At 70.2% G+C, this 229,150-nt stretch carries 204 protein-coding genes, 1 tRNA gene, 1 pseudogene and 2 riboswitches (2 of these 208 running past the window's edge); of the genes and pseudogenes, 121 read left to right on the top strand and 85 right to left on the bottom strand.

Annotation, left to right across the window (positions count from 1 at the left end; all coding sequences use genetic code 11):
• A protein-coding gene (locus tag OHO83_RS17690) for a nitroreductase (protein WP_266674043.1) crosses the window boundary here: on the top strand, positions 1-575 show its 3' portion. Its footprint begins 94 nt before the window's first position; 575 of the gene's 669 nt are visible here — the last part of the coding sequence; its start codon lies off the left edge, out of view; its stop codon occupies positions 573-575.
• 101 nt (positions 576-676) lie between these two features.
• Positions 677-1,405, top strand: a complete 729-nt coding sequence (locus OHO83_RS17685) for an SDR family oxidoreductase (RefSeq protein WP_266674045.1) — start codon at positions 677-679, stop codon at positions 1,403-1,405.
• A gap of 386 nt (positions 1,406-1,791) precedes the next feature.
• Here OHO83_RS17685 and sodN read toward each other — a convergent pair whose 3' ends face one another.
• Positions 1,792-2,187: a superoxide dismutase, Ni gene (gene sodN, locus OHO83_RS17680; RefSeq protein WP_100595918.1), complete on the bottom strand. Its 396-nt coding sequence runs from the start codon at positions 2,185-2,187 to the stop codon at positions 1,792-1,794.
• 165 nt (positions 2,188-2,352) lie between these two features.
• Here sodN and sodX point away from each other — a divergent pair, with 165 nt between their 5' ends.
• Complete coding sequence (sodX, locus tag OHO83_RS17675; RefSeq protein ID WP_266674047.1) at positions 2,353-2,796, top strand: nickel-type superoxide dismutase maturation protease; 444 nt, start codon at positions 2,353-2,355, stop codon at positions 2,794-2,796.
• On the opposite strand, the gene OHO83_RS17670 is transcribed toward sodX, so the two are convergent.
• Complete coding sequence (locus OHO83_RS17670) at positions 2,700-3,329, bottom strand: CGNR zinc finger domain-containing protein (protein ID WP_266674049.1); 630 nt, start codon at positions 3,327-3,329, stop codon at positions 2,700-2,702. The genes sodX and OHO83_RS17670 overlap by 97 nt on opposite strands.
• A gap of 91 nt (positions 3,330-3,420) precedes the next feature.
• Between OHO83_RS17670 and OHO83_RS17665 the strand changes: the two genes are divergently transcribed.
• The gene (locus OHO83_RS17665) at positions 3,421-4,194 is read left to right on the top strand and encodes a class I SAM-dependent methyltransferase (protein WP_116510054.1); all 774 of its coding nucleotides are present in this window, start codon (positions 3,421-3,423) and stop codon (positions 4,192-4,194) included.
• 70 nt (positions 4,195-4,264) lie between these two features.
• On the opposite strand, the gene OHO83_RS17660 is transcribed toward OHO83_RS17665, so the two are convergent.
• From OHO83_RS17660 to OHO83_RS17650, 3 genes are read right to left on the bottom strand one after another with little or no spacing between them, the layout of a single operon-like run.
• Positions 4,265-5,017 carry an amino acid ABC transporter ATP-binding protein gene (locus OHO83_RS17660; RefSeq protein ID WP_266676623.1) on the bottom strand — a complete coding sequence of 251 codons (753 nt, stop codon included), beginning with the start codon at positions 5,015-5,017 and terminating at the stop codon, positions 4,265-4,267.
• 14 nt (positions 5,018-5,031) lie between these two features.
• Positions 5,032-5,973 carry an amino acid ABC transporter permease gene (locus OHO83_RS17655; RefSeq protein ID WP_266674051.1) on the bottom strand — a complete coding sequence of 314 codons (942 nt, stop codon included), beginning with the start codon at positions 5,971-5,973 and terminating at the stop codon, positions 5,032-5,034.
• 42 nt (positions 5,974-6,015) lie between these two features.
• Positions 6,016-6,978, bottom strand: a complete 963-nt coding sequence (locus OHO83_RS17650; protein ID WP_266674053.1) for an ABC transporter substrate-binding protein — start codon at positions 6,976-6,978, stop codon at positions 6,016-6,018.
• A 581-nt stretch (positions 6,979-7,559) separates the two neighbouring features.
• Between OHO83_RS17650 and OHO83_RS17645 the strand changes: the two genes are divergently transcribed.
• Together OHO83_RS17645 and OHO83_RS17640 are read left to right on the top strand one after the other, a co-directional pair.
• Complete coding sequence (locus OHO83_RS17645; RefSeq protein ID WP_266674055.1) at positions 7,560-8,804, top strand: NAD(P)-dependent malic enzyme; 1,245 nt, start codon at positions 7,560-7,562, stop codon at positions 8,802-8,804.
• 123 nt (positions 8,805-8,927) lie between these two features.
• Positions 8,928-9,890, top strand: coding sequence for a zinc-binding dehydrogenase (locus OHO83_RS17640; protein ID WP_266674057.1), 963 nt, complete (start codon positions 8,928-8,930; stop codon positions 9,888-9,890).
• Positions 9,891-9,977: 87 nt separating this feature from the next.
• Here the strand turns inward: OHO83_RS17640 and OHO83_RS17635 are convergent, their stop codons facing one another.
• Entirely contained in the window at positions 9,978-11,018 is a 1,041-nt protein-coding gene (locus OHO83_RS17635) for a PadR family transcriptional regulator (protein WP_266674059.1), read from the bottom strand.
• A gap of 1 nt (position 11,019) precedes the next feature.
• Positions 11,020-11,943 (bottom strand): DUF4097 family beta strand repeat-containing protein, encoded by a 924-nt coding sequence (locus tag OHO83_RS17630; RefSeq protein WP_266674061.1) that lies wholly within the window; start codon positions 11,941-11,943, stop codon positions 11,020-11,022.
• Between the two features lie 179 nt (positions 11,944-12,122).
• On the opposite strand from OHO83_RS17630, the gene OHO83_RS17625 reads away from it, so the two are divergent.
• On the top strand, positions 12,123-12,971 hold the full coding sequence (locus OHO83_RS17625; RefSeq protein ID WP_266674063.1) for a hypothetical protein: 849 nt from the start codon (positions 12,123-12,125) through the stop codon (positions 12,969-12,971).
• A 16-nt stretch (positions 12,972-12,987) separates the two neighbouring features.
• On the opposite strand, the gene OHO83_RS17620 is transcribed toward OHO83_RS17625, so the two are convergent.
• The 5 genes from OHO83_RS17620 to OHO83_RS17600 form a co-directional block, all read right to left on the bottom strand.
• Positions 12,988-13,170 carry a DUF6104 family protein gene (locus OHO83_RS17620; protein WP_019075209.1) on the bottom strand — a complete coding sequence of 61 codons (183 nt, stop codon included), beginning with the start codon at positions 13,168-13,170 and terminating at the stop codon, positions 12,988-12,990.
• Between the two features lie 85 nt (positions 13,171-13,255).
• Entirely contained in the window at positions 13,256-17,074 is a 3,819-nt protein-coding gene (locus OHO83_RS17615) for a multifunctional oxoglutarate decarboxylase/oxoglutarate dehydrogenase thiamine pyrophosphate-binding subunit/dihydrolipoyllysine-residue succinyltransferase subunit (protein WP_266674065.1), read from the bottom strand.
• Between the two features lie 261 nt (positions 17,075-17,335).
• Positions 17,336-18,526, bottom strand: a complete 1,191-nt coding sequence (locus OHO83_RS17610) for a HAMP domain-containing sensor histidine kinase (protein WP_266674067.1) — start codon at positions 18,524-18,526, stop codon at positions 17,336-17,338.
• The gene (locus OHO83_RS17605) at positions 18,523-19,260 is read right to left on the bottom strand and encodes a response regulator transcription factor (protein WP_116510033.1); all 738 of its coding nucleotides are present in this window, start codon (positions 19,258-19,260) and stop codon (positions 18,523-18,525) included. The genes OHO83_RS17610 and OHO83_RS17605 overlap by 4 nt, the downstream gene beginning before the upstream one ends.
• Positions 19,261-19,353: 93 nt before the next feature.
• Positions 19,354-20,055, bottom strand: a complete 702-nt coding sequence (locus OHO83_RS17600) for a spermidine synthase (protein ID WP_266674069.1) — start codon at positions 20,053-20,055, stop codon at positions 19,354-19,356.
• Between the two features lie 366 nt (positions 20,056-20,421).
• Between OHO83_RS17600 and OHO83_RS17595 the strand changes: the two genes are divergently transcribed.
• Together OHO83_RS17595 and lon are read left to right on the top strand one after the other, a co-directional pair.
• Positions 20,422-21,096 carry a rhomboid-like protein gene (locus OHO83_RS17595; RefSeq protein ID WP_405635330.1) on the top strand — a complete coding sequence of 225 codons (675 nt, stop codon included), beginning with the start codon at positions 20,422-20,424 and terminating at the stop codon, positions 21,094-21,096.
• Between the two features lie 174 nt (positions 21,097-21,270).
• A complete protein-coding gene (gene lon / locus OHO83_RS17590; protein ID WP_266674071.1) occupies positions 21,271-23,685 on the top strand; it encodes an endopeptidase La in 2,415 nt (804 codons plus the stop codon).
• Positions 23,686-23,762: 77 nt separating this feature from the next.
• On the opposite strand, the gene OHO83_RS17585 is transcribed toward lon, so the two are convergent.
• Entirely contained in the window at positions 23,763-24,800 is a 1,038-nt protein-coding gene (locus OHO83_RS17585) for a LuxR family transcriptional regulator (RefSeq protein WP_266674073.1), read from the bottom strand.
• Between the two features lie 128 nt (positions 24,801-24,928).
• Here OHO83_RS17585 and OHO83_RS17580 point away from each other — a divergent pair, with 128 nt between their 5' ends.
• Entirely contained in the window at positions 24,929-25,321 is a 393-nt protein-coding gene (locus OHO83_RS17580; RefSeq protein ID WP_266674075.1) for a hypothetical protein, read from the top strand.
• Positions 25,322-25,330: 9 nt separating this feature from the next.
• Entirely contained in the window at positions 25,331-26,467 is a 1,137-nt protein-coding gene (locus OHO83_RS17575; protein ID WP_266674076.1) for a hypothetical protein, read from the top strand.
• Between the two features lie 62 nt (positions 26,468-26,529).
• Here the strand turns inward: OHO83_RS17575 and OHO83_RS17570 are convergent, their stop codons facing one another.
• A complete protein-coding gene (locus OHO83_RS17570; protein WP_266674077.1) occupies positions 26,530-27,363 on the bottom strand; it encodes a lysozyme in 834 nt (277 codons plus the stop codon).
• Positions 27,364-27,581: 218 nt separating this feature from the next.
• On the opposite strand from OHO83_RS17570, the gene OHO83_RS17565 reads away from it, so the two are divergent.
• Positions 27,582-28,085, top strand: coding sequence for a MarR family winged helix-turn-helix transcriptional regulator (locus OHO83_RS17565; protein ID WP_266674078.1), 504 nt, complete (start codon positions 27,582-27,584; stop codon positions 28,083-28,085).
• Positions 28,086-28,088: 3 nt separating this feature from the next.
• Here the strand turns inward: OHO83_RS17565 and OHO83_RS17560 are convergent, their stop codons facing one another.
• Positions 28,089-28,877, bottom strand: a complete 789-nt coding sequence (locus OHO83_RS17560) for a protein phosphatase 2C domain-containing protein (RefSeq protein ID WP_266674080.1) — start codon at positions 28,875-28,877, stop codon at positions 28,089-28,091.
• Between the two features lie 356 nt (positions 28,878-29,233).
• Between OHO83_RS17560 and OHO83_RS17555 the strand changes: the two genes are divergently transcribed.
• The 5 genes from OHO83_RS17555 (at position 29,234) to OHO83_RS17535 (ending at position 34,980) form a co-directional block, all read left to right on the top strand.
• The gene (locus OHO83_RS17555) at positions 29,234-32,107 is read left to right on the top strand and encodes a sensor histidine kinase (protein ID WP_443066098.1); all 2,874 of its coding nucleotides are present in this window, start codon (positions 29,234-29,236) and stop codon (positions 32,105-32,107) included.
• On the top strand, positions 32,104-32,607 hold the full coding sequence (locus OHO83_RS17550) for a roadblock/LC7 domain-containing protein (protein WP_266674084.1): 504 nt from the start codon (positions 32,104-32,106) through the stop codon (positions 32,605-32,607). The genes OHO83_RS17555 and OHO83_RS17550 overlap by 4 nt, the downstream gene beginning before the upstream one ends.
• Positions 32,604-33,029, top strand: coding sequence for a DUF742 domain-containing protein (locus tag OHO83_RS17545; RefSeq protein ID WP_382476605.1), 426 nt, complete (start codon positions 32,604-32,606; stop codon positions 33,027-33,029). Before OHO83_RS17550 ends, OHO83_RS17545 begins: the two co-directional genes overlap by 4 nt.
• A 64-nt stretch (positions 33,030-33,093) precedes the next feature.
• Complete coding sequence (locus OHO83_RS17540) at positions 33,094-33,693, top strand: GTP-binding protein (RefSeq protein ID WP_382476643.1); 600 nt, start codon at positions 33,094-33,096, stop codon at positions 33,691-33,693.
• 33 nt (positions 33,694-33,726) lie between these two features.
• A complete protein-coding gene (locus tag OHO83_RS17535; RefSeq protein ID WP_266674088.1) occupies positions 33,727-34,980 on the top strand; it encodes a styrene monooxygenase/indole monooxygenase family protein in 1,254 nt (417 codons plus the stop codon).
• A gap of 243 nt (positions 34,981-35,223) precedes the next feature.
• Here OHO83_RS17535 and OHO83_RS17530 read toward each other — a convergent pair whose 3' ends face one another.
• Complete coding sequence (locus tag OHO83_RS17530; protein ID WP_266674090.1) at positions 35,224-36,210, bottom strand: PIN domain-containing protein; 987 nt, start codon at positions 36,208-36,210, stop codon at positions 35,224-35,226.
• A gap of 914 nt (positions 36,211-37,124) precedes the next feature.
• On the opposite strand from OHO83_RS17530, the gene OHO83_RS17525 reads away from it, so the two are divergent.
• Positions 37,125-38,570 carry a hypothetical protein gene (locus tag OHO83_RS17525; protein WP_266674092.1) on the top strand — a complete coding sequence of 482 codons (1,446 nt, stop codon included), beginning with the start codon at positions 37,125-37,127 and terminating at the stop codon, positions 38,568-38,570.
• Between the two features lie 362 nt (positions 38,571-38,932).
• Positions 38,933-39,871, top strand: a complete 939-nt coding sequence (locus OHO83_RS17520) for a hypothetical protein (protein WP_266674094.1) — start codon at positions 38,933-38,935, stop codon at positions 39,869-39,871.
• A 210-nt stretch (positions 39,872-40,081) separates the two neighbouring features.
• On the opposite strand, the gene OHO83_RS17515 is transcribed toward OHO83_RS17520, so the two are convergent.
• The gene (locus OHO83_RS17515; protein ID WP_266674096.1) at positions 40,082-40,294 is read right to left on the bottom strand and encodes a hypothetical protein; all 213 of its coding nucleotides are present in this window, start codon (positions 40,292-40,294) and stop codon (positions 40,082-40,084) included.
• 186 nt (positions 40,295-40,480) lie between these two features.
• Between OHO83_RS17515 and OHO83_RS17510 the strand changes: the two genes are divergently transcribed.
• Positions 40,481-41,923, top strand: a complete 1,443-nt coding sequence (locus tag OHO83_RS17510; protein WP_266674098.1) for a HEPN domain-containing protein — start codon at positions 40,481-40,483, stop codon at positions 41,921-41,923.
• Positions 41,924-42,016: 93 nt separating this feature from the next.
• On the opposite strand, the gene OHO83_RS17505 is transcribed toward OHO83_RS17510, so the two are convergent.
• Positions 42,017-42,490, bottom strand: a complete 474-nt coding sequence (locus OHO83_RS17505; protein WP_266674100.1) for a hypothetical protein — start codon at positions 42,488-42,490, stop codon at positions 42,017-42,019.
• Positions 42,459-42,887, bottom strand: a complete 429-nt coding sequence (locus OHO83_RS17500; RefSeq protein WP_266674102.1) for an NUDIX hydrolase — start codon at positions 42,885-42,887, stop codon at positions 42,459-42,461. Before OHO83_RS17500 ends, OHO83_RS17505 begins: the two co-directional genes overlap by 32 nt.
• A gap of 58 nt (positions 42,888-42,945) precedes the next feature.
• Here OHO83_RS17500 and OHO83_RS17495 point away from each other — a divergent pair, with 58 nt between their 5' ends.
• The 15 genes from OHO83_RS17495 (at position 42,946) to OHO83_RS17425 (ending at position 56,315) form a co-directional block, all read left to right on the top strand.
• Complete coding sequence (locus OHO83_RS17495; protein ID WP_266674104.1) at positions 42,946-43,722, top strand: GntR family transcriptional regulator; 777 nt, start codon at positions 42,946-42,948, stop codon at positions 43,720-43,722.
• A 710-nt stretch (positions 43,723-44,432) separates the two neighbouring features.
• Positions 44,433-44,699 (top strand): DUF6284 family protein, encoded by a 267-nt coding sequence (locus OHO83_RS17490; protein ID WP_266674106.1) that lies wholly within the window; start codon positions 44,433-44,435, stop codon positions 44,697-44,699.
• Complete coding sequence (locus tag OHO83_RS17485) at positions 44,696-45,295, top strand: hypothetical protein (protein ID WP_266674108.1); 600 nt, start codon at positions 44,696-44,698, stop codon at positions 45,293-45,295. Before OHO83_RS17490 ends, OHO83_RS17485 begins: the two co-directional genes overlap by 4 nt.
• A complete protein-coding gene (locus tag OHO83_RS17480; protein WP_266674110.1) occupies positions 45,292-46,398 on the top strand; it encodes a conjugal transfer protein in 1,107 nt (368 codons plus the stop codon). The genes OHO83_RS17485 and OHO83_RS17480 overlap by 4 nt, the downstream gene beginning before the upstream one ends.
• Positions 46,398-46,790, top strand: coding sequence for an RRQRL motif-containing zinc-binding protein (locus OHO83_RS17475; protein WP_266674112.1), 393 nt, complete (start codon positions 46,398-46,400; stop codon positions 46,788-46,790). Before OHO83_RS17480 ends, OHO83_RS17475 begins: the two co-directional genes overlap by 1 nt.
• A gap of 2 nt (positions 46,791-46,792) precedes the next feature.
• Positions 46,793-46,960 carry a pRL2-8 gene (locus OHO83_RS17470; protein WP_330279633.1) on the top strand — a complete coding sequence of 56 codons (168 nt, stop codon included), beginning with the start codon at positions 46,793-46,795 and terminating at the stop codon, positions 46,958-46,960.
• A gap of 49 nt (positions 46,961-47,009) precedes the next feature.
• Positions 47,010-47,567: a hypothetical protein gene (locus OHO83_RS17465; protein ID WP_330279632.1), complete on the top strand. Its 558-nt coding sequence runs from the start codon at positions 47,010-47,012 to the stop codon at positions 47,565-47,567.
• Positions 47,568-47,619: 52 nt separating this feature from the next.
• Entirely contained in the window at positions 47,620-49,731 is a 2,112-nt protein-coding gene (locus OHO83_RS17460) for an FtsK/SpoIIIE domain-containing protein (protein WP_266674116.1), read from the top strand.
• A gap of 206 nt (positions 49,732-49,937) precedes the next feature.
• A complete protein-coding gene (locus OHO83_RS17455; RefSeq protein ID WP_266674117.1) occupies positions 49,938-50,390 on the top strand; it encodes a hypothetical protein in 453 nt (150 codons plus the stop codon).
• A 602-nt stretch (positions 50,391-50,992) separates the two neighbouring features.
• Positions 50,993-51,724, top strand: coding sequence for a DNA methylase (locus OHO83_RS17450; protein WP_266674118.1), 732 nt, complete (start codon positions 50,993-50,995; stop codon positions 51,722-51,724).
• Entirely contained in the window at positions 51,721-52,590 is an 870-nt protein-coding gene (locus tag OHO83_RS17445; protein ID WP_266674119.1) for a bifunctional DNA primase/polymerase, read from the top strand. Before OHO83_RS17450 ends, OHO83_RS17445 begins: the two co-directional genes overlap by 4 nt.
• Positions 52,587-52,916, top strand: coding sequence for a hypothetical protein (locus tag OHO83_RS17440; RefSeq protein WP_266674120.1), 330 nt, complete (start codon positions 52,587-52,589; stop codon positions 52,914-52,916). The genes OHO83_RS17445 and OHO83_RS17440 overlap by 4 nt, the downstream gene beginning before the upstream one ends.
• Entirely contained in the window at positions 52,913-54,460 is a 1,548-nt protein-coding gene (locus OHO83_RS17435; protein ID WP_266674122.1) for a YfjI family protein, read from the top strand. The genes OHO83_RS17440 and OHO83_RS17435 overlap by 4 nt, the downstream gene beginning before the upstream one ends.
• Before the next feature lie 303 nt (positions 54,461-54,763).
• The gene (locus OHO83_RS17430; RefSeq protein WP_266674124.1) at positions 54,764-54,994 is read left to right on the top strand and encodes a helix-turn-helix transcriptional regulator; all 231 of its coding nucleotides are present in this window, start codon (positions 54,764-54,766) and stop codon (positions 54,992-54,994) included.
• An 82-nt stretch (positions 54,995-55,076) separates the two neighbouring features.
• Positions 55,077-56,315, top strand: a complete 1,239-nt coding sequence (locus OHO83_RS17425) for a tyrosine-type recombinase/integrase (RefSeq protein WP_266674126.1) — start codon at positions 55,077-55,079, stop codon at positions 56,313-56,315.
• A gap of 159 nt (positions 56,316-56,474) precedes the next feature.
• Here OHO83_RS17425 and OHO83_RS17420 read toward each other — a convergent pair whose 3' ends face one another.
• From OHO83_RS17420 to OHO83_RS17405, 4 genes are all read right to left on the bottom strand, one after another.
• Positions 56,475-57,626 (bottom strand): C40 family peptidase, encoded by a 1,152-nt coding sequence (locus OHO83_RS17420; RefSeq protein WP_266674128.1) that lies wholly within the window; start codon positions 57,624-57,626, stop codon positions 56,475-56,477.
• A gap of 146 nt (positions 57,627-57,772) precedes the next feature.
• Complete coding sequence (locus tag OHO83_RS17415; protein WP_266674130.1) at positions 57,773-58,054, bottom strand: hypothetical protein; 282 nt, start codon at positions 58,052-58,054, stop codon at positions 57,773-57,775.
• Positions 58,055-58,102: 48 nt separating this feature from the next.
• Entirely contained in the window at positions 58,103-58,828 is a 726-nt protein-coding gene (locus OHO83_RS17410) for a TetR/AcrR family transcriptional regulator (RefSeq protein WP_266674132.1), read from the bottom strand.
• Between the two features lie 175 nt (positions 58,829-59,003).
• On the bottom strand, positions 59,004-59,942 hold the full coding sequence (locus OHO83_RS17405) for an AurF N-oxygenase family protein (RefSeq protein WP_266674134.1): 939 nt from the start codon (positions 59,940-59,942) through the stop codon (positions 59,004-59,006).
• A gap of 149 nt (positions 59,943-60,091) precedes the next feature.
• Between OHO83_RS17405 and OHO83_RS17400 the strand changes: the two genes are divergently transcribed.
• The 3 genes from OHO83_RS17400 (at position 60,092) to OHO83_RS17390 (ending at position 62,114) form a co-directional block, all read left to right on the top strand.
• Positions 60,092-61,201: a ferritin-like domain-containing protein gene (locus OHO83_RS17400; RefSeq protein ID WP_266674136.1), complete on the top strand. Its 1,110-nt coding sequence runs from the start codon at positions 60,092-60,094 to the stop codon at positions 61,199-61,201.
• A 70-nt stretch (positions 61,202-61,271) separates the two neighbouring features.
• A complete protein-coding gene (locus OHO83_RS17395) occupies positions 61,272-61,445 on the top strand; it encodes a hypothetical protein (protein WP_330279631.1) in 174 nt (57 codons plus the stop codon).
• A gap of 21 nt (positions 61,446-61,466) precedes the next feature.
• Positions 61,467-62,114, top strand: coding sequence for a hypothetical protein (locus tag OHO83_RS17390; protein ID WP_330279630.1), 648 nt, complete (start codon positions 61,467-61,469; stop codon positions 62,112-62,114).
• On the opposite strand, the gene OHO83_RS17385 is transcribed toward OHO83_RS17390, so the two are convergent.
• The 7 genes from OHO83_RS17385 to OHO83_RS17355 form a co-directional block, all read right to left on the bottom strand.
• Entirely contained in the window at positions 62,095-62,625 is a 531-nt protein-coding gene (locus tag OHO83_RS17385; RefSeq protein ID WP_266674140.1) for a DUF3291 domain-containing protein, read from the bottom strand. The genes OHO83_RS17390 and OHO83_RS17385 overlap by 20 nt on opposite strands.
• An 84-nt stretch (positions 62,626-62,709) precedes the next feature.
• Positions 62,710-64,176, bottom strand: coding sequence for a peptidoglycan D,D-transpeptidase FtsI family protein (locus OHO83_RS17380; protein ID WP_266674142.1), 1,467 nt, complete (start codon positions 64,174-64,176; stop codon positions 62,710-62,712).
• A complete protein-coding gene (locus OHO83_RS17375; RefSeq protein ID WP_266676629.1) occupies positions 64,173-65,546 on the bottom strand; it encodes an FtsW/RodA/SpoVE family cell cycle protein in 1,374 nt (457 codons plus the stop codon). The genes OHO83_RS17380 and OHO83_RS17375 overlap by 4 nt, the downstream gene beginning before the upstream one ends.
• 205 nt (positions 65,547-65,751) lie before the next feature.
• The gene (locus OHO83_RS17370) at positions 65,752-67,047 is read right to left on the bottom strand and encodes a sensor histidine kinase (protein WP_266674144.1); all 1,296 of its coding nucleotides are present in this window, start codon (positions 67,045-67,047) and stop codon (positions 65,752-65,754) included.
• Positions 67,044-67,439 (bottom strand): hypothetical protein, encoded by a 396-nt coding sequence (locus tag OHO83_RS17365; RefSeq protein ID WP_330279629.1) that lies wholly within the window; start codon positions 67,437-67,439, stop codon positions 67,044-67,046. The genes OHO83_RS17370 and OHO83_RS17365 overlap by 4 nt, the downstream gene beginning before the upstream one ends.
• Before the next feature lie 125 nt (positions 67,440-67,564).
• A complete protein-coding gene (locus tag OHO83_RS17360) occupies positions 67,565-68,308 on the bottom strand; it encodes a hypothetical protein (protein ID WP_266674148.1) in 744 nt (247 codons plus the stop codon).
• A gap of 103 nt (positions 68,309-68,411) precedes the next feature.
• Positions 68,412-68,678: a hypothetical protein gene (locus OHO83_RS17355; RefSeq protein ID WP_266674150.1), complete on the bottom strand. Its 267-nt coding sequence runs from the start codon at positions 68,676-68,678 to the stop codon at positions 68,412-68,414.
• A gap of 211 nt (positions 68,679-68,889) precedes the next feature.
• Here OHO83_RS17355 and OHO83_RS17350 point away from each other — a divergent pair, with 211 nt between their 5' ends.
• Positions 68,890-69,693, top strand: a complete 804-nt coding sequence (locus OHO83_RS17350; RefSeq protein ID WP_266674152.1) for a nuclease-related domain-containing protein — start codon at positions 68,890-68,892, stop codon at positions 69,691-69,693.
• 13 nt (positions 69,694-69,706) lie between these two features.
• On the opposite strand, the gene OHO83_RS17345 is transcribed toward OHO83_RS17350, so the two are convergent.
• The 3 genes from OHO83_RS17345 to ligD all read right to left on the bottom strand — a co-directional run bounded on the left by OHO83_RS17345 (position 69,707) and on the right by ligD (position 72,328).
• Positions 69,707-70,393: a DNA alkylation repair protein gene (locus OHO83_RS17345; protein WP_266674154.1), complete on the bottom strand. Its 687-nt coding sequence runs from the start codon at positions 70,391-70,393 to the stop codon at positions 69,707-69,709.
• 57 nt (positions 70,394-70,450) lie between these two features.
• Positions 70,451-71,353: an ATP-dependent DNA ligase gene (locus OHO83_RS17340; RefSeq protein ID WP_266674156.1), complete on the bottom strand. Its 903-nt coding sequence runs from the start codon at positions 71,351-71,353 to the stop codon at positions 70,451-70,453.
• 90 nt (positions 71,354-71,443) lie between these two features.
• Positions 71,444-72,328, bottom strand: coding sequence for a non-homologous end-joining DNA ligase (gene ligD / locus OHO83_RS17335; protein ID WP_266674158.1), 885 nt, complete (start codon positions 72,326-72,328; stop codon positions 71,444-71,446).
• A gap of 225 nt (positions 72,329-72,553) precedes the next feature.
• Here ligD and ku point away from each other — a divergent pair, with 225 nt between their 5' ends.
• Positions 72,554-73,693: a non-homologous end joining protein Ku gene (gene ku, locus OHO83_RS17330; protein ID WP_266674160.1), complete on the top strand. Its 1,140-nt coding sequence runs from the start codon at positions 72,554-72,556 to the stop codon at positions 73,691-73,693.
• A gap of 8 nt (positions 73,694-73,701) precedes the next feature.
• Here ku and OHO83_RS17325 read toward each other — a convergent pair.
• From OHO83_RS17325 to OHO83_RS17315, 3 genes are all read right to left on the bottom strand, one after another.
• Positions 73,702-74,498 (bottom strand): IS5 family transposase gene (locus OHO83_RS17325; protein WP_266676631.1). Its coding sequence is split into 2 segments (ribosomal slippage): positions 73,702-74,163 and positions 74,166-74,498, totalling 795 coding nucleotides; the frame shifts between segments, so codons are not numbered across the junction.
• Between the two features lie 136 nt (positions 74,499-74,634).
• A complete protein-coding gene (locus OHO83_RS17320; protein ID WP_116509971.1) occupies positions 74,635-75,000 on the bottom strand; it encodes a PH domain-containing protein in 366 nt (121 codons plus the stop codon).
• 42 nt (positions 75,001-75,042) lie between these two features.
• On the bottom strand, positions 75,043-75,972 hold the full coding sequence (locus tag OHO83_RS17315) for a class I SAM-dependent methyltransferase (protein WP_266674162.1): 930 nt from the start codon (positions 75,970-75,972) through the stop codon (positions 75,043-75,045).
• Positions 75,973-76,229: 257 nt separating this feature from the next.
• Between OHO83_RS17315 and OHO83_RS17310 the strand changes: the two genes are divergently transcribed.
• The 3 genes from OHO83_RS17310 (at position 76,230) to OHO83_RS17300 (ending at position 78,932) form a co-directional block, all read left to right on the top strand.
• Entirely contained in the window at positions 76,230-76,850 is a 621-nt protein-coding gene (locus OHO83_RS17310) for a TetR/AcrR family transcriptional regulator (RefSeq protein ID WP_266674164.1), read from the top strand.
• Complete coding sequence (locus tag OHO83_RS17305) at positions 76,837-78,060, top strand: damage-control phosphatase ARMT1 family protein (protein WP_266674166.1); 1,224 nt, start codon at positions 76,837-76,839, stop codon at positions 78,058-78,060. Before OHO83_RS17310 ends, OHO83_RS17305 begins: the two co-directional genes overlap by 14 nt.
• A gap of 629 nt (positions 78,061-78,689) precedes the next feature.
• Positions 78,690-78,932 (top strand): YncE family protein, encoded by a 243-nt coding sequence (locus OHO83_RS17300; protein WP_266674168.1) that lies wholly within the window; start codon positions 78,690-78,692, stop codon positions 78,930-78,932.
• A 124-nt stretch (positions 78,933-79,056) separates the two neighbouring features.
• Here OHO83_RS17300 and OHO83_RS17295 read toward each other — a convergent pair.
• Positions 79,057-79,128: transfer RNA gene (locus OHO83_RS17295), tRNA-Arg, on the bottom strand.
• 146 nt (positions 79,129-79,274) lie between these two features.
• Between OHO83_RS17295 and OHO83_RS17290 the strand changes: the two genes are divergently transcribed.
• The 26 genes from OHO83_RS17290 (at position 79,275) to OHO83_RS17165 (ending at position 107,501) form a co-directional block, all read left to right on the top strand.
• A complete protein-coding gene (locus OHO83_RS17290; RefSeq protein ID WP_323186922.1) occupies positions 79,275-79,754 on the top strand; it encodes a response regulator in 480 nt (159 codons plus the stop codon).
• 90 nt (positions 79,755-79,844) lie between these two features.
• On the top strand, positions 79,845-81,011 hold the full coding sequence (nrtL, locus tag OHO83_RS17285; protein WP_266674170.1) for an ArgS-related anticodon-binding protein NrtL: 1,167 nt from the start codon (positions 79,845-79,847) through the stop codon (positions 81,009-81,011).
• A gap of 19 nt (positions 81,012-81,030) precedes the next feature.
• Positions 81,031-82,422 carry a diaminopimelate decarboxylase gene (lysA, locus tag OHO83_RS17280; protein ID WP_266674172.1) on the top strand — a complete coding sequence of 464 codons (1,392 nt, stop codon included), beginning with the start codon at positions 81,031-81,033 and terminating at the stop codon, positions 82,420-82,422.
• 129 nt (positions 82,423-82,551) lie between these two features.
• A complete protein-coding gene (locus OHO83_RS17275; protein ID WP_266676633.1) occupies positions 82,552-83,841 on the top strand; it encodes a homoserine dehydrogenase in 1,290 nt (429 codons plus the stop codon).
• A 6-nt stretch (positions 83,842-83,847) separates the two neighbouring features.
• Positions 83,848-84,906 carry a threonine synthase gene (gene thrC / locus OHO83_RS17270; RefSeq protein ID WP_100595869.1) on the top strand — a complete coding sequence of 353 codons (1,059 nt, stop codon included), beginning with the start codon at positions 83,848-83,850 and terminating at the stop codon, positions 84,904-84,906.
• 272 nt (positions 84,907-85,178) lie between these two features.
• Positions 85,179-86,096 carry a homoserine kinase gene (gene thrB / locus OHO83_RS17265; RefSeq protein WP_266560063.1) on the top strand — a complete coding sequence of 306 codons (918 nt, stop codon included), beginning with the start codon at positions 85,179-85,181 and terminating at the stop codon, positions 86,094-86,096.
• 378 nt (positions 86,097-86,474) lie between these two features.
• The gene (gene rho, locus OHO83_RS17260; protein WP_266674175.1) at positions 86,475-88,484 is read left to right on the top strand and encodes a transcription termination factor Rho; all 2,010 of its coding nucleotides are present in this window, start codon (positions 86,475-86,477) and stop codon (positions 88,482-88,484) included.
• A gap of 142 nt (positions 88,485-88,626) precedes the next feature.
• The gene (locus OHO83_RS17255) at positions 88,627-90,360 is read left to right on the top strand and encodes a trypsin-like serine protease (RefSeq protein ID WP_266674177.1); all 1,734 of its coding nucleotides are present in this window, start codon (positions 88,627-88,629) and stop codon (positions 90,358-90,360) included.
• 204 nt (positions 90,361-90,564) lie between these two features.
• The gene (locus OHO83_RS17250) at positions 90,565-91,695 is read left to right on the top strand and encodes an LCP family protein (RefSeq protein ID WP_266674179.1); all 1,131 of its coding nucleotides are present in this window, start codon (positions 90,565-90,567) and stop codon (positions 91,693-91,695) included.
• 172 nt (positions 91,696-91,867) lie between these two features.
• Positions 91,868-92,089 carry a 50S ribosomal protein L31 gene (gene rpmE, locus OHO83_RS17245; protein ID WP_100595864.1) on the top strand — a complete coding sequence of 74 codons (222 nt, stop codon included), beginning with the start codon at positions 91,868-91,870 and terminating at the stop codon, positions 92,087-92,089.
• A gap of 145 nt (positions 92,090-92,234) precedes the next feature.
• Positions 92,235-93,311 (top strand): peptide chain release factor 1, encoded by a 1,077-nt coding sequence (gene prfA / locus OHO83_RS17240; RefSeq protein WP_266674181.1) that lies wholly within the window; start codon positions 92,235-92,237, stop codon positions 93,309-93,311.
• Between the two features lie 82 nt (positions 93,312-93,393).
• Positions 93,394-94,233 (top strand): peptide chain release factor N(5)-glutamine methyltransferase, encoded by an 840-nt coding sequence (gene prmC, locus OHO83_RS17235; RefSeq protein ID WP_100595862.1) that lies wholly within the window; start codon positions 93,394-93,396, stop codon positions 94,231-94,233.
• Between the two features lie 107 nt (positions 94,234-94,340).
• Positions 94,341-94,988: an L-threonylcarbamoyladenylate synthase gene (locus OHO83_RS17230; RefSeq protein WP_100595861.1), complete on the top strand. Its 648-nt coding sequence runs from the start codon at positions 94,341-94,343 to the stop codon at positions 94,986-94,988.
• Positions 94,985-95,626: an arsenate reductase/protein-tyrosine-phosphatase family protein gene (locus OHO83_RS17225; RefSeq protein ID WP_266674184.1), complete on the top strand. Its 642-nt coding sequence runs from the start codon at positions 94,985-94,987 to the stop codon at positions 95,624-95,626. Before OHO83_RS17230 ends, OHO83_RS17225 begins: the two co-directional genes overlap by 4 nt.
• Positions 95,627-96,001: 375 nt before the next feature.
• A complete protein-coding gene (gene glyA, locus OHO83_RS17220; protein ID WP_329434026.1) occupies positions 96,002-97,270 on the top strand; it encodes a serine hydroxymethyltransferase in 1,269 nt (422 codons plus the stop codon).
• Between the two features lie 129 nt (positions 97,271-97,399).
• Positions 97,400-98,776 carry an MraY family glycosyltransferase gene (locus tag OHO83_RS17215; RefSeq protein WP_330279628.1) on the top strand — a complete coding sequence of 459 codons (1,377 nt, stop codon included), beginning with the start codon at positions 97,400-97,402 and terminating at the stop codon, positions 98,774-98,776.
• Between the two features lie 262 nt (positions 98,777-99,038).
• A complete protein-coding gene (locus OHO83_RS17210; protein WP_266674190.1) occupies positions 99,039-99,488 on the top strand; it encodes a hypothetical protein in 450 nt (149 codons plus the stop codon).
• Between the two features lie 273 nt (positions 99,489-99,761).
• Positions 99,762-100,532, top strand: a complete 771-nt coding sequence (gene atpB / locus OHO83_RS17205; protein ID WP_266676634.1) for a F0F1 ATP synthase subunit A — start codon at positions 99,762-99,764, stop codon at positions 100,530-100,532.
• A 77-nt stretch (positions 100,533-100,609) separates the two neighbouring features.
• Entirely contained in the window at positions 100,610-100,849 is a 240-nt protein-coding gene (gene atpE, locus OHO83_RS17200; protein WP_055564408.1) for an ATP synthase F0 subunit C, read from the top strand.
• 37 nt (positions 100,850-100,886) lie between these two features.
• A complete protein-coding gene (locus OHO83_RS17195; RefSeq protein WP_266674194.1) occupies positions 100,887-101,435 on the top strand; it encodes a F0F1 ATP synthase subunit B in 549 nt (182 codons plus the stop codon).
• The gene (locus OHO83_RS17190) at positions 101,432-102,253 is read left to right on the top strand and encodes a F0F1 ATP synthase subunit delta (protein ID WP_266674196.1); all 822 of its coding nucleotides are present in this window, start codon (positions 101,432-101,434) and stop codon (positions 102,251-102,253) included. Before OHO83_RS17195 ends, OHO83_RS17190 begins: the two co-directional genes overlap by 4 nt.
• Before the next feature lie 120 nt (positions 102,254-102,373).
• Positions 102,374-103,966, top strand: a complete 1,593-nt coding sequence (gene atpA / locus OHO83_RS17185) for a F0F1 ATP synthase subunit alpha (RefSeq protein WP_266674198.1) — start codon at positions 102,374-102,376, stop codon at positions 103,964-103,966.
• A 20-nt stretch (positions 103,967-103,986) separates the two neighbouring features.
• On the top strand, positions 103,987-104,904 hold the full coding sequence (locus tag OHO83_RS17180; protein ID WP_266674200.1) for a F0F1 ATP synthase subunit gamma: 918 nt from the start codon (positions 103,987-103,989) through the stop codon (positions 104,902-104,904).
• Complete coding sequence (atpD, locus tag OHO83_RS17175) at positions 104,904-106,346, top strand: F0F1 ATP synthase subunit beta (RefSeq protein WP_266674202.1); 1,443 nt, start codon at positions 104,904-104,906, stop codon at positions 106,344-106,346. Before OHO83_RS17180 ends, atpD begins: the two co-directional genes overlap by 1 nt.
• Before the next feature lie 142 nt (positions 106,347-106,488).
• On the top strand, positions 106,489-106,863 hold the full coding sequence (locus OHO83_RS17170) for a F0F1 ATP synthase subunit epsilon (protein ID WP_116509861.1): 375 nt from the start codon (positions 106,489-106,491) through the stop codon (positions 106,861-106,863).
• Between the two features lie 188 nt (positions 106,864-107,051).
• Positions 107,052-107,501, top strand: coding sequence for a DUF2550 domain-containing protein (locus OHO83_RS17165; RefSeq protein WP_329434025.1), 450 nt, complete (start codon positions 107,052-107,054; stop codon positions 107,499-107,501).
• Between the two features lie 110 nt (positions 107,502-107,611).
• Here the strand turns inward: OHO83_RS17165 and OHO83_RS17160 are convergent, their stop codons facing one another.
• The 3 genes from OHO83_RS17160 to OHO83_RS17150 all read right to left on the bottom strand — a co-directional run bounded on the left by OHO83_RS17160 (position 107,612) and on the right by OHO83_RS17150 (position 111,451).
• Complete coding sequence (locus OHO83_RS17160; RefSeq protein ID WP_329434024.1) at positions 107,612-109,441, bottom strand: glycoside hydrolase family 18 chitinase; 1,830 nt, start codon at positions 109,439-109,441, stop codon at positions 107,612-107,614.
• 175 nt (positions 109,442-109,616) lie between these two features.
• The gene (locus OHO83_RS17155) at positions 109,617-110,261 is read right to left on the bottom strand and encodes a response regulator (RefSeq protein WP_266674208.1); all 645 of its coding nucleotides are present in this window, start codon (positions 110,259-110,261) and stop codon (positions 109,617-109,619) included.
• A complete protein-coding gene (locus OHO83_RS17150) occupies positions 110,258-111,451 on the bottom strand; it encodes a sensor histidine kinase (protein ID WP_266674210.1) in 1,194 nt (397 codons plus the stop codon). The genes OHO83_RS17155 and OHO83_RS17150 overlap by 4 nt, the downstream gene beginning before the upstream one ends.
• A gap of 170 nt (positions 111,452-111,621) precedes the next feature.
• On the opposite strand from OHO83_RS17150, the gene OHO83_RS17145 reads away from it, so the two are divergent.
• Positions 111,622-112,167, top strand: coding sequence for a hypothetical protein (locus tag OHO83_RS17145; protein ID WP_266674212.1), 546 nt, complete (start codon positions 111,622-111,624; stop codon positions 112,165-112,167).
• Here the strand turns inward: OHO83_RS17145 and OHO83_RS17140 are convergent.
• Positions 112,164-112,736, bottom strand: coding sequence for a cob(I)yrinic acid a,c-diamide adenosyltransferase (locus OHO83_RS17140; RefSeq protein WP_266674214.1), 573 nt, complete (start codon positions 112,734-112,736; stop codon positions 112,164-112,166). The genes OHO83_RS17145 and OHO83_RS17140 overlap by 4 nt on opposite strands.
• Positions 112,737-112,749: 13 nt before the next feature.
• A pseudogene (locus tag OHO83_RS17135) lies at positions 112,750-113,063 on the bottom strand (ABC transporter permease); the annotation flags it as partial.
• Positions 113,064-113,574: 511 nt separating this feature from the next.
• Here OHO83_RS17135 and OHO83_RS17130 point away from each other — a divergent pair.
• From OHO83_RS17130 to OHO83_RS17120, 3 genes are all read left to right on the top strand, one after another.
• On the top strand, positions 113,575-114,423 hold the full coding sequence (locus OHO83_RS17130; protein ID WP_266674216.1) for a 3-hydroxyacyl-CoA dehydrogenase family protein: 849 nt from the start codon (positions 113,575-113,577) through the stop codon (positions 114,421-114,423).
• A 168-nt stretch (positions 114,424-114,591) separates the two neighbouring features.
• Positions 114,592-114,915 carry an STAS domain-containing protein gene (locus OHO83_RS17125; RefSeq protein ID WP_116509841.1) on the top strand — a complete coding sequence of 108 codons (324 nt, stop codon included), beginning with the start codon at positions 114,592-114,594 and terminating at the stop codon, positions 114,913-114,915.
• Positions 114,916-115,132: 217 nt separating this feature from the next.
• A complete protein-coding gene (locus tag OHO83_RS17120) occupies positions 115,133-117,703 on the top strand; it encodes an ATP-binding protein (RefSeq protein WP_266674218.1) in 2,571 nt (856 codons plus the stop codon).
• 72 nt (positions 117,704-117,775) lie between these two features.
• Here OHO83_RS17120 and nucS read toward each other — a convergent pair whose 3' ends face one another.
• Positions 117,776-118,447 (bottom strand): endonuclease NucS, encoded by a 672-nt coding sequence (gene nucS, locus OHO83_RS17115; RefSeq protein ID WP_189492137.1) that lies wholly within the window; start codon positions 118,445-118,447, stop codon positions 117,776-117,778.
• Between the two features lie 243 nt (positions 118,448-118,690).
• Here nucS and OHO83_RS17110 point away from each other — a divergent pair, with 243 nt between their 5' ends.
• Positions 118,691-119,083, top strand: a complete 393-nt coding sequence (locus OHO83_RS17110; protein WP_116509837.1) for an SCO5389 family protein — start codon at positions 118,691-118,693, stop codon at positions 119,081-119,083.
• Positions 119,084-119,182: 99 nt separating this feature from the next.
• Here OHO83_RS17110 and OHO83_RS17105 read toward each other — a convergent pair whose 3' ends face one another.
• Positions 119,183-120,211, bottom strand: a complete 1,029-nt coding sequence (locus OHO83_RS17105; RefSeq protein WP_266674222.1) for an LLM class flavin-dependent oxidoreductase — start codon at positions 120,209-120,211, stop codon at positions 119,183-119,185.
• A gap of 214 nt (positions 120,212-120,425) precedes the next feature.
• Here OHO83_RS17105 and OHO83_RS17100 point away from each other — a divergent pair, with 214 nt between their 5' ends.
• Positions 120,426-120,767 (top strand): ATP/GTP-binding protein, encoded by a 342-nt coding sequence (locus tag OHO83_RS17100; RefSeq protein WP_266674224.1) that lies wholly within the window; start codon positions 120,426-120,428, stop codon positions 120,765-120,767.
• 214 nt (positions 120,768-120,981) lie between these two features.
• On the opposite strand, the gene OHO83_RS17095 is transcribed toward OHO83_RS17100, so the two are convergent.
• The 7 genes from OHO83_RS17095 to mce form a co-directional block, all read right to left on the bottom strand.
• Complete coding sequence (locus OHO83_RS17095; RefSeq protein ID WP_266674226.1) at positions 120,982-121,839, bottom strand: ABC transporter permease; 858 nt, start codon at positions 121,837-121,839, stop codon at positions 120,982-120,984.
• On the bottom strand, positions 121,836-123,008 hold the full coding sequence (locus OHO83_RS17090) for an ABC transporter ATP-binding protein (RefSeq protein ID WP_266674228.1): 1,173 nt from the start codon (positions 123,006-123,008) through the stop codon (positions 121,836-121,838). The genes OHO83_RS17095 and OHO83_RS17090 overlap by 4 nt, the downstream gene beginning before the upstream one ends.
• A gap of 124 nt (positions 123,009-123,132) precedes the next feature.
• Positions 123,133-123,903, bottom strand: a complete 771-nt coding sequence (locus OHO83_RS17085; RefSeq protein WP_266674229.1) for an ABC transporter permease — start codon at positions 123,901-123,903, stop codon at positions 123,133-123,135.
• A 3-nt stretch (positions 123,904-123,906) separates the two neighbouring features.
• Positions 123,907-124,908 carry an ABC transporter ATP-binding protein gene (locus OHO83_RS17080; protein ID WP_266674230.1) on the bottom strand — a complete coding sequence of 334 codons (1,002 nt, stop codon included), beginning with the start codon at positions 124,906-124,908 and terminating at the stop codon, positions 123,907-123,909.
• 74 nt (positions 124,909-124,982) lie between these two features.
• The gene (locus OHO83_RS17075; protein WP_100595833.1) at positions 124,983-125,918 is read right to left on the bottom strand and encodes a cellulose-binding protein; all 936 of its coding nucleotides are present in this window, start codon (positions 125,916-125,918) and stop codon (positions 124,983-124,985) included.
• Positions 125,919-126,101: 183 nt separating this feature from the next.
• Positions 126,102-130,190 carry a polarized growth protein Scy gene (scy, locus tag OHO83_RS17070; RefSeq protein WP_266674231.1) on the bottom strand — a complete coding sequence of 1,363 codons (4,089 nt, stop codon included), beginning with the start codon at positions 130,188-130,190 and terminating at the stop codon, positions 126,102-126,104.
• Between the two features lie 208 nt (positions 130,191-130,398).
• Positions 130,399-130,839, bottom strand: a complete 441-nt coding sequence (mce, locus tag OHO83_RS17065; RefSeq protein ID WP_100595983.1) for a methylmalonyl-CoA epimerase — start codon at positions 130,837-130,839, stop codon at positions 130,399-130,401.
• Between the two features lie 138 nt (positions 130,840-130,977).
• On the opposite strand from mce, the gene OHO83_RS17060 reads away from it, so the two are divergent.
• The 3 genes from OHO83_RS17060 to OHO83_RS17050 all read left to right on the top strand — a co-directional run bounded on the left by OHO83_RS17060 (position 130,978) and on the right by OHO83_RS17050 (position 134,654).
• On the top strand, positions 130,978-132,180 hold the full coding sequence (locus OHO83_RS17060; protein ID WP_266674232.1) for an acetyl-CoA C-acetyltransferase: 1,203 nt from the start codon (positions 130,978-130,980) through the stop codon (positions 132,178-132,180).
• 85 nt (positions 132,181-132,265) lie between these two features.
• Complete coding sequence (meaB, locus tag OHO83_RS17055; protein ID WP_266674234.1) at positions 132,266-133,222, top strand: methylmalonyl Co-A mutase-associated GTPase MeaB; 957 nt, start codon at positions 132,266-132,268, stop codon at positions 133,220-133,222.
• Positions 133,223-133,403: 181 nt separating this feature from the next.
• Positions 133,404-134,654 (top strand): MFS transporter, encoded by a 1,251-nt coding sequence (locus OHO83_RS17050; protein ID WP_266674236.1) that lies wholly within the window; start codon positions 133,404-133,406, stop codon positions 134,652-134,654.
• A gap of 37 nt (positions 134,655-134,691) precedes the next feature.
• On the opposite strand, the gene OHO83_RS17045 is transcribed toward OHO83_RS17050, so the two are convergent.
• Entirely contained in the window at positions 134,692-135,555 is an 864-nt protein-coding gene (locus OHO83_RS17045) for a PepSY domain-containing protein (protein WP_330279627.1), read from the bottom strand.
• A 140-nt stretch (positions 135,556-135,695) separates the two neighbouring features.
• Between OHO83_RS17045 and OHO83_RS17040 the strand changes: the two genes are divergently transcribed.
• The gene (locus OHO83_RS17040) at positions 135,696-136,361 is read left to right on the top strand and encodes a response regulator transcription factor (protein ID WP_266674238.1); all 666 of its coding nucleotides are present in this window, start codon (positions 135,696-135,698) and stop codon (positions 136,359-136,361) included.
• Positions 136,358-137,830, top strand: coding sequence for a sensor histidine kinase (locus OHO83_RS17035; RefSeq protein ID WP_266674240.1), 1,473 nt, complete (start codon positions 136,358-136,360; stop codon positions 137,828-137,830). Before OHO83_RS17040 ends, OHO83_RS17035 begins: the two co-directional genes overlap by 4 nt.
• A 42-nt stretch (positions 137,831-137,872) precedes the next feature.
• On the opposite strand, the gene OHO83_RS17030 is transcribed toward OHO83_RS17035, so the two are convergent.
• From OHO83_RS17030 to OHO83_RS17015, 4 genes are all read right to left on the bottom strand, one after another.
• Positions 137,873-138,349 carry a MarR family winged helix-turn-helix transcriptional regulator gene (locus OHO83_RS17030; RefSeq protein WP_266674242.1) on the bottom strand — a complete coding sequence of 159 codons (477 nt, stop codon included), beginning with the start codon at positions 138,347-138,349 and terminating at the stop codon, positions 137,873-137,875.
• Positions 138,350-138,464: 115 nt separating this feature from the next.
• The gene (locus OHO83_RS17025) at positions 138,465-139,238 is read right to left on the bottom strand and encodes an AIM24 family protein (RefSeq protein ID WP_266674244.1); all 774 of its coding nucleotides are present in this window, start codon (positions 139,236-139,238) and stop codon (positions 138,465-138,467) included.
• Positions 139,235-139,885 carry an AIM24 family protein gene (locus OHO83_RS17020; RefSeq protein WP_266674246.1) on the bottom strand — a complete coding sequence of 217 codons (651 nt, stop codon included), beginning with the start codon at positions 139,883-139,885 and terminating at the stop codon, positions 139,235-139,237. The genes OHO83_RS17025 and OHO83_RS17020 overlap by 4 nt, the downstream gene beginning before the upstream one ends.
• A gap of 1 nt (position 139,886) precedes the next feature.
• Positions 139,887-140,525, bottom strand: coding sequence for an AIM24 family protein (locus OHO83_RS17015; RefSeq protein ID WP_266674248.1), 639 nt, complete (start codon positions 140,523-140,525; stop codon positions 139,887-139,889).
• Between the two features lie 162 nt (positions 140,526-140,687).
• On the opposite strand from OHO83_RS17015, the gene OHO83_RS17010 reads away from it, so the two are divergent.
• The 6 genes from OHO83_RS17010 (at position 140,688) to OHO83_RS16985 (ending at position 145,320) form a co-directional block, all read left to right on the top strand.
• On the top strand, positions 140,688-141,032 hold the full coding sequence (locus tag OHO83_RS17010) for a DUF3817 domain-containing protein (protein WP_266674250.1): 345 nt from the start codon (positions 140,688-140,690) through the stop codon (positions 141,030-141,032).
• Positions 141,029-141,325, top strand: a complete 297-nt coding sequence (locus OHO83_RS17005) for an MTH1187 family thiamine-binding protein (RefSeq protein ID WP_266674252.1) — start codon at positions 141,029-141,031, stop codon at positions 141,323-141,325. The genes OHO83_RS17010 and OHO83_RS17005 overlap by 4 nt, the downstream gene beginning before the upstream one ends.
• 124 nt (positions 141,326-141,449) lie before the next feature.
• On the top strand, positions 141,450-141,959 hold the full coding sequence (locus OHO83_RS17000; RefSeq protein WP_116509794.1) for a MarR family winged helix-turn-helix transcriptional regulator: 510 nt from the start codon (positions 141,450-141,452) through the stop codon (positions 141,957-141,959).
• Between the two features lie 43 nt (positions 141,960-142,002).
• Positions 142,003-142,341: a DUF3817 domain-containing protein gene (locus OHO83_RS16995; protein ID WP_116509791.1), complete on the top strand. Its 339-nt coding sequence runs from the start codon at positions 142,003-142,005 to the stop codon at positions 142,339-142,341.
• A 93-nt stretch (positions 142,342-142,434) separates the two neighbouring features.
• The gene (locus OHO83_RS16990; RefSeq protein ID WP_266674255.1) at positions 142,435-144,135 is read left to right on the top strand and encodes an acyl-CoA mutase large subunit family protein; all 1,701 of its coding nucleotides are present in this window, start codon (positions 142,435-142,437) and stop codon (positions 144,133-144,135) included.
• A gap of 96 nt (positions 144,136-144,231) precedes the next feature.
• Positions 144,232-145,320, top strand: a complete 1,089-nt coding sequence (locus tag OHO83_RS16985; protein ID WP_266674257.1) for an alpha/beta fold hydrolase — start codon at positions 144,232-144,234, stop codon at positions 145,318-145,320.
• A 270-nt stretch (positions 145,321-145,590) separates the two neighbouring features.
• Here the strand turns inward: OHO83_RS16985 and OHO83_RS16980 are convergent, their stop codons facing one another.
• Complete coding sequence (locus OHO83_RS16980) at positions 145,591-146,217, bottom strand: TetR/AcrR family transcriptional regulator (protein WP_266674259.1); 627 nt, start codon at positions 146,215-146,217, stop codon at positions 145,591-145,593.
• Between the two features lie 316 nt (positions 146,218-146,533).
• Here OHO83_RS16980 and OHO83_RS16975 point away from each other — a divergent pair, with 316 nt between their 5' ends.
• The 4 genes from OHO83_RS16975 to OHO83_RS16960 all read left to right on the top strand — a co-directional run bounded on the left by OHO83_RS16975 (position 146,534) and on the right by OHO83_RS16960 (position 150,709).
• A complete protein-coding gene (locus OHO83_RS16975) occupies positions 146,534-147,502 on the top strand; it encodes a tetratricopeptide repeat protein (protein WP_266674261.1) in 969 nt (322 codons plus the stop codon).
• A gap of 628 nt (positions 147,503-148,130) precedes the next feature.
• Entirely contained in the window at positions 148,131-148,748 is a 618-nt protein-coding gene (locus tag OHO83_RS16970) for a DUF6230 family protein (RefSeq protein WP_100595816.1), read from the top strand.
• Positions 148,749-148,908: 160 nt separating this feature from the next.
• The gene (locus OHO83_RS16965) at positions 148,909-149,466 is read left to right on the top strand and encodes a DUF6114 domain-containing protein (protein ID WP_266674264.1); all 558 of its coding nucleotides are present in this window, start codon (positions 148,909-148,911) and stop codon (positions 149,464-149,466) included.
• Positions 149,456-150,709 (top strand): hypothetical protein, encoded by a 1,254-nt coding sequence (locus OHO83_RS16960; protein ID WP_406338014.1) that lies wholly within the window; start codon positions 149,456-149,458, stop codon positions 150,707-150,709. The genes OHO83_RS16965 and OHO83_RS16960 overlap by 11 nt, the downstream gene beginning before the upstream one ends.
• Positions 150,710-150,811: 102 nt before the next feature.
• Here OHO83_RS16960 and pyk read toward each other — a convergent pair whose 3' ends face one another.
• From pyk to pta, 3 genes are all read right to left on the bottom strand, one after another.
• Positions 150,812-152,242 (bottom strand): pyruvate kinase, encoded by a 1,431-nt coding sequence (gene pyk / locus OHO83_RS16955; protein WP_266674268.1) that lies wholly within the window; start codon positions 152,240-152,242, stop codon positions 150,812-150,814.
• A gap of 73 nt (positions 152,243-152,315) precedes the next feature.
• Positions 152,316-153,548: an acetate kinase gene (locus OHO83_RS16950; RefSeq protein WP_266674270.1), complete on the bottom strand. Its 1,233-nt coding sequence runs from the start codon at positions 153,546-153,548 to the stop codon at positions 152,316-152,318.
• Positions 153,549-153,571: 23 nt separating this feature from the next.
• Positions 153,572-155,647 (bottom strand): phosphate acetyltransferase, encoded by a 2,076-nt coding sequence (gene pta, locus OHO83_RS16945; protein ID WP_266674272.1) that lies wholly within the window; start codon positions 155,645-155,647, stop codon positions 153,572-153,574.
• A gap of 285 nt (positions 155,648-155,932) precedes the next feature.
• Here pta and OHO83_RS16940 point away from each other — a divergent pair, with 285 nt between their 5' ends.
• Complete coding sequence (locus tag OHO83_RS16940; RefSeq protein ID WP_266674274.1) at positions 155,933-156,958, top strand: ATP-dependent 6-phosphofructokinase; 1,026 nt, start codon at positions 155,933-155,935, stop codon at positions 156,956-156,958.
• 22 nt (positions 156,959-156,980) lie between these two features.
• Here OHO83_RS16940 and OHO83_RS16935 read toward each other — a convergent pair whose 3' ends face one another.
• Positions 156,981-157,694 (bottom strand): helix-turn-helix domain-containing protein, encoded by a 714-nt coding sequence (locus OHO83_RS16935; RefSeq protein ID WP_266674276.1) that lies wholly within the window; start codon positions 157,692-157,694, stop codon positions 156,981-156,983.
• A gap of 111 nt (positions 157,695-157,805) precedes the next feature.
• Here OHO83_RS16935 and OHO83_RS16930 point away from each other — a divergent pair, with 111 nt between their 5' ends.
• Positions 157,806-158,432, top strand: a complete 627-nt coding sequence (locus OHO83_RS16930) for a GntR family transcriptional regulator (RefSeq protein WP_266674278.1) — start codon at positions 157,806-157,808, stop codon at positions 158,430-158,432.
• Positions 158,433-158,513: 81 nt separating this feature from the next.
• Here OHO83_RS16930 and OHO83_RS16925 read toward each other — a convergent pair whose 3' ends face one another.
• Both OHO83_RS16925 and OHO83_RS16920 read right to left on the bottom strand, forming a co-directional pair.
• A complete protein-coding gene (locus OHO83_RS16925) occupies positions 158,514-159,308 on the bottom strand; it encodes a carbon-nitrogen hydrolase family protein (RefSeq protein WP_266674280.1) in 795 nt (264 codons plus the stop codon).
• A 46-nt stretch (positions 159,309-159,354) separates the two neighbouring features.
• Positions 159,355-160,710, bottom strand: coding sequence for an MFS transporter (locus OHO83_RS16920; RefSeq protein WP_266674282.1), 1,356 nt, complete (start codon positions 160,708-160,710; stop codon positions 159,355-159,357).
• A 136-nt stretch (positions 160,711-160,846) separates the two neighbouring features.
• Between OHO83_RS16920 and OHO83_RS16915 the strand changes: the two genes are divergently transcribed.
• Positions 160,847-161,533: a DUF2848 domain-containing protein gene (locus OHO83_RS16915; protein WP_266674284.1), complete on the top strand. Its 687-nt coding sequence runs from the start codon at positions 160,847-160,849 to the stop codon at positions 161,531-161,533.
• A 65-nt stretch (positions 161,534-161,598) separates the two neighbouring features.
• On the opposite strand, the gene OHO83_RS16910 is transcribed toward OHO83_RS16915, so the two are convergent.
• The 5 genes from OHO83_RS16910 to OHO83_RS16890 form a co-directional block, all read right to left on the bottom strand.
• Positions 161,599-162,429 (bottom strand): carbohydrate ABC transporter permease, encoded by an 831-nt coding sequence (locus tag OHO83_RS16910; RefSeq protein WP_116509760.1) that lies wholly within the window; start codon positions 162,427-162,429, stop codon positions 161,599-161,601.
• Positions 162,430-163,308 (bottom strand): carbohydrate ABC transporter permease, encoded by an 879-nt coding sequence (locus OHO83_RS16905; protein ID WP_227297277.1) that lies wholly within the window; start codon positions 163,306-163,308, stop codon positions 162,430-162,432. It lies immediately after the preceding gene.
• Complete coding sequence (locus tag OHO83_RS16900) at positions 163,305-164,672, bottom strand: extracellular solute-binding protein (RefSeq protein ID WP_266674287.1); 1,368 nt, start codon at positions 164,670-164,672, stop codon at positions 163,305-163,307. Before OHO83_RS16900 ends, OHO83_RS16905 begins: the two co-directional genes overlap by 4 nt.
• Positions 164,673-164,792: 120 nt before the next feature.
• The gene (locus OHO83_RS16895; protein WP_266674289.1) at positions 164,793-165,491 is read right to left on the bottom strand and encodes a response regulator; all 699 of its coding nucleotides are present in this window, start codon (positions 165,489-165,491) and stop codon (positions 164,793-164,795) included.
• Positions 165,488-167,119 (bottom strand): sensor histidine kinase, encoded by a 1,632-nt coding sequence (locus tag OHO83_RS16890; RefSeq protein WP_266674293.1) that lies wholly within the window; start codon positions 167,117-167,119, stop codon positions 165,488-165,490. The genes OHO83_RS16895 and OHO83_RS16890 overlap by 4 nt, the downstream gene beginning before the upstream one ends.
• A gap of 121 nt (positions 167,120-167,240) precedes the next feature.
• Between OHO83_RS16890 and OHO83_RS16885 the strand changes: the two genes are divergently transcribed.
• Positions 167,241-168,671: a cation:dicarboxylate symporter family transporter gene (locus OHO83_RS16885; RefSeq protein ID WP_266674297.1), complete on the top strand. Its 1,431-nt coding sequence runs from the start codon at positions 167,241-167,243 to the stop codon at positions 168,669-168,671.
• Positions 168,672-168,830: 159 nt separating this feature from the next.
• Here OHO83_RS16885 and OHO83_RS16880 read toward each other — a convergent pair whose 3' ends face one another.
• On the bottom strand, positions 168,831-169,427 hold the full coding sequence (locus OHO83_RS16880; protein ID WP_266674300.1) for a TetR/AcrR family transcriptional regulator: 597 nt from the start codon (positions 169,425-169,427) through the stop codon (positions 168,831-168,833).
• Between the two features lie 181 nt (positions 169,428-169,608).
• Here OHO83_RS16880 and OHO83_RS16875 point away from each other — a divergent pair, with 181 nt between their 5' ends.
• From OHO83_RS16875 to OHO83_RS16860, 4 genes are all read left to right on the top strand, one after another.
• On the top strand, positions 169,609-171,342 hold the full coding sequence (locus OHO83_RS16875; protein WP_266674302.1) for an MFS transporter: 1,734 nt from the start codon (positions 169,609-169,611) through the stop codon (positions 171,340-171,342).
• A 42-nt stretch (positions 171,343-171,384) separates the two neighbouring features.
• The gene (locus OHO83_RS16870; protein WP_266674304.1) at positions 171,385-171,789 is read left to right on the top strand and encodes a MerR family transcriptional regulator; all 405 of its coding nucleotides are present in this window, start codon (positions 171,385-171,387) and stop codon (positions 171,787-171,789) included.
• Position 171,790: 1 nt separating this feature from the next.
• Positions 171,791-172,117, top strand: a complete 327-nt coding sequence (gene trxA, locus OHO83_RS16865; RefSeq protein ID WP_323186927.1) for a thioredoxin — start codon at positions 171,791-171,793, stop codon at positions 172,115-172,117.
• 199 nt (positions 172,118-172,316) lie between these two features.
• Positions 172,317-174,560, top strand: coding sequence for a HelD family protein (locus tag OHO83_RS16860; RefSeq protein WP_266674306.1), 2,244 nt, complete (start codon positions 172,317-172,319; stop codon positions 174,558-174,560).
• Here OHO83_RS16860 and glgB read toward each other — a convergent pair.
• The 4 genes from glgB to OHO83_RS16840 all read right to left on the bottom strand — a co-directional run bounded on the left by glgB (position 174,547) and on the right by OHO83_RS16840 (position 182,196).
• Positions 174,547-176,784 (bottom strand): 1,4-alpha-glucan branching enzyme, encoded by a 2,238-nt coding sequence (gene glgB, locus OHO83_RS16855; RefSeq protein WP_266674308.1) that lies wholly within the window; start codon positions 176,782-176,784, stop codon positions 174,547-174,549. The genes OHO83_RS16860 and glgB overlap by 14 nt on opposite strands.
• On the bottom strand, positions 176,781-178,202 hold the full coding sequence (locus tag OHO83_RS16850) for a maltokinase N-terminal cap-like domain-containing protein (protein ID WP_266674310.1): 1,422 nt from the start codon (positions 178,200-178,202) through the stop codon (positions 176,781-176,783). The genes glgB and OHO83_RS16850 overlap by 4 nt, the downstream gene beginning before the upstream one ends.
• 152 nt (positions 178,203-178,354) lie before the next feature.
• Positions 178,355-180,070 carry a maltose alpha-D-glucosyltransferase gene (gene treS, locus OHO83_RS16845; protein ID WP_266674312.1) on the bottom strand — a complete coding sequence of 572 codons (1,716 nt, stop codon included), beginning with the start codon at positions 180,068-180,070 and terminating at the stop codon, positions 178,355-178,357.
• On the bottom strand, positions 180,067-182,196 hold the full coding sequence (locus tag OHO83_RS16840; protein WP_266674314.1) for an alpha-1,4-glucan--maltose-1-phosphate maltosyltransferase: 2,130 nt from the start codon (positions 182,194-182,196) through the stop codon (positions 180,067-180,069). The genes treS and OHO83_RS16840 overlap by 4 nt, the downstream gene beginning before the upstream one ends.
• 561 nt (positions 182,197-182,757) lie before the next feature.
• Between OHO83_RS16840 and OHO83_RS16835 the strand changes: the two genes are divergently transcribed.
• The 4 genes from OHO83_RS16835 to OHO83_RS16820 all read left to right on the top strand — a co-directional run bounded on the left by OHO83_RS16835 (position 182,758) and on the right by OHO83_RS16820 (position 191,047).
• Complete coding sequence (locus OHO83_RS16835) at positions 182,758-185,304, top strand: serine/threonine-protein kinase (RefSeq protein ID WP_266674316.1); 2,547 nt, start codon at positions 182,758-182,760, stop codon at positions 185,302-185,304.
• Positions 185,305-185,330: 26 nt separating this feature from the next.
• Positions 185,331-187,643 (top strand): protein kinase domain-containing protein, encoded by a 2,313-nt coding sequence (locus OHO83_RS16830; RefSeq protein ID WP_266674318.1) that lies wholly within the window; start codon positions 185,331-185,333, stop codon positions 187,641-187,643.
• A gap of 197 nt (positions 187,644-187,840) precedes the next feature.
• Positions 187,841-190,453, top strand: a complete 2,613-nt coding sequence (glgP, locus tag OHO83_RS16825) for an alpha-glucan family phosphorylase (protein WP_266674320.1) — start codon at positions 187,841-187,843, stop codon at positions 190,451-190,453.
• 72 nt (positions 190,454-190,525) lie between these two features.
• Positions 190,526-191,047, top strand: a complete 522-nt coding sequence (locus OHO83_RS16820; protein WP_266559899.1) for a GNAT family N-acetyltransferase — start codon at positions 190,526-190,528, stop codon at positions 191,045-191,047.
• Positions 191,048-191,104: 57 nt separating this feature from the next.
• Here the strand turns inward: OHO83_RS16820 and OHO83_RS16815 are convergent, their stop codons facing one another.
• From OHO83_RS16815 to OHO83_RS16800, 4 genes are all read right to left on the bottom strand, one after another.
• Positions 191,105-192,688: a M4 family metallopeptidase gene (locus OHO83_RS16815; protein ID WP_266674323.1), complete on the bottom strand. Its 1,584-nt coding sequence runs from the start codon at positions 192,686-192,688 to the stop codon at positions 191,105-191,107.
• A 291-nt stretch (positions 192,689-192,979) separates the two neighbouring features.
• A complete protein-coding gene (locus tag OHO83_RS16810; RefSeq protein WP_266674325.1) occupies positions 192,980-195,040 on the bottom strand; it encodes a M4 family metallopeptidase in 2,061 nt (686 codons plus the stop codon).
• 355 nt (positions 195,041-195,395) lie between these two features.
• The gene (locus tag OHO83_RS16805; protein WP_266674327.1) at positions 195,396-197,270 is read right to left on the bottom strand and encodes an ABC transporter ATP-binding protein; all 1,875 of its coding nucleotides are present in this window, start codon (positions 197,268-197,270) and stop codon (positions 195,396-195,398) included.
• Entirely contained in the window at positions 197,267-199,114 is a 1,848-nt protein-coding gene (locus OHO83_RS16800) for an ABC transporter ATP-binding protein (protein ID WP_266674329.1), read from the bottom strand. Before OHO83_RS16800 ends, OHO83_RS16805 begins: the two co-directional genes overlap by 4 nt.
• A 174-nt stretch (positions 199,115-199,288) precedes the next feature.
• Between OHO83_RS16800 and OHO83_RS16795 the strand changes: the two genes are divergently transcribed.
• From OHO83_RS16795 to OHO83_RS16780, 4 genes are read left to right on the top strand one after another with little or no spacing between them, the layout of a single operon-like run.
• Positions 199,289-200,227: an ABC transporter ATP-binding protein gene (locus OHO83_RS16795; protein ID WP_266674331.1), complete on the top strand. Its 939-nt coding sequence runs from the start codon at positions 199,289-199,291 to the stop codon at positions 200,225-200,227.
• Positions 200,224-200,997, top strand: a complete 774-nt coding sequence (locus OHO83_RS16790) for an ABC transporter permease (protein WP_266674333.1) — start codon at positions 200,224-200,226, stop codon at positions 200,995-200,997. Before OHO83_RS16795 ends, OHO83_RS16790 begins: the two co-directional genes overlap by 4 nt.
• Positions 200,998-201,032: 35 nt before the next feature.
• Positions 201,033-202,310 carry a sensor histidine kinase gene (locus tag OHO83_RS16785; protein ID WP_266676636.1) on the top strand — a complete coding sequence of 426 codons (1,278 nt, stop codon included), beginning with the start codon at positions 201,033-201,035 and terminating at the stop codon, positions 202,308-202,310.
• Positions 202,300-202,944 (top strand): response regulator, encoded by a 645-nt coding sequence (locus OHO83_RS16780; protein ID WP_266674335.1) that lies wholly within the window; start codon positions 202,300-202,302, stop codon positions 202,942-202,944. Before OHO83_RS16785 ends, OHO83_RS16780 begins: the two co-directional genes overlap by 11 nt.
• A 4-nt stretch (positions 202,945-202,948) precedes the next feature.
• On the opposite strand, the gene glgX is transcribed toward OHO83_RS16780, so the two are convergent.
• Complete coding sequence (glgX, locus tag OHO83_RS16775; RefSeq protein WP_266674337.1) at positions 202,949-205,243, bottom strand: glycogen debranching protein GlgX; 2,295 nt, start codon at positions 205,241-205,243, stop codon at positions 202,949-202,951.
• A 174-nt stretch (positions 205,244-205,417) separates the two neighbouring features.
• Here glgX and OHO83_RS16770 point away from each other — a divergent pair, with 174 nt between their 5' ends.
• The 6 genes from OHO83_RS16770 (at position 205,418) to OHO83_RS16745 (ending at position 211,976) form a co-directional block, all read left to right on the top strand.
• On the top strand, positions 205,418-206,611 hold the full coding sequence (locus OHO83_RS16770) for a L,D-transpeptidase (RefSeq protein ID WP_266674339.1): 1,194 nt from the start codon (positions 205,418-205,420) through the stop codon (positions 206,609-206,611).
• Between the two features lie 184 nt (positions 206,612-206,795).
• Complete coding sequence (locus tag OHO83_RS16765) at positions 206,796-207,998, top strand: L,D-transpeptidase (RefSeq protein WP_266674341.1); 1,203 nt, start codon at positions 206,796-206,798, stop codon at positions 207,996-207,998.
• Positions 207,999-208,086: 88 nt separating this feature from the next.
• On the top strand, positions 208,087-208,854 hold the full coding sequence (locus OHO83_RS16760) for an enoyl-CoA hydratase/isomerase family protein (protein WP_116509701.1): 768 nt from the start codon (positions 208,087-208,089) through the stop codon (positions 208,852-208,854).
• A 331-nt stretch (positions 208,855-209,185) separates the two neighbouring features.
• The gene (locus OHO83_RS16755; protein ID WP_165914622.1) at positions 209,186-209,689 is read left to right on the top strand and encodes an ATP-binding protein; all 504 of its coding nucleotides are present in this window, start codon (positions 209,186-209,188) and stop codon (positions 209,687-209,689) included.
• Positions 209,690-210,009: 320 nt separating this feature from the next.
• On the top strand, positions 210,010-210,795 hold the full coding sequence (locus OHO83_RS16750) for a polysaccharide deacetylase family protein (protein ID WP_266674344.1): 786 nt from the start codon (positions 210,010-210,012) through the stop codon (positions 210,793-210,795).
• On the top strand, positions 210,792-211,976 hold the full coding sequence (locus OHO83_RS16745) for a YVTN family beta-propeller repeat protein (RefSeq protein ID WP_266674346.1): 1,185 nt from the start codon (positions 210,792-210,794) through the stop codon (positions 211,974-211,976). The genes OHO83_RS16750 and OHO83_RS16745 overlap by 4 nt, the downstream gene beginning before the upstream one ends.
• Positions 211,977-212,049: 73 nt before the next feature.
• Here the strand turns inward: OHO83_RS16745 and OHO83_RS16740 are convergent, their stop codons facing one another.
• Entirely contained in the window at positions 212,050-212,694 is a 645-nt protein-coding gene (locus OHO83_RS16740) for a GNAT family N-acetyltransferase (protein ID WP_266674348.1), read from the bottom strand.
• Positions 212,695-212,751: 57 nt separating this feature from the next.
• Between OHO83_RS16740 and OHO83_RS16735 the strand changes: the two genes are divergently transcribed.
• Positions 212,752-213,669 carry a helix-turn-helix domain-containing protein gene (locus tag OHO83_RS16735; protein WP_266674350.1) on the top strand — a complete coding sequence of 306 codons (918 nt, stop codon included), beginning with the start codon at positions 212,752-212,754 and terminating at the stop codon, positions 213,667-213,669.
• 41 nt (positions 213,670-213,710) lie between these two features.
• Entirely contained in the window at positions 213,711-213,926 is a 216-nt protein-coding gene (locus OHO83_RS16730) for an EF-hand domain-containing protein (protein ID WP_127831077.1), read from the top strand.
• A gap of 84 nt (positions 213,927-214,010) precedes the next feature.
• On the opposite strand, the gene leuA is transcribed toward OHO83_RS16730, so the two are convergent.
• A complete protein-coding gene (gene leuA / locus OHO83_RS16725; RefSeq protein ID WP_266674353.1) occupies positions 214,011-215,735 on the bottom strand; it encodes a 2-isopropylmalate synthase in 1,725 nt (574 codons plus the stop codon).
• Positions 215,736-216,009: 274 nt separating this feature from the next.
• Here leuA and OHO83_RS16720 point away from each other — a divergent pair, with 274 nt between their 5' ends.
• The gene (locus tag OHO83_RS16720) at positions 216,010-216,702 is read left to right on the top strand and encodes a FadR/GntR family transcriptional regulator (protein ID WP_266674355.1); all 693 of its coding nucleotides are present in this window, start codon (positions 216,010-216,012) and stop codon (positions 216,700-216,702) included.
• A 109-nt stretch (positions 216,703-216,811) separates the two neighbouring features.
• A complete protein-coding gene (locus OHO83_RS16715; RefSeq protein ID WP_266674357.1) occupies positions 216,812-217,471 on the top strand; it encodes an NADPH-dependent F420 reductase in 660 nt (219 codons plus the stop codon).
• Between the two features lie 21 nt (positions 217,472-217,492).
• Here the strand turns inward: OHO83_RS16715 and OHO83_RS16710 are convergent, their stop codons facing one another.
• Positions 217,493-218,044: a glycoside hydrolase family 25 protein gene (locus tag OHO83_RS16710; RefSeq protein ID WP_266676638.1), complete on the bottom strand. Its 552-nt coding sequence runs from the start codon at positions 218,042-218,044 to the stop codon at positions 217,493-217,495.
• Between the two features lie 280 nt (positions 218,045-218,324).
• On the opposite strand from OHO83_RS16710, the gene OHO83_RS16705 reads away from it, so the two are divergent.
• A complete protein-coding gene (locus tag OHO83_RS16705; RefSeq protein WP_329437736.1) occupies positions 218,325-219,278 on the top strand; it encodes a L,D-transpeptidase in 954 nt (317 codons plus the stop codon).
• Between the two features lie 29 nt (positions 219,279-219,307).
• On the opposite strand, the gene OHO83_RS16700 is transcribed toward OHO83_RS16705, so the two are convergent.
• The 4 genes from OHO83_RS16700 to gcvT all read right to left on the bottom strand — a co-directional run bounded on the left by OHO83_RS16700 (position 219,308) and on the right by gcvT (position 223,747).
• Positions 219,308-220,693: an L-serine ammonia-lyase gene (locus OHO83_RS16700; RefSeq protein WP_266674361.1), complete on the bottom strand. Its 1,386-nt coding sequence runs from the start codon at positions 220,691-220,693 to the stop codon at positions 219,308-219,310.
• A 151-nt stretch (positions 220,694-220,844) separates the two neighbouring features.
• Positions 220,845-222,119 (bottom strand): serine hydroxymethyltransferase, encoded by a 1,275-nt coding sequence (gene glyA / locus OHO83_RS16695; protein WP_323186929.1) that lies wholly within the window; start codon positions 222,117-222,119, stop codon positions 220,845-220,847.
• A 13-nt stretch (positions 222,120-222,132) separates the two neighbouring features.
• On the bottom strand, positions 222,133-222,516 hold the full coding sequence (gene gcvH, locus OHO83_RS16690; RefSeq protein ID WP_116509676.1) for a glycine cleavage system protein GcvH: 384 nt from the start codon (positions 222,514-222,516) through the stop codon (positions 222,133-222,135).
• 91 nt (positions 222,517-222,607) lie between these two features.
• Positions 222,608-223,747 carry a glycine cleavage system aminomethyltransferase GcvT gene (gene gcvT / locus OHO83_RS16685; RefSeq protein ID WP_266674366.1) on the bottom strand — a complete coding sequence of 380 codons (1,140 nt, stop codon included), beginning with the start codon at positions 223,745-223,747 and terminating at the stop codon, positions 222,608-222,610.
• 47 nt (positions 223,748-223,794) lie between these two features.
• A riboswitch (glycine riboswitch) is annotated at positions 223,795-223,906 on the bottom strand.
• A riboswitch (glycine riboswitch) is annotated at positions 223,907-224,010 on the bottom strand.
• Between the two features lie 197 nt (positions 224,011-224,207).
• Here gcvT and OHO83_RS16680 point away from each other — a divergent pair.
• The 4 genes from OHO83_RS16680 to OHO83_RS16665 all read left to right on the top strand — a co-directional run.
• Complete coding sequence (locus OHO83_RS16680; protein WP_116513399.1) at positions 224,208-224,825, top strand: AAA family ATPase; 618 nt, start codon at positions 224,208-224,210, stop codon at positions 224,823-224,825.
• A gap of 106 nt (positions 224,826-224,931) precedes the next feature.
• Positions 224,932-225,699 carry an enhanced serine sensitivity protein SseB gene (locus OHO83_RS16675; RefSeq protein ID WP_266674368.1) on the top strand — a complete coding sequence of 256 codons (768 nt, stop codon included), beginning with the start codon at positions 224,932-224,934 and terminating at the stop codon, positions 225,697-225,699.
• Between the two features lie 169 nt (positions 225,700-225,868).
• A complete protein-coding gene (locus tag OHO83_RS16670; RefSeq protein ID WP_266674370.1) occupies positions 225,869-226,669 on the top strand; it encodes an enhanced serine sensitivity protein SseB C-terminal domain-containing protein in 801 nt (266 codons plus the stop codon).
• 235 nt (positions 226,670-226,904) lie between these two features.
• Positions 226,905-229,150 carry the 5' portion of an AfsR/SARP family transcriptional regulator gene (locus OHO83_RS16665; RefSeq protein ID WP_266674372.1) on the top strand. It continues 760 nt past the right edge of the window, so the window shows 2,246 of its 3,006 coding nt (coding positions 1-2,246); its start codon is at positions 226,905-226,907; its stop codon lies off the right edge, out of view.

The raw sequence follows: 229,150 nt of genomic DNA, 5'->3' as shown, positions 1-229,150 counted from the left end.
CCGCGGCCCGGGCGCCGTCCGGTTCGAACCTCCAGCCGTGGCACGCCTTCGTGGTGACCGGCGCGCCGTTGGCCGAGTTGAAGAAGTGCGTCCACGAGCGCCTGGCCGCAGGCGACCCCTGGGACGAGCCGGAGTACGAGATGTACCCGCCCGCACTGACGTCCCCCTACCGCGAGCGCCGTTCGGCGTTCGGCGAGCAGCGTTACGGGGCACTCGGCATCCCGCGCGAGGACGTGGAGGCGCGCCAGCGGGCCTCTGCCGCGAACTGGGAATGTTTCGGTGCGCCCGCCGCCCTGTTCTGCTACATCGACCGCGACCTGGGGCGGCCTCAATGGTCCGACGTCGGGATGTATCTGCAGACCGTCATGCTGCTGCTTCGCGCCGAAGGGCTGCACAGCTGCCCGCAGATGGCATGGGCCAAGTTTCACAGGACCGTCGCGGAGGTCCTGTCACCCCCGGACGAGCTGATGCTCTTCTGCGGCATGTCGATCGGATTCGAGGACATCACGGTGAGTGACGCCCGCACGGGCCGGGCGCCGCTCGACGAGACGGTCACGTTCGTCGGCGGTCCGTGACTCCGCCTGCCCCCTCAACCGGCCGAGGGACCGTTTCTTGCTGTACCCACATATCCGTGCATGTGCCACATTGCGCACGTAATCCCCACGAAAGGCATTTCATGAAGATCGCAGTCATCGGCGGTACCGGCCTGATCGGATCGCAGGTCGTCAGGAACCTGAACGCCGCCGGGCACGAGGCGGTACCGCACTCGAAGTCCAGCGGAGTCGACGTCATCAGCGGCCAGGGACTGGAAGAGGCGGTGGCGGGGGCCGACGTCGTCGTCAACCTGACGAACTCCCCGACCTTCGACGAAGCCTCGGCCGCCTTCTTCCAGACCTCGATGGACAACCTTCTCGCCGCGGCCGGGAAGGGCGGCGTCGGCCACTTCGTCATCCTCTCGATCGTCGGCGTGGACCAGGTGCCGGAGCTGGACTACTACCGGGCCAAGGCGCTCCAGGAGAAGCTCCTCGTGGACTCGTCGGTTCCCTACTCGATCGTCCGGGCGACGCAGTTCATGGAGTTCATGGATGCCGCTCTGTCGTGGACCGCCGACGGCGACTCCGTACGGTTGCCGGCCACACCGATCCAGCCGATCGCCTCCAAGGACGTGGCCGGCGAGGTGGCAGAGGTCGCCGCCGGCGCCCCGCTCAACGGCATTCGCAACATCGGCGGCCCCGAGATCTTCACCCTGGACGAGCTGGGCCGCGTCACCCTGTCCCACAAGGGCGACAAACGCACCGTCGTCACCGACCCCACCGCCGGTATGTTCGCCGCGGTCAAGGGCGATGTCCTCACCGACAAGAACGCCCACCTCGCCTCCACCCGCTACGCCGACTGGCTCTCCTGATCCGCTCGCGGCTCCCGCGGACGCGGCGGGCGTCACGCTCGCCGGATCGGGCTTGTGAAGAGGCGAGTTGCTCCGCCCGAGGGCGTCGGACGTCGACCGCCGGGTCGCGCGCCGGCGCCTCCAGCCCGGGAAGACCGGCCCGCAGAAGAGCGCCAAGTCCCGGCGCACTGTCCCGGTCGGCGAGGTGAGCGAGCGTCAAGCCGGTCCAGCGGTCCGCGGCCACGCCTCCGGCGTCATCAAGTGGTGCAGATACGCCCACCTGTGGCCGGGCGAAAAAGACCGCACCCGGTCCGTCATGGACGCCGTGCTCGGCGGCCTGCGGACCGGGTGCGGACCAGAAGACCAAGCAACCAAGGAAGTTGCAGGTCAGGCGGCTTGATCGAGGATCAGGCCTTCTTCGTCTCCCAGAAGATCTTGTCGATCTGGGCGATGTAGTCCAGAGCCTTCTGGCCCGTCGCCGGGTCGCTCGACGCCTTGGCGGCCGAGAGGGCCTTCAGGGTGTCGTTGACCAGCTGGCTGAGCTCCGGGTACTTCTCGAAGTGCGGGGGCTTGAAGTAGTCGCTCCACAGCACCGAAACGTGGTGCTTCGCGAGCTCGGCGCGCTGCTCCTTGATGACGATGGCGCGCGTCTGGAACTGCGGGTCGTCGTTGCCGGCCATCTTTTCCTGGACGGCCTTGACCGACTCCGCCTCGATGCGGGCCTGGGCCGGGTCGTACACGCCGCACGGCAGGTCGCAGTGCGCGCTGGCCTTCACCTTGGGGGCAAACAGGCGGGAAAGCATGTAGCAGTCCTTCCTCGTGATCGTCTTCTCAGGTGGGACATTACTCCGTGACAGACGGGTTTTCTCGGGTGCCCCCATGGGCTTAGGACAAAAGTCCAGGGCGAGACTGGGACTGGTGGAGGATGGGACCGCAGGACCGGCGGGCGGAACCGGGGAGGATGTCTGATGCCTGAGACGGCAGAGGAGACGCGGGAGGCCAGGGTGCCGTTTCAAATCATCGAGGTGGACGGGCCGTCCATGGTGCCCACGCTGTATCCCGGCGACTGGATGCTCGTGCAGCACGGCGCCCGGGTACGGCCGGGCGACGTGGTCGTCCTGCGGCACCCCTTCCAGCAGGATCTGCTCGTGGTCAAGCGGATCTCCGGGCGCCGGGACGGGGGTTGGTGGGTGCTCGGAGACAACCCCGACGCCGGCGGCGACAGCGAGGTGTACGGGGCGGTGCCCGACGACCTCGTGCTCGCCAAGGTGCGCGGGCGTCTGCGCCGCCGCAAGCCGTGGGTGGAGGGCGAGCGTCAGCGGTCCGTGGCGGCCGTGGCCTCGTGGGCCTTCTCGGCGCTGCGCCCCGTGCTGTCCGACCGGTCCGCCTCGGCGCGCTTGCGGGCGCGGTAGGCGGCGACGTTGGCGCGGGTCGCGCAGCGGTCCGAGCAGTAGCGCCGGGAGCGGTTCGTCGACGTGTCCAGGTAGGCGTTGCGGCACGGCGACGCCTCGCACAGGCCGAGGCGGTCCACGCCGTACTCCGTGAGGTGGAAGGCGAGGCCCATGGCGGCGATCGCCGCGTATCCCGCTGTCGCGTTCGACGGGTGGTCCGCGAGGTGCATGTGCCACAACGGGCGGTCGTCGTCGTCCCGGTGGTCGTGCCCGGAGATCTGCGGGCTCACCGGGAACTCGAGGAGGAGAGAGTTCAGCAGGTCGACCGCGAGCGTCTCGTCGCCGCCGTCCGCCGCCTCGAACACCGAGCGCAGGCGCGCCCGTACGCCGCGGAAGCGGGTCAGGTCGGCGTCCGTGGCGCGCCGGGCCGCCGACCGGTTCGCGCCGAACAGGTCGCGCACCGCCTCGACCGTGGTCAGGGAGTCCTTGCCACGCCCCGGCTCCTCGCTGTTGACCAGACGCACGGCGTAGTCCGAGTAATAGGCCAATTCCACTTGTAGTCCTTACCGGGGCGGTCTATCTTCGTCAGTGACGGGAGTAATAGCTGCTCTTGCTTCGAGGGTATTACGTACGGGAGGGTTCTCGATGACGGGATCTACGGAAACCGCCGGAGTCACCGCCGACTGGCGCGCCTGGCAGGACAGCTGGGACCGGCAGCAGGAGTGGTACATGCCCGACCGCGAGGAGCGGCTGCGGGTCATGCTCGACATGGTGGAGGCCTTCGCCGGGCCCACGCCGCGCGTGCTCGACCTCGCGTGCGGTACGGGAAGTATTACGGACCGGCTCCTGAAGAGGTTCCCCGGAGCCACCAGTGTCGGCGTCGACCTCGACCCCGCGCTGCTCGCCATCGCCGAGGGCACCTTCGCCGGCGACGACCGCGTCACCTTCGTGACCGCCGACCTCAAGGACCCGCACTGGGCCGCGCGGCTGCCGCACACCTCGTACGACGCCGTCCTCACCGCCACCGCCCTGCACTGGCTGCACAACGAACCGCTCGCCACCCTCTACGGACAGATCGCCGGCCTCGTCCGCGACGGTGGTGTCTTCATGAACGCCGACCACATGATCGACGACACCACGCCCCGGATCAACGCCGCCGAACGCGCCCACCGCCACGCGCAGATGGACCGCGCCAAGGCCTCCGGCGCACTCGACTGGGCCGAGTGGTGGGCCCTCGCCGCCAAGGACCCGGTACTCGCCGGACCCACCGCGAAGCGCTTCGAGATCTATGGGGAGCACGCCGACGGCGAGACCCCGTCGGCCGACTGGCACGCCCGCACCCTGCGCGCCGCCGGATTCGCCGAGGCCCGCCCCGTCTGGCGCTCGCCCTCGGACGCACTGGTGCTCGCGGTCAAGTAGCCCCGCGCATACGGGAGGGGGCGGTACGGACACCAGGTCCGTACCGCCCCCTCCTTCCGCGTACGCGGAGCTACAGCACCTTCGACAGGAAGGACTGCGTGCGCTCGTGCTGCGGGTTCGTCAGGACGTCGCGCGGGTGGCCCGACTCGACGACCACGCCGCCGTCCATGAAGACGAGGCTGTCGCCGACCTCGCGCGCGAAGCCCATCTCGTGCGTCACGACGATCATCGTCATGCCGGACTCGGCGAGGTCACGCATCACGTCGAGGACATCGCCGACGAGCTCGGGGTCGAGGGCCGACGTCGGCTCGTCGAAGAGCATCAGCTTCGGGTCCATGGCGAGGGCCCGGGCGATGGCGACGCGCTGCTGCTGGCCGCCGGACAGCTGCGAGGGGTAGTTCCCCGCCTTGTCGGCGAGGCCCACGCGCTCCAGGAGCTCGCCCGCCCGCTGCCGCGCCTGTGCCCTGGACTGACGCTTGACCTGGACCGGCGCCTCCATGACGTTCTCGAGAGCCGTCAGGTGCGGGAAGAGGTTGAAGCGCTGGAACACCATGCCGATGTCCCGGCGCTTGAGCGCGACCTCGCTGTCCTTCAGCTCGTAGAGCTTGTCGCCCTTCTGCCGGTAGCCGACCAGCTCGCCGTCGACGTAGAGCCGACCGGCGTTGATCTTCTCCAGGTGGTTGATGCACCGCAGGAACGTCGACTTGCCGGAGCCGGAGGGGCCGATGAGGCAGAAGACCTCGCCCTCCTTGACCTCCAGGTCGATGCCCTTGAGGACCTCGACGTGGCCGAAGGACTTGTGAACGCCCTCGGACTTCACCATGGCGTTGGTGGTCATCACGCGGCTCCCTTCGGCCTGCCGAGCGACAGCAGGTTGGCCCTGATCTTCTGGAACGGCGTCGGAGGCAGCGAGCGGCTGGAGCCGCGGGCGTAGTAACGCTCCAGGTAGTACTGCCCGACGCTAAGGATCGAGGTCATCACGAGGTACCAGGCCGCGGCGAGGAAGTACATCTCCACCGGTGCGCCGGAGTTCTGCCCGATGTCCTGGGCGTAGCGGAAGAGTTCGTAGAACTGCACCGCCGACACCAGCGAGGTCGTCTTCAGCATGTTGATGACCTCGTTGCCCGTGGGCGGCACGATCACGCGCATCGCCTGCGGGATCACGATCCGGCGCAGGGTCTTCGCGTGGCTCATGCCGAGGGCGTGCGAGGCCTCCGTCTGGCCCTCGTCGACCGAGAGCAGGCCGGCGCGGCAGATCTCCGCCATGTACGCGGCCTCGTTCAGGCCGAGTCCGAGCAGCGCCGTCAGGAACGGCGTCATGAACGAGGACCAGTAGTCCTTGTAGATCGGGCCGAGGTTGATGTACTCGAAGACCAGGCCCAGGTTGAACCAGACGAACAGCTGGACCAGGACCGGGGTGCCGCGGAAGAACCAGATGTAGAACCAGGCGATCGACGACGTCACCGGGTTGCGCGAGAGGCGCATCACGGCGAGCAGGATGCCGCCCGCCACGCCGATGACCATGGAGATCACGGTCAGGAGCAGGGTCTGGCCGACGCCCTTGAGGATGCGGTCGTCGAAGAAGTACTCGGGGATCGCGCCCCAGTTGATCTTGCCCTGGGCGAACGCGTAGACGATCGCTGCCAGGACGGCTATCGCGACGACCGCGGCGACATAGCGGCCGTAGTGCCGGACCGGGATCGCCTTGATGGCCTCGGGTCCCGCCTTGGGCGGCGGGACGTCCTCGGGCCCGTCCGTCTTGTCGATGTCAACAGACACGGGTGTTGCCTTTCAAGCGGCTGGCTGACGAAAGGGACGCGGTCACTTGCCGCCGTTGACGGAGGCTTCCTTGACCGAGCCCGCCTCGACGCCCCACTTCGCGATGATCTTCTCGTACTCGCCGTTCTTGATGACGGCGTCGAGCGCCGCCTTCAGGGCGTCCCGCAGCTCGGTGTTGCCCTTGGCGACCGCGATGCCGTACGGGGCGGCCTCGACCTGCTCGCCGACGAGCTCGAAGTCCTTGCCGCCGCCCGCGGTCTTCACCGCGTACGCGGCGACCGGGAAGTCGGAGGAGCCGGCGTCCGCGCCGCCCGAACGCAGCCGGGTCTGGGCCTGCTGGTCGTCGTCGAAGGACTCGATGGCGAGCTTCTTGCCGGCCGGGCACTTCTTCGCCTGCGCCTTGGCCAGGTCGTGCGAGACCGTGCCGCGCTGGACGACGATCTTCTTGCCGCACAGGTCGTCCCAGGTCTTGATGCCCTGGGTCTTGCCCTTCGGCGTGTAGATCGAGACGCCCGCGTCGAAGTAGTCCACGAAGTCGACGCCCTCGCCGACCTTCTTGCCGGTGTCGGAGTCGACACCGTTCTGCCGGTCCTTGGTGTCCGTCATCGCCGACATCGCGATGTCGTAGCGCTTGGAGCGCAGGCCGGTGATGAGGGTGTCGAACGTGCCGTTCTGGAACTCGAACTTCACGCCGAGCTGCTTGCCCATGGCGGCCGCGAGGTCGGGGTCGATGCCCGCCGTGTTGCCGGACTTGTCCTTGAACTCGACCGGCGCGTACGCGATGTCCGAACCGACCTTGATGACGCCCTTGTCGCGGATCTCCTTGGGGAGCTTGTCCGCGAGGGGAGCGTTCTTGGTGGAGTCGGCGGGCGCGCCCTTGTCCTTGGTCTGGTCACCGCAGCCGGACAGCAGCAGAGTGCCGGCGACCGCGATCGCGCCGACCATGGCAATCCGGGACTTCGCGGACTTCGCAGCGGTCGAACGACGGGTGGTGCTTGCGGTCATTTCTGGTTCCTCCGGCAGGGTGAGGGAGTAGCCGATGCAGAGATCCGGCACACATCTTCGAGTGTCGCGACCTCGTGTGATTACGGCATCTTGCCATTCGGACCGGGCCATTCAGGGCTCTCGCTATGTCAAAATCGGATAACGGGTTACCCCCGTACCGCTCACGGACCCCGACAGGTCGGTACATCGCGCCGACGGGCGAGCGAATATCTGCGGCGACAGCGCCGTCAGGCCGGAAGATCTGCGGCCCCACGGCTCACGTCTCACCATGTGAGCGATGCTCCGTCGGCTTTGAGCTCGACTTGAGGTCGGGCCCCTAATATCCGGATCCTCGGCTATGAGTCATGTCACCGCGCTGTGATCGATCACAAATGGACTCGTCCGGGGTGGCGTCCGTCAGGTAAGAAGGTTCTTTACACCCCTCATCCGGGGCTCAGGGCGCGCGTGCGGCGCGCCCATCGCGTACTGACCCGTACGAGTGCAAGACACCCGACACGTGGGTCATACGCGGTGCCCGCCCGTTCCTCAACCAGGAGCGGACCCACCCTCAACTGATGATTAAGACTTAAGGGGTCATACAAGTGGCAGCGGAGATCGTCAATCCTCGCAGCGACGCCGGTTCCGGCCAGGCCAGTGCGGGCCCGGCGCATACCGGCAACGAAAGCGCCGAAGAGCCCTTCGATCCGGCCTTCGCACTGCACCGCGGCGGCAAGATGGCCGTGCAGGCCACCGTGCCGGTGCGCGACAAGGACGACCTGTCCCTGGCGTACACGCCGGGCGTCGCGAAGGTCTGCTCCGCGATCGCGGAGAATCCCGAGCTCGTCCACGACTACACGTGGAAGTCGTCCGTCGTGGCCGTCGTCACCGACGGCACCGCGGTGCTCGGCCTCGGGGACATCGGTCCCGAGGCGTCCCTCCCGGTGATGGAGGGCAAAGCGATCCTGTTCAAGCAGTTCGGCGGCGTCGACGCGGTGCCGATCGCGCTCGGCACGACCGACACGGACGAGATCATCGAGACCGTCGTCCGCCTCGCTCCCTCGTTCGGCGGTGTGAACCTCGAGGACATCTCGGCGCCGCGCTGCTTCGAGATCGAGCGCAGGCTGCAGGAGCGGCTCGACATCCCGGTCTTCCACGACGACCAGCACGGCACCGCCGTGGTCACGCTGGCGGCGCTGAAGAACGCGGCCAAGCTCAGCGGGCGCTCGCTCGGCGAGCTGCGCGCCGTGATCTCGGGCGCCGGCGCGGCCGGTGTCGCCATCGCCAAGTTCCTCCTCGAGGCGGGGCTCGGCGACGTGGCGGTCGCGGACCGCAAGGGCATCGTCAGCCGGGACCGCGAGGACCTGACGGACGTCAAGCGCGAGCTGGCCGAGCTCACCAACAAGGCCAACATCACGGGTTCGCTCGAGACCGCGCTCGCCGGCGCGGACGTCTTCATCGGCGTCTCCGGCGGTACGGTCCCGGAGCCCGCGGTCGCGTCGATGGCGCCCGGCGCCTTCGTCTTCGCGATGGCCAACCCGAACCCCGAGGTTCACCCGGACGTGGCCCACAAGTACGCGGCGGTCGTCGCGACCGGGCGCTCCGACTACCCGAACCAGATCAACAACGTCCTCGCCTTCCCCGGCATCTTCGCCGGTGCGCTCCAGGTGCGGGCGTCGCGGATCACCGAGGGCATGAAGATCGCGGCCGCGGACGCGCTCGCCGACGTGGTCGGTGACGACCTGGACGCCGGGTACGTCATCCCCTCGCCGTTCGACGAGCGGGTCGCTCCCGCGGTGACCGCGGCCGTCGCCGCCGCCGCGCGCGCCGAGGGCGTCGCCCGACGCTGACCAGGCCGCAGGCCCCGACCGCGCCCCGTGCCCCACGGATCGACTCCGTGGGGCACGGGGCGCGGCGCGTGTCACAGCCCTACGGTGTTCCGCACGGCACCCGCCGGACCTAGGGTCAAGGTCATGTTCGCTGCCTACGCCGCCCGAATCGACCGTGACCAGCCGCTGAACGGCCTTGAGTTGGGGGATCGCCCGGCCCCCGAGGCCCGCCCCGGCTGGACGACCGTGAACGTCAAGGCCGCCTCCCTCAACCACCACGACCTGTGGTCCCTGCGCGGGGTCGGACTCGCTGAGGACAAGCTCCCGATGATCCTCGGCTGCGACGCCGCCGGGATCGACCAGGACGGCAACGAGGTCGTCCTGCACTCCGTCATCGGCCAGTCCGGTTACGGGGTCGGGCCCCGGGAGGGCCGGTCCATCCTCACCGAGAAGTACCAGGGCACTTTCGCCGAGCAGGTGACCGTGCCCGAGTGGAACGTGCTGCCGAAGCCGAAGGAGCTCAGCTTCGAGGAGGCGGCCTGTCTGCCGACCGCGTGGCTGACGGCGTACCGGATGCTGTTCACCAACGCCGGGGTGCGGCCCGGTGACTCCGTGCTCGTGCAGGGCGCGGGCGGCGGGGTCGCCACGGCCGCGATCGTCCTCGGCAAGGCGGCCGGTCTCAAGGTCTTCGCGACCAGCCGCGACGAGGCCAAGCGCAAGCGCGCCCTGGAGCTCGGCGCCGTCGAGGCCGTCGAGTCGGGTGCGCGGCTGCCGCAGCGCGTGGACGCCGTCATCGAGACGGTCGGCGCGGCCACCTGGTCGCACTCCATCAAGTCGCTCAGGCCCGGCGGCACGGTCGTCATCTCGGGTGCCACCAGCGGTGACCGTCCCTCGCACGCCGAGCTGACCCGCGTCTTCTTCCTGGAGCTGAAGATCGTCGGGTCGACGATGGGCTCGAAGGACGAGCTCGAGGACCTGCTGTCGTTCTGCGCGGCCACCGGCGTGCGCCCCGTGATCGACGAGACCCTCCCGCTGGACCGCGCCCGGGAGGGCTTCGAGCGGATGGAGGCCGGCGGCCAGTTCGGCAAGATCGTGCTGACGGTCTGACCTTGCTGGACCCTGCCTGACCCGGCGGATCCGTGAGGGTCGAGGGGGTGTGCCCCTCGACCCTCCCCGCGCCGGCCGTCGCGCGGGTCAGTCCTTGGGTGTCCGCAGGGACGCCCCGATGTGTGCCGCCGCCTCCGACAGCCGGCGCCGGGCCTCGCGGAGTTGGTCCTCCGTCACCCCGTGGTCCCTGGCCGTGTCGCGGATGTCGTCGCGGAAGCGGTCGAGGAGACGGTCCAGATCACGGGCCGGGTCGCCGGTCGAGTCCTCGTGGCTCCACGACGGCAGATACTCCGCGGGGATGTCGCCATGGGTGACCCGCGCCTCGGGCCCGGCGCCGTCCGAAGGGGCCGCGCCGCCCGCCTCCTTGCCGAAGTACTTGCCGAAGTCGCCGAACTCCTTGGCCAGTTCGGTCAGGCCCTCCCGGACCCCCGTGGGCCAGTCGCCCTGCGCGAAGTGGTCCTGGACCTGGTCCTGCACCCGCTTCGCCAGACGCTGGACCTGCTCCTGCGCCTGCTCGCGCGCCTGCTCCTGCGCCTCCTTGGCCTGCCGGCGCGCCCGCTGGGCCTCCTCGCGGGCCCGGCGGCTCTCGTCCTTCGCGCGCCGTGCCTGCTCCTTCCATTCCTGCCGGGCGCGGCGCAGCTCCTCCTTGGCCGCGCGCCACGCCTCCTTGTCCCCGAAGTCCTGGAAGTCGCCGAACGGGCCCGGCCGCTCGCTCTTGCGCGTGGTCGTCCCCGACCCGTTCCTCGCCTCCGAGGCGGCCGCCCGCATCTCCCGGCGCAGATCGCCCGCCGCGCCCCGCACGTCGTCCCGGATCTCGGCGGCGAGCTCCGCCACGGACTCGCGGATCTCCAGCTCCAGGTCGGCCAGCTCACCGCTGCGGTCGGCCAGCTCGGCGCGGCCCGCGTCGGTGATCGAGTAGACCTTTCTGCCGCCCTCCGTGGTGTGGGTGACCAGCCCTTCGGCCTCCAGCTTCGCCAGGCGCGGGTACACCGTGCCCGCCGAGGGCGCGTACAGGCCCTGGAAGCGCTCCTCCAGGAGCCGGATCACCTCGTACCCGTGGCGCGGGGCCTCGTCGAGCAGCTTCAGGAGGTACAGGCGCAGGCGGCCGTGGGCGAAGACGGGGGGCATGTCAGAGCACCTTCTTGTCGGCCGGGCCGCCGGCGGCGGCGTCAGGGGCGGTGGGGGAGTCGGCAGCGGGGGAGCGCTCGACGGGGGCGTCCGCGGCGGGGGCATGGGTGTCGTCCTCCGCCGGAGGCCGCCGCAGGAGCGCGATCGATCCGGAGACCGTCGTCGCCTTCAGCTTTCCGCGGCCCGTGCCGAGCCTGCCCGTGATGCTCTTGGCGCCCCAGTGACCGGCGACCCGCAGATCCTCGAAGGCGTTCGACACGGATCCGCTCGCCGTGTTCGCCTCGACCTCGGCGTCCGCGGGGTGCGGGAGTCGGATCGCGATCTCGCCCGAGACGCTCGTCAGGTTCACATCCGTCGCCCGGTCGGCCGGGTCGAGGTCCACGATCATCGAGCCGCTCACCGAGTCGGCCCGCACGGAGGGGCCGGCGCCCTCGACGACGGTCAGGTCCCCGGAGACGGAGTTGAAGCGCAGATCCCCGGTCACCGCCTGGGCCTCGACATTCCCGGAGACGGTGTCCGTGCGCACATCGCCCGCGACGCCGACCAGTGTCGTGTCGCCGCTGACGCCCTTGACCTCCGTACGCCCCTGCATCCCGGACACGACCGCGCCGGCGCCGACGACGCCGACCTCGACTCCCGTGGCTGCCGGGACCGCCAGGGACACGACCGCGCTGCGGCGCCAGCCCTTGGGGTCGAGCCACTTGAGGAAGCCCTTCCAGGGCAGATCGTCGTACGCGACGGTCAGCACGCCGTCCGTCAGGGTCACCTGGAGCGGGGGCCCCTCGATCGCGGACACCTCGAGGCGGGCGGAACCTTCGTCGGTGCCCACGACGTTCACCGTTCCGTTGACGATGCGTACGTGGAGCGTCGACACGGGCTCGTCGAAGGCGAGCTTGTGGGGCTCTGCCACGGACCACTCGGGCATGGTGCGACCTCCTCGGAGGGACGGCTCGGGAGCGGACGCGTTGTATCGCATCCTCGTGAGACACGATATATCGCGGATACGGAAAGTCAAGACAGTCGCGACTGGATTCTGTCGCATCAGCCACTGCGTGCAGGGACATTCATGGGCCGAACCACGCAAACTGGCCTAGCGTTGAGTCCATGCCGTCCGACCCCACCGCCGACTCCGCCGGCACCCCCGCCCCGCAGGCCCGGGCCGCGGGAGCGCTGCTGCTGTGCCGCGCCGACCCCACCACCGTCGGTCCCGCCGCCCAGCTCCTGCGCGAACGCATGCTCATCGCCCCGGCGGGACCCGACTGGAGCGTCCTGGTCCCCGAGGGCAAGCCCTGGCTGCACGGCGGCGAATCCGTCGACAGCGTCCTCGCGGGCTGGGCCGCGGCCCTCGCCGTCAGCGTCCCCTGGCCGGTGCTCGCCCTGTGGTGGGACTCCGACCACGGCGGCTACACCCTCGCCTCGGGGTTCCGCCGCCCCGTCGGCTACGTATGGCTGGCGAACGGCACACCCGTCGGCGAGGACGAAGCGATGCGCTCGTTCGCCGCGCGGCTCGGCCTCGACCCGGTCCTGGACCTGCAGTCGCTGGAGGAACTCACACGGTCCGACAGCGGGGCGGACTCCCGCGCCCGTCTGCTCGGCCTGCTCGCGGTCCTCACGCGCGCGGGGCTCACGCTCCCGGCCGGCCTGACCCCCGGCGAGCCCGCCGACCGGCTGCGCGAGGTCGCGCGCGTGCAGCCCGGCGCCGAACACATCGAGTGGTCCGGCTGGCGCGACGCCGTCCGCGCGGAACTCGACGTCGTCGAACGCGGCGCCCTCGGACCCTGGCTGCGCGGCCCCACGGCGGGCACCGCGGCGGCGGTCCAGCTCGCCGTGGGCGTCCCGCTCACCGTGTGGGGCCTGCGCCGGCACGGCATCGGTTGGGCGGTCGCGGGCGCGCTCCTCGTCGTGCACGGCGCGCTCGGCCTCGCCTACGACCGGCTGCGCGCCTGGGACTGAGGCCTGCTCGGGAGCGCTACTCGTCGTCGTCCTCGTCGTCGAGCCGCGCCAGCCATGTCGCAAGCCGCTCGACCGGTACCTCGAAATCCGGGTTCAGGTCGACGAACGTGCGCAGCTGCTCGGCGAGCCACTCGAAGGTGACCTCCTCCTCGCCGCGCCGCTTCTCCAGTTCCTCGATGCCGCGGTCGGTGAAGTACATGGGCCAGTCGCTCCTGGGGTGATACGGATGTGGGGCCCGGAACGACGTTCCGGGCCCCACAATCGTACGTACGAGGTCAGGCTGCTCAGGCCTCGAAGACCTCACGCACCAGCTGCTCCTGCTCCGCCTGGTGACGCTTCGCCGAGCCGACCGCCGGGGACGAGCCGTGCGGCCGCGAGATGCGGCGCAGGCGCTCACCGTGCGGGACGTCGGCGCCGACCGCCAGGTCCAGGTGGTCGATCAGGTTGAGGGCGATGAAGGGCCATGCGCCCTGGTTCGCCGGCTCCTCCTGCGCCCACAGGTACTTCTCCGCGTTCGGGTACTTGGAGATCTCCGCCTGGAGCTCAGCACCCGGCAGCGGGTACAGGCGCTCGATGCGGATGATCGCCGTGTCCGTCACGCCGCGCTTCTGACGCTCGGCCTCGAGGTCGTAGTAGACCTTGCCCGCGCAGAAGACGACCTTGCGGACCGCGGCCGGGTCCACCGAGCTGTCGCCGATGACGGGACGGAAGCCGCCCGTCGTGAACTCCTCCGCCTTCGACGCGGCGGCCTTGAGGCGCAGCATCGACTTCGGCGTGAAGACCACCAGCGGCTTGTGGTGGGGGTTGTGCACCTGCCACCGCAGGAGGTGGAAGTAGTTCGACGGGAGCGTCGGCATGGCGACCGTCATGTTGTTCTGCGCGCACAGCTGGAGGAAGCGCTCCGGGCGGGCGGACGAGTGGTCCGGGCCCTGGCCCTCGTAGCCGTGCGGCAGGAGCAGCGTGACGCCGGAGGTCTGGCCCCACTTCTGCTCGGCGGCCGAGATGTACTCGTCCACCACCGTCTGCGCGCCGTTGACGAAGTCGCCGAACTGCGCCTCCCACATCACGAGCGACTCGGGACGGGCCAGCGAGTAGCCGTACTCGAAGCCCATGACCGCGTACTCGGAGAGCAGGGAGTCGTAGACGTTGTAACGCGCCTGGTCGTCCGAGAGGTACAGCAGCGGGGTGAAGTCCTCGCCCGTCTCACGGTCGATCAGGACCGCGTGGCGCTGGCCGAACGTGCCGCGGCGCGAGTCCTGGCCCGAGAGGCGCACCGGGGTGCCCTCCAGGAGCAGGGAGCCGATGGCGAGCGTCTCGCCCATGCCCCAGTCGATCGTGCCGTCCTCGATCATCGCCGCGCGGCGCTGCAGCTGCGGCAGCAGACGCGGGTGGACGGTGACGCGGTCGGGAATGTTGACCTGCGACTCGGCGATCCGCTTCACGGTCTCCTGGGAGATCGCGGTGCTGACGGCGACCGGGAACTCGGCCTGCGGGTCGATGGCCGGGACCGGGGCCGGGAGCGACGTGGCCTCGCGGACCTCGGCGAACACCTTCTCCAGCTGGCCCTGGAAGTCCTGCAGCGCCTGCTCGGCCTCTTCGAGCGTGATGTCGCCACGGCCGATGAGGGACTCGGTGTAGAGCTTGCGCACCGAGCGCTTCTTGTCGATCAGGTCGTACATCAGCGGCTGCGTGAACGCCGGGTTGTCCGACTCGTTGTGACCGCGGCGGCGGTAGCAGATCAGGTCGATGACGACGTCCTTGTTGAACGCCTGGCGGAACTCGAAGGCCAGACGGGCAACGCGGACGACGGCCTCGGGGTCGTCGCCGTTCACGTGGAAGATCGGCGCCTCGATCATGCGGGCCACGTCCGTGGCGTACATGGAGGAGCGCGACGACTCCGGGGCGGCGGTGAAGCCGACCTGGTTGTTGATGACGATGTGGACCGTGCCGCCCGTGCGGTAGCCGCGCAGCTGCGACATGTTGAGCGTCTCGGCGACCACACCCTGGCCCGCGAAGGCCGCGTCACCGTGCAGGGCGACCGGCAGGACCGTGAAGTCCGTGCCGCCCTTGTTGATGATGTCCTGCTTGGCGCGGACGATGCCCTCGATGACCGGGTCGACCGTCTCCAGGTGGGACGGGTTCGCGGCCAGCGAGACCTTGATCTGCTCGCCGTCCAGGCCGGTGAAGGTGCCCTGGGCGCCCAGGTGGTACTTCACGTCGCCGGAGCCGTGCATCGACTTCGGGTCGAGGTTGCCCTCGAACTCGCGGAAGATCTGCGCGTACGACTTGCCGACGATGTTCGCCAGGACGTTCAGGCGGCCGCGGTGGGCCATGCCGATGACGACCTCGTCCAGGCGCGACTCGGCGGCGGAGTCGATGACCGCGTCGAGCAGCGGGATGACGGACTCGCCGCCCTCCAGGGAGAAGCGCTTCTGGCCGACGTACTTCGTCTGCAGGAACGTCTCGAACGCCTCGGCCGCGTTCAGCCGGCGCAGGATGCGCAGCTGCTCCTCGCGCTCCGGCTTGGTGTGCGGGCGCTCGACGCGGTCCTGGAGCCACTTGCGCTGCTTCGGGTCCTGGATGTGCATGTACTCGATGCCGGTGGTGCGGCAGTACGAGTCGCGCAGGACGCCGAGGATGTCGCGCAGCTTCATCATCGACTTGCCGGCGAAGCCGCCGACCGCGAACTCGCGCTCCAGGTCCCACAGGGTGAGGCCGTGCTCGGCGATGTCCAGGTCGGGGTGCTTGCGCTGGCGGTACTCCAGCGGGTCGGTGTCGGCCATGACGTGGCCGCGGACCCGGAAGGAGTGGATCAGCTCGAAGACGCGGGCGGCCTTCGTGACGTCGTCGTCGTGCGAGGCGTCGATGTCCTTGAACCAGCGGACCGGCTCGTAGGGGATCCGCAGCGCCTTGAAGATCTCGTCGTAGAACTCGCCCTCACCGAGGAGGAAGTTCGCCACGACGCGCAGGAACTCGCCGGAGGCGGCGCCCTGGATGACCCGGTGGTCGTAGGTCGACGTGAGCGTCATGACCTTCGAGATGCCGAGCTTGTTCAGGGTGTCCTGGGACGTGCCCTGGAACTCCGCGGGGTAGTCCATCGAGCCGACGCCCATGATGACCGACTGTCCGGGCATCAGGCGCGGCACGGAGTGGACGGTGCCGAGGCCGCCGGGGTTGGTCAGCGAGACCGTGACACCGGTGAAGTCGTCCATGCCGAGCTTGCCGTCGCGGGCGCGGCGGACGATGTCCTCGTAGGCCTGCCAGAACTCGAAGAAGTTCAGCGTCTCGGCCTTCTTGATGCCCGCGACGACCAGCTGGCGCTCGCCGTTGGGCTTCACCAGGTCGATGGCGAGGCCGAAGTTCACGTGCTCCGGCTTGACCAGGGTCGGCTTGCCGTCCTTCTCCGCGAAGGAGTAGTTCATCGACGGCATGGCCTTGATGGCCTGCACCATCGCGTAGCCGATGAGGTGGGTGAAGGAGATCTTCCCGCCCCGGGCGCGCTTCAGGTGGTTGTTGATGACGATGCGGTTGTCGAACAGCAGCTTCACCGGGACCGCGCGCACGGACGTCGCCGTGGGGACCTCGATGGAGGCGTTCATGTTCTTCGCGACGGCGGCGCTCGGGCCGCGCAGCGTCACGAACTCGGGGCCGCCGGCGGCCTCGGTCGCGGGCTGCGCCTTGGCGGGAGCGGGGGCCTTCACGGCAGCGGCGGCCGGCTTCGCGGGCGCCGCGGCGGCGGGCTTGGCCACCGGGGCGGCCGGAGCGGCCTTGGCCGGAGCCGGAGCCGGAGCTGCGGCCGGAGCCGGGGCTGCCGGAGCGGCGGGCGCCGCGGCAGTGCCCGCAGCCCCCGCGGCTGCGGTACCGGCGGTGCCGGGACCGGAACCCTGTGCGGGGGCTCCGGTCGTCGGCTGGGCCGGGGCACCCGGCTTGTAGTCGGCGAAGAAGTCCCACCAGGCTCGGTCAACCGAATTCGGGTCCTGGAGGTACTGCTGATAGATCTCGTCGACGAGCCACTCATTGGGACCGAAAGCGGCTGCAGGGCTCTTGCCCTGCCCCTCTTGGTCGGTCGAGGTGCTCGAGTTACTGGGGGACTGTGGCGACACGGCGGTAACCGCCCTCTTCCGCTTCTCACAAGGTGATGGACAGCGGGAATAAAGGCTACGCCTCCAACACCGGGACTTGCAGACCGGGCCGGGCATCCGTCGCGTAAGTCACACCGGAAGCCGTGTTTCGGCGCTGGAAATGGCGGGAAACAAGCGGGGTTCCGGTTCACCTTGGGTACGTCCTTGTACGAGTGCGGCCCATGGGCCCGCACCCCGTGACGAACAGCACGGCGATCTTGTGCTTCCGGTTCGAACCCTACGTCAACCTTGAGTGCGGGGCAGGCCCGGAAGAGTGACCTGGATCCGGCAGCCACGAGCCGATTCGGCCACGCCGATCCGGCCGCCGTGCAGGTCCACGGCCCACCGGGCGATGGCGAGGCCGAGACCGGTGCCGCCGTCGCTGCCGGGACCGTGTGCGGCGCCCTTCACATGGCCGCCCCGGTTGAAGCGCTCGAAGACGCGGTGCCACTCGGAGCGGGGGATGCCGGGGCCCTCGTCGAGGACCTCCAGATCGAGCGACTCCGGATAGAGGCCGCGCCGCGCGAGCACGGTCACCCGGCCGTGCGGCGGGCTGTGTTTCACGGCGTTGTCGATGAGGTTGGCCACCACCTGGTGGATCCGCTCGGGGTCCGCGTGCGCGGTCAGCTCGGGCGGGGACACGTCCAGGTGCAGATGCACGTCCGTACGCGTGTGGGTGCCGGAGCCCGAAGCGATGCCGGCGCGCTGCGAGGCGACCATGTTGGCCTCCTTCAGGACGCCCGACAGATACGGCCACACCTCGAAGCGGCGCGCCTTGAGCGGGACCACGCCGTTGTCGAGCCGCGAGAGGTCGAGCAGCGTCTCGACCAGCCGGCCCAGGCGCTCGGTCTGTTTCAGGGCGGTGCGCATGGTCTCGGGGTCGGCGGCCGAGACCCCGTCCACGACGTTCTCCAGGACGGCGCGCAGGCCCGCGATCGGGGTGCGCAGCTCGTGCGAGACGTTCGCCACGAGTTCCTTGCGCTGCTGGTCCTGGGCCTCCAGGTCGTCGGCCATGCGGTTGATGGTCGCGGCCAGGTCGCCCAGCTCGTCGCGCCGGTCGGCGCCACGGACCCGGCGCGTGTAGTCGCCGTGCGAGATGGAGCGGGCGACCGTGTTCATCTCGTCCAGCGGCGCGGTCAGCGAGTGCGCCACGAACTGGGTGATGAGGAGCGTCGCGATGACTGAGAAGACCGTGATGAAACGGAGCTCGGTCTGGGTGCGGACGGCGACCATCAGCAGTCCGGTCGTGATGAACACCGAGACGACGACCAGCGTGCCGAGCTTGGTCTTGATGGAGAACGGCCGCAGACCGCCCTGCACCCAGTGGCCCGCGAGGGGCCGGGCGGCCGGGGGAGCACCGGGCGGGAGGCCCGGCGGCCCGGGCTCGTACCCGTCCGCGTCCCGTACGTCGGATGCGCCGCCGCTGCCGGTCATGGCGTCGGCGTCTCCAGCGCGTAGCCCACACCGTGGACGGTGCGGATCCGCTCGGCGCCGATCTTCCGGCGCAGCGCCTTGATATGGCTGTCGACGGTCCGGGTGCCCGACGCGTCCGCCCAGTCCCACACCTCGGCGAGCAGCTGCTCACGCGAGAGGACGGCGCGGGGCGTGTTGGCCAGGCAGACCAGGAGGTCGAACTCCGTGGGCGTCAGATGGACGTCCTCGGAGCGCACCCGCACCCGGCGCTGTGCGTGGTCGATCTCCAGCTCGCCGAGCCGCAGGATGCCGCTCCTGGGCGTGGCCGCCGCGAGCGCAGCGCGCTCGACCCTCCGCAGCAGGACGTGCACGCGCGCAGCGAGCTCCCGCATCGAGAAGGGCTTCGTCATGTAGTCGTCGGCACCCACGCCGAGCCCGACGAGCATGTCCGTCTCGTCGTCGCGCGCCGTGAGCATCATCACCGGCACCGGCCGCTGCGCCTGCACACGGCGGCAGACCTCGAGCCCGTCGAAGCCGGGCAGCATGATGTCGAGGATCAGCAGGTCCGGCTGCCATGCCTCGGCCGTGTCGACCGCCGCCGGACCGTCCTGTGCCGTTTGCACGAGGAATCCCTCGGCACGCAGCCGCGCGGCGATGGCGTCGACGATCGTGGGGTCGTCCTCGACCACCAGGACCCGTCGCTGGGCACCCGGCGTCGCCGTGCTGCCGTTGTGGGAGGTGTGTGTCTGCTCCATCGCCCCGCCCCTGAATGCGCACATCCGTGTGCGCTTGACGCTTGAATGATCTGGGTTTCGGCAGTCAGCGTACGGGGAGTTACCGCGAGTCGGCTACGCAGCCCTGACCCCGAGATGTACGACGTCCGGAACGCCCCGGACAACCGGGATCTCTTCGGTGCGGACCGACCGGAATCCGGCATTCCGCAAGGTTCCTTCAAAATTTGCGGAGGGCTGTGCGGACCACACGGCGAGGACCCCGCCAGGGTTGAGCCGTGCCCGGCAGGCCGCGAGACCTACCGGTGAGTAGAGACTGTCATTACCCTCCGTCACCGTCCAGTCGGGTCCGTTGTCGACATCGAGGCACAGTGCGTCGTACGTCTCGGTCGATTCCTGGACGTACGAGACAAGGTCCGCCTCCACAATCTCCGTGCGCGGATCGGCGAGCGCGGACCGTGACAGCTCGGACAGCGGGCCCTCGCGATGCCAGTCGACGATCGCCGGCTCGCGCTCGACGACGGCGATGCGGCCCCAGCGGGAATGCGCAGCCGCGTGTGTGAGGGAGAATCCGACACCGAGCCCGCCGATGAGAATTCCGGGCGCCGGGCGGTCGTCGAGGGCGTCCAGCGCCGCGTCGACCAGGAGGCGCTCGGAGCGGCCGTCGGACGTGTCCATCAGGAAGCATCCGTTGGCGATGATCTGGAGCAGCGCGCCGTGGCGCCGCAGTACGACCTCTCCGAACGGCCCTTCGCGCCGGTCGAGAACGACGGGGGCGGTGTGGTCGGTGTCGTACGGGACGGGGTACGAGGTGGACATGGCGTCCATCCTGCCGCAACCGGCGCGACGCCTGGCCGTCCCTGGAAACGGAGTTGGGGGCACTCCTGTGCAGGTCCTGTGGATCATGCCGCACGTGGCGTCGGTCATGGACAGCGCGGGTACGAGTGGCGAAAGCTGGGGCGGGCCGGAAGGGAAAGGATGCCGCAGGTGGAGCGTGGCGTGACGGTCGAGGCCGGCGGGGCGGACATTTCTTCGAAGGCTGTTTCTTCGGGGGCTGTCTCTCCGGCGACGCCTTCTCCGGGGACGCATTCTCCGGCAACGCCGCCCGAGGCTTCGAGGCGCCTGCTCGATGCCGTCCCGGCTCAGTCGGCGGCCTGTGGCAGCGCGCCCGCCGCTCCCGGATCCGTGACCGGCGAGCGCACACCGCCCGAGACCGTCGGCCCCCGGCGCCGGATTCGCCCCTGGCGGCTGCTGCCGACGCCCACGGGAACGCCGTTCACCTTCGCCTACGCCGCCGTGCTCGTCGGCACGTCTCTCTTCGTGCTGTTCGCCGAACCCGGCGTCGTCGCGTCCGCGCTGCGGGGTTCCAGCACCGACGTGGCGCACCTCGCGCACACGCCCGTGTTCGTGCTGGTCGCCAGTGCGCTGTGGATCGACGGCGGGATCACGTCGCCGTTCGCGATCGCCTTCCTGGTCGTCCTCACGGCGCTGGAGCGCCGGATCGGCGGCCGGCGCACCGCCGGTGTCTTCGTCCTCGGCCACACCGTGGCGACGCTCGCCACGGAGGTGCCCGTCGGGCTCTCCGTGATGGCCGGACATCTGCCCGAGAGCTCGCTGCACCGCCTCGACTACGGGATCAGCTTCGGCGTGGCCGCGAGCGTCGGGGCGCTCGCGGGTCTCCTCACGCCCTGGCCGCGCTGGGCCGTGCTCGCCGTCGTCGGCGGGATGCTGGTCGAGGACCTCGTCGAGTTCACGGACCCGATGACGAGCTGGGGTCACCTCATGGCGCTGGCCATCGGCGTCGGGACCTGGCCGCTGGTGCGCCGGTGGCGCCGTGCGCCGGGACCGTCCGTGGCCTGACGCGTCACCCGTCCCCCGGCCGGCCCATCGTCGGGTACGTCACACACCCCCTCTGAGCTGTGGCTTTCCCCTGCCCGTCCACTGATCGCCGAGAGCGAACAGCGCCGGGGGAACATTCGGAGGCTCACGTGCATTGAGTCGGCATAGCTCAACTTGACTGCTTAAGGGGAGATCATGGCATCGACGTCCACACCGCTCACCCTGCCCGTGCTGCCGCTCGACGACGAGGTCGTGCTGCCCGGAATGGTGGTGCCCCTGGACCTCAACGACAACGACGTACGCGCCGCGGTGGAGGCCGCCCAGGCGGCGGCCCGTTCCAGCGGATCCGTGGGCGGCAGCAAGCCGAAGGTGCTTCTTGTTCCCCGGATCGACGGCACGTACGCGAACACCGGCGTCCTCGGCACCGTCGAGCAGGTGGGACGGCTCGCCGACGGCGACCCCGGTGCCCTGATCCGCGGCCGCAGCCGCGTACGGATCGGCGCGGGCACGACCGGCCCCGGCGCCGCCCTGTGGGTGGAGGGCCTCGCGGTCGAGGAGACCGTGCCGGAGCCGCTGCCCGGCTCCGTGGCCGAGCTCGTCACCGAATACAAGGCACTCGCCACGAACTGGCTGAAGAAGCGCGGCGCCTGGCAGGTCGTGGACCGCGTCCAGCAGATCGACGACGTCTCCGCGCTCGCCGACAACTCCGGTTACTCGCCCTTCCTGAGCACCCCGCAGAAGGTGGAGCTTCTGGAGACGGCCGACCCGGTCGCCCGGCTCAAGCTGGCCACCGAGCAGCTGCGCGAGCACCTCGCCGAGCAGGACGTGGCCGAGTCCATCGCCAAGGACGTGCAGGAAGGCGTCGACAAGCAGCAGCGCGAGTTCCTGCTGCGGCGCCAGCTGGACGCCGTACGCAAGGAGCTGCGTGAGCTGAACGGCGAGTCGGAGGGTGAGGAGTCCGACGACTACCGCGCGCGCGTCGAGGCCGCCGACCTTCCCGAGAAGGTCCGTGAGGCCGCGCTCAAGGAGGTCGAGAAGCTGGAGCGGTCCAGCGACCAGTCCCCCGAGGGCTCGTGGATCCGCACCTGGCTCGACACCGTCCTCGAACTGCCGTGGAGCGAGCGCACCGAGGACGAGTACGACATCCAGGGCGCCCAGCGCGTTCTCGACGCCGAGCACTCCGGCCTCGAGGACGTGAAGGAGCGCATCACCGAGTACCTGGCCGTGCGCAAGCGGCGTTCCGAGCGCGGGCTCGGCGTCGTCGGCGGACGCAGGGGCGGCGCGGTGCTCGCGCTCGTCGGCCCGCCCGGCGTCGGCAAGACCTCGCTCGGCGAGTCCGTGGCGCACGCCATGGGCCGCAAGTTCGTCCGCGTCGCCCTCGGCGGCGTACGGGACGAGGCGGAGATCCGCGGACACCGGCGTACATACGTGGGTGCCCTGCCGGGCCGGATCGTGCGCGCGATCAAGGAGGCCGGGTCGATGAACCCGGTCGTGCTGCTCGACGAGATCGACAAGGTGGGGTCCGACTTCCGGGGCGACCCGGCGGCCGCCCTGCTCGAAGTCCTCGACCCGGCGCAGAACCACACGTTCCGCGACCACTACCTGGAGGTCGAACTCGACCTCAGCGACGTCGTGTTCCTCGCGACGGCCAACGTCCTGGAGGCCATCCCGGAGGCGCTGCTCGACCGCATGGAGCTGGTCCGCCTCGACGGCTACACCGAGGACGAGAAGGTCGTCATCGCCCGCGACCATCTGCTCCCGCGCCAGCTGGAGCGGGCCGGTCTGGACAAGGACGAGGTCACCCTCGGCGAGAGCGCGCTGCGCAAGCTCGCGGGGGAGTACACGCGGGAAGCCGGCGTGCGCAACCTGGAGCGGTCCGTCGCACGGCTGCTGAGGAAGGTCGCGGCCCAGCACGAACTGGGTGAGCGCGAGCTGCCGTTCACCGTCGAGGACACCGACCTGCGGAGCCTCATCGGGCGCCCGCACCACGTGCCCGAGGCGGCGCAGGACCCGGCCGAGCGCCGTACGGCGGTGCCGGGCGTGGCCACCGGACTGGCGGTCACCGGAGCGGGCGGCGATGTCCTCTACGTAGAGGCGTCCCTCGCCGACCCGGAGACGGGCGCGGCCGGCCTGACCCTGACCGGTCAGCTCGGTGACGTGATGAAGGAGTCGGCGCAGATCGCGCTCTCCTTCCTGCGTTCGCACGGCGCCGAACTGGAGCTGCCCGTCGCCGACCTGAAGGACCGGGGCGTGCACATCCACTTCCCGGCGGGCGCGGTGCCCAAGGACGGCCCGAGCGCGGGTGTCACCATGACGACCGCCCTCGCGTCGCTGCTCAGCGGGCGCCAGGTCCGTACGGATGTGGCGATGACCGGTGAGGTGTCGCTGACCGGGCGTGTGCTGCCGATCGGCGGCGTCAAGCAGAAGCTGCTCGCCGCGCACCGGGCCGGCATCACCACGGTCGTCATCCCGAAGCGGAACGAGGCGGACCTGGACGACGTCCCCGCCGAGGTCCTGGAGAAGCTGGACGTGCACCCGGTGACGGATGTGCGCCAGGTTCTCGAACTGGCGCTGGCGCCGGCCGCGGTGGAGGTTCCGGTGGCGGCGTGACGGACGCTGCCGGATGAAGAAGGCCCGAGTCCCCTTGGGGGCTCGGGCCTTCCGCGTGTGCCCGGTGCGGACAGGCCCTAGTCGATTGTCAGCCAGCCGCGCAGTGCCGCCTGCACCCCCGCCTGGAACCTGGTCTCCGCGTTCAGCACCGCCATCAGCCGGGTGATGCGCCGGCGCACCGTATGCACATGGACGTCCGGGCGGCGGGCTATCGCCTCGTCCTTGAGGCCGGACGTGAGCAGCGTCAGCAACTCCCGGTCCTCCTCGGTGATCTCCTCGTCCGTGACCGACCCGATGGGCACGGCGCGCTCCCACACCGTGTCGAAGAGCGGCACCAGGGCGTGGCTGAGCAGGGAGTCGCTCACCACCAGGGCGGTCGCGGTCGGGTCCGCCGCGTCGGTCGGCGGGAGCAGCGTGATGCGCCGGTCGACGGTGATCAGCTTGGTCGGCAGATCGGTGCCCACCCGGATCTGGACCCCCTGCTCCGACAGCTCGTTGAGCCCTCGGGCCCGCCCGGGGAAGCTCAGCCCTTCGCGGTCCACGACCACCCGCACCCGCGCCCCGCGCCGCACCGGCGCGCCCACGTCCAGCGGTGCCGGCATGCCGTCCGGCTGGCTGGAGGCGTAGGGCGGGCGGTCGATCAGGGCCACCTCCTCGCGCGCCGACATCAGCAGTGAGGCGACGCGCTCGGCGATGGCCGGACCGCCGCGCACGGTCTCGATGCCGATGGCGCGGGGACCCTGCGCGGTGCTCAGGAGCAGGGCGGAGATCCGGTCGACCGACCCCGTCAGCTCCTCCAACTCGGCTGACCTGTGCAGCAGTTGCGCTCGATGCTGATGCAGCAGGCCGCGCGGCGCGGTGGCCGGGGCGACGGCCTGAGGGAGTCCCGGGCCGTCGGCGGTCCGGACGAAGCCGTGCTCGGTGAGCTGGCCGAGAGCGGCCGTGACCCGGCGCACGGTCAGGCCGAGGGAGCGGGCGAGCGCGCTCCGGGACCCGTGCGCGGGCAGGTTCAACAGGGCCTCGTACACCTGGAGTCCGTCGGCCCCGAGTCCGAGGGCCTCCCACTGCGCACCCACCTCGGACTCGTTCACGGAGCCGATTCTCGTCTTGATCACGCAGGCCACACAAGTGTGCACGTACACAAGTAGGCACCGGAAACGCATTGTTCGCAGGGCCTGTACCGGCATTTGCATGTCCGCATCCGATTTCCGTTCACCCGCCCATGGCAGCGAAGGGATCAGTCGTGCGGACTTCAGCGCGCAGAAACAGAGCAGACAGGTCGGGCGGCATAGCCGTCGGCCAGGGAGTGGCGGCCGTGCTCGCCGCCGCCGGACTGCTCGTCACCGGCATGACGGCCGCCCACGCCGACACCGCTCCGACGGCGGCCACGGCCACCACCGCCGGCAGTGAGACGGACACACCGTCCCTGGTGACCGGGCTCAGCGAGGAGGCCGCCGGTACCGGCAGCGCCGCCGACGCCGCCCGCGGGCACCTCAAGGCGAAGAAGAGCCGCTACCACATCGCCGACACCTCGGCGAAGGACCTCTCGGCGGTCTCCACCGACAGCGAGGGCGGCAAGGAGACGGTCCGTCTCCAGCAGAAGTACAAGGGCGTCGACGTCCTCGGCGGCCAGTAAGTGGTCCGTATGACGAAGAAGGACGGCAAGCGCACCGTCACCGGCACCTCCGGCAACTACTTCACCGAGTTGAAGCTCGACTCGGTCAGCCCGAAGGTCTCGGAGAAGACCGCGATCGAGCGCGCCATCGGTGCCGTCACCTCCCAGCTGGGCGGGGCCCCGCTGCACGCCCCGGCCAAGGGCGAGAAGCTCGACAGCACCCCGCTGACCGGCAAGGCCGTGGACGTGACGATCCTGCCGCAGGGCACCGGTGTGCTCACCCGGCACATCACCGTCACGGGCACCAACCCTGCGGACGGCACGGCCGTCAAGCAGGAGGTGTACGTCGACGGCCACTCCGGCTTCCCGGTCATGCAGTACAGCGGCATCCAGACGTTCGGCGCGACGGGCGCCGCCGCCTCGGGCTCCGCGAACGGGGCCGCGACGACGCCGGGCGACGCCTCCACGACGGCCGTCCCGCCCTTCCTCGTCAAGGGATCCGGTACCCGCTACAACGGCCGGAAGGTCGACCTCAACCTGTACAAGGGTTCCGACGGCACCTACCAGATGTACGACTACGGGTTCCGGGACGCCGCCGACCCGTACAACGGCCCGCTGCTGCAGACCTGGGACGCCCACGGCGCCGACGTCTCCACGGCGTCCGGTGCCTGGCCCTCCGCCGCCACGATCTTCAAGTCGGCGACCCCCGACGTCGGCGCGGACTTCACCGACTCCGGCGTGGTCGACGCCCACTGGGCGGCCAACAAGGTGTACGCGTACTACGAGAACCACTTCGGCCGTAAGGGGCTCGACGGCAAGGACGGGTACATGTACTCGCTCGTCGGCGTCACCGCCAACGGCCAGCCGTACGACAACGCCTTCTGGGACGGCTCCAAGATGGTGTACGGCAAGGGCGGCGGCGACTACCGCACCTTCTCCGCGGTCACCGTCCTGACGCTGCCGCCGGCCACGTCGTGGGCCAACGCGACGCCGCCGAAGCTGTACCAGGTCGCGCCCGACGGCAAGGGCGGCGCCCAGCGTGTCTCCTGCAACCGCGGCGACCAGGTCTACCCGGCCGCCGACGAGGGGCAGCGCGTGCTGTGGCTCGACGGCACCACCGGCTACACCGACCTCGTGAAGCGGGACCGCCCGGCGGGCAGCTGCTGACCCGCCCTCGCACGAGCGGCCGGACCCCTGGGGGAGTCCGGCCGCCCCTCGCCTTCGCAGGCTCAGCCGTTGGCCAGTGCCTGCAGCCGGTCGTAGGCGCCGTTGAACTTGCTGTGGTCGCCGACCGTCGGGCCGGACGACGTGTACTGCCACATCGTGTAGTAGCCCCAGCCGGCCGGGAGCGCGCCCGGGTCGGTGTTGTAGCGGGCGATCCAGAGCGGGTTGGTCGCCCCGAACGCGCTGGAGTTACCGGTGCACTCGGTCCACCAGCTCGTCGCCGTGTAGATGACGGCGTCGCGGCCGGTGCGGGCCTTGTACTGGTTCAGGAAGTCACGGATCCAGCTGACCATTCCGGCCGCGGTCTTGCCGTAGCAGGACGCGCCGTACGGGTTCCACTCGATGTCGAGCGCGCCCGGCAGGGTCCGGCCGTCCTGGGACCAGCCGCCCCCGTGGTCCACGAAGTAGTTGGCCTGGGCGGCACCGGTCGTCGTGTCCGGGGTCGCGAAGTGGTACGCGCCGCGGATCATGCCGACGTTGTAGGAGCCGTTGTACTGCTGGGCGAAGTACGGGTTCGTGTAGTACGTGCCTTCCGTGGCCTTGACGTAGGCCCACTTCACGCCGCTGTTCCAGAGCGTCGACCAGGCCACGTTGCCGTTGTGGCTGCTGGTGTCCACACCCTCGGTCTGGACGGCCTTGTCGCCGGTGGGCAGTCCGCCTCGGCCGTCGTGCTCGGCGACGCCCATGCCCATCGTGGCGGAGCCACGGGCGGGGACGTCGGCGGCCTGGGCCGCGGTGGGCAGGGTGAACAGCAGCGAGAGCGCTGCGAGGATGACTCCGGCCGCCGGGAAGCGCCTGAGACGCGGGCGGCGGACGGTTCCGGATCTGTGCACGGGCATTGCGTGCCTCCGAAGGCCTCGTTGAGCTTCTGTGAGCTCGGTGGGGGGACCTTTCGACATGTCACTGGTGTGGACATGTCACCAATGAAGCTACGCACGTAGACCGCCGGGAGGGAAGGGGGCCCGGATGATGCCGTTGGTCTACTCCTGCGAAATACTGGCGGAGCTGCGGCAATGGCCGCGAATGGCGGAAACTTTCAGAAACGGGAAACCCTGGCATGGGTGCTGACGTGCACGAGGACGGGAACGGCGGGCGGCCGGGCGCCGAATTCGACGCGACGGAGAGTGGTGTGGACCACGAATTCTTGTCCCTGGAAAGGGAGTTGACGGTCTTCCTCAGGCGAGCACGCGCGTCCTCCGGCGAGATGGCGCGCGCTGTCCACCCGGACCTCGAACCCGCCGCCTACGGACTCCTCGCGCGCCTGGAGGAGTGCGGCCGGCAGCGGGCCACCGAACTCGCCGCGTACGTCGGCGTCGGCAAGGCCACCATGAGCCGGCAGCTGCGCGCCCTGGAGGACCTCGGTCTCGTCGCGCGCGAACCCGACCCCGCCGACGGCCGCGCCTGGCTCGTCCACCTCACCGACGAGGGCCGCGCCAACTTCCGTCAGGTACGCGACGCCCGCCGTGCCACGTACGTACGCCAGCTCGCGGGCTGGGACCGCAGCGAGGTGGCGGAACTGGCTCGGCTGCTCCACCAGTTGAACGCGGGCGCCGAGAGCTAGCCACTACAGCTCCAGGTACACCGCCGTCGCGTCGTCGTGGGTCTTGCTGCGCCGCAGGAAGACCCGGTCCCGCTCGTCCGCGTCCTCCAGGGCACGTACGCGCGCGACCACCGCCTCGGCGCCCTCCTTGCGTACGAGCGCGAACAGGTCCGCCCAGTCGCCCTCGCGGAACTTCTCGACCCAGCGCGTGACTCCGTCGGTCAGCGCCACGAGCGTGCGCGCCCGCGCGCGGGGGAGTTCACCCGTGACCGCCCGCTCGGCGACCGAGGGGTCGGCGGCGGCCGTGAAGAAGCCGCCCTCCTTGTTGCGCACGGTCGCGTCGGCCACCTCGTCCGAGACGAGGGAGGAGCGCGGCACGCGGTCGAGCCGGTCGTCCACCATCGCCGTGACCGATCCGGACGCGTCCTCGACCAGCAACACCGAGTCGGACAGCACCAGATACTCGACCCGCTCCGCGTCCCACCGCGCCAGGACCACGGTCGCCTGAGGCGTACGCGGGTGAGAAAGGTCACATGCCTGCCGATGGGCGTCGGCGGTGCGGCGGATCGCCTCGGCGAGGACGGCGGTCAACGTCATATCCCGCCGCGAAACGGACAGTTCACCCAATGCGCCGCCCAGTCGCGCCGTGAACCAGGGGACGGAATGCAGGCAGCCGCTCTCACCCCGGGGCGGGGTGACCCCGTCCAGGACCACCAGCGTTCCCCCCTGTCCGGAGGCGGGTACGGCCGCCGAGGCGAAGTCCTCGTTGGGTCGGTCGGGGTTTCCGGGCTCCGTCGCGAGTTCGATGCGCATCCAGCCAGTCTGCACGAGGCCTTCACAAGCGGCCCGTTGAGCCGGGAGTTGAGCCACATCGGCAGGTCAGACGCCTGGTTTCGACCGGAATGATCAACTCCGACGGGGAGTGGCGGGGCATCTTGCCAAAGCCTGTGAGAGACGTCCAACCGGCGCCCCGTTCGGGCCCCGTGCCCATGCCACCGGGACTTGCTCCCCAACTCCCGCTCGATGTTCACTCCTTCGGGTGGCTGGCTAGGTGATGCGCGACCACTGCTCACCGGCACTGGAATGGTCTGGAGCCATACCAGGGGGCGCGCGTGTTGACAGATCGTCACCCGGGCCCATGGGTAGACGAGTCAGGAATGCGAGCACCGGTGCGGAAGATGCGGCCTCGACGCAAGGGCAAGCAAGCGGCCTCCGAAGCGGACGAGGGGCGCACGACGGTTCCCGCAGGAACCGCCGCGCACGCCCCGGCGGGCACCCCCGCCGACCCCGGAGGACGACGCACCGCGCGGGTGCGCAACCGGCTCATCATCGCCGTAGCGGTCGTCGCCGCGGCGATCGCCGGCTCTGCCGCACCCGCCCTCATGACCGCGTCCGGGCAGGTCAGTGACTCGCAGGAGCTCGTCGACCTCGCGGCACGGACCCAGCAGACCGTCACGCTCTCCCACTCCCTGGCCGACGAGCGCGACGAGGTCACCGCCTTCATCGCCGCCGGGCGGCCCAAGGGACAGGGGCTCTCCGAGAGCCGCAGCGCCCGCGTCGACCGGCAGCTCGAAGAGCTCCGCACCGACGCCCCGGCCCCCCTGCGACGCGATCTCGCGGGCATCGCGGCCGTCCGCCGGGCCGCGCTCACCGGCAAGGGCAGCGCCCTCGAGGCACACAAGGCGTACTCCGGCGCGATCAACGAGCTGCACGGCACCGCCGAGCAGCTCGCCGAGAGCACCCCGCCCCGCGCGGGCTCCGGAGCGCACGCCTTCGCCGACCTCGACCGGGCCGTCGAGCAGGCCTCCGCCGCGCGCGGGCTCCTGCTCGCCGCGCTCTCCGTGCCCCGCACCAACCAGACGTCCACGGTCATCGACCCGGTCACCGGACTGCCGAAGACGGTCGTCTCCCAGGACTCCGCCGACAGCAAGCAGCGCGACGCCCTGAGCACCGCCGCCCAGCAGGCCCACGTACGCGAACAGGCCGCCCTCGCCGACTTCGAGGACGCCGCCCCGGCCGCGTCCGTCGCCTCCTACGGCGCCACGGTCACCGGGCCCGACGTCACCAAGGCCGACAAGTACCTGGCCGCCCTCACGGACGAGCCCACGCTGTCCGCCGACGACCTCGCCGCCGGCCCGAAGAGCATCGACGCCGCGCTCTCCGCCCGCATCGACCTGATGCGCGGCGCCGAGTCGTCCCTCTACGACCGGCGCACCAAGGACCTCGCCCTGCTGCGCGACGACGACGTCACCGCACTCGAGGTCCGCATCGCGCTGGCCGGTCTGTGCCTGCTCGTCGCCGTCGGCGTCTCGATGGCCATGGCCCGCACGCTGACCAGGCCGCTCGCGGTGCTCCGCCTCGGCTCGGCCCGGCTCGCCGCGGACCCGGCGAGCGAGGAGCCGGTCAAGTTCACCGGCCGCAACGACGAGTTCGCCCAGGTCGTACGGTCCGTCAACGCACTGCACGCGCACGCACTCGGCCTCCACGAGCGCCTCACCACGCTCGAGGCCGACCGCAAGCATCTGATCGGCCAGCGCGCGACCATGGCCGACGAGCGCGAGAAGCTGCGCACCGAACTCGCCTCGGCCTCGGCCCACCTGGACCGGGTCCGGCACAGCATCCACGGCACGTTCGTGAACCTCGCCCTGCGCACCCTCGGCCTCGTGGAGCGCCAGCTCGGCGTCATCGAGAACCTGGAGGAGCGCGAGCAGGACCCCGAGCGCCTCGCGACCCTCTTCAAGCTCGACCACTTCGCCACCGTCATGCGGCGGCACAGCGAGAACCTCCTCGTCCTCGCCGGCGCCGAGCACGGCCACGGAAACCCCGGCGCCGTCCCGCTGGTCGACGTCGTGCGCGCCGCGGTCAGCGAGATCGAGCGCTACGAGCGGGTCCGGATCTCCGCGCTCCCGCCGCACGCGCACCTCGCCGGGTTCGCCGCCGACGACCTCAGCCACCTCGTCGCCGAAGTCCTCGAGAACGCCACCTCGTTCTCGCCGCCCGACGCCTCCGTCGAGGTGTCCGGCTGGCTCCTGGAGAGCGGCGAGGTCATGCTCTCCGTCCAGGACGAGGGCATCGGCATGACCGACGCGAGGATGAAGGAGCTCAACGCCCGCCTCGCCGCCTTCGCGGACGACGAGATGTTCGACCCCGAGGACGGTGACGGACTCGGCCTCGGCCTGTACGTCGTGGCCCGCCTCGCCGCGCGCCACGGCGTGCGGGTGCAGCTGCGCGAGCAGAAGCAGGGCGGGATCGCCGTCGTCATCGTGCTGCCCAGGGCGCTCCTCGCGGCGGCCCCCGCGGCAGCCGCGCCCCCGCGGGTCCCGGTGGCCGGCGCCGCGCCCGCCGTGCACCTGCCCGGATCCGAGGCCGAGGCCAACTCGAATGTCCTGAGCAGCCGTTCCAAGGACGGCCACGACCCGCTGATCGCCGCGGCGGAGCACGCCGTACGGGAAGCGGGGACGGACGCCGAAGCGCCGCGGGAGCCCGACGCGGCCGTAGCGGAGCCCACGCGGCCCACGGTGCCGGTCGAGTCGCCCGCCGAGACGACCATGACCCTGACCGCGCCGATCCCGGCCGTCGACCCGGAGCCGGTACGAGCCGTCGACCCGGAACCCGTACCGGCGGCGGCCCCCGAGCCCGCGCCGCGGCCCCTGCACCTCGACGACGAGCCCGCGCACGAGCGGGTCGCCGACGAGACGGGCGCCGCGGAGATCAGCGGCACCCCGGGCCTGCCCACCCGGCCCAAGTCCGACACGCCTCCCGCCCCCGAGGCGGCGGGCGAGCCCGTGATCCCCGCGGCCCGCACCCCCCAGTGGGAGCGGGTCACGGACAAGGGCCTGCCCAAGAGGACCCCCAAGATCTCGGCCCCCGCGCCCGCCGCGGCGCCGCGTACCGGATCCGTCGACGCCGACGCCCTGCGCCGCCGCCTCGGCGGATTCCACCAGGGGGCCAACAAAGGCCGGCGGGACGTCGAGGCCGAGATCGGCGGAACGGATCCGACCGCAGAACCCAAGGGGGACACAGTCGAGGAGGCAAGCAGTTGACTGCGCCCAGTCGCACGCCGAGTGCGTCCACCCCTGGATTCGGACTCAGCACCGAAGCCCGCAACCTGCACTGGCTGCTGACCAATCTGGTGGAGGAGGTGCCAGGGCTCCTCTCGGTCGCGGTCGTCTCCTCCGACGGGCTGCTCCTGCTCTCCTCCGACCCCGGCAGGAACAATGAGCGCCCCGCCGACCACAGCGGCGGACCCAAGGGTTCCAGCGCCGACCTGGCCACGATCGTGTCCGGCGTCGGCAGCCTCACCATCGGCGCCGCCAAGCTGATGGACGGCGGCAGCGTCAAGCAGACCATGGTCGCGATGGAGGAAGGCAGCCTCTTCGTCATGTCCATCAGCGACGGCTCACTGCTCGGCGTGCACGCCACCCCGGACTGCGACATGAGCGTCGTCGCCTATCACATGGCGCTCTTCGTCGGCCGTGCCGGGCACGTCCTCACGCCCGAACTCCGCAGTGAACTGCGCCAGTCGATGGAGAACGCCAAGTGAGCAGCAGCATCACCAATCTCAGTACCGGCGGCCCGAAACTTCCCACCCGGGGCGGCGACCGCAGGCCGGCCCGGGTGCGCCCCTACTCGCTCACCGGCGGCCGTACCCGCTTCGGCCATGTCCTGCTCGTCGAGACGTTCGTCGCCGCGCTCGAAGCGCCCGAGGAACGCCTCGAGATAGGCCAGGGCACGCTCTCGACCCGGATCATGCCGGAGATGCGGGCGATCGTGGAGCTGTGCCGCCGCATGCGCACGGTCGCCGAGATCGCCGCGCTCCTGAAGATGCCCCTCGGCGTGGTCCGTGTACTCCTCAGCGACCTCGCCGACCAGGGAAAGATCCGCGTTTACGGAACCGGCCACGGCCCGGGCCAGCCGGACCGCGCACTGCTTGAAAGGGTGCTGAGTGGACTCCGTCGTCTCTGAAGGCGTCACCGAGGGCGTCACGCCCGCCTTCGTACCTGCCCAGCCGTCGTCCGGCCGTGATGCCATCGCCTTCGAGCCCCAGGAGGAGCTCCAGGCCTGGCAGACGGACCGCACCCGCGCCCCGATCGCCACGAAGATAGTGGTGGCCGGCGGCTTCGGCGTCGGCAAGACCACCCTCGTCACCGCCGTCTCGGAGATCCAGCCCCTCCAGACGGAGGCGCTGATGACCCAGGCGAGCGAGGACACCGACGACCTCACCGCCACCCCCGACAAGACCACGACCACGGTCGCCATGGACTTCGGGCGGATCACCCTCGACGACGACCTGGTGCTCTACCTCTTCGGCACGCCGGGGCAGCAGCGCTTCTGGTTCATGTGGGACGACCTGGTGCGCGGCGCGATCGGAGCGGTCGTGCTCGCCGACACCCGGCGGCTGCCCGACTGCTTCCCGGCCCTCGACTACTTCGAGAGCTGCGGGCTCCCGTACGTCGTCGCCGTCAACCACTTCGACGGCTCAGACGAGTTCGCCGCCGCCGACGTGCGCGAGGCCCTGACGGTGCCGCCGCACATCCCTGTCCTCATCATGGACGCGCGGCAGCGCATCTCGGTCGTCGAGACCCTCCTGGCCCTCGTCGGCCACGCGCTCGACGCCACCCCCGAATAGCCACCACCCCTCAGCAGTAGAAGAGGCACCCGCATGCGGAAGATACTCGTCGTCGGAGCCGGCCAGTCCGGTCTCCAGCTCGCCCTCGGCCTCCAGTCGAACGGGTACGAGGTCACCCTGATGTCCAACCGCACCGCGGACGAGATCCGGTCCGGCCGGGTCATGTCCACGCAGTGCATGTTCGACACGGCGCTCCAGCACGAGCGCGACCTCCAGGTGAACTTCTGGGAGTCCCAGGCCCCCAGGATCGAGGGCCTCGGCGTCTCCGTCGCCGCCCCCGGCTCCTTCGACCCGGGCCCCTCGCAGCGCGCCATCGACTGGGTGGGCAAGCTCGACGGCTACGCGCAGTCCGTCGACCAGCGCGTGAAGATGGCCGGCTGGATGGAGACGTTCGCGCAGCGCGGCGGGCAGCTCGTCATCCACGGCGCCGCGGTCTCCGACCTCGACTACTTCGCCCGCACCTACGACCTGGTGCTCGTCTCCGCCGGCAAGGGCGAGCTGGTCTCGATGTTCGGCCGCGACGCCTCGCGCTCCCCGTACACCGAGCCGCAGCGCGCGCTGGCCGTCGCGTACGTGCACGGCATGGGCCCCCGCCCCGAGCACCCGGACTTCGACGCGGTGCGCTGCAACCTGGTGCCCGGCGTCGGCGAGCTGTTCGTGATGCCGACCCTCACCACCTCGGGCCGCGCGGACATCCTGTTCTGGGAGGGCATCCCCGGTGGTCCGCTGGACGCCTTCAAGGGCGTCAAGGACCCCTCGGAGCACCTGGCCCTCACCCTGGAGCTGATGGAGAAGTTCACGCCCTGGGAGTACGCGCGCTCCACGAAGGTCGAGCTGACCGACGCCAACGCGACCCTCGCGGGCCGTTACGCGCCGACCGTCCGCAACCCGATCGGGCGGCTGCCCGGCGGCGGCGCGGTCCTCGGTGTCGCCGACGTCGTGGTCGCCAACGACCCGATCACGGGCCAGGGTTCGAACTCGGCGTCCAAGTGCGCCGCCTCGTACCTCGACTCCATCGTCGAGCACGGCGACAAGCCGTTCGACGAGGAGTGGATGCAGTCCACCTTCGACCGCTACTGGGACACCGCGCAGCACGTCGTGAAGTGGACCAACGCGATGCTGGGCGTCCCGCCGGAGCACGTCCTCAACCTGATCGGCGCCGCCGGCCAGCTCCAGCCGGTCGCCGACCGCTTCGCGAACGGCTTCAACAACCCGGCCGACTTCGAGAACTTCTTCTATGAGCCGGAGAAGACGAACGCCTACCTGGCCTCCGTCTCCGGGGCCTGATAGGGCTTTGACCAGTAACGATGTCATCGTTATTGGTCGTTGCCGGCCGTCGTGGGCCGTTGCTTCACGGCCCACGGACGGCCCAGCTCCCGCCTGGGAGTAGGGGACTTTCCTCGCGTTAACAGGTTCTGGGGGACACCTCGGGGAACCGGATCCCTCAGCGCGCCTTTAGGGCCTGCCCACGGCCGAGGGGCGATTCAGGCGGGTCTCATTGGGGAGGCGTTAGGGAGGCTGGTGTAGGCCTCAGGTGTCAAGAAAGTCCCAGTCATCCCCGAGGACCCACCTGAGCGCAGAGAGCTTGCCATGGACGAAGCCCCATCCCCAGTCATCCCACGGGCCGACGTTCTCTTCGCCATAGCGCCGCTCGATGTCACGCATGGCAGCTTTCATGTGCTGTTCAAGCTCAGGATCGAGTGGCTCACGGCGGCCGTCTTCGATCTTTTCTAGCAGAATTAGTTTCCGTACGTACCAGATCTTTTCGAAGTATTCGTTCTCTGCCTTCAAGATTTCGGCAAGAGATCGGGTTTCACTTCGGACTAGCTCCACTTCTTCGATTAGCTCTGTAAATTCGTCTCCGAAGTGGCTCAGCATGATGGAGTTCAGTCCGCCGACACCGTGCACGTATCGGGATCGCACCTGGTCGAAGATGTCGTCTAGATCAGGATGGGGCTTTCGGTGGTCGCCTTTGGGTATCGAGAAGTCTTCATGGTTCGATGTCGCAAAGCATGTGACGGTTCCGGTTTCCTGATTTGCATTGACTGCGGACCAGTACACCTCGATGAGCAGGGCGTCCGCCACGCTGTTCTTGTTGAGGTGGAGGGGCGCCTTCTTCTCCAGACCACGTTTCACTGCGGCCTCATGCTCGGCGGCTCCGGGTTCGAGCCTCTTCCCAAGCTGTAGGAGCTCGGATATTTCCGAGAAATTCTGGAGAGATCCCTCCGCGACGTAAGGGATCTGGTGCGCCAATGCAGATATCCAGCCCTGCGCGTCGTCGCCTCCGTACTCCTGTAAATCTTGCTTCAAGAGTCGGAATCGTTCGCGAACGCTTTGGGTCGCAGCATTCTCTGCCCTCGGGCGGTTTCTCTCGAACTCATCGATGATGAGTGAAGGCACCAGCAGTTCAAGCTTCCCTTGATGTACGAGAACTCGTATGGCGACAATCGTTTGTTGTCCATCCCGCCGCCGGGCCATGTCGAGCCATACCGATGTATCGATGAGAATTCTCAGCACGCGCAGTAGGGTACGGCATTCCACGACCGTAAGGGTGGCTAATAAGGTCGATGGAACGGCTTTGGGGCCATGATCTTCGAGGCTCGCGCCAAAGTGGCTGCTTAAAGCCGTGGAGCCGACCGCCCCAGCCACGACTGCGCTGACCTCATGCCCTGTGTGCCTGCCTCTTGGGCGGGAGCGGGCGGTCGGTGGTGCCGAGCGGGGCGGAGACCTGAGCGTGGGCGCCGCTGGCGCCCGCTCCCGCCCGGAGGAGCGGAGCGACGACGGGTGCTTGATGAAGTAGGGAGAGTTCTATCGCGCCCGTACCGGACAGCCTTGGCTGCGCGCCGGCATGGGGGGGGAAGATCTTCTCCTAGGTTTCTGCCAGCGCCCTCGGAGGGGTCATGGGCCGGGCGTCGGCAGATTTACAGTCCCCACAGGCGAGTGGGTCTGAACTGGCCCTCTTCTGAGGGACTAGCGCATTGCCCCACGCTGGCCCCACTAGGGGATCTCGTGACCGTGGAAGCGCACTTTGACCTGCATGTCAGCAGGATCGAGGCGTAATGCCCAGTCCATCTTGGCCAGAGGATGGCCGCCTGGTCCAAGCTGCTGTCACAGTCGACTACTCATCCCGCACCGTCCATACGAGAAGGCCCATGATCGCTACGAGGGCCAGTACGACATGCGGGTCAGTACTCGCTTGGGCGCCGGAAGCAAGCGCCGAAAGCATGTACGTCATCCACTCGGGATTACCCCCCGGTTTGGACGGGAGGGCGGAAGCTGACATGGCAACTCCTGAACATGGAAGGTGGTTCCGGGATCCCCCGGTACGCACCAACTTCAGGGTTGATTGATCCGTTGCGGCAGTTGTCACACGTTGCCATGGCTCGCAACACTGGCCTCCAACCAACCTGTCCTGGTGCAGAGGAGACGGTGTGTCAGAGGCTCAACTTCTACGCCCGATCAAGCCAGACCTTCCTCCCGAGTGTGCAGCCTTCGTCAGCACCCTCCGTGAGCTATTCGGGGGGCTGGACATCTCGGTTCGCAGGTACGCAGCAAGGAGGCACCGGGATCCAGGGTCAATCTCGCGCTTCCTCAACGGCTCCCGGGTACCGCCATGGGAGTTCGTAGAGGATCTGCTGCGCGACCTAGCAGAGGCGCAACAGAATCCTGTCAAACCGGAGGTTTTCGGTCACGTCCGAGACCAACACCGCCAGGCGTTGCGCGTCAGCAACGCGGGACTCTATGAGCTTCAAGTCTTGAGTGACCAGCTAGAACAAGCGGATCGAGAACAACGACAGGCAGCGGTCAAGGAGCAGGCACTCCTGGAAGCGTTGCAAGCCCGGCAACGGCGCATTGCAGAGCTGGAGGTTGATCGTCGCCAGCTAGAGAGCGATTGGGCGGCAGAACGGCTGGAAAAGGAAAATCTTGCCGAAATCCACGCAAATAAGACTCAGGACTACGCGCGCGAGATAGATCAGCTGCGCCAAGAGATTGAGGACCTTCGCGTCAAACTCCGCGAGGCGGATGCACTGAATGAAGCAGCTGAAATGCGATGCAAGCTTCTGGAAGAGCAGCTGGAGGAACTGGAATCAAAATACGACAGCAATCCCCCTGAAGCGCCATTCGAAGATGCTCAGCAGGAAACAGTGGAGCAGGAAATTACACTCCTGCAGGAGCCCATTGATGAGCTCAGGGAAATCGTCAACGGAAAGTCAGTCCAAGAAATTATCTCAGAAATCATTGAGAGGGAAGCTTACGACTCAAACCGCCCCTCTCGATTGTATGACGCCATCGCGGCTTACGGCGACATTCGGATGATTAAAGAAGTCTCCTCGGGCCTTTTTGAAGCTGCTCAGCAGACGGCGGTTTACGGCCTGCTGCGTTCAACTCTTCATGAGGGTCCGGTGGAAGTCGTGTATGCGTTCCTAGATTCCGTCGCCAATGGCAGCCTAATCGTTGGAGATTACAGAATTCAGGACATGCTTCTGTGGTTCACGTACGATTCCGGACCTGATCGCATAGTCAGACTTCTTCGGCAACTGCGTGAAGAAAGAAGAGAGGAATGGGCTACTTTTCTGCTTCACAGCGTCGGGCAAGCCCACTACGGTGATGCCGTCAAGGTGCGTGACGTCGTCGCGCGTGTCGACGCGAATGATACCCAATCCTTGCTTTCGGTCACAGCTCGAAATGTGGAAGTCGATAAATTCCCACGCGTTCTCCGTGTGCTGCGAGATGGTGCGATGGAAGGGCAAGCGAAATGGCTGATCGCGGAATTCGTTAAAGAGCGGGCGGCTGAAGTGCCGGCGCTCAAGAATTCCCTGCGACTGCTAGGAGCGGCGGACGATCTTAGAGATCTTGAGTGGGTAGTAGCAGAGTGAGCGATGCCCCTAACAGCCAACCGATCTCGAACATCTCGCCCGGGCCCTGTGCGTATGGCCGTACGCGGTCGGCCAGGGGCGTTCGCGCGACAGGTCAGGGGGGGCGCGCGACGGTGAACAGTGGCGGCCGTCGGTGAACTGGACAAAGTCAAGGACAACGCACAGACGCAAGTCGGGATCCCGCTTCGTACGCGATGCAGGGAGCGAGCCGTCGCGGGCATGCCGTTCCACGCCCGACTGGCGGTGGCTGCTCGTAGGCTTGCCCCACCGTAGACGCCCTTGGGGGACACGTGAGTTCTGCCGGCCAACCATCCTGGCGTCACCCGACTTTGAGGCTGCACCATCGACACGTCGAACGGCGCGTGACCGAAGCGCAAGCGGGAGCAACCGAGTTGGGGCTCCATCTCGATGCGGACACCATCCGCTCCGCGCTGGCCTATGAGCGAGGCATGCTCCCTCTCCTGGCATTCAAAATCGCCGCCGCCGTGAACGTCTTCCTACTGGTGTTGATCGCCGGGAATCGCGGGGCATGTAGACCCGGGGGGTATATGGAGCCGACTCCCACAGTCGATTGCACAGGGGTGTCGGCGAGTTGGTCCGCCCCGCTGGTGCCGCTCAACATCCTGCTGGCGATCGTCATCACCATGGTGTGGTTCAACAGTGCATCCGGGGGTTGGAGCATTCCGCGCTGTTCAAGGCCGATCTACCCGCTGCTCAGCCTGCTGGCAGCAAGCGCGACCGTCGCCCGTCCTGCTACCCGATATACCGAAGCCATCAAGCTCAGCCAGAGGGTCTCCCTCTTGGGTCTGCCGCTACGGACGTTCGCCGGCAACGCCGCTTCAGATTTCGGGAAGCGGCGTGCGCTGCGACGCGAGCTGAGGACGCATCTCAACCGCGTTGACGCCGCATTCATTCAAGCGGCAGACCAGCTTGCCGGAGATCGCACGGCGGCCGCACTCCGGTTGGCGGAACTCGCGGCTCTCACCACCAACAACATCGCCGCTGGTCGATTCACCGCGGTACTGCCTGCGGAGGCACTCCCCGAGGAGGACTCGGTCGAGCCGGACCGGCTTGACGGTCGCCGCTTGGCAACCGCCTGCCTGTGCGCGGCAGTAATCGTGATCCTCGCCTTCTTTGCGCTGTCGCCGTTGGGGGCGCCCGTGGAACTCCTCGTGCCTTTGGCCGTGGTGGCGTTCCTCGTCCTCGTGTACACACTGCTCGCCTTCCGTTTCGGGCTGTCGGAGGCCACGCGACTGACCCGGAGCATCGGCGGATTCTTCTCGGCGAGCCCACCCCTGTAGGCCGGTTGTGCCAAAACGGGCGCGCCTCGAAGTGGGGTCGCGCCCGTTGTTTGTGCCGCTCAGGAAGGGAGGAATCCCGGCTTCTCCCTTCCTAGGTCTTGCAGGTGGTTCAGGTAGTCCTGTGCAGCCGGTTCGGTGCTGTAGCGCTGCCTCATGACGGCCGCGAGTTCTCGCCGATCTTTCCCCAGCTGACCTGAGGGAATCACGACCTCAGGCCGCCTCGTAGTGATGAGCCCGTCCGCCGCGCCATGTCACCCACATCGGGTCATCGAGAAGGCTCTCGGCGTCTTCCAGCCCAGCACGTCGGAGGAACTCGACGACGTCACGGTCGGAGTGGGCGAGGCCAAGGATCTGGCCGCGCGCGGCGACCCGCCGGCCGCCCGTACCGAGCAGCGCATGCACAACTATCGGAGCACTCGCCATACCTCAAGGGTGCGCCGGGCCCTCCACTCAAGCATTCTGAGCGGTCAGTCCAACGCACGCCGATGCCTCCCGGCGTGCTACTGACCAGCCGTCGCGTCCGAGCAGCTTCGTCGCTCTACCAGCAGACCAGCACGCGATCCGTTAATCACCTCAACATCCTACGTACAGACCACTACGCTGACATTCATGAACGAGCGAATTTGGCGAGGCCACTGGTGGGAGACCACAAATCCCGAGGTGAAAGTACCCGGCACCCTTCGCTGCACAGAAGCAGGCGATGTAACGCTGGAACTTATCGGTGGTTTCGACATCAAGATTCGCCAACCCCTCCCAAATGGAGCCGGATACAGCGTCAGCGGTAAATCTCGCACGCTTACACTAATCCACGGCACTTCGGGCAAGGATGATTTCACATTGCTCGACGTCAGTCACACTGGCAGCCGGGGTTCACTTTTTGGGGATGAGCTAACCGAACAAAATTGGAGCGCCATTCGCGCCCTGCGCGGCATACATCTCGGATCTCTATCGACTCCGGTATTCACGCGGGCCAGACTTGGATTTGAGCGACTCCTTCAATGGTCAGAGAGAACCGCCTTCGAAATATCAGCCGAGAAGCTGGAGGGTGAGGCTCGCAGTTCGCGACGAGTCGAAAAAGTACCAGTCGAATCTTTGGTAGCGAAACACGGAGATCTGGAAATCTCACTGCGCCACCTTTCGCGTGATTTTGACTCTACAGATGACGTGGTGGCGAACGAGCGATCTTTTTCTGCACAGGAGGCGGCGGATCTCACCCTAACTCCCCCTGGCCCAGTCCATTGCAAGTACTTTGACGAAGTCGAGAAAGACCTACAGGATCTATTTACCCTGAGCACGTACGAACCGTGCGGCGCAGTGGGGCGATGGTTGATGTACACGTCAGCGCAGGGCAGAACTAAAGAGGTCGAGGTGATCGGACGCCAGATCTACCGCACAGTAACCCCGCGAAAGCGCTCCGCAGGAAACAATGCACTCTTCACGCTAGGCGACGTTGATTTCACAGAGCTTATCCCTAAGTGGCTAGAAACCAAGGGAAAGGCTCGCGCTGGTTGTAACATCCTATTCGGACTTAGATATATCGAAAGGGGCTACATTGGCACGCGGCTCCTCGGGGTCGCATCAGCGGCGGAGAGCATTCACAGATCGTTGCGCTCGGCCAGCACCCCCATACCTAAGAGGGAATACAGGCGCCTGAAAGAAAAGATTCTCGCCGCCCTTTCAGATGAGGATGCGAAAATGGTCGCCTTCGTCAAGAACGGACTGCACAACAACCCCACCTACAACGAGCGAATGCTAGAGCTTGCTTCAATCCCGGATGAAGCAGCCGTAAACACTCTCTTGGGCGATCACACTCGATGGGCCACAGACCTAAAGAAAGCCAGGAATGATCTAGCGCACGCAAATGAGAGATCGTCCAGTGGAGGAGAAAACACCGAGGCTTTCTGGCTACTAGAGGTAACCTACGCCCTGCTCTGTCTGGTTCTAATGTCTGAGATCGGCATTAGCCCAGAGCGTCAACGCAGAGCCGTCGAAGAAAACTCACTGATCAACCGTGCCAGCGGTGCATTCAAGAAGGACAACGAAGAAGACTGATTCACGGCATCTCTCACGGAGCCTCGAACTTCTGCCCTGACAGAGCCCGCTCGCGGAGGGCGGCCGCCCCTTCCGGTCCCCTCCTGTCGCCTGCTACGACCTTGCGCTCCGGCTCGGAACAGCCATGTGCAACTGTTGGAGGCCGTACATAGCGGCATGAAATGCCGCCCCGATCTCGCGCGCTCTGTCCTCGGTCTTGATTGGCCACATGGAGATGTAATCAGCTCCGATGTTCGCCTGCTCCACAGTGCCATCCAGGACCAGAGCTTCAGCTGCGGAGTTCAGGATCGTCATCGCCTGGTCCGGGACGTAGGGCTTACTGCTGGCCATGACATCAAGCTCCACTGACCAATGCCGCCCACGGCGAGCAATGCACACGAAGATCGCATCGTTGGCTTTGGCTCTCTTGTAGGCCGCACGGTGGGCTTCCATCTCGGTGCAGTCAGGGATAGCTTCAGCATGGAGAGGCATTCCGGGCATCGACATGCCTGCATCGTTGCAGGCACTCACGCCTGCGTTCAGGCGAACAGTCAGTTCAGGCGGATTCGAGCAGGCGATGGCCGTCATGGGAGCGGACGTGCGGAGCAACTGCGGCATCTAGCGCATCACGCACACGTACCGAGTAGACCTCTCCCATCGCACCCTCAACTTCCTGCGGGGTCAGCCATCGCACAGCGGTGGACTCACTGGACGTGCGCTCCACGCCGGCGACGGGGCGGCATAGGAACACTAGAGCCACCACACCCTTGCTCATGTTCTTGTAGACCCCGGTCAGTCTCTCAACAGAGACCTTGATGCCTGTCTCCTCACGCACTTCCCTCACCGCCCCGTCCTCGGGCCGTTCGTCCAACTCAAGCACGCCACCGGGCGGCTCCCAGGTGCCGTTGTCCGCGCGTCGGATGACCAGAACGCGGCCGTCATCACGCACGACCACGCCAGCGACCGAGACCGAGTGAAGCGGCATTGACGCGCCCTCCGGGTAGCGTTGCTTATGTACAGGAGCTTAGGAGGAACAGTAGGACATGCCCACGTCTTCCACAGACTCGGGAAAGCCGAAGTATCTACAGATCGCGGACGACCTCGTTCGGCAGATCAAGGAACAGATCCTTGCTCCCGGGGACCAGGTACCCAGCGAGTCTGACCTCATCAAGAAGTACGCCGCGTCCCAGGGCACGGTGCGCAAGGCGTTCGCGGAGTTGCGCGCTACCGGCTTGATCGAGACGCGCCACGGCAAGGGTTCGTACGTGAAGCGGCGCCCTCCTGTGCGGCGAAAGTCCTCGGATCGCTTCCGCAGGTCGCACCGCACAGCAGGCAACGCGGCGTACCTCGCAGAGGCCCAGCAAGCGGGCAGCAAACCGAGCGTGAGTGTCCTCTATGTCGGGCCGACTGAAGCGCCGGAAGAGATCGCAGAGCGGCTGTCGGTGCCGACGGGCGCGAAGGTGCTGGCGCGGCGTCGCCTCTACTTCAGCGATGGCATCCCTACTGAGGAAGCCACCTCCTACCTCCCGTGGGACGTAGCGAAGGACATCCCCGAACTGTTCGAGGAGAACCCCGGCGGTGGCGGGATCTACGCCCGACTGGAGGAGCACGGTCACACGCTGAAGGAGCTGTCAGAAACGGTCCGCGTCCGCCTCGCGACCAAACAGGAGATCGTGGCGCTGAGCCTGAGCCCTGGCTCGCCCATCATCCATCTGACCCGGAATGCAGAATCTCAGGCGGGCCGCGTCGTCGAGGTCTGCGACACGTTCATGGCCGCTGACCAGTTCGTTTTGGAGTATCGCATCCCAGCAGACGACTAAGGCGCCCGCCTCCGAGGCCCCAACCCGCCGCAGCGATATCGCGCGGCGGGTTGACTCATGTACAGGAGTTGGGCACTCTCTTACCTGTCACTCCTGCACATGAGTACATAAGTGCAGGTGCTGGCTCGCGCATCACTGCGTGACCTGCACGAAGCGCTCGGTGAGTCCCGTGAGGACGGGAGCCCCTTGACCGGGGGTTACCGCACTGACCGAGGAGCAATTGCGGCGCCCTCCAGGGGGTGACCTTGAGAACTGAATAGGTGGGCCCCGCCTCCCCGAGTCGAAAAGGCGGATCACGCGGCGACTGGCCGCGCCTTGACCTTCGCGGCTTTGCCGCGCCGGTTTCGCTGCTCGTCTCGTACGAGCAGCGCTGAGGGGAGCCGGAACACAGGAAGGAGCCCGTGATGGGGCTGTTCGGAACGTCGCCAAAGGCCATGTCGGTGCCCAAGCGTGAGTGCCCGCAGTGCTGGGAGCACGCCCACAACCGTGCAGTTCACCGGAGGCTCGGCCCCTGAGAGGACTGCCCGCAGTGCGTGGACCACATGGTCAACGGCTGCCCCGGCTTCAACAGGCGCTGATCTCCGGCCTGCTGGCTGACGGCGCCCACTGCACGACTTTCGTCGTCAACCCACTTCAACGGCGCGCGGCCCCGGAGGTGCAACTCCGGGGCCGCTTTTGAGCCGCCTTACCTGCTAGGGAGAACACGACTCATGAGCAACATCGCTGCACTTCAGGCGGCCGTTACGGCCGACGAGTTCGACCGTGAGCCGACCGCCGCGGAGCTGGACGCCATCGAGCACGAGATGCCCGTCATCCTGGCTCGCGTCGAGCTTCTGGACGCGCAGATCGTCACCCTGGACCGACCGGCCACCGAGCTGGACCAGCGCCGTATCCGCCGGGCCCGTCGCAAGGTCCTGGGCACCCGCCGCGCGCTGACCAACCAGGCCGCCGCCGCGGTGACGGGCGGTGCCGCATGAAGGCCACGTGCCCCCAGCCGGAGCGCCTGCTGGACCACACCGGCAAGCCCAAGCCGTTCTTCAACTTGCCGCTCGACTACGAGCAGGGCCGCTTGGGCCTGGCCTTCCACGAGGCCGGACACGCGGTGCTCGCCCTGGCCTACGGCATTCACGTGAAGACCAGCGAGGTCATCGCCTGGGAGCCCGACGGAGGCGGCTGGGCGATGACGGGGAACACCGCCCACCAGTCGCACAACACCCCGCCGTGGCACTTCGCGGCGATGTGCGCAGCCGGGGAACTCGCCCAGGTCACCTACCTCATGACCTACGGCCTGTGGACGCCGGAACGGGCCTACGCCTGCACCGCCGACCACGACCGTGAGCAGGCCATCGACGTACTCGCCCAGTTCGACTACGAGCTGGGCCGCGACCACGTCCCCGCCAACGGAAAGTCCTGGGGGATGGTGCGCGGCATGGCCCGTCGCAAGGTCGGCCACCTGTGGCGCGAGATCCGCACCGTGGCCCACGCCATGAACGAGAACACCGTGCTGACCGGCGACGAGATCGCCGACCTGACCGGGCTGACCAACGCCCCGTTGCTGGAGGTGGCGGCATGACCACGCAGGCCCGCAAGCCGCTGACCAAGGTTCAGACCATCGTGCTGAGCGCGGCGTTCGCGCCGATGCTCGCCACCGGCGTGTTCGGTGGGATCGGCACCTACAGCAACATCAGCGGGGCCTACGGCAAGGGCACCGCGCTCGGGGCCGTGTCCGCGGGTGAGGGCGCCACCGCCGTACTCGCACTCGTCCTGCTCGGGTTGACCATGCTGGGCCAGTCCTCCCCGCGCATCATCCGACTCGGGCTGTGGGCCCTGCCGGCCGCCGCATCCGCGATGGCCGCGATGGCCGCCGACGACCCTGGTACGACAGTCATCTACGCCATCACCCCGATGGGCATGTGCGTCTCGGCCGAGGGCATGGCGTTCCTGGCCCGCCGCATCGCCGTCCACACCGACGGGCGCGACGCGGAAGGCGAGCGCCGGGCCGTCGAGGTCGTCCAGCGGCTGGCCTATCACCGGGCCCGCGCCGCCAATCACCCCAGCGAACGAATCCGCAAGTGGTCGGATCGGGCGTCGTGGCGACTGGCCCGCAAGGTCGGATCGGGCGATGCGGAACTGGGATCGAGGCTGCTCGATGTGCAGCGCCAGCGCGTCACGATCGGCGCGGACGCCGCCCTCGGATCGATGTTCCGCCTCGCCCCGGACGCTCTGCCGCCTGCGGGCGCGAGTGCGGAGGAATCTGCCGAGACCGTGAGAATTCGGTCTACGGCTGACCTGCCCGAATCGACCCCGGCGCCGATCACGGCGAAGCCGATCGTTTTGCCGTCTCCGGTCGCGGTCGGCTTCCTGAAGTCGACCCTTCCGAGCAAGCCCGTTCGGGCGATCGAGTCGGCCCCGGTCCGGCCGATCGAGAAGCGCGCTGTGCCCGCCGAGTCGACCCGACCGCGCGGTGCTACGGGCCGTGTGCCGGACGCTGCTCGATCGATTCGGCCCAAGCGGACCCCCGATCAACTGCTCGATGAGGCCCGTACCGTGACGGCCGATTGGCCGGACGCGAAGCTGACCGCCGAGGGCATCCGGCTCGCGGTGCACACGTCGCCGAAGAACGCCCGCACGCTGCGCGAGACACTGCGCGCCGAACGTGGCCTCAAGGCCGCGTGATGTCGGCGGCGTTCGGCAAGTGCTACGACCCTCCCGGGGCCCGCTACGGCGTCCCTACCTATCCGTGGCGCCTTGCCCCGGAGGGGATGGCTACGCGCCGACAGCTCCGGGCCCGAGGCCTGCGGCCGGGCGGTCAGCCGATAGGCGCCCAGCTCATGCGCCGCTCCCGCCGCCGCAAAGCGGGCGTGAGCGTGGCGTTCCTGTACCGCCTCGACCTCGCCAAGCCGGTGCGGCCGATGACCTCACGCAAGTGGGGCGCGCTCGCCCTGGCGATGCTCGCCCGTCGCACCTGCCCGCAGTGCCGCATGGACGCCGGATACGTCATCCCGTCATCGCTCGGGACCTGTGTGACCTGCGCCTACCCCGACGATCCGCCCCCTGGGAGGGATTGAGCATGGCCCACCAGAACACGCCGCCCGGTGAGTGCCCGCAGTGCTGGCAGCACGCTCGCGACTGCAGCATCCATCGCCGCCTCGGCTCGCGTGAGGACTGCCCGCAGTGCGTGGACCACATGGTCAACGGCCACCCCCACATCGTGCCGAAGAAGTCCCGCTGGTCGTGACCCGTATCCCGCCGCCTGAACACCCCGACACCTGCGAGGAGTTCCCGCAGTGAAGATCACAGTCAGTACGCACAAGCTGTCCGGCTACCGCGCCACCCTCCGCACCGCGAAGCAGCTTGCGGAATCGGCGGCGCGGCTGGTCAACCGCTCGGTGCCCGGCAGCATGCCGGACGTTCAGATCACCCTGACCAACGCTCGCGGTCTGGCGGAGCTGGCCACCACGGCGGAAGCCGAACTGGCCGGTGGCGTCGACAAGCGGGTCAGGGACCGCGAGGAACGGCATGCCGCCCGCGGGGCCTGCAACGTCGACGGCCGCGCGGTCCCGCTCGCGGAGGGGTCGGTGCTGGTCCTGATCAACGTCGACCGCAACGCCAGCCCTGGTGAGTTCGCCATCACCCTCGTTCACGAGCTGGTCCACGCCATGCAGTTCAGCCGCAAGGGCGTCCGGGAGCGGATCATCCGCGACCGCCGCGACACCTTCAAGGTCGAGCGCCAGTCACGCCGGCAGGCCCGCGAGAACGAGCGCTGCCACGACGACGAAGAGCGCGAGGCCTACAGCCGCGAGTACCTCGCCGACCAGATCGTTCCCGGCGCCCGCGCCGCCTGATCTTCCCTCGCCCCATGCCGCCCCGCTGAGGGCAGTACAGGAGACCTCCAGCATGTCTGAGAACGTCGTTCACCTGCACAAGAACACCGACCCGGCGCCCGTGACCACGTTGACCGTGGTCCCCGAACCGGCCCCGGCCAAGCCCGTGCCGCTGTGGGTGCGCTCCGGCCGCGCTATCCGTACGGCCATAACTCACGAGACCACCAAGGCGACCGCCCGCGCGGTGGCCCGCCACGGCCTGTACACCGTCAACGGGGGCCGGATCGTGACCCGCCGCGCGTGGGACGGGAAGACCGGTGCCCGCTACGAGCGGATGTTGCGGGCCGCCGAGGCGGCCGGCAACTTCGAGGTCGCGGAGGAGTGGGAAGACCGCCTCCAGCGCTTCCGCGAGGCCCGGCACCGCCGCCGCATGGACCTGCTGCACTCCCCGGTCGACGCGGCCAAGGGCGTCGGGGTCGGCGCCGGCATGAGCATCGGCGTGCTGATTGCGCTCGGGATCGTGATGGCCATCAACAACCACGACATCGGTGACGTCATCACCCCGCTCGCGGCCGTCATCGACTTCATCGGCCTGCTGATCCGGATCGTGCAGGTCGTCTGGGGCCCCGCCCTCACGATCGGCCCGTTCCTCGCGCTGCTCGCGCTGTGGACGGTCGGCAGCAAGCAGCAGGCCGCGCCGGCATGGGCCCTGCCGGACAACGTCCGCTCGGACGAGGGTGAGCCGATCACGCCGTCGATTGTGGTCAAGGCCCTGCGTGACCTGGGCGTTCCGGCGCTGCGCAACGCCATCAAGGAGATGGGCGACGCCGGCGCGGGCATGCTCGGCCCGATCCGGATCGCCGGATGCGGCGTGGAAGTCGACGTCACCCTCCCGTCCGGGGTCTCCACGATCGAGGTGCAGAATCGGCGCCGGAAGCTGGCGGAGAACCTGACCCGGCACGAGCACGAGGTGTTCGTCACCATCCCCCAGGCCGCCCGCACGGTGCGGCTGTGGGTGGCCGACTCCGGCGCGCTGGACGAGCCGATCGGCCCGTCCCCGCTGGTCACGGACGAGACGATGAGCGCCGATTACGCCAAGGGCCGCGCTCCGTGGGGCCAGGACCTGCGCGGCGACGCCGCCACCTTGAGCCTGTATCAGCGCCACCTGCTCATCACTGGCCTGTCCAACCAGGGCAAGACCGCCGCCATGCGCGCGCTCGCCCTGTGGCTGGCCCTCGACCGCACGGTGCAGTTCTGGCTTGCCGACCTCAAGGGCATCGGCGACTGGAAGCCCATGGAGGGCATCGCCGACGTCATGATCGAGGGGCCGACCGATGACCACGTCATCCAGGCGACCGAGATGGTCGAAGCGGGCCTGGAGGAGATGAACCGCCGTATCGCGGCCCGCAACGCCGACCCCAACGCGACGTTCCGGCCGCTGATCCTGCTGGTCGACGAGGCGCAGGTGGCGTTCATGTGCCCGGTCAAGGACGAGGACAAGCGGCCCTACGGCGGCTCGTCCTCCAACTCCCGGTACTTCATGGCCGTCCGCAAGATTCACAACCAGGGCCGTGCGGTCGACGTCCTGATGTGGCAGGGCACGCAGGACCCCACCGACCAGAACCTGCCCAAGCTGGTCCGCGAGGGCGCCCACACCCGGGCCTCACTGGTGCTGGGCAGCGAGTCGCAAGCTGAGATGGCGCTGGGAGCCAAGGCCGTCAAGGGCGGCGCCGCCCCGCACCTGCTGCGCCAGGGCATGGACAAGGGCACGCTCGTCGTCGCCTCGGACGGCATCGCCATCCCCAAGGGCCAGACGTCCATCACGGTGCGCACGCACTTCATCGACGACGACGCCGCCGCCGCCATCGGGGAGCGCGCCCGCGCCCTGCGCGACGGCGTCACCACCCTGCGCGCCGTCGAGCGGGACGAGGAGCGTGACCCGCTCGCGGACATCGCCGCAGCCATCGGCGACGTGGAGCGCCCGTTGACCGCCGACATCCTCAAGCGGCTGTCGCTGCTGAACGAGGACGCCTACGACGGGTGGACGTTCGCCGACCTCAAGCGCGTCCTGGAGGCATCCGGAGTGGAGCCGTACAAGTCGCACGGCCGCATGGTCGTGCGCCGCGACGACGTCCACGCCGCGCTCACCAACCGCGACGACAAAGATTCCGCTTCCACCTCCTGAAGGCGGGGAGGACGCACCCTCTCGCCGGGGAGGCGGGGAGAACTCCCCAATCGCCTCCCCGGGCCGCCTCCCCCGCTGTGATCAGCGGAAACGCCACTTTGGGGAGGCGGGGAGGGGTGCAGGTCAGCACCCCTGAAACCCCCTCTGCAGCCCCTCCCGCAGGGGGTGCCTCTGCCTCCCCGCCAACTGTCATGAAGGGATTCCGCATGCTGCCCGAGCCTGCCCGCCACGGCCACGCCGAAGCACCCGTGGTCATTCACCAACCCACCCCGCTACAGCACATCCAGGCCGCTCCGCTCGTGCCGGTGCAAAGCGGCCACGTCCCGGCCGTGCAGTCCATCGTGCTGCCCGACGGACGGGTCGTCACCGGCTACGCCATCGAGCCCGCCAAGCCCGAACCCGTCGCGGCCAAGCCGCTCGTCTCCCGCACGGCCGTAAACATCGCCCTCGGAGGGGTCGGGTTCGGCGCCGTCTGCGGCGGACTGGTCCTGCTCACCACGTTCATCGCCGCCCTCGCCGCCCTGATCCAGCAACTCATCATCCTGGCCGCCGTCGTCTTCGGCGGATTCATCGCCGTGCAGGTCCTCGGCAGCTCGCGCGGCGGGACGACGGTCAACATCCGCAAAGCAGTGTTCAAGCGCAACCACTTCCACAACTGAGCAGGCGCCTTGTCGACCTACGGCCCAGCGCCAAGGTCCGTTCTCATCGCGCTCCGGAGCGATAGGTGAGCTTCGTCGTAGCTCCGCCGATGGTTCGCATACTCGTGACTCCCGGCCGGCAGACCACCCGCGACTGCATCACGCAGGCTCCGCAGTCGGCGAAACGTGGTCTCCGCCGGCGTCACGACGGACGTCGGTGACGAGATGGCCAGCTCGTAGCGAAGGGCGATGCACGGTTCGAAGGCTTCCCATACCGCCTTCCTGCGCTGCGCCAGAGCAGTCTCTGGCTCCCGTGCCTGAATGCTGCATGCGTGCCGTGCCTTGGCCAGCCCGGCGAGATACGCGCCGTAGAGCGCTCGCCTGATTTCAGTGTTCCGGTCGCGCCGGTCTCGCTTCCACCGTCGGTACTCCAACAGCCCCGCTGAGCAGGTGGCAATGCCACCGCCAACCGCGGTGCTGACCAACGTCATCCATTCCACCAGCGCCCCCCGCTGTTCACACAGCGTCCCTCTGCCAATCCCAAGGGCGGCCCTGCCTCACGCCAATGAACCGGGGCCGCCCTCGTCCACCTGCCCGTAACAGACCTGTGGAGGTCTCCCAGCATGACCCAACCAACCGACATCAGGCGAGAGGACCAGCGGCCCTTACTCCTGGACCTGTTCTCCTGCGCCGGCGGCGCCGCCATGGGCTACGCCCGCGCCGGGTTCCGCGTCCACGGCTGCGACATCGCCGACCGGCCCAACTACCCCTTCACCTACCACCGGGGCGATGCCCTGGAGTACCTCGCGCACCTCATCGCCACCGGCGAGATCCGCCGGTTCAGGTTCGCCCACGCATCTCCGCCTTGCCAGGCCAAGTGCACCCTGAGCATCGGCACCAACCAGTCCAAGGGCTGGGGCGGCACCCACGTCGACCTGGTTGCCCCCACCCGTGAACTACTGGACCGGTCGGGCCTTCCGTACGTCATCGAGCAGCCCAACGGCCGTGCCGAGATCCGCAAGGACCTCTGGCTCTGCGGCGAGATGTGGGGCCTGGGCGTCATCCGGCACCCCAACTTTGAGTTGGGCGGCGGATGGACCGCCCCTCAACCGACTCACCCGTGCCATCGAGGTCGGGTGCGCGGCTATAGGCACGGCGAGTACCACGAAGGCCCCTACGTAGCCCCGTACGGCAACGGCGGCGGCAAGCCGAGCGTCCCGGAGCTTCAAGAGGCGATGGGCATCACGTGGACGAGCGTGCGCGAGGAACTGACCGAGGCCATCCCGCCCGCCTACACCGAGTACATCGGCCGTGCCTTCCGCGTCTCTCGCGCCGGCCTGGGGGTGGCGGCATGAACGAGCACCGGATCACCGCTCTCCGTCTCGCAGCCGATGGTCTGCCCGTCCTACCGCTACGCAAGGGGAAGGTGCCGTTCTGGAACTGCCCCGGCTGCGCCCAGAACGCCTGTGGTGGCAGGCCGAACATGAAGACGGCCGGACCGTGCCGTTGCCTGCGCCCCTGCCACGCGTGGGCCGCGGCCACCACGAACCCTGATGTCCTCACCTCACAGGCATGGACGTTCGCGTGGAGGCAAGCCTCGGCTGTCGCTTACCACCCCGGCGGGGCCGGGCTAACGGTCGTCGATCTGGACCACGCGGACGCGGTCGCGTGGGCCCGGGAGAGCCTCCCGCCGACCCGGACCGTGCCCACCACCCGGGGTGAGCACTGGATCTACCGGGGGCCGATGCGGTCGGCCAACGCCGTACGCCCCGGTGTCGACATCAAGTCGCACATGCAGTACGCCCGCTGGCTCGGGTTCGGCACCGGCGCCATGACGCCCCTGCCGGACGCCGTCCGCGCCCTGGTCGAGGAGGAAGAGACCACCCCCGCCCGCGGGGAGGTGGTCTCTTCATCTACCGGCCGCGCCACGTGGGACGCGAGCGTGGCCACCGGCTGCCGCCACACCGAGAAGTACGTCCGCACCGGCCTCGCCCGCGGTTTGGCCCTGGTCCTGGCTCGTACCGAATCGGGTGCCGCGTCGCAGGCGTTCGGGGTGGCCCAGTTCCTCGCCAAGCAGCACACACAGTGCCCCGGCCCCTGCGGCCTGGACGAGCTCGGGCAAGAGGTCATCGCAGCGGCTGTCTCCGTTGGGGTCCCCGAGCCGTACGCGGCCCGCGCGGTCGACAACGGCCTCAACCCCGATGCGGGGAGGGCAGCATGAGCAGCCACCCCCACCGCCCGCACGGCGCCGGACGGCGGCACCTGCGCCTCGTCGTGGGCGACCGAGAGGGCGTCGCCGAAGGCGTCCCCATTGCTGTTCGCCCTGACCCGCAAATGAACGACGGATACCGCCCCCGGGCCGTTCTGCACATCGTGGCGCCCCCGGACTGGCGCGTGACCCCCTCGGCCCACTCGTGGTGCTCCTGCGGCCGTGAACGGACCGCCATAGGCCGCGCCGCCGTACTGAGCCTCGTGGCCGCACACAACGAACACCGCGCCACCTGCCCGCAGCTCGCCCGCGCCAAGGAAGGAGGCAAGGCCGTATGAGCGTCCCCAACGACATGAGCCCCGACCTGTGGGAGGGGTTCGACATCGACCCCGAGCAGATCACCGGCCCGGCCTGGGACGAACCCGTCCCGCTCAAGTCCCGCCCGCCCCTGCCCACCTTCCCCGTGGACACCCTGCCGGCCTGGCTCGGTGACATGGTCCGGGGCGTCGCCGAGGAAACCCAGACCCCCATCGACCTCGCCGGATGCCTCGCCCTCGCGGTCATCGCCACCGCCGCCGGCGGCCGGGTGAAGGTGTGCGTGCGCGGCCACTGGCGCGAGCCCGTGAACATCTACACCGCCGTGGCCCTGGACCCCGGCAACCGTAAGAGCGCCGTATTCGACCTCATGGTGCGCCCCCTCCTCGACGCCGAAAAGGCACTCATCGAGCTGTCTGGCCCCGTGCGGGCCGAGGCCGAGACCCTGGCCCGCCTTGCCAAAGCTGCCGCGGAGAAGGCCGCGGCTAAGGCGGCCGGGGCCGAGCCGGGGCAGCGGGACGCGCTGACGGCCGAGGCGGTTGAACTCGCGCAGGCCGCCGAGGAACTGACGATCCCGTCCGTGCCTCAGCTCGTGGCGGACGATGCGACCCCGGAGACCATCGGAACGCTGCTCGCCCAGCAGAACGGGCGGATCTCCTGCATGAGCGCCGAGGGCGAGCTGTTCGACATCATCGCCGGGCGCTACACCGGCAAGCCCAACATGGGCATGTTCCTCAAGGGCCACGCAGGCGACATGATCCGCGTCAACCGGCAAAGCCGCGAGGCCGAACACATCGACTCCCCGGCCGTCACCGTCGGCCTGGCCATCCAGCCGGAAGTACTCGACTCCCTCGCCCGCATCGACGGAGCCGACGGACGCGGCCTGCTCGCCCGCTTCCTGTACTCCAAGCCCCTGTCTCTGGTCGGCAGCCGCAACCTCTCCCCGGACCTCCTGGCCGAGCAGGTAGCCGCCACCTACACCCGCCAACTCGCAGGCCTCACCCTCGCGCTGGCCGACTGGACCGACCCCGCGCTCTTGACCCTCACCCCCGAGGCGGACGCGGTCATGCTCGCCTTCCAGAAGGTCACCGAAGCGAGGCTAGGGCGGGACGGAAGCTTCGCGCCGATCGTCAAATGGGCGTCCAAGCGAGACGGGGCCGTGGCGCGGATCGCGGGCCTGCTCCACCTGGCCAGCCACCCCGAAGACGGATGGCACAAGCCCATCGAAGCGGCCACTATGGCCGCCGCGACCGAGCTGGGCGTCTACTTCACCGCGCACGCCCTGGACGTGTTCGACACCATGAGCGCCGACCCGGCCCACGATGCCGCTCTGAACGTCCTGGCCCACCTGCTCAGCAGCCGCCCGGCTCAGATCACCAAGCGGGAGCTGTTCCGGGCCCTGCGACGGGCTGACTTCCCTGCCATCGGCGACCTCGACCCCGCCCTGGCCCTGCTCGAAGAGCACGGCTGGATCCGCCAGCAGCCGCCGCCCCCGCGCACCGGACGCGGTGGCCGGCCGCCCTCGCCCCGCTACGAGACCCACCCCCGCATCGGCCGGGGCGCCTGACACAACCCCCAACCCGCTGACAGAACTGACAGAACTCCCCGACAAGACCCCTGACCTGCACAAACGGCCGTGATCGCGGTTGTGACAGAACTGAATTTAATGCTGACAGAACCCCCGGCCCTGCGCCGGGGGCGCTGTGACAGAACCCCCTCCCAAGAGGTTCTGTCAGGTTTTAATTCAGTTCTGTCAAAGATCCCGACCAGTCCATACGTGCAGGTCAGAGGCCATACGCCGAGGTTCTGTCAGTTCTGTCAGCGGATCCCAGGTTCTCGCACGCCCAAGGCGCCCAAGGAGACCCCACACATGGCACCCAAGACAGCCATAGAAACCCTTCGGGGCGGCCTCCCGGACTGCTACCTCGTCCCCGAGGACATCGCCACTTTGTTCAAGGTCCCGTTGGAGACCGTCTACCAGTGGCGCAAGAAGCGCACTGGCCCGCCTGGCTTCCGCATCGGCAAGCACGTCCGCTATGACCCCGCCGACGTCTACGCCTACATCGCCGCACGCAAACGCCAGGACGCCTCCGCAGCCTGACACCAAGCCTCACAGCACGACTCCCCAGGGAGGGCCACCAGGTGGCCCTCCCTTCTCCTTTCCAAGAAAGGTTCGCTGCCACATGGCCGGCCACATCCAAGACCGCTGGTACAAGACAGAGCCCTCGCCCGAAGGCAAGGCCGTTCGCGTCAAGACCGAGCGTTATGGCACCGGGCTCCGCTACCGCGCACGGTTCGTCGGACCCGACGGCACCGAGAAGTCCAAGAGCTTCCGCGATGGACAAAAGCGCCTTGCCGAGAAGTGGCTGAACAAAATTGAGACCGACATGGGTAGCGGTCAGTACGTCGACCCGAGCACGGCCAAGCAGACCTTTGAGCAGTACACAGAGAAGTGGCTCAGCACGCTCGGGGCGGACCCGAACACCATCGAGTCCATGAAGTCTCAACTCGGCCTGCACGCTTTCCCGTACATCGGGACTCGACCGCTCGGGTCGTTCAAGCCGGAGCACATCCGTGAGTGGGTAGCGGTGCTCGAAGCGAAGGTGCCGGGCTCGTACGGCCGCATCATCTACGCGAACGTACGCGCCGCTTTGAGCGCGGCCGTCGATGACGGCTACCTCAGCCGTAACCCCGTCTCGGCTCGCTCGGTGAAGCCGCCGAAGCTTGACCCGAAGCGCGTCGTGCCGTGGTCGGCGGAGCGCGTGTTCGCGGTGCAGGACGCGTTGCCGGAGCGGTACCGGGCGATGGTCGACCTAGGGGCCGGGTGCGGCATGCGGCAGGGGGAGATCCTCGGCATTGCGGTGGATGCTGTCGACTTCGAGTCAGACACGCTTCACGTGGTCCAACAGCTGAAGCTCAGCCGGAGCAAGCCCGTGTTCGCCCTTCCTAAGGGCGGCAAGACGCGGGATGTCCCTCTCCCCGGACCCGTTGCGGAAGCGCTCAGGGCCCACATGAAGCGTTTCCCGCCAGTCGAGATCACCCTGCCGTGGAAGACGGTTGACGGGCCGAAGGTGACTCACAGGATCATCTTCACAGCGGCCGGCGGCAATCATGTGTGGCGCACCTCCCTGAACGACTACGCGTGGAAACCCGCTCTCGTCGCGGCCGGAGTCCTTCCCGCGCCGGCGACGAAGGACGATGCGCATTCGGCGGCACGCGAGCACGGCATGCACGCGCTGAGGCACTTCTACGCGTCGGCGCTCCTCGACAGCGGCGAGAACATCAAGGCCGTGAGTGAGTACCTTGGGCACAGCAATGCGGCCCTGACGCTGAGGATCTACGCCCACCTCATGCCAAGCAGCCAGGCGCGGACGCGGACTGCCATCGCGACCGTCTACGAGAGGGGCCAACGATCGCTGTGACGGCCCAGAGGCGGCCCACGGCCCGTCATGGGTCCGCCCGTTGGGGCGAAACTGCTGGTAGAACGCCCATCGGGCCGTCGTGTGGTTTCTCTGAGCCGGAGAAGACGAACGCCTACCTGGCCTCCGTCACCGGCTGATCCGCGGCGGGGCGCGCACCGGTCAGCCGGTGGGCGCCCCCGCGGCGCCGTATCCGGTGTCGTCGCCGCCCGTCGCGCCCTCGGGCAGCCGCGGCGGGGTGTAGTCCTTCATCGACGTGGCGCCCTGATCGGGGCGGACGGCGCCGAGCAGCGGGTTGGCCGCGATCGGCGACACCTTGACCTTCGCGCCCGGCCGTGGCGCCTGCACCACCATGCCGTCGCCCAGGTACATCGCCACGTGCGTGGCCTCGGGGAAGTACACGACGAGGTCCCCGGGCCGTAGCTCGTTCAGCGGGACGCGGGGCAGCCGCGCCCACTGCTCCTGCGACGTGCGGGGGATGTCCTGGCCCGCGTGCTCCCACGCCTGCGACGTGAGCCCCGAGCAGTCGAACGCCGCGGGCCCTTCCGCGCCCCACACGTACGGCTTCCCGATCTGTTTCACCGCGTACGCGAGTGCCGTGTCCCCGGCCCGCGACGGTGTCCGCTTCGAGCTGAGCGCGCCCGACGCCATGAACGTCTTCTGAGCCTTCGCCATCCCGGTGTCCTCCAGGCGGGTCAGCTCGGCGAGCTGGTCCGAGCTGAGCGAGGCGAGCAGCTTCTCGACGTCCTTGAGGCGGGTCCGGACCGCGTCCCGGTCCTTCCTCTGCCGCTCCGAGAGCCGGGTCTGCTCGTCGAGCGCCTTGCGGGCCTGGGCCGCCAGTCCGTCGGCACGCTTCTCGCCGCCGACGAGCCGGTCCACGGTCGCCATGCGCTCCTGGGCCACGCGCCGGATCACATGGCCCTGGTCGAGGGCGTGCTGCGGGTCGTGGGCGAGGAGCAGGCGCAGGTAGGGGGAGATGTTGCTGCTGCCCTGGTACTGCTCGCGGGCCAGACGGCCCGCCGCGCCGCGGCTGTCGTGGAGCGAGCTGCGGGCCACGGCCAGCTTGCGGGCCAGGTCACCGGCCGTCTTCCGGCGCTTCTTGAGCTTCTCCGCAGTCGCGTTGTATGTCTCCGTGGCCTTCTCGGCCTCCCGGTACAGACGCTGAAGATCCGTCAGAAGTGTGGGGACGGACTTGCTGCCGGCCGCCGGAAGGGGTCCCGGGGCCGGTGCGGTCGCAGCGGTCGCGGGTCCCGGCGCCGCGAGCATTGAGGCCACCGTCGCGGCACAGGCCCACCGCAGAAGGCTTCCTGACACGTCATCACCTCCGGTGCGGGGCAGCCCGTCCGTCCCGCACCGTGAGCATCGACACGTCCGCCTGCCCGCGAGCCACCTGCTGGGCGGTTCGGCCCAAGGACCTCACCCGGGCGGGGGACTCCACGAAGGCGATCCATGAAGATGATCTACGAAGTCGACTGCTGCGGGCGCGGCTTGGACCAGGGCCACCGGAGCCCGCTGTCGTCGCGTCCCGAGGGGTCGTACTCGTACTTCCAGCGGCGGGTGAACCGGATCTTGCCGGGGACCATCGGGACCCGGCGGTAGATCAGCACCGTGCCCGCGGAGCCGTCGGGGCCCGGCACGGGGATGCGGTACACCTTCGGCGGATGCCCCGTGGGCCCGAGCAGCACAGGCAGCACCCGCCCGTCCATCGGCCCGCCGACGAACGGCGTCTCTTCGCTCTTCACGGCACCAGTCTCACCTGTTTCCCGCCCTCGTTCATGAGGGGGGAGGATTCAGAACAGATGTGCCGCGTCGCTCACCACGGGAAGCGCCAGGCGTGCCAGCCGGCCCACGGGCCCGTCCGGCGTCTCCAGGGCCAGCGCGTGCCGCACCGCCCCGGCGGTCTGCGGGTCGCGGCCCGCCGTCGCCGTGAGGACCGCCATGAACTGGTCGACGAGCCCGTCGCGCAGCTCGTCCAGCGGCGGCTTCTTGTCCTCGTCGAGCCAGATCAGCGAGGCCGCCTCCACCGCCGTGATCCACATGCGTACGGTCATCCGCAACCGGGGACCCGGGTCCGCCACGGCGAGATGGCTCAGGATGTGCTCGGCCGCCGCCCTGCGCACGCCGTCCACGATCGACGTCGTGCGCGACGTCTCCACGACGCTGCCGCCCTGGAGCAGGGCGGCGAACCCCATGTCGTGCTGGTCCACGAACCCGAGGTAGCGGTCGAGCGCCCGCGTGAGGCGGCCGCTCAGCGGTCCTTCCTGCGGTTCCGCGAAGCACTTCTCCAGCTCGTCGGCCGCGGAGCGCAGCGCGGCCTCGTACAACTGCTGCTTGCCGCCGGGGAAGTACCGGTAGACGAGCGGCCGTGAGACACCGGCCACCTCCGCCACGTCGTCGAGGGACACCTCCTCGGGTGCCCGGTGCGCGAAGAGGGACAGCGCGGCGACGAGGAGCTGACTGCGACGCTCCTCGACGCTGAGCCGTCGGTACGCGCGGGTGCCGGGTGCCGAGGTCATGTCCCGCAGCGTAACCGGCTTTTCGTGCGGAGGTCCTGTACGGAGGCGCGCCGCACGGCCCCGGGCGCAGTCCCGGACGAGCAGCCCGGACGACTTCCACAGCCTGCGTCCGATGCCCCGCACGACCTCGATGTCGTCCAGGCTGTTATCGATGTGCGGCCGCGCCGCGTGGCGGTCAGGCGAGCAGACCGGACGACTTCCACAGCCTGCGTCCGATGCCCCGCATGACCCCGATGTCGTCCAGGAAGTCGGTGAGGCGCTTGGCGCCGGTCTGCATGATCTCGCGGCGGTGGCCGCTGGCCTTGACCTGCGCCAGCGCCTCCTTCGGGTCGAGCCCCGCCCGTTCGTAGGCCGCCGGGTTGTGGAACGCCGTGTAGATCACGCGGGCCGCCTCGCCGCACACGATCCGGGTGTACGCCGCCTCGGCCGGGCCGCACGTCACCATCTGGCGGCGCAGCTCCTCACGGGCGTAGCGCACGTGCCGAGCCTCCTCGATCACGTGGATGCGGGTGATGCCGCGCACCAGCGGCTGGACGCGCTCGTCCGGGAACGTCATCCGCTGCATCCAGTCGATGATCTCCTCGCCGAGCAGCGTGGCCGCGAAGGATCCCGGCGTCGTGGAGATCGTCTTGAGTACGCGCCCCAGGTTGTGGTGGATGCGCGGCATGGGGAAGCCCTCGCCGACGCTCCGCTTGATCATGCGGGCGAACATCATGGAGTGCCGGCACTCGTCGGCGATCTCCGTGAGGGCGTAGCGCACATGGCTGCTGGTCAGCGACTTGTCGTAGATGTGCCGTACGAGGAGCTGCATCAGGATGATCTCGAACCAGACGCCCATGGAGGCCATCGAGGCGGCCTCGTACTTGGAGAGCTCGATGCGCTGCTCCTGCGGCATCCGCTTCCACATGGGAGTGTCGTAGAGCGAGCAGAGCTCCGGGGGCCAGTACCACATGCCCTCGACGTCGGGGGCGTCCCAGTCCAGTTCCTTGTCCGGGTCGAAGGAGTGCTTGGCGGAGGAGTCGAGCAGACGTTCGGCCACCTGCTCGCGGTCCTTGAGCAGCCCGAGCGCGTCGCGCAGACCCTCGAACGCGTCGGCTTCCGTCACGGTCGTCATGACTGTCCCACCTCGTCGTACGGTAAACGGGCGCCGCGGCACAGGAGTTACCGGCGGTCACGACTTATGAGACTGCCTGTCAGCAAGGCCGTCAATCCCCTGTGCGCGACTTGTTGACCCGGTGTCCACGAGCGTGTGAGCCTGCCTGTATGTCGACGCATGAGCTGTACACCAGGGCGCCCCGGGAGCTCGGCTGGCAGATACCGGCGGCCGGCGCGGCGAGATTCAGCTGGGAGTACGACGAGGGCAGGGACCGCCTCCTCGCGCTCTACCAGAAGGGCAAGGACAAGCAGTGGGACGGCGCCAAGCGCATCGACTGGGATCTCGAGGTCGACCCCCACAACCCGCTCGGCACCCCCGACGAGGCGCTCACCCTCTACGGCACCCGGCACTGGGCGAAGATGACGGACCAGGACAAGGGCGAGCTGCGCAAGCACTACGCGTCCTGGCAGTTCAGCCAGTTCCTGCACGGTGAGCAGGGCGCGATGGTGTGCGCCGCCCGCATCGTCGAGTCCGTCCCCGACATGGACGCCAAGTTCTACTCGGCCACCCAGACCATGGACGAGGCCCGGCACGCGGAGATCTTCGGCCGCTTCCTGCACGAGAAGGTCGGGATGCTCTACCCGATCAACGACAACCTCCAGTCGCTGCTCGGTGACACCCTGCGCGACTCCCGCTGGGACATGCCCTACCTCGGCATGCAGGTCCTCATCGAGGGCCTGGCGCTCGCCGCGTTCGGCATGATCCGCGACACCACGGACAAGCCGCTGCCCCAGCAGATCCTCGCGTACGTGATGCAGGACGAGGCCCGCCACGTGGCCTTCGGGCGGATGGCCCTGCGCGACTACTACAAGCAGCTCACCGACGCCGAACTGCGCGAGCGCGAGGAGTTCGTCATCGAGGGCTGCTACCTGATGCGCGACCGGCTGCGCGGCGTCGAGGTACTGGAGAACTTCGGCATCTCCAAGGCGGAGGCCGAGGAGTACAGCGAGCAGTCCGAGTTCCTGGCCCTCTTCCGCCAGCTGCTCTTCTCCCGGATCGTGCCCTGCGTCAAGGACATCGGCCTGTGGGGCAAGCGCCTTCAGCAGGCGTACGTCGACATGGGCGTCTTCGAGATGGGCAACTCGAACCTCGACCAGCTGATGGCCCAGGACGAGGAGATCGCCGAGAAGCTCGACGCGGAACGCTTCGCGGCGGAGGAGCTGGAGCGCGTCGCGGAGGTGGAGTCGACGATCGGCGAGGGCGCGCAGCTCCCCTAGGTCATGCCCGGGGGTGCCCGTGGTGCCCGGGGCGTGTGGACATGTCACCCGCATGCAGTAGTTTGCTGACGTGTCCACGCCTCAGCCGCCCCAGCCCAACCCGTACGGCCAGCAGCCCCCGGCCGCGCCCTACGGCCAGCCCGGCCCCTACGGCCCGCCGCAGCAGCCCGGCCAGCCCGGTCCGTACGGTCAGCCGCAGCCCGGCCCGTACGCCCAGCAGCCCTACCCGGGCGGCGCCCCCTAACCCGGATGGGGCGGTGCCCCCATGGGCCCGCCGCCCAAGAAGCGCCGGGTCGGGTTGATCCTCGGCATCGTCGGCGGCGCGCTCGCTGTCGTCGTCGTCGGGATCGTCGCGGTCGCCATGCTCGGCTCGGAGGTCGACAAGAGCTTCCCGAAGGCCGAGTACAAGCTGACCATCCCGAAGACCGTCCTCGACGGGAGGTACACCCTCACCCAGGACCTGTCCGGCACCCAGGGCAAGCAGATCGAGGACGAGGCGGACGGCGCCTGGGACGCGCGTGACACCAAGGCGGCCGTCGGCCAGTACGCCGCGACCGACCCCGCCAAGAAGAACGCGGGTGTGGTGATCTCCGGCATGTACGGCCGGTTCAAGAACACCGACCTCGCCCGCAAGAACATGATGCAGGGCGCCGCCAAGAGCGACGGCGCCGAAGTCGCCGTGCCCGCCAAGGACTTCAAGCCGGCCGGCTCCGATGTCACCATCACCTGCCAGGTGCTCACCAAGCAGCAGGCGACCATCCCGATGTGTGCCTGGGCCGACGGGAACACCGGCGCCACCGTCGCCGAGATCACCCCCGAGACCGCCCTTCAGGACCCCTCCGACGTGGACCTCGACGCGGCGGCCGCGACCGCGGCGAAGATCCGCTCGGAGATCAGGAAGCCGATCGGCTGACGGACTCCGGCTCCGGCTCGGGGCCGGCGACGCCCGCCGGGAACGCCGTACGCAGATTGAACGCGTACGGCGTCGGGCCGTGCGCCCGCAGATGGACCAGGCGCTCCTCCGCCTCCTCGACGGTGGGCCGGTGCCCGGCCGGCACCCACCACAGAGCGGTCACCGCCTCGTCGAGGCGCTCGAAGAACTCCCTTCGGCGGGCGAGCAGTTCACGGTGCAGGCCCTGGTACATGAACGCCGTCAGCGCGTTCGTGTCCCGCCACACCGACATGTTCACGAGCAGCCACGCGTCGCCGAAGACCCGGAAGCTCGTCGCGTCCCCGCTGTCGTCCTTCAGGCGCCACACGAACCCGTCCGACGCGTCGGCGACGGCGTTCACCGGATCGAGTCCCTCCGCGAAGTCCCTCAGCTGCTCCGAGTCGAGCGGGGCGGTCAGGCGGCCGATGTTCACCTGGGCGAGTTCGTGGCGAGTCCCGTTTTCCGTCGTCCTCGCAGTCCCGTTGTCAGTCATGCACCGCACGATAGGCAGGGAGCGCCGCGCCGTAGAGGGCCATTTCACCTGTTGGTATCAGGGACCACTTGCGGGCCGATTCCCTTACCGGTCCGCCGAGTTCAGTGCCGCTTCCATCACGTCCCGCGCGATCGGCGCCGCGCTCCCACCGCCGCTGATGTCCGCACGGTCCGCCGACGCGTCCTCGACCACCACCGCGACCGCGACCTGCGCATTGCCCGCCCCCGGGGCCCGCGCCCAGGAGATGAACCACGCGTACGGGGCGCCCTTGTTGCCCACACCGTGCTGCGCCGTGCCGGTCTTGCCGCCGACGGCCACATCGGGGATCTGCGCGTTCGTGCCCGTGCCGTACTCCACGGCGTCCTGCATCATCTGCTGGAGCTGCACCGCCGTGGCCGGGGTCATCGCCTGGCGGTACGCCTTCGAACCGGTCTGCGCCACGGTGTTGCCGTGCGCGTCCGTCGTCCTCTCCACCAGATGCGGCGCCATCAGGACCCCGCCGTTGGCGACGGCGGCCGAGACCATCGCCATCTGCAGCGGCGTCGCCGCCGTGTTGAACTGGCCGATGGACGAGAGCGCCAGCTGCGAACGGTCCATGTCCGTGTCGAAATTGCTCCGCGCGACACCCGACGGGATCCTCACCCCCGCATCGTCGAAGCCGAACCTCGTGGCCGCCGACACCATCCCCTTCAGCCCCACCTGGACACCGAGTTTCGCCATCACCGTGTTGCAGGAGACCCGGATCGCGTCCGCGAGCGAGGCGTCCTCACAGCCGTGCGCCTCGTTGCGCAGCAACGTCGACGTGTCGGGCAGACGCCAGGGGCTCGGGGTTTCCGTCGGCTCGTCCACATCCCTCACGACGCCCGAGTCGAGGGCCGCCGCCGCGGTGACGATCTTGAAGGTCGAGCCGGGCGGATACGTCTGACGGATCGCCCGGTTGAGCATCGGCTGACTCGGCGCGCGGATCAGCTTCTTCCACGCCGACACCGTCGCCGCATCCGTCCCCGCGATCGCCCCCGGATCGTACGAGGGGCTGCTCACCAGGGCGAGGATCTCCCCGGTCGCCGGATCGAGCGCCGCGACCGCGCCCCGACGCCCTGCCAGCCCGGAATACGCCGCCTTCTGCGCCGCCGCGTTGATCGTGGTCGCCACCTCGCCGCTCGGCTGCTGCGAGCGCGTCAGGTCGTCGAACAGGGGGAGCGGGGCGAGCATCGGGTCCGTGCCGGAGAGGATGTCGTCCTCCGCGTTCTCCAGCAGCGAGGTGCCGTACACCTGGGACGCGTACCCGGTCACCGGCGCGTACAACGGACCCTTCTTGTAGGTCCGTTCGTAACGGAGCTGCTCGCCCGTGTCCCTCGAACCGGTGACGGTCTTGCCGTCGACGAGGATGTTGCCGCGCGGCTGGTCGTAGCGCGCGATGGTGTTGCGGCGGTTGGCCGGGTTGTCGTCGAGAGAGTCCGCCTCGAAGATCATCACGCGGGCCGAGTTGACCAGCAGCGCGACGAGCAGCACCAGGCAGAAGACCGAGGCGCGGCGGATGTAGCGGGTCACCGATGCGCCTCCAGCGCGTCGTCCGGCAGGAGTTGGCCACGCGCGGAGTCACTGATCCGGACGAGCAGCGCCACGATGATCCAGTTCGTGACGACGGACGAGCCGCCCTGCGCGAGGAACGGCATCGCCATGCCGGTCAGGGGGATCAGGCCCATCACCCCGCCCGCGATCACGAACACCTGGAGCGCGACGATCGACGCGATGCCGATCGCGAGGAGCCGGCCGAACGGGTCGCGCAGCGCCAGCCCGGCACGGTAGCCGCGCTCCACGAGGAGCGCGTACAGCAGGAAGATCGCCGTCAGGCCGACGAGCCCCAGCTCCTCGCCCGCGGTCGCCAGGATGAAGTCGGACTTGGCGGCGAACCCGATGAGGATCGAGTGCCCCGCCCCGAGCCCCTCGCCGAGCATGCCGCCCGCCGCGAACGCGAACAGCGACTGCGCGAGCTGGCCGGGACCCTCGCCCGCGGCGATCGAGGCGAACGGGTGCAGCCAGTCATGGACGCGGCTGTTCACATGCGGTTCGAGCGCACCCACGAAGACCGCGCCCCCCGCCGCGAGGAGAAGCCCGATCGCGATCCAGCTGCCGCGGCCCGTCGCCACGTACAGCATCACGATGAAGAGGCCGAAGAACAGCAGCGAGGTCCCCAGGTCGCGCTCCAGGACCAGGACGCCCACGCTGATCAGCCAGAAGACCAGGATCGGCGCGAAGACCCGCATGGTGGGGAGCTGGAAGCGCCAGATCTTCTTTCCCGTGTACGAGAGAGCGTTGCGGTTCGCCGCGAGATAGCTGGCGAAGAAGATCGCGAGCAGCACTTTGGCGAACTCGCCCGGCTGGATGGAGAATCCGCCGATCCTGAGCCAGATGCGGGCGCCGTTCACCGCCGGGAAGAAGATCGGCAGGATCATCAGGAGCAGCGCGGCGACGGCCGACAGATACGCGTACCGCTGGAGCACCCGGTGGTCGCGCACCAACATCACGACCGCGATGAACAGGGCCACGCCGAGCGTGGACCAGACGAGCTGGATCGGCGCCGCCTGGTCGTCGGGCGTCTCCAGGTCGAGCCGGTAGATCAGGACCAGGCCCAGGCCGTTGAGCAGCACACCGATGGGCAGCAGGAGCGGGTCCGCGTACGGGGCGCGCAGGTGGATGGCGCCGTGCGCCACGAGTGCGAGCACGCCGAGCCCGGCGCCGTAACCGGCGGCGCCGGGCGGTACGGAGCCGTTCTTGGCGAGTCCTACGGCGCAGTATCCGTAGACGCTGAGCAGGACGGCCAGAACGATCAGGACGAGTTCGGTGCCACGGCGCCGCGGGAGGCGGACGCCGGGGACAGCGGGAGGGCTGACGCCGGCTCCCGTGCCTGCAGGGCCCATGGGCCCTGTCGATCCCGTCGATCCGGTCGATCCGGTCATGGCGGGAACGTAACAAGCGACAGCCGGGAAATGCCGCTATGTCGCCTTAATCTGACTGGGTGTGTGTCCGGCGAGGGGTTTCGGGCGGGGGCTTCGGACGGGGGTTTCGGGAGGCGTTCCGCACGGAGTTCTGCGCGGAGTTCAGTGCGGGGGTCCGCGTGGTGCGTCAGGGCTGGTGGTCGTCGTGCGGCAACGTCAGCGTCGCCAGCGCTCCGCCGTCCTGCGCGTTCGTGAACCTGAGCGAGGCGCCGAGCACCTCCGCCTGGCCCAGCGCGATCGTCAGACCGAGGCCGTGGCCCTTCGCGCCGCCCTCCGTCCTGAACCGCTGCGGACCGCCCTCCACCAGGTAGTCCGGGTAGCCCTCCCCGTGGTCCCGCACCGTGATCACCGGGCCGTCCACCGTGAGGACCACCGGCGGGCTGCCGTGCCGGTGCGCGTTCGCCACGAGGTTGCCCAGCACCCGCTCCAGGCGCCGGCGGTCCGTCACCACGCAGACGTCGCGCACCACGACCACCTCCGTGTGCGTGCCGGACCCCCGCACCACCCGCTCGGTGAGCGGGCCGAGCCGGTTGTCGTCCAGGTCCACCCGCTCGCTGCGCGCGTCCAGGCGCGAGATCTCCAGCAGGTCCTCGGTGAGCGTCCGCAGCGTGGCGACCCGGTCCCGTACGAGCTCAGTGGGGCGGCCCGGCGGGAGGAGCTCCGCCGCCGCGTGCAGGCCCGTCAGCGGTGTCCGCAGTTCGTGCGCCACGTCCGCCGTGAACCTCTGCTCACTGAGCAGCTTGCGCTGCAACGACGTCGCCATGCTGTCCAGCGCGCCCGCGACCGCGGCCACCTCGTCCTGGTGCCTGGCCGGACTCCTCGTCATCGGATCGCCCACGCGCGCGTCCAGGTCCCCGCCGCTGATCCGCCGGGCCACCCTCGCCGTCGCGTGCAGGCGCCGCGTCACGCGGGTCACCGCGAACGCTCCCACCAGCAGCGTCGCGCCGATCGCCAGCACCGACGAGCCGACGATCGCCTGGTCCAGGCCGTCGATCGTGCGGGCGCCCTGCGAGTAGTCGACCTCCACGGCCAGTACGCGGTTCCCGTCGACCGGTCCCGCCGCCCACATCGTGGGTGCCTTCGCGTGGCTGCTCACCATGGTGCCGCGATCTCCGCCCGCGGCGAGCCTGCGCAGCGAGTCGGGCAGGCCAGGAGGGTCGACCCCCGCGAGCGGGCCCAGCCTCGCTCCCGCCTCGTACGCCGTGGTGGCCTCGTCGAGCCGGCCCAGTGCGCGGTCGCGGGCCTGGCCGACGGTCTGGTTGGCGACCGATACGTGGACCAGGGCGCCCAGGAGTGCGGCGAGTGCGCAGCACATCACCGTGATGAAGACCGCGGCCTTCCAGGTGAGGGTGGCGGTCCAGGCGGGGAGCCGGGGTCTGGGCAGGGCGTCGCTCTGGTCGGCCGGGGAGGTGGTGGGGGTCATGGGCGGCTCTTGGCGTGGCGCCGCGTACGCGGGCGTTCCGGGCCGGTGTGCTCGCGCCGGGCTGTGGGGGTGGGGCCGCGGCCGGGGCCGGTAGGGGTGGCGGTCTCGGGGCTTGTGCTGGTGCCGGTGGGGGTGGCGGTCTCGGGGCTTGTGCTGGTGCCGGTGGGGGTGGCGGTCTCGGGGCTTGTGCCGGAGGCGGTAGCGATACCGAGGCTGGTGCTGGTGCTGGTGCTGGTGCTGGTGCTGGTGCTGGTGCTGGTGCCGGTGCCGGTAGCGGGGATCTGCGCCCTGCGTGTGGGGGCGGGGCCGGGCCGGTATGTCCGTCCTCGCTTGGATGGTTCGGCGTCGGACATCGTGCGCGTCAGTCGTGCGTGCCGGCTCCGGGCGGACATACCGGCCCGGCCCCTTCCGTTCGGACGCGGGTGCGGCTGCCTCGGGGGCGGTGTCCGTCGGCGCGTGTACGTGAGCGGGTGCGGGCCGGCTGTGTGGGGCCGTGGTCCCGGGCTCGTGGGTGTGTTCATCGCGTCGGGGATGGTGTCGGGGAATTCTGAGGGGAGGCGGTGGGGGAGGTGGGGCTGGGCTCGGGGGGCTGTGTCGGGGGTGCGGGTGGGCCTGTGCGGAGGATTTCGTCCCGGGTGGGGAGCATCGCGCGCTGGTGCGGGTCCCAGGACCACGCCGTGCGGTACTCGTAGCCCGGCAGGTCCGCCACCGCCCGCAGGATCACGTCCCGGCCCGCGATCTCCACGCTCACGACCGCGTCCGACGTACCCATGATCTGCGTCAGTTTGTGGTCCTCGAACGTGTAGCAGCGCACGGCGAGCTGGCGCTTCGGCAGGCGGATCCCCACGACCAGTTCGTCCTTGCCGTCACCGGTCAGGTCCCGGTAGTACGCCTTCAGGACCGGGCACTCGGTACTGGCCTCCGTGCCGCAGTCGTCCAGCCCTACGACGTTGACCGGGCTCGGGGACGGGCTCGGCGACGCGGAGGCGGCCGCCTCCTGGGCGCGGACCACTTCGACCGGGTTCACGCGGTGAATGTCGTCATCCTTGGCGGTGATGCCCTTCACGACCTCGGTGTGGCCCGCGCCGTAGTCGTCGGCCGCGGCGGACGCGGGCGGCAGCGTGGGCCACAGCCGGGCCGGCCCCACCGCCGTGGACGTCGGACCCGCGCTGCGCAGCTCGCCCGAGTCGCCGCACCCCGCGAGCAGCAGTACCGACGCCGTCACGGCGGCGGCCGCGGTACAGGTGCGCCTGGAATTCACTGCACTCCTGCCTGTCCGCGTGCCGGGCCGGTCACTCCGCTGACACCTTATGGGTGAGGAAGTCCTTTTTATTGACCCACGGGACTGTGCGCACCTCGAACCCTCAGTCGTCGGTGCGCCCGCGCCGGTACATCGAGAAGGCGAGTCCCCCCGCGCCCGCCGCCGCCATTCCGCCGCCCGCCGCCAGGAACAGCGGGTTCGAGTCGGGTGTGGCGTGGAACTGCTCCGGTGAGCTTTCCTGCGCGGCGGTCGCGTGCCGGTCGGGCTGGGCGTGCGCGAACGCGGCCGTCGGGACCAGGAGCGCGCCGCCGAGAACGGCGGCGACGAAGGTGCCGCGGGCCAGCAGGCCTGCTCGACGGGTGGTGCTCACGGAACGTCTCCTTTGCTCTGCTCCCGGTGCGGTGCGCTCCACCAGGTGGCGTAAACGCGGACGTCTTCACCGTAAGGAACCCTCATCACGGCAATTCGGCAGCTGTGTAACAGCGGGCCGAAACTCTTCGGGCGGTGGTGTCACCGAGGGGCCGGACGGCATATTGCCCTGCGGCTCCGTGACTGTTCCCATGGTCGTGGGGTGATGGTGCATGAGCGGTCTGCGCGTCGTACCGACCTGGCGGCACGGTCGGGAGCGGCTCTATGTCTGCGACGACGACGGCAGGAACGTCGCCTGGTACGACCGTGAGGCCGGCCGCGTCAATCTGATCAGCGAGGCCCGCAGGGACGCCGTCCTCGACGTCCTCGGGCCCTTCCTGACCGGCCAGGTCACCTTCGGCCCGCCCCCGGTGCCCACACCGGCCGAACTCGCCAGGCTCGCCCTCCACCCGGACGACGACCTCGCGCCGAACCGGCCCGGCGAGGCCCTTCAGATCGCCGTCGACCGCGACCCGGGCCCGCCGCGGCGGCTGCGCGGGGACCCGCGGCGGCGGGCCCTGGAGGCCGAGCAGTCCGTCGGCGGAGCGCTCGACGCGTTCGAGCGGGCGGGCTGGCGAGCGCTGCACTCCGTGCCGCTGCCCGGCGGCGCCCGCATCCACCACCTCCTCATCGGACCCGGCGGTCTCTACGCCCTGCACACGCTCCCGGCCCGCAAGCAGCGTGTCCGCGTCATCGATCCGATGGTGATGACCGGCCGCTCGGAGCCGCACCCGCTCCTGCGCCGCGTCCGCGCGGACGCGTCCCGCGCGTCCTTCGCCCTGACCGCGGAGGTCCGCCCGGTCCTGGCCGTGGCGGGCGCCTCGACCGTCGAGGTGGCGGCACCCCCACGGGACGTACGCATCGTCGTGGACACGGAACTCCAGTCGCTCGCGCGCACGGGCGGCGTCCTGAAACCGGCCGACGTCGAGGCCCTGCACGCGATGGCCCGCGACCGCCACACGTGGCTGCGGGTCTGACCTGCGGGCCGCTCTACCGGGCTTGCCTGCGGCGCACGATCTCGGTGATCCAGACGGGCGCGAACGGAGACGTACAGCCGGGGGACGTCGGGTAGTCCTTGAGGACCTGGAGGCGCTCGCCGATGTCCATCGCTCGGCTGCGGTGGTCGGCGTGGTCGATCCCGATCTGGGCCAGGCAGTGGTTCATCGCCCACTGGAGGCGGTCCGGGGCGTCCTTCATCTCCGCCTCGACGATGTCGAGGATCGCCGAAAGGTCGAGACCCTCCGGCTTCTTCGCCACGCGTTCCGTGGTCAGCGCCCAGCCGGCACTCGCGACCACCGGATCCTCATCGGCCGACCAGGCCGGTCGCAGCTCCTCGGCGTGCGGGTTCTTCTTCACCACGTAGTTCACGAGCCAGTCGTGGACCTTGGGCGTGCGGGCCTCGCGCACCATGGCGTCCAGCTCGTCCCGCCCGAACGCCTTCGGGCGGCAGATGAGGAGGGCGAGGAGCCGGGCCGCGGTGTCATCCGTCTCCCAGAGCCCGCGCGCGAGGTCCTGCTGCGTCTTCAGCCGCTTCGCGAGCGCGCGGAGCCTGCTGAGGTTCACACCGTGATCGTCGCCGTGCTTCTCGTTCACGGCGCGTGCCTTCGGGTCCTCGAGCTCGGCCAGCTCGGCCATCACCTCGGCGACCGTCGTCCCGGTCGGCGTCGTCCCGGCCATCTCGGCCCTCCCGTCCGTCCCGCGCGAGATTTCACCCTACGACGACGGAACGACATCTCATCCGTCGGACCGCAGACGTACGAAACGGACGGTCCCGTGGCGTCCGGCAGCCTGGCGCAGTTCGATGAGGAGCGGGTCGGTGAGCATGCGCACCGGCCCGTGCTCCGGGTGGCGCGTCAGCTGTCCCAGACGGCCGCCTACCCGATCGCCGACCTGCCGTGACTGCGTCGGGGTCAAGCGGGGTGACGTCTTCACGATTCGATCATCCGGGAGATGGACGAGAAGTGCCTGCGGTCTGTCCAACGGGCCGAAGACGCCGAGGAGTTCCCCGTCCGTGGTGTCCGTGTGCCTGATCTTTCTCCATGTCCGGGTTCCCCCTGCCCGATAGGTCGAGCGCAGTTCCTTCGCCACGATTCCTTCGACGCCGGCCGCCCTCATGTCGCGGAACCAGATGTGGGCGGTTTCCTCGTCGACCGTCGCCAGTACGCGCTGAAGGGGCGGGCCGGCGTTCCGCAGCGCGGCGCCGAGCAGCTCCCAGCGTTTCTTCAGCGGCAGGGCTCTGACGTCGCGGCCCGGGACGGCGAGGATGTCGAACGCCACGTAGGACACCGGGATGCCCGATCGCTCGCGATCCGCGTGGGACCGCAGGAGATCGGTGAAGCTCAGACGCCCGTCGCGGTAGGCGCACAGTTCACCGTCCAGCACGGTCCCGGCGGGCAGGTGCTCTCCTAGATATGCGGCAATTTCGGGAAACTCCCGGGCCAGGTCCCTTTGCGAGCGCGACTGCAGGAAGACCCGGCCACCTTCGAGGACGAAGGCGAGGGCGCGGAAGCCGTCGAGTTTGAGGGAGTACTGGAGACTCTCCGGCGTGCCCGTCTGTTCGGGGATTTCTTCCACAGCCTGGGGACGCATGACGTCGACGGGCGGTCGCAGGGCTACTGCCGGCGCGTTTTCGTCCATTGCGTCAGGTTCTGCCCGGCCGGCCCGCAGGGTGGGCAGAGGCTCGCCCGTCGCGTCGGCCTGTCACCGGGACAGCCCCGGCGCCGCCGCTCACGGCACCCGCCCCGCGTGGTTCAGGTCGATGAGGGGGCCGAGCAGGTCGCCGTGGCGTTCGAGGCGGGGGGCGATGTCGTCGGCCAGGAACATCAGCTCCCGCGCGTCCGTGCAGGCCTCGACCTCCTCCCACGTCACCGGCGCCGACACGGTCGGCTCCGGGCGGGCACGCAGCGTGTACGGGGTTGCCGTCGTCTTCGCGGCAGCGTTCTGGCTGAAGTCGACGAAGACCTTGCCGGGGCGCAGGCTGCGGGTCATGCGGTGGACGACCAGTTCCGGATGCTCCGCCTCCGCCTCCACCGCGAGGGTCTTCGCATACGCGCTCACCCGATCGGACGGTGTCGGTTCCAACGGCACGAGCATGTGCAGCCCCTTGGAGCCGGAGGTCTTCACGTACGAGTGAAGCCCGTCCGCGCTCAGCCGCTCCTGAAGCCAGAGTGCGACGGCGCAGCACTCCACCACGTCCGCCGGTTCCCCGGGATCCAGGTCCAGGATCAGCCGGTCGGCCTGCCCGGGCGCATCCGCCTGCCACTGCGGCGTATGGAACTCCGTCACCAGATTGGCCGCCCACATGAGTGACGCCAGATCCTGCACGAGGACCTGGCGGGACGGGGCGCTCCTCGTATGCGGCACGTCCGCCGTCCGTACCCACGCCGGCGTGCCCGGCGGCACGTTCTTGGTGAAGAACCGCTGGCCCTCGGGCCCGTCCGGGTAGCGCAGGAAGGACACGGGCCGGTCGTACAGGTGCGCGAGCAGGGGCCCGGCGACGGTCGCGTAATAGTGCAGCAGCTCGCCCTTGGTGAACCCGGTCGCCGGGTACAGCACCTTCTCGAGGTTGCTGAGCGCGAGCCGCCGCCCCTCCACCTCTGTGATGGGCGTCATACGATGAGAATCCCACGGAAATCGTGACGAGATATCGCAGACGAGGCATCTCGGATGCGCTGTCCCCGACGAGTTCATCCGAAGGGCTACGGCGGCAACGGCCACGGCTACGGCGGCGGTGGGGTGGGGCGGCCTGGCGGCTCGGCTACGGCAGGGCGCGACGGGCGGCACAGGGCAGAGCACCACGCAGGGCACACGGCAGAGCACTACGCAGAGAGGGACACCGTGCGATCCATTTGGAACGGCGCCATCTCGTTCGGCCTGGTCAGCATCCCGATCAAGCTGGTCAACGCCACTGAGAGCCACTCGATCTCCTTCCGGCAGATCCATCTGGAGGACGGCGGCCGCATCCGCTACCGCAAGTTCTGCGAGCTGGAGGAGAAGGAGGTCGCGTCTGCGGAGATCGGCAAGGGGTACGAGGCGGCGGACGGCGCGATCATCCCCATCACGGAGGAGGATCTGGCCTCCCTGCCGATCCCGTCCGCACGGACCATCGAGATCGTGGCCTTCGTCCCCGCCGACCGGATCGACCCCCTCCAGATGGACGCCGCCTACTACCTCTCCGCGAACGGCGTCCCCGCGGCGAAGCCGTACACCCTGCTGCGCGAGGCGCTCAAGCGGAACAAGAAGGTCGCCATCGCCAAGTTCGCCCTCCGGGGGCGGGAGCGGCTCGGCATGCTGCGCGTCGTCGACGACGTGATCGCGATGCACGGTCTGCTGTGGCCCGACGAGGTGCGCGCCCCGGAGGAGGCGGTGCCCGAGACCCAGGTGACCGTGCGCGAGGCCGAACTCGACCTGGCGGACGCGCTGATGGACACCCTCGGCGAGGTCGACATGGAGTCGCTGCACGACGACTACCGTTCCGCGGTCGAGGAGATGATCGAGGCGAAGGCCTCCGGCGAGGGCGTGGTGGAGGCGCCTGCCGCCCCCGAGGGCGGCGGCAAGGTCATCGACCTGATGGCGGCCCTGAAGAGCAGCGTCAAGGCGGCCAAGGAGGCCCGCGGCGAAGCGGCCGCACCGGAGCGGGAGGCGAAGACCAGCTCGGTGACCCCGCTGAAGTCCCGTACGGCCCCGAAGGAGGTCGGCGGGAAGAAGTCGACGTCGACGAAGGCGAAGCCGGCGGCGTCCGGGAGCGGCACGGCGAGGAAGACCACGGCCAGGAAGTCGGCTGCCTCGTCGCGGACGGCGGCCGCGGACAAGGCGAGCACGTCGAAGGCGAGTACGTCCAGGGCCGGTACGTCGTCCAAGGCCGGTACGTCGAAGGCGAGCGGCTCGAAGGCGGGCGCCTCGAAGGCCGCGGCCAAGAAGACGACCGCCAAGAAGTCACCGGCGAAGAAGACGGCGTCGCGCAGGCGGGCGTCTTAGAGATCATCTCATTTGGTGAGTCTGCGGTAGCAGATGAGGGTGCAGGCGATGCTGGTGAAGGCCAGGAAGTGGATGGCCTGCCGCTCGTAGCGGCGGTGGAGGCGGCGGCAGCCGGCGAGCCAGGCCATGGTTCGTTCGATGGTCCAGCGGTGGCGGCCCAGCTTCTGTGACGTCTCAACTCTCTTGCGGGCGATGCGCGGTGTTATGTGGCGTGCGCGGAGCCATTGCCGCAGGTGGCGGTTGTCGTAAGCCTTATCCGCGTGAAGCTTGGCCGGGCGCCGACGGCGGGGGCCACGCCGGGATCTTATCGGCGGGATGCCACGTACCAGCGGTTCGAGGGCCTGGCTGTCATGAAGGTTGGCGCCGGATATACCGATGGAAAGCGGAAGCCCTGTCCGCTCGGTGATCAAGTGGATCTTCGAGCCGTACTTGCCCCGATCTACAGGATTCGGGCCCGTCAGGTCCCCTTTTTCAGGGCCCGCATGTTAACCGAGTCGATCGCGCACCGCGACCAGTCCAACTCTCCGCGGGATCCAAGCTCGTCCAGGACCAGACGATGCAGCTTCGCCCAGACCCTTTGCCGGCTCCACTCCATGAACCGGCGGTGAGCCGTGGCCCCCGATGGCCCGAACACCGGCGGGACCTGCGACCACGTGCAGCCTGTCGTGGCCACAAAGACAATCGCCGCCAGCACCTCACGGTCCCCGTGACGGCGCCGGCCACCACCCTGCGGCCGCGTCGGCGCCTCCGGCACCACCCGCTGGAACAACTCCCACAACCCATCAGGGACCAGACGCTCAGTCAGCAACACACCGTCAGACTACCGGCATCACCAATTGAGATGATCTCTTAGGGGGAGGGCGGTGGGCCGGCGGCGGTCGTACGCAGCTACGCATGCGTGCGAAGGTGCCGCCGCCGGACCACTGTTGTGTCCGCTGTGCCTAGCGGGCCACGAACTGCGTCAGGATCGCCTGCACCTCGTAGATGTCGACGCCCTTGCTGAACGTCTTCTGGACGGGCGCCGCCGTGCCGGAGATCCAGATCTTGAGCTCACCGTCGAGGTCGAAGTGCCCGGCGGTCTCGACGGAGAAGTGCGTGATGCTGCGGTAGGGGATGGAGTGGTACTCCACCTTCTTGCCGGTGATCCCCTGCTTGTCGACGAGGATCAGGCGCCGGTCGGTGAACAGGATGGTGTCGCGGATGAGCAGGTACGCGGCCTGCACTTGCTCGCCCTGACCGAACAGCTTCGCGTACTCCTGCTGCGCGCCGACGGGGTCGACGGTGTGAGCGTTTCCGAACAGTGCCATGAGGCCCCCCAGATGATGAACTCCTGCGTAGGCACAGGATCTTCACACTGTAGGTGAGGTCTTGGCCGACGGGCAGGGGGCTTCTTCCGGATTGTGCGCGGTGACGAGGAATCCGACGCTCTTCATCCGCACCTCGCCCTTCCCGTCCGCATCCCTGTCGCCCGCGCGCCCGTACGCGCGCAGGCTGTTCGTGAGGGTGCGGTGCGCCAACTCCCTCATCTCGTCGTCGACTTGTTCGGTCAGGTGCCGCCCTGGCCCCGAACCGAGCAGGAACGCGGCGGCGTCACCGGCGTCGCGCCCCCACAGCCCGTACCCCTCCACACGCCGTACCTCGACGCCCGCGAACCCGGCGCCGGACAGCACCTCGCGCGTGGCGTCGGGGTCCGCCAGGGAGAACATCCCCGGACCGCGCGAAGTGTCCCGCTCGCCCGGAGCCCCGAAGTCGCCGAGAGGCAGGATGCCGCGCAGCCCGGCGACGGCCCGGAGCCAGTCGTTGCGCTCGGGCTCGGCGGCGCAGATGAACGCCAGCCTCCCGCCCGGCCGGAGGGCGCGCCGGATGTTGGCGAAGGCGGCGACGGGGTCGGCGAAGAACATCACCCCGAAGCGGCTGATGGCGACGTCGAAGGCCCCGGCGGGGAAGGGGTGGATCTGGGCGTCGCCCCGCTCGAAGCTGACGTCGGCCGCCCCTTCCTGCCGGGCGGTCTCCTCGGCCCGGGCCAGCATGGGCCCGGACAGGTCGACCCCCAGCGCTCGCCCGGCCGGGCCCGCGCGCCGGGCGGCGAGGCGGGTGGTGGCCCCGGCGCCGCAGCCGACGTCGAGGACCCGCTCGCCGGGGCGGACTGCGGCGGCGTCGAGGAGGGGCTGGTTGAACCCTGCGTTCACGGCGTCCCAGCGGTCCTGGTTGCGGGCCCAGTGCTGACCTTCGTACCCGTTCCAGGCCTGGGACTGATCGGCGTTCACGATGTGCGGCACAGCGGTACCCCCTCGTTGCGATGAACGGGACGAGACTAGAATGGGCACGCGCCCATACCGAGTATGGGCGCGTGCCCATACTCATGGCAAGGGCATTGCAGACGCATGGCCGGGACGGTCGACATACGGTCGTACCGAACCGGAGAACCGAACCGGAGAACCGAACCGGAGAACCGAACCGGAGAACCGAACCTGATGGCCGGGCCTGCTGACGGCCGGACCCGGACCCGATGGCGAACCTGATGGGAAGAGGCAGCATGTCCCCGCGCGGAGTGGCGATCCTCGACGTAAGAGAGCGGCTCTTCGACGCGGCGGAGCGGATCCTGACGCGGGATGGCCCGTCGGGCCTGACGAGCAGGGCGATCACGACCGAGGCCGGCTGCGCGAAAGGCATGCTGCACAAGCACTTCGCGGGCCTGGACGAACTCGTCGCGGAACTGGTCCTGGCCCGCTTCGCCGGCACGGCGCGCCTGGCGGAGGATCTCCCGGGCCGCGCGGGCGAGTCCACGGTGGCGGCCAACCTGAAGACGATCGGCTATGCGCTCCTGACCTCCCTGAACCCCACGACGGCGGGCCTGGCGGTCTCGACCCCGGCGGCGTCTGTCCGTATTCGTGAGGCTCTGGAAGCGGGCGCCCCGGGCTTCGACGCGATCCAGCAGTCGATCGCGGACTACCTGGACGCGGAAGTGGAACGGGGCCGTCTCGACCCCGCCACGGACACGACGGCGACGGCGCTGGCGCTGGTCGGGACGGTCCACCACCTGTTGATGACGACCTGGGGAGACACGGCACGCGATCCGGGCGAACAGACGGAAAGACTGGTGACGATGCTGCTGGGCCCGACGACCGGAGGATCAATCGGCCATGGAGAACGTTGAAGATGTCGACGACGCCGGCGACGTGATCCGGAGCAACGCTCCCGGATCATTCCCGTACAGCGTGCTGCGCGAACGCCACCCGGCGCTGATCCGGCGGGTGCGGGACGCGTTCCCGTACGACCCGGAGCGGCAGGGGGCACTGGACGCGCTCCTGAGGGAGAGCACGGATCCGGCCGGCGTGATGGAACCGCTGCCTGCGGACGCCCGGGACCGCGAACAGTGGGAGGCGTGGGGGAGCGGCGAGCACGTGGGCGGGTCGTGGTTCGACGCGCCGTTCCTGTGGGCGGAGAGCTACTTCTACCGCAGGCTCCTGGGCGCGGTCGGCTACTACGACGCCGCCGGACCGTGGCGGGGCATCGACCCGTTCCGCCCCTTCAAGCAGGCGGAGCTGCGAAGCCCGGAGGCGCAGGCGGAACTGACGGCCCTGGACGATCTCGCGCAGGAACCACCGGAATCCCAGGCCCGGGCCCTGCTCCACGGCTCGCTGTGGGGCAACCGCGCGGACCTCGGCTTCCGACTGACCGCGAACGCCACCGACACCTCCACCACGCCCCTCCTGGCGGACGACTCGGAACGCCTGTGGTCGCTGCTGCCGCCGGGGGCCGGGAGCACGGTCCACGTGGTGGCGGACAACGCGGGCCGCGAACTGGTCCCCGACCTCCTCCTCATCGACCACTTCCTGCGCCACGCACACGCGGAACAAGTGGTCCTCCAGCTGAAGCCACACCCGTACTACGTCTCCGACGCGACCCCCACGGACGTGATCGACGCCCTGCACCACCTGAAGCAGGCCCCGGGCGAGGCAGGCAATGCGGGCGAACGCCTGTGGCACGCGACCTCAACAGGCCACCTGCAACTCCGCACGCACCCTTTCTCCTGCGCCCCACTGCCGTACGCCGCCATGCCGGACGACCTGAAGAGGTCATTCGGGACAGCCACGCTCACCATCTTGAAGGGCGACCTCAACTACCGCCGCCTGGTGGGCGACCAACTCCGTCCCCCCACAACCCCGTTCACCACCCTCACCTCCTACTTCCCGTCCCCGGTAGCGGCCCTGCGCACTCTCAAGTCGGACGTCATCGCGGGCTTGGACGAGAAGACGCAGCGCATCGTGGAGGCATCGGAGGGCCCCGACTGGCGAACGAAGGGCACGCATGCGGTGATCCAGGTACGGGCCGACGGATGCACGGCGCGAGAGACACACGCCTGACGCCGGACAGGCCATGAGGCCGGACAGGTCATGACGCCGGACAGGTCATGAGGCCGGACAGGTCATGGCGCCGGACAGGTCATGACGCCGGACAGGTCATGAGGCCGGACAGGTCATGGCGCCGGACAGGTCATGGCGCCGGACAGGTCATGAGGGCAGCCCCGGGGAGCGGTCACGTTCAGCGCAGTCCGGCCGGCAGAGCGCAGTGGCGGACCGAAGGATGTGCTTTGACGGACGGTGGGCGCCCATTCCTGCTCAGCCGCTGCACCGCATCATGACGGCTCCAAGAGCCGACCGGCTTGGAGCAATGCTGTCCCCAGCTCCCCCTGAGCTCCTCACATCAGGCGACGTCTTCGCTCACCCACGCGGTGGCCCACGGCACCGCTGGCTCACCCGGTGGACCGTCGCCCTGGCGGCACTCTCCGTCGCACTCCTGCCCGCGGCTGCTCCTCATGCCTCCGCAGCGACGCACAAGAAGCTGCTCAACAATCACCTCTATGTCGTCAACGCCTACGCGGACACGGTTTCGGTGATCGAGACACCAGGACCAACAGGGTTGTCGGCTCCTCGATTTCCGTCGGCAGCACCCCGGCGCGGCGGCCACCGACGCCCTCCGCGGTCGTGCCTTCGTGACCAACTCCCACTCGGGCACGGTTTCGGTGATCAACACCTACACCAACACGGTTTTCGGCTGCCCGATCCCCGTCGGCGACGACCCCGGCGCGGTGACCACCGACGCCCTCCGCGGTGGCGCCTACGTGCCCAACGGCGGCTCGGACACGGTCTCGGCGATCGATACGAACACCAACACGGCTCTTGGCGCCCCGATCCCCGTCGGCGACGGCCCCGGTGGGTTGGCGCTGGGGAGGTAACGGAAGACCGCGAATCTCTGCCCCTGCGCCCGGCGGCATACGGCTGCACACGTCCGTAGATACACGAAGACCCCGTCCTCAGCGAAAGCGCTGATGGCGGGGTCTTTGGGCACCTCATACAAGGTGCCCCCGGCAGGATTCGAACCTGCGCACACGGCTCCGGAGGCCGTTGCTCTATCCCCTGAGCTACGGGGGCGTGTTCGCCGCGGCTGGCGTGGCGACGGGTAGAACCCTACCAGCTCCGTCGGGGTCCCCATGAACAGTTAATTCGCTGCTGAGGTGGCGTCCTGGGAGGCGTGTGCGGGGGCACGCGAGGGTGGTAGTCCCCTGTACGGGGCGGAAGTGGGGAAAACCCGGACGCGGTGGCGCCGGCGGACCTACTCTCGAGTTGTGTCAGGCGCGTCCGGCCGAGTGCTTGTTGTGGACGACAACAAGGTGATTCGGCAGCTGATCAGGGTCAATCTCGAGCTGGAGGGCTTCGAGGTCGTGACCGCGGCCGATGGTGCCGAGTGTCTGGATGTGGTGCATCAGGTTCGGCCTGATGTGATCACTCTGGATGTCGTGATGCCCCGACTCGACGGGCTGCGGACCGCCGCGCGGCTCCGTTCGGACGCCCATACGCGCGGTGTCCCGATCGTGATCGTCAGCGCCTGCACCATTCAGGAGGTTGACACCGGACTCGATGTCGGGGTCGACTCCTTCCTCGCCAAGCCCTTCGAGCCCAGTGAACTGGTACGGGTAGTAAGGCAGTTGAGCGAGCGCGGAACCGACAGTGGTCGCGGGGCCGAAGAGGCCGAGCGTGCCGGGCGTACCAGGGGCTAGGCGTTACGGGGGAGCCGAGCGTGTCCGTATGCCGGACCATCCCGTAAACCAGGTCGCTCACCCACCCCCCTCCTCCCATACGCTTGTCCCGTGACCCCCGTCGAGCTCTCCCGTACCGTCCTGCGCGCAGTGCGCCGCGCGGTCGACGACGGTGAGCTGAGCGTGGTCGTGCCGGCACGCGTCGTGGTCGAGCGGCCGCGGCCCGGTGGGTGCGGGGACTACTCCACGAACGTCGCGCTGCAACTCGCCGGTCCCGCCGGACGCCCGCCCCGGCACGTCGCCGAGGTCCTCTCGCGGCGCCTCTGCGGCAGCCCCGGCATCGCCGACGTCGAGGTCACCGGCCCCGGATTCCTCAATCTCACCCTCGCCGACGACGACCCCGGCTCCCTCGCCCGCGAGATTCTCGCCCGGGGCGGCGAGTACGGGTGCAGTGATGTTCTTGCAGGTCAGCGCTATGAGATCCGCATTCCGTACGAGGTCAGGGCCGAGATCGTCGCCGATTCGCTCCGCCGCGTCCTCGCCACGCAGGGCGCCCGGGCCCACGTCGTCCAGGGCGCGACGGCCGAGGGGAAGACGGCCGGGCCGAGCGCCGCGCACGTCGTGAACCTGCGGCCCGTGCCCGCGCCCCGTGACCCCTCCGTCCTCGGCCGCGACGCGTCCCGCTGGGCCCTGCTCCTGCCCGCCGCGCACGACCGTCCCCGTATCGACGACGAGCATCTCGCCCAGCGCGAGAGCAACCCCCTCTTCCGCGTCCGGTACGCCCACGCCCGTACCCGCGCCCTCACCCGTAACGCCGCCGCCCTCGGCTTCACCGCCGAACCCGGCGACGTACGCGACCAGGCGTCCGCCGCAAGTGGCGCCCCCATCGCCGCCGGTGCCTCCAGTGCCCTCGGCGATGCACCGTCCGCCCTCGGCTTCACCGCCGAACCCGGCGACGTACGCGACCACGACACGGCGACGGGCGCGGGGGACGCCACCCGCGCCGGGGCGAACGCCGCGGCCCCCCTCCACACCGCCCTGTCCACCCATCCCCAAACCCTCACCCTCGCCGCCACCCACCACGCCCCCGACCGGCTCGCCCGGCACCTTGTCGTGGTGGCCGACGCGTTGCTCGGGTTCCAGCACACCGTGCTGCCGCAGGGTGAGGAGAAACCCTCGGCCGCCCACCGTGCCCGGCTCGCGCTTGCCGAAGCCGCCGGGGCGGTGCTCGCCGGCGGCCTGTCCCTGCTCGGTATCGACGCACCCGAACATCTCTGAGAGAGCGCAGAAGACAGTCATGAGCCGTTCCGCACACCCCGCCGGGCCCCGCCACGCCGATGTCCTGACCGAGGGGCACTACACCGCCCCGCCCGCCGATCTCAACGCCCTCGACCCGAAGGTGTGGTCGCGGACCGTCACCCGTGCGGGCGACGGCGCGGTCCGTGTCGGCGGCATCGAAGTGGCCCGGCTCGCCGAGGAGTTCGGCACCCCCGCCTACTTCCTCGACGAGGACGACTTCCGGGCCCGTTGCCGCGCCTGGCGTGACGCCTTCGGGGCCGACGCCGACGTCTTCTACGCCGGCAAGGCGTTCCTCTCCCGCGCCGTGGTGCGCTGGCTGCACGAGGAAGGGCTCAACCTGGACGTCTGCTCCGGCGGCGAGCTCGCCACCGCCCTGTCCGCCGGAATGCCGGCGGACCGTATCGCCTTCCACGGCAACAACAAGTCCGAGGAAGAGATCGAGCGGGCCGTCGAGGTCGGGGTCGGGCGGATCGTGCTCGACTCGTTCCAGGAGATCGTGCGGGTGTCGCACATCGCCGAGCGGCTCGGCAAGCGCCAGCCCGTGCAGATCCGTGTGACGGTCGGCGTCGAGGCCCACACGCACGAGTTCATCGCCACCGCGCACGAGGACCAGAAGTTCGGGATCGCGCTCGCCGGGGGACAGGCCGCCGAGGCCGTACGGCGTGCGCTCAAGCTCGACGGTCTCGAGCTCATCGGCATCCACAGCCACATCGGCTCGCAGATCTTCGACATGGCGGGCTTCGAGGTCGCCGCGCGGCGCGTCGTGTCGCTGCTGGCCGAGGTGCGCGACGAGCACGGTGTCGAGCTGCCCGAGATCGACCTCGGCGGCGGGCTCGGCATCGCGTACACCTCCGATGACGACCCCCGTGAGCCGCACGAGATCGCCAAGGCGCTCGGTGAGATCGTGACGCGCGAGTGCGAGGCGGCCGGTCTGCGTACGCCGCGCATCTCCGTCGAGCCGGGCCGCGCCATCGTCGGCCCGACCGCCTTCACGCTCTACACGGTCGGCACCGTCAAGCCGCTCGAAACCCTCCGTACGTACGTGTCCGTGGACGGCGGCATGTCGGACAACATCCGCACCGCCCTCTACGACGCCGAGTACACGGTCGCCCTCGTCTCGCGGACGTCCGACGCCGAGCCGATGCTCGTCCGTGTGGTGGGCAAGCACTGTGAGAGTGGCGACATCGTGGTCAAGGACGCCTTCCTGCCCGCCGACCTCGCGCCCGGTGACCTCATCGCCGTGCCGGCGACCGGCGCGTACTGCCGGTCCATGGCCAGCAATTACAACCACGCACTTCGCCCGCCCGTCGTCGCCGTGCGCGACGGTGAGGCGCGGGTGATCGTCCGGCGTGAGACGGAGGAAGATCTCCTGCGTCTCGACGTCGGATAATGAAATACGTGTCTCAGGATTCGGACCGGGGGCAGAAACCCCGGTCCGGTGGGTGAGACTGGTCCACTGAAGCAGTATCAAGCAGGCTGAGCTCTCCGAGCTGGGTTCAATGAAAGGCGTAGGTCGATGATGCGTACGCGTCCGCTGAAGGTGGCGCTCCTTGGCTGTGGGGTAGTCGGCTCAGAGGTGGCGCGCATCATGACGACGCACGCCGAGGACCTCGCGGCCCGGATCGGCGCCCCCGTGGAACTGGCCGGGGTCGCCGTCCGACGTCCGTCGAAGGTGCGCGAGGGCATCGACCCCTCGCTGGTGACGACGGACGCGACCGCGCTGGTCAAACGGGGCGACATCGACGTGGTCGTCGAGGTCATCGGAGGCATCGAGCCGGCCCGCGGCCTCATCATGACGGCGTTCGAGCACGGCGCCTCCGTCGTCTCCGCCAACAAGGCGCTCATCGCCCAGGACGGCGCCGCGCTGCACGCCGCCGCCGAGGAGCACGGCAAGGACCTCTACTACGAGGCCGCCGTCGCCGGCGCGATCCCGCTGATCAGGCCGCTGCGCGAGTCCCTCGCCGGCGACAAGATCAACCGTGTGATGGGCATCGTCAACGGCACCACGAACTTCATCCTCGACAAGATGGACTCGACGGGCGCCGGCTACCAGGAGGCCCTCGACGAGGCCACCGCGCTCGGTTACGCCGAGGCCGACCCCACCGCCGACGTCGAGGGCTTCGACGCCGCCGCCAAGGCGGCCATTCTCGCCGGGATCTCCTTCCACACCCGCGTACGTCTCGACGACGTCTACCGCGAGGGCATGACCGAGGTGACCGCCGCCGACTTCGCTTCCGCGAAGGAGATGGGCTGCACCATCAAGCTGCTCGCCATCTGTGAGCGGGCGGCGCACGGCGGGTCCGTCACCGCGCGCGTGCACCCCGCGATGATCCCGCTCGACCACCCGCTGGCCTCCGTGCGCGGCGCGTACAACGCCGTGTTCGTCGAGGCCGAGGCCGCCGGCCAGCTCATGTTCTACGGGCCCGGAGCCGGCGGCGCGCCCACCGCGTCGGCCGTGCTCGGCGACCTCGTGGCCGTGTGCCGCAACAAGCTCGGCGAGGCCACCGGACCCGGTGACTCCGCCTACACCCAGCTGCCCGTCTCGCCCATGGGCGAGGTCGTGACGCGCTACCACATCAGCCTCGACGTGGCCGACAAGCCGGGCGTCCTCGCCCAGGTCGCGACGGTCTTCGCCGAGCACGGCGTATCCATTGACACGGTGCGCCAATCGGGCAAGGACGGCGAGGCCTCCCTCGTCGTGGTCACCCACCGTGCGGCGGACGCGGCCCTCACCGGGACCGTCGACGCGCTGCGCAAGCTCGACACCGTGCGTGGTGTCGCCAGCATCATGCGTGTTGAAGGGGAGTAACGAGCAATGACCCACCAGTGGCGCGGAATCATCGAGGAGTACCGCGACCGGCTTCCGGTGTCCGACACCACGCCGGTCGTCACGCTGCGCGAGGGCGGCACGCCGCTCGTGCCCGCCCAGGTGCTCTCCGAGCGCACGGGCTGCGAGGTCCACCTCAAGGTCGAGGGTGCCAACCCGACCGGGTCCTTCAAGGACCGCGGCATGACGATGGCGATCACGAAGGCCAAGGAGGAGGGCGCGCAGGCCGTCATCTGCGCCTCCACCGGCAACACCTCCGCCTCTGCCGCGGCCTACGCCGTGCGCGCCGGGATGGTCTGCGCCGTACTCGTCCCGCAGGGCAAGATCGCGCTCGGCAAGATGGGCCAGGCGCTGGTCTACGGTTCGAAGATCCTCCAGGTCGACGGCAACTTCGACGACTGCCTGAACCTGGCCCGCGCCCTCTCCGAGAACTACCCGGTGGCGCTGGTCAATTCGGTCAACCCGTTCCGTATCGAGGGCCAGAAGACCGCCTCGTTCGAGATCGTCGACGCGCTCGGCGACGCGCCTGACATCCATGTCCTTCCCGTCGGCAACGCCGGCAACATCACGGCCTACTGGAAGGGCTACAAGGAGTACGCGGCGGACGGCATCGCGACGCACACGCCGCGTATGTGGGGCTTCCAGGCTTCCGGTTCCGCGCCCATCGTGCGCGGCGAGATCGTCAAGGACCCGTCGACGATCGCCACCGCGATTCGCATCGGCAACCCCGCGTCCTGGGACTTCGCGCTGGCCGCCCGTGACGAGTCCGGCGGCTTCATCGACGAAGTGACGGACCGTGAAATCCTGCGCGCCTACAAGCTGTTGGCGTCCCAGGAGGGTGTCTTCGTGGAGCCCGCGTCGGCCGCCTCCGTCGCCGGTCTGCTCAAGGCCGCCGAGCAGGGCAAGGTCGACAAGGGGCAGAAGATCGTCTGCACCGTCACGGGCAACGGCCTCAAGGACCCCGACTGGGCCGTCGCGGGTGCCCCGCAGCCCGTCACCGTCCCGGTCGACGCCGCCACCGCGGCAGAGCGCCTCGGCCTGGCGTAAGCGGACCGGACCGGTCAACTCCGCACAGGGGGTGCACAGGGGGCTTTCGACACGCATCGTGCGCCTCCTGTGCGCCCTATGTCGCCACAGAACCTTCCTTCGATAGGCTGTACCGAACCCACCCCGCCGCATATGCATATGCCGCGGTGCCGCAGGCGTTGTCGCAACCCTCGCGGCCTTCGGGTTCTCACACGGGCAGCAATCATCGGATCTCTACCGCAGTCACCTCGTTCATCACGCAAGAACCGCAGCTCAAGGAGTGTCATCGAGCGATGGCCGGTCCCGCCTTCCGCGCCGCCGCCGTCAGGGTGCGCGTCCCCGCCTCCAGCGCCAACCTCGGCCCCGGCTTCGATGCCTTCGGCCTGTCGCTGGGCCTCTACGACGACGTGGTCGTCCGGGTCGCCGACTCCGGCCTGAACATCGACATCGCAGGTGAGGGCTCCGAAACCCTTCCGCGCGACGAGTCCCATCTGCTCGTACGTTCCCTGCGCACGGCCTTCGACCTGCTCGGCGGACAGCCGCGCGGCCTCGAGGTGGTCTGCGCCAACCGGATCCCGCACGGCCGCGGCCTCGGCTCCTCGTCGGCCGCGATCTGCGCCGGCATCGTCGCCGCGCGCGCCGTGACGATAGGCGGCGACGCCCGCCTCGACGACGCGGCCCTGCTGGAGCTCGCGACCGAGATCGAGGGGCACCCGGACAACGTCGCGGCCTGCCTGCTCGGCGGCTTCACGCTCTCCTGGATGGACGGCGGCGCGGCCCGGGCGATCAGGATGGACCCCGCGGGTTCCATCGTTCCGGTGGTTTTCGTACCGGGAAAGCCGGTACTCACCGAGACCGCGCGCGGTCTCCTGCCGCGCAGCGTCCCCCATGTGGACGCCGCGGTGAACGCGGGCCGAGCGGCCCTGCTCGTCGAGGCCCTCACGAGGCGCCCCGAGCTGCTGCTGCCCGCCACCGAGGACCGGCTCCACCAGGAATACCGGGCTCCCGCGATGCCGGAGAGCCTCGCACTCGTGGAGCGTCTGCGGGCAGACGGCGTTCCCGCGGTGATCTCAGGGGCGGGCCCCACGGTCCTCGCCCTTGTGGAGGAGTCAGCGGCCGACAAGGTCGCCCGGCTGGCCGGTGAGGGATGGGCGGCGAACCGCCTCGACCTCGATGTCGACGGAGCGAGCGTGCTGCCGCTTGCTCACTGACACACGGTTGCCGGAATTCGAGAGGGGGAATATTTGTTGGATCCGGTAGTGTTAACCTCAAGTCTGCACCCGACCCCACCATGGCGAGGTGCTGTGTGTCCCCCTCCGGGACAACCATTCTTCCGGGAGCCCCGCAAATTGCTCTGTGCCAAGCGCTGAGCCGTTTCGAGCATGCTCCGGAACCGGTGTGATCGAGCCGGGTGACACAGACATTCCAGTGAAACCCGCGGCTTCGGGACTCGCCGTCACCAATGAATTCTTCCGCCGCGTTGGCGGACCACCGCCCCGGCACGGTCCATACCGACAGGACCACCGCCGGACAGCACAACCGGTCGCCGAGCCAGACAGGCCGACGTCCGCTCCAGGGAAGGACCCTTCGTGAGCGACACCACCGATCTGATGGGCGTGAGCGCCGACAGCTCCGCTGCCGCGCCCTCCGCCGCTGCGGATGCCCCTGCTGCCGGTGCTTCGGGCTCCCGGCGGCGCCGCGGTACCGGCCTCGAGGGCATGGTGCTGGCCGAGCTCCAGCAGGTCGCATCGGGCCTCGGCATCAGGGGCACCGCGCGTATGCGCAAGAGCCAGCTGATCGAGGTCATCAAGGAGGCGCAGGCCGGGGGAGGCGCTCCCGCGAAGAGCGCCGACACCACCGAGACCAAGCCGAAGCGCCGTGCCACCTCCAAGGCGCGCACCGGTGACGAGGCCGCGGCGAACGGCACCGAGGCCCCCGCCGCCAAGGCCACCAAGGCCGAGGACGCGAAGGCCGCGAAGGCCGCCGCTCAGCAGCAGATCGACATCCCCGGTCAGCCGGCGAGCGACGAGAAGGCCGGCGAGCGCCGCCGCCGCCGTGCCACCTCCGAGGCCGGCAGCCCCGAGACCGTCACGGCCGAGGCGAAGACCGAGACCAAGACGGACGCCCAGGGCGACGCCGGTGACAACGGCGCCGAGGGCCGTCGCGAGCGCCGTGACCGTCGTGACCGCGGTGACCGTGGCGGCGACCGCGGTGAGCGCGGTGGCCGTGACCGCGGCGACCGCCGTGGCAAGGGCGATGAGCAGGGCAAGGATCAGGGCGGCAACCGCCAGCCGCAGGGCGGCGGACGCCAGGACCGTCAGCGGGACAACGGTCCGCAGGACGACGACGACTTCGAGGGTGGCCGCCGCGGACGCCGTGGCCGCTACCGCGACCGCCGTGGCCGTCGTGGCCGCGACGAGGCCGGCTTCGGCAACGAGGTGCAGGTCTCCGAGGACGACGTCCTGATCCCCGTCGCGGGCATCCTGGACATCCTCGACAACTACGCGTTCATCCGGACCTCCGGCTACCTGCCCGGTCCGAACGACGTGTACGTCTCGCTCGCCCAGGTCCGCAAGAACGGCCTGCGCAAGGGTGACCACGTCACCGGCGCGGTCCGCCAGCCCAAGGACGGCGAGCGCCGCGAGAAGTTCAACGCGCTGGTCCGCCTCGACTCCGTCAACGGCATGGCGCCCGAATCCGGGCGCGGGCGGCCGGAGTTCAACAAGCTGACGCCGCTCTACCCGCAGGACCGGCTCCGTCTGGAGACCGACCCGGGCATCCTGACCACCCGCATCATCGACCTCGTGTCGCCGATCGGTAAGGGCCAGCGAGGCCTGATCGTGGCCCCGCCGAAGACCGGCAAGACCATGATCATGCAGGCGGTCGCCAACGCGATCACCACCAACAGCCCCGAGTGCCACCTGATGGTCGTCCTGGTCGACGAGCGTCCGGAAGAGGTCACCGACATGCAGCGGTCGGTGAAGGGCGAGGTCATCTCCTCGACCTTCGACCGTCCGGCCGAGGACCACACCACGGTCGCCGAGCTCGCCATCGAGCGCGCCAAGCGTCTCGTGGAGCTCGGTCACGACGTGGTCGTCCTGCTCGACTCGATCACGCGTCTGGGCCGTGCCTACAACCTGGCGGCGCCGGCCTCCGGCCGCATCCTGTCCGGTGGTGTCGACTCGACCGCGCTCTACCCGCCGAAGCGCTTCTTCGGTGCGGCGCGCAACATCGAGGACGGCGGCTCGCTGACCATTCTCGCCACCGCGCTGGTCGACACCGGCTCGCGCATGGACGAGGTGATCTTCGAGGAGTTCAAGGGCACCGGCAACATGGAGCTCAAGCTCGACCGCAAGCTCTCCGACAAGCGCATCTTCCCGGCGGTGGACGTCGACGCGTCCTCCACCCGTAAGGAAGAGATCCTGCTCAACGCGGAAGAGCTGGCGATCGTCTGGAAGCTGCGCCGGGTGCTGCACGCGCTCGACTCGCAGCAGGCCATCGAGCTGCTTCTCGACAAGATGAAGCAGACGAAGTCGAACGCCGAGTTCCTGATGCAGATCGCGAAGACGACGCCGTCGCCGGGCAACGGCAACGACTAAGAGCTTCGCTCGGCGGTAGCACCGCTCAAGGGCCGCCCCCGTCACGGATGTGACGGGGGCGGCCCTTTGTGCGCTCCGGGGCGGGTTGTACGATCGCGCTCTTCATCAAACGTTCAACTCATTGCTCCCTGGGGGGACTTGCGTGGACATATCTGTATCCGGCTCCGGCCGGCACCGCCGAAGACTCGGCAAGGTGCTGCCGGCCGCGGCGGCCGGGCTCGCCCTGATCGGCGCGGGCGCGTTCGCCGTCACCTCTTACGCGGGGGAGTCCGACGCCGGCCGGGTCGTGCAGCCGCCGCCCGGCGCGAAGACCGCGCAGCCCGCGGCGTCATCGCCGTCACCGAGCGGTGACCGGACGGTCACGCCCCGCATCATCGGCGGCACCGCGAGCGCCGCCTCCTGGATGGTGCAGCTCGTCTACAACGACCCCGCGGGCGGCTCGTACTTCGTCTGCGGCGGCACGCTGGTCGCGCCGAACAAGGTGCTCACCGCCGCGCACTGCCTGCACGACGAGAACGGCAACCGGCAGGACTGGGGCAAGTACGGCGAAGTCGCCGTAGGCACCAGCAAGAGCGTCACCGTCGCCGGCAACGGCGCCACGTACATCGACGTCACCCGCAGCTGGGTGCGCGACGGCTACGACCCCGACGCCATCACGAACGACGTCGCCCTGCTCACCCTCGCCAAGCCGGTCGCCCAGACCACGCTGGAGCTGGCCGGACCGGGTGACAGCGCGCTGTACGCCGCCGGCACGAACGCCACCGTGTACGGCTGGGGCCTCACCAGCTCGAACGAGGACACCGCCGACATCGCGTCCCAGCTGCAGAAGGTCACCCTGCCGCTGAACTCCGACGACGCCTGCACCCAGAACCTGGACCCGTACTTCCAGGCCGGGAAGATGGTCTGCGCCGGACAGCTCGGCACCGGCGACGACAGCACCGGCAAGACCACGTGCCCGGGTGACTCGGGCGGCCCGCTCGTCGTGGGCGACAAGGTCGTCGGCATCGTCTCCTGGGGCATCAGCCAGGGCAAGCAGCTCTGCAACGTCTCCGGCACGTACGAGGCCTTCACCAAGGTCTCCACGTACCAGCCCAAGGTCCGTCCGCGCATCGACGACACCGACATCAGCCGCAACGGCAAGGCCGACCTCTTCGTCCGGGCCGCCTCCGGTGGCAAGGGTTACGTCAAGGAGTCCACGGGCAGCGGCTTCGCCACGCGCAAGACGCTGAGCGGGTCGTGGAGCGCGTACAACCTCGTCCTCCAGGCCGACATGAACCGCGACGGCTACCAGGACTTCATCATCCGCCGACGGTCGGACGGGAACGTCTACTGGCGGCACCGGTCCGCGTCCAGCTCGACGTACACGGACACGAAGATCGCGAGCGACTGGGCGACGCGGAAGTTCGTCGTGGTGCCCGGCGACGTGACCGGCGACCGGTACCCCGACCTGCTGTCGGTGACCTCCGGCGGCACGCTCTACCTGTACCCCGGCAAGGGCGACGGGACGTACGGCACCCGCACCACCGTCGGCAGCGGCTACCAGGTCTTCAACTCCCTGCGCGGCAAGGGCGACTTCACCGGCGACGGCAGGAGCGACCTGATCGCCCGCGGCAGCGGCGGCAAGCTGTACCTCCTCAAGGGCACCGGCAAGGCGTCCGCGCCCTTCGAGACCGGCGTGCAGGTGCGCACCTGGGACGGGTACAACGCGTTCGCGGCGCCGGGCGACGTGACCGGCGACGGCAAGGCCGACTACGTGGCCCGCACACCCGGCGGCACGCTCTACCTGTACCCGGGCACGGGGACCGCCTCCTCGGAGATCTTTGCCACACGCATCAAGATCGGGACCGGCTACACGCAGTACAACATCTTCGGATAAACCCGCAGGTGAGAGCCGGACGATCGGCTCATGTCAGCACTCTCCGTGCCCGTCGCGAGCCCCGCGGCGGGCACGGCGCGTTGTGCAACCCTTCTTCCCGGTTTCCACGTCTCGCGAAGAGACGGACGAAGAAGCGTCCATTCGCGCCTGACCCTGCAAACAGGGGGTAACCGGACGACAGAGCAGCTGAGGACTGAGGAGCACATGCCCGACGAGAGCAGCCCCGCGACCACCGATCCGAGCCGCCCCACCCGCGGCGGCGGAGGCGGCGGCCGACGGCGCAAGCCGCGCGCCGGGCGCCGCAAGGCCCTCGTCATCACGGCCTGCACCGCGGCGGGACTCGTCGTCCTGGCGGGCGCGGGCGCCGGCTTCCTGTACTTCAAGCTCAACGGGAACATCAAGGGCGTCGACATCAACGCCGCGCTCGGCCCCGACCGCCCCGCGAACGTCGACGACGGCTCGATGGACATCCTCGTCCTCGGCTCGGACTCGCGCTCGGGCGCGAACGCCAAGTACGGGAAGGACGGCGGCGGTGCCCGCTCCGACACCGCGATGGTCGTCCACGTGTACAAGGGCCACCAGAAGGCCAGCGTGGTCTCCATACCTCGCGACACCCTCGTCACCCGCCCGGCCTGCACCGACAGCGCAGGCAACTCGGTCGCGGGCGGCAATCAGCAGATGTTCAACACGGCGTACGAGGTCGGCGGCCCGGCCTGCGCCGTCAAGACGGTCGAGAAGATGTCCGGGATCCGCATGGACCACTACGTCGAGGTCGACTTCTCGGGCTTCAAGAAGCTCATCAACACCCTCGGTGGCGTCGACATCACCACCCAGCAGGCCATAGACGACGACAAGAGCCATCTGCACCTGGCGGCCGGGAAGCACACCCTCGACGGCGAGCAGTCGCTCGGCCTCGTCCGCACCCGGCACGCCGTCGGCGACGGCAGCGACCTGGGCCGAATACAGCTCCAGCAGGCCTTCATGAAGGCGCTGATCAACCAGATCAAGGACGTCGGCGTCTTCACCAGCCCCAAGAAGCTCTACGACCTCGCGGACACCGCCACCAGCGCCGTCACCACCGACTCCGAGCTCAACTCGGTCAACGAACTGGCGGGCTTCGCGGGCGGCCTCAAGGGCATCGGCGCCGGAGACATGAAGATGGTGACGCTCCCCGTCCAGTACGACCCCGCCGACCCGAACCGCGTACTCCCGCTGGAGAAGGCGGGCGCGAAGGTCTGGGCGGCGCTCAAGACGGACCAGCCCGTCCCGGCCTCCGCGCTCAAGGGCTCCGCCGGTGACAAGGGCGCCGCGGGCTCCGTGGTGACCAGCCACTAGCCGGCCGGCGGACGCCGGTCACCACGTGGCGGTGACCCTTCGGGAATAGTTCCGCCCCGACCCCGGTTTTGGGGGATACGGCCAGTCCTGGCAGACTGGTACGTCGGCCCCGGTTCACGCCCCCGCAATCCGCGGAAGCGACCCGGAGCCCTCCGAGATCATAGGAGACACCTTGAAGCGCGACATCCACCCCGAGTACGTCGAGACGCAGGTCAGCTGCACCTGTGGCGCGTCGTTCACCACCCGCAGCACGATCTCCAGCGGCACCGTCCGTGCCGAGGTCTGCTCCGAGTGCCACCCGTTCTACACGGGCAAGCAGAAGATCCTCGACACCGGTGGCCGTGTGGCCCGCTTCGAGGCCCGCTTCGGCAAGGCTGCTGCCGCCAACAAGTAGCGAGCCACTTGCGCCGGTCCACGGCCGCCCTCCGGGGCGGGCCGGGACCGGCGTGCTTGTTTTTGGTTGGCCGGGGACCCGGGGGGTCTTCCCCGGCCGGCCGGTGGCCGTTCCCTTTCGCTGTACCTCACTTCAGGAGCCGGAGATGTTCGAGGCCGTCGAGGACCTCATCGGTGAGCACGCCGATCTCGAGACGAAGCTCGCGGACCCCTCGGTCCACGCCGACCAGGCGAACGCGCGCAAGCTCAACAAGCGCTACGCCGAGCTGACCCCGATCGTCGCCACCTACCGCTCCTGGAAGCAGACCGGTGACGACATCGAGACCGCGCGCGAATTCGCCGCGGACGACCCGGACTTCGCCGCCGAGGTCAAGGACCTCGAGAAGCAGCGCGAGGAGATCACCGAGAAGCTGCGGCTCCTGCTGGTCCCCCGGGACCCCAACGACGACAAGGACGTCATCCTCGAGGTCAAGGCGGGCGCGGGCGGCGACGAGTCGGCCCTCTTCGCCGGCGACCTGCTGCGCATGTATCTGCGGTACGCGGAGCGCGTCGGCTGGAAGACCGAGATCATCGACGCCACCGAGTCCGAGCTGGGCGGCTACAAGGACGTCCAGGTCGCCGTGAAGACCAAGGGCGGCAACGGCGCGACCGAGCCCGGCCAGGGCGTCTGGGCCCGTCTGAAGTACGAGGGCGGTGTGCACCGCGTGCAGCGTGTGCCGTCGACCGAGTCGCAGGGCCGTATCCACACCTCCGCGGCCGGCGTCCTCGTGACGCCCGAGGCCGAGGAGGTCGATGTCGAGATCCACGCGAACGACCTCCGCATCGACGTCTACCGCTCGTCGGGCCCCGGCGGCCAGTCCGTCAACACGACGGACTCCGCGGTGCGCATCACGCACCTGCCCACCGGAGTGGTCGCTTCCTGCCAGAACGAGAAGAGCCAGCTCCAGAACAAGGAGCAGGCGATGCGTATCCTGCGTTCCAGGCTGCTCGCCGCTGCCCAGGAGAAGGCCGAGGCCGAGGCCGCGGACGCCCGTCGCAGCCAGGTCCGCACCGTCGACCGCTCCGAGAAGATCCGTACGTACAACTTCCCCGAGAACCGCATCTCGGACCACCGCGTCGGTTTCAAGGCGTACAACTTGGACCAGGTGCTCGACGGTGAGCTCGACCCGGTGATCCAGGCCTGCCTCGACGCCGACTCGGCCGCCAAGCTCGCCGCCGCCTAAGCCACACCAAAAAAGACCAGCTCAGCCCCGGAGGACCAGCGTGCAGCAACATCTTGGGGGGCGACCCCCAAACCCCCGCAGCGTGCTGCTCGCGGAAGTCGCCCAGGCCACCCAGCGCCTCGCCGACGCGGGCGTGCCCTCGCCCCGCAACGACGCGGAGGAGCTCGCCGCCTTCGTGCACGGCGTGAAGCGGGGCGAGCTGCATCTGGTCAAGGACGCGGACTTCGACGCCCGTTACTGGGAGGTCACCGCGCGCCGCGAGGCCCGTGAGCCGCTCCAGCACATCACCGGGCGCGCCTACTTCCGCTACCTCGAACTCCAGGTGGGGCCGGGCGTGTTCGTGCCGCGGCCCGAGACGGAGTCCGTGGTCGGCTGGGCCATAGACGCCGTACGGGCCATGGACGTCGTCGAGCCGCTCATCGTCGACCTGTGCACGGGCTCGGGCGCCATAGCGCTCGCCCTCGCGCAGGAGGTCCCGCGCTCCCGGGTGCACGCCGTGGAGCTGTCCGAGGACGCCCTGCGCTGGACGCGCAAGAACGTCGAGGGGTCCAGGGTCGATCTGCGCCAGGGAGACGCCCTGGAGGCCTTCCCCGAGCTCGACGGCCAGGTCGACCTGGTGGTCTCCAACCCGCCGTACATCCCGCTCACCGAGTGGGAGTACGTCGCCCCCGAGGCCCGCGACCACGACCCCGAACTCGCGCTGTTCTCCGGCGAGGACGGGCTCCACCTGATCCGCGGCATCGAGCGCACCGCGCACCGCCTGCTGCGCCCCGGTGGCGTCGTCGTCGTGGAGCACGCCGACACCCAGGGCGGCCAGGTCCCGTGGATCTTCACCGAGGAACGGGGCTGGGCCGACGCCGCCGACCACCCCGACCTGAACAACCGCCCGCGCTTCGCGACCGCCCGCAAGGCGATGCCGTGACGCGACAGAATCAGCGCGGCAACAGCAGCGACAGCACCAGCAGTTGCCGCACCCCCCGCATCTCTCGCATGGACTACGTGTACTTCGTGTACGAGGAGGCCCGCTAAATGGCTCGGCGATACGACACCAACGACGCGTCGGACCGTACGACCGGTCTGCGGGAAGCCGCGTCCGCCGTCCGCCGCGGTGAGCTGGTCGTGCTGCCCACCGACACCGTGTACGGCATCGGCGCCGACGCCTTCACCTCCGAGGCCGTCGCCGACCTGCTGGACGCCAAGGGGCGCGGCCGCAACATGCCGACCCCTGTCCTCATCGGCTCCCCGAACACGCTGCACGGCCTCGTCACGGACTTCTCCGAGATGGCCTGGGAACTCGTCGACGCGTTCTGGCCGGGCGCTCTCACGCTCGTCGCCAAGCACCAGCCGTCCCTGGCGTGGGACCTCGGGGACACCCGTGGCACCGTCGCCGTCCGCATGCCCCTGCACCCGGTCGCGATCGAGCTGCTCACCGAGGTCGGCCCCATGGCCGTGTCCTCCGCGAACCTCACGGGGCACCCCGCCCCCGAGGACTGCGACGCCGCGCAGGACATGCTCGGCGACTCCGTCTCCGTCTACCTCGACGGCGGCCCCACGCCCGGCATCGTCCCGTCCTCGATCGTCGACGTGACCGGGAAGGTTCCGGTGCTCCTGCGCGCGGGTGCCCTGACCGCGGACGAGCTGCGCAAGGTCGTACCCGACCTCGAGGTGGCGAATTGACAGCCCCTGAGACGGGGCGTGGCATAGGCACCGGGGACTCCTTCCGCATCCTCCATGTCAGCACCGGCAACGTGTGCCGCTCGCCGATCACCGAGCGGCTGACCCGGCATGCCCTGGTGGGCAGGCTCGGGGACCCCCTCGTACGCGGTCTGATCGTCGAGAGCGCGGGCACCTGGGGCCACGAGGGCGCGCCCATGGAGGCCAATGCCGAGGCCGTCCTCGCGGACTTCGGTGCGGACGCCTCCGGCTTCGTGGGGCGCGAGCTCCTCGACGACCACGTGATCCGCGCGGACCTGGTCCTCACGGCCACCCGCGACCACCGCGCCCAGGTCATCTCGATGGGCCACAGCGCGGGCCTGCGCACCTTCACGCTGAAGGAGTTCACGCGCCTCGTCCAGGCCATCGACCCGGCCACGCTGCCCGACCCGCTGGACGGCGGCGTGGTGGAGCGCGCACGCGCACTGGTGCGCGCCGCGGCGGCTCTACGCGGGTGGCTTCTCGCCCCGAACGCCGAGGCCGACGAGGTCTACGACCCGTACGGCGCACCTCTGCCGTTCTTCCGCTCGGTCGGCGAGGAGATCAGCGAGGCACTGGATCCCGTGGTGACGGCCTTGACGGGTGTTCCGGCCTGCCGTTGATCCGGCGGGCGCAGACCGGCGCCGAGAAGCCGGGGAGGCGCTGTGGGGCCGAGCGGTGCGAGTGGCGCGCTGAGGGGGCTCCGGATCCCGTGGCGACGGCTTTGACGGGTGTTGCGGCCTGCGGTTGAGGCGGCGGGCGCAGTCCGGCGCAGCGCTGTGAAGCCGGGGAGGCTCCGAGCGGTGCGAGTGGCGCGTCGGAGTGGCTCGGCGAGGCGCTGGATCCCGTGGTGACGGCGCCGACCGATGTCCCGGACTGCCGCCGAACGAAGTGACAGCGTCTGCCGGATTACCCGCTCGTACCCGAGTTTCGGGCGCCGCGGGCGGTGCGGGCCTACATTGGTTTTGAGGTCACCCCCGCGAGGCCCGGAGCCCAAGATGCCGGTCACCACTGAACAAGCCCCCGCCGGTGCGACGTATGCGCACGCCGGCTTCGACGTGCTGCGCCGGCAGGACCCCGAGATCGCCGAGATCATGCTCGGCGAGGCGGTCCGGCAGGCCACGTCGCTGCAACTGATCGCCGCCGAGAACTTCACGTCGCCGGCCGTCCTCGCGGCCCTAGGCTCCCCGCTCGCCAACAAGTACGCCGAGGGCTATCCCGGCGCCCGTCACCACGGCGGCTGCGAGCTCGTCGACGTGGCGGAGCGGATCGCCGTCGACCGGGCCAGGGCGCTCTTCGGCGCCGAGCACGCCAATGTGCAGCCCCACTCCGGCTCCTCCGCGGTTCTCGCCGCGTACGCGGCCCTGCTGCGCCCCGGTGACACCGTCCTCGCGATGGGGCTCCCGTACGGCGGCCACCTCACCCATGGCTCGCCCGCGAACTTCTCGGGCCGCTGGTTCGACTTCGTGCCCTACGGCGTCGACCCGGAGACCGGCCTCATCGACCACGACCAGGTCCGCGCCCTGGCCCGCGCCCACCGCCCCAAGGCGATCGTCTGCGGTTCGATCGCCTATCCCCGGCACATCGACTACGCGGCCTTCCGTGACATCGCCGACGACGTGGGCGCCTACCTCATCGCCGACGCCGCGCACCCCATCGGCCTGGTCGCCGGGGGAGCGGCGCCGAACCCCGTGCCGTACGCCGATGTCGTCTGCGCCACCACGCACAAGGTGCTGCGCGGCCCCCGCGGCGGCATGGTCCTGTGCGGGGCCGAGCTCGCCGGACGCATCGACCGGGCCGTCTTCCCGTTCACGCAGGGCGGCGCCCAGATGCACACGATCGCCGCCAAGGCCGTCGCGTTCGGCGAGGCGGAGACCCCGGCCTTCGCCGCGTACACCCAGCAGGTGGTCGCCAACGCGAGGGTCCTCGCGGCCGCGCTCGACGCCGAGGGCCTCGCGATCACCACGGGCGGCACGGACACCCATCTGCTGACCGCCGACCCCACGTCGCTGGGCGTCGACGGCCCGACCGCCCGGGGGCGGCTCGCCTCGGCCGGGATGGTCCTCGACACGTGCGCGCTGCCCTTCGGGGACGGGCGCGGCCTGCGCCTCGGCACCGCCGCCGTCACCACCCAGGGCATGGGCGAGCCGGAGATGGCGCGCATCGCGGTGCTCTTCTCGGGGGTGCTGCGGGACGAGATCGATCCGCGTACCGCGCGTGCGGAAGTGCGCGATCTCACCGGAAGATTTCCGCCGTATCCGGCCTAGACAGGGGTAGGCGGGCAGGGGTGGCCCGTCACTCGTGCAACCATCATCGCTACCCGGCAGTCCTTCACCACATGCGCGCGAAGCTAGGGTGTGGGGCTGAGATGGCCAGCGATATCTGTGGGGAAGCCCGTGCGTGAATACCTGCTGACGCTCTGCATCACGGCCGCGGTGACATACCTGCTGACCGGTCCGGTGCGGAAGTTCGCGATCGTGGCCGGCGCCATGCCGGAGATCCGCGCCCGCGACGTGCACCGGGAGCCCACGCCCCGGCTCGGCGGGATCGCCATGTTCTTCGGCCTGTGCGCGGGTCTCCTCGTCGCGGACCACCTGACGAACCTCAGCCCCGTCTTCAAGATGTCGAACGAGCCGCGGGCGTTGCTCTCCGGAGCCGCCCTGATCTGGCTGATCGGCGTCCTGGACGACAAGTTCGAGATCGACGCCCTGATCAAGCTGGGCGGCCAGATGATCGCCGCCGGCGTCATGGTCATGCAGGGTCTGACGATCCTGTGGCTGCCGATCCCGGGTGTGGGCACGGTCTCGCTCACGCAGTGGCAGGGCACGCTCCTCACCGTCGCCCTGGTCGTGATCAGCATCAACGCGGTCAACTTCGTGGACGGCCTCGACGGCCTCGCGTCCGGCATGGTGTGCATCGCCGCGTCGGCGTTCTTCCTGTACTCGTACCGCCTCTGGTACGGCTACGGCATCGAGGCGGCCGCCCCCGCGACGCTGTTCGCGGCGATCCTGATCGGCATGTGTCTGGGCTTCCTGCCGCACAACATGCACCCCGCCAGGATCTTCATGGGCGACTCCGGGTCGATGCTCATCGGGCTCGTCCTGTCCGCCGGCGCCATCTCCATCACCGGCCAGGTCGACCCGAGCCTGATGAAGCTGAACTTCGGCGGCACCCGTGACGCCACTCACGCGATGGTGCCGGTCTTCATCCCGCTGCTGATGCCGCTGACGATCATCGCGGTGCCGTTCGCGGACCTGGTCCTCGCGATCGTGCGCCGTACGTGGAAGGGCCAGTCGCCGTTCGCCGCCGACCGCGGGCACCTGCACCACCGACTCCTGGAGATCGGCCACTCCCACAGTCGCGCGGTCCTGATCATGTACTTCTGGTCGGCGCTGCTGTCCTTCGGCGCGGTCGCCTACTCCGTCCACTCGACGTCCATGTGGATCGTCCTGGCGATCGTCGCGCTGAGCTTCGTCGGTCTCGTACTGCTTCTGCTGCCGCGCTTCACGCCGCGCGCCCCGCGCTGGGCGGAGGTCTTCCTGCCGCCGCGCTACCGGCGCAGGCGGGCCGCGCAGGCGGCCGCCGAGGTGGCGGGCAGCTCACCGTCGTACGCGGCGCAGGACGAAGCCGAGGCGGCCGGGACAGACGCGGCTGCGGAGACGTCCGAGGACGAGGGTGCGCGCACGCCGATGCCCGCAGGAGTCAACGGGGCAACAGCCATTGGCCCCCGTTCGCGCTTCCTGGATCGGCGCAAGGCGCACTCGTCGCGCTGATGCGCGGGACGAAAACGCCTCATTACCAGACAAGTTGGCTCGGTTTTTGCACAGACGGGCGGATTACCTCTCACGTGTGACAGTGAGCACACCGTAGAGGTAAAGACCTCATCAAATAGTTTGTGATACCGTTCACGAGACCCGGGGATAGAGCCGAAGGACCGTAGTGCGACGGCCCATTGGCCCGAAGTTCCCTCTCGGCCCCGGTCTACGCTCGTCCATGACGACACCCTGCCCCCGTCCAGTTAGCGGAGCTGCCGCCATGCCCTCGAATGACGCACGGATCCTCCTCCAGGCCGTTGTGCCCACAGCCATTGCCGGCGCGATCGCCGCCGTGATCAGTGGTGTGCTCGCCGGCGGCAAGGGGGCGCTCGGCGCTGTCATCGGCACGGTGGTCGTCATCGTCTTCATGGGCCTCGGGCAGGTCGTCCTCCAGCGGACGGCAAAATCGCTTCCGCAGCTCTTCCAGGCGATGGGGCTGATGCTCTATGTCGCCCAGTTGCTGCTGCTTCTGATCTTCGTCGCCGTCTTCAAGGACACGACACTGTTCAACCCCAAGGCCTTCGCCGCATCGCTCGTCGCCGCCACCGTCGTATGGATGGCCGCGCAGGCGCGTGCGCACATGAAGGCCAAGATTTTCTATATCGATCCCGACTCGGCGAAAGACTCCGAGAAGAGTGACAAGCCCGAGAATTCAGGGTCGTCGTCATGAGGGGTAGGGGCGGGATAAGTGCGGGTTCGCGTTACTGCTATCGTCCGGTGCCAACTGCGGCACTGCGGGCGCGGGCATCTGAGCTGACGCCTGCTCGACTGCGAGGCTCACTGCCTGCCTGCCGCCCCCACATCCGAAACACCAGACCGGTGCCGATCCGCGGCTGCGCGCCGCAACGACACAACGAGGTTGCCGTACCTATGCGTCACGCCGAAGGAGCCCGTGGTGAGTGCTGACCAGACTGAGCTCGCCTTTGACTGGAGCTGTCGGATCCTGTCCGACAACGGCTGCGGCTTTCCGGCTCCCGGTCTGCACTCGTTCCTGTTCCAGCCGATCTTCACCGTCGGCGGGTTCGAGTTCAACAAGGTGATGCTGCTTGCCCTGTTGACGACGCTGGTCATCATGAGCCTCTTCTACGCCGCCTTCGGCCGAGCCAAGGTGGTCCCGGGGAAGCTCCAGATGATCGGTGAGGCGGGGTACGACTTCGTACGCCGCAACATCGTCTACGAGACCCTCGGCAAGAAGGAGGGCGAGAAGTACGTCCCCGTCATGGTCTCGATGTTCTTCTTCATCTGGATCATGAACGTGTGGTCCGTGATTCCGCTGGCCCAGTTCCCGGTGTCGTCGGTCATCGCGTACCCGATCGTGCTCGCCGTCATCGTCTACCTGATCTGGGTGCCGCTGACCTTCAAGCGCCACGGTTTCGTGGGCGGCTGGAAGAACATCACGGGCTACGACAACTCGCTCGGCCCGATCAAGTGGCTCGTCTCGTTCATCGAGTTCTTCTCGAACCTGCTCGTCCGGCCGTTCACGCACGCGGTGCGACTGTTCGCGAACATGTTCGCCGGTCACCTGATGCTGGTCATGTTCACCGTTGCCTCCTGGTACCTGCTGAACAGCTACATGATCCCGGCCGCGGGCGTCTCGTTCGTCATGACCGTCGTCATGATCCTCTTCGAGCTTTTCGTGCAGGCCGTCCAGGCGTACGTCTTCGTGCTCCTCGCCTGCACGTACATCCAGGGCGCGCTCGCCGAGCACCACTGAGCCAGTCCCGTCCCGTCATATTTCAGTCGTCCGGTGGCCAACCCCCACCGGTTCGTTAAAGAGAAGGAAGTAACGGCATGTCCGCGACCCTCGAACTCGCCGCTGGCGTCTCCGGCTCCCTCGGTTCCATCGGCTACGGTCTCGCTGCCATCGGCCCCGGCATCGGCGTCGGCATCGTCTTCGGTAACGGCACCCAGGCCCTGGCCCGTCAGCCCGAGGCCGCCGGCCTGATCCGCGCCAACCAGATCCTCGGCTTCGCGTTCTGTGAGGCGCTCGCCCTCATCGGCATCGTTATGCCGTTCGTGTTCGGTAAGTAATCACTTCTTACCGACACTTTCGACGAAAGGCACTGATGTGATCGCCAACCTGGTTGCACTCGCGGCCGAGGAGGAGCAGAACCCGCTCATCCCGCCGGGTCCCGAGCTGCTCATTGGCACGCTTGCCTTCGCCATCGTCTTCTTCTTCTTCGCCAAGAAGCTCCTCCCGCGTATCAACAAGACGCTGGAAGAGCGCCGCGAGCTGATCGAAGGCGGTATCGAGAAGGCCGAGTCGGCCCAGACCGAGGCCCAGAGCGTGCTCGAGCAGTACAAGGCTCAGCTGGCCGAGGCTCGTCACGAGGCCGCGCGTCTGCGCCAGGAGGCGCAGGAGCAGGGCGCCACGCTCATCGCCGAGATGCGCGCGGAAGGCCAGCGGCAGCGTGAGGAAATCATCGCCGCCGGCCACTCGCAGATCGAGGCCGACCGCAAGGCCGCCGCTCAGGCGCTGCGCCAGGACGTCGGCCAGCTGGCCACCACCCTGGCCGGCAAGCTGGTCGGCGAGTCCCTCGAGGACCACGCCCGGCAGTCGCGCACGATCGACCGCTTCCTCGACGACCTCGAGGAGAAGGCCGAGGCTGTTCGATGACTGCCCACGGAGCGAGCCGCGAGGCCCTCGCCTCCGCACGTGAGCGTCTCGACGCGCTGACCGACAGCACCTCGGTCGACGCCCGACAGCTTGCCGGAGAGCTGGCCGCGGTCACCGCGCTGCTCGACCGCGAGGTGTCGCTGCGTCGGGTCCTGACCGACCCGGCGCAGTCCGGCGAGGCCAAGGCCGAGCTCGCGGGGCGCCTGCTGGGCGGCCAGGTCAGCGGTGCGACCGCCGACCTGGTGGCCGGCCTGGTCCGCTCCCGCTGGTCCGCCCCGCGCGACCTGGTCGACTCCGTCGAGGAGCTCGCCAGTATCGCCGAGCTGACCGCGGCGCAGAAGGCGGGCGAGCTGGACGACGTCGAGGACGAGCTGTTCCGGTTCGGCCGGATCGTCTCCTCGAGCACCGAGCTGCGCGCCGCGCTCACGGACCGTATCGCCACGGGCACGGCCAAGGGTGAGCTGCTGCGCAGCCTGCTCGGCGGTCGCGCCACGGCCACCACCGAGCGACTGGTCGAGCGCCTTGTGACTCAGCCGCGTGGACGTAGCCTGGAGGGGGGACTCGAGTCCCTGTCCAAGCTCGCCGCGGACCGCCGGGACCGCACGGTGGCTGTCGTCACCACGGCGGTTCCGCTGAGCGATGCGCAGAAGCAGCGCCTGGGCGCCGCCCTGGCAAAGCTCTACGGGCGTCAGATGCACCTGAACCTCGACGTGGACCCCGAGGTCCTCGGCGGGATCAACGTGCAGGTGGGCGACGAGCTCATCAACGGAAGCATCGCGGACCGCATTGAGGACGCCAGCCGCCGTATGGCCGGCTAGCCGACTCGCACAACGTAGTAGTACCTACGGCCCTAGTTGGGCCGTGCAGAGGATTCCTGGGGGCTGACCCCAGACCCCCCAAGAAAACTTCGGGCCCAACAAGGAGAGCAGGGAACCCAGATGGCGGAGCTCACGATCCGGCCGGAGGAGATCCGGGACGCGCTGGAGAACTTTGTCCAGGCGTACAAGCCGGACGCGGCCTCGCGCGAGGAGGTCGGTACGGTCACCCTTGCCGGCGACGGCATCGCGAAGGTCGAGGGCCTGCCCTCGGCCATGGCCAACGAACTGCTGAAGTTCGAGGACGGCACCCTCGGCCTCGCCCTCAACCTCGAGGAGCGCGAGATCGGTGCCATCGTGCTCGGTGAGTTCACCGGTATCGAGGAGGGCCAGCCGGTGCAGCGCACCGGTGAGGTGCTCTCCGTCGCCGTCGGCGAGGGCTACCTGGGTCGCGTCGTCGACCCGCTCGGCGCCCCGATCGACGGCCTCGGCGAGATCGAGACCAGCGCGCGTCGTGCCCTTGAGCTGCAGGCCCCCACGGTCATGCAGCGCAAGTCGGTGCACGAGCCGATGGAGACCGGCTACAAGGCCGTCGACGCGATGACCCCGATCGGCCGCGGTCAGCGTCAGCTGATCATCGGCGACCGCCAGACGGGCAAGACCGCCCTGGCTGTCGACACGATCATCAACCAGCGCGACAACTGGCGCACCGGCGACCCGAAGAAGCAGGTCCGCTGCATCTACGTCGCCATCGGCCAGAAGGGCTCGACCATCGCCTCCGTGCGTGGCGCCCTGGAAGAGGCCGGCGCGCTGGAGTACACGACCATCGTCGCCGCCCCGGCGTCCGACCCGGCCGGCTTCAAGTACCTTGCGCCGTACACCGGTTCGGCCATCGGTCAGCAGTGGATGTACGAGGGCAAGCACGTCCTCATCATCTTCGACGACCTCTCGAAGCAGGCCGACGCCTACCGCGCCGTGTCCCTGCTGCTCCGCCGCCCGCCGGGGCGCGAGGCCTACCCGGGTGACGTCTTCTACCTGCACTCCCGCCTCCTCGAGCGCTGCGCGAAGCTCTCGGACGAGATGGGTTCCGGCTCGATGACCGGTCTGCCGATCGTCGAGACCAAGGCGAACGACGTGTCGGCGTTCATCCCGACCAACGTCATCTCCATCACCGACGGCCAGTGCTTCCTGGAGTCGGACCTGTTCAACGCCGGTCAGCGCCCCGCGCTGAACGTCGGTATCTCCGTCTCCCGAGTCGGTGGTTCCGCGCAGCACAAGGCGATGAAGCAGGTCTCCGGCCGCCTCCGCGTGGACCTCGCCCAGTTCCGTGAGCTCGAGGCGTTCGCCGCCTTCGGTTCCGACCTGGACGCCGCGTCGAAGGCCCAGCTGGAGCGCGGTCAGCGCATGGTCGAGCTGCTCAAGCAGCCCCAGTACCAGCCGATGGCGACCGAGGACCAGGTTGTCTCCGTCTGGGCCGGTACCACCGGCAAGATGGACGACGTCCCGGTCGTGGACATCCGGCGCTTCGAGCGCGAGCTGCTCGACTACCTGCACCGCAAGGAGCAGGGCCTGATGACCTCCATCAAGGAGGGCGGCAAGATGTCGGACGACACCTTGACCGCCGCCGCCGACGCCATCGCGGACTTCAAGAAGCAGTTCGAGACCTCGGACGGGAAGCTTCTCGGCGAGGACGCTCCGGCCGCCGCCGGTAAGTGACGACGGAAGGGACCTGACTCATGGGAGCCCAGCTCCGGGTCTACAAGCGTCGCATCAAATCCGTCACCGCGACCAAGAAGATCACCAAGGCGATGGAGATGATCGCCGCCTCGCGTGTCGTCAAGGCGCAGCGCAAGGTGGCGGCCTCCACGCCGTACGCGACCGAGCTCACCCGCGCGGTCACGGCTGTCGGCACCGGTTCGAACACGAACCACCCGCTGACGACGGAGCCGGAGACGGCGACGCGCACCGCGGTGCTGCTCCTCACGAGCGACCGTGGTCTCGCCGGCGCCTTCAACTCGAACGCCATCAAGGCCGCGGAGAAGCTGACCGCGCGTCTCGAGGCCGAGGGCAAGGAGGTCGAGATCTACATCGTCGGCCGCCGTGGTGTCGCCCACTACAACTTCCGTGAGCGCAAGATCGCGGAGCAGTGGACGGGCTTCACCGACGAGCCCACGTACGCGGACGCCAAGAAGGTCGCGGGCCCGCTGATCGAGGCGATCGAGAAGGACTCGGCGGAGGGCGGCGTGGATGAACTCCACATCGTCTACACGGAGTTCATCTCGATGATGACGCAGTCGGCCATTGACGGCCGTCTGCTTCCGCTCAGCCTCGAAGAGGTGGCGGAGGAGTCGAAGTCCAAGGGCGAGATCCTTCCGCTGTACGACTTCGAACCGTCGGCGGAGGACGTCCTCGACGCCCTGTTGCCGCGCTACGTCGAGAGCCGTATCTACAACGCGCTGCTCCAGTCGGCTGCTTCCAAGCACGCCGCCACGCGCCGCGCGATGAAGTCGGCGACCGACAACGCGGGAGACTTGATCAACTCGCTCTCCCGACTTGCCAACGCGGCCCGCCAGGCCGAAATCACCCAGGAAATCAGCGAGATCGTCGGCGGCACTGCAGCCCTGTCCGACGCGACCGCGGGGAGTGACAAGTAATGACGACCACTGTTGAGACGGCCGTTGCCACGGGCCGCGTCGCCCGGGTCATCGGCCCGGTCGTCGACGTGGAGTTCCCCGTCGACGCGATGCCGGAGATCTACAACGCCCTCCACGTCCAGGTCGACGACCCGGCCACCGAGGGCGCGAAGAAGACGCTGACCCTCGAGGTCGCCCAGCACCTGGGTGACGGCGTGGTCCGTACGGTCTCGATGCAGCCCACCGACGGCCTGGTCCGCCAGGCCGCCGTGACGGACACCGGCGCCGGCATCTCGGTGCCCGTCGGTGACCTGACCAAGGGCCGGGTGTTCAACACCCTGGGCGACGTGCTGAACGACGACGCGTCCAGCGTCGCGGAGGCCCCGCGCTGGGAGATCCACCGCAAGGCCCCGGCCTTCGACCAGCTCGAGTCCAAGACCGAGATGTTCGAGACCGGCCTGAAGGTCGTCGACCTTCTCACCCCGTACGTCAAGGGTGGAAAGATCGGTCTGTTCGGTGGTGCCGGTGTCGGCAAGACCGTTCTGATCCAGGAAATGATCGTCCGTGTGGCCAAGCTGCACGACGGTGTCTCCGTCTTCGCCGGTGTCGGCGAGCGCACCCGTGAGGGCAACGACCTCATGGTCGAGATGGAGGAAGCCGGCGTTCTGGACAAGACCGCGCTGGTCTTCGGCCAGATGGACGAGCCGCCGGGCACGCGTCTTCGCGTCGCCCTGGCCGGTCTGACCATGGCGGAGTACTTCCGCGATGTGCAGAAGCAGGACGTGCTGTTCTTCATCGACAACATCTTCCGCTTCACGCAGGCCGGTTCCGAGGTCTCGACCCTGCTCGGCCGCATGCCCTCCGCGGTGGGTTACCAGCCGACCCTCGCCGACGAGATGGGTCTCCTCCAGGAGCGCATCACGTCGACCCGTGGTCACTCGATCACCTCGATGCAGGCGATCTACGTCCCCGCGGACGACCTGACCGACCCGGCCCCGGCCACCACGTTCGCCCACCTCGACGCGACGACGGTTCTCTCCCGTCCGATCTCCGAGAAGGGCATCTACCCGGCCGTGGACCCGCTGGACTCCACGTCCCGCATCCTGGACCCGCGCTACATCGCGCAGGACCACTACGACGCGGCGATGCGCGTCAAGACGATCCTGCAGAAGTACAAGGATCTCCAGGACATCATCGCGATCCTCGGTATCGACGAGCTGGGCGAGGAGGACAAGCTCGTTGTCCACCGTGCCCGTCGCGTCGAGCGCTTCCTGTCGCAGAACACCCACGCCGCCAAGCAGTTCACCGGCGTGGACGGTTCGGACGTGTCGCTCGAGGAGTCGATCACCGCGTTCAACGCGATCTGCGACGGCGAGTACGACCACTTCCCCGAGCAGGCGTTCTTCATGTGCGGTGGCATCGAGGACCTCAAGGCCAACGCCAAGGAGCTCGGCGTCTCCTGATTCTGGCTTCTCCGGAAGCACAGACTCGTGGGAGAGGGGCGGGGGATACCCGCAGGGTGTGTCCCGCCCCTCTCCGTACGCCGACTAGACTTTGACCCAACACCCGGCAGCAACGGCCGGGTGGTGACCCGAGGAGCCCACCTTGGCTGCTGAGCTGCATGTCGAGCTCGTCGCCGCGGACCGCAGTGTCTGGTCCGGCGAGGCCACCCTGGTCGTCGCGCGCACCGCGTCCGGCGACATCGGCGTCATGCCCGGTCACCAGCCGCTTCTCGGTGTGCTGGAGTCGGGCCCGGTGATGATCCGTACGAGCGACGGCGGGACGGTTGTCGCCGCTGTGCACGGCGGTTTCGTCTCGTTCGCCGACAACAAGCTGTCCCTGCTCGCCGAGATCGCCGAGCTGTCGGACGAGATCGATGTCCAGCGTGCGGAGCGGGCGCTCGAGCGCGCGAAGTCGGATGCCGACGCATCCGCCGAGCGTCGCGCGGACGTCCGACTGCGTGCGGTGGCGACGCGCTGAGTTTGGGGGTACCTCCCAGGCCCTTTAGGCTCTGGGGGAGCGCGGAGTGACATGACTCAGCCGCGGCCAGGACCGGAGAACCTCTCCGGACCAGGTCGCGGCTGAGGCGATCCTTGGTCAATTTTGCAGTTCCGTTATCGGATCCGCTGTCGGGCCCATTATCAGATGAGGCGAGGAGGTCGGTACGAATGGTCCTCGTTCTCGTGCTGTGCGTGGTCGCGGTCGTCGTACTCGTATTGCTGGGGTTGTTCGTCTTCGGCCTCAGGCGCCGGCTGATCCAGCGCTCCGGGGGCACCTTCGACTGCTCCCTGCGGTGGGACGTGCCCGAGGGCGGCGACGCCTCCGGCAAGGGCTGGGGCTACGGAGTGGCCCGCTACAACGGCGACCGGATCGAGTGGTTCCGGGTCTTCTCCTATGCGGTCAGGCCCCGTCGCACCCTGGAGCGTTCGGCGATCGAGGTGACAGGCCGTCGCGCGCCTGAGGGCGAGGAGGAGTTGGCCCTGCTCTCGGACGCGATCGTGCTCGCGTGCTCGCACCGCGGCTCGCGTCTCGAGCTGGCGATGAGCGAGGACGCGCTGACCGGTTTCCTGGCGTGGCTGGAGGCCGCTCCCCCCGGCCAGAGGGTGAACGTGGCGTAGCGGAGCTCTTCGGGGGAGGGCGAACGCGGCCTGAGGTTGCGCATGGAGAAGCCGGGTGAACAGGGGGCGGCCCCGTTCACCCGGCTTCCGTCATGTGCGGCCCGGTGCTGTTACCTCAGGCCGCCGTCGATGGCGGTCACCAGCTCGCCGTTGGTGGTGTCACCGCTGAACTCCCAGAAGAAGGCGCCGCCGAGGTTCTGGCTCTTGGCCCAGGCCATCTTGGAGTTGATCGTCGCGGGGGTGTCGTAGGACCACCAGTCGCTGCCGCAGTACGCGTAGGCCGTGCCGGCGACGGTGCCGTTGGCGGGGCACTTGGTCTTGAGGACCTTGTAGTCCTCGATGCCCTGCTCGTAGGTGCCGGCTGCGGGTCCGGTCGCGGTGCCGCCCGGCTCCTTCTGAGTGACGCCGGTCCAGCCGCGGCCGTAGAAGCCGATGCCGAGCAGGAGCTTGCCCGACGGGACGCCCTGGGCCTTCAACTTGGCGATGGCGTCGGCGGAGTCGAAGCCCTGTTGCGGGATGCCGGGGTACGAGGTGAGCGGGGAGTGCGGGGCCGTCGGACCCTGGGCGTTGAACGCGCCGAAGAAGTCGTAGGTCATGACGTTGTACCAGTCGAAGGACTGGGACGCGCCCGCGTAGTCGTTCTTCTCGATCTTGCCGCCGGTGGACGCGTCGGCCGTGATGGCCGCCGTCACCAGGTTGTTGGAGCCGAACTTGGCGCGCAGCGCGGACGCCAGCTTCTTCAGGGCGTCCTGGCCCGAGGTGTCGCAGGACAGGCCGCAGGCGTTGGGGTACTCCCAGTCGATGTCGATGCCGTCGAAGACGTCGGCCCAGCGCGGGTCCTCGACCAGGTCGTAGCAGGACTGCGCGAACGCGGCGGGGTTCTTCGCGGCCTCCGGGAAGCCGCCGGACCAGGTCCAGCCGCCGAACGACCAGATGATCTTGAGGTTCGGGTGCTTGGCCTTCAGCTGGCGCAGCTGGTTGAAGGCGCCGCGCAGCGGCTGGTCCCAGGTGTCGGCCTGGCCGGAGACGGAGTTGGCTGCGGTGTACGCCATGTCGGTGTCGGCGTAGGAGTCGCCCATGGTGCACTTGCCGCCCTGGACGTTGCCGAAGGCGTAGTTGATGTGGGTGACCTTCGCGGCGGAGCCGGAGGTCTCCAGGTTCTTCGGGAAGTACTGGCGGCCGTAGACGCCCCAGTCGGTGAAGTACCCCATCTTGACCTTGCCGCCGGGGCCCGGGTCGGTGCCGCCGCCGGTCGTGTGCACCCTGACGGAGCCGGAGGCCGGCCCGCTCTGGTCGGCGGTGTCACGGGCCTGGACGGTGTACGAGTAGTCCGTGCCGGCGGTGAGCCCGGTGTCGGAGTACGAAGTCCCCGTCACCGTCGCGACCTTGGTGCCGTCGCGCAGGACGTCGTAGTTCTTGATGCCCTTGTCGTCGGTGGCCGCGGTCCAGGCGAGCTTGACCGAGGTGTCCGTGACGGAGGAGGCGGTGGGGGTGCCGGGCGCGGAGGGGGCCGCGTCGCCGGGGACGTCACCGCCGTCGCAGGAGGCGCCGTTGAGCTTGCAGCCGGAAGGGGCGCCGGGGCCCGAGCCGTTGAACCCGAAGGAGACCGAGGCGCCGGGGGCGAGCGACCCGTTCCAGGAGACGTTCTTGGCGGTCCAGTGGTCGGCGGAGTTGGTGACGGTGGCGTCCCAGGCGGAGGTCACCTTGGTGCCGGCGGGGAAGTCCCACTCGACGGTCCATGAACTGAGGGCCGTGGTACCGGTGTTCTTGACGGTCCACTTGCCTTCGAAGCCGGTGCCCCAGTCCTGGGTCTTGGCGTAGGTCGCGGTGGCGGTGCTCGCGGCGGCGGCCGCGTGGGAGGGGGTGGCGAGGCCGACGAGGGCGGCGGCCGGGAGCAGCAGGGTGGTGAGGCCTGCCACGGCTCTCTGTCTGAGTCTCAAGCGCAAGGGGTGCTCCTCGGGTGGTATCCGGGGGACAGGACGGGGGTAAAACCCTGCGCCGCCCGTGAGCATCGCCGTGCTGGTCATGTGCATGGCTGCGCTCACCGCAGTGCCGTGAGAATAGAAAGGTCTGGACCAGCGGTCAAGGTCTAAACCAATTACAGGAATCGACCCCTCACAGCCCCAACTCCTGTGCCAGGACGGCCGCTTGCACCCTGCTGCGCAGCTCCAGCTTCCCGAGCAACCTGCTGACGTGCGTCTTCACCGTCGCCTCCGCCATCCCCAGACGCACCGCGACCTCCGCGTTCGACAACCCGTCACCGAGGCAGGAAAGCACCTCGCGCTCCCGGCGCGTGAGGGTGTCGAGCCCCTCGGGCGCGGGCCCCGGCTCCGGGCGTACGGGCTTCGCCGCGAACTCGGCGATGAGCTTGCGGGTCACCGCCGGAGCGATCAGCCCTTCACCGCGAGCGACCGTGCGGACCCCCTCGATCAGGTCCTTCGCCTCGGTGTTCTTCAGCAGGAACCCGCCGGCGCCCGCGCGCAGCGCCCCGAAGACATACTCGTCGAGGTCGAACGTCGTCAGGACGAGCACGTCCGCGAGCCCCTCGGAGACCACCTGACGGGTCGCCGAGACGCCGTCGAGGCGCGGCATCTGGATGTCCATGAGGACGAGATCCGGCCGAAGTGCGCGCGCCATCGCCACCGCCTGTTCGCCGTCCGAAGCCTCCCCGACGACCTCGATGTCGGGGGCGCTGCCCAGGATCAGGACCAGCCCCGCCCGTACGGCGGACTGGTCCTCGGCGACGAGCACGCGGATCACTCGGACACTCCTTCGTCAGCCGGGCCGACCGGCAGCTCGGCCCTGACCTGCCAGATCTTGCCGTCGGGCCCGCTCTCGGGACCCGCCTCGAACGTGCCGCGCAGCAGCGCGGTGCGCTCGCGCATCCCGATGAGACCGGCGCCCGAGCCGGGTGCGCGCGGGCCGTCCAGGTCTCCGTACGGGCTGGTCACCCGCACGGTCAGGGCCCCGTCGGTGCGGTGGACGGCCACGCGGACGGTGCCGTGCGACGCGTGCTTGAGCGCGTTCGTGAGGGATTCCTGCACGATGCGGTACGCGGCGAGCCCGATCGGTGCGGGCAGGCCGCCGACGCCGTCGCCGGCGGTGAGCGCGACGTCGAGGCCGTTCGTGCGGGACTGCTCGACGAGGGCTGCGAGGCCGTCCAGTGTGGGCGCGGCGGCGGGCTCGCCCGGGGAGTCGCCGCTGTCGTCCCGCAGGATGCCGATGAGTCGCCGCATCTCGGCGAGGCCCTCCACGCTGTTCTCGCGGATGACGGTGAGCGCCTGCCGCGTGGTCCTCGGATCGTCGAGCGAGATCGCGGCCGTGGAGTGGATGGCGATCGCGGACAAATGGTTGGCGACCATGTCGTGCAGCTCGCGGGCCATCCGCGCCCGCTCGGCGACGACCGCCTGCGTGCGGTCCATCTCCGCGAGCAGCGCGGTCTGTTCGGCGCGCAGCCGCGCGGACTCCGCGGCCTCCCGGTGGTTGCGTACGAGGACGCCGGTGGCCGCGGGCGCGAACGACACGAGCCCGGTCACGACCCCGATCAGGAGCGCCTCCGGCCTGCGGAACCAGGCCAGGAACCCCAGGGTCACCGCGATGGTGATCAGCGCCGTGGTCACCGGGACGCGACGGGCGGCCGCCGGGGTGCCGTACAGGACGGCCGCGTAGACGAGGTCGGTGAACATCAGCGTCGTCGCGAGGCTGCCCGGCGTGAACTGGTCCGTGACCAGGACGAGGGTGCCGAGGACCAGGGCGGTCCGGGGCGCGGTCCTGCGCAGCAGTTCCAGGGCCGCCATCGCGCAGAGCGGCACCAGCAGCCACGCGCCGCCGAGGGCCCGCCAGCCCTGGCTGTTGGTCAGGCCGAGCGCCCACAGCAGGAGACCGCCCAGCAGGCCGACCGCCGCGATACGGACGTCGTCGCGGTGCGGACGGGACAGGGGCAGGGGCATGCCCCCATTGAATACGGCCGGACGGGGCGGCGCCTGCACCTGGCGGGCGGTCCCGCGCGGCCGACGTACATCGAAGGATGCAGTCCCGATTCGTCACCGCCGACGACGACCGGCGGCCGGACCGACGGGACGCTGGAAGGAGACCACCAGCCCGTCCCGAGGAGCCCGCCGTGATCGTCACGCTGATCGTCGCCTGCGAGATCGGCTTCTGGGTGCTGCTCGCCGCGGGACTCGCCCTGCGCTACGTGGCGAAGATGCCGCGCACGAGCGTCGGCGTCCTGCTGTGCGAGCCGCTCCTGGAGGTCGTCCTGTTCGTCGTCACCGCGATGGACCTCAAGAACGGGGCCGAACCGGACTGGAAACACGGCCTCGCCGCCGTCTACATCGGCTTCTCCGTCGGGCTCGGCCACTCCACCGTCACATGGGTGGACGCCCGCGTCGCCCACCGGTTCGCCGGGGGACCGCCCCCGGTGAAGCCGCCGAGGTACGGGGCCGCGCGCGCCGCCCACGAGTGGCGGACGGCCGCGCGCTGGATCCTCGCCTGCGCCGTCGCGCTCGCCCTGCTCCAGGGTGCCGTCTGGTACGTGGGCGCCGACGGGAACACCGGCTCGCTGCGGATGTGGCAGCAGAAGATGCTCTTCGTGATCGGTCTCAACCTCGTGATCGCGCTGAGCTACACGCTGTTCCCGAAGAAGGCGCCCGCCCTGGACCGCTAGCGCTCGCCGCCCGGGACCCAGAGCACGTCCCCGACCTCCTTGTTCGCCGTCCGCGCCAGGATGAACAGGAGGTCGGACAGGCGGTTCAGATACGTCGCGGTCAGCGGGTTCATCGACTCGCCGTGGACCTCCAGCGCCGCCCAGGTGGAGCGCTCGGCCCTGCGGACCACGGTGCACGCCTGGTGCAGCAGCGCCGCACCCGGCGTGCCCCCGGGCAGGATGAAGGACCGGAGCTTCTCCAGCTGCTCGTTGAAGCGGTCGCAGTCCGCCTCCAGCTTGTCGACGTAGAACTGCTCGACGCGCAGCGGAGGGTACTTCGGATCCTCGACCACGGGCGTGGACAGGTCGGCGCCCACGTCGAAGAGGTCGTTCTGGACCCGTACGAGGACCTTCACGACCTCCTCGTCGAGCCCGCCGAGCGCGACCGCCGTGCCGATGACGGCATTGGCCTCGTTGGCGTCGGCGTAGGCGGAGATCCGCAGATCGGTCTTGGCGGTCCGGCTCATGTCGCCGAGGGCGGTCGTGCCCTGGTCGCCGGTCCTGGTGTAGATACGTGTCAGATTGACCATGGGGTCAGCGTAGTTACGCGGCCGCCCTGCGGAAGCCACGTGTGCCGACCGTCACGGCGAGCGCCGCCGGGGGGCGACCAGGACCCCGTACAGCATGTGCGCCGTCGCGCAGTGCCCGACGTACGCGTCGCGCATCGCCTCGACCGCAGAGCGGATCGGCATGAAGTGCGACAGGACGTCGAGCCGGCCGGGCGTGAGGGCCATCGGCAGCATCAGCCCGGACAGGAGCATCGACGGCATCGACACGGCGTTGACGATCGGGCCGAACTCCTGCGGCCTGTCGACCTTCATGGCCACCGTGTACGACATCGAGCCGAGGGCGACGGTCGTCGCCGTGTCGCCCGAGGTCGGCCTGATCGAGGGCTACGACCGCTTCATGAAGGTCATCGAGAGCGCGGCCGGACTGCGCGCCCGGCTCCGGTGCATGCAGCAGGAGTCGCTCACGCTGCGCGAGGCGACACTGCGCGAGGACCGCAGCGAACGACGACGACCCGCTGCCCGCCCTGACGGCCGGACGGATCAACTGGATCCGCACGACGCTGCTCTCCCGTGTCGCCGACGGGATGATCAAGGCCGGGCCGGCCGGGGAGGTGTCCCGCGAAGCACTGGGCCCGCTCGACGAGATGGAGGGTCTTCTGGGCGAGCCGGTGCTCAACTACGCCGTACGCGACGCCTGATGGCCCGTCCGGTGTGATGTCCGTCATTCGAGACGTGACGCGCATTACTTCGCGGCCCCACGACCCCTCACGGACGCTAATGTCCGCCGGAGAGATACGTGAACAGCGGTTAGCGGTCAGTTGCAAGTGGTACGCGGTCAGAGGGTAAGGGGAGTCGCACAGTGGCAGGGAAGCTCGCCGTCATCGGAGCCGGACTCATGGGGTCCGGAATCGCCCAGGTCTCGGCGCAGGCGGGCTGGGACGTCGTCCTGCGCGACGTCACCGACGCCGCCCTGGCCCGTGGCACCGACGGCATCAAGGCCTCGTACGACAGGTTCGTGAGCAAGGGCAAGCTGTCCGCCGAGGACGCGGAGGCCGCGCTCGGGCGCATCACCACGACCACCGACCTGGACGCGGTCGCCGACGCCGACATCGTCGTCGAGGCCGTCTTCGAGAAGCTCGAGGTCAAGCATGAGATCTTCCGGGCACTCGACAAGATCGTCCGCGAGGACGCCGTGCTCGCCTCGAACACCTCCGCCATCCCGATCACGAAGATCGCGGCCGTCACGGAGCGCCCGGAGCGCGTCGTCGGCGCCCACTTCTTCTCGCCGGTCCCGATGATGCAGCTGTGCGAGCTGGTCCGCGGCTACAAGACGAGCGACGAAACGCTCGCCACCACGCGGGAGTTCGCCGAGTCGGTCGGCAAGACCTGCATCGTCGTCAACCGCGACGTCGCCGGCTTCGTGACCACGCGGCTGATCTCGGCCCTCGTCGTCGAGGCCGCCAAGCTGTACGAGTCGGGCGTCGCCACCGCCGAGGACATCGACATCGCCTGCAAGCTGGGCTTCGGCCACGCCATGGGGCCGCTCGCCACCGCCGACCTCACGGGCGTCGACATCCTGCTGCACGCCACCGGCAACATCTACACCGAGTCCCAGGACGAGAAGTTCGCCCCGCCCGAGCTGATGCGCCGGATGGTTGACGCCGGTGACATCGGGCGCAAGAGCGGGCAGGGGTTCTACAAGCACTGATCCCTCGTCACCCCGTGGGTAACCCCACGGGGTGAATTCGGTATCGGTTCGCTTACAGACGGCAACTTCTGCGCCCCCGCGCCAGTCAGTTGCAGTGACATACCCAGATCGCCGTACGACACAGAGACCACTGGAATCACGGCACACAAGCACTCTCGGGGAGCGCATATGTACATCAGGGGCGACCACGCCGAGCTGGTCGTCGGGGGCCGCCTCGACGTCCGCAGCGCGGCGGACGCCCGTACGGTCCTGCACACGGCCCTCGACGACGGCGTCGGCGACCTGGTGCTCGACCTGTCAGAGCTGGACTCGTGGGACGCGACGGGTCTCGGCGTCATCATGGGTGCCCATCGGCGGGCCGGGCGCTGCGGCCGCAGGCTCGTGCTGCGGGGTGTGCCGCCCCAGATGCAGCGCCTCCTGGTGGCGACGCGACTGCACCGGATCCTCGCCATCGAGGGCGGCATCGGGGTCGAGTCACTGCCCAGGGTATGAATCGGGCGTTCCGGTATGCGGCGCCCACAATCCTCACGAGACTGTGACGTCTCGGGCGGCGCGGCACCCCGGCTGGTCAGAGATACTGAGCCAGGTCTAGGGTTCGGTCGCCCGCGGATTGACGGACCCACTCGCCGGCACCGGACCAGAAGCGACAGCGCAGTGTGCACAGGCCGGGAGGGGCATCGGCACACCACGCTTTTGGGGGGCTTTGACCATGGACCCGATGAACCGGGGACCGGAAGACTTCGGGCACGACCCGTACGGCGGGGATCCCTACGACCGCGCGGACCGTGGCCACCACGACGACGAGAGCGACGCCCAGGCGAGCCGCCCGCGCCCGCCCAGGGATCCCCTCACTCCTGACTTCGGCCAGCCCTCACAGGGGCTCGCCCGCACCGTGCAGCTCGTGTCCGGCGACTTCCTGCTCACCGTCAACCCCGTCGACGGCAGCGAGATAGAGCCCTGCCCGCCGGGGGAGCGGCCGGGGCGGCCCGTCAAGTACGCACCGGCGGAACGCGCCGAGATGGCCCGCGCCGCCCGTCCGCCGCTGCCGGCCGGACCCCCGCTGCCCCGACCGCCGCTCCTGGAGCGCCAGGAGGAGCACGAGCGGCTCGTCCGGCTCCTCGCGCGCGGGCGCTCCGTGCGGCTCACCGGACCCTCGGGCTCCGGGCGCACCGCGCTGCTCGACACCGTCGCCGAGGACTGCGCGGACATCGCGCCCGACGGCGTCGTCCGGCTCTCCGGACACCGCCGCTCGTCGAACGACCTGCTGTACGACCTCTTCGCGGCCGTGTACGACGCGCCGCTGCATCGCCCCGACCGCGCCCTGCTCCTCGAACTCGTCCACGACGTCGGTGCCGTCGTCGTCCTCGACGACCTCGAATTCGGAGGCGCCGCGCTCGACGAGCTCCTCGAAGCGACGCCCGAGTGCGCCTTCCTGGTCGCGGCCACACCTGATGTCGCCGCGCCGTCCGCCGACTCGCACCTCGAAGAGGTCTTCCTCGGCGGCCTCGGCCGCGGCGGCGGCCTCGAACTCCTGGAGCGGTCCGTCGGCCGCGTCCTCACGGACGAGGAGGCGAACTGGGCCGGTGACCTCTGGTTCGAGTCGGAGGGGCTCCCGCTGCGCTTCGTGCAGGCCGGCGCGCTCCTGCGCCAGCGCGACCGGCTGCGCGCCGACCCGAACGCCTTCGACGAGTTCGGCTACTTCGGAGGACCCGGCGCCCCGCCCGTGGACGCGCCCTTCGACGCCGAGGACGGCCACGACGTGCCGCTGCCCTCGCTCGCCGACGGCGCCGCGCCCGCGGCCCTGCTCGCGTCCCGGCTCAGCGAATCGGCCCGCGCCACCCTGCGGTTCGCCGTCGCCCTCGGCGGCGAGATACCGCACCAGGCCCACCTGCCCGCGCTCGTGGGCGACACCCACGCCGACGCGGCCCTCGGCGAACTCGTCGGCTGCGCCCTCGTCACCCCGGTAGGCGGCCGGTACCGCCTGGCCAGCGGCGTACAGGAGCAGCTGGCGACCGCGGGATACGCCGACGACACCGGCGGCCAGGCGCACACCGCCGCCCAGCACTACGCGTGGTGGGCCGGACACCCCTCGGTCGGGCCCGAGCGGGTCGCGGCCGAGGCCGACGCCCTGCTCGCCGCGCTGACCGTACTCGTGCCCGTCACGACGCCGGCCGGTCCGGACGCGGAGGGCAGCGTCGCGGTGCTGCTCGCCCGTACGGCCGCGCCCGCGTTCGCCGCCGGGCTCAGCTGGACCATGTGGGAGCGATGCCTGCGGGCCGGCCAGGAGGCCGCGCGGCTCTCCGGTGAAGTGTCCGAAGAGGCCTATTTCCACCACGAGTTGGGCATCCTCGCGCTGCTCGGCGGGCAGCTCGACCGGGCCCGCGCCGAGCTGGAGGCCTCCATCGCCCTGCGCGGCGCGCTGGCCGACAAGCGGGGCACCATCGCGGGCCGCCGAGCCCTCGCCCTGGTCGCGGACCGCTCCGGCGGCGCGCTCCCCGGCGGGCGTACGGCGGCGGGCGAAGAGGTCCCCGCCGCGCGCTACGAGGAATCGGCGTCGCCCCCCGGCGGGGTGCCGGCCGCGTTCGCGCCGCCCGTGCCGCCGCTCCCGGACCCCGTCACGCTGGTTTCCCGGCAGGCCGGGCCGGGCCCCGGAGCCAAGCCCGGCGGCGCCCGTCGTGCCGTCCTCACCGGCACGCGGCGCAACCTCGCGGCCGCGGGCGCCGGAGCCCTCCTCGTGGCGGTCCTCGGCACCGTCGTGACGCTCGGCGCCACGTCGAACAACGACACCCCGTCCGACAGCGTCAACGTGAACCCGTCGGCCTCGCAGGGCGAGGACGGCGGCGGGATCGGCGCCGACGACGCGGACCAGGGCGGCGACGCGGGCTCCACCCGGCAGCCCGCCGACCCGGGCAAGGACGGCATCCCGAACACGTCGGACGATCCGACGCCTACCACCGGGCCGTCGTCCCAGAGCGGCAAGCCGTCGGACAAGCCGAGCGACAAGCCCTCCGGCAAGCCGTCGGACAAGCCGACCACGTCGAAGTCGCCGTCCACCAAGCCGCCCACGTCCAAGCCCCCGACGTCGAAGCCGCCGACGTCCAAGCCCCCGACGAGCTCCCCGCCGCCGTCGTCGCCCGAGCCGCCGTCCACCACGCCGTCGTCCCCGGACACGTCCGATTCGGCCAGTGGTCCGGCGCCGAGCGGCAGCTCCGCGATGAGCAGCCCGGCGTACGGCGCGCCGGGCTCGCCCAGCGGGCCGGGCGCCTCGCCGACGATCTGAGCGCCGTACGCACGCGGCACATGGCTGAGGGCCGGGTTCCTGTGAACCCGGCCCTCAGTCATGCCTGACGGATCAGAACAGGCGGAGCTTGTCGTCCTCGATGCCGCGCAGGGCGTCGTAGTCCAGGACCGTGCAGCCGATGCCGCGGTCCGTGGCCAGGACGCGGGCCTGCGGCTTGATCTCCTGGGCGGCGAAGATGCCGCGCACCGGGGCGAGGTGCGGGTCGCGGTTCAACAGCTCGAGATAGCGCGTGAGTTGCTCGACGCCGTCGATCTCGCCGCGGCGCTTGATCTCGATGGCCACGGTCGCGCCGTCGCCGTCCCGGCACAGGATGTCGACGGGCCCGATCGCCGTCGGGTACTCGCGGCGGATGAGCGTGTAGCCCTCGCCGAGCGTGTCGATCCTGTCGGCGAGGAGCTCCTGGAGGTGTGCTTCCACGCCGTCCTTGATGAGGCCCGGGTCCACGCCCAGTTCGTGCGAGGAGTCGTGGAGGACTTCCTCCATCGTGATGATGAGTTTCTCGCCCGCCTTGTTGATGACGGTCCAGGTGCCGCTGTCGTCGCCCGTGCCCTCCTTCAGGGTGCAGGGCGGGGACATCCAGTTGAGAGGTTTGTAGGCCCTGTCGTCCGCGTGGATCGAGACGCTGCCGTCCGCCTTCACGAGGATCAGGCGGGGAGCCGACGGGAGATGGGCTGTGAGCCTGCCCGCGTAGTCCACGGAGCAGCGGGCGATGACGAGACGCATGGTCGGCAACGCTACTCGACGACCAGTGGTCCACGCGATTCGCCCTGGAACTGCCGGGTTCGTTATTGGCCGGTTGTGGACCGACTGTGCCTGCGATCCCCTGTTGCGGGCCCCTGACGTTGCTTACCGTATAAGCGGGAGGTCGCGACGCCTGTACGCAGCGTGTTCGTGGTCGTACGTCGTCGCGCGCTCCTTACCTGCCCGTCAGCCCCCGCTCCCCGCGGGGGTGCGAGAGGAGAACCCATGTCGCTCGACGTCTCACCGGCACTGTTGGAACAGGCCGAGCGAGGCGAGGTCGACGAAGCTGACTTCGTCGACTGCGTCCGGACCTCCCTGCCTTACGCATGGGAGATGATCAGCTCCCTGGTGGCCCAGCTGAAGGTCGACGGCGGAGACTTCGCCGACAACCAGACGCCTCCGCCGGACGAGCAGGCACGTGGGCAGCTGCTGCGTGCGCTCGCGAGTGACGCGATTCGTGGCGCGCTGCAGCGGCACTTCGGTGTACGGCTGGCCTTCCAGAACTGCCACCGTCTGGCGGTGTTCCCACAGGACCCGTCGGTGGACGGCACGCTGGCCCGCTTCACCTCGGCCCGCAACCAGCTGTTGAACCAGTCCCCTGAACTCAGGGACTGCTGACAGCCGGTTGAAGGCGGAATCGGATGGTCTGCCGCTCCGTACGCGGGAGGTGCACAAGTACGGGGCGGTGGACTACGGGCCGCACGGCGGTGACGCGTCTCAGCGCAGCTGGGGGAGTACCTCGGCGCCCAGCCTGCGCACGTTCTCCTCGGTGGCCGCGAGATCGCCGGAGCCCTCGACGAGCAGCGCGAAGCGCGTGATGCCCGTGCGCTCCGAGGTCGCCGCGAGCCGGTCCGCGCACTGCTCGGGAGTCCCCACCGGGTGCAGCCCGCACAGCAGTTCCGTGTACGCGACCGGGTCCCGCATGGACCGCGTGCGGCCGTCCACCGTCACATGGGCGTCGAGCCCCTGTTTCAGCCAACCGGGCATCGCCTTGAGGAGCGTCTCGCGCGCCTGCGCCCCGCGGTCGCCGATCTGGGCCACTCCGGCCGAGACGTGCGGCGCGGCGTGGATCTCCTCCGGGCCGCGGCCGGCGGCCCGCGCGTGCGTGCGCCACAGGGAGACCATCTCGGCCTTCTCCTCGTCCCCGGCGTGCATGCCGAGCAGCATCGGAAGGCCGCGCTCCGCCGCGAGGCGCACGCTCTTCGGTGAGGTGCAGGCGACCACCACCTCGGGGCCGTCGGGGGAGTTCAGCGCCTCGTCGGGGCGCGGGACCACGGCGACCTCGCGGAAACCGAACCGTTCCCCCTCGGCCTCGACGCGGGGCTCGCGCAGCCAGCGCAGCAGCAGGTCCAGGGACTCCGGGAACCCCTCCTCGTACGCCGCGATGCCCGAGCCGAAGACTTCCAGGTCCACCCAGGGGCCGCCGCGGCCGACGCCGAGCGAGAAGCGGCCGCCGGACGTCACATGCAGCAGCGCCGCCTGCTCGCCGAGGGCGACCGGGTGGGCGGTCGGCAGCACGCTCACCGCCGTGCCGACGCGGATGTGCCGGGTGCGGCCGAGGAGCAACGCGGCGAGCGTCACCGCGGACGGACAGGTGCCGTACGGCACGAAGTGGTGCTCCGCCAGCCAGACCGAGTCGAGCCCGGCCTCCTCGGCCACCTCGGCGGACCGCACCGCCCGGTGCAGGGCCTCCCCCTGTCCCTGGCCGGGGAACTGGGCCGCCAGTACAAAAGTTCCTAAGCGCATCGCACTCCTGCCTTTCTTGGCGCCGACGCGGCACTCCCCCTACCGGCATTAACGGCTGACAAGTGCCAAGGGCACGGCTTGCCATGGAGATTGGCAGATTTTCCGGAGAACTCATGGGTATGACGTCGTGCGGGTACCCGAGAGGCGTCCGCGTACGCTGGACGTGAACCCCAGTCCCTGTGCAGGCACCTGTACAAGTCCTAGAGGAGATCCGGTGTCCCCGCGCCGAAACCAGACGTCGCCCCGTCGCGGCGGCCGACCGTCCAGCAAGGTACCGGACGAGGAGCAGGGCAGCCGTTACGGCGGATTCCAGCGTACGGAGAGCTGGCAGGGCGAGGAGTGGAGCGTGCGCCAGGTCGCGGGCGCGAGCGCGGCCGGCAAGACGTACCGGTGCCCCGGCTGCGACCAGGAGATCCCCTCCGGGGTCGCGCACGTGGTGGCCTGGCCCGAGCACTCGGGCGTCGACGAGCGCCGGCACTGGCACAAGGCCTGCTGGAACGCGAAGGACCGCCGCACCACACGGGTGCAGCGGTCCAGGAACGCGCCTCGCTACTAGGGCCTGTCCGGCGGATCTTGTCGCGGGCGCGGGGTCTGGCACGCCGATCTGCGGCGTTGTCGTCGGTTGCCAACGCTCCGCGTTGTCGCCCTCCTCCGCCTTGCATCTCGACGCACCAGACCCCGCTCACCAGCACAGATCAGCGCAGGCCCCTGAGTGCGACCTGATCCGCCGGACAGACCCTAGGGGCCGACAGCTCCCGGTGCCGACAGCTCTACACGTCGCGCCGCTCGAGCAGCGCGAACGCGCCGACCACGGCCGCGGCCGTGACGCCGACGAGCAGCCACACCTGGGACCCGCCCGTGCTCCCGCCGTCCGCGCCGAAGATCTTGGCGAGGGCGTTGATGGCGTTGTACTCCTGCATCTTCTCGCCGAGCGTCCGCGTGCTGCGCGAGATCATCAGGAAGACCGGCAGGATCGACGGCAGCAGCACGATGCCGAGCATCGCGGTGATCGCGCCCGCCGAATGCCGCAGCATGGAGCCCACGGCGAGACCGAGGACGCCGAGCAGGGACACGTAGAGCCCGCCCTTGAGGACCGTGCCGCCCCAGCTCAGGTCGCCCGCCTCGGGGCCGCTGTGCATCGACGACGTGAGCAGGCCCACCAGCAGGATGGAGCCCGCGGAGACGACGAACGCGACCGCGAAGAACACCAGGATCTTGGCGGCGAACACCCGGTAGCGCTGCGGCGACGCGGTGAACGTCGTACGGATCATGCCGGTGCCGTACTCCGACGACGTCACGAGGACGCCCAGCGTGATCAGGCAGATCTGGCCGAGCAGCAGGCCGATGAAGGCCGGGAACGTGAAGGGCAGGTCCTGGTAGTTGAGGTCCTCGGTCTGCGCGGAGACGAACAGGCCGCCGCCGAGGACCAGGAACAGGAAGATGCCGAGCGTCCAGAGCGTGGAGCGTACGGACTTGATCTTCGTCCACTCCGAGGCGAGCGCGTGCCCCAGGTGCGTGCGCGTGACCGGGATGGGCGAGGTGTACGAAGTGCCGGGCGCGCCCTGCCAGTTGGGCGCACTCTGCTGGGCGTAGGCCTGCGGAGCCGGCTGCGGGGGCGGCGTCGTCATCGGGGGTCCTCGGGCTTGTTCAGGTCGGCGGGGGCAGGGGCTGCGGGTGCCGCGGGCGCGGCCGGCGGCTGCTGCGGCGCGGCGTACGGGTTCGGCCCGCCGGGTGCGGCCTGCGGCGGGGCGAACGGCTGACCGCCCTGCTGGGGCGGCGGCGGCGCGTACCAGTCCGGCTGGCCCTGGCCGGGCGCGGGGAACTGCTGCTGCGGCATCGCGCCCGGCGGCAGCTGCTGCTGAAGACCGGCACGCTGGTCGACGGTCGAGCGGTAGTCGACGGCGCCCTGCGTCATCCGCATGTACGCCTCCTCCAGCGAGGCCTGGTGCGGCGAGAGCTCCCACAGCCGTACGTCGGCGCCGTGCGCCAGGTCGCTGATGCGGGGGAGCGGCAGGCCCATGACGCGCAGCGCGCCGTCCTGCTCGGGCAGCACCTGGCCGCCCGCCTCGGTCAGCGCGGCCGTCAGCTTCTCGCGCTGCTGCGGCTCCGCCTCCGGCGTGCGCACCCGCGCGAAGTCGGCCGAGTTGTGCGAGATGAAGTCCCGCACGCTCATGTCGGCGAGGAGCTGCCCGCGGCCGATGACGATCAGGTGCTCGGCGGTCAGCGCCATCTCGCTCATCAGGTGCGAGGAGACGAAGACGGTGCGGCCCTCGGCGGCGAGCGACTTCATCAGGTTCCTGACCCAGAGGATGCCCTCCGGGTCGAGGCCGTTGACCGGCTCGTCGAAGAGGAGCACCTGCGGGTCGCCCAGCAGTGCGGCCGCGATGCCGAGGCGCTGGCCCATGCCGAGCGAGAAGCCCTTGGAGCGCTTCTTCGCCACGTCCTGGAGGCCGACGACGCCGAGCACCTCGTCCACGCGGCGGGCCGGGATGCCGGACAGCTGCGCGAGGCAGAGCAGGTGGTTACGGGCGTGCCGGCCGCCGTGCACCGCCTTGGCGTCGAGCAGGGCGCCGACCTGCCGCGGGGCGTTGGGGAGCTTGCGGTACGGGTAGCCGCCGATGGTCACCTGGCCGGTCGTCGGCTGGTCGAGACCCAGGATCATGCGCATGGTCGTCGACTTGCCGGACCCGTTCGGACCCAGGAAGCCGGTCACCGTACCCGGCCGGACCTGGAAGGAAAGGTTGTACACGGCTGTCTTGGCGCCGTAGCGCTTCGTCAGGCCGACTGCCTCGATCATTCTCCGCACCCATCGAAAGGTTCAGGACATCGGGGCACACGCCCCCGTAAGGGTTAGGAGGATATCGGGGCGCTGACGGTTCCGGCCAAGACGAGGCAAAGCCCCTGGAGCTGCCCGGAGCCCCCTATGCGTCCCGCTTCTTGAGGATCAGATATCCGAAGAAAAGGGCCAGGATCACCCAGATCACCATGATGCCCAGGCCGCCCCACGGACCGTACGGAGTGTCGTCGCCGATCGGCGTCACCACCTGCATGATCTTGCTGCCGGCCTGGTCGGGCAGGAATCGGCCGATCTTCTTCGTCGCCGAGACGTTGCCCAGGATGTTCGAGATCAGGAAGAAGAACGGCATCAGGATGCCGAGCGACAGCATCGGGCTGCGCAGCATCGACGCGACGCCCATCGAGAACATGGCGATGAGCGTCATGTAGAGGCCGCCGCCGATCACCGCGCGCAGGACGCCCGGGTCACCGATCTGCGCCCGGTGCACGCCGAGGATGGCCTGCCCGAGGAAGAACGCGATGAAGCTCGTGGCGAGGCCCACGACGAACGCCAGGACGGTCGCCACGGCGACCTTGCTGAACAGGAACGTGCCGCGCTGGGGGACCGCGGCGAGCGAGGTGCGGATCATCCCGGTGCTGTACTCGTTCGAGACGACGAGGACACCGAAGACGATCATCGCGAGCTGACCGAGACTCATCCCGGCGAAGCTGATGAACGTGGGGTCGAAGGACAGCCGGTCCCTCGCGTTCATCTTGTTGAACTCGTTCCTGGACAGGATCGAGATCAGCACGCCGAGAGCGATCGTCAGGACCGCCGCGAGGCCGAGCGTCCACACCGTCGAAGCGACGGACCTGATCTTGGTCCACTCGGACCGGAGAACCTGGGTCGTGGCCATCGGTCAGGCTCCCTTGTTCTTCGTACGGTCCCAGCTCTCGCCCCAGCCCTGCTGCTGCGGCGGTGGCGGCAGCCCGACCGGCGGCGGCACCCCGGGCTCGTCGGTGTGCGCGTGGTACTCCACCGACTCCGCGGTGAGCCGCATGAAGGCCTCCTCCAGCGAGGCCTGCTGAGGGCTCAGCTCGTGCAGGGCGAGATGGTGGGCGGCCGCCAGGTCACCGAGCTGTTCGGGGCTGCCACCGTCCACCTCGAGCGTGCCGTTGCCCGCCTCGACGACTGTGACACCGGCCTCGTGCAGCACATCGAGGAGCCGCTCCTGCTGCGGCGAGCGCAGACGCACGTACGAGCGGGAGTTCTGCTGGATGAAGTCGGTCATCGAGGTGTCGGCGAGGAGACGGCCCTGGCCGATGACGACGAGGTGGTCCGCGGTCAGCGCCATCTCGCTCATCAGGTGCGAGGAGACGAAGACGGTACGGCCCTGCCCCGCGAGGGACTTCATCAGATTGCGGATCCAGTGGATGCCCTCGGGGTCGAGCCCGTTGACCGGCTCGTCGAACATCAGGATCCGCGGGTCGCCGAGGAGCGCGCCCGCGATGCCGAGGCGCTGGCCCATGCCCAGCGAGAAACCCTTCGCCTTCTTCCTGGCGACGGATGTCAGACCCACCGTGTCGAGGACCTCGACGACGCGGGTGCGCGGGATGCCGTTGCTCTGCGCCAGGCACAGCAGGTGGTTGTAGGCGCTGCGGCCGCCGTGCATGGCCTTCGCGTCGAGGAGCGCGCCGATGTACCGCAGCGGGTCCCTCAGCTGCGCGTAGTGCTTCCCGTCGATGCGCACATCGCCGGCTGACGGGTTGTCGAGCCCGAGCATCATCCGCATCGTCGTGGACTTGCCGGCGCCGTTGGGGCCGAGGAACCCCGTGACGATGCCCGGCCTGACGGTGAAGGTGAGGTCGTGGACGGCCAGCTTCTCGCCGTAGTGCTTGGTCAGCCCCTCGAGCTCGATCATGCGGCAACGCTAGAACGGGACAAAGCCCCCTGCCACTGGAGCGGCAAGGGGCTTCGGCTTCCGACTGCGGTTGTTCAGCGGGTCTGCTGGGCGGGAACCCCACGCGAGATCGGCTCGTCCTCCGCGGGCGCACCCGCGGCGGCGACGGCCGCACCGGTGAGCGTCGCCAGCATCTCGCGCACGTTGGTGAGCTGCGCGTTGATGGAGTCGCGGCGGTTCGTCAGGGCGGCGAGCTCGCGCTCCGATTCCGAGCGGATCCGGTCGGCCTTGGCGTTCGCGTCGGCGACGATGTCCTCGGCCTGACGCTGCGCGGTCTCCACCGTCTGGCGGGCGCGGCGCTCGGCGTCGGTACGCAGCTTCTCGGCCTCCAGGCGGAGCTGCTCCGCGCGGTGCTCGATCTCCGCGAGACGCTTCTCGGCCTTCGCCTGACGCGAGGCCAGGTCGCGCTCGGACTGCTCGCGGCGCTTCGCCAGGTTCGTCTCGAAGTCCGCGGCGGCCTGGGCGGCCTTGGCGCGGGTCTCCTCGAAGAGGGCGTCCGCCTCCTCACGCTTCGACTGAGCGTCCTTCTGGGCCTCGGCGCGCAGCGTGCCCGCTTCGCTCTTGGCCTTCTCGACGATCCGGACGCCCTCGTCCTCGGCCTTGGACTTGCGCTCCGCAGCGAACGATTCTGCGTCGTTGCGCACCTGCTGGGCCGCCGACTCGGCGAGCTCGCGGTGCTGCTCGGCGGCGCGCCGGGCCTCCTCGCGCAGGTCCTTCGCCTCCTCCTCGGCGAGGCGGAGGATCTTCTCGACGCGCGCGCCGAGACCGGCGTACGACGGCTCGGCGTCGTTCACCTGCGCCTGGGCGTTCTGCGTCTCGAGGTGGAGCTCCTCGATGCGCTTTTCCAGAGCAGTGATACGAGCGAGAGCGCTGTCACGGTCGGAGACGAGCTTGGAAATGCGTTCGTCCACCTGAGCGCGGTCGTACCCACGCCGCACAAGCTCGAAGCCGTAGGGGGAAGTGTCGCTCATGGGGTTCCTGTCGAATGAGACCGGTGAGGTGATAGGGGGAATCCTAGGGGTCAAAGCGGCGTGTCATCGAGCAGATGCCCGTTTGATCTGGAGAATGACACCCCTTTTGAGTGGCTAACCGCAGGATGGCTTGCCAGCGGCAGCGCCGAAGGTCCTTTCCAAGCACGCCCGTTGCTGTCCTGGCTACCCTTCCGACCCCTTGCCACCCGATCGGGTAGCCCCCGCTGCGGCTCCCGCCTTGACGGCGCCCTCCTTGGACCCGCCGCCCGCGGACGGGGCCTCGAAGGACTCCAATGCCTCCAGGACGTCCTGGACACGGGAGATCTCGGCGTTGATGTCCTCGCGGCGCCGGACCAGGACCTCCAGCTCGCGCGTGCCCTCGGCGACCATGCGCTCCGCCTCCGCCTGCGCCTCGGACAGGACGCGCTCGGCCTCGCGGCTCAGCTCGGTCTTCTTGGCCCCGGCCTCCTTGAGCAGGCCCTCGGCCTTCTTCACGGCGGCGATCCGGACCTTGCTCGCCTCCGAACCCGCCTCCGAGACCATCTCCTTGGCCTTCGCCTGCGCCTCGGTGAGCTGCTCCTCGGCGGCCTTCACCAGCGCGTCGCACCGCTCGCCGGCCGTCTTCATGGTCTCGGCGGACTCGCGCCGCGCCCGCTCGTGCAGTTCGTCGATCTCGCCGGTGATGCGCTCGCGCAGCTCCTCGGCCCGCTCCCTGATCGCCGTCGCGTCGCGTCGCGCGCCGACGAGCAACTCGTCCGCGTCCGTACGGGACTTCTCCACCAGGGAGTTGCCCTCGACGGTCGCCTCGGAGACCAGCCGGTCGGCCTCCTTGCGGGCCGCGCCGACCATGGTGTCGGCCTGCGACTCGGCGTCCGCGGTCGCCTTCAGCGCGGCCTGCTGCGCCTCGGACGTCAGCTTCTCGGCCTCCGCGCTCGCCTCGGTGATGAGCTTGTCGACCTGCTCGGCGGCCTCCGAGCGGCGCTTGTTGGCGTCCTTGCGGGTCTCGTCGAGGGTCCGCTCGGCCTCGGCGCGCGCCGCGGACGTGAGCCGCTCGGCCTCCGCCGCCGCCTCCGCCTTGACGCGCTCCGACTCGCTGCGGATCCGCTCGGCGTGCTGCTGCGCGGATCCGACGGTCTCGGCCGCCTCGGCGCGCAGCCGCTCGGCGTCCCCGGTCGCGTCCGCGATGAGCTTCTCGGCCCTGGCGACCGACTCGGCGCGCACCCGCTCAGCCTCGGTGAGGGTCTCGTTCGTGAGCTGATCGGCCGCGGCGGTGGACTCCGCGTGCAGCCTGGCGGCCTCGGTCGTGGCGTCGCCGACGAGCTGCTCGGCGCGGGCGACCGACTCCGAACGGACGCGCTCCGCCTCGGCATTGGTCTCGTTCGTGAGGCGCTCGGCGGCCTCCGTGGCGTCGCCGACGAGCTTCTCGGCCGCGGCCGTCGACTCGGCGCGGACGCGCTCCGCCTCGGTGTTCGTCTCGTTCGTGAGGCGCTCTGCCTCGCTCGTGGCCTCCGTGATGAGGGTGTCCGCCTGCGTGGCGGCGTCCGAACGGATCCGGTTGGCGTCCTCGCGGGCGTCGGCCCGGGCACGGGACGCGTCCTGTTCGGCCGAAGCGAGCCGCTCGGAGACCTCCGTACGGACCCGCTGGGCGTGCTCCGACGCCTCGGACCGCATCCGCTCCGACTCGGCGATCGCCTCGGAAACCGTGCGCTCCGCAAGGGACTTGGCGGCCTCCGACTCCGCGGCCGCCTCGCCGCGCACGCGGTTGGCGTCGTCGGTGGCGCGCTCGCGCTCCGCGTACGCGTCGGCGCGGACCCGGTCGGCCTCCTCCTGCGCCTCGTGCTTGGTGCGCTCGGCCGCGTGCTCCGCGGCGCTGCGCAGGCCCGCGATCTCCTCCTGCGCCTGCTCCTGGAGCCCGGACACGGAGTCGCGCACCTGCTGCGCGGTCTGCTCGGCGGCGCCGACCATCTCGGTGGAGCGCCGGTCGGCCTCCTCCACGAGACGTACGGCCTCTGCCTGCGCCTCCTCGACGCGGGCGCGGGCGACCGCGAGGAGTTCCTCGCTCTGCTCGCGGGCCCGCTCGCGCTCCTGGTCGGCCTCCTGGCGGGCGGAACCGAGGGTCTCCTCGGCCTCGCGGCGGCGCCTGGCGGCCTCCTCCTGAGCGGCGGACAGCGCCTCCGCGGCCTCCGTGGCGACCCGCTCGGCCGCGGCCGCGGCCTCCGCGCGCACCCGGTCCGCGCTCTCCTGAGCCTCCGTCTTGAGCCGCTCGGCCTCGGCCGCGGCCTCGGACCGCAGCCGTACCGCGACGTTCTCCGCCTCGGCGCGGGTCCCGGACGCGTCCGACGCGGCCTCGGTGCGCAGCCGGTCGGCCTCCGTCTCGGCCTGCGCCTGGAGCGTACGGATCCGCTCGGCGGCCTCGGCGCGCAGCCGCTCCGTCTCGTCCGCGGTCTCGCGGCGGATGCGCTCCGACTCGGCCCGCGCATCGGTGAGCGTGGTCTCGGACGCCGTCAGGCGCTGCTCGGCCTCGGTGTGCAGCCGGGTCAGCTCGTCGGCGGCCTCCGCCTGCCGGGCCGCGACCGCGCGCTCGGTGTCCTCGCGCAGTTCCTGCGCCGCCCGCTCGGCCTCCGCCTTGGTGGCCTCGGCCTGCTCGCCGGCCTCCTCGCGGTGCCGCTCGGCCTCGGCGCGGGTGCGCTCCAGGGTCTCCTCGGCCTGCTTGCGCAGGTTCGTGGCGCGCTCGATGGCCTCGGTGCGGACCCGCTCGCTCTCGGTCTGCGCGCCGGCCCGCAGCTCGTCTGCGTCCGCCTTCGCCTTGGCGAGCAGCTCCTCGGCGGTCCTGGCCGCCTCCTCGATCTGCTGGACGGCCTCGCGGCGCGCCTCGCTGCGGATCCGCTCGCCCTCGTCGACGGCCTCGGCCCGCAGCTGCTCGGCCTCGCCGCGCAGCCGGCGGGCCTCCTCCTGGAGCTCGACGGTCTTGGCGCGGTACTCCTTGGTGTCGTCCTTCGCCGCGCCCTTGAGCTGTTCGGCGATGTCGTGCGCCTCGCCGCGCAGCCGGTCCGCCTCGGCCTCGGCCTCGCTGCGCAGCCGCTCGGCCTCCTCGGAGGCGGCCTTCGTGGTGGCCTTGGCGTCCTCGGACGCCTTGTTGAGCACCTCTTCGGCCGTGCGGGCGGCCTTGGCGAGCTGGGAGGCGGTCTCCTCGGCCGTGACGTTGCGTGCCTTCTCGCCCGCCTCGGCGAGGATCTTCTCCGCCTGCTCCTTGGCGTCGGTGACGACCTGCTCGGCCTCCGACTTGGTGGCCTCGGCCTCCTTGGTGGCCTCCGAGACGAGCCGGGCGACCTGTTCCTTGGCGGTGCGCGTGCGCTGCTCGTTCGCCGACTCGGCGTTCGCGAGCTGCTTGGCCGCGGCGTCCTTCGCCTCGGTGAGGACCTTCTCCGCCGACGTGCGTGCCTCGCGCAGCGCCGTGTCGGCCTCGGACAGGCGCTGCTCGGCGGCGCGGCTCAGCTCGGCGGACTGGCGGCGGGCCGTGTCCGACTCGGTGGCCGTGGACGAGCGCAGCTGCTCGGCGTGGTCGGTGGCCTCCTGCGCCTGCGTCGACGCGGCGTTCAGGAGGCGCTCGGCGTCGGTGCGGGCGCGGCGCAGCAGGGCCTCGGCCTCGGCGCGGGCGGTCTCGGCCTCCGACGTCAGGCGCTGGCGGGCCTCGGTGGCGACCCGCTCGGCCTCGGCGCGGGCGGCGGCGAGCGCCTGGTCGGCCTCGGCGCGGGACTCGTCGACGAGCCGGCGGGCCTGCTGCTCGCTGCGGGAGCGCAGCTGCTCGGCCCACGCCACGTTCTCGTTGACGTGCGCCTCGACGGTCTGGCGGCGCTCGGCCAGCTCCTGGTCGAGCTGCTGGCGGCGCGAGACGGCCTCGGCGTGCAGCTCGGACTGGAGCCGGGACTGCTGCTCGGCGTGCTCCTGGAGGATGCGCTGCGTCTGGGCGCGGGCGTCGCGCAGCTCGCGCTCGGCGTCGGAGCGCAGCTGGTCGGCCTGGATCTGCGCGTTACGCAGCAGCTGCTCGGCCTGGTACCCGATGTCCCCGCCGTCGTAGGCAGGACGGGACGCGAGGTTGCGGCGCGCCTCGTGCAGCTTGGCGCGCAACACCTCGACCTGGTAGCCCAGGTCCTCGGCGTGCTGGACCGCCTTCTCCCGCTCGGTCTTCAGCCGGTCCATCTCGGCCTCGAACCGTGAGAGATGGTCGGTCTCAGCCGGCCGCCGGCTGTCCTGGCTCTCGTAGCCCCGCACTGCGCGGTCCCATCCGTCCCCTGGTCGCAAGTCTCTCCAAACGAGCACCGTCCATCCGCCGAACGGGGCCCCCGGGGAATGGTGTCAGATCAACGGCGGAGCATGGGCTGCTGCCCCGTCGCTCGCCCCCCGAAACCCGGACCCCGGCCCGCGGCCGTCCGTGTGACGGACGGCCGCCCCCAACCCTACCGGCCCAGATATACGGAGGTCAGTGCTCAGGTGACTCAACCGGTGCGGAAGTGACGAGTTCGGTCAGTACGCCGTGGCAGTCCTTGGGGTGCAGGAAGGTGATGCGCGACCCCATCGAACCGATGCGCGGCTCGTCGTACAGGACGCGTACGCCCTTGCCCCTGATGTCCGCGGAGTCGGCGTCGACGTCCGCCGTGCCGAAGGCGATGTGGTGGACGCCCTCACCGTTCTTGGCCAGCCACTTCCCGACCGCGGAGTCCTCCCGGGTGGGCTCCAGGAGCTGGAGGTAGGAGGCCCCGCCGTCACTCGTCTCATTGATCTTGAGCATGGCCTCGCGCACGCCCTGCTCCTCGTTCACCTCGGAGTGGAACACTTCGAAGCCGTAGGTAGCGCGGTAGAACTCAACGGTCTTGTCGAGGTCGAAACAGGCGATTCCGATGTGGTCGATTCGCGTCAGCATGCTGTAAGTGCAGCGCGGTCGGAGGTGGTTACGCAACGTGCGCGCGATCACACCGTTCGGCCGGTGACGTGGGGGGGTACTGCTCAGTACATTCGAGTAAACCCTCGTTCACTCCTCATCTCCAAGGGGCCGTGCCTCATGTCTGGAACGACCGGTACCACCTCAGTGATCGTCGCGGGCGCCCGTACGCCCATGGGTCGGCTGCTCGGCTCGCTGAAGTCCTTCTCCGGAGCCGATCTCGGAGGCGTCGCCATCAAGGCGGCGCTCGACCGGGCGGGGATCGGCGGAGACCAGGTGCAGTACGTGATCATGGGCCAGGTGCTTCAGGCGGGGGCTGGGCAGATCCCCGCGCGCCAGGCGGCCGTCAAGGCCGGCATCCCCATGAACGTGCCGGCGCTGACCATCAACAAGGTGTGTCTCTCGGGCCTCGACGCCATCGCGCTCGCCGACCAGCTGATCCGCGCCGGCGAGTTCGACGTCGTCGTCGCGGGCGGCCAGGAGTCCATGACGAACGCGCCCCACCTGCTTCCCAAGTCCCGCGAGGGCTACAAGTACGGCGCCGTCGAGATGCTCGACGCGATGGCGTACGACGGCCTGACCGACTCCTTCGAGAACATCCCGATGGGTGAGTCGACGGAGAAGCACAACACCCGCCTCGGCATCAGGCGCCCCGAGCAGGACGAGATCGCCGCCCAGTCGCACCAGCGCGCCGCAGCCGCCCAGAAGAACGGCCTCTTCGAGGCGGAGATCACCCCCGTCGAGATCCCGCAGCGCAAGGGCGACCCGATCCTGTTCAGCAAGGACGAGGGCATCCGCGCCGAGACGACCGCCGAGTCGCTCGGCAAGCTGCGGCCCGCGTTCGCCAAGGACGGCACGATCACGGCCGGCACCTCCTCGCAGATCTCCGACGGCGCCGCCGCGGTCGTCGTCATGAGCAAGGCGAAGGCGCAGGAGCTCGGCCTGGAGTGGATCGCCGAGATCGGCGCCCACGGAAACGTGGCGGGCCCCGACAACTCGCTCCAGTCGCAGCCCTCGAACGCCATCCGGCACGCCCTCAAGAAGGAGGGCCTGGGCGTCGAGGACCTCGACCTCGTCGAGATCAACGAGGCCTTCGCGGCCGTCGCCGTGCAGTCAATGAAGGACCTCGGCGTGTCATCGGAAAAGGTGAACGTCAACGGCGGCGCGATCGCCCTCGGTCACCCGATCGGGATGTCCGGCGCCCGTGTCGTCCTGCACCTCGCGCTCGAGCTCAAGCGGCGCGGCGGCGGCGTCGGCGCGGCCGCGCTGTGCGGCGGCGGTGGCCAGGGTGACGCGCTGATCGTGCGGGTACCCAAGGCGTAACCCTTCCGCCGGCACGTGTGCCGGCAGGTACGCCGATACGGATGTCGGTACGGATGTCGGACGAAACCGAGTGAACGGAGCTGTGATGCAGGACGTCTCCACCCTGGTGGCCCAGGCCAGGGAAGGCCGGCCCAGGGCCGTGGCCCGGCTGATCTCCCTGGTGGAGGGGGCGTCCCCGCAGCTGCGCGAGGTGATGGCGGCGCTGGCCCCGCTCGCGGGGCACGCGTACGTCGTCGGGCTGACCGGGTCGCCGGGCGTGGGCAAGTCCACGTCCACGTCCGCCCTGGTCAGCGCCTACCGGCGGGCCGGGAAGCGGGTCGGCGTGCTCGCCGTCGACCCGTCGTCGCCGTTCAGCGGCGGCGCCCTGCTCGGTGACCGTGTCCGCATGTCGGAGCACGCGTCCGACCCCGGCGTGTACATCCGTTCCATGGCCACGCGCGGGCATCTGGGCGGGCTCGCGTGGGCCGCGCCGCAGGCGATCCGCGTGCTCGACGCGGCCGGCTGCGACGTCGTCCTCGTGGAGACGGTCGGCGTCGGCCAGTCCGAGGTCGAGATCGCCTCGCAGGCCGACACGTCCGTCGTCCTGCTCGCCCCCGGCATGGGCGACGGGATCCAGGCGGCCAAGGCCGGAATCCTGGAGATCGGCGACGTGTACGTCGTCAACAAGGCCGACCGCGACGGCGCGGACGCGACCGCCCGCGAGCTCAACCACATGCTGGGCCTCGGCGAGTCCCGGGGCGCCGGTGACTGGCGCCCGCCCATCGTCAAGACCGTCGCCGCCCGCGGCGAGGGCATCGACGAGGTCGTCGAGGCGCTCGAGAAGCACCGGGCGTGGATGGAGGAGCACGATGTCCTCCAGGAGCGCCGCCTCGCCCGCGCCTCCCGTGAGGTCGAGACGATCGCCGTCACGGCCCTGCGCGAGCGCATCGCGGACCTCCACGGCGACCGTCGCCTCAGCTCGCTGGCCGAGCGCATCGTGGCGGGCGAGCTCGACCCGTACCGGGCGGCGGACTCCCTGGTGGAGGGCCTGACGGAGGCCTGAGCGGACGGGGGGCGGGACCGTGCCGCGGTCTCGCCCATCGCCAACGCCCGTCCCCCGCTGGTACGTTGGACGTATGTTCCTTCTCTGTGCGTAGGGCACGACCCCGACCGCGACCACCGTCGAACGGTGACGTCGCGGTCCTCGGCGTCCGTGTGCCCTTCGTTCTGAGGAACTCCCACTCATGTCCTACGCAGCGCTCCTGCGCGTTCCCCATGCCCGCAGGACCTTCGGCGCCGCCCTGCTCGGGCGGCTCTCCTACGGGACCGTGTCCCTGTCCCTGATGCTCGCGGTGAAGTCCGCCACCGGCTCGTACGCCGTCGCGGGCACGGCCATGGCGCTCTTCGGCGCCGCGAGCGTCTTCCTCTCCCCTGTGAGAGCGCTCCTCATCGACCGGTACGGGCCGCGCCGCGCGCTCCCGCCGATGACGGGGGCGTACGCCGTCCTGCTCGGTGTGCTCGCGGCGCTGACCTGGCGGCCGGGGGCCTCCGGGCTCCTGCTCGGTGTCGCCGCCCTCGCCGCCGGCGCGTGCACCCCGCCCCTCGGCCCGACCATGCGGGCCGTGTGGAGCGAACTCGTCGGCACGCGCCAGGGGTTGCTCCAGCGCGCGTACAGCCTCGACGGGGTGGCCGAGGAGCTGCTGCTCGTGTCCGGCCCGCTCGTCGTGGGCGTGATCGTGCAGTTCGCCCCCGCGGCGTTCGGCGTCGCGGTCAGCGCGGTCCTGGTGGCCGTGGGAACCGCCGCGTTCGTGGCGTCCCCGGCCGTGCGGGGCCTCGCGGGCCGGGACGCGGGGCGGCGCGGGTCCTCGGGCGGGATCTCGCCGGTGCGCGGCCTCGCGCAGCCGGTGGTCGTCGCCGTGGGGGTCGGGCTGGCCCTCGGCGCCCTCGACCTGCTCGTCCTCGCCTTCGCCGACGCCCGTCAGCATGCCGACGCCGTGGCCTGGGTGATGGCCGCCCTCTCGGCGGGCAGCGCGGTCGGCGGCCTCGCGAACGGCGCCATCGCCTGGACCACCCCCGCCCGCGTCCGGCTGCCGTTCCTCGCCGCGGGGCTCGCCGCCGCGCTGGGGGCGGCGGCGCTCGCACCGGGCCTGGTGACGCTCGGTGCGGCGGCCGTGACGGCGGGCCTCTTCGTCGCGCCCGCCCTGACGACCGCGTATCTCGTGGCGGACGAGACGGCCGGGCCGGCGTTCCGCACCCAGGCCGGGGCCTGGGTCAACACGGCGGTGAACGCCGGGATCTCGGCCGGCACGGCGGGAGCGGGCCTCCTGGTGGCCCGCCTCCCGCTCGCGGCCTGCTTCGCCGTGGCCGCGGCGGCGCCGGTCGCGGCGGCGGTGTGGGGGGTACGGGGTGTGCGCGGCGCCCGTACGACGGCGGAAGCCGCGCCCGGGGACGGTGTCCCGGACGCGGCTCAGGAGACGGGCGCGACGGCGCGATGAGCCGATCCGCGCCGAACCGGGCTCGTCGGCGCGGACGTCAGTCGTCGTCGCCGTGGTGGCCGTGGTCGTCGTCGCCGTCGTGACCGCGGCCACCGTGGTCGTCGCCGGCGTCGTGGGTGGTGGTGTCGTCGCGGCCGTGGTCGTCTCCGGCGTCGTGCGTGGCGCGTGTGGTGGTGTCGTCGCGGCCGTGGTCGTCTCCGGCGTCGTGCGTGGTGCCCGTGGCGGTGTCGTCGCGGCCGTGGTCGTCGCCCGCGTCGTGCGTGGTGCGTGTGGTGGTGTCGTCGCGGCGGTGGTCGTCTCCGGCGTCGTGGGACGAGCGGTTGGGAGTCACCGCGCCGGTCCGGAGGTCGACGCGCCAGTCGGCGTCGGTGCCGTTCGCCGCCGTGGTCTCGGCCTCCCAGGCGTGGGCCGTGCCGTCGTCGTCGAGGTCGATCTCGGTGACCGTCCCCTTCGCGGCGGCGGCCCGTGCCGCGTCCTGTGCCGTCGTCCGCGCGCCCTTCAGGACGGCGGTGACGCGGGCCGTGTCGTCGTGGCGCGAGGTGTGCGAGCCGGTGACCTCGCCCGTGGCGGGGTCGACGAGGACGTCGTGCCACGTCGTGCCGTTCAGCACCTCGACCTCCCAGACCACATGGTCGTTCTCGTCGTCGAGCTCGGCGGAGACCGCCGTGCCGGGCACCGACTTGAGGGCGGAGGCGATGGCATCGGAGGCCGTCACCTTCGCGGTCCTCAGCTCGGTGACGTGCTCCGCGCGGTCGTCGTCGTGCCCCGTGCCCCGCGACGCGGTCGACGTGCCCGCCGACGTGGTGTCGTCGTCGCCGCCCGCGACCGCGACGGCGGTCGCGGTGCCGCCGCCGATCAGGGCCACGGCGGCGATGGTGGCGATCACGATGTTGCGCTTCATGAGGGATCCTCCCCGAGACGATTCCCGGCCCACCGGACATCCGGTGTGCTTCGACGAGGACCACAGTGGCCGACCGATGCTGAAGCCCCGCTGAAGGACCCTGAAGACTTCTTCAGGTTCCGTTTGCGACCCTGGCCCCCATGCGCCTGCTCATCGTGGAAGACGAAAAGCGTCTCGCCCTGTCCCTCGCCCGGGGCCTGACGGCGGAGGGGTTCGCCGTGGACGTCGTCCACGACGGCCTCGAAGGGCTCCACCGGGCGGGCGAGGGCGCGTACGACCTGGTCGTCCTCGACATCATGCTGCCGGGCATGAACGGCTACCGCGTCTGCGCCGCCCTGCGCGCCGCCGGCCACGACGTGCCGATCCTCATGCTCACCGCCAAGGACGGCGAGTACGACGAGGCGGAGGGGCTCGACACGGGCGCCGACGACTACCTCACCAAGCCGTTCTCGTACGTCGTCCTCGTCGCGCGCGTGAAGGCGCTCCTGCGGCGGCGCGGCTCCGGCGGCGGCTCGTCCGTCCGTACGCTCGGCCCCCTGCGGGTCGACACCGGCGCGCGCCGCGTCCTGCACGGCGAGACCGAAGTGCCGCTCACCGCAAAGGAGTTCGCGGTCCTCGAGCAGCTGGTGGTGCGGGCCGGCGAGGTCGTCTCCAAGGCGGAGATCCTGGAGCACGTCTGGGACTTCGCGTACGACGGCGACCCGAACATCGTCGAGGTGTACGTCAGTACCCTGCGCAAGAAGCTGGGCGCGGAGCTGATCAGGACCGTGCGCGGCGCGGGCTACCGCCTGGAGGCGCCGCGATGAGGCGGCGGCTGTTCGGTTCGGTACGGGCCAGAGCCACGCTCGGCGCGACCCTCGTCGTCGCCGTGGCGCTCCTCGCCGCCGGCGCGTCCGTGCTGCTCGCGCTGCGCTCCAACCTCACCGATCAGGCGTCGAGCGAGGCGGAGTCCTCCGCCCGCAAGGTCGCCGTGTCGATCGCGACGGGCACCGCGCCCGCCGCCCTCGAACTCCCGGACGGGGATGAGACCCCAGTGCAGGTCGTGGACGGTGACGGCCGGCTCCTGGCCGCCAGTGAGGACCTGGAGCGGATCAGCGGGACCGGCTCGTCCGCCGTCAGGCCGGTGACCCCGCCGGTCGACGACGACGGCGATGACGACGGAGGAGACGACGGCGGATCCGACCGTCATGGCGGCAAGGGCAAGGGCGGTGACGACGACTCGTACGCGTACGGGGAGATCGCCGACGACGCCGAGGGCGGCAAGGGCTCGGCCACCGTCGACGGGGAGACGCGGGACCACCGGTTCGCCGCGCTGGAAGTGAAGAACACCCGGCAGGGCGACCTCACCGTGTACGCGGGCGCCTCGCTGTCCGCCGAGCAGAGCGCCGTCGGCACCGCGCTGACCGTCATGCTGACCGGCTTCCCGGTGCTGCTCGGCGTCGTCGGCGCGGTCACCTGGCTGGTGACCCGCAGGGCGCTGCGCCCCGTCGAGGGCATCCGGAGCGAGATGTCCGCGATCACTGCGTCGCAGGACCTGGCGCGCCGGGTGCCGGAGCCCGCCACGCACGACGAGGTGGCGCGCCTCGCGCGGACCACGAACGAGACGCTCGCCGCGCTGGAGACGTCCGTGGAGCGCCAGCGCCGGTTCGTGGCCGACGCCTCGCACGAGCTGCGCAGCCCCATCGCGTCGCTGCGCACCCAGCTCGAAGTGGGCGCCACCCACCCCGAACTGCTCGACGTGGAGGGGGCGGTGGCCGACACGGTGCGGCTCCAGGAACTCGCCGCGGGGCTTTTGCTGCTCGCCCGGCTCGACGCGGGCGAGCGGCCGGGGGAGGCGCGGGTCGATCTGGCCACGCTGTCCGGCGAGGAGCTGTCGCAGCGTCCGGCGGGCCGCTTCGCGGTCCGGACACACCTCCAACCCGTCGAAGTGGCGGGATCGCGCAGTCAGTTGGCGCGGGTGGTCGGGAATCTGCTGGACAACGCGCAGCGTCACGCCCGGTCCCGCGTGGACATCGCCGTGCGGGCCGAGGGGCCGTGGGCGGTCGTCGAGGTCGGTGACGACGGCGGGGGCGTGCCGGAGGCGGAGCGGGAGCGGATCTTCGAGAGGTTCGTGCGCCTGGACGACGCGCGGGCCCGGGACGACGGCGGGGCGGGTCTGGGACTCGCCATCGCCAGGGACGTCGCCGTGCGGCACGGCGGCGCCCTGACGGTCCGCTCGTCGCCCGCGGGCGGAGCGCTCTTCGAACTCAGGCTGCCGGTGGCGCCGGCGGCCTGAGGCCGGCGGACGGGGAGGGCCGGCGTTCCCCGTTCGCAATGGTCACGGTTTGCCGCGCTGCGAACGCAGGTGTTCGGCGATCGGGGTCAGGGCCTTGTGGAGGGCGTCGAGCTCCTCCGGTGAGATCAGGTCGACGAAGTGCCGCCGTACGGACGCCACGTGGTGCGGGGCGACCTTCTTCATGGTCTCCATGCCCTCCTCGGTCAGGACGGTGTAGAGGCCGCGGCGGTCGGACTCGCAGTTCTCACGGCGGACGAGTCCGGCGTTTTCCATGCGGGTGATCTGATGGGAGAGCCGGCTCTTGGACTGCAAAGTGGCGGTCGCGAGATCGCTCATGCGCATCCGGTGGTCGTCCGTCTCGGAGAGATGCACGAGGATGTCGTAGTCGTTCATCGTCAGGCCGAACGGCTGGAGGTCCTTCTCGAGCTGATACGTCAGCATCCTGTTGACCTCTACGTGCGTGCGCCAGGCGCACTGTTCCTCGTCGCTCAGCCAGCGTGTGGCCGTCTCGGTCTCCATATATTGATTCTACCTAAGAAGTTGAAATGCGAACGAAAGTGGGGGGTGTGACGCCTCCCACCCCTGGTGACACAAAGGGGTCACGCGTTCGACGTCACACTCCGCAGATTACCGCTCACAGTCCGAAGCGACGCTGGAGGTCGCCGAGCTGTCCGGGAAGGCGCGGTACCCCCGGCTGCTGTCCGGGCATCCCCCGGCCGCCCGGCACCCCCGCCTGCTGGGGCACGGCGCCCGTCGCCTGTTCGGCCATCAACGTCTCCGTGGACTGCAGCAATACCGTCCCGGCGCCCACGAACTCGAACTGGTGCTCCTCCCCGGAGACGCCTCCGACGCCCGTCATCGCACGTAGACCGCCGATCACGCCCGTCAGATAGGAGTGGTCGTAGTGGTGACAAGGTGACGGGCAGTCAGCCCAGCCGACCAGCGCCTGTGGATCTACGCGGATCGGCGGCTCCATGAAGACCACCGGGCCGTTCGAGGCCGCCACGAATTTGCCCGTGCCAATGAGTGTCAGAAAGCCGGGAACGATCGACTGCTTCAGCGCGAGAGTTGGCTGAAAAGCGAGCAGGTTGCCCGAGCGGATGGTCAGATTCCCGTTCTCCAGGTCGTACGAGTTCACGTCGAAGGCCCGGTCGGCGAGCAGCATCTTGCCCGAGCCCTCCGCCACGACCCAGTCGCTCACGTGCAGCGGGGAGTGGAAGGACGTCCGTACGAGGCGGTCGAGGCGGCCGTGCCCGATCCCGTTGAAGTCGATGCGCCCGTAGTAGGCGATCATCTTGCCCTTCTGCAGGAACCAACTGCTGCCCTTGAGCTCCACGCAGAACGTGTACGCGTTCACATTGTCGTCGGCCGGCAGGGTGGCCGGGTCGAAGATCACCGGGGTGCTCACAGCTTCTCCTCCGAGGCCTGGACGTACACCGCGCCGCTGCCGCTGAGCTCCAGCTGGAACGCCTCGCCGGAGCCGCGCCCCACCATGTCGCGCCAGCCGAGGGCCGTCGACAGCTTGTTCCTCACGTCGCCGTGGTGCGCGACGTACGCCTGCGGGTCGACATGGACGGGGCGGCCCGGCGTGATCGGCAGCTCGATGACACCGCCGTGCGCCATGACGGCGACCGAGCCGTGTCCCTTGAGGGTCGTGGTGAACAGGCCCTGCCCGGTGACCTGGCCGCGCACCATCCCCATGACGCCGCCCTGCGAGCCCATGAACATCGTGCCCTGCTGAAGGCTCCCGTCGAAGGCGAGCAGTCGGTCCGCCTCCACGTAGAGGGTGTCGCCGGAGAGGGCTATCACCTGGACGTGATGGCCGCCGTGCCCGAACAGGACGGTGCCGCTGCCGTCCACGGTCATCAGCGGCGTCGCCTCGTTCGCCACGCGGCGCCCGATCATGGACATCACGCCGCCCTGGCCGCCCTGGATGCTGGGCGTGAAGGTCACGTCCCCTTTGTAGGCGAGCATGGCGCCGCGCTGGCTGTAGATCCGCTGCCCGGGGACGACCGTCGCCTCGACCATCTTCGAGTTGATCTCACGGAAGGGCATCTCACACGTCTCCCGCGATCGTGTTGCGCTCACTGGGCTGTACGTAGACCAGGCCGTCGCCCTCGAAGCGGATCTGGAAGGCCTCGCCGCCGCCCTCGCCCATGAAGGTGCGGAACGTGACGCCCGACTGGAAGGACTGCCGCACATTCCCCTGATGCGCGATGTACGCGCCCGGGTCGACGGTCAAGGGGTGTTCCCGGCTGACGCGGAGCGCGACGGCGGGGCCGTCACTCATGATCGCCGCCTGGCCGTGGCCCTCGACGGTCGTCGTGAACAGGCCGTTGCCCTGGGAGGCGCCGCGCACGCCGGTGAAGGACGTGCCGGTGCGCAGGCCCGCGTCCGTGCAGAGCAGATTGCTCGACTCGACGAAGAGCTTGTCGCCCCGCAGGTTGACGACGCTGATCTCGCTCGCCCGGTCCGCGAACCAGCACGTGCCCTGCCCCTTCACCTCCATCACCGTCATCTCCTCGCCGGTGAGGCGGCGGGTCACCATGCCGCGGATGCCCTCGCCGCCGCCGGTCATCTTCTTGAACGCCATCCGGCCGTCGTACGCGACCATCGAGCCGTTCTTCGCCTTGACGCTGTCGCCCGTCATGTCGACGGCGAGCACTCTGCTGCCTTGAAGCCGGAACGTAGCCACGATGTGACGGTAATGGGCGAGATGCCCCCGGGACAGGGGTCCCGGCCCTGAACGAACCCTGAGCGAACCCCGGGTCGTCCCCGATGCCACAATGGGCAGCGCTTGTGCTTACGTTCACAAGATCGAACGCCCGCCCCTCACCGCTTCTGCCGAAGGTGCCCCGTGGACATCAAGACCGCCTCCGCACTCCGCCGACTCCGCCTGGTCTCCGCTCCTGAGGCCGTCTCCTTCCTGTTGCTCCTTGTCTGCTCGGTACTGAAGCGGACCACGGAGTTCGACGCCGTCCCGGTCATGGGCATGGTGCACGGCGTCCTGTTCGTCCTCTACGTGCTCTTCTGGCTCGACGCGTGGAACCGTGCGAAGTGGGGCTTCAAGACCGGCGCCCTCTACTTCGTCCTCTCCGTCCTGCCGACCGGCGGCTTCTTCGCCGAGCGCAAGCTGAAGCGTGAGGCGGAGGCCGCGGTCATCGCGTCCCGCGCCCGCCAGGAGAAGGTCGTGAACGCATGATCGTCGCCTTCTCGGTCTCCCCGCTCGGCGTCGGCGAGGACGTCGGCGAGTACGTGGCCGACGCCGTCCGGGTCGTGCGCGAGTCCGGCCTCCCGAACCGCACCGACGCCATGTTCACCTCGATCGAGGGTGAGTGGGACGAGTGCATGGACGTCGTGAAACGTGCCGTCGCCGCCGTCGAGGCGCGGGCCCCGCGGGTGTCCCTCGTGCTCAAGGCGGACATCCGCCCCGGTGTGACGGACGGTATGACGTCGAAGGTCGCGACGGTCGAGCGGCACCTCGCCGCCGAGTGACGGCGCGGAACCTGCCCTTGGCGTGAAGCCCCGGCCCGGGTGGGCCGGGGCTTTCGCGCAGGGCTCCGGACCGAAGGGCGAGACGGGGCTGACCAGCATATGACCGGCCGGTAAGGTCTTGGGCGTGCCGAAGCCACTCAGCCTTGCCTTCGATCCCATCGCCCGTGCAGACGAACTCTGGAAGCAGCGCTGGGGATCCGTGCCGTCCATGGGCGCGATCACCTCGATCATGCGCGCGCACCAGATCCTCCTCGCCGAGGTCGACGCGGTCGTGAAGCCGTACGGACTGACCTTCGCGCGCTACGAGGCGCTGGTGCTGCTCACCTTCTCCAAGGCCGGCGAGCTGCCGATGTCGAAGATCGGCGAGCGGCTCATGGTGCACCCGACCTCGGTCACGAACACGGTCGACCGCCTGGTGCGCTCCGGGCTCGTCGACAAGCGGCCCAATCCGAACGACGGGCGTGGAACGCTCGCCTCCATCACCGCCAAGGGCCGCGAGGTCTGTGACGCCGCCACCCGCGACCTGATGGCGATGGACTTCGGGCTCGGGGTGTACGACGCCGAGGAGTGCGGTGAGATCTTCGCGATGCTGCGGCCGCTGCGGGTCGCCGCCCACGACTTCGACGAGGCCTGACCCGCGCGAAGATCGCGCAAAACGGGCCGTTACGCTCGTATCCATGAAACGAAGCGTGCTGACCCGGTACCGGGTGATGGCCTTTGTCACGGGCGTCCTGCTGGTCCTGCTGTGCCTCGGCATGATCGCCAAGTACGTGCTCGGCATCGACGGCGCGGCGGATGTCACGCGTGTCGTCGCCATCGCGCACGGCTGGCTCTATGTGATCTACCTGGTCTTCGCCTTCGACCTGGGCTCCAAGGCGAAGTGGCCGGTCGGCAAGCAGCTGTGGGTGCTGATCGCCGGTACGATCCCGACCGCCGCGTTCTTCGTGGAGCGGAAGGTCTCCCGCGAGCTGGACTCCAAGGTCGCCGACGACGCGCCTGCCGTCGCCAAGGCCTGACGAACCGCGCCACTGCACCGCCCGCACGATGTGCGGGCGGTTTGCCATCGACATTTACTAGGACGTCCTAGTAAATTTGAAAGCATGGGAAGCATGGACGCTGACGCCATCGAAGAGGGCCGCCGCCGCTGGCAGGCCCGGTACGACTCCGCCCGCAAGCGGGACGCCGACTTCTCGACGCTCTCCGGGGACCCGGTCGAACCGGCCTACGGGCCGCGCCCCGGGGACACCTATGAGGGCTTCGAGCGGATCGGATGGCCCGGCGAGTACCCGTTCACGCGCGGCCTGTACCCGACCGGGTACCGGGGCCGTACCTGGACGATCCGGCAGTTCGCCGGGTTCGGGAACGCCGAGCAGACCAACGAGCGGTACAAGATGATCCTCGCCGCCGGCGGGGGAGGGCTGAGCGTCGCGTTCGACATGCCGACGCTCATGGGCCGCGACTCCGACGACGCGCGCTCGCTCGGCGAGGTCGGGCACTGCGGCGTCGCCATCGACTCCGCCGCCGACATGGAGGTCCTGTTCAAGGACATCCCGCTCGGGGACGTCACGACGTCCATGACGATCTCGGGCCCCGCCGTGCCCGTCTTCTGCATGTACCTCGTGGCCGCCGAGCGCCAGGGCGTCGACCCGGCCGTCCTCAACGGCACGCTCCAGACCGACATCTTCAAGGAGTACATCGCGCAGAAGGAGTGGCTCTTCCAGCCCGAGCCGCATCTGCGCCTGATCGGCGACCTCATGGAGCACTGCGCGGCGGGCATCCCCGCGTACAAGCCGCTCTCGGTCTCCGGGTACCACATCCGTGAGGCCGGCTCCACGGCCGCGCAGGAGCTGGCGTACACCCTCGCCGACGGCTTCGGCTATGTGGAGCTCGGCCTGTCGCGCGGGCTCGACGTGGACGTCTTCGCGCCCGGCCTCTCCTTCTTCTTCGACGCGCACCTCGACTTCTTCGAGGAGATCGCCAAGTTCCGCGCCGCCCGCCGCATCTGGGCCCGCTGGATGCGCGACGTGTACGGGGCGAAGACCGACAAGGCGCAGTGGCTGCGCTTCCACACGCAGACCGCCGGGGTCTCCCTGACCGCGCAGCAGCCGTACAACAACGTCGTGCGGACCGCCGTCGAGGCGCTCGCGGCCGTGCTCGGCGGCACCAACTCGCTGCACACGAACGCCCTCGACGAGACCCTGGCGCTCCCCTCCGAGCAGGCCGCCGAGATCGCGCTGCGCACGCAGCAGGTCCTCATGGAGGAGACCGGCGTCGCCAACGTCGCCGACCCGCTGGGCGGTTCGTGGTTCGTGGAGCAGCTCACGGACCGGATCGAGGCCGACGCCGAGAAGATCTTCGAGCAGATCAAGGAGCGCGGCCTGCGCGCCCACCCGGACGGGCAGCACCCGATCGGGCCGATGACCTCGGGCATCCTGCGCGGCATCGAGGACGGCTGGTTCACCGGCGAGATCGCCGAGTCCGCTTTCCAGTACCAGAAGGCGCTGGAGAAGGGCGACAAGCGGGTCGTCGGCGTCAACGCGCACCACGGGTCCGTCACCGGCGACCTGGAGATCCTGCGGGTCAGCCACGAGGTCGAGCGCGAGCAGGTGCGCGAGCTCGGCACGCGCAAGGCGGCCAGGGACGACGCCCGCGTGCGCTCCGCCCTCGACGAGATGCTGAAGGCCGCGCGCGACGGCGGCAACATGATCCCGCCCATGCTCGACGCCGTACGCGCCGAGGCCACCCTGGGCGAGATCTGCGGCGTGCTGCGCGACGAGTGGGGCGTGTACACCGAACCCGCTGGATTCTGACGGGAGTTCGCGCCGGGTGACACAGTGACAGGTGTCACCCGGCGCGGGCCGGGGTAGGCGCGGGCACGTCGATCGCCGCCTGCCCCTGGAGTTCCCGTGCGCCTGTCCGGACTCAACCGCACCACCACCACCGTCGGATGCGCCGCCCTCGCCCTGCTCGGCGGGATGGTCCTCGGCGGATCCGGGGCGGTGAGCGCGAGTCCGCCGGCCGAGCCGAAGGTGCAGAACACCTTCGACCCGCTCGGCCCCGACGTACGCGCCGCGAAGCTGCCCTCCGGACGTACGGCCCACTACACCGACTCGGGCCCGCGCGACGGCGTTCCGGTCCTCTACATAGGCGGCACCGGGACCAGCGCGCGGGCCGTCCACATGACCGACTTCTTCCGCACCACGCGCGCGGACCTGGGCCTGCGGCTGATCTCCGTCGAGCGCAACGGTTTCGGCGACACCGCGTACGACCCCGCCCTCGGCAAGGCCGACTTCGCGCGCGACGCCCTCGACGTGCTCGACCGCCTCGGCGTCGAGAGGTTCAGGATCGTCGCGATCTCCGGAGGCGGTCCCTACGCCGCCGAACTCGCCGCCCGCGCGCCCGGCCGCGTCTCCGCCCTGCACCTGGCCGCCGCCCTGCCCCCGTACGGCGAGAAGCCCGCATACTGCGCGATGTCCGACGACGCGCTCGCCGCGGCCCTGAAGGACTCCATCACCGACCCGCGCAAGTGGTGGGCGTTCCCCGACGACAGTCCCGTCAAGTCCATCCCGGGCTTCGCGGACACGGCGTACGAGGACGGCGCCCGCACCTACAACCAGCGTGGCCAGCAGGCCGATCCGGCGCCGCAGGTCCACGAGCAGAGGCTGTACTGCGAGCGGCCGGGCCCCGACCTGTCGAAGCTGACGGCACCCGTCCATCTGTACGGCGGCGACAAGGACACCACGGTCCCGCCGGCCACCCTCGCGATCTGGCGGCAGCAGTTCCCCGCGGACCGCGTCACGGTCCGCACCTACGCCGACTCCGCGCACGACGTGCAGTACCGCCACTGGGACCAGATCCTCGTGGACCTCGCCGGACACGGGGACCGCACGGTCGTGTGCCGGGACTCGCACACCCGCGTCCTGCCGGCGGACGAGGCGGCCCGACTGGTCGCCAGGAAGCGTGCCACGCTGGGCAGTTGCGCCTGGAACAGCTGACGGCCCCAGGGCCTTTTTCGGATCGGGCGGGATCAGGGAGCGTTGCCAGGCGTCGCGAGCCCGGCGGGATCCGGAAGAAGGGCCCCAGGGTCTGTCCGGCGGATCAGGTCGCACTCGGGGGCCTGCGCTGATCTGTGCTGGTGAGCGGGGTCTGGTGCGTCGAGATGCAAGGCGGAGGAGGGCGACAACGCGGAGCGTTGGCAACCGACGACAACGCCGCAGGTCGGCGTGCCAGACCCCGCGCCCGCGACAAGATCCGCCGGACAGGTCCTAGGCCTGCACGGAGGCGAGTCCGCCCAGGAGCAGCGCGGTGAACCGGTCGACCCACTCCTCGTCCACCGGCTCCGCGCTCACCAGCGTGCGGTGCACCACGGCTCCCGCGACCACGTCGAAGATGAGGTCGGCGGTGCGGGCGGCGGCGGCCGGGTCGGCTTCGAGGGGGAGTTCGCCGCGTGCGTGGGCGCGGGCACGGCCCTCCAGGACCAGGCGCTTCTGCCGGTCCACGATCGAGGTGCGGATGCGCTCGCGCAGCGGTTCGTCGCGCGTCGACTCGGCTACCACCGCCATCAGTGCCGTCTTGGTCTCCGGGCGGTTCAGGAGCGCCGCGAACTGGAGGACCACACCCCCGATGTCGGCGGCGAGGCTGCCGTTGTCCGGGAGTTCGAGCTCGTCGAAGAGGACCGCGACCGCGTCCACGACGAGCTCGTTCTTGCCTGCCCAGCGCCGGTAGAGCGTCGTCTTGGCGACACCCGCGCGGGTCGCCACATCGCCCATCGTGAGTTTGGACCAGCCGAGGTCCACCAGCGCCGCACGGGTCGCCTCGAGGATCGCCGCGTCGGCGGCGGCGCTTCGTGGGCGGCCCGTTCTCGGGAGGGGCGACGGGGTGCGGCTCTGCATGAAAGTGACCATACCGGCCGGTAGGGATAGCGCCGTGAGGCAGACCACAGCGAAGATCACCTGAACCCCCTCCCCACGCGGCCCGCGCGAGAGTTACGCTACGACCCGTAGCGAAAGCTCAGTGAGCCCTGCGACAACCACGAGGTACCGGGTGGGGACCCGGCGCCGAACAGGCCCTTCGGGCCGCAGAACGGCCCCTCTCGGGGCCGCAGACCGAGTCCGCGACCAACACCCTCGACGGCGCCCGCAGTCCGGCGGGAGGCCGCGACGGGCGGTCCCGGCCCACAACGCGCCGCGGAAGGGGGAGGATGTACTCATGCAGCCACGGAACATGTCCATGAGCGGAGTCGTCGACCTCGCCGCGGTGAAGGCGGCCCAGGAGGCCAAGGCGAAGGCGGAGCAGGCGCGTGCCGAGTCCGCGCGGCAGGGCGGCGGCGGGGCCGTCTCCCCCTCGAGCCTCGTCATCGACGTCGACGAGACCGGTTTCGAGCGCGATGTCCTGCAGCGCTCGGCCGAGGTGCCCGTCGTCATCGACTTCTGGGCGGAGTGGTGCGAGCCGTGCAAGCAGCTGAGCCCGCTGCTCGAAAGCCTCGCGGCCGAGTACAACGGCCGGTTCGTGCTCGCCAAGATCGACGTCGACGCCAACCAGATGCTGATGCAGCAGTTCGGGGTCCAGGGGATCCCGGCGGTCTTCGCGGTGGTGGCCGGACAGGCCCTGCCGCTCTTCCAGGGGGCCGCGCCGGCCGAGCAGATCCGGGAGACGCTCGACCAGTTGATCCAGGTCGCCGAGGAGCGCTTCGGCCTGACCGGCATCACGGTCGACCCCGATGCGGAGGGATCTGCACCGGTCGTGGAGGCTCCGGCCGGTCCGCACGACGCTCTGCTCGAAGCGGCCGTGCAGGCTCTTGACGCCGGCGACCTCGCCGGTGCCGTCCAGGCGTACAAGAACGTGCTGAACGACGACCCCGCCAACACCGAGGCCAAGCTCGGCCTGGCGCAGGCCGAGTTGCTCCTGCGCGTGCAGGACCTGGATCCGCAGAAGGTCCGTCAGGACGCCGCGGACCGGCCCTCCGACGTGGCGGCGCAGATCGCCGCGGCCGACCTCGACCTGGTCGGAGGCCATGTCGCCGACGCGTTCGGCCGACTTGTCGACACGGTGAAGGTCACGGCGGGCGAGGACCGGGACGCCGCGCGCGTGCGGCTGCTCGAACTCTTCGAGGTCGTCGGCTCCGACGATCCGCGTGTGGTCACAGGGCGTACGGCTCTGGCCCGCGTTCTCTTCTGAGCCGTTTCTGACCAGTTCCTAAACGCCGGGCAATGTGGTGCCCAGGTGAAAGTTCTGTTCCCGCAGGTACACAGCGGTCGCGCTTTACCAAAACTTGGTAAAGGCGGCCGCTGTTACTTGGAGTAAGTCAGGGGCCATCTTCTGTCCGGTTACGCCCCTGCTTCCTCTGTTTTGGCAACTCGCTTGACACCACCCTGTGTTGTCGGGTGACACCGCCCGGTCGCTGTTCGGTTATCCGTCCGTTACTAGCGAGTAACGAACCCCCTTGTGCCCGGGCCGAGAATGCACCACGATCGGCGACGCTCGGTCCTCATCCCGCAGTCCGACAGCCAATCGGGTCGCGGGGTTTCAGGGTCCCCACCGAGCAGGCCGGTAGCAGTGCCGCCGGCCTTGGGCAGGGGGGTCTCTGCTTCCCGGCAGGGCCTGTCCAGCAGGTTGCGCGTGACTGTCAGGTGCGACCAGTGGTTGTCGCTCGGGGGTGATCGCCGGTGATTCGGGTGCCATTGAGCGCCCCCGATACGGGCGCTCTCCTTCCCGAGGACGTAGCACTTCTCCCATCCCTGCCCGGCTGAGCGCCCCAAGGGGCGCAGTCAGGGCCGGAGATGTACGTCCGAGAAGGAGGAAAGTCATGGAGTCCGTGGCTCGTGGCGGAACCAGATGGAAGCGGTTCGCCGTAGTCATGGTGCCGAGCGTCGCGGCGACAGCCGTGATAGGTGTCGCCCTCTCGCAGGGTGCGCTTGCGGCATCGTTCAGTGTTTCGGGTCAGTCGTTCAAGGTGACGGCCGACTCGCTCGACGGTACGGGATTCGTCCAGTACGGGGCCCTCGACAGCGGTAAGTCGGGTGCGCACCCGGTTGCCGTCGTCGGCCTCAACGAGGCGAAGATCACCAACCTGTGCCAGTCGGTCGTCGTGCCGGTGCCGGTCTTCGGTGACGTGTCGATGAAGCTCAGCGCGGGCGGTGCGGGCGGCCCCCGCGTCGAGGCGAAGAAGCTTTACATCGACGCCGACGACCTGTCGACCAACGCCACGTTCAAGAACATCGACATCGGCGTCGGTATCGACTCGACCACCAAGGGTCCGGGTCCGTCCAAGGGCGACAAGTACGTCCCGGACTCGTTCTCGCAGCAGGCCGACTCGGTGCACTTCGAAGATGTCAAGCAGCGCGCGTGGGCGACCACGGCCGGCACCTTCAAGCTCTCCGGCCTGCACATGCAGGTGCAGAAGGGCGCACACGAGTGCTACTAGGCCCCAGGGTCTAGTTGCTACTAGGCCCCAGGGTCTAGTTCACTCACAGCGCTGAACGGCCGGGCGCGGGGGCGAACGGGAAGCTCCGGGACGTCCCCGTGCCCGTATCCGACACGCACCATCACCACAGAACAACGCCATTCCCGAGGAGCTGTACGACATGAGCGCCGAAGCGCAAGCAGGGCTGGGCGACAGGCTCGGCCGGACGCGCCGATCGTTCCGAGGGTGGCGCGGTCAGCGCCCATTCTGGGGTGGTCTGCTGACGCTGCTGGGCGGCATTCCGATCATGTACTTCCCGTACGCGAACCTCACGCTCGGCTCGATGACCATCCGGATGTCGACGACCGCCGGCGCCGGTTCGCTGATCATCGGCGTCCTGCTTGTGGTGCTCGGCCTGACGCTCTGGTTCCAGCCGATGTCCCGCGTCTTCGCGGGCGTCGCGGCGATCCTGCTCGCCCTGGTCTCCTTGGTGGTCTCCAACTTCGGTGGCTTTGTCATCGGCTTCCTGCTGGCGCTGCTCGGCGGCGCTCTCGGTATCTCCTGGGGGCCCTCACGGGCTGCGAAGACGGAGACCGGCGGCGTAAAGCCCGCGGACGACGCCGACTCTCCGAAGGGCGAGACGGCGGCCTTCGATGCCTTCGGCGGTGCGTCGGACGATCTGTCAGGAACGAGCCCGAACGGTAACGACGGGACGAACGGGAGGCACCGTGCCGGCTGACGAGGTGCGCCACGAGAACTCTGCTGCAGAGTTCCGTGAGAGAACCGGGCCGCGGCATGCAGCCCCCAGGAAGCATCTGTTCAACAGGCTGCACATGCCCGCGGGCAAGGCGATCGCCATTGCGGCGATGCCCACGGCGGTACTCATGGGCATGGGACTGACCCCCACGCTCGCGCAGGCCAAGGACAACCCCACCAAGTTCTCGGCGGACGACTACAAGGCGTGCGCCGACGCGATCAAGGCGGCCGAGGACGGCAAGGACGCGGCCGACGACAAGGGGGACGAGTCCGCCTCGCCCACCCCGTCGCCCTCGGCGTCCGCGAGCAAGGACACGTCGGACGACAAGGCGGACTCGGGCGACAAGGCCGAGCCCACCCCGTCGCCCTCCGCGTCCAAGTCCACGGACACGCCCTCGGACGACAGCACGGCCGGCAGCAAGACGGCCACGCCGACCCCGACGCCCTCCGAGACCAAGAACCCGCTCGACCCGCTGGGTGTCGGCGACGCGCTCAAGGACCTGCTGACGCCGGATCAGAAGGAGTCGGCGACCCCGACGCCCTCGGCCTCGGCGTCCAAGTCCGCGGATGTGGGCGGCACCGTCAAGGACACCGTCGACAAGGTCACCGAGCCCGTCAAGGACACGGCGGACAAGGCCGGGGACGCGGTCAAGGACACGGTGGACAAGGCCGGAAAGGCCGTCGACGACACCGCGGACAAGGCCACCGACGTGGTCCCCACGCCGTCGGCGAGCGAGACCGGCGTGCCGGACAACTGCCCGGTCGCGACGGACGACGAGGGGGACAACGAGCAGACCCCTGCTCAGGTCCCGAACGACTCGTGGCGCCTGGAGGCCAGTTCGCTGACCCTCAAGGGCGCGGACTACCAGGGCGTCGTGAACGTGCGTACGCCCAACGGCACGGTCAAGAAGGTCCTGAAGTACGTCATCTCGAACGGCACCGACATCGGTGACCTGCACCAGACGGTCGACGGCCCGGACGGCAAGACGTACCACGTCCAGGCCGGCAAGGGCACCACGTCCACCATCCGTGGTGGGAAGACCACCATGTACACGGAGTCGATCTCGGGCAACCTCCTGGGGCTGATCCCGATCACGTTCGACGCGGAGCACCCGCCGCCGCTGAACATCCCGCTGATCTACTTCACGAACGTGAAGGTCAAGCAGGCCGGTCAGTTCGGTGGCGACCTGCACGTGCCGGGTCTCCACCAGTACCTCACCGACTGACTCCGCTGCCGCGCGCAGTCACGGACCCGTCCGGGAGCCGCACAGACGCCGAGGGCGCCCCCTTCAACAGGGGGCGCCCTCGACGCATTTCGGGGGGAGGCGTCAGTCGCGCTCTCCGCCGCCCAGGTGGTGCACCCGGACCATGTTGGTGGTGCCGGGGACGCCGGGGGGCGAACCGGCCGTGATGATCACGGTGTCGCCGTCGTTGAAGCGGTCCAGCTTCACCATCTCGGCGTCGACCAGGTCGACCATCGCGTCGGTGTTGTCGACGTACGGCACGATGTGCGACTCGACGCCCCAGCTCAGCGTCAGCTGGTTGCGGGTGCCCTCGTCCGTGGTGAAGGCCAGGATCGGCTGGGCCGCGCGGTAGCGGGACAGGCGGCGGGCCGTGTCGCCGGACTGGGTGAAGGCCACGAGGCCCTTGGCGCCCAGGAAGTCGGCGATCTCGCAGGCCGCGCGGGCGACCGAACCGCCCTGCGTGCGCGGCTTCTTGCCGGGCACGAGCGGCTGGAGACCCTTGGACAGGAGCTCCCCCTCGGCCGCGACGACGATCTTCGACATCGTCTTCACGGTCTCGATGGGATAGGCGCCCACGGAGGACTCGGCGGACAGCATGACCGCGTCCGCGCCGTCCAGGATCGCGTTGGCGACGTCGGACGCCTCGGCGCGCGTGGGGCGGGAGTTGGTGATCATCGACTCCATCATCTGGGTCGCGACGATCACCGGCTTGGCGTTGCGGCGGCACATCTCCACGAGGCGCTTCTGCACCATCGGGACCTTCTCGAGCGGGTACTCGACGGCGAGGTCACCGCGGGCCACCATCACGGCGTCGAACGCCGCGACGACGCCCTCCATGTTGTCGACCGCCTGCGGCTTCTCCACCTTGGCGATGACGGGGACCCGGCGGCCCTCCTCGTCCATCACCTTGTGGACGTCCTGGACGTCGTCGGCGTCGCGCACGAAGGACAGGGCGACCATGTCGCAGCCCATCCGCAGGGCGAAGCGCAGGTCGTCGACGTCCTTCTCGGACAGCGCGGGCACGTTGACGGCCGCGCCGGGCAGGTTGATGCCCTTGTGGTCGGAGATGACACCGCCCTCGACGACGATCGACTTCACGCGCGGCCCGTCGACCTCGACGACGCGCAGCTCGACGTTGCCGTCGTTGATGAGGATCTGGTCGCCCTTGGAGACATCGCCGGGCAGACCCTTGTAGGTCGTGCCGCAGATCGACTTGTCGCCCGGCACATCGTCGGTGGTGATGGTGAACTCGTCACCGCGCACCAGCTCGACGGGGCCTTCGGCGAAGGTCTCGAGACGGATCTTGGGGCCCTGGAGGTCCGCGAGGACGCCGACGGCGCGGCCGGTGCTCTCCGCGGCGGCCCGGACACGGTCGTACCGCCCCTGGTGCTCGGCGTGCGTGCCATGGCTGAAGTTGAAGCGGGCCACATTCATGCCGGCTTCGATCAGCGCAACGAGCTGCTCTTCGGAGTCGACGGCGGGGCCCAGCGTGCAGACGATTTTGGAACGGCGCATGGGGCGATCCTATCGGTTTGTTTCGCTACGGAATATTCCGTCTGGTGGAATCTACAAATGGGCGGCGGTGCGCTCAGTCGTTGCGGGACGCGGAGCCGTGCACAAGGGCGTAGGTCTGCCGCGCGATCTCCAGTTCCTCGTCGGTCGGGACGACGGCGACCGCCACCCGCGCGTACTCCGGCGAGATCAGCCGCGGTTCGTCCGAACGTACGGAATTGAGCTCGCCGTCGACCGCGAGGCCCAGCTCCTCCAGCCCCGCGACGGCAGCTTCCCGCACCGGCGCCGCGTTCTCGCCGACCCCCGCCGTGAACACCACGGCATCCACCCGGCCGAGCACCGCGTAGTAGGCGCCGATGTACTTCTTCAGACGGTGGATGTAGATGTCGAAGGCGAGCCGGGCCTCCTCGTCGCCCTCGTCGATACGACGGCGGATCTCCCGCATGTCGTTGTCGCCGCAGAGACCGACAAGACCGCTCTTCTGGTTGAGCAGTACGTCGATCTCGTCGGCGGACATGTTGCCCACCCGCATCAAATGGAAGATGACGGCCGGGTCCACATCGCCCGAACGCGTCCCCATCACCAGGCCCTCCAAGGGCGTCAGGCCCATGGACGTGTCCACGCACCGGCCGCCGCGCACCGCCGACGCCGAGGCGCCGTTGCCCAGGTGCAGCACGATGACGTTGACCTCCTCGGGGGCCTTGCCGAGGAGCTCGGCCGCCTTGCGGGACACGTAGGCGTGCGACGTGCCGTGGAAGCCGTAGCGGCGGATGCGGTGCTCGTCGGCGGTCTTCACGTCGATCGCGTAGCGCGCCGCCGACTCCGGCATCGTCGTGTGGAACGCCGTGTCGAAGACGGCGACCTGCGGCAGGTCCGGGCGCAGCGCCATCGCGGTGCGGACGCCCGTGAGATTGGCCGGGTTGTGCAGCGGCGCGACCGGGATCAGCCGCTCGATCTCCGCGAGCACCGCGTCGTCGATGACGGTCGGCTCGGTGAAGAACATGCCGCCGTGCACCACCCGGTGACCGATCGCGGCGAGCTCGGGGGAGTCCAGGCCCGTCCCGTCCTGGGCCAGCTCCCCGGCGACCGCCTTCAGGGCCGCGTCGTGGTCGGCGATCGGGCCGTTCACCTCGCGCGCCTCGCCGCCGCCCCCGGTCAGCGGCGTGTGCTTGAGGCGGGACGTCTCCTCGCCGATGCGCTCGACCAGGCCCACGGCGAGCCGGGCGCCGCTCTCCATGTCGAGCAGCTGGTACTTCAGCGACGAGGAGCCGGAGTTGAGGACGAGAACTCGGCTGGGCGTGGCGGTCACAGGTGCTTACCTCTTCGTAGGGGTCAGGAGGCCGGCGTCTGGGCCTGGATCGCCGTGATGGCGACCGTGTTGACGATGTCCTGCACGAGCGCGCCGCGCGACAGGTCGTTGACCGGCTTGCGCAGACCCTGCAGGACCGGACCGACGGCGATGGCGCGGGCCGAACGCTGCACGGCCTTGTACGTGTTGTTGCCGGTGTTCAGGTCGGGGAAGATCAGCACGCTGGCCTGGCCCGCGACCTCCGAGCCGGGCAGCTTGGTCGCCGCCACCGACGGCTCGACCGCGGCGTCGTACTGAATGGGGCCCTCGATCTTCAGGTCGGAGCGCCGCTCGCGCACCAGCTCCGTGGCCTTGCGCACCTTGTCGACGTCCGCGCCCGAGCCCGAGGTGCCCGTCGAGTACGACAGCATCGCGATCCGCGGGTCCACGCCGAACTGCTCGGCGGTGGCGGCCGCCTGGACGGCGATGTCGGCGAGCTGCTGCGCATCCGGGTCCGGGTTCACCGCGCAGTCCCCGTACACGAGGACCTTGTCGGCGAGGCACATGAAGAAGACGGACGACACGATGGCGGCGTCCGGCTTCGTCTTGATGATCTCGAAGGCGGGGCGGATCGTCGCGGCCGTCGAGTGCACGGAACCCGACACCATGCCGTCCGCGAGACCGCCCTGCACCATCAGCGTCCCGAAGTAGTTCACGTCCGCCACCACGTCGTACGCGAGCTCGACCGTGACGCCCTTGTGGGCGCGCAGCTGCGCGTACTCGGCGGCGAACCGGTCCCGCAGCTGGGACGTGGCCGGGTCGATGAGCTGCGTGTCCGCCAGGTCGACGCCCAGGTCGGCGGCCTTCTTGCGGATCTGCTCCACCGGGCCGAGCAGCGTCAGGTCGCACACCCCGCGGCGCAGCAGGACGTCCGCCGCGCGCAGGACGCGCTCCTCGGTGCCCTCGGGCAGCACGACGCGACGCCTGTCGGCGCGGGCCCGCTCCAGGAGCTTGTGCTCGAACATCATCGGGGTGACGCGGTCGCTGCTCGGCGCCGAGACGCGCTCCAGCAGGCCGGCCGTGTCGACCCACCGTTCGAAGAGGCCGAGTGCCGTCTCCGCCTTGCGGGGCGTCGCCGCGTTCAACTTGCCCTCCATGGCGAACAGTTCACCCGCCGTGGGGAAGGAGCCGCCCTTCACCGCCACCACCGGGGTGCCGGGCGCGAGGCGGTCGGAGAGCGTCAGGATCTCCGCGCCGGGCCGCTCGTCGAGGGTCAGCAGGACGCCCGCGATCGGCGGGGTGCCGGCGCTGTGCGCGGCGAGCGACCCCACGACGAGGTCCGCGCGGTCCCCGGGCGTCACGACCAGACAGCCCGGGGTCAGCGCCTTGATGAAGGCCGGCAGCATCGCGCCGCCGAACACGAAGTCCAGCGCGTCGCGCGCGAGGCCCGCGTCGTCGCCGAGCAGCACCTCGCCGCCGAGCGCCTGCGCGATCTGGGAGACCGTCGGCGCGGACAGGGCGGGCTCGTCCGGCAGTACGTAGGTGGGGACCGGGAGATGGGCCGCCAGGCTCTCGCCTATCTCCTCGCGGTCCTGCGCCGCCACCCGGTTCACGACCATCGCGAGCACGTCGCAGCCGAGGGCCTCGTACGCGCGGTACGCGTTGCGGGTCTCGGCGTGCACCGACTCCGGGGTCTGCTTGCGGCCGCCCACCACAGGGATGACGGACGCTCCGAACTCGTTGGCGAGACGGGCGTTGACGGCCAGCTCGTCGGGGAGCTGTGTGTCGGCGAAGTCCGTGCCGAGGACGAGGACGACCTCGTAGTCGCGGGCGACCTGGTGGAAGCGGTCCACGAGGCGCGAGACCAGTTCGTCGGTGCCCTGTTCGGCCTGCACGGCCGACGCCTCGTGGTAGTCGAGGCCGTAGACCGTCGCCGGGTCCTGGGAGAGGCGGTAGCGCGCCCGCAGCAGATCGAAGAGCCGGTCGGGACCGTCGTGGACGAGCGGGCGGAAGACCCCCACCCGGTCGACCTGCCGGGTCAGGAGCTCCATGACTCCCAGCTCCACGACCTGCCGGCCGTCACCCCGGTCGATCCCGGTCACGTACACGCTGCGCGTCACGCGTGCTCTCCCTTTCGCTGGACGGGCCGCAGAGAAGGGGCCTCTGCCGCAGAGATTCGGCCGTTGAACCGGCCTCTGATGAAAGTCGTAGCCGTGCCCTCTTGACAATACCTCCGGGGGTGGCTAGGTCGCCCGCCGGACAAAGGCCCTGGTCGGGGGGCCGAAAGACCCCCGGAACACGCGCCGCACGGGCCCCCGCGCCCGGCGGTGATCCGCATCGCCCCCACGGCCGTGAAAGAATCGGAGCGGCTCACAAGTCTCAACAGCGAGCAGGAGACACGCACGATGCGTATCGGAGTTCTCACCGCCGGCGGCGACTGTCCTGGCCTGAACGCAGTGATCCGGTCGGTCGTGCACCGCGCCGTCACACACCACGGCGACGAGGTGATCGGCTTCGAGGACGGATACGCGGGACTGCTCGACGGGCGCTACCGCACCCTCGACCTGAACGCCGTGAGCGGCATCCTCGCCCGCGGCGGCACCATCCTCGGCTCATCCCGGCTCGAGCGCGACCGCTTCCGCGCCGCCTGCGAGAACGCCAAGGAACTCGCCACCGAGATCGGCTTCGACGTCCTCATCCCCATCGGCGGGGAGGGCACGCTGACCGCGGCCCGGATGCTCGCCGACGCGGGCCTGCCCGTGGTCGGCGTCCCGAAGACCATCGACAACGACATCTCCGCCACCGACCGCACGTTCGGTTTCGACACCGCCGTCGGCGTCGCCACGGAGGCCATGGACCGGCTGAAGACTACCGCCGAGTCCCACCAGCGCGTCATGGTCGTCGAGGTGATGGGCCGGCACGCGGGCTGGATCGCCCTGGAGTCCGGCATGGCGGGCGGCGCGCACGGCATCTGCCTGCCCGAGCGCCCCTTCGACCCGGCCGACCTGGTCAAGATGGTCGAGGAACGCTTCTCGCGCGGCAAGAAGTTCGCCGTCATCTGTGTGGCCGAGGGCGCGCACCCCGCCGAGGGCACGATGGACTACCAGACCGGCGCGATCGACCGCTTCGGCCACGAGCGCTTCCAGGGCATCGGCACGGCCCTCGCGTTCGAGCTGGAGCGCCGCCTCGGCAAGGAGGCGAAGCCGGTCATTCTCGGCCATGTCCAGCGCGGCGGCACCCCGACCGCGTACGACCGGGTCCTCGCCACGCGCTTCGGCTGGCACGCCGTCGAGGCCGCGCACCGGGGCGTCTCCGGCCGCATGACGGCGCTGCGCGGCACGGAGATCGAGATGGTCCCGCTCGCCGAGGCCGTCGCCGAGCTGAAGACGGTGCCGAAGGACCGCATGGACGAGGCGGAATCGGTCTTCTAGAGCTCCACGGTCCGTCTGCCGTCTACGACGTGTGCATCCTCGACCAGAACTCGTCGAGGATCCCGTCGAGGAACTCCCGCCCGGCCTCGCCCGACTCGCGCCCCGCGCCGCCGCCCCAGCTGAGCGTCGCGGCCATCAGCGCCTGGTACTCGAGCTGCATCTCCTGGAGCGCTTCCTCCAGTTGGCCCTTGTGCACGGGGACGAGTTTGGTGATCGGGCGCGTGTACGCCTGCCAGCGCGTGGTCACCGCGCTGCGCAGGAAGTCCGCCAGCTGCTCGTCGCGGCCCGTGACGGTCGCGAAGTCCGGCGGCGCAAGGCCGAGCACCTCGGCGAGGGTGGCCGACTGGCGCTCGTTGCCGCGCCACTCGCCGGTCTCCTCCATCCGCAGATACGCATGGATCTCCACCCCCACCGTGCGCGCCACGTCCTCCGGGGCCATGCTGCGCGCCATCCGGTGCTCGCGCAGCGTCCGCGCCGCGCCTATGAGGTCGCCCGGCGAGCACCACAGGGCACCCGCGAGCGCGGTGAGCTCAGCCGCTGTCGGCGAGGTGAGCCCGCGTTCCCAGGCGATGACCGTGTCGGGCGTGACGTGATGCTGGCCGTAGGAGGCGCGCATGCCGTAAGCGACATGCCCGGGTGCCATCCCCAGGGCCTCACGGAGGCGTCGGGCGGCCGGAGCGTTGAACGGCGGGGCGGAGTCGCTTGGGTGCACGGGCACACGGTAGGTGTGGGACATGCCGGTGGCTACGGTCTGTTCGCACCGGGTTACTTGTCGTAGGAACCTACGGGGACGGGACTCCGGGTGACCAAGTCCGTATACTCCTTGTATGCAACCCTGGGGGCAGTCGTGACGTCGGGACGGGACAAGGCCTACGCGTTTCTCAAGGAGAACGTGCTCGCGGACCCGGACAGGCAAGGGGAGTTCCTCTCCGAGCAGGAGCTCGCCGACCGGATCGGCGTCTCCCGCACCCCGATCCGCGAGGCGCTCCTGCTGCTCGCCGCCGAGGACCTTGTACGGCTGGTCCCCAAGCGCGGGGCGCAGGTCGTGCCGCTGTCGGGGCGGGAGATCACCGAGCTCATGGAGCTGCGCGGCATCGTCGAGCGGTATTCCGCGGAGCGGGTCATCGCCGGGGGCAAGGCCCCCGTGTCCGAGCTGACCGCGCTGCTCGACCGCCAGCGCACGCTCAGCGGGGCCGAGCACGCCAAGGAGTTCATCGCGGTGGACCACCTCTTCCACGCGACGATCGTGGCGGCGGCGGGCAACGCCCTGCTCGACCGCCACTACGACGGGCTCCGCAGCCGCCAGATCCGGGCCGGTGTCGTGGCGCTGTTCAACCAGCACGGCCGGCAGGAGTCCGTGCTCCATGAGCACCAGGCGATCCTCGACGCGATCGCCTCCGGAGACCGGCAGGCCGCGTGCACCGCGATCGACAGCCACCTGGAGTCGACGCTCAAGGTACTGCTCGCCGGCTAGGGCCCTTCTTCCGGATCTTGCCGGGCTCCACCCGGTCCGGAAGAAGGGCCCCGGCCGGCCTGCCGTGCGTCCGGCTCGTCGTCAAAGGCTCCGGCGGTTGGCCAGTACCGGGATGGAACGGCGGACCGAGGCGACCTCGTCGAGGTCCAGGTCCGCGATGAGCAGTCCCGGTCCCTCTTCGAGGTGCTCGCGCACGGTTCCGTCCGGGCCGACGACGGCGCTGTGGCCGATGCCCGTGGGGGCGTTCGAGGCGGCGGGGACGCCGGAGGCAGCCGGGTCCGCCTGGTCCACGGCGGCGAGCCAGAGCGTGGCGTCGAGCGCGCGGGCGCGGATCAGCAGCTCCCACTGCTCCCGCTTGCCCGGGCCCGCGCCCCATGAGGCGGGGAGTACGGACACGACCGCGCCCGCGTCGGCGTGGGCCCTGAACAGCTCGGGGAAGCGGACGTCGTAGCAGGTCGCGAGGCCGATGCGGGTGCCGTCGACGTCGAAGGTGACGACCTCGGACCCGGGTGCCACCGTGTCGGACTCGGCGAAGCCGAAGGCGTCGTAGAGGTGGATCTTGTCGTACGCCGCCTCGACGCCGGGGCCGGTGGCGAGCAGGGTGTTCGCCACCTTTCCGTCCGGGGCCGGGGTGAACATCCCCGCGACGACGACGAGTTCGGCCTCCTTGGCGATGTGGCGCACCGCCGCGGCCCAGGGGCCGTCGAGTGGTTCGGCCAGCGGCGCCAGCGAGGTCCCGAAGCAGGCCATCGCGGCCTCCGGGAAGACGACGACGCGGGCCCCCGCGTCCGCCGCGAGACGGGCCTGTTCGCGCAGGAGCGCGAGGTTCTCCTCGGGGCGGGGGCCGGTGGTGATCTGGCTCAGCGCGATACGCATGAGACGTTCCTCCTCGGGTGGGGGTTCGGGAATGCGTGGTCCGGGGTCAGGATGTCGTCGACGTGGCGGGGGAGCGGACCGGTTCACCGCTCAGCGGCTCCTCGTCGCTCCGGTCGCCGTCGCGGCCCAGGCACAGTCCGGCGATGGTGACGACCGCGGTGCCCGCGACGTAGAGGGCCAGCGGGATCCACGAGTCGTACGCGTCGAGCAGCGCGGTGAACAGCAGGGGCGCGACGGCGCCGCCGATGACACCGGCCAGCGTGTACGCGAGCGAGGAGCCGGTGTAGCGCAGCCGCGGGGAGAACTGCTCGGCGATGAAGGCCGCCTGCGGCCCGTACATCGCGGAGTGGAAGACCAGGGCCACCACGACGCCGAGTGCGAGCAGCGGCCAGCTCCCGCCGCCGATCATCGGGAAGAACAGGAACGGCCACACACCGGCGGCCGCGGCCGAGACCCCGTACAGGACGCGGCGGTTGACGCGGTCGGAGAGGGCGCCGGCCAGCGGGATCAGGAAGACCTGGAGGGAGGAGCCGATGAGGACGGCGGCCAGGGCGGAGCCGCGGGACATGCCGAGTTCGCCGGTCGCGTAGGTCAGGACGAAGACGGTGAACAGCGCGTACAGGACGTCCGGGGCCACGCGGCTGAGGATCGCGGCCGCCAGGGCGCGCGGGTGCGTCGTGAAGACCTCGCGGATCGGGGCCTCGGGGCGCTTCTGCTCGGCCTCCATCGCCTTGAAGACGGGGGTCTCCTCGAGCTTCGCGCGGATCCACAGGCCGAAGAAGACGAGCACGCCGGAGAGCAGGAACGCCACGCGCCAGCCCCAGGACGTGAACTGAGCCTCCGTCAGGAGGGCGCCGAGGGCGGCGAGTACGCCGTTGGCGAGCAGGTTGCCGACCGGCGGGCCGATCTGCGCGGCCGAGGCGTAGAAGCCGCGCCGGCGCGGATCGCCGAACTCGCTGGACAGCAGCACCGCCCCGCCCCACTCGCCGCCGACACCGACGCCCTGGGCGAAGCGGAGTATCACGAGGGTGAGCGGAGCGGCGACGCCGATCGTGGCGTAGGAGGGCAGCAGGCCGATCGCGAGGGTGGCGGCCCCGATCAGGACGAGGGTCGCGATCAGGACCTTCTTGCGGCCGAGCTTGTCGCCGAGGCGGCCGAAGACGAAACCGCCGAGCGGGCGCGACACGTAGCCGACGGCGTAGGTGGAGAACGCCAGAAGGGTGCCGGTGGCGGGGTCCTCCGAGGGGAAGAAGACGTCGCCGAAGACCAGCGCCGCCGCGACGGAGTAGATGGCGAAGTCGTACCACTCCAGTGCGGTTCCGGTCAGGCTGGCGAAGAAGGCGCGGCGGACCGCGGACCCGCCGAGCGGGGTCTTTTCCGTGCTCGTGCTGGTGTCGTTCACGACGTCCGTCCCTGAGGTTCCTTGGATGAGGCTAACTGTCGACCTTCCGGCATACTTCTTGTATACAGGTCGTATGCGCAAGCCTTCCGCGCAAAAGTTAACCTCGCCGAGACCGCGAACGATGTGGAGAAACCCCATGGCGCTGCTGACCTTCGAACTGCCCGACGGCACCACCCGCACGGTCGATGTCGTGCAGGTGCTCAACGCCGGATATGCCGGGCGCAGCCAGGACGACGTCGCCGCCCACGTGGCGGAACTCGCCGAGCTGGGGGTGCCCGCGCCGTCCGTGACCCCCGCGCTCTACCCCGTCTCCCCCTACCTCGCCCAGCACACCGACCAGGTCCGCGTCCAGCACGGGCGCACCTCCGGCGAGGCCGAGTGGGCGCTGGTCGTCGACCAGGACGGCGACCTGCTCCTGACCGCCGCCTGCGACCACACCGACCGCGAGCTGGAGGTGCACGGCGTGGCATGGAGCAAGAACGCGAGCCCCGACGTCCTCGCCCGCCGCGCCTGGCGCCTCGCCGACGTGCAGGAGCGCCTCGACGACCTGACCCTGCGCGCCTGGGTGACCCACGACGGCCAGGAGACCCTGATCCAGGACGGCACTTTGGCCGAGCTGCTCACGCCCGGCTACTGGGCCGACGTTCTGCGCGGACGCGGCGACCTGGTGCCCGGCACGGTCCTGATCTCGGGCACGATCCCGATGTCCGAGGGCGTCGACCAGTTCGCCCCCCACTGGCGCGTGGAACTGGCCGACCCGGCCACGGGCGACACGATCGGCCTGGCGTACGACGTGGTCAGGATGCCGGTGCCGATCGGCTGAGGGGGAGGCCGGGCGGCCCGTCGATCAGTGCGGGGCGCGAGGGCGCGGCATGCGGCTCGGCGCGGTCAGCCCTTGACCGCGCCCCCCAGCGCGAACCCTCCGCCGAAGCGCCGGGCCACCAGGACGTACAGCAGGATCACCGGCGTCGAGTAGATGATCGAGAAGGCTGCCAGCTGGCCGTAGACGACCGTGCCCCGGTTGCCGAAGAAGTCGTTGATGCTCACCGAGGCCGGCATCTGTTCGGGAGTGAGCAGGAGCATGAAGGGGACGAAGAAGTTTCCCCACATCATGACGAACGAGAAGACCGTGACCACCGATATGCCCGGCCCCATCAAGGGGAGCACTATGCGGATCAGGGACTGGAACGAGGACGCTCCGTCCGTCCAGGCCGCTTCCTCCAGCTCCTTCGGGACGCCGTCCATGAAGTTCTTCATCAGCCAGATGGCGAACGGGAGTTGGGACGCCGCGAAGAAGAAGATCGTGCCCTGCATCGTGTCGATCAGATTGACCTGCACGAAGAGCGCGTAGACCGGGACCATGATCGCCGTGATGGGGAGGCATGTCGCGAACAGGACCGTCGCCAGGAACGGGTTGTTGAAGCGGGAGCGGTAGCGGGACAGCGGGTACGCCGCGAGGGCCGCGCTCGCCACCGTCAGGAGGGTCGCGCCGCCGCACAGCAGCAGACTGTTGAGGAGCGGCGTGAAGGTGATGTCGGGGGTCAGGACCGCGTCGAAGTTGTCCAGGGTGACGCCGTCGGGGATCTTCACCTGGAGGTTCGCGTGCGCGTCGAGGGCGGAGAGGACCACCCACGCCAGCGGCAGGACGAACGCCGCGGCGACGATCAGGAGTCCGGCGTCGGCCGCGAGGCGGTGGCGGACGGTGCGGGGTGAGGACACTCAGGCCTCCGAGCGCAGCAGGCGCATATAGACCAGCGAGAAGAGCGAGCCGACGACCAGGAGGAGCAGGGCGACCGCCGTGCCGTAGCCGATCATGCTCTTCTGGAAGGCCTGCTCGTACATGAACAGGGGCAGGGTCTGGCTGCGGTTTCCGGGCCCGCCTCGCGTCATCACCCAGATCAGGCCGAAGACGGACAGCGTCTGCAGGGTGTTCAGCATGAGGTTCGTACCGATGGAGCGGCGGATCATCGGCAGCGTGATGTGCCACATGCGGCGCCAGCCGCCCGCGCCGTCCATCTCCGCCGCCTCGGTGATCTCCTTGGGTATCTCGCCGAGCGCCGCCGAGTAGACCAGCATGGAGAACGCCGTCCCGCGCCACACGTTCGCGAAGGACACCGCGAGGATCGGCAGCGTGAACAGCCAGTTCTGGGTGGGCAGATGGAGCCAGTCCAGGATCGCGTTGAGCGTGCCCTCGCGGCGGAAGAACGCGTAGAGGAGGAAGCCGGCGACGACCTCCGGCAGGACCCACGCGCAGATCACGACCGCGCCCGTGACCGTGCGGACCGTCTTCGACGCGCGCTGCATCAGCGCGGCGAGGGCGAGGCCCAGCGTGTTCTGGCCGATGAGCGAGGACAGGACCGTGAAGACGAGGGTGAGCCAGACCGCGTTCAGGAACGCGTCGTCCTTGAACGCGGCCGTGAAGTTGTCGAAGCCCACGAAGGAGGAGTGGGCCTGGCCCGTCAACTGCAGGTCCGTGAAGGCGATGTACGCGCAGTACGCGATCGGGCCGGCGAGGAAGAGCAGCAGCAGGACCAGGGAAGGGGCCAGGGGCAGGGCGCGTGTCAGGGGGCGGCGTGCACCGCCCCGCCCCACCTTCACTTGGTGATCACCTTGCCGTCCGTCGCCGTCTTGAGTTGCTCGTCGTAGGTGCTCGCCGCCTTCTCGACCGAGCTGTCACCGGTCGTGACCGACTCCATCGCCTCCTGGATCGCCGTGGAGACCTTCGGGTACGCCGGGTACGCGGGCCGGTAGTGGGTCGACGCCACCAGGTCCGTGAAGAACTTGATGCCGGGCTGCGCCTTCACGTACGCCGGGTCGGCCGCGACGTCCTTGCGTACCGCGATGCCCGAGTTGGCGATGTACCACTTCTGGGCGTTGGCCTTGGTCTGCATGGTCTTGATGAACTCGAAGGCCAGGTCGGGGTTGGACGCCTTCGACGGGACCGACCACGTCCAGCCGCCGGACATGCTGACCTTGCCCGGCGCCTGGCCGTTCTGCGTCGGCATGTGCGCGAGGCCCAGCCTCTGCGACCACTCGGGCCACTCGTGGCCGCTGCCCTTCAGCCAGTCCTGCGGGAGCCAGGAGCCGTCGAGGTTGATCGCCAGCTTGCTCTTGGGGAGCAGCTCGCCGCGGACCCGGGTGCCGATGTTCGGGTCGAGGGCGTCGGAGACGTCGGGGCCGAGCTTCTCGCCGTAGACCGTCTTCACGAAGTTCAGCGCGTCCTTGAACGGCTTGCCCGCGGTGATCCACTTGTCGGACGAGCTGTCGTACAGGGGGTCCGCCGTGCCCGACCCCGTCCCGTACAGGAGCATCTCGAAGCCCTGCATCGCCGACTGCTCGCCGCCCGGCTTGCCCGTGTAGACGTTGAGCGGGGTGACGGACGGGACCTTCTTCTTGATCGTGCGGGCCGTGTCGAGGACGTCGTCCCAGGTCTTCGGCTGCCAGGGGGTCTTGATGCCCGCCTTCGCGAAGATGCCCTTGTCGTACCAGAGTCCGCGGGTGTCCGTACCGTCCGGGACGCCGTACGTCTTGCCGTCCTGGGCCTTGGCCGCGTTCTTCGCCGTGTCGATGAACTGGTTCCAGTCGGGCCACTTGGCGAGATAGGAGTCGAGGGGCTTCAGATAGCCGCTGGTGATGTCCGAGTTGATGAGGAACGTGTCCTCGTAGACCAGGTCGGGTGCCGTCTTCGGGGAGCGCAGCATCTGCTGGAGTTTGGTGTAGTACTCGGAGTCCGGCGCCTTGATCGGCACCAGCTTCACCTTCTTGCCCGGATGGTCCTTCTCGAACTGCGTCTTCATCGACGCCAGGTACTTGTCCATGACACGTATCTGGTTGTCGGTCGACTGCTTGAAGGAGATCCTGACGGTGTCCGGGTCGTCCCCGGAGCCGCTGCTGCAGGCCGTCAGGCCGGTCGCGGCGATGAGCAGAGTGGCGCTGAGGAGCACTGGAGCGGTGGGGCGCACGGGCACGACCTCCTACGGGCCGCCGCCGGCCGGCTTGCCGAGCGGGGCTGCCCGGTGAACGTACGGGCGGGGTCGGACCAAGGTCAATCCCCGTGCAGGAGTGGGTGGTTGACCAAGGGTCTAGACCGCCGTGAGCCAGCGGTAGTGCAGTTCGGGCCGGCCCACCTGACCGTACTGAGGGCTGCGGGCGGCCCGGCCCGACTCGACGAGATGCTCCAGGTAGCGGCGGGCCGTGATGCGCGAGATGCCCACGGACTCGGCCGCCGCCGCGGCGGTCAGGCCCTCCGGGGCGGCGCGCAGCGTCCGCGTCACGCGCTCGAGGGTCGGCGCGCTCAGCCCCTTGGGCAGCGCGGCCGGACCGGGGGCCCGCAGTGTGGCCAGGGCGCGGTCGACCTCGTCCTGGCCGCCCGCCTCGCCGGCCGCCGCCCGGAACTCCGCGTAGCGCACGAGCCGGTCGCGCAGCGTCGGGAACGTGAAGGGCTTCAGTACGTACTGCACCACGCCGAGCGAGACCCCTTCGCGGACCACCGCGAGGTCGCGGGCCGAGGTCACCGCGATGACGTCCGTGTGATGCCCCGCCGCCCGCAGCGAGCGCGCCAGCTGGAGACCGTGGCCGTCCGGGAGGTGCAGGTCGAGGAGGAGCAGGTCGACCGGGGTGCGCTCCAGGGCGCGGTGGGCCTCGGCGGCCGTGTGCGCCTTGCCGATCGCGGTGAAGCCGGGGACCCGGTTCACGTACAGGACGTGGGCGTCGGCGGCCACCGGGTCGTCCTCGACGACCAGTACTCGAATGGTGCCGCCGGTGGCGTCGGGACCGGTCACGCGGTGCCTCCCGTGGGCGTGGGCGCGCTCGTGCGCTGGAGGGGCAGGACGACGGTGAACTGTGCGCCGCCGGTGGGGGATTCGGCCAGGGTCAGGGTGCCGGAGTTACGGGCGACGGACTGCTGGACGAGGGCGAGTCCGAGGCCGCGCCCGCCGGGACCCGCCGGCTTGGTGGACCATCCCCGCTCGAAGACCGCGTCCGCGTGGCGGTCGGCGACACCAGGGCCGGTGTCCGTGACCCGGAGCAGCAGGGTGTCGTCCTGAGCACGGGCCGTGACCGTCACCTTCGCGTGCGGGGAGCCCTGCGCCGCGTCGACCGCGTTGTCGAGCAGGTTGCCGAGGATCGTCACGAGGTCGCGGGCGGGCAGGGTGGGCGGCACCAGGCCGTCGTCGATGCGGCTGTCCCCGGATATCTCCAGCTCCACGCCGTGCTCGTTGGCCTGCGCCGTCTTGCCGAGCAGAAGCGCGGCGAGCACCGGTTCGCTCACGGCGGCGACGACCTGGTCGGTGAGGGTCTGCGCCAGCTCCAGTTCGGCCGTCGCGAAGTCGACCGCCTCGTCGGCCCGGTCCAGCTCGATCAGCGAGACGACGGTGTGGAGCCGGTTCGCGGCCTCGTGGGCCTGCGAGCGCAGCGCCTGCGTGAAGCCCCGCTCCGAGTCCAGCTCGCCCATGACCGCCTGGAGCTCGGTGTGGTCGCGCAGGGTCACCACGGTGCCGCGCCGTTCGCCGCTGGAGACGGGGGAGGTGTTGACGACGACCACGCGGTCGGTGGTGAGATGCACCTCGTCGACGCGGGGCTCCGCCGCGAGGAGCGCGCCCGTCAGAGGGGTGGGCAGGCCGAGCTCCGCGACATTGCGCCCGACCGACTCGTCGCCGACGCCGAGCAGCTCGCGCGCCCCGTCGTTGATGAGCGCGATCCTGCGCTGCCCGTCGAGCATCACCAGACCCTCGCGCACCGCGTGCAGCGCCGCCTGGTGGTAGGCGTGCATGCGGCTGAGCTCGGTCGCGTTCATGCCGTGGGTGTGCCGCCGCAGCCTGGCGTTGATGACGTACGTGCCGATGCCGCCGAGCACGAGGGCGCCCGCCGCGACGCCGGCCACCGCCATCACCTGGCCGCGCGCCTGCGCGCTGATCTCCTCGACCGTGATGCCGGCACTGACCAGGCCGACGATCCGCCGCCCCGACATGATCGGGGTCACCACGCGCACGGACGGCCCGAGGGTGCCCGTGTACGTCTCCGAGAAGGTCCGGCCCCGCAGGGCGGGCCCGATGTGGCCGAGGAAGCGCTCGCCGATGCGGCGCTCGTCGGGGTGCGTCCAGCGGATGCCGTGCGGATCCATGATCGTGACGAAGTCCACGCCGGTGTGGCGCTGGACGTCGCTCGCGTACGGCTGGAGCGTGCGCGTCGGGTCGCCGTCGCCCGTGATCGCCCCGCGGACGGAGGGCGCGTCCGCGACCGCGCGGGCCGCCGCCGTCGCCTGGCGCGTGGCGGCCTGCTCGGCCTGATTGCCGTCGCTGATGTACGTGAACAGCGCGCACCCCGCGACCACGACGGCGACCAGGACGACCTGCATCGCGAAGAGCTGGCCGGCCAGGCTGCGGGCGCGTGGCAGGAAGGGGAGGCGCATGGGCCCAGTCTGCCTCTCGGTACGAGCTGAACGTATAAGCGTGAACTAAATGAACGGAAGGGTGACGGCCTTCACAAGCCGGGAGATAGTCACCGTGATTCGCCAGACGTGAGCCGCACGCATGGCGCGTACGTGCAGGTTCCCGTACGCCCGACACCGTCGTCAGGAGGCACCCGTGGCCGAGACCCAGGTGGCAGCCGCCACCAAGAGAGACCGCACCCACTATCTGTACATCGCCGTCATCGGTGCCGTCCTTCTCGGCATCGCGGTCGGTTTCATCTGGCCGGACTTCGCCAAGGAGCTCAAGCCGGTCGGTACCGGCTTTGTGGCCCTGATCAAGATGATGATCTCGCCGATCATCTTCTGCACGATCGTGCTCGGCGTCGGTTCCGTACGCAAGGCCGCCAAGATCGGCAAGGTCGGCGGGCTCGCGCTCGGCTACTTCCTGGTGATGTCCGTGGTCGCGCTGGCCATCGGCCTGGTCGTCGGCAACATCCTGCACCCGGGCGACGGCATGCACCTCACGCAGGCCGTGAAGGACGTCGGCCACACCGCGGCCAAGGACGCCGCCGAGGGCCCCGTCGACTTCGTCCTCGGGATCATCCCGACGACCCTCGTGTCGGCGTTCACGGAGGGCGAGGTGCTCCAGACGCTCCTGGTTGCCCTGCTCGTCGGCTTCGGCCTCCAGGCCATGGGGCGCGCCGGTGAGCCGGTCCTCAAGGGTGTCGAGCACATCCAGAAGCTGGTCTTCCGCGTCCTCGGCATGATCATGTGGGCTGCGCCCGTCGGCGCGTTCGGCGCGATGGCGGCCGTCATCGGCGAGACCGGTGTGGACGCCCTGAAGGCCCTGGCCACGATCATGCTCGGCTTCTACGTGACCTGCATCCTGTTCGTCGTGGTGGTCCTCGGCAGCGTGCTGCGTCTGGCCACCGGGTACAACCTGTTCGCGCTCCTGAAGTACCTCGGCCGCGAGTTCCTGCTGATCCTGTCCACCTCGTCCTCCGAGTCCGCGCTGCCGCGGCTCATCGCGAAGATGGAGCACCTGGGCGTCAGCCGTCCCGTCGTCGGCATCACCGTGCCGACCGGGTACTCGTTCAACCTCGACGGCACGATGATCTACCTGACCATGGCCTCGCTCTTCATCGCGGACGCCATGGACCAGCCCCTCGGCATCGGCCAGCAGATCGGCCTGCTGCTGTTCATGATGGTCGCGTCGAAGGGCGCCGCGGGTGTCTCCGGCTCCGGTATCGCGGTGCTCGCCAGCGGACTCCAGTCGCACAAGCCCGCACTCGTCGACGGCGTCGGCCTGATCATCGGCATCGACCGCTTCATGAGCGAGGCCCGCGCCCTGACCAACTTCGCGGGCAACGCCGTCGCCACCCTCCTCATCGGTACGTGGACGGGTGAGGTCGACAAGGACCGCGTCCAGCGCGTGCTCGCCGGTGACCTCCCCTTCGACGAGCGCACCCTCGTGGACGACGGGAGCCACGCCCCGGCGGCCGACGTTCCCGACCAGCGGGGCGGCGACGACAAGGAGCTGGCGAAGGCCTGAGCGCTCCGCTGGGTTCGCAGCTGAGGAATCCGCGGACCGCCCTGGGCCCGTTGCGCAGTTTGCCGCGCTCCTGGGGCGGGGCGGGCCGGTCTGAAGCAGCGGGTCGTTGGGGGCTGGTGGCGCAGTTCCCCGCGCCCCTGGCGGGGCGCGTGACAGCCCCTAGTCGATCCCGGCCACCAGTTCGGTGGCGCGTGAGGCGGGTACGCCCGCCGCGGTCAGTACGGTGACCGCGGCGGAGCGGCCCGCCTCTTCTGCTGGGATCAGCCCGTCGTTGACCGCTTCGAGCAGTCCGAACAGCACCTGCTCATGGACGTACGCGAGGGCCGGTGGCGGCAGGGGAGAGGTGAACTCGCCCGATTCCAGGCCCTGTTGGAGCAGTTCGCTGCAGCTGTCGCGGACCGGGCTGAGCCTGGCGCGGATGCCCTCGACGGTGACGGCGCGCTGCGCGAGCGCGACCAGCAGACGGTAGCGGTCGGCGACCTCCCACACGGCGAGCAGCGAGCGGGCCACGGCCTCGGCCGGGTCGCTCACGCCCGCGCGCCCCTCGGTCTGCGCGGCCTCGACCGCGACGACCGCGTCGTCGACCAGCGCGGCGACGAGCGCCTCGCGGCTGGGGAAGTGCCCGTAGACCGTTCGCCTGACGACGCCCGCGGCCCTGGCGATCTGGTCCATGGACGCGTCCGGGTCGCGCAGCAGCTCGGCGAGGGCGACGTCGAGGATGCGGCGGCGGTTGGTGTCGGCTCGGCCTGAAGTCACGCGCCCATTCTGCACCCCGGTGCCGACCCCGTTCACGTGTGGTTTTGCACAGCGCTGTGCAATGACGTAAATTGCACAGTGCTGTGTAATTGCACATTGCTGTGCAATGTCCGTGGGCACGTGGACGCGTGGAACGGACTCGTGGACTGTGGGGCCGAGCGCCCCGGAGGGTGGCAAGGGAATGCGCCTCGTCATGAAGGAACCGGTCGAGGGGATGGACCGGCCGTACGCCCGCCGCTGGTGGGCCCTGATCGTGCTCTGCCTGAGCCTGCTGATCATCGTCATGGCGAACACCGCGCTCACCGTCGCGGCACCCGACATGACCAAGGACCTCGGCCTGACCAGCGCCGACCTCCAGTGGGTCATCGACGGCTACACCGTCCCGTACGCGGCCCTGATGCTGCTGCTCGGCGCGATCGGCGACAAGTACAGCCGGCGCGGGGCGCTCGTCCTCGGCCTCGTCGTCTTCGGCGGCGGCGCCGTCGCGGGCTCGCTCGTCGACAGCTCCACCGGGGTCATCGCGGCCCGCGCGGTGATGGGCGTCGGCGCGGCCATGATCATGCCCGCCACGCTGTCGCTGCTCGCGGCCACCTTCCCGCGCGCCGAGCGCGCCAAGGCCATCGTGCTGTGGACCGCCACCGCGGGCCTCGCCATCGCGGCCGGGCCGCTGGTGGCCGGGGCGCTCCTGCGCGACCACGGCTGGTCGTCGACGTTCCTGATCAATGTGCCCGTGGCCGCCGTCGCCCTCGTCGGCGCCCTCGTCCTCGTACCGCCGTCCAAGGCCGCGCACCAGCACCGCATCGACTACGTCGGCGGTCTGCTCTCCGTCGTCTGGGTCGGCGCCCTCGTCTACATGATCATCGAGGGTCCGCACTTCGGCTGGGGCGCCAAGGCGATCGGCGCCGCGGTCGTCGCGGGCGTGGCCCTGGTGGCCTTCGTGCTGTGGGAGCTGCGCCACCCGCGCCCGGTCCTGGACGTCCGCCGCTTCGCGGACCGCCGCTTCTCCGGCTCGAACCTCGCGGTCGCCCTGTTCTTCCTCGCGGTCTTCGGCGCCTTCTACTACCTGACCCAGCACCTCCAGTTCGTCCTCGGCTACGACGCCCTGGCCACCGGCGTCCGCATGCTGCCGCTCGCCGGAGCGGTCTTCGTGGGCTCGGCGCTCACGGGGTACCTCACCCCGCGCATCGGCATGAAGATCACGGTGACGGCCGGCATGGTCGGCGGCACCGCGGCCCTCGCCCTCCTCACCCGCGTCGACGCCACGTCCTCGTACGGGGACTTCGTGCCGTCCCTGGTCATCCTCGGCCTCGCGATCGGCCTCGCCCTCTCGCCGTGCACCGACGCGATCATGGGCTCGTTCCCCGAGTCGGAGCTGGGCGTGGGCGGCGCGGTCAACGACACGTCGCTCGAACTCGGCGGCTCGCTCGGCATCGCGATCCTCGGCTCGGTCCTGGCCGGTTCGTACTCGTCGCGGCTGGCGGACAACACGGCCGGTTCGAAGCTGCCCGCGGACGCGCTGGGCACCGCGCAGGACTCGGTCGGCGCGGGCTACGCGGTCGCGCAGGGCATCGGGGACCACGCCCACAAGATCGCCGAGAAGGCGGCGGGCGCGACCGGCCCCGAGCAGGCGGCCCAGCTCAAGGCGCAGGCCGAGCAGCTCTCGGGCGGCGCGCGGCAGATGGCCGACGCGGTGGGCTCCGCCTTCTCGGACGCGGTGGCCCACACGAGCGTGGTCGGCGCGGTGATCCTCGGCGTCGGGACCGTGCTGGTGGCGGTACTGCTGCCGCGGCGGGGGGAGCGGGTGGCGGAGGCAGAGGCGGACGCCGCCGCCGAGCCGTCCGGCGCCGTCGAGCCGGGCGCCGGGGTCGCGTCGGACGTCCCTGAGGAGGAGCCGGCCGCGCGGAGCAACGCCTGATCGCTGGCCTTTCCGTCGGCGTCAACGTCTACCGTCGAGGACATGCGCATCGGAGAGCTGGCGGAGCGGGCCGGGACGTCCACGCGGACGCTGAGGTACTACGAGTCGCGCGGGCTGCTGCCCGCGCGGCGCGCGGGCAACGGCTACCGCACGTACGACGAGGCGGACCTGCGGGCCCTGCGGCAGATCAGGACGCTGCAGGACTTCGGGTTCGAGCTGGAGGAGACCCGGCCCTTCGTGGAGTGCCTGCGGGCCGGGCATCCGGAGGGCGACTCGTGCCCCGCCTCGCTCGCGGTGTACCGCCGCAAGCTCGGCGAACTCGATGCGCTGATCGGCGAGTTGACCGCCGTACGGGAGAAGGTCGGCGCGCAGCTGGAGCGCGCCGAAGGGGCCATGGACGCGCTGGCGGGCGAGGACCCGTCGCCGCGCTGCGAACTGGGAGGGTGATGTGAGCACGGATCTGAGGGACGTCACGGACGCGGACTTCGACACAGAGGTGCTGGGGGCCGGGAGGCCGGTCCTGGTGGAGTTCACCGCCGAGTGGTGCGGGCCGTGCCGGCAGCTCGCGCCGGTGCTTCGCTCCATCGCGGACGAGGAGCGGGAGCGGCTCGACGTCGTGGTGATCGACGTGGACCGCAACCCGGAGACCGCGGTGCGTTACGGGGTGCTGTCGATGCCGACGCTCATGGTCTTCAAGGACGGCGAGCCGGTGTGGTCGCGGGTCGGGGCACGCCCGAAGCGGCGACTGCTGGAGGAATTGGCGGAGGTCGCCTGATCGCGTCGGTGTGACGGAGGCCGGTGACCGGGCCGAATAGCGGCGGTGAAATCCCTGGGGTGCAATTGGACCCTGCCAGGGGGTATATTGAGTTTTTCTGTGTGCCCACAGAAAAGGCCCCTCACCGGGGGCCGAATAAACACATCGTACCTGGCAGGGAGCCGCTTTGTCAACCCGTGAAGCGCGTGAAATCGCTGAATTGCAGAAAGAGCAGGAATTCATCGACCGGCTTTACGCGCGCGTCGATGTGCTGCGCGGCGATGCCGCGGAGTCGGTCACGGACGCCCTGACGCCGGTCGGCACCGGTCAGCAGGCGCGGCTCGAAAGGGATCTCCTCGTCGTCGAGCGTTCCGGCCTGCTCGCGGCGCTGAACTCGGTCGACGGTTCGCTGTGCTTCGGCCGGATCGATCTCACCGAAAAGGCGGGCGGCACCGCGCATCACATCGGGCGCATCGGAATTCGCGAGGACGACAGCGAGCACACCCCGATTCTGATCGACTGGCGCGCGCCGGTCGCCCGCCCCTTCTATCTCGCCACCGGGCACACGCCCATGGGCATCAGGCGGCGCCGCCACCTCACCACCGAGGGCCGCACCGTCACCGAGCTGCACGACGAGATCCTCGACCTGGGTGACGAGGAGCGCACCGGGTTCGAGGACCCGACCGGCGACGCGGTGCTGCTCGCCGCCCTGAACTCGGCCCGCACCGGCCGCATGGGCGACATCGTGCAGACCATCCAGGCCGAGCAGGACCGGATCATCCGCCACTCGCACCGCGGCGTGCTCGTGGTGGAGGGCGGTCCCGGCACGGGCAAGACCGCGGTGGCGCTGCACCGGGCGGCGTTCCTCCTGTACGAGCAGCGCGAGCTCCTCGCCAAGCGGGCCGTGCTCATCGTCGGCCCGAACCCCGCCTTCCTCGGCTACATCGGGGAGGTCCTGCCCGCGCTCGGCGAGACCGGTGTGCTGCTCGCGTCGCTCGGTGAGCTGTTCCCCGGTGTGCACGCCACCGCCGAGGACACCCCGCACGCCGCCGCCGTCAAGGGCGCCGAGGCCATGGTGGACGCCCTCGCGCTCGCCGTGCGCGACCGGCAGCAGCTCCCCGAGCCCGGCGCCCCGGTGGTCGTCCCGCACGACGACGGTGACCTGATCCTCGACTGGGAGATCGCCTACGAGGCCCGGCAGGCGGCCCGCGACACGCTCCTGCCGCACAACCTCGCCCGCCCCCACTTCGCCTTCCGGATCATCGACGCGCTCACCGCCCAGCTCGCGGAGCGTATCGGCGCCGACCCGTACGGCGGCCCCAACTTCCTCGGTCCCGACGACCTCGCCCAGCTCGGCAAGGGCGTCGCCGCCAGCACCGAAGTGCACGCCGCCATCGAGGAGTTGTGGCCCCGGCTCACCCCGCAGGACCTCGTCGCGGACTTCCTGGCCGAACCCGTTCAGCTGGCCGGCGAGGACGCGAAGGTGATCCGGCGGGACGTGACGGGGCCGGCGGACTGGACCCCCGCGGACGTTCCGCTCCTCGACGAGGCCGCCGAGCTGATCGGCGTCGACGACAGTGCCGAGCGCGCCCTGGCCGAGGCGGCGCGACAGGAGCGGATCGCCTACGCACAGGGCGTCCTCGAACTCTCGCGTGGCTCCGAGACGTACGAGTTCGAGGACGAGGAGGACTCCGAGGTCCTCGCCGCGCACGACATCGTCGACGCCGAGCGGGTCGCCGACTGGTACGAGGAGGAGGACCACCGCAGCGCCGCCGAGCGCGCGGCGGCCGACCGGACCTGGGCGTTCGGACACATCATCGTCGACGAGGCGCAGGAGCTGTCGCCGATGGCGTGGCGGCTGCTGATGCGGCGTTCGCCGACGCGGTCCATGACCCTGGTCGGCGACCCCGCGCAGACCGCCGAGGAGGCGGGCGTCGGATCGTGGGAGAAGATCCTCGCGCCGTACGTCGAGGACCGCTGGGAGCACACCCGGCTCGGCGTCAACTACCGCACGCCGTCCGAGATCATGGACGTCGCGGCGGCCGTGCTGCGCGCCGAGCACCCCGGCTTCGAGCCGCCGTCCTCGGTCCGCTCGACGGGTGTGCGCCCCTGGGCGCGCGCGGCCGACGACATCGTGAAGGCCGTGGCCGAGGAGGCCCTCGCCGCGACGCCCGAGGAGGGGCGGCTCGCGGTGATCGCCCCCCGCCGGCTGCACACGGCGCTCGCCGCCGTGCTGCCGGACGTCGTGGCGGGCGGCGAGCCCGATCTCACCAAGCACCTGGTGCTGCTCGACCCCCGCCAGGCCAAGGGGCTCGAGTTCGACCGCGTGCTCGTCGTGGAGCCCGGCGAGTACGGCGTCAGCGACCTCTACGTCGCGCTGACCCGGGCCACCCAGACCCTCGGCGTCGTGCACGGCGGGGAGCTGCCCGAGTCGCTGCGCGGCGTGCTCGTCACGCGGGCCTGAGCCACACCGTCGCGAGCGGCGGCAGCGTGAGCCGGACACTGGCCGGACGCCCGTGGGCACCCTGGGCGTCCGGCTTGACCGGGTCCGGGTTGCCGACGTCGCCGCCGCCGTAACGGGCCGCGTCGGTGTTGAGGACCTCGTGCCAGGCCGGTACGTCGTCGGGGGCGCCGAACCGGTACTCGTGGCGGACCACCGGCGAGAAGTTGGACACCGACATGAGCGGGCTGCCGTCGGCGGCGCGCCTCAGGAACGCGAACACGTTGTCCTGCGCCGCGTCACCGACGATCCACTCGAAGCCCGCCGGGTCCATGTCCCGCTGCCAGAGCGCCGGTTCGTTCCGGTAGACGGCGTTCAGGTCGCGGGTGAGGTCGCGGACACCGCGGTGGTCGGGCTCCGCCGGGTACGACGGGTCGAGCAGCCACCAGTCCGGGCCGTGCGCCTCCGACCACTCGGCTCCCTGGGCGAACTCCTGCCCCATGAAGAGGAGTTGCTTGCCCGGGTGGGACCACATGAAGCCGAGGTAGGCGCGGTGGGTGGCCCGCTGCTGCCACCAGTCGCCGGGCATCTTGGACACCAGGGCCTTCTTGCCGTGCACCACTTCGTCGTGCGAGATCGGCAGGACGTAGTTCTCGCTGTACGCGTACACCATCGAGAAGGTCATCTCGTCGTGGTGATAGCTGCGGTGGACCGGGTCATGGGACACATAGCCGAGCGAGTCGTGCATCCAGCCCATGTTCCACTTCAGGCCGAAGCCGAGCCCCCCGAAGCCGCCCGGCCCGATGTGATGGGTCGCGCGGGTCACGCCGTCCCACGCCGTCGACTCCTCGGCGATCGTCACGACGCCGGGGATCCGGCGGTACAGCGTCGCGTTCATCTCCTGGAGGAAGTCGACCGCGTCCAGATTCTCCCGGCCGCCGTACTCGTTCGGTGTCCACTGGCCGTGTTCGCGCGAGTAATCGAGGTAGAGCATGGAGGCCACGGCGTCGACCCGCAGGCCGTCGATGTGGAACTCCTCGCACCAGTACACGGCGTTGGCCACCAGGAAGTTGCGGACCTCCTTGCGGCCGTAGTCGAACTCGAGGGTGCCCCAGTCGGGGTGGGCGGCGCGCAGCGGGTCCTCGTGCTCGTACAGGGTGCGGCCGTCGAACTCGGCGAGGGCCCAGTCGTCGCGCGGGAAGTGGGCCGGCACCCAGTCCATGAGGACGCCGATGCCCGCCTGGTGCAGCGCGTCGACCAGATACCGGAAGTCGTCGGGCGTGCCCATGCGGGCCGTCGGGGCGTAGAAGCCGGTGACCTGGTAGCCCCACGACCCGCCGAAGGGGTGCTCGGCCACCGGCATCAGCTCTACGTGCGTGAAGCCCAGGTCTGATACATAGCGGGGCAGTTGATCGGCGAGCTGACGGTAGGTGAGGCCCGGGCGCCAGGACGCGAGATGGATCTCGTAGACCGAGAACGGGGCTTCGTGCGCGGGCGGCGTGCCGCGGGCGGCCATCCACTCGTCGTCGTGCCAGGTGTGGTGCGACGCGTCGATGACGGAGGAGTTGGCGGGCGGGACCTCCGTGCGGCGGGCCAGCGGGTCCGCGCGCATCGTCTTCGAGCCGTCCGGCCGGGTGATCTCGAACTTGTACAGCTCGCCCTCGCCGAGCGACGGGACGAAGAGCTCCCAGATCCCCGTGGAGCCCAGCGAGCGCATCGGGTGGCCCGTCCCGTTCCAGTAGTTGAAGTCGCCCACGACGCGCACCCCTCGGGCGTTGGGCGCCCAGACGGTGAAGCGGGTGCCGGTGATGCCCTGATGCGTCATGGGGTGCGCGCCGAGCGCCTGCCACAGCTGCTCGTGCCGGCCCTCGCCGATCAGGTGCAGGTCGAACTCGGAGAGCGCGGGCCGCAGCCCGTACGGGTCCGGGGTCTCGTGGTCGGCGCCCTCGTAGGTGACTTGGAGGCGGTACTCGTCCGGGGGTGCGGGCAGGTCGGCGAGGCCCGAGAAGAAGCCGTCGCCGTCGTCGTGCAGCAGGACCCTGAGGCCGTCCGCCACGACCGTGACCGTGCGGGCGTACGGGCGCAGCGCCCGGAACGCCGTGCCGGTGGACATGGGGTGCGCGCCCAGCGTGGAGTGCGGGTCGTGGTGGGTGCCGGCGAGGAGGCGGTCGCGGTCGGCGGCGGGGGTGGGGGCCGGGGCGGCGGTGACGGGTGTCGCAGGTGTGGAGCGGGAGGGGTCGTGCGTCACGGGGTGGCCTCCTGGCTCGGGATCGACATGGGGTGTTGCGGTGCCGCGTCTTCGGGCCGGGGGCGCGGCATGCCGGAGGCCTCCGCGGCGAGACGCTCGATCGCCGAGAGGGGGATCGGCAGCCAGTCCGGGCGGTGATGGGCCTCGTAGACGGCTTCGTAGACCGCCTTGTCCGTCTCGTAGGCGCGCAGCAGGACCGGGTCCGTGCGCGGGTCGTCACCGGAGGCCTGCGCGTAGCCCGCGCAGTACGCGTCCCGGCACCGGCGCGCCCAGTCCGGCGCCCACGGCCGGTTCGTGCGGGCCGCGTAGTCGAAGGAGCGCAGCATGCCGGCCACGTCCCGGGCGGGCGGGTGCGGCAGCCGGCGTTCGGGCAGGGGGCGGGAGGGCTCGCCCTCGAAGTCGATGACCGACCAGGCACCGGCGGGCGAGCGCAGGCACTGGCCCAGGTGCAGGTCCCCGTGGACGCGCTGGGCGGTGCGGGGAGTCGTGTCGGCCGCGAGGGCGTCGAAGGCGGTGTGCAGCGCGGGTGCGTAGGGATGGAGCGCCGGTACGGCCTGCACCGCCTTGTCGAGACGGTCCTTCATCGACTGCGCCAGCTGCACGGTGTGGGCGCGGCCCAGGGTGACCGTCGGCAGGGCGTGTGCCAGGGCGAGATGGATCTCGGCTGTCGCGCGGCCGAGTTCGCGGGCCTCGTGGCGGAAGTCCTGCCCCTTGGACAGTTCGCCGAGCGCGAGGTCCCAGCCGTCCGTCGCACCCGTGAGGTAGGGCTGGAGCAGGCCGAGCGAGAGCGGGTCGCCGTCCGTCGTCTCGAACCACGCCACCGGGGCGAGCGCGCGTTCGCAGCCCTCGTCGGCCAGCGCGCGCTGGAGTTCCAGGTCCGGGTTGAGGCCCGGCGTGACACGGCGGAACACCTTGAGGATGAACGTATCTCCGTAAATGATCGACGAGTTGGACTGCTCCGCGTCGAGGGGGCGGGGGGTGAGGCCCGGTGGGATCGGGGTCTCGCCGTCGTGCGCGAAACGGAGTCCGTCCAGGCGGCCCGGGTGGCGCAGCCGTTCCAGGAGGAGGTCCGTCAGGCGGGGGTCGAGCAGGGCCTCGTAGACCGTGCGCCCGGCGAGGGGTCCCTGCGCGACGTGGCCGATGAGGGCCGGCGCCAGGTACGGGGGCAGCGACTCCCGTACGCCCAGCAGGAGTTGGTACGTGTCCTGGGTGGGCTCGATGCGCAGGAGGGCGTGGATGAGGCCCGGCTGCCGTGCCGTGGCCGGCAGCAGGTCCGTCGCGGCGAGCAGGGTGAGGGCGGGTGCTGTTCTGCCCGCGAACCAGCGTTGCCGGGGCAGCCACGCGCGCAGGAGCGGATCGAGCGAGGCGAGCAGCTCGGGTCGCGCGGTCGGGCCGGTTCGGGTGACGGCATCCGGCATGGCGTCACGTCCTTTCCCCGGGGCGGGCCGCGACTGGGTGCGGGGCGGCGTCCCGGAAATGCGGCAGAGGCAGTACGTGCGGGACGTGTCGGGGTGTGTGGTGATGGGTGCCCAGGGAGGGGCGGTGGAAACCGGCCCTCCCCGGGCGGCGGTCAGGCTTCCTTGCGCAGCCGGAACCAGTAGAAGCCGTGACCTGCGAGGGTGAGGAGATAGGGCAGTTCACCGATGGCCGGAAAGCGCACCCCGCCGATCAGCTCGACCGGGTGGCGGCCGCTGAAGGCCTGGAGGTCGAGTTCGGTGGGCTGGGCGAAGCGCGAGAAGTTGTGCACGCACAGGACGAGGTCGTCCCCCTTGTCCTCGGTCGGGGGGGCTTCGCGCAGGAAGGCGAGCACGGCCGGGTTGGACGAGGGCAGTTCGGTGTAGGAGCCGAGGCCGAATGCTTCGTTCTGTTTGCGGATCTCGATCATCCGGCGTGTCCAGTGCAGCAGCGAGGACGGGGACGACATGGACGCTTCGACGTTCGTGACCTGGTAGCCGTAGACGGGGTCCATGATCGTGGGGAGCGAGAGCCGGCCCGGGTCGCAGGAGGAGAAGCCGGCGTTGCGATCGGGTGTCCACTGCATCGGTGTGCGCACGGCGTCGCGGTCGCCGAGCCAGATGTTGTCGCCCATGCCGATCTCGTCGCCGTAGTAGAGGATCGGCGAGCCGGGCAGGGAGAGCAGGAGTGCGGTGAACAGCTCGATCTGATTGCGGTCGTTGTCGAGGAGGGGTGCGAGGCGGCGGCGGATGCCGATGTTGGCGCGCATCCGCGGGTCCTTGGCGTACTCCGCGTACATGTAGTCGCGCTCTTCGTCGGTGACCATTTCGAGCGTGAGCTCGTCGTGGTTGCGCAGGAAGATGCCCCACTGGCAACTCGACGGGATGGCGGGGGTCTTGGCCAGGATTTCCGAGACCGGGTAGCGCGACTCCCTGCGCACGGCCATGAAGATGCGGGGCATGACCGGGAAGTGGAACGCCATGTGGCATTCGTCGCCGCCGGAGGCGTAGTCGCCGAAGTAGTCGACCACGTCTTCGGGCCACTGGTTGGCCTCGGCGAGCAGCACCGTGTCCGGATAGTGCGCGTCGATCTCCTTGCGGACCCGCTTGAGGAGCTCGTGCGTGGCCGGCAGGTTCTCGCAGTTGGTCCCCTCCTCCGCGTAGAGGTAGGGCACCGCGTCGAGCCGGAAGCCGTCGATGCCGAGGTCCAGCCAGAAGCGCAGTGCGGCGAGGATCTCCTCCTGGACGCGCGGGTTCTCGTAGTTGAGGTCGGGCTGGTGGGAGAAGAAGCGGTGCCAGTAGTACTGCTTGCGCACCGGGTCGAACGTCCAGTTCGACGCCTCGGTGTCGACGAAGATGATCCGCGCGTCCTCGTACTGCTTGTCGTCGTCGGCCCAGACGTAGTAGTCGCCGTACGGCCCGTCGGGGTCGTTGCGGGACTCCTGGAACCACGGGTGCTGGTCGCTGGTGTGGTTCATGACGAAGTCGATGATCACGCGCATCCCGCGCTGGTGCGCTGCGTCGACGAACTCCACGAAGTCGGCCAGATCACCGAACTCCGGCAGCACCGCCGTGTAGTCGGAGACGTCGTAACCGCCGTCCCGCAGCGGGGACTTGAAGAACGGCGGCAGCCAGAGGCAGTCCACGCCGAGCCACTGGAGATAGTCCAGTTTCGCGGTGATGCCCTTGAGGTCGCCCACGCCGTCGCCGTTGCTGTCCTGGAAGGAGCGGACGAGGACCTCGTAGAAGACGGCACGTTTGAACCAGTCGGGGTCCCGGTCCTTGGCGGGGGTGTCCTCGAAGGTGTCCGGGACGGGTTCATTGACGGTCATGGTGTGGGTGACCCTCCGGTCAACGGTGAGGACGGTCGCAGGACGGTGAGGATGTGCGCGGGCGCGCGGCCCGGCTCGAGGCGCACATAGTTGGCCCTGCCCCAGTGGTAGGTCTCACCGGTGAGCTCGTCGCGCACCGGCGCGGACTCGTGCCAGCCGAGTCCCAGTTGCGGCATGTCCAACGACACCGTCGCCTCCTGGGTGTGGTGGGGATCGAGGTTCGCGACCACCAGAACCGTGTTCGAACCATGTGCGCCTGTGACCGACTTGGAGTACGCGATCACCGTGTCCTGGTCGGTGTGGTGGAAGTGCACGTCACGCAGCCGGCGCAGGGCGGGGCTGCGGCGCCTGATGTCGTTGAGCCGGGTGATGAGGGGTGCGATCGAACGCCCCTCGTGCTCGGCCGACTCCCAGTCGCGCGGCCGCAGTTCGTACTTCTCCGAATGGAGATACTCCTCGCTTCCGGGACGTAGCGGGGCGTTTTCGCACAGTTCGTAGCCGCTGTAGACGCCCCAGGTCGGCGAGAGCGTGGCGGCCAGAACCGCGCGCACCTCGAACGCGGGGCGTCCGCCGTTCTGAAGGTAGGCGTGCAGGATGTCCGGGGTGTTCACGAAGAAGTTGGGGCGCATGTACGCGGCCGTGTCCTTCGCCAGCTCCGTCGTGTACTCGGTGAGTTCCTGCTTCGAGTTGCGCCAGGTGAAGTAGGTGTACGACTGCTGGAAGCCGGCCTGCGCGAGGGCGCGCATCATCGCGGGGCGCGTGAACGCCTCGGCGAGGAAGATCACGTCGGGGTCGGTGCGGTTGATCCCCCTGATGACCCGTTCCCAGAAGACGACGGGCTTGGTGTGCGGGTTGTCGACGCGGAAGATGCGCACGCCGTGGTCCATCCAGAAACGCAGGACGCGGGTCGTCTCGGCGACGAGGCCGGGCATGTCCTTGTCGAAGGCGATCGGGTAGATGTCCTGGTACTTCTTCGGCGGGTTCTCCGCGTACGCGATCGTGCCGTCCGGACGGTGATGGAACCACTCGGGGTGCTTCTCCACCCACGGATGGTCGGGCGAACACTGGAGCGCGAAGTCGAGGGCGATCTCCAGGCCCAGGTCCGCGGCCCGGCTCACGAACGCGTCGAAGTCGTCGATCGTGCCGAGGTCGGGGTGGACCGCGTCGTGACCGCCCTCCGGGGAACCGATCGCCCAAGGGACACCCACGTCGTGCGGCCCTGGGGAGAGCGAGTTGTCGGGACCCTTGCGGTACGTGGTGCCGATGGGGTGGACCGGCGGCAGATAGAGGACGTCGAAGCCCATCGCGGCGATGGCCGGGAGGCGCTTCGCCGCGGTGTGGAACGTGCCGGAGACCGGCGGTTCCCCCTCGCGCACGATCGCGCCCTCCGAGCGCGGGAAGAACTCGTACCACGCTCCGTACAGCGCGCGCTCGCGCTCCACGAGGAGCGGCAGCGGGTCGGAGCCGGTGACCAGCTCGCGCAACGGGTGGCGGGCGAGGACCTCGTCGACCTCCGGGGTGAGAGCGGCGGCCAGGCGGGCCGCCGCGGGGCGCGCGGTGTCCCGGAGCGCGGTGGCGGCGCGCAGCACGGTCTCGCGCTGCCCTTTGCGCTGCGGCACGCCCTCGGCGGCGCGTTCGTGCAGCAACGCGCCTTCCTCCAGGACGAGTTCGGTGTCGATGCCCGCCGGCACCTTGATCTGCGCGTGGCGGCGCCAAGTGGTGACGGGGTCGCCCCACGCCTCGACGATGTAGGTCCAGCGGCCCTCCGATGTGGGTGTGACCTGCGCGCCCCAGCGGTCGGTGCCGGGGGCCAGCTCGCGCATCGGGGTCCAGGGGCCCGTGCGGCCGCGCGGCGAGCGGAGCACCACGTTCGCGGCGACCGCGTCGTGGCCCTCGCGGAAGACCGTCGCGCTGACCTGGAAGGACTCGCCCGCCACCGCCTTGGCGGGCCTGCGGCCGTGGTCCACGAGGGGCTGGACGTCCAGGACGGGAATCCGCCCGAGGGGGGTGGGGGCGGTGGCGGCCGGTGGGCGTCGCCGGCCCGGTGGTTTCTGCGATTTCGCGCTTCTGGCCGACTGCTTCGCCGGGTCCGTGTGCGGCTTCGGCGAGGGACTCTGTGCGGGCATGACCGCTCCTGACCGCGGGGGTTCGGTTTGCGGAAACGGGGGTGAAGAAGGGGGTCGCGCAGTGTGTACCGGGGGAGCCTTCCACGGTCGCAGGGCGGGCAATCCGGTGCTTTGTTAACTACTCGCGCGTAAGCGCACAGACAAGTCCGGCCCCGCCGCGAGCGACGGGACCGGACCATGAACTCACCCTTCGGTTACGGGTTGTTGACCTGGAGCAGCTTGTCCGGCGAGCCGGGCGGCGTCACGGGCAGCGCGACGGCCGGGAGCGTCGCCGCCGGCCCTGACGGCCGGTAGTCGCGCACACCGCCTTGGCAGCCTCTCGTGCGGCGTCAGGCCCTACAAGACCGCATGAGGGGGTGGAATCGGCCATATCGCCCGTGGGGGACCGGTGGTGATCGCGGTGGAGGCCGCGGCGAGAATCGGACTTCCTCCGGCCGGTACGCGGGCCTCGGCCCTCGTGGGCCGCGGCGCACCCAGTAATCTGCCGGAGCGTCACGGAAGGTGCGCACGCGCACAGTTGGGGTGCGGGGATCCGGACAACGGCACGGGGGGACGGGGCAGATGATCGGCCGGCTGCGGGAGGGGTCGCCCGCGCGCATAGGTCCGTACGAGACGCTGGCCAGGCTCGGGGCGGGCGGCATGGGCGAAGTGTTCCTCGCCACCGACGGGCCGCGCGTCCCGGAGTCCCTGGTCGCCGTGAAGGCGATCCGCCGCGAGGTCGCCGGGGACCCGGCGTTCCGCGCCCGGTTCCGGCGTGAGATCGCCGTCGCCGAGTCGGTGGCGAGCCCCTTCGTGGCGCGGCTCGTCGCCGGTGACGCCGACGCGGAGCAGCCCTGGCTCGCCACGGAGTACGTCCCCGGCCCGACCCTCGCCGAGGCGGTGCGCCGGCACGGGCCGCTGCCCGCGCCCGCCGTCCTCGCGCTCGGCGCCGGGATGGCCCGGGCGCTGTCCGCGGTGCACGCCGCGGGCGCCCTGCACCGGGACCTGAAGCCGGCGAACGTCCTGCTCGGCGCCGACGGGCCCAAGCTGATCGACTTCGGCGTGGCGCGCACCCCCGGCGCCACCACGATGACCTCGACCGGGCTGCTGGTCGGGACGCCCGGCTTCATGTCGCCCGAGCATGTCGCGGGCGGGCGGCATGTGGTCGCCGCCTCCGACGTGTTCTGCCTGGCCTCGGTCCTGGCCCACGCGGCGGCCGGGCGCGACCCGTTCGGTGACGGCCCGGTGGCGGCGGTCCTCTACCGGGTCTCACGCGCGGAGGCCGAACTCGAAGGCGTGCCGCAGGAGTTGAGGGACGTCCTGGCCGAATGTCTCGTCCGGGACCCCGGGGCGCGGCCCGGGCCGGAGGCACTCGCCGAGCGATTGGCCGCCCTGGCCGGTTCCGGCGGGCCCGACGCCGGCTGGCCGGACCCCGTGGTGGAGTCGATCGCCGAGACGCGGCGGGACGTGGCACACCTGTGCGCCGCCGGACAGCCCCTGATGCCGCTCCCGCAGGACAGCGCGCCGCACGGCCGCACCCCCACCCGCACCCCGACGCAGCGCTCGACCCCGCCCGCCCTCACGCCGCACGACCTGCCCACCATGGGCGCGGCCCCGCCCGCCACCCCGGCAGCCACACCCGCGCGCCGGGCCCTGAGCCGCCGTACCGTCCTCGCCACGGTCCTCGCGGTGGCCGTCGCGGGCGGAGCCGTCGGCGCGCTGCTCGCGCTGCGCGGCCCCGCCACCGGCGACGAGGCCGGCGGTCCGGGCGGTCAGGGAGCCGGACCCGCGCCCTCCACCACGCTCTCGCCCGCCGCGCTCGTCGCGCGGGCCGGGGTGAACGGGGCCGGGACGGACGACCGGAGCGGCTACGTACCGCAGTTCCGGGAGCAGCGGCCCAAGGGCTGGAAACCGTGGCGGGGCAGGCTCGGGCACGCGCCCATGAGCTGCGCCGCCGACACCCGGGCCGTCGTCTGCCTGCTCACCGACGGGACGTACGTGGCGCTCGACGCGAGCAGCGGCCGGCGGCTGTGGACGTCGGACGGGCGCTCGCCCGCGGACGGTGACGTCGGCGACGAGGCCTACATCAGCCCCTCGGGCAAGCTGTTCATGCCCGGCGACTCGCTGGCCCCGACGGTCCGCGGCGGCACCACGGTCATCGCCCACAAGGGCCGCCTCCAGGTGCGTGACTCCCGCTCGGGCGGCGTGCGCTGGTCGGCCGCGCCCGACGGCGGTACGCACTTCACCGCGGCCCTGCTCACCGGCGAAGGCCGCCTCGTCATGTCCCAGGAGGGCTCGGCGGACGGCGTGGGCGGACCGGCGGGCGCGAAGCTGAGGGCGTTCGGCCTGAAGGACGGCACTCCCGGCTGGACCCACCGGCTCAGCACCGGCGAGCTCGCCGGTGCCGAACTGGGCGCCTACACAGCCGACCTGGCCCACGACGGCCTCGTCTACGCCGACGCGAAAGAGGGCGTCGTCGCACTCGACGAGCGGACCGGCACCCCGGTCGGCACCCCGTACGACAACGGGCAGTGCCGCACCCTCATGGCGCAGGACGGGCAGGTCCTGTGCACCCAGGTCCTGTCCGGCGACGGATCCTTCGACGACCCCAACACCACGCCGCAGACCCGGGTCACCCGCCTCGACGCCCGGACGCTCGCGGTCGAGGGCACCTTCGGATTCAAGGCGCCGGCGGTGCAGGCGGACGGCTTCCCGGGGCTCGACGTCGTCGTGAGCGCGGTCGGGTCCGGCGCCGCGGTCGCCTACGACACGACGAACGGGAAGCTCCTGGTCGCCGACGCGCGCCACGGCCGCGTCACCCGCAGGGAACCCCTCTCGACCGTCACCGACGTGATCAAGCGGCCGGTCTCGTCGGGACCGCTGATCACCGGCGACCGCGCCCTGACCGCCGACAACACCACGCTGCGGTCCGTGCCGCTCGGGGCGAAGGGCAGGGTCCGCGCCGCCGTCGTCCTCGGGGCACCCGGAAACCCGCAGATCAAGGCGCACACCGACCCCGGTACGGTCATCGCCGACTCGCCGCGGCCCCCGACGCTCTTGCTGCTCGGCGGGGTCGTGACGCTCGTCTACGACCAGGGGACCGTCGTGTCCCTGGAGATCCCGGCGTAGTCACGCGTTCCGCACCGCCCCGGTCCTTGGAGGATCCGTTGCTCGACCCGCTGCCCGGGCCCCCGCGGCACATCGGCCCCTACCGCCTGTTCGCCCTCATCGGCGCGGGCGGCATGGGTGAGGTGTACCTGGCACGTGAGCACCGGGCGGGGGCACCGCTCGTCGCCGTCAAGACGGTCAGGGCGGACCTCGACGTCGACCGCGAGTTCCGGATCAGGTTCCGGCGTGAGATCGCCGCCGCGCGTGCCGTCTCCGGTCCCGGCACGGCCGCGCTCCTCGACGGGGACGCCGACGCCCGAGTGCCCTGGCTGGCCACGGAGTACGTGCCCGGGCCCGCGCTCGCCGAGACGGTCGCCCGCTGCGGTCCGCTGCCCGTCCCCGTGGTGCGGGCCCTCGGCGCCCGGCTCGCCCGCGCCCTCGCCGCCGTGCACGCGGCGCACGTCCTGCACCGGGACCTCAAACCGGGCAACGTCCTGCTCACGCCCGAGGGCCCCAAGCTCATCGACTTCGGCATCGCGCAGGCCTTCGAGGCCACGGCGCTCACGGCCGCGGGGATGGTCGTCGGCACCCCCGGGTTCATGGCGCCCGAACAGATCGAGGGCAGCCACGCCGTCGTGCCCGCCTCGGACGTCTTCGCGCTCGGCGCCGTGCTCTGTCACGCCGCCACGGGCCGGGGCCCCTTCGACGACCCCGAACTCGCGTCGGTCGTCTTCCGCATCACCCGGGGGGACGCGGACCTGTCGGCGGTCCCGGAGGCGCTGCGCGACACGGTCGCCGCGTGTCTGCGGGTGGCGCCGGGGGAGCGGCCCGGCGCGGCGGAGCTCGCGCGGCGGCTCGACCCGGGTCCCGCCGACGCCCGGGTGCCCTGGCCCACCGAGGTGCTCTCGCTCTTCGCCGAGCACCGGGAGGCCGTCGCCCGCTGCGAACAGGACGTGGCCGCACGGTCGTTCGCGGCGGCCGACACGGCGACGGGGGCCGGGCCCACGCCGCCCCCCACACCCGTGATGCCTGAGGTGCCCCCCGCCCCGCCCGGTCGCGGGACACCCCGGCGCTGGCCGTGGCTGGTCGCGGCGGCGGTCACCGGAGCCGCGGTGGCCGCGGCGGCGGTCGTCCTGCCGGGCGGGGGCGGCGCGGGCGGTGGCACGTCACCCGGACACGAAGGCTCCAGGACCTCCGGCGGCCCCCGCGTCGTCACCGCCCACGGATCAGCCGACCGCTCGGGAGAGTTCGGCTCGGCCGGCACCCGCGCGTCCGTCCGCCCCGACGGATGGAAGCCCTGGTCCGTGGACCGCCCCGCCGCCCTGGACGACCGGGGCCGCGGCTGCGTGCTGGTCCTGCCCCGGCTGATCTGCCGCGACGGCAAGGGCGCGGCGGCCGCCTTCGACGCCGCGAGCGGCCGGGCCGGCTGGACGTCCCGCGGGTTCACGGCCGGACCCGACGACCTCCAGGGCATCCAGGAGCTGCCGCCCGAGAGCGACGGCACCCGCGTGTTCGTGCCCAGCGAGCTCGGAGTCACCGGTGTCGACGCCGCGACCGGCACCGTCCGCTGGCGCCACCGCCTGCCCCGGTACACCGGCCTGCTCGCCCTGACGTACGCGAAGGGCGTCCTCTACACCGCCGAGTTCACCATGACCCCCGGAACCCGCATGTCCCGCAGCACGGTCGTGCGGGCCCGGCGCGCCTCCGACGGCCACGAGCTGTGGCGGACCGCCCCGCTGCCCAAGCCGCAGGGCCCGCTCCTGACCGGCGACGGCCGGGTCTACCTGGCCGCCGAGGGCGGCGGAGTGCTCGCCCTCTCCACGAAGGACGGCTCCCGTACCGCCTCCGCGCCCACCGCGACCTGCTTCGCGCTCATGCGCCACGCGTCGTCCGTCCTGTGCTGGGACCTCGAACACCCGGGCGTGCGGGAACTCGACGGCCGCACCCTCGCCCTCCGGCGCACCGTCGCGGCCGACGTGCGGCCCACCCTGCCCGGCCCCGTCGTCGGCGCGGACGGCGTGCTCGTCGTGCCGGCCGGCAACGAGGACGCGTCGGACCCCGTCGACCACTTCCTCACGGCGTACGACTGGCGCACGGGCCGGCGCCTGTGGCATTACGGCGCGCCCCAGGAGACCGCCGGCCTCGCCCTGGCGGGCCAACGGGTGCTGTCCTTCGGCGCGTACGCCCTCGAAGGGCGGAACACCTCGGGTGACGTCAACACGCTTCGCAGGAAGGACACCCCGCGCACCGGGTCGGGGACCGGGGCGACGGCCGTGCACCTGGGCCAACCCCTTTATCTGGGGGGCGTGTTGTTCGCCGACACCGACGAGGGCAAGGTCGTCTCCGGCTACGCCCCGTGACCCGATCCGGTCGCCGCCGACCCGCGCGTACCGCCGGCAACCGCGTGACACGGGGGCCTTGGCGACCCCGTGCGCCGTGGTAGCCGGAGCCCGGTGGCCGTACCGTCGGAGATGACAGCCGGAGGCCGCGCGACGGAGCGCGTCCTCCTCGCACGTGTGCGCGTATGCCCGCCGCGTCCCCCTACAGAGGTGAGAACGTGAAGGCCATCCGTCGATTCACCGTTCGTCCCGTCCTGCCCGAGCCCCTCGCCCCCCTCCACGAGCTGGCCCTCAACCTGCGCTGGTCCTGGCACACCGGGACGCGCGACGTCTTCCAGGCCGTGGACCCCGGGCGCTGGGCCGCGTCCGACGGGGACCCGGTGCGGCTCCTCGGCGCCGTGCCGCACGCGCGGCTCGCCGAACTCGCAGCCGACGAGGGGTTCCTCCGCCTGCTCGGCGAGGCCGCGGACGACCTCAGGTCCTATGTGGAGGGCGACCGCTGGTACCAGCAGCAAAGCGGTGGCCTGCCCGCCGCCGTCGGATACTTCTCCCCGGAGTTCGGCATCACCGCAGCCCTGCCGCAGTACTCCGGCGGCCTCGGCATCCTCGCCGGAGACCACCTCAAGGCGGCCAGCGACCTCGGGGTGCCGCTGATCGGCGTAGGACTCCTCTACCGGCACGGCTACTTCCGGCAGTCCCTGTCCAGGGACGGCTGGCAGCAGGAGCACTATCCCGTCCTCGACCCGCACGAACTGCCGCTGACCCCGTTGCGCGAACCGGACGGCACCGACTGCCGTGTCGCGCTCGTCCTGCCCGGCGGCGGCCGGCTGCTCGCCCGCGTCTGGCAGGCGCAGGTCGGCCGCGTGCCCCTGCTTCTCCTCGACTCGGACGTCGAGGAGAACGGCCCTGGCGAACGCAACGTCACCGACCGGCTCTACGGCGGCGGCAGCGAGCACCGGCTCCTCCAGGAAATGCTGCTCGGCATCGGCGGGGTGCGGGCCGTGCGCGCGTACTGCCGCCTCACCGGCCACCCCGAGCCCGAGGTGTTCCACACGAACGAGGGACACGCCGGTTTTCTCGGGGTCGAGCGGATCCACGAGCTCGCCGGACGCGGCGTGGACTTCGACGCCGCCATCGAAGCCGTACGCGCCGGGACCGTCTTCACCACGCACACCCCCGTCCCGGCCGGTATCGACCGCTTCGACCGGGAACTCGTCGCCCGCCACTTCGGGCCCGGCGCCGAACTCCCCGGCATCGACGCCGCACGCATCCTCGGCCTCGGCAGGGAGACGTACGCGGGCGGCGACCCGAACGTCTTCAACATGGCCGTGATGGGCCTGCGCCTCGCCCAGCGCGCCAACGGCGTCTCCACCCTGCACGGCAGGGTCAGCCGCGAGATGTTCTCGGGCCTGTGGCCGGGCTTCGACCCGGAGGAGGTTCCCATCACCTCCGTCACCAACGGCGTGCACGCCCCGACCTGGGTGGCCCCCGAGGTCCTGCGGCTCGGCACCCGCCACCTCGGCGAGCAGCGCACCCTGGAAGCCCTGGCCGTCGGCGGCTCCGACCGCTGGGACTCCGTCGCCGAGATCGCCGACCGGGACATCTGGGAGCTGCGCCGCGAGCTGCGCGCCCGCCTCGTGGACGAGGTCCGCGAGCGCCTCGCCGCGTCCTGGCGCCAGCGCGGCGCGGGCGCGGCGGAACTCGGCTGGATCGACGGGGTACTCGACCCCGACGTCCTCACCATCGGCTTCGCCCGCCGCGTCCCCTCCTACAAGCGGCTCACCCTGATGCTGCGCGACCCGGACCGCCTCAAGCGCCTCCTCCTCGACCCGGACCGGCCCGTCCAGATCGTCGTCGCGGGCAAGGCACACCCGGCCGACGACGGCGGCAAGCGCCTCGTGCAGGAACTGGTGCGCTTCACCGACGACCCGCGGGTGCGCCACCGCATCGTGTTCCTGCCGGACTACGGCATGGCCATGGCGCAGAAGCTCTACCCCGGCTGCGACATCTGGCTCAACAATCCGCTGCGTCCCCTGGAGGCCTGCGGGACGTCCGGCATGAAGGCCGCCCTGAACGGCTGCCTCAACCTCTCCGTCCTCGACGGCTGGTGGGACGAGTGGTTCACGCCCGACTTCGGCTGGGCGATCCCCACCGCGGACGGCGCCGCGACCGACGAGCAGCGGCGCGACGATCTGGAGGCCGCGGCCCTCTACGAGCTGGTCGAGCGCAGGGTCGCGCCCCGCTTCTACGAGCGCGGCCCCGAAGGGCTGCCCGACCGCTGGATCGAGATGGTCCGCCGCACCCTCACCCACCTGGGCCCGAAGGTTCTCGCCGGGCGCATGGTCCGCGAGTACGTCGAGAAGCTGTACGCCCCCGCGGCCCGCTCCGGCCGCGCCCTCACCCCCGACGCGGCGCGCGATCTCGCCGGGTGGAAGTCCAGGGTCCGCGCGTCCTGGCCACGGGTGGCCGTCGACCACGTGGAGGCGTCGACGGCCACGGCCGAGCTCGGTGCGACGCTGGTGCTGCGCGTGCGGGTGGCGCTCGACGAGCTCGGCCCCGAGGACGTCGAGGTCCAGGCGGTGGCCGGCCGCGTCGGCTCCGACGACCGCATCACCGACGCGACGACGGTGGCCCTGAAACCGGCCGGCGGCCCGGATCTGGACGGCCGCTGGACGTATGAGGGCCCACTCTCCCTGGACCGCACGGGCCCCTACGGCTACACCGTCCGTATCCTGCCCGCCCACCGGCTGCTCGCCTCACCGGCGGAGACGGGCCTGGTGACCGTCCCCTCGGAGGCGGCCGCGGAGGCCGCGGGAGTGCTCATGCGCTGAGGACGCGCGGAGGACGCGTTGAGGGGCGGCCGGATGGTCGGCGGCGTCGCGGGTCTCGGCGAAGATGGACCCATGACCGAGATCCAGACGCCCCGCCTCCTGCTCCGCCGCTGGTCCGACGACGACCTCGTGCCCCTCTCCGAGATCCAGGCGGACCCGGAGGTCATGCGCCGGGTCGGTGACGGCGGGCCGCGCGACCTGGAGCGGACGGCCGAGGACATCGAGCGCTGGGAGGAGGAGTGGGACGAGGAGGGCTTCGGCCCGTTCGCCGTCGAACTCCTCGCCTCCGGTGAGCTGGCCGGCGTCGTCGGCCTCTCGGTGTCCGAGCTCCAGCCCGGCATCGAGATCAACTGGTGGCTCGGCCGCCAGTTCTGGGGCCAGGGCTACGCCTCGGAGGCCGCCCAGGCCACCTTGGAGTTCGCCCTCCAGGACCGCGGCGTCGACCGGGTCGTCGCCCTGATCCGGCCGGGCGACACGGGTTCGGAGAACATCGCCCGCAAGCTGGGCATGACGGAGGGGCACGAGTTCGCGCACCCGAAGCACGGCCACCCGCTCCAGGTGCACGAGATCGACCTCACGGAGTACGAGAGCTGACGCGCGAAGGGGGCGGCACCGAAACCGGTGCCGCCCCCGACGTGCCTGCGTCCTACGTCACTTGACGTTGACCGCGGCCCACGCGCGGTCGACCGCCTTGTACTCCGCCGAGTCGGCGCCGTACAGGTCGGACGCCGCGCTCAGCGTGCCCTTGCGCGCGTTGGCGTAGTCCGTGTTCGTCGTGAAGTACGACGTCAGAGCCTTGAACCAGATCTTCTCGGCCTTGTCGCGGCCGATACCCGCGGCCGGCTGGCCGTCCGCGGTCGGGGAGTCGTACGAGACCCCGTTGATCTCCTTCTTCCCGCTGCCCTCCGACAGCAGGTAGAAGAAGTGGTTCGCGATGCCCGACGAGTAGTGCACGTCGACGTTGCCCGCGCCGCTCTTCCAGTTGTCCAGGGACGCGCCGTCCTTGCTCGGCTTGTCCATGTAGCGCAGCGGGCTGCCGTCGCCGTTGATGTCGATCTTCTCGCCGATGAGGTAGTCACCGACGTCCTTGGCGTTGTTCGCGTGGAACTCGACCGCGGTGCCGAAGATGTCGGAGGTGGCCTCGTTCAGACCGCCGGACTCACCGCTGTAGATGAGGCCCGCGGTCGCGGCGGTGACGCCGTGGGTCATCTCGTGGCCCGCCACGTCGATCGACGTCAGAGGCTTCTTGTCGCCCTCGCCGTCGCCGTACGTCATGCAGAAGCAGCTGTCGTCCCAGAACGCGTTGACGTACGCGTTGCCGTAGTGGACCCGCGAGTACGCGCCCTTGCCGTCGCCGTTGATACCGCTGCGGCCTTGGACGTCCTTGTAGTAGTCCCACGTCACCTGGGCGCCGTAGGCGGCGTCGACCGCGGCCGTGGCCGCGTCGTTGGTGGTGCCGTCGCCCCACTTGTCGTCCGCGTCGGTGAACAGCGTGCCCTTGCCGGACGATCCGTGCTTGAGGTCGTACGTGCTGTGGCCGCCGCGCTCCGCGTCCGTGAGGGCGTACGAGGAGCCGGACTTGGTGGAGCCGACCGTCACGCTGCCGCTGTACTGACTCTCGCCGGCGCCGGTGTGGATCGCGTCCCACTCGAAGATCTTCTTGCCGGTCGCGGCGTCCGTGACGACGTGCAGCTTGCGCGGCGTGCCGTCCTTCTGCGTGCCGGTGACGACCTTCTCGTAGGCGAGGCGCGGGGTGCCCGACGCCGCCCAGACCACCTTGCGGGCGCCCTCGGGGGCGGCCTTGAGGGAGGCGGAGGCCGTCGTCACGGCGATTCTCTTCGAGGTCGCGCGGGTGACGCCCTCGGACTTGCCGGCCTTGGACTCGTGGACGACCAGGTCGCCGCCGAGGACCGGGAGTCCGTCGTAGGTGCGCTCGTAGCGGGTGTGCGTCGCGCCGTCGTGGTCCTTGACCACGTCACGGACGACGAGCTTCTCCTTGGAGCCGAGCTTCAGCTCCCTCGCCGTCTCGGCCTTCTTCGCGTCGGCGTCCTGGAGGAGGCCGGCGCGGGCTGCGCCCGAGAGCTTCATCGGCGCGCCGCCCGGCGTCGCGTCGGCCACGGGCTGGGCGGACGCGCCGGTGGTCATTCCGGCGGTCAGCAGGGCTCCGGCGGCAACGGCGGTGGCGATGGCCAGAGTCGAACGCTTCTTGGTGAAGCGCGATATGTGGGGGGTCACGCAAGCTCCTTGTGTGTGGGGTAAGAGAGCTGTGTGGTGCTGAACTGGTGGCGCTTAGCTGTGTGTTGCGTGTGGTGCGTGGGGGAAGCGTGCCAGTTGAGGCTTGTACATGTCAGGAGGGCGATCACAGGTTGGCCGGAAATCGTCCGTTGAGCGATGTCTCTTGTACGTATTGCGAACGGAACATGAACGGGCGCGCCGTCCCGGGGAGTTCACTCACCCGGGGCGACGCGCCCAGACCGTGCGGGCCGAACAGCTCTCGATCGGCCTTGGATCACCTCTGCGTGCGGTTTACGGGAAGGTGAGCTTCCAGCTGTTGATGTAGCCGGTGTCCTGCGCGGCCACGTCCTGGACCTTCAGCTTCCAGGTGCCGTTGGCCACCTCGGAGGACGCGTTGACCGTGTAGGTCGCGTTGACGTTGTCCGCCGAGTCGCTGCCGCTGGAGTTCTTCAGGCGGTACGTGGACCCGTCCGGGGCCACCAGGTCGATGACCAGGTCACCGCGCCAGGTGTGCACGATGTCCACGGCGACCGAGAGGTTGCTCGGCGCGTTGCCCGTACGGCCGGTCACGGCGATCGACGAGGTGACCGCGGCGCCGGCGTCCGGTATCGCGACGTCCGTCGTGTTCTCGAACGACGTACCGCCACCGCCACCGCCGCCGGAGCGCGAGCCGACGGCTATGCCGGCCCAGGCGTCCTGCACGGCCTTGTACTCGGTGCTCGTGGTGCCGTAGAGCTCACCGGCGACCGCGAGCGTGCCGGTGCGCGCGGCCGCGTAGTTCGTGGTCGAGGTGAACTTCGTGGTGAGCGCCTTGTACCAGATCAGCTCGGCCTTGGCGCGGCCGATGCCGGTGACCGGAAGGCCGTCCGCCGTCGGCGAGTTGTAGCTGACGCCGTTGATGACCTTGGCGCCGCTGCCCTCGCTGAGCAGGTAGAAGAAGTGGTTGGCGGGGCCCGACGAGTAGTGCACGTCGAGGTTGCCGAGGCCGGAGTACCAGGAGTCCTTGGACCCGCCGTCCTTGCTCGGCTTGTCCATGTAGCGCAGCGGGGTGCCGTCGCCATTGATGTCGATCTTCTCGCCGATGAGGTAGTCACCGACGTCACTGGCGTTGTTGGCGTAGAACTCGACCGCGGTGCCGAAGATGTCGGAGGTGGCCTCGTTCAGACCGCCGGACTCACCGCTGTAGTTGAGACCGGCCGTCGCGGCGGTGACGCCGTGGGTCATCTCGTGGCCCGCCACGTCGATCGAGGTGAGGGGCTTGAGGTTGCCCTCGCCGTCTCCGTACGTCATGCAGAAGCAGCTGTCGTCCCAGAACGCGTTGACGTACGCGTTGCCGTAGTGCACCCGCGAGTACGCGGCGACACCGTCGCCGTTGATGCCGGTGCGGCCCTGCACGTTCTTGTAGTAGTCCCAGGTCTCCGCCGCGCCGTAGTGCGCGTCCGCGGCCGCGGTCTCGGTGTTCGAGGCGCTGCCGTTGCCCCACACGTCGTCCGCGCCCGAGTAGAGCGTCCCGGTCCCGGACGAGCCGTGGTTCAGGTTGTACGTCTTGTGCCCGCCGCGCCCGGTGTCGTTGAGCGTGTACGACGATCCGGACAGGGCCGTGCCGAGGGTCACGGTGCCGCTGTACTGCGTGTTGCCCGTGCCGTTCTCGATGCCCTGCCACTCGTACAGCTTCTTGCCGGTCGCCGCGTCGGTGACGACATGCAGCTGGTTCGGCGTGCCGTCTTCCTGGAGACCGCCGACCACGGTCTCGTACGCGAGGGTCGGCTTGCCCTGCGCCATCCACACGACCTTGCGCGGCGCGCGGTCCGCCCCGGTCTTCTTCGACCCGTCGGCCGCCGCGGCCTTGACCGCCTGCCGCTCCGCGGTGGCCGGCTTGACCGCCGCGGTGGTGGCGACGCCCTTGAGCGCCGACTTCGCGGCGCGCGTCACGCCCTCGGTCTTCCCGGTCTTGGCGGTGTCGACGACCAGGTCGCCGCCGAGGACGGGCAGCCCGTCGTAGGTGCGCTCGTAGCGGGTGTGCGTCGTGCCGTCGCGGTCCTGGAGGACGTCCCGTACGACGAGCTTCTCCTTGGCGCCGAGGCCGAGGTCCTTGGCGGTGTCCGCCTTGGTGGAGTTGGCCTCGCGCAGCAGCTCCGCGCGCTTGGCGGGGGAGAGCTTCACGGGGAGGGCGCCGGGGTCGGCACCCTTCGCGACGGCCTGGGCGGCCGCCGCGGCCGGCTGGACGTCCGCCGAGGCCGTGGCTCCCGCCTGGACGGCCCCGGCGAGCAGGGCGGTGGCTGCCGCGAGCGCGCCGTAGGCGGTCGCTCGCTTGCGGGAGGCGGATCTGTGGGAGGTGTCGGACGATCTCAAGGCTGACTCCTTCTGCGGGCCGCGGATCGCGCGGCCGGGGAAGACCGGACGGCGAATGACCGTCCGGGCAGAACAAGGCAGAACAAGGCAGTGCGGGGCGGTACGGGGTGGAACTGCGAAGCCGGGCACAACTGGGCACATCTGGGCACAACAGGTCGTGCTGCAGTTCACGAACGGGACCCGCCAGTTCGGCTGTGGGACAGCTGTGCGAGGCCGAGGGAAGAGTGGCAGCAGAGAGCGTTGTCTGTCAGGAGCGCGTCATTATGTTGGCCGGAAACGGTCCGTTGCCCGGAGGTTCACGTTCGATATACGGAGCTGTCGCCCGGGCGCGGAGGGGCCGGGTCCGGGCCGCGCCTCAGCCGACCACGCTCTCCCGCCAGGCACGATGCAGATCGGCGAACGCTCCTGTACCGCAGATCAGTTGGTCCGGTGTGCCGTCCTCGGCGATCCGCCCGTGTTCCATGACCAGAACGCGATCGGCGATCTCCACCGTCGACAGCCGGTGCGCGATGACGACCGCGGTACGGCCGCGCAGCACCGTGTGCATCGCGCGCTGCACCGCCCGCTCGCCGGGGATGTCCAGGGAGCTCGTCGCCTCGTCGAGGATCAGGACCGCGGGGTCGGCGAGCAGCGCGCGTGCGAACGCGACCAGCTGTCGCTGCCCGGCCGAAATTCGACCCCCGCGTTTGCGCACATCCGTGTCGTAGCCGTCCGGGAGCGCCGTGATGAAGTCGTGCGCGCCGATCGCCTTCGCCGCGCGCTCGATCTCCTCGCGGCTCGCCTCGGGCCGGCCGATCGCGATGTTCTCGGCGACCGTGCCGGAGAACAGGAACGCCTCCTGCGTCACCATCACCACGCCCCGCCGCAGCTCGGCCGTGCCCAGGTCGCGCAGGTCCACGCCGTCGAGCAGGACCCGGCCCGCCGAGGGGTCGTAGAAGCGGGCCAGGAGCTTGGCCAGCGTCGACTTCCCGGCGCCCGTGGAGCCGACCACGGCGACCGTCTGTCCCGCGGGCAGCGTGAGGTCGAAGCGGGGGAGCACCTCGCCGCCGGTGCGGTAGCCGAACGAGACCTGGTCGAAGACGACCTCGCGGCCGGGACGGTCGCCGGCGAGCTCGGGAAGACCGCGCGGCGACGACGGCTCCGGCACGGTCGGCGTCTGGTGCAGCAGCCCCGCGATCTTCCGCAGCGAAGCGGCCGCGGACTCGTAGGAGTTGAGGAACATCGCGAGCCGGTCGATGGGGTCGTACAGACGGCGGATGAACAGCACGGCGGCCGCCAGGACGCCCAGCTCGAGCGTGCCGTCGGCGACACGGTAGGCGCCCCACAGGACCATTCCGGCCACCGCGGTGTTCGCGAGGAGGCGGGAGCCGACGACGTAGCGCGCCATCTCGAGCAGCGCGTCACCGTTGACCCGCTCGTGACGGTGGTTCAGCCCGGCGAAGTCCGCGTCGTTGGCGCGCTCGCGGCGGAAGGCGCGCACCGGCCTGATCCCGTTCATCGTCTCGGCGAACTTCACGATGACGCGCGCGATCGCCGACGACCGCTCCGCGTACACCCTGGCCGCGCGCCGCCGGTACAGCTGGATGAGAACGGCGAGCGGCAGGAACGACAGGGCGGCCACGGCTCCGATGCCGACGTCGAGCCAGAGCAGCATCGCCGTGATGTACACGGAGGCCAGGATGATGTTGATGAGCTCCTGGAGCCCCTCGGCGAGCAGCTCGCGCAGGGACTCGACGTCCGTCGTCGCGCGGGAGATGAGCCGCCCGGACGTGTAGCGGTCGTGGAAGTCGACGCTGAGGGCCTGCGCGTGCCGGAAGATCCGGCCGCGCAGATCGAGCAGCACGTTCTGGTTCACCCGCGCCGACACCTGCACGAACGCGAACTGGAAGAGGCTGGAGCAGGACGCCGCCAGGAGATAGCCGACCGCCACCGCGATCAGCGGGCCGTGGTCGTCGGTGCGGAAGGCGGGCACCGCGCTGTCGATGGCGTACGCGACGAGCAGCGGCCCCGCCTGCACGGCGGCCTGCTGGAGCAGCAGGCACAGCACGGCCAGCCACACCGTGCGCCGGCTCGGCGCGAGCAGGGAGCGCAGCAACGCGCCGGTCGCGCCCTTGGGGGTGGGCAGGTCGTCCTGGTCGAAGGGGTCGCCGGGGGAGGAGAGCCGCAGTTCCCCGCCGTCCTCGGCGGCCGGATCCTGCGGCGTACGGTCCGGCTTCGTGGTCGTGGTCATCGCGTGCCCTTCCCCTCCGGCCCGTGCGGCCCGTCGTCTTCCCTCTCCAGGTCCGCACCGGACATGAGATGCCGGTACTCCGCGTTCGCGCGCAGCAGTTCCTGGTGCGTGCCCACGGCGGTGATCCGCCCGCCCGACAGGAGGGCGACGCGGTCGGCGAGCAGCACCGTCGACGGCCGGTGCGCGACGACGAGTGCCGTGCTCGCGGCGAGCACCTCCCGCAGGGCCGCCTCCACCAGGGCCTCCGTGTGCACGTCGAGCGCGGACAGCGGGTCGTCGAGCACGAGGAAGCGCGGGCTCCCCACGACCGCGCGGGCGAGCGCGAGCCGCTGCCGCTGCCCGCCGGAGAGGCTGAGCCCCTGCTCGCCGACCTGCGTACCGGCCGCGTCCGGCAGCGCCTTCACGAACCCGGCCTGTGCGACACCGAGCGCCCGGTCGAGCTGCGCTGTGTCCGCTTCGACCGCACCCATCAGCACGTTCTCCGCGACGGAGGCCGAGAACAGCGTCGGCTCCTCGAAGGCCACGGAGACGAGGGTGCGCAACTCCTCGCGCTCCATGGATCCGATGTCCCGCCCGTCGAGCGTGATCCGCCCGCCGGTGAGCTCGTGCAGCCGGGGCACGAGCGCGGTCAGGGTCGTCTTGCCGCTGCCGGTCGCCCCGACGAGCGCCATCGTCTCCCCGGACCGCACATGCAGATCGATCCGCTCCAGGACGGGCTCGGACGCGTCGGGGGCGTCCGGGTACCGGAAGCGGACCGCCTCGAACCGCAGCCCGCCCGCACCGTCCTGCGTCACGGAGGCGCCCGCCGCCGCGACGCCCTCGCTCTCCTCCGGCTCGTCCATGACCTCGAAGAACCGCCGGGTCGCCGTCGCCGCCTCCTGGCTCATGGCGAGCAGGAACCCGATCGAGTCGATCGGCCAGCGCAGCGCGAGGGCCGTGGACAGGAAGGCCACCAGCGTTCCCGCGGACAGCTTCCCGTCCGCGACCTGCACGGACCCGAGCACCAGCGCGGCCCCGAGCGCCATCTCCGGCAGCAGCGTGATGACGCCGAGGATCCCCGCTAGCAGCCGCGCCTTGGTGAGCTCCGTCCCGCGCAGCGTGCGCGACAGGTCCCGGAAGGCCCGCGCCTGGCTGCGGTGCCGCCCGAACCCCTTGATGATCCGGATCCCGAGAACGGACTCCTCGACCACCGTGGTCAGATCCCCGACCTGGTCCTGGGCGCGGCGCGCGGCCGACGCGTACTTCGACTCGAAGCGGTAGCAGAGCACCATCAGCGGCAGCGCGGGCGCCAGCAGGACGAGGCCGAGCCCCCAGTCCTGCGCGATGAGCAGCACGAACCCGGCGACGATCGTCACGCCGTTGACGATCAGGAACGTCAGCGGAAAGGCCAGGAACATGCGTACGACCATGAGGTCGGTCGTGCCGCGTGACAGCAACTGGCCCGAGGCCCACCGGTCGTGGAACGCGACGGGCAGCCGCTGGAGATGGCGGAACAGATCCCCCCGCATGGCCGCCTCGACGCTCGCCAGCGGCCGCGCCACCAGCCACCGTCTCAGCCCGAAGAGCAGTGCCTCGGTGACCCCGAGGGCCAGCAGCATGCCGGCGCCCAGCCACACCCCGCCCGGGTCGTGGTCCGTGACCGGCCCGTCCACGATCCACTTCAGGACGATGGGGAAGACGAGTGACAGACAGGAGGCGACCACGGCGACCGCCGCCGCCCCCGCCCAGCGGGCCCGCACCGGCCGTACGTACGGCCACAGGCGCAGCAGCGTGCGCACGGCGGACTGTTCCGCCGCCGGGACGAGTCGGTCGGGGTCCGTGGCCGGTGCATGTGTTGTGGGCATCAGGAGTGAGACTACGGATCGGCACTGACAACGCCCACCGGGTTTCCGGCGAACCCGCCCCGCGCCACGACCCGCCCCGCAGGGGGTCGTAGCGCCGTATCAACCGATCGGCTGATGCCCTTTCGAGCGCGATGGGCGATGCCGCCGAGGGGGCCGCGCCGGGATTCTCGGAGCATGACGACGACACACAGCGCAGTACGGGGCGACAGGCCCCTGATCGAGGTCGCCGGGCTCCGCAAGGTCTACGCAGGGCGGGCCGTCGTCGACGACCTCTCGTTCACCGTCGGGGAGGGCGAGATCTTCGGCATCCTCGGCCCGAACGGCGCCGGCAAGACGACCGCGGTCGAATGCGTCGAGGGGCTGCGCGTCCCCGACGCCGGCCGCGTCCGCGTCGCGGGCCTGGACCCCGTCGCCGACCACGACCGCGTCACCGAGATCCTCGGCGCCCAGCTCCAGGAGAGTGAACTCCAGGCGAAACTCACCGTCCGCGAGGCGCTCGAACTGTACGCGGCGTTCTACCCGAACCCGGCCGACTGGCGGCCCCTGGCCGAGCGCCTGCGCCTCACGGACAAGCTCGGCACCCGGTTCGCGAAGCTCAGCGGCGGCCAGAAGCAGCGCCTGTTCATCGCGCTCGCCCTGATCGGGAACCCGCGGGTCGTCGTCCTCGACGAGCTGACCACCGGGCTCGACCCGCGCGCCCGTCGCGACACCTGGCAGCTCATCGAGGACGTCCGCGACAGCGGCGTCACCGTCCTGCTCGTCACGCACTTCATGGAGGAGGCACAGCGCCTCTGCGACCGGATCGCCGTGATCGACAAGGGCAGGATCGCCGCGCTCGACACCCCGGCCGGCCTCATCAGCCGGGCCGCGGGGTCCACCGTCATGTCGTTCACGCCGTCCGCGCCCCTCGGCGAGGAGGCGCTGCGGGGCCTGCCCGCGCTCGCGTCCGTGGAGCACCGGGACGGCCGCGTCACCCTGGGCGGCACCGACGAGACGGTCAACGCCGTCATCACGCTGCTCGCCCGCCACCACATCACGGCCCACCAACTCCGCGTGTCCGACGCCACGTTGGACGACGCGTTCCTGGACCTGACGGGAGCCACCCAGTCATGAGCACCACCACCGCCACCCTTGTCCGTGGCCGCGGAGCCCACTCCGCCGTCCTCAGGAGCGAGGTCAGCCTCTTCCTGCGCGAACCCGGCAGCCTCTTCGGAGTCATGGTCTTCCCGCCGGCGCTGCTCGTGATCCTCGGCTCCATCCCCGCGTTCCGGGAGGCCGACTCGGGTCCGGCCGGACTGCGCCTCATCGACGCGTACGTCCCCATCACCGTGCTGCTCCCGATGATCGTCGCGGGCCTGCAGGCGATGGCGCCGGTCATCGCCGGCTACCGGGAGCGTGGCATCCTGCGCCGCATGTCGACCACGCCGGTGCAGCCGCCCGCGCTGCTCGGCGCGCAGATGACCATCCACGGTGTCGCCGCGCTCGCCTCGTCGCTGCTCTCGCTCGCCATCGGGCGGCTCGCGTTCGACGTGAAGCTGCCGCAGCAGGCCTTCGGGTATCTGCTCGCCCTGCTGCTGTCCGTCGTCGTCGCCCTGTCGCTCGGCGCGCTGGTCTCCGCCCGCGCCCGCACGGCGAAGATCGCGAGCGCCATCGGCTCCACCGTGTTCTTCCCGAGCATGTTCTGCGCCGGGGTGTGGCTGCCCGTGCAGTCGATGCCCACGGCACTGGCGAACATCGTCGAGCTCACGCCGTTCGGAGCCGCGGCCCAGGCCATGAACCAGGCCGCGGCGGGTGACTGGCCGTCCTGGTCCCACCTGGCCGTGCTCGCCGCGTGGGCCGTGGTCCTGACCGCCGCGTCCGCCCGCTGGTTCCGCTGGGAGTGAGCGTGTGCCAGGTGCGGCCCGTGCAGACTGGAGCCATGGAGATGCAGGGCACAGCAGCGATGGACACCACCATCCGGCAGCGGTGGGCCACCTTCCACCGCTACGGCCCCTACGCCCTGCTGGCCTTCAGCGTCCCCTTGGTCCTGGCGACGTCGGACATCGCCGGCATGGGCCGGGATCGGTTCCAGTGGTACCTCGCCGGCGTCCTCGTCGCGGCGGCCCTGCTCCTGGAGAGCGTGTGGGGCAGGAGGGCGCTGCGCCACCCCGGCCCCTCCGCGACGGGCGCCGGCTACTACACGGTGCGCTGGGCCATCGCCTTCGTCCTGGCCTGGCTCAACCCGTTCTTCGTGTTCTACGCCGTCATCGGCTACTTCAGCGCCGACCGGCTGCTGCCGCGCCGGTTCGTGCGCACCGGACTGTTCGCCACGGCCGTCGTCATGGCCGGCTCCGAGGCCGGCGGGTTCCCGCCGAAGGGTCCGCTCACCTGGGCCGTCTTCGGTGCGCTGCTCGCCGTGAACATGGGTCTCGTCTCCGTCATGATGCACATCAACGTCAAGGAGGAGGAGCGCAACCGCGTCCAGGCCGAGACCATCGCCGAACTGGAGCGCACGAACAAGGCCCTCCAGGACGCCATGAGCGAGAACGCCGCCCTGCACACCCAACTCCTCGTCCAGGCAAGGGAAGCCGGTGTCGCCGACGAGCGCCGCCGGCTCGCCGCCGAGATCCACGACACCATCGCGCAGGGCCTGACCGGGATCATCGCCCAGCTCCAGGTCGTCGCGGGCACCACCGACCCGGAACAGGCCCGCCAGCACCTCGACCGCGCCGCCGACCTCGCCCGGCACAGCCTCGGAGAGGCCCGCCGCTCCGTGCACAACCTCTCCCCGGCGGCCCTGGAGAACGCCTCCCTGTCCGAGGCGCTGAAGAAGACCGTCACGGAGTGGTCCCGGCGCACCGGCGTACGCGCCGAGTTCACCGTCACCGGCACCACCGAGCAGCTGCACGACGAGATCGAGGCGACCTTGCTGCGCATCGCCGAGGAGGCCCTGTCGAACGCCGCCCGGCACGCCCACGCCGGACGGCTCGGCGTGACGCTCTCCTACATGGCGGGCGAGGTCACCCTCGACGTACGCGACGACGGCCGCGGCTTCGACCCCCTGGAGCTGCCCGCCCGCACCGGCACCGGCGGGTTCGGCCTGGACGGGATGCGGGCCAGGGCCGAACGCATCGCGGGCGCACTGACGGTGGAGTCGGAGCCCGGCGGCGGCACGGCCGTCTCGGCTCGCGTACCGTTGGTCCGCCATGACCAGTGACTCCCTCATCTCCCTGCTGATCGTCGACGACCACCCCGTCGTACGGGACGGCCTGCGCGGCATGTTCGAGTCGGCCGGCGACTTCACGGTCCTCGGCGAGGCGTCGAACGGCGTCGAGGCCGTCGAACTGACCGCCCGCCTCGACCCGGACGTCGTCCTCATGGACCTGCGCATGCCCGGCGGGAACGGCGTCGACGCCATCAAGGAACTCGCCCGCCGCGGTGCCCGCTCCCGCGTCCTCGTCCTGACCACGTACGACACGGACTCGGACACGCTGCCCGCGATCGAGGCGGGCGCCACCGGCTACCTCCTCAAGGACGCCCCGCGCGAGGAGCTGTTCACGGCCGTACGCGCCGCCGCCGACGGCCGCACCGTGCTGTCCCCGGCGGTCGCCTCCCGCCTGGTCACCGCGGTCCGCACCCCGGCCGCCCCCGCCGGCGAACCCCTCTCGGCCCGGGAGCGCGAGGTCCTCGCCCTGGTCGCCAAGGGCACGTCGAACAAGGAGATCGCCCGCGTCCTGTTCATCAGCGAGGCGACGGTGAAGACCCATCTCACCCATGTCTACGGCAAGTTGGGCGTGAAGGACCGCGCGGCGGCGGTCGCCGTGGCGTACGACCGGAAGATCCTCGGCTAGCGGTTCAGCCCTCCCCGTCCGAGGGGAGCGCCCGCAGCAGCAGGACCGTGCGCCCCGGCACGGTGATGGCCGCCCCCGCCGCGTGCGTCACCGCCGGTGCGTCCTGCTGCTCCTCCAGTGACGTGTCCACCACGACCTCGTACGCACGTGCCCACGGTCCGCCGGGCAGGACACAGCTCACCGGCCGGTCCCCGGCGTGCAGGACCGCGAGGAAGCTGTCGTCCGTGACGGGCGTGCCCAGTGCGTCGCGGCCCGGGATGTCGCGCCCGGAGAGGTACATCCCGAGCGTGGCCGCGGGCGCGTACCAGTCCCGCTCCGTCATCTCCGTGCCGCCGGCCGTGAACCACGCGAGGTCCCGCAGCCCGTCCGCCGAGTGCGCGCGCCCCGAGAAGAACGCGCGCCGCCGCAGCACCGGATGCGCGTGCCGCAGGGCGATCAGCCGCGACGTGAGGTCGAACAGGGCCCGCCAGCCCGGCTCTTCGAGGAGTGACCAGTCCACCCAGCTGATCTCGTTGTCCTGGCAGTACGCGTTGTTGTTGCCGCGCTGTGTGCGCCCGAGCTCGTCACCGGCGACGAGCATCGGCACCCCGGTGGACAGCAGCAGCGTCGTCACCAGATTTCTCAACTGCCGCCTGCGCAGGGCGAGCACGCCCTCGTCCGCGGTCTCGCCCTCCGCGCCGCAGTTCCAGGCCCGGTTGTCGTCGGTGCCGTCGCGGTTGCCCTCGCCGTTGGCCTCGTTGTGCTTGCGGCCGTACGACACGAGGTCGCGCAGCGTGAACCCGTCGTGGGCGGTGACGAAGTTGACCGACGCGTACGGGCGGCGCCCGCCCCACGCGTACAGGTCGCTCGAGCCGGACAGGCGGTAGCCCAGGTCCCGCACATCGGGCAGGGCGCCGCGCCAGAAGTCCCGTACGGCATTGCGGTAGCGGTCGTTCCATTCGGTCCACAGCGGTGGGAAGGCGCCGACCTGGTAGCCGCCCGAGCCCACGTCCCAGGGCTCCGCGATCAGCTTCACCCGCCGCAGGACCGGGTCCTGCGCTATCACCGCGAGGAACGGCGACAGCATGTCCACGTCGTGCATCGAGCGGGCGAGCGCCGCCGCCAGGTCGAAGCGGAAGCCGTCCACGCCCATCTCCGTCACCCAGTAGCGCAGGGAGTCGGTGAGCAGGCGCAGCACGTGCGGCTGCACGACGTGCAGGGTGTTGCCGCAGCCCGTGTAGTCCGCGTACCGGCGCGCGTCGCCCTGGAGGCGGTAGTAGCCGCGATTGTCGATGCCCTTCAGGGACAGCGTCGGGCCGAGCTCGCCCGCCTCCGCCGTGTGGTTGTAGACCACGTCCAGGATGACCTCGATGCCGGCCTCGTGCAGCGCCCGCACCATCCGCCGGAACTCGCCGACCTGCTGCCCGCCCGTCCCCGACGCCGCGTACGCCGCGTGCGGGGCGAAGTAGCCGATCGAGTTGTAGCCCCAGTAGTTGCGCAGGCCCCGCCTGAGCAGGTGGTCCTCATGGGCGAACTGGTGCACGGGAAGCAGCTCGACCGCCGTCACACCCAGCTTCACCAGATGCTCCACGGCCGCGGGATGCGCGAGCCCCGCGTACGTCCCCCGCAGCTCCTCGGGGATCCCCGGGTGCCGCTGGGTGAACCCCTTCACATGCAGCTCGTAGATCACCGAGTCCGCCCACGGCGTCTTCGGCCGCCGGTCGTCGGCCCACTCGTCGTCGGGTGCGTCGTCGTGCACGACCACCCCCTTGGGGACGTACGGTGCCGAGTCCCGCTCGTCGCGCACGGTGTCGGCCACATGCTGCTCGGGCCAGTCGCGCACATGGCCGTAGACCTCGGGCGGCAGCACGAACTCCCCGTCCACGGCCCGCGCGTACGGGTCGAGGAGCAGCTTCGCCGGGTTCCAGCGTGCGCCCGTCCACGGGTCCCAGCGGCCGTGCACCCGGAACCCGTACCGCTGCCCCGGCAGCACGTCCGGTACGAAGCCGTGCCAGATCTCGTGCGTCAGCTCGGTCAGCGGGGCGCGCCGCTCGCGGCCCGCGTCGTCGAAGAGGCAGAGGTCGACCGACTCCGCGCCGCCCGCCCAGAGCGCGAAGTTGGTGCCCGCAGTGCCGTCCGGCCCGACCCGGAAGCGCGCGCCCAGCGGGGTCGGGGCGCCCGGCCACACGGGCTCGACGGGCGGCGGCCTCTCTCTCGTGCGGCGGCCCTTCCGCTCGGTCGCGGAGCGCGCCTGCGGAATCCCCGCGGGCCGTTCCACCAGGGCATCCTGTGGTGCCTCCTGCTCGGGTGCGCTCGCCACCTGTCATGCCTCCCGCGGCTCGGTCGGGCCGGCGCCACCGGCAGGGGAAGGGCGTGCGGCGTCCCGGCCGCGGCTCCCCGTCGCGTCGTCCTCCCCAGTGTTCTGCCCAGAGCTTGGGTCGCACTCACGTTTCCCCGGCGGGGTGACGGTCGTTGATCGAGTGTGAAAACAGCTGTGAGACACGCAGGGGCCACGCTGGCCGCCGTGCTGACCTGGGCGGTGGTGCTGACCGGGGTCACCGGATGCACCGCCGCGGGAGATCTGTTCGGCAAGTCGCGGTCCCCCGAGGAAGCGATCAAGGTCGTCCCGGCCAACGGGACCAAGAACGTAGCGGCCGACCGGTCGATCGAGGTGACGGTGCCGGACGGGCACCTGGAATCGGTCAAGGTCGTGAAGCTCCAGGACGGAGAGGAGGTCCCGGTCAAGGGCCGGATCGACGACGACGGCACGCGATGGCGGCCGACCGGCGAACGGCGGCTCTCGCAAGCCGCCAAGTACACCGTGGACGTGGTCGCGCGCGACGAGGACAAACATCGCTCGGCCCGCCACACCACCTTCACCACGGCCGTCCCCGCCAAGCGGTTCGTCGGCTACCTCACGCCGGAGGACCGGTCCACCGTCGGCACCGGCATGATCGTTTCGCTCGAGTTCAACAGGGCCATCGAGAACCGGGCCGCCGTCCAGCGCGCCATCCACGTCACGGCGAAGCCCGCCGTGGACATCGCCCCGCACTGGTTCGGCAAGTCCCGCCTCGACTTCCGGCCGCGCGACTACTGGAAGCCGGGCACGGAGGTCACCGTCGACCTGGGGCTGCGCGACGTGGAGTCGGCCCCCGGTGTGTACGGCGTGCAGCACAAGAAGATCGGCTTCACCATCGGTCGCAGCCAGATCAGCGTGGTGGACGCGGACGACGACACCATGGAGGTACGCCGCGACGGCGAACTCCTGGACACCATCCCCATCACCGCCGGGACGACCAAGACCCCCACGTACAACGGGAAGATGGTCGTCAGCGAGATGCTCGAGATGACCCGGATGGACAGCCGCACCGTCGGGTTCGGCGGCGAGTACAACGTCCCCGACGTGCCGCACGCCATCCGGCTGACGAAGTCCGGAACGTTCCTGCACGGCAACTACTGGACATCGGACGCCTTCGGCAACCGCAACATCAGCCACGGCTGCATCGGGCTGGCCGATGACAGGGGCGGCAGCTCGGATTCGCCCGCGGGTTGGTTCTTCGACCGCACCCTCGTCGGCGACGTCATCGAAGTGGTCAACAGCAAGGACAAGGTGGTCGCACCCGACAACGGCCTCGGCGGCTGGAACATGAACTGGAAGGACTGGAAGGCGGGCGCGGTCACGCACTGAACCCCGCGAGGGCCGGCCCGGCCCATGCCTCACCCCACGCCCCGTCAAAGCCGGTCCAGTTGGGACTGAACGGTGACATACCTGGGGATCCATAACTGCAGGTCGTGTGGTTATCTGTCGCAGTGCGCGCTAGGACGCGCTGGGGTGCGGGCCTGACCGGCCTTGCGCGAGGGGAGACAAGATCGTGAACGGGCGACGACCGATATCGGGGGCTCTGCTGGGGGCCGCTCTGCTGCTGGCCACGGCTTGCGGCGGAGGGGGCGGCGGCTCCGGTGCGGGGAGTGACGGCAAGGGCGGCGACTCGGGGAAGGCGGACACCAACAAGCCGTCCCAGGCCGTCGTCACCATCGCCCCGAAGGACGGCGCGGACGGCGTGGCCACCAGCGGAGACCTCCGGATCACCGCCGACAAGGGCAAGTTGACCGAGGTGAAGGTCGCCGACACCAAGGGCAACCCGGTCGAGGGAAAGATCGTGGACGGCGGTGCCGGCTGGACGCCCGCCCACCACCTGGCCGCCTCCACCAAGTACAAGGTGCACGCGGTCGCCAAGGACTCCGAGGGCCGCGCGTCCGCGAAGGACGTCGCGTTCACGACGCTGGTCCCGAAGAACACGTTCATCGGCCAGTTCACGCCGGAGGACGGTTCGAAGGTCGGCGTCGGCATGCCGTTCTCGGTCCACTTCACACGGGGCATCACGCACCCGGAGGACGTGGAGAAGGCCATCGAGATCACGACGGAGCCGTCCGTGCCGGTCGAGGGCCACTGGTTCGGCAACGACCGCCTCGACTTCCGCCCCGAGAAGTACTGGGCCGCGGGCACCGAGGTGACCGTCAAGCTCAACCTCGACGGCGTCGAGGGCCGGCCGGGCGTCTACGGCAAGCAGGCCAAGACCGTGAAGTTCACGATCGGCCGCAGCCAGGTCTCCACGGTCGACGCCAAGACGCACATGATGACCGTGAAGCGCGACGGCAAGACGATCAAGAAGGTCCCGATCACCACGGGCAAGCCGGGCTACTCCACGTGGAACGGCCAGATGGTCATCAGCGAGAAGCTCACCGTGACCCGTATGAACGGCGAAACGGTGGGCTACGGCGGCGAGTACGACATCAAGGACGTGCCGCACGCGATGCGCCTGACGACGTCCGGCACGTTCATCCACGGCAACTACTGGGGCGGCGGCGCCTTCGGCAACTACAACGCCAGCCACGGCTGCGTGGGCCTGCGCGACGTGCGCGGCGGCTACGACAGCAAGGTGCCCGCGGCCTGGTTCTTCAACAGCTCGATGATCGGTGACGTCGTCGAGGTGAAGAACTCGCAGGACCGGACGGTGGCCCCGGACAACGGCTTCAACGGCTGGAACATGTCCTGGGAGAAGTGGAAGGCCTGACCCCCTTCCGCCCTTGAGCGAAGAGGCCCGGCGCACTGTGACCAAGTGCACCGGGCCTCTCCCGTTAACGCGCACTAACCTGCTGTCCATGACTGCCTACCTCGAAGTCGCCGAAGGCGTCGGCACGATCCGGCTCGACCGGCCGCCGATGAACGCTCTGGACATCGCCACCCAGGACCGCATCAAGGAGCTCGCCGAGGAGGCCTCGCGCCGCGACGACGTGCGCGCCGTGGTCGTCCGCGGCAGCGACAAGGCGTTCGCCGCCGGCGCGGACATCAAAGAGATGCAGGCCATGGACCACGCGGCCATGATCGTGCGCTCCCGCGCCCTGCAGGACTCGTTCACGGCCGTCGCGCGCATCCCCAAGCCGGTCGTCGCCGCGGTCACCGGCTACGCGCTCGGCGGCGGCTGCGAGCTCGCGCTGTGCGCCGACTTCCGCATCGCCGCCGACGACGCCCGGCTGGGCCAGCCCGAGATCCTGCTCGGCCTGATCCCCGGCGCCGGTGGCACGCAGCGCCTCGCGCGCCTGGTCGGTCCCTCCAAGGCGAAGGACCTCATCTTCACCGGCCGTCACGTGAAGGCCGAAGAGGCCCTCGCCATCGGCCTGGTGGACCGGGTCGTGCCCGCCGCGGAGGTCTACGAGCAGGCGCACGCCTGGGCCGCGAAGCTGGCGCAGGGGCCGGCGCTCGCGCTGCGCGCCGCGAAGGAGTCCATCGACGTGGGCCTGGAGACGGACATCGACACCGGTCTCGCCGTCGAGCGGAACTGGTTCGCGGGCCTGTTCGCCACCGAGGACCGCGAGCGCGGCATGCGGAGCTTCGTCGAAGAGGGTCCGGGCAAGGCCAAGTTCCTCTAGCCGGTGTGCCGGTGAGCCCGGTGCCGGGCTCACCGGCCGCGCGAGAGGCTCGTGTCAACTTCCCCCGATCCGCTTGCAGTTGACGGGATGTCTCACCGCCGTCCCTCGTTGGGGCGGTTTATCGCAGCCTTAAGTGAACCTTAAGGCCGTTCGGGTCGCAGAGGTCGGTGATCGGGTCGAATCGCGCGATCGCCGCAGCTCATCAGGGGTGCGGCAAGGGTCTAACTGCCAGTGGCATATGCCAAACCAGCCCCCCGGAACGGAAGGTTCCGGGGGGCTTATTCGGCAGGAACGGCCCCGGAACGCGCGCTGGGCAGCCATGATGGGGGGCATGGCGGGGCTGGAGGGTATCGAACAGCCGCGGAGGCACGGGAGTGCGACCGCGGCGCGCTGGTCGCCTGCGGTCGAGGACGAACGGGCTCTGAAGGCACTGGAGTTGTTCGGGAATCCGGCCGAGGCGGAGGTGCCGCTGCCGTCGCGGCCCGAGTCGGCGGCGACCGCGCGCAGGCTCGCCCAGGTGGTCGTCCTGCGGCACTGGGGGCTCTCCCCGAAGATGACCGAGGATGTCGTGCTGCTCGTCTCCGAGCTCGTCGGCAACGCGGTGCGGCACACGGGGGCCAGGATCTTCGGGTTACGGATGGTCCGCAGGCGCGGCTGGATCAGGGTCGAGGTGCGGGATCCCTCGCGCGGCCTCCCCTGTCTGATGCCCGTCCACGAACTCGACATCAGCGGGCGCGGACTCTGTCTGGTCGACAAGCTCTCCGACCGCTGGGGCGTGGATCTGCTGCCGCGCGGCAAGACCACCTGGTTCGAGATGCGGGTCGCCGACCGCTGAGTGCGGGGCCCGGCGGCAGTGCGACACCGGGGCGTCCGGGGGTACACGAAAGCCCCCGTTTTCGCCTTGTGGGGCGCCGCGGGGGCTTTCGTGGAGCGCCGTGGAAGGTGGGGGGTGTTATCCACGGCCGCTGTCGACGACCGAGCCCGGGTCAATGGGGGTCGTGATCCCGACTATGGCAGACCTCGGCCCGCGAGACCAAATGAATCCTCGGTGATGTGAACCACGGGCCTGGCAAATGAAGATTTATTAATGACCGCGTCCAGTAATTGTTAAGACCCTCGGGTCGGTAAGTCCCTTTTGTGCCGGATTGGCCTTCAATGAGGCAGGTGACCACGACCGACCGCCGCGGAGCCCTTCGCTTCGGCGCCGGACTCACCGCCGCCGCCCTCACCACCGGCTGCTCCACCGCCGCCCGCGACCCGGTGGTCGCCGGGCACTCCGCGAGCCCGGCCCGCCCCGCGCGCGCCGCCCCGGCGGCCCCGGGCCCCCGCCGATTCCCCGGGCAGCCCGCCCAGATCGATCACGGCCCCCGCAACCGCCCCCGCGTCGCCCTCACCTTCCACGGCCAGGGCGACCCGGCGATCGCGTACGCCCTCCTCAAGGAGGCCGAGCGGGCCCACGCCAGGGTGACGGTCCTGGCCGTGGGCACCTGGCTCGACGAGCACCCCGCCGTGGCCCGGCGCATCCTCGACGGCGGCCACGACCTGGGCAACCACACCCTGAACCACCGTGACATCAACACGATGTCCGAGGCCCGGGCGCGAGCGGAGATCACCGGCTGCGCCGACCGCATCCGCCGGCTCACCGGCTCCATCGGCACCTGGTTCCGGCCCTCGCGCACCCAGCAGGCGACCCCGCTCGTCGTGAGCCTGGCCGCCGCCGCCGGTTACCCGCACGTCCTGTCGTACGACGTCGACTCCCTCGACTTCACCTCGCCGGGCGCCGCCGAGGTGACCCGCAAAGTCACCTCGCAGATCCGCGAAGGCTCGGTCGTGAGCCTGCACTTCGGTTACGCGGACACGGTCGCCGCGCTGCCCGCCCTCCTGGAAGACCTCGACCGCCGTGGCCTGGCCGCGGTGACCACCACGGAGCTGCTGACATGACACCGCGCCGCACCACCGCAGCACTGATCGCCGCCACCGTTCTCGGGGCCCTCGCGGGCTGCAGCTCCGAGCCCAAGGCGCACCGGGCCGCCGAGGCGATCGGTACGCAAGGGGTGAAGGCCGTCGAGCCGAAGCCGAAGCCGGTCGACCGGGGCCTGCCCGGCATGCCGCCCGTCCTCGACCCCAAGGACCTCTACGCGGCCGACCGTCCCGACAAGCTGTCGCCGGTCGTCAAGGACTTCCCGTCCCGCGTCTACGTGCCCAACACCGAGTCCGACACCGTCTCCGTCATCGACCCCAGGACGTACAAGGTCATCGAGACGATCCCCGTCGGCCGCCAGCCGCAGCACGTCGTGCCGTCCTGGGACATGAAGACGCTGTGGGTCAACAACGACAAGGGCAACACGCTGACGCCCATCGACCCGAAGACCGGCAAGGTCGGCAGGACGGTGGACGTGCACGACCCGTACAACCTCTACTTCACGCCCGACGGCAAGTACTCCATCGTGATGGCCTCGCTCGACCGTGAGCTGGTCTTCCGCGACGCGCACACCATGAAGACGGTCAAGACCGTGCCCGTCAGCTGCTACGGCGTCAACCACGCCGACTTCTCGGCCGACGGCCGGTACTTCATCGTCTCCTGCGAGTTCAGCGGCGAACTCCTCAAGGTCGACACCGCGAAGATGAAGGTCGTCGGCCAGGAGCGGCTGCCCTTCAAGGGCGCGATGCCGCAGGACGTCAAGATCTCCCCGGACGGCAAGACGTTCTACATCGCCGACATGGTCGCCAACGGCATGTGGGTCCTGGACGGCAAGAACTTCACGACCCCTGAACTCCTGCCCACCGGCAAGGGCACCCACGGGCTCTACGTCAGCCGGGACTCCCGCGAGATGTACATCTCCAACCGCGGCGAGGGCACCATCTCCATCTTCGACTTCGCGAAGAAGAAGCTGACCGACAAGTGGAGGCTGCCCGACGGCGGCAGCCCCGACATGGGCGGCGTCTCCTCCGACGGCAAGGTCCTCTGGCTGTCCGGCCGCTACGACTCCGAGGTGTACGCCATCGACACGCGTACGGGGAAGCAGATCGCCCGCATCCCCGTCGGGGACGGCCCGCACGGCCTGGCCGTGTATCCGCAGCCCGGCCGCTACTCGCTCGGCCACACCGGCATCTTCCGCTAGGGCGTCCCGTTCGGATCGAGCTGGGCTCGCGGGGGTCCGGCCCGACCCGAGCGAAAGACCCTGGAACCCGCCGCTACCGGGGCGCGGTGAACAGCGCCTCCGCGCCGACGGGACGATATCCGGCCGCCTGGAACGCCCGCACACTGCGGGCGTTCCCGGGGGACTGCTGGGACCACACGGGTCCGCCGTCCGGGACCAGATGCCGGGCGGACACCGCGAGAAGGCGGCCGAGGCCCCGGTGGCGCGCCTCCTCGTCGACCTCGATCGCCGTCTCCCAGCGGCCCGCGACGCCGCGCCCGAGGACCAGCACCCCGCCGTCCGCCGCCCACATCCGCACGTCGTCGCGGCGCAGCCGCGCCCGCGCCACCCGCGGATGCTCCGGGTCCGCGATCTCCTTCAGGGCCACCGGCGGCCCGCCCGGCAGCGCCGGAGCCACCGTGAGCAGGTCCGTCGTGTCATGACGGCGCCCGGTGCGCTCCATGAGGGCGCCGAGGAACCGCGGATTCATCGTCGCCGCCAGCGGATCGCAGTCCAGGCCGCGCAGCGTCTCGTGCACCCACCCGGGGTCCTCGTCGGTGAACACCACCGAGTGGGCGGTGAAGGACAGCACACCCGCGTCCCGGTGATCCGCCTGCGGCACCACCGTCGTGCCCCCGTCCGGCGGGGGGAAGACCCCTCGCGCCGCGGCGTCCAGAATGTTCCGCACCGTGCCTGGCATGGCGTTCCCCTCGGCTCGCTTGAGTCTCCACCCACTGGAAGGCCCAGACTCCTCGACATGATCGACGACGGCCCGCGGCTGCTCACCATCGGGCAGCTGTCCCGGCGCACCGGCCTGTCGGTGCGCACCATCCGCTACTGGTCCGACGTGGGCGCCCTGCCGCCCGTCGGGCGCAGCCCGGGCGGCTACCGACTGTACGACGCGCAGTCCCTCGCCCGGCTCGAACTCATCCGCACCCTGCGGGAGTTGGGCCTCGGCCTGGACGACGTACGCAGCGTGGTGGACGGGGAGTCGGACATCGCGTCCGTGGCCGCCGCGCACGTGGCGGCGCTGGACGCGCAGATCCGCTCGCTGCGGCTGAACCGGGCCGTCCTTTCGACCGTCGCGAAGAGGAACTCGAACGCAGAGGAGATGGCCCTGATGAACAAGCTGGCGCGGCTGAGCGCCGCCGAGCGCAAGCAGATCATCGACGACTTCATGGAGCAGACCTTCGGCGGCCTGGACGCCGCAGACCCGGACATCCGCACCCGGATGCGGGTCATGGTCCCCGACCTGCCGGACGACCCGACGACCGAGCAGGTCGACGCGTGGGTGGAGCTGGCCGAGCTGATGCAGGACCCGGGCTTCCGGGCGCACATGCGCAGCATGATCGAGTTCAACGCCGCCGACCGGGGGCCCGACGTGCCGCCGGGCAGCTCCCTGTGGTTCATGAGCCGCCTGGTGCAGCTCGCCGGGGAGGCACGGGAGCGCGGCGTCGCGCCCGAGTCGCCCGAGGCGGAGGAGGTGCTGCGGGGGCTGCTCGGCGCCGGCGCCGACCTGGCCGCCGTACTGGAGCGCATGGAGGCCGCGGCCAACGCAGACGTGGCCCGTTTCCGTGACCTGGTGTCCCTGGTGCGGGGCCTGGAGACGCTGCCCCGGCACAACGAGGAGTTCGCGTGGGTGGTCGCCGCACTGCGCGCTCGTACCGCCCGTTAATCTGACCTCCGTCAGTGTTACAGCAAGAAGGGGTGGACCCGGTGGCGGACATCGAGGAAGCACGCAAGGCGTTCCAGCGGTTCGACGCGGACGGCGACGGCTTCATCACGGCGGCCGAGTACAAGAGCGCGATGGCTCAGATGGGCGACTTCAACGTCACCGAGTCGGTCGCCGAGGCGCTCATCGCCCGGCAGGACGCCAACGGGGACAAGGTCCTCTCGTTCGACGAGTTCTGGGCGAACCTGAACAAGGCCTGAGCGCCGATACCCCGGCTCCAGCGTCTTCGAGGGGGGCGCCCGCCGGACTCCCGGCGGGCGCCCCCTGCGCTTCGTGCCGCGTTGCTACCGCGCCGCCACCGCCCGGTTCACGGCCGCCAGGACGGCCTGGACCGACGCCACCAGCGGCGAGGGGTCGCGGCCCGCGCCCCATGCCGTCACGCCGTCGGCCCGGCACTGCGCGTACGCCGTCGCCTCCTCGCCGTGCGCGTCCTCGGTGAAGTCGACGATGTCGACGCCGACCCCGGCCGCCGCGAGCGCGTCCACGAAGGCGGACAGGGTCCCGCCGCCCCGCCCCTCGAAGTCGCCCGCGCGGTCGCCCACTTGGAGGGTGCACACGAACCGGTGCGCCTGCCCCTCGCCGTCCGTCGACCACGCCGTCAGGGACACGTGCCCGGCGCCGCGCCCCGGCCCCAGGTAGGTCGAGCGGAACAGCTCGTACAGGTCCTTGGGGGTCGCCTCGTGCCCGCTGTCGTCCGTGGCCTCCTGGACCACCCGCGCGAACTCGGGCCGCATCCGCGCCGGCAGGTCGACGCCGTGGTGCGTGGCGAGCAGATACGCCATTCCGCCCTTGCCCGACTGTGAGTTGACGCGGATCACGGCCTCGTAGCTGCGGCCCACGTCCGCAGGGTCGATCGGCAGGTACGGCACGTCCCAGCGGGCCTCCTGCGCCGGGACCCCGGCCGCCGCTGCCGCCGCCGCGTGATGGGCGAGGCCCTTGCTGATCGCGTCCTGGTGGGTCCCGGAGAAGGCCGTGTAGACGAGGTCGCCCCCGTAGGGGTGGCGGGGATGCACGGGCAGCCGGTTGCAGTGCTCGACCACCTCCCGTACGGCGTCGATGTCGGAGAAGTCGACCATCGGGTCGACGCCCTGCGCGTACAGGTTCATGGCCAGGGTGACCAGGTCGACGTTGCCGGTGCGCTCACCGTTGCCGAAGAGGCAGCCCTCGACGCGCTGGGCGCCCGCGAGGACCGCGAGTTCGGCGCAGGCGACGCCCGTGCCGCGGTCGTTGTGCGGATGCACGGAGAGGATCACGGCGTCGCGGCGGGACAGGTTCCTGTGCATGTACTCGATCTGGTCGGCGTACACGTTCGGCGTCGCGATCTCGACCGTCGCCGGGAGGTTGTGCGTGACCGGCCGGTCGGGGCTCGCGTCCCACAGCTCGGTCAGGCCGTCGCAGATCTCCAGGACGAAGTCCGGCTCCGTGAGGTTGAAGGTCTCCGGGGCGAACTGGAAGCGGATGTGAGCGCCGGGCCGGGCGTCCGCGAGGCGCGCCATGTGCGCGGCGGCGTCCCGCACCGTCTCCCACACCTGCGCGCGGTCACGGCCGAGCACGACGTCGCGCCAGACGCGGGAGGTCGGGATGTACAGATGGACGACCGCGCGCGGCAGGCCCTCGATCGAGGCGAAGGTGCGCTCGATCAGATCGCGCCGCGCGGGCGTGAAGACGACGGGCGTGACGTCGTCGGGGACGGCTCCCGACGTCACCAGGTGGCGTACGAAGTCGAAGTCGGTGCGGCTCGCCGACGGGTAGCCGACCTCGATCTCCTTGAAGCCCGTGCGGACGAGCAGGTCGAAGAAGCGGCGCTTGCGGCCGGTGTCCATCGGTTCGGCCAGCGCCTGGTTGCCGTCGCGCAGGTCGACGGGGACCCACAGGGGCGCCCGCTCGATCCGGGCGCCCGGCCAGGTCCGCTCCCGCACGGGGACGTCGACGCGTTCGTGGTGCGGGCGGTAGCGGTGGTACGGCATGGGGCCCGGCTGCTGCGGGTTCCAGTCATGGGTGGTGGTCATGGGGTGACGTGTCCTTCGGCTCGGTCGGACGACGACCGGCAGCACGGCATCCCGCGGCGGGGTGCCGGTCGTGTCAGGCCCCGCCGCGGCAGCCGAGAAGAAGGAGACCGCGGAAGATCACGAGCAGTAGGCTAGTCACAGCTCAGGTCCTCAGACAAGTTGTTTGAGGAAAAGGAAAGGGTCCGGTGCGGGGGATAAAGTCTCCGCGTTCACCCGGTGTCCAGAACGACCCGCGGTGTTCGACAGCGGTGTTCAGGAAGAGCAGGTGATTCCCATGGCGCTCGGCGCGCTCCGTCCCAGCCCTCTGGTCGAACAGGCCGCCGAGCGGCTGCGCGAGCAGATCGCGTCGGGGCACTGGCCGGTCGGCACCAAGCTGCCCGGCGAGACGACCCTCGCCGGCGAACTCGGCGTCGGCCGCTCCACGGTCCGCGAGGCGCTGCGCGCTCTCGCCGGGGCCGGTCTGGTCCGGGCCCGGCAGGGCGCGGGCGTCTTCGTGACCGCCGACCGGCCCGTCGAGGACTGGCCCGCGCGGCTGCGCGCCGCCGCTGTCGCCGACGTCTACGAGGTCCGCGTCCTGATGGAGGTCCAGGCCGCGCGCCTCGCCGCACGCCGTCGCACCCCCGAGGACGTCACGGCGATGCGCGCCGCCCTCGACGCGCGCAGAGCGACGGCCGAGGAGGGCGGCGCCGTGTTCGTGGACGCCGACATCGCGCTCCACGCGGCGGTCGTGGCCGCCGCCCACAACCCCGTACTCACCGACCTCTTCGCCGAGTTCGCGCCCGCCCTGCGCCAGGGCCTCATCGACCTGCTCGACCTCGTCGACGTACGCGCCGCCGAGGCCGGCCACGGCGACGCGGCGCACACCGCGCTCGTGGACGCCGTCGCGTCGGGCGACGAGGACGCCGCGGAACGCGAGGCGCGGGAGGAACTGGCCGTGATGCGGGGCGCACTGGCACGCCAGGACTGAGGCAGGTGCGGCCCCGTTCGTGTGGCACCCGCGCGAGACCGGCATGGCCAGGGCGGCCCGGAGGTACGTGACCACGCGCGGACCGCACGCTCCTCCGGAAGGGCTTCACATGAAGATCGGCATCATCGGCGCCGGCAACATCGGCGGCAATCTCACCCGCCGTTTCACCGCGGCCGGCCACGACGTGTCCGTGGCCAACTCGCGCGGCCCCGAGACCCTGCGCGACCTCGCCGCGGAGACCGGTGCCACGCCGGTGACCGTCGCCGAGGCGGCCCGCGGCGCCGACGTCGTCGTGGTCACTGTCCCCATGAAGGCCGTCCCCGGCCTGCCCGGTGACCTCCTCGACGACGCGCCGGAGGGCGTCACCGTGATCGACACCGGCAACTACTACCCGCAGCAGCGCGACGGCCGGATCGCCGCCATCGAGGAGGGCATGCCCGAGAGCCGCTGGACCGAGCTCCAGCTCGGCCACCCGGTCGTCAAGGTCTTCAACGGCACCTACGCCCACGAACTCCTCGACAGGCCGCGCCCCAAGGGCGACCCCGAGCGCATCGCCCTGCCCGTCGCCGGCGACGACGACACGGCCAAGACCGTCGTACGCGGCCTGCTCGACGGGATCGGATTCGACTCCGTGGACACGGGCGGCCTGGACGAGTCCTGGCGCCAGCAGCCCGGCACCCCCGTCTACGGCCTCGCTGCGGACGCGGACACCGTCCGCAAGGCCCTCGCGGAGGCGTCCCCGGAACGAACGGCGGAGTGGCGCGCCTGAGTCACCCGGTGCGAGGGCGCGTCACGGGGTGGCCCAGTCCCGCAGCGCGCCCTTGCTCGTGAACTGGGCCACATCCTTGTCGAGGGGACTGTCCGTGTACTGATGGAACTTCCAGGCCGCCTTGATACGCGGCTTGCCGGCCGTCGTGTAGTCGGCGATCCAGAGCCCGTCACCGGCGTAGGACGTCGTGTCGACGGTCAGCCAGAAATTGCGGTTCGTGTAGAGCAGCACCCGGTGATGGGGGCGCAGGCGCTTCACCTCGCGGATGAAGCGGTCCTTCTCCGCGTTGCTCGCGCGGGTGCCCTCCCCGGTCGTCTCCCAGTCCACGGCGAGCAAGTCCCCCGACTTCTCCGGGGCCTTGCTCACGAAGTACTCGGCCTGGGCCGTGAGGTTGCCCGGCCACAGGAAGTGGTAGAAGCCGACGACGCAGCCGCCGTCGCGGGCCAGTTTCGTCTGCGCCGTGAGCCGCGGATTGACGTACGAACGCCCCTCCGTCGCCTTGATGAAGACGAACGACTGGCCCTCCGTGTCGAAGGTGGACTGGTACGAGCTGACGTCGATACCGCGCAGCATGCTGGCCTCCTGGTCGGTGGGGCGACGAGGTCGAATGTCCATCGTCCCCGATCCCGTCCCGTCGGGGTACCTCTTTCCGCACGTTGATCCGCCGGTGCGATGCGGCGCCGCCAGGACGTTTTGTCGGCCGAAGTCTTGGAACACGCTTTACACGGCTTCGTGCAACTGCCGGAGCTGTGTCACTGTCTGACAGGGAGTTGGTCCCGTTGGGGGGCATGGGGTGATCTTGAGAGTGGAGCAGGTCGTGGGACGGCGCAAGGGCGGAATAGGGATCGCGCTCATGACGGTCGCGGTGCTGGTGGGCGCGAGCGCCTGCGGCGGCGGCGGTGGCGACAAGAAAGCGGGCGGTGACGACGAGAAGGCGGCGGGCAAGCCGGGCGTGAGCGCCTCGCCGACACCGGCGAAGCCCAAGGGGCCGCCGATGCTCCTTGAGACCATCACTCCGCTGAACGACGCCAAGGTCGGCGTGGCGATGCCGATCTCGGTGGTCTTCACCAATCCGGTGGCCGCCAAGGCGCGCGCCTCCGTCGAGAAGCACATGAAGGTCAGCACTTCGCAGCCGGTGGCCGGTGCCTGGCACTGGTTCGGCGACAAGCGCGCGGACTGGCGTCCGAAGACGTACTGGCCCGCCGGTACGAAGGTGAAGATCGACGCCGACATGAAGGGTGTCAGCAACGGCAACGGCCGCTACGGCGTGCACGGTTACACGCACTCCTTCACGGTGGGCGACGACGTCCGGGCCGACGTCTCCGTCACCGGGCACACCATGAAGGTGACCAAGAACGGCCAGGCCGTGCGCACGCTGTCGATCAACGCCGGCAGCGCCGAGTTCCCGACCTGGAACGGCACGATGGCCGTCATCGACAAGCAGGAGAAGGTCCACATGACCTCCTGCAGCGTCGGCATCAGCTGCAACAAGGGCAGCGCCAACTACTACGACCTGACGCTGCCCTGGGACGTCCACCTCACCCAGTCCGGCACGTACGTCCACTACTCGACCGGTGACCCGAACCCGGGCAGCGGCTCCGCCCGTGGCTCGCACGGCTGCGTCCACCTGTCGCTGGCCGACGCCAAGTGGTTCTACGGCCAGGTCAAGCAGGGCGACCCCGTCACGATCACGGGCTCGCCGCGGGCCAAGGCTCCGGCCGACAACGGCTACGCGGCCTTCAACCTGAGCTGGGACCAGTGGCTCGCGGGGAGCGGGGCGGGGGAGGGCACGACGGCGACCCTGTGACCGCCGCCGCCCTCAAGCCCCGCTGATCCTCAGCACTCGATGATGTTCACCGCGAGCCCGCCGCGGGCCGTCTCCTTGTACTTGACGGACATGTCGGCGCCGGTCTCCTTCATGGTCTTGATGACCTTGTCGAGGGAGACCTTGTGGCTGCCGTCGCCGCGCATGGCCATGCGGGCCGCGGTGACGGCCTTCACGGCGGCCATGCCGTTGCGCTCGATGCAGGGGATCTGGACGAGGCCGCCGACGGGGTCGCAGGTCAGGCCGAGGTTGTGCTCCATGCCGATCTCGGCGGCGTTCTCGACCTGCTCGGGGGTGCCGCCGAGGACCTCGGCGAGGGCGCCCGCGGCCATCGAGCAGGCGGAGCCGACCTCGCCCTGGCAGCCGACCTCGGCGCCGGAGATGGAGGCGTTCTCCTTGAAGAGCATGCCGATGGCGCCCGCGGAGAGCATGAAGCGGACGACACCTTCCTCGTCGGCGCCGGGCACGAAGTTGATGTAGTAGTGCAGGACCGCGGGGATGATGCCCGCGGCGCCGTTGGTGGGCGCGGTCACGACGCGGCCGCCGGCGGCGTTCTCCTCGTTGACCGCCATCGCGTAGAGGGTGATCCACTCCATGGCGCGGGCCATCGGGTCGCCCTCGGCGCGCAGCTGGCGGGCCGAGTTCGCGGCGCGGCGGCGGACCTTGAGGCCGCCGGGCAGGATGCCCTCGCGGGACATGCCGCGCGAGACGCAGGCCTGCATGACGCGCCAGATGTCGAGGAGACCGGAGCGGATCTCGTCCTCGGTGCGCCAGGCCTTCTCGTTCTCCAGCATCAGCGCGGAGATGGACAGGCCGGTCTCCTCGGCGAGGCGGAGCAGCTCGTCGCCGGTGCGGAAGGGGTACTTGAGGACCGTGTCGTCGGGCACGATCGGGTTCTCGTCGGTCGCCCCCTCCTGTGCAAGCACGGACTCGTCGACGACGAAGCCGCCGCCCACCGAGTAGTACGTCTTCTCCAGGACGAGGGCGCCCTCGTGGTCGTAGGCGAAGATCGTCATGCCGTTGGCGTGGTACGGGAGCGCCTTGCGGCGGTGCAGGACCAGATCGTCGTCGAAGCTGAACGGGATCTCGTGGACGCCGAGCAGGCTGAGCTTCCCGGAGGTCTTGATCGCCTCGACGCGGTCGTCGGCCTTCTCCACGTCGACGGTGCGGGGGGAGTCGCCCTCCAGACCCAGCAGGACCGCCTTGGGGGTGCCGTGGCCGTGTCCGGTGGCGCCGAGGGAGCCGTAGAGCTCCGCCCGTATCGAGGCGGTGTGGGCGAGCAGGCCCTCGTTCTTCAGGCGGCGCGCGAACATGCGGGCCGCCCGCATGGGGCCGACCGTGTGGGAGCTGGACGGGCCGATGCCGATCGAGAACAGGTCGAAGACCGAGATGGCCACGGGGTAACTCCTAGGTGGGGTTTCGGCGGACGCCGTTGTCCGCCGGGTGGTGCGCAGGTTCATACGGGGGCGGTGCATGGGGCGGGGCACCGCTCTCACTGTCCAGTGTGCGCGGTGCCCCGAAATTTCATACGTACAAATGCGTACGAAACTACTTCAGGCCGGGGTACAGGGGGTACTTGTCGGCGAGAGCCGTGACGCGGGCCTTGAGAGGAGCCGCCTCAGCGTCCCCGAACGGAGCGGGGGCCTTCAGCGCTTCGGCGATGATGTCGGCGACCTCGGTGAAGTCCTCGGCCTGGAAGCCACGGGTGGCCAGGGCCGGGGTGCCGATCCGCAGGCCGGAGGTGACCATCGGCGGGCGCGGGTCGTTCGGGACCGCGTTGCGGTTGACGGTGATGCCGACCTCGTGGAGACGGTCCTCGGCCTGCTGACCGTCGAGCTCGGACTCGCGCAGGTCGACCAGGACCAGGTGCACATCCGTGCCGCCGGACAGCACGTTCACGCCCACGGCGCGCGCGTCGTCCGAGGTCAGGCGGGCGGCGAGGATCTGGGCGCCCTCGATGGTGCGCTGCTGGCGCTCCTTGAAGTCCTCGCTCGCGGCGACCTTGAAGGAGACGGCCTTGGCGGCGATCACGTGCTCCAGGGGGCCGCCCTGGAAGCCGGGGAAGACGGAGGAGTTCAGCTTCTTCGCGAAGTCCTTCTTCGCGAGGATGATCCCGCCGCGCGGCCCGCCGAGGGTCTTGTGCGTGGTGGAGGTGACCACGTCGGCGTACTCGACCGGGTTCGGGTGCAGCCCGGCCGCGACGAGGCCGGCGAAGTGGGCCATGTCGACCCACAGGAAGGCGCCGGTCTCGTCCGCGATGCGGCGGAACGCGGCGAAGTCCAGCTGGCGCGGGTAGGCGGACCAGCCCGCGATGATGACCTTGGGGCGGTGCTCCTTGGCGAGGCGCTCGACCTCGGCCATGTCCACCAGACCGGCCTCGTCGACGTGGTAGGCCACGACGTCGAACTGCTTGCCGGAGAAGTTCAGGCGCATGCCGTGGGTGAGGTGGCCGCCGTGCGCCAGGTCCAGGCCCAGGATCGTGTCGCCGGGCTTGGCGAGCGCGAAGAGGGCGGCCTGGTTGGCGGAGGCGCCGGAGTGGGGCTGGACGTTGGCGTACTCGGCGCCGAAGAGGTCCTTGACCCGGTCGATGGCGATCTGCTCGGTGACGTCGACGTGCTCGCAGCCGCCGTAGTAGCGCCGGCCGGGGTAGCCCTCGGCGTACTTGTTGGTCAGGACCGAGCCCTGCGCCTCCATGACGGCGACCGGAGCGAAGTTCTCCGACGCGATCATCTCGAGGGTGGACTGCTGGCGCTGCAGTTCGGCGTCGACCGCGGCGGCGACGTCCGGGTCGAGCTCGTGCAGGGGGGTGTTCATGAGCGACATGGTCGTGGTGTCCCTAGTTGCCGGAGCCGGAGAACGCGTCGTACTCGTCCGCGGAGAGCAGGTCCTTCGGCTCGTCCGAGATGCGGACCTTGAACAGCCAGCCGCCCTCGAACGGAGCGGAGTTCACCAGCGCCGGGTCGTCCACGACATCCTGGTTGGCCTCGACGACCTCGCCGGTGACCGGGGAGTACAGGTCGCTGACGGACTTCGTCGACTCGAGTTCGCCGCAGGTCTCGCCCGCGGTCACCGTGTCACCGACCTCGGGGAGCTGGGCGTAGACGACATCGCCGAGCGCGTTGGCCGCGAACTCGGTGATGCCGACCGTCGAGACGCCGTCCTCGGCGCCCGACAGCCACTCGTGCTCCTTGCTGTAGCGCAGCTGCTGGGGGTTGCTCATGATCTGAATTCTCCTGTACGCGAAGGGGTGCTGCGGAACGAGGGGGGTGTGCGCTGGGTTACTTCCCGCGCCCCCGTGAGGACCGGACGGGCTACTTCTGGCGCTTGTAGAACGGCAGCGCCACGACCTCGTACGGCTCGTGGGCGCCGCGGATGTCCACGCCGACGCCCTCGGTGCCGGGGGCGGCGTGCGTCGCGTCGACGTAGGCGATGGCGATCGGCTTGCCGAGGGTGGGGGAGGGGGCGCCGGAGGTGACCTCGCCGATCACCTGGCCGTCGGCGACCACGGACATCCCGGCGCGCGGCACCCGGCGGCCCTCGGCGATCAGGCCGACGAGCTTGCGCGGCGGGGCGGTCTCGGCGCGCTCGGCGGCGGCCTCGAGCGCCTCGCGGCCCACGAAGCGGCCCTCGTTGCCCGTCTTCTCGAACTTCACGACGCGGCCGAGACCGGCGTCGAACGGGGTCAGCGCCGTCGTCAGCTCGTGCCCGTACAGCGGCATGCCGGCCTCCAGGCGCAGCGTGTCGCGGCAGGAGAGGCCGGCGGGGACGAGCCCGACCGGCGCGCCCGCGTCGGTCAGTGCCTGCCACAGCTTCTCGGCGTGCTCCGGGGCGACGAACAGCTCGAAGCCGTCCTCGCCGGTGTAGCCGGTGCGGGCGATGAGGGCCGGGACGCCGGCGACGGTGCCGGGCAGGCCCGCGTAGTACTTGAGACCGTCCAGGTCGGCGTCCGTGAGGGACTTCAGGATGCCGGGGGACTCGGGGCCCTGGACGGCGATCAGCGCGTAGGCGTCGCGGTCGTCGCGGACCTCGGCGTCGAAGCCCTCGGCGCGCTCGGTGATCGCGTCGAGGACGATCTGCGCGTTGCCCGCGTTGGCGACGACCATGTACTCAGGAAGACCGGCCTCCTGCTCGCCCAGGCGGTAGACGATCAGGTCGTCGACGATCCCGCCGTCCTCCTGGCAGATCATGGTGTAGCGGGCGCGGCCGGGGCCGATCGTGGACATGTTGCCGACGAGGGCGTAGTCGAGGAGGTCGACGGCCTGCGGCCCGGTGACGGTGATCTCGCCCATGTGCGAGAGGTCGAACAGGCCCGCCTTGGTGCGGACCGCGATGTGCTCGTCGCGCTCGCTGCCGTACCGCAGCGGCATGTCCCAGCCCGCGAAGTCGGTCATCGTCGCGCCCAGCGAGCGGTGCAGGGCGTCGAGGGCGGTCTTACGGGGGGCGTTGCTCATGAGTGGTGCTCCAGGATCCCAGGCATGACAGACGAGGGCGATGGTCTTCCTCCCCATCTGTCATCGGAACCTGAGAGGTTCGCCGGCGCCACACGTACAGGTGGTCGCGGCTTGCACCTTGGGTGGAGCGGCCAGGGGCCGCCCGCTTTTCAGATATGCCTCGCCCGCGCGGTACGGGGCCTGAGAGATTCAAGGGAGGAACTTGCTCCTTCGGCGCCCCCGGGGACGCGTAGGCGTCCGGGGAGCTCTCCCGCGCGGATTCAAGCGGCCGGTATGCAGTTGGTCGTGCTCTTGGCGCGCACATCATTGCATGCCGACCGTTCGGGGAAACCACTTGTACGGCATTACCGTCTCTTTACACTTGACGGGCAAGGGTGGCGTGACCGGAACGGGGAGGACGATCACGGTGCACAAGGCAGCGGCGGGTGCGTACGCGGCGGCAGGGGTCGGACAGCGCGCGATGCCCCGCCCGAGGTCGGTGACGGGGCGCGGTCCGGTCGTCAGGGATCTGCGCGGCAGAGGCGGCCGCACGCCGAGGCGCCTCGGCTTCGCGCGGGGTGACCTGATCGTGGTCTCGGGGCTCCCGGGCAGCGGCAAGTCCACGCTGATGCGCCGTGTGGTCGGCGCCGGGGGAGCCGTGCGCATCGACTCGCAGGACGCCCGTGACCGCTGGGCCGCCCGGCTGCCCCGGCTCCTCCCGTACGCCGTGTACCGCCCGCTCGTGCGGCTCGCGCACTTCGCCGGACTGCGACGGGCCCTGCGCTCGGGAGGCAGCGTCGTCCTGCACGACTGCGGGACGCAGGCCTGGGTCCGGCGCTGGCTGGCCAGGGAGGCCGGGCGCCGTGGCGCGGACCTGCATCTGATGCTGCTCGACGTCGACGCCGACACGGCGCTCGCGGGCCAGCGGGACCGCGGCCGTGGGGTCTCGCGCTACGCGTTCGCCCGGCACCGCCGCGCGGTCGCGGGTCTGGTGGAGTCGGCCGAGCGCGGTGACCTGCCGTGGGGCTGCGCGTCCGCGGTGCTGCTCGACCGGGACGCGACGGACGTGCTGAACGGGATCGCCTTCGAGGGCGGTTGACGCCCCGCGACCTCCTGTGAGTGTGCGGATACGGAGGGTGTCGTGTCATCCGCACGCGCTAGGGTTCGGCCGCAGACAGAGCGGTTCCAGAGCGGGTGGTAGGCACATGGACATTCCGGCGCAGGCTCATGCACATCCGTACGGCGGGTGGCCGGCCAACGAGCTGGAGGAGGTGCTCGCCGCCTCCCTCGGGGTCGACTCGGCGGGCGGCCGGATCGTCGAGGTCCTCGGGCGCAGTCAGGTGTGGATACCGCTGCCCCAGGGCGGCGGGCCCGGCAGCCCGAACCTCGACCTGCCGACGCTGGAGATCGAGGGCCAGGCCTATGTGCCCGTCTTCAGCTCGGAGGAGCAGTTCCTCGCGGTCGTCGGCGACCGGATGGGCTGCACGGTCGCGCCGGCCGTCGAGTTCGCGCGCGGGCTGCCCCCGCAGGTCGGCATCGCGGTGAACCCGGACGGCGCCGTCGGCGTCCCGCTGCCCCCGCCCGCCGTCGCCGAGCTGTGCAGGTCCGGCCGTACGCCGCTGGACGGGCCCGCCTCGGGCGGCCGGGTCAGCCTCTACGAGCCCGACTGGCAGAACGACCCGGTCGACTTCCTGGCCGCCGTGCGTGAGGAGTTCGAGGCGGCCGGTGTCGTCCTCACCGCCCGCCGCTGCCTCGCCAGCGTCGAGGGCGGCGACCCCGTCCTCTTCGTCGGCGTCGAGCTGTCGCAGTGGGAGGGCCCCGCGCGCAACCTGCCCATGGACGCCCTGGGCCGCGCCCTGGGCCGGGTTCCGGCGCCCTGGCCGGTGAACCTCGTCCTGCTCGACATCACCCAGGACCCCGTCGGTGACTGGATGCGCGCCACGCTGCGGCCGTTCTACACGCAGGGTCACTGAAAGCCGGGCGCCGGTCCCCGTTCGGGAGAACACGGAAAAGCGGTCGACCGCGCGTACGTCAAGTCGGTGTCAGGATCGCCGCTTAAGCTGGTTTCATGACCTGTCTGGGCGGTCCCGCCACGGGGAGCGGGTCGAAAACGTCGGGTACGTCACGAAGGGGCGGTTACGGGTGAGTGCGTCGGGCACGGCCGCGGCCGGTCAGGTCGAGCACATGCTGCGCCAGGTGACGCCGGGGCGTTACGACGCCTACGAGGCGCTGCTCAACGCGCTCGCGGACCCGGGCGCCGGCCAGGTGTGGATGCTGCTCTGGCACGGCCAGGCAGGATCCCCCGACGCGCAGTACGGGAACATGGAGGTCGACGGCTCCTCGTACGCCCCCTGCGTCACCTCGGCCCAGGAGTTGTCCGCCTCCGGCTGGAGCCGCGCGTACGAGGTCGTCGGCGGGGTCGACGCGGCCCGCACGCTCTACCCCGACCACTACGGTCTCTGGCTCAACCCGCACGCGCCGGGCGGCGGCGTCGGCATCCCGTGGCTCGACCTGCGCCGGATCGCGGGCGGCCTCGACCGCCAGCCCGCCGGGCCCCTGCGGCTGAGCGACCCCGCCATCGAAATCCCCCAGTTCTACGCCCTGCTGACGCAGAACGCGCACCGCACCACCGCGATCCGCTCGCTGCGCCGCGCCTGGGTCCAGCCGACGCTCGGCGCGCCCTATCTGGCGATCGGCCTCGATGTGTACGACACGTCGCCGGTGTCCGTGGACGCGGTGCGCGCGATGATGCAGCAGTCGGTCGTCGCCGTGCCCGACGGGCTGCCCGTCTCCACGGTCGCGATGTCCGACGAGCACGACCCCGTCGCCATGTGGATGCGCGCCACCGCCCGCCCGTTCTACGACCGCGAGGCCCACGCGGCCCCGCCCGCGCCCGCCCCCGTCGCGGGCTACGGGTACCCGCCGCCGCACGGGACGTACTGAACTGTTCGGTCCTCAAGTGACATTACGGAACGCTTGGTTGAACGTAAATGAACCGCCCTTCCGCAGTTCACGTGGATACCAGGTGAGAGCGCTTACGTAATGCCCTGACCAGGTTTCGAGCGCTCCGGTGGAGACTCGCAACTCGCGATCACCGCTGTATAGTCACATTGATTCGGTGGCCGACGGGGGTGGATGGGACGCCCGCGTCCGGTCCACTCCTTAGGGGGGAGCCGTCGTGACAGCAGAAACAACAGCGAGTTACCGAATTCTCGGTCCGCTCGAAGTCATCGGCGGCGATCTGCTGGAATGCCGCATCGCGCGCGGCAGGCAGCAGGTGATCCTGGGCATGCTGCTCCTGGAGGCCAACCGTGTCGTGAGCGCGGAGAGCCTGATCACCGCCGTGTGGGGCGATTTTCCGCCATCCACGGCGCGTACCCAGATACAGGCCTGCATCTCTTCGCTGCGCAGCGCTCTCGGGGAAATCGGTGAAGGCGACGCGATCGTGACCCGGGATCCCGGATATGTGATCCAGGTCGGCGATCAGCAGATCGACAGTCAAGTTTTCGCTAAGAAAGTCTCCGAGGCCAACTCCCTGATTGCCGAAGGGAACACGGGCGCCGCCGAATTGCTCGACGAAGCGCTCGGCCTCTGGCGTGGACGTGCCCTGAGCGGAGTTGTCAGCAGCAAATTGCTGTCGAAGGCGTCGGAGCTCGACGAAAACCGGCTGGTAGCCCTGGAGACGTACACGGACCTCGAGTTGGCGTCGGGGCGGGCCGGCCGACTGGTCGGCTCGCTGCGCGCGCTCGTCGCCGAGCACCCGCTGCGCGAACGCGTGCGCGGCCAGCTGATGCTGGCCCTCTACCGCTCCGGCCGACAGGCGGAGGCACTGGAGACGTACCGCGCCGGACGGCTCCTCGCGATCGAGGAGCTCGGACTCGAACCGAGCGACGAACTCAAGCGGCTGGAACTCGCCGTCCTGTCGGGCGAGGCGGCGCTGCACCCCGCCCCCGAGCCCGTCACCGCGCCGCGGGAGGCGGAGCCGGCGGCCCCTCCCGCACCGGAGCGCGTCGCCGACCCCGGGGCACCGGTGTCCGTCCCGCCGCTGGTGCCGTTCCAACTGCCCTCCGACACGGCCGGGTTCACGGGCCGGGCCGCCCTGATCGAGGGGATCGACCAGGCCCTGCGCGACGACGGCAACCAGGCCACCCGCATCGTGACACTGACCGGGCCGCCGGGCGCGGGCAAGAGCACCCTCGCCGTCCACGTCGCCCACCGTGTCGCCGCCCGTTTCCCGCACGGCCAGCTGTACTGCGACGTCGGCGGCACCCGCGCCCAGCCGCTGACCCCCGCCGCCGTACTCGGCCGGTTCCTGCGCGCTCTCGGGGTGCCCGGCGCAGCGCTGCCGGACGACGTGGACGAGCGTGCGGAGATGTTCCGGCATCTGCTCGCCGACCGCCGGGTCCTCGTCGTCCTCGACAACGTTCGCAGCGAACGCCAGCTGCGCATGCTGCTGCCCGGCAGCGCCAGTTGCGCCGTACTGATCACGGGAGGCCCGCGGATCACCGGGCTCGCCGGGGCCCGTGCGTTCAACGTCGACGTGTTCGAGAACGCCGAGGTCCTCGAAATGCTCGAAGGGGTCATCGGGCCGCAGCGCGTACGCGACGAGGCGGCCGCGGCGGAGACCCTCGGGCACATGGTCGGGCGGCTGCCGCTCGCGCTGCGGATCGTCGCCGCGCGCCTCGCCGCCCGCCCGCACTGGTCCCTCGCCTGGATGGTGGAACGCCTCTCCGACCAGCACCGCACCCTGGACGAACTGGCGCACGGCGACCTGGCGATCAGGACCAGCCTCGCCCTGATGTACAACGGGCTCGACGACGACGCGCGCCGTCTGCTGCGGCTCCTCAGCCTCCTCGACGGCACGTCGATCCCGGCCTGGACGGCCGCCGCCCTGCTCGACACGGGTCTGCCCCGAGCGGCCGACCTGCTGGAGCTCCTCGTCGACGCGCAGATCCTGCACGTCGAGGGGACCGACCCGACGGGGTCGCCCCGCTACAAACTCAACGGGCTCATACGTCTGTTCGCCCGCGAGGAGCTGGACCGCAGCGAGGGGCCCGAGGAGCAGCGCGCGGCGGTCGCCCGCGTCGTCGGCGGCTGGCTGGCCGCGGTGGAGGAGGCCCACCGCCGCATCTACGGCGGCCACTTCACGGTCCTGCACGGTACGGCGCCGCGCCTGCGGTTCCCCGCCGGGTACTTCGACCGTGTGCTCGCCGATCCGCTCGGCTGGCTGGAGTCCGAGCGCGCCAACGCGTGTGCGGCGATCCGGCTCGCGGCCGACGCGGGTGAGGCCGAGGCCTGCTGGGACCTGGCCGTCAGCCTCGTCTCGCTCTTCGAGGCCCGCTGCTATTTCGAGGACTGGGAGCAGACCCATCTGTGGGCCCTCGACTGCGTGCGTGAGGCGGGCGCGCGGCGCGGGTACGGCGC

The organism is Streptomyces sp. NBC_00569 (assembly GCF_036345255.1).
GTDB lineage: Bacteria > Actinomycetota > Actinomycetes > Streptomycetales > Streptomycetaceae > Streptomyces.
Note: the sequence above shows the minus strand (reverse complement) of the source record. Positions and strands in the feature narration are given on the sequence as shown.

Bases quoted from the DNA above. Each gene is read 5' to 3' on its own strand.
- OHO83_RS17685 (WP_266674045.1), top strand. From the start codon at position 677: ATGAAGATCGCAGTCATCGGCGGTACCGGCCTGATCGGATCGCAGGTC.
- sodN (WP_100595918.1), bottom strand. From the start codon at position 2,187: ATGCTTTCCCGCCTGTTTGCCCCCAAGGTGAAGGCCAGCGCGCACTGC.
- sodX (WP_266674047.1), top strand. From the start codon at position 2,353: ATGCCTGAGACGGCAGAGGAGACGCGGGAGGCCAGGGTGCCGTTTCAA.
- OHO83_RS17665 (WP_116510054.1), top strand. From the start codon at position 3,421: ATGACGGGATCTACGGAAACCGCCGGAGTCACCGCCGACTGGCGCGCC.
- OHO83_RS17660 (WP_266676623.1), bottom strand. From the start codon at position 5,017: ATGGTGAAGTCCGAGGGCGTTCACAAGTCCTTCGGCCACGTCGAGGTC.
- OHO83_RS17650 (WP_266674053.1), bottom strand. From the start codon at position 6,978: ATGACCGCAAGCACCACCCGTCGTTCGACCGCTGCGAAGTCCGCGAAG.
- OHO83_RS17640 (WP_266674057.1), top strand. From the start codon at position 8,928: ATGTTCGCTGCCTACGCCGCCCGAATCGACCGTGACCAGCCGCTGAAC.
- OHO83_RS17635 (WP_266674059.1), bottom strand. From the start codon at position 11,018: ATGCCCCCCGTCTTCGCCCACGGCCGCCTGCGCCTGTACCTCCTGAAG.
- OHO83_RS17630 (WP_266674061.1), bottom strand. From the start codon at position 11,943: ATGCCCGAGTGGTCCGTGGCAGAGCCCCACAAGCTCGCCTTCGACGAG.
- OHO83_RS17625 (WP_266674063.1), top strand. From the start codon at position 12,123: ATGCCGTCCGACCCCACCGCCGACTCCGCCGGCACCCCCGCCCCGCAG.
- OHO83_RS17620 (WP_019075209.1), bottom strand. From the start codon at position 13,170: ATGTACTTCACCGACCGCGGCATCGAGGAACTGGAGAAGCGGCGCGGC.
- OHO83_RS17610 (WP_266674067.1), bottom strand. From the start codon at position 18,526: ATGACCGGCAGCGGCGGCGCATCCGACGTACGGGACGCGGACGGGTAC.
- OHO83_RS17605 (WP_116510033.1), bottom strand. From the start codon at position 19,260: ATGGAGCAGACACACACCTCCCACAACGGCAGCACGGCGACGCCGGGT.
- OHO83_RS17600 (WP_266674069.1), bottom strand. From the start codon at position 20,055: ATGTCCACCTCGTACCCCGTCCCGTACGACACCGACCACACCGCCCCC.
- lon (WP_266674071.1), top strand. From the start codon at position 21,271: ATGGCATCGACGTCCACACCGCTCACCCTGCCCGTGCTGCCGCTCGAC.
- OHO83_RS17575 (WP_266674076.1), top strand. From the start codon at position 25,331: ATGACGAAGAAGGACGGCAAGCGCACCGTCACCGGCACCTCCGGCAAC.
- OHO83_RS17570 (WP_266674077.1), bottom strand. From the start codon at position 27,363: ATGCCCGTGCACAGATCCGGAACCGTCCGCCGCCCGCGTCTCAGGCGC.
- OHO83_RS17565 (WP_266674078.1), top strand. From the start codon at position 27,582: ATGGGTGCTGACGTGCACGAGGACGGGAACGGCGGGCGGCCGGGCGCC.
- OHO83_RS17560 (WP_266674080.1), bottom strand. From the start codon at position 28,877: ATGCGCATCGAACTCGCGACGGAGCCCGGAAACCCCGACCGACCCAAC.
- OHO83_RS17535 (WP_266674088.1), top strand. From the start codon at position 33,727: ATGCGGAAGATACTCGTCGTCGGAGCCGGCCAGTCCGGTCTCCAGCTC.
- OHO83_RS17515 (WP_266674096.1), bottom strand. From the start codon at position 40,294: ATGGCGAGTGCTCCGATAGTTGTGCATGCGCTGCTCGGTACGGGCGGC.
- OHO83_RS17510 (WP_266674098.1), top strand. From the start codon at position 40,481: ATGAACGAGCGAATTTGGCGAGGCCACTGGTGGGAGACCACAAATCCC.
- OHO83_RS17505 (WP_266674100.1), bottom strand. From the start codon at position 42,490: ATGACGGCCATCGCCTGCTCGAATCCGCCTGAACTGACTGTTCGCCTG.
- OHO83_RS17500 (WP_266674102.1), bottom strand. From the start codon at position 42,887: ATGCCGCTTCACTCGGTCTCGGTCGCTGGCGTGGTCGTGCGTGATGAC.
- OHO83_RS17495 (WP_266674104.1), top strand. From the start codon at position 42,946: ATGCCCACGTCTTCCACAGACTCGGGAAAGCCGAAGTATCTACAGATC.
- OHO83_RS17490 (WP_266674106.1), top strand. From the start codon at position 44,433: ATGAGCAACATCGCTGCACTTCAGGCGGCCGTTACGGCCGACGAGTTC.
- OHO83_RS17485 (WP_266674108.1), top strand. From the start codon at position 44,696: ATGAAGGCCACGTGCCCCCAGCCGGAGCGCCTGCTGGACCACACCGGC.
- OHO83_RS17480 (WP_266674110.1), top strand. From the start codon at position 45,292: ATGACCACGCAGGCCCGCAAGCCGCTGACCAAGGTTCAGACCATCGTG.
- OHO83_RS17475 (WP_266674112.1), top strand. From the start codon at position 46,398: ATGTCGGCGGCGTTCGGCAAGTGCTACGACCCTCCCGGGGCCCGCTAC.
- OHO83_RS17470 (WP_330279633.1), top strand. From the start codon at position 46,793: ATGGCCCACCAGAACACGCCGCCCGGTGAGTGCCCGCAGTGCTGGCAG.
- OHO83_RS17460 (WP_266674116.1), top strand. From the start codon at position 47,620: ATGTCTGAGAACGTCGTTCACCTGCACAAGAACACCGACCCGGCGCCC.
- OHO83_RS17455 (WP_266674117.1), top strand. From the start codon at position 49,938: ATGCTGCCCGAGCCTGCCCGCCACGGCCACGCCGAAGCACCCGTGGTC.
- OHO83_RS17450 (WP_266674118.1), top strand. From the start codon at position 50,993: ATGACCCAACCAACCGACATCAGGCGAGAGGACCAGCGGCCCTTACTC.
- OHO83_RS17445 (WP_266674119.1), top strand. From the start codon at position 51,721: ATGAACGAGCACCGGATCACCGCTCTCCGTCTCGCAGCCGATGGTCTG.
- OHO83_RS17440 (WP_266674120.1), top strand. From the start codon at position 52,587: ATGAGCAGCCACCCCCACCGCCCGCACGGCGCCGGACGGCGGCACCTG.
- OHO83_RS17435 (WP_266674122.1), top strand. From the start codon at position 52,913: ATGAGCGTCCCCAACGACATGAGCCCCGACCTGTGGGAGGGGTTCGAC.
- OHO83_RS17430 (WP_266674124.1), top strand. From the start codon at position 54,764: ATGGCACCCAAGACAGCCATAGAAACCCTTCGGGGCGGCCTCCCGGAC.
- OHO83_RS17425 (WP_266674126.1), top strand. From the start codon at position 55,077: ATGGCCGGCCACATCCAAGACCGCTGGTACAAGACAGAGCCCTCGCCC.
- OHO83_RS17410 (WP_266674132.1), bottom strand. From the start codon at position 58,828: ATGACCTCGGCACCCGGCACCCGCGCGTACCGACGGCTCAGCGTCGAG.
- OHO83_RS17405 (WP_266674134.1), bottom strand. From the start codon at position 59,942: ATGACGACCGTGACGGAAGCCGACGCGTTCGAGGGTCTGCGCGACGCG.
- OHO83_RS17400 (WP_266674136.1), top strand. From the start codon at position 60,092: ATGTCGACGCATGAGCTGTACACCAGGGCGCCCCGGGAGCTCGGCTGG.
- OHO83_RS17390 (WP_330279630.1), top strand. From the start codon at position 61,467: ATGGGCCCGCCGCCCAAGAAGCGCCGGGTCGGGTTGATCCTCGGCATC.
- OHO83_RS17385 (WP_266674140.1), bottom strand. From the start codon at position 62,625: ATGACTGACAACGGGACTGCGAGGACGACGGAAAACGGGACTCGCCAC.
- OHO83_RS17375 (WP_266676629.1), bottom strand. From the start codon at position 65,546: ATGGGCCCTGCAGGCACGGGAGCCGGCGTCAGCCCTCCCGCTGTCCCC.
- OHO83_RS17370 (WP_266674144.1), bottom strand. From the start codon at position 67,047: ATGACCCCCACCACCTCCCCGGCCGACCAGAGCGACGCCCTGCCCAGA.
- OHO83_RS17365 (WP_330279629.1), bottom strand. From the start codon at position 67,439: ATGTCCGCCCGGAGCCGGCACGCACGACTGACGCGCACGATGTCCGAC.
- OHO83_RS17350 (WP_266674152.1), top strand. From the start codon at position 68,890: ATGAGCGGTCTGCGCGTCGTACCGACCTGGCGGCACGGTCGGGAGCGG.
- OHO83_RS17345 (WP_266674154.1), bottom strand. From the start codon at position 70,393: ATGGCCGGGACGACGCCGACCGGGACGACGGTCGCCGAGGTGATGGCC.
- OHO83_RS17340 (WP_266674156.1), bottom strand. From the start codon at position 71,353: ATGGACGAAAACGCGCCGGCAGTAGCCCTGCGACCGCCCGTCGACGTC.
- ligD (WP_266674158.1), bottom strand. From the start codon at position 72,328: ATGACGCCCATCACAGAGGTGGAGGGGCGGCGGCTCGCGCTCAGCAAC.
- OHO83_RS17320 (WP_116509971.1), bottom strand. From the start codon at position 75,000: ATGGCACTGTTCGGAAACGCTCACACCGTCGACCCCGTCGGCGCGCAG.
- OHO83_RS17310 (WP_266674164.1), top strand. From the start codon at position 76,230: ATGTCCCCGCGCGGAGTGGCGATCCTCGACGTAAGAGAGCGGCTCTTC.
- OHO83_RS17305 (WP_266674166.1), top strand. From the start codon at position 76,837: ATGGAGAACGTTGAAGATGTCGACGACGCCGGCGACGTGATCCGGAGC.
- lysA (WP_266674172.1), top strand. From the start codon at position 81,031: ATGAGCCGTTCCGCACACCCCGCCGGGCCCCGCCACGCCGATGTCCTG.
- OHO83_RS17275 (WP_266676633.1), top strand. From the start codon at position 82,552: ATGCGTACGCGTCCGCTGAAGGTGGCGCTCCTTGGCTGTGGGGTAGTC.
- thrC (WP_100595869.1), top strand. From the start codon at position 83,848: ATGACCCACCAGTGGCGCGGAATCATCGAGGAGTACCGCGACCGGCTT.
- thrB (WP_266560063.1), top strand. From the start codon at position 85,179: ATGGCCGGTCCCGCCTTCCGCGCCGCCGCCGTCAGGGTGCGCGTCCCC.
- OHO83_RS17250 (WP_266674179.1), top strand. From the start codon at position 90,565: ATGCCCGACGAGAGCAGCCCCGCGACCACCGATCCGAGCCGCCCCACC.
- prfA (WP_266674181.1), top strand. From the start codon at position 92,235: ATGTTCGAGGCCGTCGAGGACCTCATCGGTGAGCACGCCGATCTCGAG.
- OHO83_RS17230 (WP_100595861.1), top strand. From the start codon at position 94,341: ATGGCTCGGCGATACGACACCAACGACGCGTCGGACCGTACGACCGGT.
- glyA (WP_329434026.1), top strand. From the start codon at position 96,002: ATGCCGGTCACCACTGAACAAGCCCCCGCCGGTGCGACGTATGCGCAC.
- OHO83_RS17210 (WP_266674190.1), top strand. From the start codon at position 99,039: ATGCCCTCGAATGACGCACGGATCCTCCTCCAGGCCGTTGTGCCCACA.
- atpE (WP_055564408.1), top strand. From the start codon at position 100,610: ATGTCCGCGACCCTCGAACTCGCCGCTGGCGTCTCCGGCTCCCTCGGT.
- OHO83_RS17190 (WP_266674196.1), top strand. From the start codon at position 101,432: ATGACTGCCCACGGAGCGAGCCGCGAGGCCCTCGCCTCCGCACGTGAG.
- atpA (WP_266674198.1), top strand. From the start codon at position 102,374: ATGGCGGAGCTCACGATCCGGCCGGAGGAGATCCGGGACGCGCTGGAG.
- OHO83_RS17180 (WP_266674200.1), top strand. From the start codon at position 103,987: ATGGGAGCCCAGCTCCGGGTCTACAAGCGTCGCATCAAATCCGTCACC.
- atpD (WP_266674202.1), top strand. From the start codon at position 104,904: ATGACGACCACTGTTGAGACGGCCGTTGCCACGGGCCGCGTCGCCCGG.
- OHO83_RS17165 (WP_329434025.1), top strand. From the start codon at position 107,052: ATGGTCCTCGTTCTCGTGCTGTGCGTGGTCGCGGTCGTCGTACTCGTA.
- OHO83_RS17150 (WP_266674210.1), bottom strand. From the start codon at position 111,451: ATGCCCCTGCCCCTGTCCCGTCCGCACCGCGACGACGTCCGTATCGCG.
- OHO83_RS17140 (WP_266674214.1), bottom strand. From the start codon at position 112,736: ATGGTCAATCTGACACGTATCTACACCAGGACCGGCGACCAGGGCACG.
- OHO83_RS17125 (WP_116509841.1), top strand. From the start codon at position 114,592: ATGTACATCAGGGGCGACCACGCCGAGCTGGTCGTCGGGGGCCGCCTC.
- OHO83_RS17120 (WP_266674218.1), top strand. From the start codon at position 115,133: ATGGACCCGATGAACCGGGGACCGGAAGACTTCGGGCACGACCCGTAC.
- nucS (WP_189492137.1), bottom strand. From the start codon at position 118,447: ATGCGTCTCGTCATCGCCCGCTGCTCCGTGGACTACGCGGGCAGGCTC.
- OHO83_RS17110 (WP_116509837.1), top strand. From the start codon at position 118,691: ATGTCGCTCGACGTCTCACCGGCACTGTTGGAACAGGCCGAGCGAGGC.
- OHO83_RS17105 (WP_266674222.1), bottom strand. From the start codon at position 120,211: ATGCGCTTAGGAACTTTTGTACTGGCGGCCCAGTTCCCCGGCCAGGGA.
- OHO83_RS17095 (WP_266674226.1), bottom strand. From the start codon at position 121,839: ATGACGACGCCGCCCCCGCAGCCGGCTCCGCAGGCCTACGCCCAGCAG.
- OHO83_RS17090 (WP_266674228.1), bottom strand. From the start codon at position 123,008: ATGATCGAGGCAGTCGGCCTGACGAAGCGCTACGGCGCCAAGACAGCC.
- OHO83_RS17085 (WP_266674229.1), bottom strand. From the start codon at position 123,903: ATGGCCACGACCCAGGTTCTCCGGTCCGAGTGGACCAAGATCAGGTCC.
- OHO83_RS17080 (WP_266674230.1), bottom strand. From the start codon at position 124,908: ATGATCGAGCTCGAGGGGCTGACCAAGCACTACGGCGAGAAGCTGGCC.
- OHO83_RS17075 (WP_100595833.1), bottom strand. From the start codon at position 125,918: ATGAGCGACACTTCCCCCTACGGCTTCGAGCTTGTGCGGCGTGGGTAC.
- mce (WP_100595983.1), bottom strand. From the start codon at position 130,839: ATGCTGACGCGAATCGACCACATCGGAATCGCCTGTTTCGACCTCGAC.
- OHO83_RS17060 (WP_266674232.1), top strand. From the start codon at position 130,978: ATGTCTGGAACGACCGGTACCACCTCAGTGATCGTCGCGGGCGCCCGT.
- meaB (WP_266674234.1), top strand. From the start codon at position 132,266: ATGCAGGACGTCTCCACCCTGGTGGCCCAGGCCAGGGAAGGCCGGCCC.
- OHO83_RS17050 (WP_266674236.1), top strand. From the start codon at position 133,404: ATGTCCTACGCAGCGCTCCTGCGCGTTCCCCATGCCCGCAGGACCTTC.
- OHO83_RS17045 (WP_330279627.1), bottom strand. From the start codon at position 135,555: ATGAAGCGCAACATCGTGATCGCCACCATCGCCGCCGTGGCCCTGATC.
- OHO83_RS17040 (WP_266674238.1), top strand. From the start codon at position 135,696: ATGCGCCTGCTCATCGTGGAAGACGAAAAGCGTCTCGCCCTGTCCCTC.
- OHO83_RS17035 (WP_266674240.1), top strand. From the start codon at position 136,358: ATGAGGCGGCGGCTGTTCGGTTCGGTACGGGCCAGAGCCACGCTCGGC.
- OHO83_RS17030 (WP_266674242.1), bottom strand. From the start codon at position 138,349: ATGGAGACCGAGACGGCCACACGCTGGCTGAGCGACGAGGAACAGTGC.
- OHO83_RS17020 (WP_266674246.1), bottom strand. From the start codon at position 139,885: ATGCCCTTCCGTGAGATCAACTCGAAGATGGTCGAGGCGACGGTCGTC.
- OHO83_RS17005 (WP_266674252.1), top strand. From the start codon at position 141,029: ATGATCGTCGCCTTCTCGGTCTCCCCGCTCGGCGTCGGCGAGGACGTC.
- OHO83_RS16995 (WP_116509791.1), top strand. From the start codon at position 142,003: ATGAAACGAAGCGTGCTGACCCGGTACCGGGTGATGGCCTTTGTCACG.
- OHO83_RS16990 (WP_266674255.1), top strand. From the start codon at position 142,435: ATGGACGCTGACGCCATCGAAGAGGGCCGCCGCCGCTGGCAGGCCCGG.
- OHO83_RS16980 (WP_266674259.1), bottom strand. From the start codon at position 146,217: ATGCAGAGCCGCACCCCGTCGCCCCTCCCGAGAACGGGCCGCCCACGA.
- OHO83_RS16975 (WP_266674261.1), top strand. From the start codon at position 146,534: ATGCAGCCACGGAACATGTCCATGAGCGGAGTCGTCGACCTCGCCGCG.
- OHO83_RS16970 (WP_100595816.1), top strand. From the start codon at position 148,131: ATGGAGTCCGTGGCTCGTGGCGGAACCAGATGGAAGCGGTTCGCCGTA.
- OHO83_RS16965 (WP_266674264.1), top strand. From the start codon at position 148,909: ATGAGCGCCGAAGCGCAAGCAGGGCTGGGCGACAGGCTCGGCCGGACG.
- pyk (WP_266674268.1), bottom strand. From the start codon at position 152,242: ATGCGCCGTTCCAAAATCGTCTGCACGCTGGGCCCCGCCGTCGACTCC.
- OHO83_RS16940 (WP_266674274.1), top strand. From the start codon at position 155,933: ATGCGTATCGGAGTTCTCACCGCCGGCGGCGACTGTCCTGGCCTGAAC.
- OHO83_RS16935 (WP_266674276.1), bottom strand. From the start codon at position 157,694: ATGTCCCACACCTACCGTGTGCCCGTGCACCCAAGCGACTCCGCCCCG.
- OHO83_RS16925 (WP_266674280.1), bottom strand. From the start codon at position 159,308: ATGCGTATCGCGCTGAGCCAGATCACCACCGGCCCCCGCCCCGAGGAG.
- OHO83_RS16915 (WP_266674284.1), top strand. From the start codon at position 160,847: ATGGCGCTGCTGACCTTCGAACTGCCCGACGGCACCACCCGCACGGTC.
- OHO83_RS16890 (WP_266674293.1), bottom strand. From the start codon at position 167,119: ATGCGCCTCCCCTTCCTGCCACGCGCCCGCAGCCTGGCCGGCCAGCTC.
- OHO83_RS16885 (WP_266674297.1), top strand. From the start codon at position 167,241: ATGGCGCGTACGTGCAGGTTCCCGTACGCCCGACACCGTCGTCAGGAG.
- OHO83_RS16875 (WP_266674302.1), top strand. From the start codon at position 169,609: ATGCGCCTCGTCATGAAGGAACCGGTCGAGGGGATGGACCGGCCGTAC.
- OHO83_RS16870 (WP_266674304.1), top strand. From the start codon at position 171,385: ATGCGCATCGGAGAGCTGGCGGAGCGGGCCGGGACGTCCACGCGGACG.
- OHO83_RS16850 (WP_266674310.1), bottom strand. From the start codon at position 178,202: ATGCCGGATGCCGTCACCCGAACCGGCCCGACCGCGCGACCCGAGCTG.
- treS (WP_266674312.1), bottom strand. From the start codon at position 180,070: ATGACCGTCAATGAACCCGTCCCGGACACCTTCGAGGACACCCCCGCC.
- OHO83_RS16840 (WP_266674314.1), bottom strand. From the start codon at position 182,196: ATGCCCGCACAGAGTCCCTCGCCGAAGCCGCACACGGACCCGGCGAAG.
- OHO83_RS16835 (WP_266674316.1), top strand. From the start codon at position 182,758: ATGATCGGCCGGCTGCGGGAGGGGTCGCCCGCGCGCATAGGTCCGTAC.
- OHO83_RS16820 (WP_266559899.1), top strand. From the start codon at position 190,526: ATGACCGAGATCCAGACGCCCCGCCTCCTGCTCCGCCGCTGGTCCGAC.
- OHO83_RS16805 (WP_266674327.1), bottom strand. From the start codon at position 197,270: ATGACCACGACCACGAAGCCGGACCGTACGCCGCAGGATCCGGCCGCC.
- OHO83_RS16800 (WP_266674329.1), bottom strand. From the start codon at position 199,114: ATGCCCACAACACATGCACCGGCCACGGACCCCGACCGACTCGTCCCG.
- OHO83_RS16795 (WP_266674331.1), top strand. From the start codon at position 199,289: ATGACGACGACACACAGCGCAGTACGGGGCGACAGGCCCCTGATCGAG.
- OHO83_RS16790 (WP_266674333.1), top strand. From the start codon at position 200,224: ATGAGCACCACCACCGCCACCCTTGTCCGTGGCCGCGGAGCCCACTCC.
- OHO83_RS16785 (WP_266676636.1), top strand. From the start codon at position 201,033: ATGGAGATGCAGGGCACAGCAGCGATGGACACCACCATCCGGCAGCGG.
- OHO83_RS16780 (WP_266674335.1), top strand. From the start codon at position 202,300: ATGACCAGTGACTCCCTCATCTCCCTGCTGATCGTCGACGACCACCCC.
- OHO83_RS16760 (WP_116509701.1), top strand. From the start codon at position 208,087: ATGACTGCCTACCTCGAAGTCGCCGAAGGCGTCGGCACGATCCGGCTC.
- OHO83_RS16755 (WP_165914622.1), top strand. From the start codon at position 209,186: ATGGCGGGGCTGGAGGGTATCGAACAGCCGCGGAGGCACGGGAGTGCG.
- OHO83_RS16750 (WP_266674344.1), top strand. From the start codon at position 210,010: ATGAGGCAGGTGACCACGACCGACCGCCGCGGAGCCCTTCGCTTCGGC.
- OHO83_RS16745 (WP_266674346.1), top strand. From the start codon at position 210,792: ATGACACCGCGCCGCACCACCGCAGCACTGATCGCCGCCACCGTTCTC.
- OHO83_RS16740 (WP_266674348.1), bottom strand. From the start codon at position 212,694: ATGCCAGGCACGGTGCGGAACATTCTGGACGCCGCGGCGCGAGGGGTC.
- OHO83_RS16735 (WP_266674350.1), top strand. From the start codon at position 212,752: ATGATCGACGACGGCCCGCGGCTGCTCACCATCGGGCAGCTGTCCCGG.
- leuA (WP_266674353.1), bottom strand. From the start codon at position 215,735: ATGACCACCACCCATGACTGGAACCCGCAGCAGCCGGGCCCCATGCCG.
- OHO83_RS16720 (WP_266674355.1), top strand. From the start codon at position 216,010: ATGGCGCTCGGCGCGCTCCGTCCCAGCCCTCTGGTCGAACAGGCCGCC.
- OHO83_RS16715 (WP_266674357.1), top strand. From the start codon at position 216,812: ATGAAGATCGGCATCATCGGCGCCGGCAACATCGGCGGCAATCTCACC.
- OHO83_RS16710 (WP_266676638.1), bottom strand. From the start codon at position 218,044: ATGCTGCGCGGTATCGACGTCAGCTCGTACCAGTCCACCTTCGACACG.
- OHO83_RS16705 (WP_329437736.1), top strand. From the start codon at position 218,325: ATGACGGTCGCGGTGCTGGTGGGCGCGAGCGCCTGCGGCGGCGGCGGT.
- glyA (WP_323186929.1), bottom strand. From the start codon at position 222,119: ATGTCGCTCATGAACACCCCCCTGCACGAGCTCGACCCGGACGTCGCC.
- gcvH (WP_116509676.1), bottom strand. From the start codon at position 222,516: ATGAGCAACCCCCAGCAGCTGCGCTACAGCAAGGAGCACGAGTGGCTG.
- gcvT (WP_266674366.1), bottom strand. From the start codon at position 223,747: ATGAGCAACGCCCCCCGTAAGACCGCCCTCGACGCCCTGCACCGCTCG.
- OHO83_RS16680 (WP_116513399.1), top strand. From the start codon at position 224,208: ATGCCCCGCCCGAGGTCGGTGACGGGGCGCGGTCCGGTCGTCAGGGAT.
- OHO83_RS16675 (WP_266674368.1), top strand. From the start codon at position 224,932: ATGGACATTCCGGCGCAGGCTCATGCACATCCGTACGGCGGGTGGCCG.